This window comes from Parasphingorhabdus sp. JC815 (assembly GCF_040717415.1).
In the GTDB taxonomy this organism is placed as follows: Bacteria; Pseudomonadota; Alphaproteobacteria; order Sphingomonadales; family Sphingomonadaceae; genus Parasphingorhabdus.
This window is the reverse complement of sequence record NZ_JBFEFM010000001.1, coordinates 400,446-631,131: the sequence shown is the minus strand read 5'-3', so window position 1 is coordinate 631,131 and position 230,686 is coordinate 400,446. Positions and strand designations below refer to the sequence as shown.

203 protein-coding genes, 4 tRNA genes and 1 pseudogene (2 of these 208 only partly in view) are annotated in these 230,686 nt (G+C 50.0%); 81 read left to right on the top strand and 127 right to left on the bottom strand.

Annotated elements, in window-relative coordinates:
- The 3 genes from yaaA to AB1K62_RS02970 all read left to right on the top strand — a co-directional run.
- Positions 1 to 212: the 3' end of a peroxide stress protein YaaA gene (gene yaaA / locus AB1K62_RS02980; RefSeq protein WP_367001120.1), read on the top strand. 547 nt of this gene lie to the left of the window's left edge; only the last 212 of its 759 coding nucleotides appear in the window; the start codon falls outside the window, past its left edge; it ends in the stop codon at positions 210 to 212.
- Positions 213 to 336: 124 nt separating this feature from the next.
- Positions 337 to 3,072, top strand: coding sequence for a DNA gyrase subunit A (gyrA, locus tag AB1K62_RS02975; protein ID WP_367001117.1), 2,736 nt, complete (start codon positions 337 to 339; stop codon positions 3,070 to 3,072).
- A gap of 309 nt (positions 3,073 to 3,381) precedes the next feature.
- Positions 3,382 to 4,218: a TauD/TfdA family dioxygenase gene (locus AB1K62_RS02970; RefSeq protein ID WP_367001116.1), complete on the top strand. Its 837-nt coding sequence runs from the start codon at positions 3,382 to 3,384 to the stop codon at positions 4,216 to 4,218.
- 7 nt (positions 4,219 to 4,225) lie between these two features.
- Here AB1K62_RS02970 and AB1K62_RS02965 read toward each other — a convergent pair whose 3' ends face one another.
- Positions 4,226 to 4,900: a lysoplasmalogenase gene (locus AB1K62_RS02965; RefSeq protein WP_367001113.1), complete on the bottom strand. Its 675-nt coding sequence runs from the start codon at positions 4,898 to 4,900 to the stop codon at positions 4,226 to 4,228.
- Between the two features lie 73 nt (positions 4,901 to 4,973).
- Here AB1K62_RS02965 and trmFO point away from each other — a divergent pair, with 73 nt between their 5' ends.
- Positions 4,974 to 6,320 (top strand): methylenetetrahydrofolate--tRNA-(uracil(54)-C(5))-methyltransferase (FADH(2)-oxidizing) TrmFO, encoded by a 1,347-nt coding sequence (gene trmFO, locus AB1K62_RS02960; protein ID WP_367002046.1) that lies wholly within the window; start codon positions 4,974 to 4,976, stop codon positions 6,318 to 6,320.
- 29 nt (positions 6,321 to 6,349) lie between these two features.
- Here the strand turns inward: trmFO and AB1K62_RS02955 are convergent, their stop codons facing one another.
- Entirely contained in the window at positions 6,350 to 6,784 is a 435-nt protein-coding gene (locus tag AB1K62_RS02955) for an EF-hand domain-containing protein (RefSeq protein ID WP_367001112.1), read from the bottom strand.
- A 49-nt stretch (positions 6,785 to 6,833) separates the two neighbouring features.
- Positions 6,834 to 7,505, bottom strand: coding sequence for a hypothetical protein (locus tag AB1K62_RS02950; protein WP_367001110.1), 672 nt, complete (start codon positions 7,503 to 7,505; stop codon positions 6,834 to 6,836).
- A 154-nt stretch (positions 7,506 to 7,659) separates the two neighbouring features.
- Between AB1K62_RS02950 and AB1K62_RS02945 the strand changes: the two genes are divergently transcribed.
- From AB1K62_RS02945 to AB1K62_RS02935, 3 genes are all read left to right on the top strand, one after another.
- The gene (locus tag AB1K62_RS02945; RefSeq protein ID WP_367001109.1) at positions 7,660 to 9,642 is read left to right on the top strand and encodes a TadE/TadG family type IV pilus assembly protein; all 1,983 of its coding nucleotides are present in this window, start codon (positions 7,660 to 7,662) and stop codon (positions 9,640 to 9,642) included.
- On the top strand, positions 9,639 to 10,241 hold the full coding sequence (locus AB1K62_RS02940) for a TadE/TadG family type IV pilus assembly protein (protein ID WP_367001107.1): 603 nt from the start codon (positions 9,639 to 9,641) through the stop codon (positions 10,239 to 10,241). Before AB1K62_RS02945 ends, AB1K62_RS02940 begins: the two co-directional genes overlap by 4 nt.
- 86 nt (positions 10,242 to 10,327) lie before the next feature.
- The gene (locus AB1K62_RS02935) at positions 10,328 to 10,978 is read left to right on the top strand and encodes a TadE family protein (protein WP_367001104.1); all 651 of its coding nucleotides are present in this window, start codon (positions 10,328 to 10,330) and stop codon (positions 10,976 to 10,978) included.
- Between the two features lie 25 nt (positions 10,979 to 11,003).
- Here AB1K62_RS02935 and AB1K62_RS02930 read toward each other — a convergent pair whose 3' ends face one another.
- The 4 genes from AB1K62_RS02930 to eno all read right to left on the bottom strand — a co-directional run bounded on the left by AB1K62_RS02930 (position 11,004) and on the right by eno (position 15,281).
- Positions 11,004 to 12,413 carry a pyruvate dehydrogenase complex E1 component subunit beta gene (locus tag AB1K62_RS02930; protein WP_367001102.1) on the bottom strand — a complete coding sequence of 470 codons (1,410 nt, stop codon included), beginning with the start codon at positions 12,411 to 12,413 and terminating at the stop codon, positions 11,004 to 11,006.
- Positions 12,413 to 13,480, bottom strand: coding sequence for a pyruvate dehydrogenase (acetyl-transferring) E1 component subunit alpha (gene pdhA, locus AB1K62_RS02925; RefSeq protein WP_367001100.1), 1,068 nt, complete (start codon positions 13,478 to 13,480; stop codon positions 12,413 to 12,415). The genes AB1K62_RS02930 and pdhA overlap by 1 nt, the downstream gene beginning before the upstream one ends.
- A gap of 111 nt (positions 13,481 to 13,591) precedes the next feature.
- Positions 13,592 to 13,903 carry a septum formation initiator family protein gene (locus tag AB1K62_RS02920; protein ID WP_367001098.1) on the bottom strand — a complete coding sequence of 104 codons (312 nt, stop codon included), beginning with the start codon at positions 13,901 to 13,903 and terminating at the stop codon, positions 13,592 to 13,594.
- A gap of 103 nt (positions 13,904 to 14,006) precedes the next feature.
- Positions 14,007 to 15,281, bottom strand: a complete 1,275-nt coding sequence (gene eno / locus AB1K62_RS02915) for a phosphopyruvate hydratase (protein WP_367001096.1) — start codon at positions 15,279 to 15,281, stop codon at positions 14,007 to 14,009.
- Positions 15,282 to 15,544: 263 nt separating this feature from the next.
- On the opposite strand from eno, the gene AB1K62_RS02910 reads away from it, so the two are divergent.
- The 5 genes from AB1K62_RS02910 to AB1K62_RS02890 are packed head-to-tail and all read left to right on the top strand — an operon-like array spanning position 15,545 to position 17,753.
- Complete coding sequence (locus AB1K62_RS02910) at positions 15,545 to 16,108, top strand: hypothetical protein (protein WP_367001095.1); 564 nt, start codon at positions 15,545 to 15,547, stop codon at positions 16,106 to 16,108.
- A gap of 55 nt (positions 16,109 to 16,163) precedes the next feature.
- Entirely contained in the window at positions 16,164 to 16,631 is a 468-nt protein-coding gene (locus AB1K62_RS02905) for a phage holin family protein (RefSeq protein ID WP_367001094.1), read from the top strand.
- Positions 16,628 to 16,951, top strand: a complete 324-nt coding sequence (locus AB1K62_RS02900; protein ID WP_367001093.1) for a hypothetical protein — start codon at positions 16,628 to 16,630, stop codon at positions 16,949 to 16,951. The genes AB1K62_RS02905 and AB1K62_RS02900 overlap by 4 nt, the downstream gene beginning before the upstream one ends.
- Positions 16,952 to 16,954: 3 nt before the next feature.
- Positions 16,955 to 17,491: a hypothetical protein gene (locus AB1K62_RS02895; RefSeq protein WP_367001091.1), complete on the top strand. Its 537-nt coding sequence runs from the start codon at positions 16,955 to 16,957 to the stop codon at positions 17,489 to 17,491.
- 16 nt (positions 17,492 to 17,507) lie between these two features.
- Entirely contained in the window at positions 17,508 to 17,753 is a 246-nt protein-coding gene (locus AB1K62_RS02890) for a DUF4170 domain-containing protein (protein ID WP_367001088.1), read from the top strand.
- A 13-nt stretch (positions 17,754 to 17,766) separates the two neighbouring features.
- Here AB1K62_RS02890 and AB1K62_RS02885 read toward each other — a convergent pair whose 3' ends face one another.
- From AB1K62_RS02885 to carA, 6 genes are all read right to left on the bottom strand, one after another.
- Positions 17,767 to 18,411: a rhomboid family intramembrane serine protease gene (locus AB1K62_RS02885; protein WP_367001086.1), complete on the bottom strand. Its 645-nt coding sequence runs from the start codon at positions 18,409 to 18,411 to the stop codon at positions 17,767 to 17,769.
- Positions 18,412 to 18,417: 6 nt separating this feature from the next.
- On the bottom strand, positions 18,418 to 18,891 hold the full coding sequence (greA, locus tag AB1K62_RS02880) for a transcription elongation factor GreA (RefSeq protein ID WP_367001084.1): 474 nt from the start codon (positions 18,889 to 18,891) through the stop codon (positions 18,418 to 18,420).
- Between the two features lie 113 nt (positions 18,892 to 19,004).
- Positions 19,005 to 22,340, bottom strand: a complete 3,336-nt coding sequence (gene carB, locus AB1K62_RS02875; protein WP_367001082.1) for a carbamoyl-phosphate synthase large subunit — start codon at positions 22,338 to 22,340, stop codon at positions 19,005 to 19,007.
- Complete coding sequence (locus tag AB1K62_RS02870) at positions 22,341 to 22,739, bottom strand: hypothetical protein (protein WP_367001080.1); 399 nt, start codon at positions 22,737 to 22,739, stop codon at positions 22,341 to 22,343.
- 79 nt (positions 22,740 to 22,818) lie between these two features.
- On the bottom strand, positions 22,819 to 23,205 hold the full coding sequence (locus AB1K62_RS02865; protein WP_367001077.1) for a ribonuclease E inhibitor RraB: 387 nt from the start codon (positions 23,203 to 23,205) through the stop codon (positions 22,819 to 22,821).
- Entirely contained in the window at positions 23,205 to 24,410 is a 1,206-nt protein-coding gene (gene carA, locus AB1K62_RS02860; RefSeq protein WP_367001075.1) for a glutamine-hydrolyzing carbamoyl-phosphate synthase small subunit, read from the bottom strand. The genes AB1K62_RS02865 and carA overlap by 1 nt, the downstream gene beginning before the upstream one ends.
- Positions 24,411 to 24,574: 164 nt before the next feature.
- Here carA and AB1K62_RS02855 point away from each other — a divergent pair, with 164 nt between their 5' ends.
- The 6 genes from AB1K62_RS02855 (at position 24,575) to AB1K62_RS02830 (ending at position 31,914) form a co-directional block, all read left to right on the top strand.
- Complete coding sequence (locus AB1K62_RS02855; protein WP_367001074.1) at positions 24,575 to 25,027, top strand: GatB/YqeY domain-containing protein; 453 nt, start codon at positions 24,575 to 24,577, stop codon at positions 25,025 to 25,027.
- Positions 25,028 to 25,037: 10 nt separating this feature from the next.
- On the top strand, positions 25,038 to 26,906 hold the full coding sequence (gene dnaG / locus AB1K62_RS02850; RefSeq protein WP_367001072.1) for a DNA primase: 1,869 nt from the start codon (positions 25,038 to 25,040) through the stop codon (positions 26,904 to 26,906).
- Between the two features lie 24 nt (positions 26,907 to 26,930).
- Entirely contained in the window at positions 26,931 to 28,949 is a 2,019-nt protein-coding gene (gene rpoD, locus AB1K62_RS02845) for an RNA polymerase sigma factor RpoD (protein WP_367001070.1), read from the top strand.
- Positions 28,950 to 29,157: 208 nt separating this feature from the next.
- Positions 29,158 to 29,766, top strand: a complete 609-nt coding sequence (locus AB1K62_RS02840; RefSeq protein ID WP_367001068.1) for a hypothetical protein — start codon at positions 29,158 to 29,160, stop codon at positions 29,764 to 29,766.
- Positions 29,767 to 29,873: 107 nt separating this feature from the next.
- Complete coding sequence (locus tag AB1K62_RS02835; protein WP_367001066.1) at positions 29,874 to 30,719, top strand: MoxR family ATPase; 846 nt, start codon at positions 29,874 to 29,876, stop codon at positions 30,717 to 30,719.
- Between the two features lie 13 nt (positions 30,720 to 30,732).
- Positions 30,733 to 31,914: a VWA domain-containing protein gene (locus tag AB1K62_RS02830; RefSeq protein WP_367001064.1), complete on the top strand. Its 1,182-nt coding sequence runs from the start codon at positions 30,733 to 30,735 to the stop codon at positions 31,912 to 31,914.
- A 7-nt stretch (positions 31,915 to 31,921) separates the two neighbouring features.
- On the opposite strand, the gene AB1K62_RS02825 is transcribed toward AB1K62_RS02830, so the two are convergent.
- The 3 genes from AB1K62_RS02825 to AB1K62_RS02815 form a co-directional block, all read right to left on the bottom strand.
- A complete protein-coding gene (locus tag AB1K62_RS02825) occupies positions 31,922 to 32,224 on the bottom strand; it encodes a hypothetical protein (RefSeq protein ID WP_367001062.1) in 303 nt (100 codons plus the stop codon).
- An 83-nt stretch (positions 32,225 to 32,307) separates the two neighbouring features.
- A complete protein-coding gene (locus AB1K62_RS02820; protein ID WP_367001059.1) occupies positions 32,308 to 33,504 on the bottom strand; it encodes a DUF1343 domain-containing protein in 1,197 nt (398 codons plus the stop codon).
- Entirely contained in the window at positions 33,501 to 34,046 is a 546-nt protein-coding gene (locus tag AB1K62_RS02815) for a DOMON-like domain-containing protein (protein ID WP_367001056.1), read from the bottom strand. The genes AB1K62_RS02820 and AB1K62_RS02815 overlap by 4 nt, the downstream gene beginning before the upstream one ends.
- 38 nt (positions 34,047 to 34,084) lie before the next feature.
- Here AB1K62_RS02815 and tyrS point away from each other — a divergent pair, with 38 nt between their 5' ends.
- Positions 34,085 to 35,326, top strand: coding sequence for a tyrosine--tRNA ligase (tyrS, locus tag AB1K62_RS02810; protein ID WP_367001054.1), 1,242 nt, complete (start codon positions 34,085 to 34,087; stop codon positions 35,324 to 35,326).
- A 116-nt stretch (positions 35,327 to 35,442) separates the two neighbouring features.
- Positions 35,443 to 35,751 carry a PilZ domain-containing protein gene (locus tag AB1K62_RS02805; protein ID WP_367001052.1) on the top strand — a complete coding sequence of 103 codons (309 nt, stop codon included), beginning with the start codon at positions 35,443 to 35,445 and terminating at the stop codon, positions 35,749 to 35,751.
- On the opposite strand, the gene recG is transcribed toward AB1K62_RS02805, so the two are convergent.
- The gene (recG, locus tag AB1K62_RS02800; protein ID WP_367001051.1) at positions 35,748 to 37,802 is read right to left on the bottom strand and encodes an ATP-dependent DNA helicase RecG; all 2,055 of its coding nucleotides are present in this window, start codon (positions 37,800 to 37,802) and stop codon (positions 35,748 to 35,750) included. The two genes, AB1K62_RS02805 and recG, sit on opposite strands and share 4 nt — an antisense overlap.
- Positions 37,803 to 37,893: 91 nt before the next feature.
- Here recG and AB1K62_RS02795 point away from each other — a divergent pair, with 91 nt between their 5' ends.
- Together AB1K62_RS02795 and mfd are read left to right on the top strand one after the other, a co-directional pair.
- Positions 37,894 to 38,160, top strand: a complete 267-nt coding sequence (locus AB1K62_RS02795; RefSeq protein ID WP_367002044.1) for a succinate dehydrogenase assembly factor 2 — start codon at positions 37,894 to 37,896, stop codon at positions 38,158 to 38,160.
- 33 nt (positions 38,161 to 38,193) lie between these two features.
- Entirely contained in the window at positions 38,194 to 41,664 is a 3,471-nt protein-coding gene (gene mfd / locus AB1K62_RS02790; protein WP_367001049.1) for a transcription-repair coupling factor, read from the top strand.
- A 16-nt stretch (positions 41,665 to 41,680) separates the two neighbouring features.
- On the opposite strand, the gene AB1K62_RS02785 is transcribed toward mfd, so the two are convergent.
- Positions 41,681 to 43,651 carry a GGDEF domain-containing phosphodiesterase gene (locus tag AB1K62_RS02785; protein WP_367001047.1) on the bottom strand — a complete coding sequence of 657 codons (1,971 nt, stop codon included), beginning with the start codon at positions 43,649 to 43,651 and terminating at the stop codon, positions 41,681 to 41,683.
- A 246-nt stretch (positions 43,652 to 43,897) separates the two neighbouring features.
- Here AB1K62_RS02785 and moaA point away from each other — a divergent pair, with 246 nt between their 5' ends.
- The 3 genes from moaA to AB1K62_RS02770 all read left to right on the top strand — a co-directional run bounded on the left by moaA (position 43,898) and on the right by AB1K62_RS02770 (position 45,792).
- Positions 43,898 to 44,884, top strand: coding sequence for a GTP 3',8-cyclase MoaA (gene moaA / locus AB1K62_RS02780; protein WP_367001046.1), 987 nt, complete (start codon positions 43,898 to 43,900; stop codon positions 44,882 to 44,884).
- Positions 44,881 to 45,654 (top strand): NAD kinase, encoded by a 774-nt coding sequence (locus AB1K62_RS02775; protein ID WP_367001044.1) that lies wholly within the window; start codon positions 44,881 to 44,883, stop codon positions 45,652 to 45,654. The genes moaA and AB1K62_RS02775 overlap by 4 nt, the downstream gene beginning before the upstream one ends.
- Before the next feature lie 63 nt (positions 45,655 to 45,717).
- Positions 45,718 to 45,792 (top strand) — tRNA-Asn (locus AB1K62_RS02770).
- Positions 45,793 to 45,868: 76 nt separating this feature from the next.
- Here AB1K62_RS02770 and AB1K62_RS02765 read toward each other — a convergent pair.
- From AB1K62_RS02765 to AB1K62_RS02755, 3 genes are all read right to left on the bottom strand, one after another.
- Positions 45,869 to 46,615, bottom strand: a complete 747-nt coding sequence (locus AB1K62_RS02765; protein WP_367001042.1) for a sulfite exporter TauE/SafE family protein — start codon at positions 46,613 to 46,615, stop codon at positions 45,869 to 45,871.
- Between the two features lie 50 nt (positions 46,616 to 46,665).
- Positions 46,666 to 49,392 carry a preprotein translocase subunit SecA gene (gene secA, locus AB1K62_RS02760; protein ID WP_367001040.1) on the bottom strand — a complete coding sequence of 909 codons (2,727 nt, stop codon included), beginning with the start codon at positions 49,390 to 49,392 and terminating at the stop codon, positions 46,666 to 46,668.
- Positions 49,393 to 49,501: 109 nt separating this feature from the next.
- Positions 49,502 to 50,011 (bottom strand): hypothetical protein, encoded by a 510-nt coding sequence (locus tag AB1K62_RS02755; RefSeq protein WP_367002079.1) that lies wholly within the window; start codon positions 50,009 to 50,011, stop codon positions 49,502 to 49,504.
- Here AB1K62_RS02755 and argJ point away from each other — a divergent pair.
- Positions 49,900 to 51,075 carry a bifunctional glutamate N-acetyltransferase/amino-acid acetyltransferase ArgJ gene (argJ, locus tag AB1K62_RS02750; protein WP_367002043.1) on the top strand — a complete coding sequence of 392 codons (1,176 nt, stop codon included), beginning with the start codon at positions 49,900 to 49,902 and terminating at the stop codon, positions 51,073 to 51,075. The two genes, AB1K62_RS02755 and argJ, sit on opposite strands and share 112 nt — an antisense overlap.
- Before the next feature lie 31 nt (positions 51,076 to 51,106).
- On the top strand, positions 51,107 to 51,907 hold the full coding sequence (locus AB1K62_RS02745; protein ID WP_367001038.1) for an inositol monophosphatase family protein: 801 nt from the start codon (positions 51,107 to 51,109) through the stop codon (positions 51,905 to 51,907).
- Here AB1K62_RS02745 and trxA read toward each other — a convergent pair.
- The 7 genes from trxA to AB1K62_RS02710 form a co-directional block, all read right to left on the bottom strand.
- Positions 51,904 to 52,227 (bottom strand): thioredoxin TrxA, encoded by a 324-nt coding sequence (trxA, locus tag AB1K62_RS02740; protein WP_367001036.1) that lies wholly within the window; start codon positions 52,225 to 52,227, stop codon positions 51,904 to 51,906. The genes AB1K62_RS02745 and trxA overlap by 4 nt on opposite strands.
- Positions 52,228 to 52,340: 113 nt before the next feature.
- Complete coding sequence (gene addA / locus AB1K62_RS02735) at positions 52,341 to 55,772, bottom strand: double-strand break repair helicase AddA (protein ID WP_367001034.1); 3,432 nt, start codon at positions 55,770 to 55,772, stop codon at positions 52,341 to 52,343.
- Positions 55,765 to 58,761 (bottom strand): double-strand break repair protein AddB, encoded by a 2,997-nt coding sequence (addB, locus tag AB1K62_RS02730; RefSeq protein ID WP_367001033.1) that lies wholly within the window; start codon positions 58,759 to 58,761, stop codon positions 55,765 to 55,767. Before addB ends, addA begins: the two co-directional genes overlap by 8 nt.
- Before the next feature lie 6 nt (positions 58,762 to 58,767).
- Positions 58,768 to 59,484: a nucleotidyltransferase family protein gene (locus AB1K62_RS02725; RefSeq protein ID WP_367001030.1), complete on the bottom strand. Its 717-nt coding sequence runs from the start codon at positions 59,482 to 59,484 to the stop codon at positions 58,768 to 58,770.
- Positions 59,481 to 60,461 carry a phosphotransferase gene (locus AB1K62_RS02720; RefSeq protein WP_367002042.1) on the bottom strand — a complete coding sequence of 327 codons (981 nt, stop codon included), beginning with the start codon at positions 60,459 to 60,461 and terminating at the stop codon, positions 59,481 to 59,483. The genes AB1K62_RS02725 and AB1K62_RS02720 overlap by 4 nt, the downstream gene beginning before the upstream one ends.
- Positions 60,458 to 60,901, bottom strand: a complete 444-nt coding sequence (tsaE, locus tag AB1K62_RS02715; protein ID WP_367001029.1) for a tRNA (adenosine(37)-N6)-threonylcarbamoyltransferase complex ATPase subunit type 1 TsaE — start codon at positions 60,899 to 60,901, stop codon at positions 60,458 to 60,460. Before tsaE ends, AB1K62_RS02720 begins: the two co-directional genes overlap by 4 nt.
- A gap of 33 nt (positions 60,902 to 60,934) precedes the next feature.
- Entirely contained in the window at positions 60,935 to 63,295 is a 2,361-nt protein-coding gene (locus AB1K62_RS02710; RefSeq protein ID WP_367001027.1) for a PAS-domain containing protein, read from the bottom strand.
- A gap of 114 nt (positions 63,296 to 63,409) precedes the next feature.
- On the opposite strand from AB1K62_RS02710, the gene moaB reads away from it, so the two are divergent.
- The 4 genes from moaB to AB1K62_RS02690 all read left to right on the top strand — a co-directional run bounded on the left by moaB (position 63,410) and on the right by AB1K62_RS02690 (position 67,061).
- Positions 63,410 to 63,937 (top strand): molybdenum cofactor biosynthesis protein B, encoded by a 528-nt coding sequence (moaB, locus tag AB1K62_RS02705; RefSeq protein ID WP_367001025.1) that lies wholly within the window; start codon positions 63,410 to 63,412, stop codon positions 63,935 to 63,937.
- A 39-nt stretch (positions 63,938 to 63,976) separates the two neighbouring features.
- A complete protein-coding gene (locus AB1K62_RS02700) occupies positions 63,977 to 65,074 on the top strand; it encodes a PA0069 family radical SAM protein (RefSeq protein WP_367001023.1) in 1,098 nt (365 codons plus the stop codon).
- 62 nt (positions 65,075 to 65,136) lie between these two features.
- Entirely contained in the window at positions 65,137 to 65,934 is a 798-nt protein-coding gene (locus AB1K62_RS02695; RefSeq protein WP_367001022.1) for a tryptophan 2,3-dioxygenase, read from the top strand.
- Positions 65,931 to 67,061 carry an aminotransferase class V-fold PLP-dependent enzyme gene (locus tag AB1K62_RS02690; RefSeq protein WP_367001020.1) on the top strand — a complete coding sequence of 377 codons (1,131 nt, stop codon included), beginning with the start codon at positions 65,931 to 65,933 and terminating at the stop codon, positions 67,059 to 67,061. Before AB1K62_RS02695 ends, AB1K62_RS02690 begins: the two co-directional genes overlap by 4 nt.
- A gap of 42 nt (positions 67,062 to 67,103) precedes the next feature.
- Here AB1K62_RS02690 and AB1K62_RS02685 read toward each other — a convergent pair whose 3' ends face one another.
- The 5 genes from AB1K62_RS02685 to AB1K62_RS02665 all read right to left on the bottom strand — a co-directional run bounded on the left by AB1K62_RS02685 (position 67,104) and on the right by AB1K62_RS02665 (position 74,881).
- Entirely contained in the window at positions 67,104 to 68,711 is a 1,608-nt protein-coding gene (locus AB1K62_RS02685; protein WP_367001018.1) for a long-chain fatty acid--CoA ligase, read from the bottom strand.
- Positions 68,712 to 68,756: 45 nt separating this feature from the next.
- Positions 68,757 to 72,260 (bottom strand): DNA polymerase III subunit alpha, encoded by a 3,504-nt coding sequence (dnaE, locus tag AB1K62_RS02680; protein ID WP_367002040.1) that lies wholly within the window; start codon positions 72,258 to 72,260, stop codon positions 68,757 to 68,759.
- A 95-nt stretch (positions 72,261 to 72,355) separates the two neighbouring features.
- The gene (locus AB1K62_RS02675) at positions 72,356 to 72,829 is read right to left on the bottom strand and encodes a glutathione peroxidase (protein ID WP_367002038.1); all 474 of its coding nucleotides are present in this window, start codon (positions 72,827 to 72,829) and stop codon (positions 72,356 to 72,358) included.
- A 101-nt stretch (positions 72,830 to 72,930) separates the two neighbouring features.
- Positions 72,931 to 73,638 carry an ABC transporter ATP-binding protein gene (locus AB1K62_RS02670; protein WP_367001015.1) on the bottom strand — a complete coding sequence of 236 codons (708 nt, stop codon included), beginning with the start codon at positions 73,636 to 73,638 and terminating at the stop codon, positions 72,931 to 72,933.
- Complete coding sequence (locus AB1K62_RS02665; RefSeq protein ID WP_367001013.1) at positions 73,631 to 74,881, bottom strand: lipoprotein-releasing ABC transporter permease subunit; 1,251 nt, start codon at positions 74,879 to 74,881, stop codon at positions 73,631 to 73,633. Before AB1K62_RS02665 ends, AB1K62_RS02670 begins: the two co-directional genes overlap by 8 nt.
- A 523-nt stretch (positions 74,882 to 75,404) precedes the next feature.
- Here AB1K62_RS02665 and AB1K62_RS02660 point away from each other — a divergent pair.
- The gene (locus tag AB1K62_RS02660; protein ID WP_367001011.1) at positions 75,405 to 75,887 is read left to right on the top strand and encodes an Hsp20 family protein; all 483 of its coding nucleotides are present in this window, start codon (positions 75,405 to 75,407) and stop codon (positions 75,885 to 75,887) included.
- A gap of 160 nt (positions 75,888 to 76,047) precedes the next feature.
- On the opposite strand, the gene AB1K62_RS02655 is transcribed toward AB1K62_RS02660, so the two are convergent.
- The 4 genes from AB1K62_RS02655 to tpiA form a co-directional block, all read right to left on the bottom strand.
- Entirely contained in the window at positions 76,048 to 76,734 is a 687-nt protein-coding gene (locus tag AB1K62_RS02655) for a Crp/Fnr family transcriptional regulator (RefSeq protein ID WP_367001008.1), read from the bottom strand.
- A 117-nt stretch (positions 76,735 to 76,851) separates the two neighbouring features.
- Complete coding sequence (locus AB1K62_RS02650) at positions 76,852 to 78,483, bottom strand: CTP synthase (protein ID WP_367001006.1); 1,632 nt, start codon at positions 78,481 to 78,483, stop codon at positions 76,852 to 76,854.
- A gap of 175 nt (positions 78,484 to 78,658) precedes the next feature.
- Positions 78,659 to 79,066 (bottom strand): preprotein translocase subunit SecG, encoded by a 408-nt coding sequence (secG, locus tag AB1K62_RS02645; RefSeq protein ID WP_367001004.1) that lies wholly within the window; start codon positions 79,064 to 79,066, stop codon positions 78,659 to 78,661.
- Between the two features lie 340 nt (positions 79,067 to 79,406).
- The gene (gene tpiA, locus AB1K62_RS02640; protein ID WP_367001001.1) at positions 79,407 to 80,153 is read right to left on the bottom strand and encodes a triose-phosphate isomerase; all 747 of its coding nucleotides are present in this window, start codon (positions 80,151 to 80,153) and stop codon (positions 79,407 to 79,409) included.
- 248 nt (positions 80,154 to 80,401) lie between these two features.
- Between tpiA and AB1K62_RS02635 the strand changes: the two genes are divergently transcribed.
- Together AB1K62_RS02635 and trpE are read left to right on the top strand one after the other, a co-directional pair.
- The gene (locus AB1K62_RS02635) at positions 80,402 to 82,345 is read left to right on the top strand and encodes a SurA N-terminal domain-containing protein (RefSeq protein WP_367000998.1); all 1,944 of its coding nucleotides are present in this window, start codon (positions 80,402 to 80,404) and stop codon (positions 82,343 to 82,345) included.
- Positions 82,346 to 82,409: 64 nt separating this feature from the next.
- A complete protein-coding gene (gene trpE / locus AB1K62_RS02630; RefSeq protein ID WP_367002036.1) occupies positions 82,410 to 83,927 on the top strand; it encodes an anthranilate synthase component I in 1,518 nt (505 codons plus the stop codon).
- Positions 83,928 to 84,196: 269 nt separating this feature from the next.
- Here the strand turns inward: trpE and AB1K62_RS02625 are convergent, their stop codons facing one another.
- A complete protein-coding gene (locus AB1K62_RS02625; protein WP_367000995.1) occupies positions 84,197 to 84,499 on the bottom strand; it encodes a polyhydroxyalkanoic acid system family protein in 303 nt (100 codons plus the stop codon).
- A 114-nt stretch (positions 84,500 to 84,613) separates the two neighbouring features.
- On the opposite strand from AB1K62_RS02625, the gene AB1K62_RS02620 reads away from it, so the two are divergent.
- From AB1K62_RS02620 to lexA, 6 genes are all read left to right on the top strand, one after another.
- Positions 84,614 to 85,198, top strand: coding sequence for an aminodeoxychorismate/anthranilate synthase component II (locus AB1K62_RS02620; RefSeq protein WP_367000994.1), 585 nt, complete (start codon positions 84,614 to 84,616; stop codon positions 85,196 to 85,198).
- A gap of 52 nt (positions 85,199 to 85,250) precedes the next feature.
- A complete protein-coding gene (trpD, locus tag AB1K62_RS02615; RefSeq protein WP_367000993.1) occupies positions 85,251 to 86,243 on the top strand; it encodes an anthranilate phosphoribosyltransferase in 993 nt (330 codons plus the stop codon).
- A gap of 7 nt (positions 86,244 to 86,250) precedes the next feature.
- Positions 86,251 to 87,054, top strand: a complete 804-nt coding sequence (gene trpC, locus AB1K62_RS02610) for an indole-3-glycerol phosphate synthase TrpC (protein ID WP_367002034.1) — start codon at positions 86,251 to 86,253, stop codon at positions 87,052 to 87,054.
- Positions 87,051 to 87,518: a cyclic pyranopterin monophosphate synthase MoaC gene (gene moaC, locus AB1K62_RS02605; RefSeq protein ID WP_367000990.1), complete on the top strand. Its 468-nt coding sequence runs from the start codon at positions 87,051 to 87,053 to the stop codon at positions 87,516 to 87,518. The genes trpC and moaC overlap by 4 nt, the downstream gene beginning before the upstream one ends.
- Positions 87,518 to 88,714, top strand: coding sequence for a molybdopterin molybdotransferase MoeA (locus tag AB1K62_RS02600; RefSeq protein WP_367000988.1), 1,197 nt, complete (start codon positions 87,518 to 87,520; stop codon positions 88,712 to 88,714). The genes moaC and AB1K62_RS02600 overlap by 1 nt, the downstream gene beginning before the upstream one ends.
- A 68-nt stretch (positions 88,715 to 88,782) precedes the next feature.
- Positions 88,783 to 89,484: a transcriptional repressor LexA gene (lexA, locus tag AB1K62_RS02595; RefSeq protein WP_367000985.1), complete on the top strand. Its 702-nt coding sequence runs from the start codon at positions 88,783 to 88,785 to the stop codon at positions 89,482 to 89,484.
- Positions 89,485 to 89,513: 29 nt separating this feature from the next.
- Here lexA and AB1K62_RS02590 read toward each other — a convergent pair whose 3' ends face one another.
- The gene (locus tag AB1K62_RS02590; protein WP_367000983.1) at positions 89,514 to 91,817 is read right to left on the bottom strand and encodes a ComEC/Rec2 family competence protein; all 2,304 of its coding nucleotides are present in this window, start codon (positions 91,815 to 91,817) and stop codon (positions 89,514 to 89,516) included.
- 31 nt (positions 91,818 to 91,848) lie between these two features.
- Here AB1K62_RS02590 and gltX point away from each other — a divergent pair, with 31 nt between their 5' ends.
- Together gltX and AB1K62_RS02580 are read left to right on the top strand one after the other, a co-directional pair.
- Positions 91,849 to 93,267 (top strand): glutamate--tRNA ligase, encoded by a 1,419-nt coding sequence (gene gltX / locus AB1K62_RS02585; RefSeq protein WP_367000982.1) that lies wholly within the window; start codon positions 91,849 to 91,851, stop codon positions 93,265 to 93,267.
- 32 nt (positions 93,268 to 93,299) lie between these two features.
- Positions 93,300 to 94,586, top strand: a complete 1,287-nt coding sequence (locus tag AB1K62_RS02580; RefSeq protein ID WP_367000979.1) for a citrate synthase — start codon at positions 93,300 to 93,302, stop codon at positions 94,584 to 94,586.
- Positions 94,587 to 94,633: 47 nt separating this feature from the next.
- Here the strand turns inward: AB1K62_RS02580 and AB1K62_RS02575 are convergent, their stop codons facing one another.
- The 4 genes from AB1K62_RS02575 to AB1K62_RS02560 form a co-directional block, all read right to left on the bottom strand.
- Entirely contained in the window at positions 94,634 to 96,064 is a 1,431-nt protein-coding gene (locus tag AB1K62_RS02575) for a HAMP domain-containing sensor histidine kinase (protein ID WP_367000977.1), read from the bottom strand.
- Positions 96,064 to 97,089, bottom strand: a complete 1,026-nt coding sequence (locus tag AB1K62_RS02570; protein WP_367000975.1) for a hypothetical protein — start codon at positions 97,087 to 97,089, stop codon at positions 96,064 to 96,066. The genes AB1K62_RS02575 and AB1K62_RS02570 overlap by 1 nt, the downstream gene beginning before the upstream one ends.
- A gap of 90 nt (positions 97,090 to 97,179) precedes the next feature.
- Positions 97,180 to 98,376, bottom strand: coding sequence for a hypothetical protein (locus AB1K62_RS02565; protein WP_367000973.1), 1,197 nt, complete (start codon positions 98,374 to 98,376; stop codon positions 97,180 to 97,182).
- A 111-nt stretch (positions 98,377 to 98,487) separates the two neighbouring features.
- Entirely contained in the window at positions 98,488 to 98,796 is a 309-nt protein-coding gene (locus AB1K62_RS02560) for an Hpt domain-containing protein (protein ID WP_367000972.1), read from the bottom strand.
- A gap of 67 nt (positions 98,797 to 98,863) precedes the next feature.
- Here AB1K62_RS02560 and AB1K62_RS02555 point away from each other — a divergent pair, with 67 nt between their 5' ends.
- A complete protein-coding gene (locus AB1K62_RS02555; protein WP_367000971.1) occupies positions 98,864 to 101,209 on the top strand; it encodes a hypothetical protein in 2,346 nt (781 codons plus the stop codon).
- A gap of 55 nt (positions 101,210 to 101,264) precedes the next feature.
- On the opposite strand, the gene AB1K62_RS02550 is transcribed toward AB1K62_RS02555, so the two are convergent.
- The 21 genes and pseudogenes from AB1K62_RS02550 to efp form a co-directional block, all read right to left on the bottom strand.
- On the bottom strand, positions 101,265 to 101,552 hold the full coding sequence (locus AB1K62_RS02550; RefSeq protein ID WP_367000969.1) for a DUF1467 family protein: 288 nt from the start codon (positions 101,550 to 101,552) through the stop codon (positions 101,265 to 101,267).
- Positions 101,553 to 101,555: 3 nt separating this feature from the next.
- The gene (locus AB1K62_RS02545; RefSeq protein WP_367002032.1) at positions 101,556 to 103,193 is read right to left on the bottom strand and encodes a ribonuclease J; all 1,638 of its coding nucleotides are present in this window, start codon (positions 103,191 to 103,193) and stop codon (positions 101,556 to 101,558) included.
- Positions 103,194 to 103,195: 2 nt separating this feature from the next.
- Positions 103,196 to 103,975, bottom strand: coding sequence for a type III pantothenate kinase (locus tag AB1K62_RS02540; RefSeq protein WP_367000967.1), 780 nt, complete (start codon positions 103,973 to 103,975; stop codon positions 103,196 to 103,198).
- Between the two features lie 15 nt (positions 103,976 to 103,990).
- Positions 103,991 to 104,686: a biotin--[acetyl-CoA-carboxylase] ligase gene (locus tag AB1K62_RS02535; protein WP_367002031.1), complete on the bottom strand. Its 696-nt coding sequence runs from the start codon at positions 104,684 to 104,686 to the stop codon at positions 103,991 to 103,993.
- 17 nt (positions 104,687 to 104,703) lie between these two features.
- A complete protein-coding gene (gene nuoN / locus AB1K62_RS02530) occupies positions 104,704 to 106,158 on the bottom strand; it encodes an NADH-quinone oxidoreductase subunit NuoN (RefSeq protein WP_367000966.1) in 1,455 nt (484 codons plus the stop codon).
- Positions 106,158 to 107,717 (bottom strand): NADH-quinone oxidoreductase subunit M, encoded by a 1,560-nt coding sequence (locus AB1K62_RS02525; protein ID WP_367000964.1) that lies wholly within the window; start codon positions 107,715 to 107,717, stop codon positions 106,158 to 106,160. The genes nuoN and AB1K62_RS02525 overlap by 1 nt, the downstream gene beginning before the upstream one ends.
- A complete protein-coding gene (gene nuoL, locus AB1K62_RS02520) occupies positions 107,717 to 109,720 on the bottom strand; it encodes an NADH-quinone oxidoreductase subunit L (RefSeq protein ID WP_367000962.1) in 2,004 nt (667 codons plus the stop codon). Before nuoL ends, AB1K62_RS02525 begins: the two co-directional genes overlap by 1 nt.
- Positions 109,721 to 109,724: 4 nt before the next feature.
- Positions 109,725 to 110,030 (bottom strand): NADH-quinone oxidoreductase subunit NuoK, encoded by a 306-nt coding sequence (nuoK, locus tag AB1K62_RS02515; RefSeq protein ID WP_367000961.1) that lies wholly within the window; start codon positions 110,028 to 110,030, stop codon positions 109,725 to 109,727.
- Complete coding sequence (locus AB1K62_RS02510; protein ID WP_367000959.1) at positions 110,027 to 110,638, bottom strand: NADH-quinone oxidoreductase subunit J; 612 nt, start codon at positions 110,636 to 110,638, stop codon at positions 110,027 to 110,029. The genes nuoK and AB1K62_RS02510 overlap by 4 nt, the downstream gene beginning before the upstream one ends.
- A 157-nt stretch (positions 110,639 to 110,795) precedes the next feature.
- On the bottom strand, positions 110,796 to 111,281 hold the full coding sequence (gene nuoI, locus AB1K62_RS02505; RefSeq protein ID WP_367000957.1) for an NADH-quinone oxidoreductase subunit NuoI: 486 nt from the start codon (positions 111,279 to 111,281) through the stop codon (positions 110,796 to 110,798).
- Positions 111,281 to 112,324, bottom strand: coding sequence for an NADH-quinone oxidoreductase subunit NuoH (gene nuoH, locus AB1K62_RS02500; RefSeq protein ID WP_367000955.1), 1,044 nt, complete (start codon positions 112,322 to 112,324; stop codon positions 111,281 to 111,283). The genes nuoI and nuoH overlap by 1 nt, the downstream gene beginning before the upstream one ends.
- A complete protein-coding gene (gene nuoG, locus AB1K62_RS02495) occupies positions 112,321 to 114,333 on the bottom strand; it encodes an NADH-quinone oxidoreductase subunit NuoG (RefSeq protein ID WP_367000953.1) in 2,013 nt (670 codons plus the stop codon). Before nuoG ends, nuoH begins: the two co-directional genes overlap by 4 nt.
- Positions 114,333 to 115,658 (bottom strand): NADH-quinone oxidoreductase subunit NuoF, encoded by a 1,326-nt coding sequence (gene nuoF, locus AB1K62_RS02490; protein WP_367000952.1) that lies wholly within the window; start codon positions 115,656 to 115,658, stop codon positions 114,333 to 114,335. The genes nuoG and nuoF overlap by 1 nt, the downstream gene beginning before the upstream one ends.
- Positions 115,659 to 115,737: 79 nt before the next feature.
- Entirely contained in the window at positions 115,738 to 116,403 is a 666-nt protein-coding gene (locus AB1K62_RS02485; protein WP_367000950.1) for an NAD(P)H-dependent oxidoreductase subunit E, read from the bottom strand.
- Positions 116,396 to 116,647: a hypothetical protein gene (locus AB1K62_RS02480; RefSeq protein WP_367000948.1), complete on the bottom strand. Its 252-nt coding sequence runs from the start codon at positions 116,645 to 116,647 to the stop codon at positions 116,396 to 116,398. Before AB1K62_RS02480 ends, AB1K62_RS02485 begins: the two co-directional genes overlap by 8 nt.
- On the bottom strand, positions 116,644 to 117,876 hold the full coding sequence (locus AB1K62_RS02475; RefSeq protein ID WP_367000946.1) for an NADH-quinone oxidoreductase subunit D: 1,233 nt from the start codon (positions 117,874 to 117,876) through the stop codon (positions 116,644 to 116,646). The genes AB1K62_RS02480 and AB1K62_RS02475 overlap by 4 nt, the downstream gene beginning before the upstream one ends.
- Before the next feature lie 84 nt (positions 117,877 to 117,960).
- Positions 117,961 to 118,566: pseudogene (locus AB1K62_RS02470) on the bottom strand (NADH-quinone oxidoreductase subunit C); the annotation flags it as partial.
- Between the two features lies 1 nt (position 118,567).
- Positions 118,568 to 119,083: an NADH-quinone oxidoreductase subunit B family protein gene (locus tag AB1K62_RS02465; protein WP_367002029.1), complete on the bottom strand. Its 516-nt coding sequence runs from the start codon at positions 119,081 to 119,083 to the stop codon at positions 118,568 to 118,570.
- A 41-nt stretch (positions 119,084 to 119,124) separates the two neighbouring features.
- Positions 119,125 to 119,499: an NADH-quinone oxidoreductase subunit A gene (locus AB1K62_RS02460; protein WP_367000945.1), complete on the bottom strand. Its 375-nt coding sequence runs from the start codon at positions 119,497 to 119,499 to the stop codon at positions 119,125 to 119,127.
- 120 nt (positions 119,500 to 119,619) lie between these two features.
- On the bottom strand, positions 119,620 to 120,438 hold the full coding sequence (locus AB1K62_RS02455; RefSeq protein WP_367000943.1) for an inositol monophosphatase family protein: 819 nt from the start codon (positions 120,436 to 120,438) through the stop codon (positions 119,620 to 119,622).
- Between the two features lie 57 nt (positions 120,439 to 120,495).
- Complete coding sequence (gene efp / locus AB1K62_RS02450) at positions 120,496 to 121,059, bottom strand: elongation factor P (RefSeq protein ID WP_367000942.1); 564 nt, start codon at positions 121,057 to 121,059, stop codon at positions 120,496 to 120,498.
- A 133-nt stretch (positions 121,060 to 121,192) separates the two neighbouring features.
- Between efp and AB1K62_RS02445 the strand changes: the two genes are divergently transcribed.
- Positions 121,193 to 121,423 carry a hypothetical protein gene (locus AB1K62_RS02445; RefSeq protein ID WP_367000941.1) on the top strand — a complete coding sequence of 77 codons (231 nt, stop codon included), beginning with the start codon at positions 121,193 to 121,195 and terminating at the stop codon, positions 121,421 to 121,423.
- Between the two features lie 358 nt (positions 121,424 to 121,781).
- Here AB1K62_RS02445 and thiE read toward each other — a convergent pair whose 3' ends face one another.
- From thiE to tkt, 5 genes are read right to left on the bottom strand one after another with little or no spacing between them, the layout of a single operon-like run.
- Positions 121,782 to 122,405, bottom strand: a complete 624-nt coding sequence (gene thiE / locus AB1K62_RS02440; protein ID WP_367002027.1) for a thiamine phosphate synthase — start codon at positions 122,403 to 122,405, stop codon at positions 121,782 to 121,784.
- A gap of 10 nt (positions 122,406 to 122,415) precedes the next feature.
- Positions 122,416 to 123,306 (bottom strand): fructose bisphosphate aldolase, encoded by an 891-nt coding sequence (locus AB1K62_RS02435; protein ID WP_367000940.1) that lies wholly within the window; start codon positions 123,304 to 123,306, stop codon positions 122,416 to 122,418.
- Between the two features lie 56 nt (positions 123,307 to 123,362).
- Positions 123,363 to 124,550, bottom strand: coding sequence for a phosphoglycerate kinase (locus tag AB1K62_RS02430; RefSeq protein WP_367000939.1), 1,188 nt, complete (start codon positions 124,548 to 124,550; stop codon positions 123,363 to 123,365).
- Between the two features lie 18 nt (positions 124,551 to 124,568).
- On the bottom strand, positions 124,569 to 125,573 hold the full coding sequence (gene gap, locus AB1K62_RS02425; RefSeq protein WP_367000938.1) for a type I glyceraldehyde-3-phosphate dehydrogenase: 1,005 nt from the start codon (positions 125,571 to 125,573) through the stop codon (positions 124,569 to 124,571).
- A 37-nt stretch (positions 125,574 to 125,610) separates the two neighbouring features.
- The gene (gene tkt, locus AB1K62_RS02420) at positions 125,611 to 127,602 is read right to left on the bottom strand and encodes a transketolase (RefSeq protein WP_367000937.1); all 1,992 of its coding nucleotides are present in this window, start codon (positions 127,600 to 127,602) and stop codon (positions 125,611 to 125,613) included.
- A 195-nt stretch (positions 127,603 to 127,797) separates the two neighbouring features.
- Between tkt and AB1K62_RS02415 the strand changes: the two genes are divergently transcribed.
- The 4 genes from AB1K62_RS02415 to AB1K62_RS02400 all read left to right on the top strand — a co-directional run bounded on the left by AB1K62_RS02415 (position 127,798) and on the right by AB1K62_RS02400 (position 129,385).
- Positions 127,798 to 127,989, top strand: coding sequence for a hypothetical protein (locus tag AB1K62_RS02415; RefSeq protein ID WP_367000936.1), 192 nt, complete (start codon positions 127,798 to 127,800; stop codon positions 127,987 to 127,989).
- Between the two features lies 1 nt (position 127,990).
- Positions 127,991 to 128,356, top strand: coding sequence for a cell division protein ZapA (locus AB1K62_RS02410; protein ID WP_367000935.1), 366 nt, complete (start codon positions 127,991 to 127,993; stop codon positions 128,354 to 128,356).
- A 205-nt stretch (positions 128,357 to 128,561) separates the two neighbouring features.
- Positions 128,562 to 129,146, top strand: a complete 585-nt coding sequence (locus AB1K62_RS02405; RefSeq protein ID WP_367000934.1) for a 5-formyltetrahydrofolate cyclo-ligase — start codon at positions 128,562 to 128,564, stop codon at positions 129,144 to 129,146.
- Positions 129,143 to 129,385, top strand: coding sequence for a DUF2842 domain-containing protein (locus tag AB1K62_RS02400; RefSeq protein WP_367000933.1), 243 nt, complete (start codon positions 129,143 to 129,145; stop codon positions 129,383 to 129,385). Before AB1K62_RS02405 ends, AB1K62_RS02400 begins: the two co-directional genes overlap by 4 nt.
- A gap of 75 nt (positions 129,386 to 129,460) precedes the next feature.
- On the opposite strand, the gene AB1K62_RS02395 is transcribed toward AB1K62_RS02400, so the two are convergent.
- The 6 genes from AB1K62_RS02395 to AB1K62_RS02370 form a co-directional block, all read right to left on the bottom strand.
- Positions 129,461 to 129,537 (bottom strand) — tRNA-Asp (locus AB1K62_RS02395).
- Between the two features lie 168 nt (positions 129,538 to 129,705).
- Positions 129,706 to 131,031: a dihydrolipoamide acetyltransferase family protein gene (locus tag AB1K62_RS02390; protein WP_367000932.1), complete on the bottom strand. Its 1,326-nt coding sequence runs from the start codon at positions 131,029 to 131,031 to the stop codon at positions 129,706 to 129,708.
- Positions 131,028 to 132,041: an alpha-ketoacid dehydrogenase subunit beta gene (locus AB1K62_RS02385; RefSeq protein WP_367002026.1), complete on the bottom strand. Its 1,014-nt coding sequence runs from the start codon at positions 132,039 to 132,041 to the stop codon at positions 131,028 to 131,030. The genes AB1K62_RS02390 and AB1K62_RS02385 overlap by 4 nt, the downstream gene beginning before the upstream one ends.
- A complete protein-coding gene (locus AB1K62_RS02380) occupies positions 132,038 to 133,312 on the bottom strand; it encodes a 3-methyl-2-oxobutanoate dehydrogenase (2-methylpropanoyl-transferring) subunit alpha (RefSeq protein ID WP_367000931.1) in 1,275 nt (424 codons plus the stop codon). Before AB1K62_RS02380 ends, AB1K62_RS02385 begins: the two co-directional genes overlap by 4 nt.
- Positions 133,313 to 133,482: 170 nt before the next feature.
- A complete protein-coding gene (locus AB1K62_RS02375) occupies positions 133,483 to 136,761 on the bottom strand; it encodes an autotransporter domain-containing protein (RefSeq protein WP_367000929.1) in 3,279 nt (1,092 codons plus the stop codon).
- 188 nt (positions 136,762 to 136,949) lie between these two features.
- The gene (locus AB1K62_RS02370; RefSeq protein WP_367000927.1) at positions 136,950 to 137,882 is read right to left on the bottom strand and encodes a thymidylate synthase; all 933 of its coding nucleotides are present in this window, start codon (positions 137,880 to 137,882) and stop codon (positions 136,950 to 136,952) included.
- 159 nt (positions 137,883 to 138,041) lie between these two features.
- Here AB1K62_RS02370 and AB1K62_RS02365 point away from each other — a divergent pair.
- Both AB1K62_RS02365 and AB1K62_RS02360 read left to right on the top strand, forming a co-directional pair.
- A tRNA-Pro gene (locus AB1K62_RS02365) sits at positions 138,042 to 138,118 on the top strand.
- 195 nt (positions 138,119 to 138,313) lie between these two features.
- A complete protein-coding gene (locus tag AB1K62_RS02360; protein WP_367000925.1) occupies positions 138,314 to 138,700 on the top strand; it encodes a PilZ domain-containing protein in 387 nt (128 codons plus the stop codon).
- Positions 138,701 to 138,723: 23 nt separating this feature from the next.
- On the opposite strand, the gene AB1K62_RS02355 is transcribed toward AB1K62_RS02360, so the two are convergent.
- Complete coding sequence (locus AB1K62_RS02355) at positions 138,724 to 139,305, bottom strand: hypothetical protein (protein ID WP_367000924.1); 582 nt, start codon at positions 139,303 to 139,305, stop codon at positions 138,724 to 138,726.
- Positions 139,306 to 139,638: 333 nt separating this feature from the next.
- Between AB1K62_RS02355 and AB1K62_RS02350 the strand changes: the two genes are divergently transcribed.
- Together AB1K62_RS02350 and AB1K62_RS02345 are read left to right on the top strand one after the other, a co-directional pair.
- A complete protein-coding gene (locus AB1K62_RS02350) occupies positions 139,639 to 141,795 on the top strand; it encodes an EAL domain-containing protein (protein ID WP_367000923.1) in 2,157 nt (718 codons plus the stop codon).
- Positions 141,796 to 141,800: 5 nt separating this feature from the next.
- Positions 141,801 to 144,377, top strand: a complete 2,577-nt coding sequence (locus AB1K62_RS02345) for a response regulator (protein WP_367000922.1) — start codon at positions 141,801 to 141,803, stop codon at positions 144,375 to 144,377.
- A 7-nt stretch (positions 144,378 to 144,384) separates the two neighbouring features.
- Here the strand turns inward: AB1K62_RS02345 and AB1K62_RS02340 are convergent, their stop codons facing one another.
- The 10 genes from AB1K62_RS02340 to AB1K62_RS02295 form a co-directional block, all read right to left on the bottom strand.
- Positions 144,385 to 145,335: a crotonase/enoyl-CoA hydratase family protein gene (locus tag AB1K62_RS02340; RefSeq protein WP_367000921.1), complete on the bottom strand. Its 951-nt coding sequence runs from the start codon at positions 145,333 to 145,335 to the stop codon at positions 144,385 to 144,387.
- Positions 145,336 to 145,728: 393 nt separating this feature from the next.
- Complete coding sequence (locus tag AB1K62_RS02335; RefSeq protein WP_367000919.1) at positions 145,729 to 146,670, bottom strand: alpha/beta fold hydrolase; 942 nt, start codon at positions 146,668 to 146,670, stop codon at positions 145,729 to 145,731.
- 27 nt (positions 146,671 to 146,697) lie between these two features.
- Complete coding sequence (locus AB1K62_RS02330; protein ID WP_367000918.1) at positions 146,698 to 147,555, bottom strand: lysophospholipase; 858 nt, start codon at positions 147,553 to 147,555, stop codon at positions 146,698 to 146,700.
- Positions 147,552 to 149,045 (bottom strand): DUF3336 domain-containing protein, encoded by a 1,494-nt coding sequence (locus AB1K62_RS02325; protein ID WP_367000916.1) that lies wholly within the window; start codon positions 149,043 to 149,045, stop codon positions 147,552 to 147,554. Before AB1K62_RS02325 ends, AB1K62_RS02330 begins: the two co-directional genes overlap by 4 nt.
- Positions 149,045 to 150,574, bottom strand: a complete 1,530-nt coding sequence (locus AB1K62_RS02320) for a wax ester/triacylglycerol synthase family O-acyltransferase (protein ID WP_367000914.1) — start codon at positions 150,572 to 150,574, stop codon at positions 149,045 to 149,047. Before AB1K62_RS02320 ends, AB1K62_RS02325 begins: the two co-directional genes overlap by 1 nt.
- 23 nt (positions 150,575 to 150,597) lie before the next feature.
- Positions 150,598 to 152,943 (bottom strand): glycerol-3-phosphate 1-O-acyltransferase, encoded by a 2,346-nt coding sequence (locus tag AB1K62_RS02315; protein WP_367000913.1) that lies wholly within the window; start codon positions 152,941 to 152,943, stop codon positions 150,598 to 150,600.
- 24 nt (positions 152,944 to 152,967) lie between these two features.
- Positions 152,968 to 154,572 (bottom strand): HAD-IB family hydrolase, encoded by a 1,605-nt coding sequence (locus AB1K62_RS02310; protein WP_367000912.1) that lies wholly within the window; start codon positions 154,570 to 154,572, stop codon positions 152,968 to 152,970.
- 280 nt (positions 154,573 to 154,852) lie between these two features.
- Positions 154,853 to 156,262 carry an efflux transporter outer membrane subunit gene (locus tag AB1K62_RS02305; protein ID WP_367000911.1) on the bottom strand — a complete coding sequence of 470 codons (1,410 nt, stop codon included), beginning with the start codon at positions 156,260 to 156,262 and terminating at the stop codon, positions 154,853 to 154,855.
- Positions 156,259 to 159,495, bottom strand: coding sequence for a multidrug efflux RND transporter permease subunit (locus AB1K62_RS02300; protein WP_367000910.1), 3,237 nt, complete (start codon positions 159,493 to 159,495; stop codon positions 156,259 to 156,261). The genes AB1K62_RS02305 and AB1K62_RS02300 overlap by 4 nt, the downstream gene beginning before the upstream one ends.
- A 3-nt stretch (positions 159,496 to 159,498) precedes the next feature.
- Complete coding sequence (locus AB1K62_RS02295; RefSeq protein WP_367000909.1) at positions 159,499 to 160,569, bottom strand: efflux RND transporter periplasmic adaptor subunit; 1,071 nt, start codon at positions 160,567 to 160,569, stop codon at positions 159,499 to 159,501.
- 602 nt (positions 160,570 to 161,171) lie between these two features.
- On the opposite strand from AB1K62_RS02295, the gene AB1K62_RS02290 reads away from it, so the two are divergent.
- Complete coding sequence (locus AB1K62_RS02290) at positions 161,172 to 161,660, top strand: Lrp/AsnC family transcriptional regulator (RefSeq protein WP_367000907.1); 489 nt, start codon at positions 161,172 to 161,174, stop codon at positions 161,658 to 161,660.
- 33 nt (positions 161,661 to 161,693) lie between these two features.
- Here AB1K62_RS02290 and AB1K62_RS02285 read toward each other — a convergent pair whose 3' ends face one another.
- From AB1K62_RS02285 to AB1K62_RS02275, 3 genes are read right to left on the bottom strand one after another with little or no spacing between them, the layout of a single operon-like run.
- A complete protein-coding gene (locus tag AB1K62_RS02285; protein WP_367000905.1) occupies positions 161,694 to 162,161 on the bottom strand; it encodes a c-type cytochrome in 468 nt (155 codons plus the stop codon).
- Between the two features lie 43 nt (positions 162,162 to 162,204).
- Positions 162,205 to 162,786, bottom strand: coding sequence for a ferritin-like domain-containing protein (locus AB1K62_RS02280; RefSeq protein ID WP_367000904.1), 582 nt, complete (start codon positions 162,784 to 162,786; stop codon positions 162,205 to 162,207).
- A gap of 15 nt (positions 162,787 to 162,801) precedes the next feature.
- Positions 162,802 to 163,506: an RNA polymerase sigma factor gene (locus tag AB1K62_RS02275; RefSeq protein WP_367000902.1), complete on the bottom strand. Its 705-nt coding sequence runs from the start codon at positions 163,504 to 163,506 to the stop codon at positions 162,802 to 162,804.
- Between the two features lie 314 nt (positions 163,507 to 163,820).
- Here AB1K62_RS02275 and AB1K62_RS02270 point away from each other — a divergent pair, with 314 nt between their 5' ends.
- Positions 163,821 to 164,792, top strand: coding sequence for a DMT family transporter (locus tag AB1K62_RS02270; protein WP_367000901.1), 972 nt, complete (start codon positions 163,821 to 163,823; stop codon positions 164,790 to 164,792).
- Positions 164,789 to 165,745: a DMT family transporter gene (locus AB1K62_RS02265; protein ID WP_367000899.1), complete on the top strand. Its 957-nt coding sequence runs from the start codon at positions 164,789 to 164,791 to the stop codon at positions 165,743 to 165,745. The genes AB1K62_RS02270 and AB1K62_RS02265 overlap by 4 nt, the downstream gene beginning before the upstream one ends.
- Positions 165,746 to 165,822: 77 nt before the next feature.
- On the opposite strand, the gene AB1K62_RS02260 is transcribed toward AB1K62_RS02265, so the two are convergent.
- The gene (locus AB1K62_RS02260) at positions 165,823 to 166,260 is read right to left on the bottom strand and encodes a host attachment protein (protein ID WP_367000897.1); all 438 of its coding nucleotides are present in this window, start codon (positions 166,258 to 166,260) and stop codon (positions 165,823 to 165,825) included.
- An 81-nt stretch (positions 166,261 to 166,341) separates the two neighbouring features.
- Positions 166,342 to 166,506, bottom strand: coding sequence for a hypothetical protein (locus tag AB1K62_RS02255; protein WP_367000895.1), 165 nt, complete (start codon positions 166,504 to 166,506; stop codon positions 166,342 to 166,344).
- A 980-nt stretch (positions 166,507 to 167,486) separates the two neighbouring features.
- Between AB1K62_RS02255 and rnk the strand changes: the two genes are divergently transcribed.
- From rnk to AB1K62_RS02240, 3 genes are all read left to right on the top strand, one after another.
- Complete coding sequence (rnk, locus tag AB1K62_RS02250) at positions 167,487 to 167,897, top strand: nucleoside diphosphate kinase regulator (RefSeq protein WP_367000893.1); 411 nt, start codon at positions 167,487 to 167,489, stop codon at positions 167,895 to 167,897.
- 168 nt (positions 167,898 to 168,065) lie between these two features.
- A complete protein-coding gene (locus tag AB1K62_RS02245; RefSeq protein WP_367002025.1) occupies positions 168,066 to 169,622 on the top strand; it encodes an FMN-binding glutamate synthase family protein in 1,557 nt (518 codons plus the stop codon).
- A gap of 229 nt (positions 169,623 to 169,851) precedes the next feature.
- A complete protein-coding gene (locus tag AB1K62_RS02240) occupies positions 169,852 to 171,564 on the top strand; it encodes a BCCT family transporter (RefSeq protein WP_367000891.1) in 1,713 nt (570 codons plus the stop codon).
- Between the two features lie 32 nt (positions 171,565 to 171,596).
- Here the strand turns inward: AB1K62_RS02240 and AB1K62_RS02235 are convergent.
- Positions 171,597 to 171,686 (bottom strand) — tRNA-Ser (locus AB1K62_RS02235).
- Between the two features lie 172 nt (positions 171,687 to 171,858).
- Between AB1K62_RS02235 and hspQ the strand changes: the two genes are divergently transcribed.
- Positions 171,859 to 172,239 (top strand): heat shock protein HspQ, encoded by a 381-nt coding sequence (hspQ, locus tag AB1K62_RS02230; RefSeq protein WP_367000889.1) that lies wholly within the window; start codon positions 171,859 to 171,861, stop codon positions 172,237 to 172,239.
- 32 nt (positions 172,240 to 172,271) lie between these two features.
- Here hspQ and AB1K62_RS02225 read toward each other — a convergent pair whose 3' ends face one another.
- The gene (locus AB1K62_RS02225) at positions 172,272 to 173,129 is read right to left on the bottom strand and encodes an ABC transporter permease (protein WP_367000887.1); all 858 of its coding nucleotides are present in this window, start codon (positions 173,127 to 173,129) and stop codon (positions 172,272 to 172,274) included.
- A gap of 158 nt (positions 173,130 to 173,287) precedes the next feature.
- Between AB1K62_RS02225 and AB1K62_RS02220 the strand changes: the two genes are divergently transcribed.
- Both AB1K62_RS02220 and parE read left to right on the top strand, forming a co-directional pair.
- Positions 173,288 to 173,962: a GcrA family cell cycle regulator gene (locus AB1K62_RS02220; RefSeq protein ID WP_367000886.1), complete on the top strand. Its 675-nt coding sequence runs from the start codon at positions 173,288 to 173,290 to the stop codon at positions 173,960 to 173,962.
- 91 nt (positions 173,963 to 174,053) lie between these two features.
- Entirely contained in the window at positions 174,054 to 176,042 is a 1,989-nt protein-coding gene (gene parE, locus AB1K62_RS02215) for a DNA topoisomerase IV subunit B (protein ID WP_367000884.1), read from the top strand.
- Between the two features lie 63 nt (positions 176,043 to 176,105).
- On the opposite strand, the gene AB1K62_RS02210 is transcribed toward parE, so the two are convergent.
- The 14 genes from AB1K62_RS02210 to AB1K62_RS02145 form a co-directional block, all read right to left on the bottom strand.
- Positions 176,106 to 176,900 (bottom strand): LysR family transcriptional regulator, encoded by a 795-nt coding sequence (locus AB1K62_RS02210; RefSeq protein WP_367000882.1) that lies wholly within the window; start codon positions 176,898 to 176,900, stop codon positions 176,106 to 176,108.
- Entirely contained in the window at positions 176,897 to 177,295 is a 399-nt protein-coding gene (apaG, locus tag AB1K62_RS02205; RefSeq protein ID WP_367002024.1) for a Co2+/Mg2+ efflux protein ApaG, read from the bottom strand. The genes AB1K62_RS02210 and apaG overlap by 4 nt, the downstream gene beginning before the upstream one ends.
- An 18-nt stretch (positions 177,296 to 177,313) precedes the next feature.
- On the bottom strand, positions 177,314 to 178,522 hold the full coding sequence (locus tag AB1K62_RS02200; protein ID WP_367000881.1) for an aminotransferase class I/II-fold pyridoxal phosphate-dependent enzyme: 1,209 nt from the start codon (positions 178,520 to 178,522) through the stop codon (positions 177,314 to 177,316).
- Between the two features lie 10 nt (positions 178,523 to 178,532).
- Positions 178,533 to 179,594 carry a 3-isopropylmalate dehydrogenase gene (leuB, locus tag AB1K62_RS02195; RefSeq protein ID WP_367000879.1) on the bottom strand — a complete coding sequence of 354 codons (1,062 nt, stop codon included), beginning with the start codon at positions 179,592 to 179,594 and terminating at the stop codon, positions 178,533 to 178,535.
- A gap of 68 nt (positions 179,595 to 179,662) precedes the next feature.
- Positions 179,663 to 180,397, bottom strand: a complete 735-nt coding sequence (gene recO / locus AB1K62_RS02190; RefSeq protein WP_367000877.1) for a DNA repair protein RecO — start codon at positions 180,395 to 180,397, stop codon at positions 179,663 to 179,665.
- Positions 180,390 to 182,306, bottom strand: coding sequence for an excinuclease ABC subunit UvrC (gene uvrC / locus AB1K62_RS02185; RefSeq protein ID WP_367000875.1), 1,917 nt, complete (start codon positions 182,304 to 182,306; stop codon positions 180,390 to 180,392). Before uvrC ends, recO begins: the two co-directional genes overlap by 8 nt.
- Positions 182,307 to 182,401: 95 nt before the next feature.
- Positions 182,402 to 183,055, bottom strand: coding sequence for a F0F1 ATP synthase subunit B (locus AB1K62_RS02180; RefSeq protein WP_367000873.1), 654 nt, complete (start codon positions 183,053 to 183,055; stop codon positions 182,402 to 182,404).
- Complete coding sequence (locus tag AB1K62_RS02175; protein WP_367000871.1) at positions 183,048 to 183,542, bottom strand: ATPase; 495 nt, start codon at positions 183,540 to 183,542, stop codon at positions 183,048 to 183,050. The genes AB1K62_RS02180 and AB1K62_RS02175 overlap by 8 nt, the downstream gene beginning before the upstream one ends.
- A 72-nt stretch (positions 183,543 to 183,614) precedes the next feature.
- A complete protein-coding gene (locus tag AB1K62_RS02170) occupies positions 183,615 to 183,842 on the bottom strand; it encodes a F0F1 ATP synthase subunit C (protein ID WP_332042585.1) in 228 nt (75 codons plus the stop codon).
- 53 nt (positions 183,843 to 183,895) lie between these two features.
- Positions 183,896 to 184,678 (bottom strand): F0F1 ATP synthase subunit A, encoded by a 783-nt coding sequence (locus tag AB1K62_RS02165; protein WP_367000869.1) that lies wholly within the window; start codon positions 184,676 to 184,678, stop codon positions 183,896 to 183,898.
- A 35-nt stretch (positions 184,679 to 184,713) separates the two neighbouring features.
- Positions 184,714 to 185,010 carry an AtpZ/AtpI family protein gene (locus AB1K62_RS02160; RefSeq protein WP_367000867.1) on the bottom strand — a complete coding sequence of 99 codons (297 nt, stop codon included), beginning with the start codon at positions 185,008 to 185,010 and terminating at the stop codon, positions 184,714 to 184,716.
- A gap of 253 nt (positions 185,011 to 185,263) precedes the next feature.
- Positions 185,264 to 185,659, bottom strand: coding sequence for a YdbL family protein (locus tag AB1K62_RS02155; RefSeq protein ID WP_367000866.1), 396 nt, complete (start codon positions 185,657 to 185,659; stop codon positions 185,264 to 185,266).
- Positions 185,659 to 185,856, bottom strand: coding sequence for a YnbE family lipoprotein (locus AB1K62_RS02150; RefSeq protein ID WP_367002023.1), 198 nt, complete (start codon positions 185,854 to 185,856; stop codon positions 185,659 to 185,661). The genes AB1K62_RS02155 and AB1K62_RS02150 overlap by 1 nt, the downstream gene beginning before the upstream one ends.
- Before the next feature lie 46 nt (positions 185,857 to 185,902).
- The gene (locus tag AB1K62_RS02145) at positions 185,903 to 189,088 is read right to left on the bottom strand and encodes a YdbH domain-containing protein (protein WP_367000864.1); all 3,186 of its coding nucleotides are present in this window, start codon (positions 189,086 to 189,088) and stop codon (positions 185,903 to 185,905) included.
- A 169-nt stretch (positions 189,089 to 189,257) separates the two neighbouring features.
- On the opposite strand from AB1K62_RS02145, the gene radC reads away from it, so the two are divergent.
- Positions 189,258 to 189,974, top strand: a complete 717-nt coding sequence (gene radC / locus AB1K62_RS02140) for a DNA repair protein RadC (protein WP_367000863.1) — start codon at positions 189,258 to 189,260, stop codon at positions 189,972 to 189,974.
- A 19-nt stretch (positions 189,975 to 189,993) separates the two neighbouring features.
- On the opposite strand, the gene AB1K62_RS02135 is transcribed toward radC, so the two are convergent.
- The gene (locus AB1K62_RS02135) at positions 189,994 to 191,094 is read right to left on the bottom strand and encodes an ATP-dependent 6-phosphofructokinase (protein ID WP_367000861.1); all 1,101 of its coding nucleotides are present in this window, start codon (positions 191,092 to 191,094) and stop codon (positions 189,994 to 189,996) included.
- A 193-nt stretch (positions 191,095 to 191,287) separates the two neighbouring features.
- On the opposite strand from AB1K62_RS02135, the gene purB reads away from it, so the two are divergent.
- The 8 genes from purB (at position 191,288) to AB1K62_RS02095 (ending at position 198,892) form a co-directional block, all read left to right on the top strand.
- On the top strand, positions 191,288 to 192,589 hold the full coding sequence (gene purB / locus AB1K62_RS02130; RefSeq protein ID WP_367000859.1) for an adenylosuccinate lyase: 1,302 nt from the start codon (positions 191,288 to 191,290) through the stop codon (positions 192,587 to 192,589).
- Positions 192,590 to 192,705: 116 nt separating this feature from the next.
- Positions 192,706 to 193,098 (top strand): hypothetical protein, encoded by a 393-nt coding sequence (locus tag AB1K62_RS02125; RefSeq protein WP_367000858.1) that lies wholly within the window; start codon positions 192,706 to 192,708, stop codon positions 193,096 to 193,098.
- Complete coding sequence (pyrF, locus tag AB1K62_RS02120; RefSeq protein WP_367000856.1) at positions 193,095 to 193,769, top strand: orotidine-5'-phosphate decarboxylase; 675 nt, start codon at positions 193,095 to 193,097, stop codon at positions 193,767 to 193,769. Before AB1K62_RS02125 ends, pyrF begins: the two co-directional genes overlap by 4 nt.
- 57 nt (positions 193,770 to 193,826) lie before the next feature.
- The gene (locus AB1K62_RS02115; protein WP_367000854.1) at positions 193,827 to 194,477 is read left to right on the top strand and encodes a phosphoribosylanthranilate isomerase; all 651 of its coding nucleotides are present in this window, start codon (positions 193,827 to 193,829) and stop codon (positions 194,475 to 194,477) included.
- 72 nt (positions 194,478 to 194,549) lie between these two features.
- Positions 194,550 to 195,782: a tryptophan synthase subunit beta gene (gene trpB / locus AB1K62_RS02110; RefSeq protein ID WP_367000853.1), complete on the top strand. Its 1,233-nt coding sequence runs from the start codon at positions 194,550 to 194,552 to the stop codon at positions 195,780 to 195,782.
- The gene (trpA, locus tag AB1K62_RS02105) at positions 195,779 to 196,567 is read left to right on the top strand and encodes a tryptophan synthase subunit alpha (RefSeq protein WP_367000852.1); all 789 of its coding nucleotides are present in this window, start codon (positions 195,779 to 195,781) and stop codon (positions 196,565 to 196,567) included. The genes trpB and trpA overlap by 4 nt, the downstream gene beginning before the upstream one ends.
- 32 nt (positions 196,568 to 196,599) lie before the next feature.
- Positions 196,600 to 197,454: an acetyl-CoA carboxylase, carboxyltransferase subunit beta gene (gene accD, locus AB1K62_RS02100; RefSeq protein WP_367000850.1), complete on the top strand. Its 855-nt coding sequence runs from the start codon at positions 196,600 to 196,602 to the stop codon at positions 197,452 to 197,454.
- A 115-nt stretch (positions 197,455 to 197,569) separates the two neighbouring features.
- Positions 197,570 to 198,892 carry a folylpolyglutamate synthase/dihydrofolate synthase family protein gene (locus AB1K62_RS02095; RefSeq protein WP_367000848.1) on the top strand — a complete coding sequence of 441 codons (1,323 nt, stop codon included), beginning with the start codon at positions 197,570 to 197,572 and terminating at the stop codon, positions 198,890 to 198,892.
- Here AB1K62_RS02095 and AB1K62_RS02090 read toward each other — a convergent pair.
- Complete coding sequence (locus AB1K62_RS02090) at positions 198,870 to 200,561, bottom strand: MFS transporter (RefSeq protein WP_367000846.1); 1,692 nt, start codon at positions 200,559 to 200,561, stop codon at positions 198,870 to 198,872. The genes AB1K62_RS02095 and AB1K62_RS02090 overlap by 23 nt on opposite strands.
- A gap of 167 nt (positions 200,562 to 200,728) precedes the next feature.
- Between AB1K62_RS02090 and AB1K62_RS02085 the strand changes: the two genes are divergently transcribed.
- A complete protein-coding gene (locus AB1K62_RS02085; RefSeq protein ID WP_367000844.1) occupies positions 200,729 to 201,556 on the top strand; it encodes a pseudouridine synthase in 828 nt (275 codons plus the stop codon).
- Positions 201,557 to 201,602: 46 nt separating this feature from the next.
- Positions 201,603 to 202,154, top strand: a complete 552-nt coding sequence (rsmD, locus tag AB1K62_RS02080; protein WP_367000842.1) for a 16S rRNA (guanine(966)-N(2))-methyltransferase RsmD — start codon at positions 201,603 to 201,605, stop codon at positions 202,152 to 202,154.
- A gap of 15 nt (positions 202,155 to 202,169) precedes the next feature.
- On the opposite strand, the gene AB1K62_RS02075 is transcribed toward rsmD, so the two are convergent.
- Complete coding sequence (locus AB1K62_RS02075; protein WP_367000841.1) at positions 202,170 to 202,292, bottom strand: hypothetical protein; 123 nt, start codon at positions 202,290 to 202,292, stop codon at positions 202,170 to 202,172.
- Positions 202,293 to 202,447: 155 nt separating this feature from the next.
- Here AB1K62_RS02075 and AB1K62_RS02070 point away from each other — a divergent pair, with 155 nt between their 5' ends.
- The gene (locus tag AB1K62_RS02070; protein ID WP_367002021.1) at positions 202,448 to 204,766 is read left to right on the top strand and encodes a UvrD-helicase domain-containing protein; all 2,319 of its coding nucleotides are present in this window, start codon (positions 202,448 to 202,450) and stop codon (positions 204,764 to 204,766) included.
- Between the two features lie 12 nt (positions 204,767 to 204,778).
- Here AB1K62_RS02070 and AB1K62_RS02065 read toward each other — a convergent pair whose 3' ends face one another.
- Positions 204,779 to 205,327 carry a pseudouridine synthase gene (locus AB1K62_RS02065; protein ID WP_367000839.1) on the bottom strand — a complete coding sequence of 183 codons (549 nt, stop codon included), beginning with the start codon at positions 205,325 to 205,327 and terminating at the stop codon, positions 204,779 to 204,781.
- Between the two features lie 79 nt (positions 205,328 to 205,406).
- Here AB1K62_RS02065 and AB1K62_RS02060 point away from each other — a divergent pair, with 79 nt between their 5' ends.
- Positions 205,407 to 206,564 (top strand): cupin domain-containing protein, encoded by a 1,158-nt coding sequence (locus AB1K62_RS02060; RefSeq protein ID WP_367000837.1) that lies wholly within the window; start codon positions 205,407 to 205,409, stop codon positions 206,562 to 206,564.
- 9 nt (positions 206,565 to 206,573) lie between these two features.
- Here the strand turns inward: AB1K62_RS02060 and AB1K62_RS02055 are convergent, their stop codons facing one another.
- Positions 206,574 to 207,248: a L,D-transpeptidase family protein gene (locus AB1K62_RS02055; protein WP_367000835.1), complete on the bottom strand. Its 675-nt coding sequence runs from the start codon at positions 207,246 to 207,248 to the stop codon at positions 206,574 to 206,576.
- A 324-nt stretch (positions 207,249 to 207,572) separates the two neighbouring features.
- Here AB1K62_RS02055 and AB1K62_RS02050 point away from each other — a divergent pair, with 324 nt between their 5' ends.
- Both AB1K62_RS02050 and cysK read left to right on the top strand, forming a co-directional pair.
- Positions 207,573 to 208,880 carry an MFS transporter gene (locus AB1K62_RS02050; RefSeq protein ID WP_367002020.1) on the top strand — a complete coding sequence of 436 codons (1,308 nt, stop codon included), beginning with the start codon at positions 207,573 to 207,575 and terminating at the stop codon, positions 208,878 to 208,880.
- Between the two features lie 22 nt (positions 208,881 to 208,902).
- Positions 208,903 to 209,823 (top strand): cysteine synthase A, encoded by a 921-nt coding sequence (gene cysK, locus AB1K62_RS02045; protein WP_367000833.1) that lies wholly within the window; start codon positions 208,903 to 208,905, stop codon positions 209,821 to 209,823.
- Positions 209,824 to 209,903: 80 nt separating this feature from the next.
- On the opposite strand, the gene AB1K62_RS02040 is transcribed toward cysK, so the two are convergent.
- The 4 genes from AB1K62_RS02040 to hisI all read right to left on the bottom strand — a co-directional run bounded on the left by AB1K62_RS02040 (position 209,904) and on the right by hisI (position 213,165).
- The gene (locus tag AB1K62_RS02040; protein WP_367000831.1) at positions 209,904 to 211,706 is read right to left on the bottom strand and encodes an acyl-CoA dehydrogenase C-terminal domain-containing protein; all 1,803 of its coding nucleotides are present in this window, start codon (positions 211,704 to 211,706) and stop codon (positions 209,904 to 209,906) included.
- Between the two features lie 61 nt (positions 211,707 to 211,767).
- Positions 211,768 to 212,196, bottom strand: a complete 429-nt coding sequence (locus AB1K62_RS02035; RefSeq protein ID WP_367000830.1) for a MerR family DNA-binding transcriptional regulator — start codon at positions 212,194 to 212,196, stop codon at positions 211,768 to 211,770.
- Positions 212,197 to 212,233: 37 nt separating this feature from the next.
- On the bottom strand, positions 212,234 to 212,770 hold the full coding sequence (locus AB1K62_RS02030; protein WP_367000829.1) for a hypothetical protein: 537 nt from the start codon (positions 212,768 to 212,770) through the stop codon (positions 212,234 to 212,236).
- A 20-nt stretch (positions 212,771 to 212,790) separates the two neighbouring features.
- Positions 212,791 to 213,165, bottom strand: coding sequence for a phosphoribosyl-AMP cyclohydrolase (gene hisI, locus AB1K62_RS02025; RefSeq protein ID WP_367000827.1), 375 nt, complete (start codon positions 213,163 to 213,165; stop codon positions 212,791 to 212,793).
- Positions 213,166 to 213,357: 192 nt separating this feature from the next.
- On the opposite strand from hisI, the gene purF reads away from it, so the two are divergent.
- Both purF and AB1K62_RS02015 read left to right on the top strand, forming a co-directional pair.
- Positions 213,358 to 214,851, top strand: a complete 1,494-nt coding sequence (gene purF, locus AB1K62_RS02020) for an amidophosphoribosyltransferase (protein WP_367000825.1) — start codon at positions 213,358 to 213,360, stop codon at positions 214,849 to 214,851.
- Between the two features lie 27 nt (positions 214,852 to 214,878).
- Entirely contained in the window at positions 214,879 to 215,580 is a 702-nt protein-coding gene (locus AB1K62_RS02015) for an SDR family NAD(P)-dependent oxidoreductase (RefSeq protein WP_367000824.1), read from the top strand.
- On the opposite strand, the gene AB1K62_RS02010 is transcribed toward AB1K62_RS02015, so the two are convergent.
- The 7 genes from AB1K62_RS02010 to AB1K62_RS01980 form a co-directional block, all read right to left on the bottom strand.
- Positions 215,573 to 216,814: a serine hydrolase gene (locus AB1K62_RS02010; protein ID WP_367000822.1), complete on the bottom strand. Its 1,242-nt coding sequence runs from the start codon at positions 216,812 to 216,814 to the stop codon at positions 215,573 to 215,575. The two genes, AB1K62_RS02015 and AB1K62_RS02010, sit on opposite strands and share 8 nt — an antisense overlap.
- 19 nt (positions 216,815 to 216,833) lie before the next feature.
- Positions 216,834 to 218,090 (bottom strand): cyclopropane-fatty-acyl-phospholipid synthase family protein, encoded by a 1,257-nt coding sequence (locus AB1K62_RS02005; RefSeq protein WP_367000821.1) that lies wholly within the window; start codon positions 218,088 to 218,090, stop codon positions 216,834 to 216,836.
- Positions 218,091 to 218,155: 65 nt separating this feature from the next.
- Positions 218,156 to 218,941, bottom strand: coding sequence for an SDR family oxidoreductase (locus AB1K62_RS02000; RefSeq protein ID WP_367002019.1), 786 nt, complete (start codon positions 218,939 to 218,941; stop codon positions 218,156 to 218,158).
- Positions 218,938 to 220,326, bottom strand: coding sequence for a deoxyribodipyrimidine photo-lyase (locus tag AB1K62_RS01995; RefSeq protein WP_367000820.1), 1,389 nt, complete (start codon positions 220,324 to 220,326; stop codon positions 218,938 to 218,940). The genes AB1K62_RS02000 and AB1K62_RS01995 overlap by 4 nt, the downstream gene beginning before the upstream one ends.
- A complete protein-coding gene (locus AB1K62_RS01990; protein ID WP_367000819.1) occupies positions 220,323 to 221,348 on the bottom strand; it encodes a metal-dependent hydrolase in 1,026 nt (341 codons plus the stop codon). Before AB1K62_RS01990 ends, AB1K62_RS01995 begins: the two co-directional genes overlap by 4 nt.
- A gap of 109 nt (positions 221,349 to 221,457) precedes the next feature.
- Positions 221,458 to 222,486: a 2-oxoacid:ferredoxin oxidoreductase subunit beta gene (locus AB1K62_RS01985; RefSeq protein WP_367000818.1), complete on the bottom strand. Its 1,029-nt coding sequence runs from the start codon at positions 222,484 to 222,486 to the stop codon at positions 221,458 to 221,460.
- On the bottom strand, positions 222,483 to 224,372 hold the full coding sequence (locus tag AB1K62_RS01980) for a 2-oxoacid:acceptor oxidoreductase subunit alpha (protein ID WP_367000817.1): 1,890 nt from the start codon (positions 224,370 to 224,372) through the stop codon (positions 222,483 to 222,485). Before AB1K62_RS01980 ends, AB1K62_RS01985 begins: the two co-directional genes overlap by 4 nt.
- Positions 224,373 to 224,583: 211 nt before the next feature.
- Between AB1K62_RS01980 and AB1K62_RS01975 the strand changes: the two genes are divergently transcribed.
- From AB1K62_RS01975 to AB1K62_RS01965, 3 genes are read left to right on the top strand one after another with little or no spacing between them, the layout of a single operon-like run.
- The gene (locus AB1K62_RS01975; protein ID WP_367000816.1) at positions 224,584 to 225,531 is read left to right on the top strand and encodes an alpha/beta hydrolase; all 948 of its coding nucleotides are present in this window, start codon (positions 224,584 to 224,586) and stop codon (positions 225,529 to 225,531) included.
- Positions 225,532 to 225,553: 22 nt separating this feature from the next.
- On the top strand, positions 225,554 to 226,042 hold the full coding sequence (locus AB1K62_RS01970; RefSeq protein WP_367000814.1) for an RNA pyrophosphohydrolase: 489 nt from the start codon (positions 225,554 to 225,556) through the stop codon (positions 226,040 to 226,042).
- Positions 226,043 to 226,072: 30 nt separating this feature from the next.
- Positions 226,073 to 227,044: a DUF481 domain-containing protein gene (locus AB1K62_RS01965; RefSeq protein ID WP_367000812.1), complete on the top strand. Its 972-nt coding sequence runs from the start codon at positions 226,073 to 226,075 to the stop codon at positions 227,042 to 227,044.
- A 49-nt stretch (positions 227,045 to 227,093) separates the two neighbouring features.
- Here the strand turns inward: AB1K62_RS01965 and AB1K62_RS01960 are convergent, their stop codons facing one another.
- The 4 genes from AB1K62_RS01960 to guaB all read right to left on the bottom strand — a co-directional run.
- The gene (locus AB1K62_RS01960; protein WP_367000810.1) at positions 227,094 to 227,627 is read right to left on the bottom strand and encodes a hypothetical protein; all 534 of its coding nucleotides are present in this window, start codon (positions 227,625 to 227,627) and stop codon (positions 227,094 to 227,096) included.
- A gap of 84 nt (positions 227,628 to 227,711) precedes the next feature.
- Positions 227,712 to 228,902 (bottom strand): RsmB/NOP family class I SAM-dependent RNA methyltransferase, encoded by a 1,191-nt coding sequence (locus AB1K62_RS01955; RefSeq protein ID WP_367000808.1) that lies wholly within the window; start codon positions 228,900 to 228,902, stop codon positions 227,712 to 227,714.
- On the bottom strand, positions 228,899 to 229,186 hold the full coding sequence (locus tag AB1K62_RS01950; RefSeq protein WP_367000806.1) for a hypothetical protein: 288 nt from the start codon (positions 229,184 to 229,186) through the stop codon (positions 228,899 to 228,901). Before AB1K62_RS01950 ends, AB1K62_RS01955 begins: the two co-directional genes overlap by 4 nt.
- A gap of 46 nt (positions 229,187 to 229,232) precedes the next feature.
- Positions 229,233 to 230,686, bottom strand: the 3' portion of a protein-coding gene (guaB, locus tag AB1K62_RS01945) for an IMP dehydrogenase (protein WP_367000804.1). The gene runs 10 nt beyond the window's last position; 1,454 of the gene's 1,464 nt are visible here — the last part of the coding sequence; its start codon lies off the right edge, out of view; the stop codon is at positions 229,233 to 229,235.

Below are 230,686 nucleotides of genomic sequence, written 5' to 3'. Positions count from 1 at the left end.
CCCGGATCATAGAAGTGGACTTTCGCAAGGACGGCCCCGATGGCCCGAAGTTTATAAGTTTCGAAGCCAAACGCGCACGCGGAATGATGGCGCGCTATATCTGCGAGAACCATCTGGACACTGTCGAAGCATTGAAAGGGTTCGACAGTGACGGCTATCAATTTGACGCGCAATCAAGCACCGATGACAGCCTGCGTTTTATCCGCTCGTAAGCAAAATCCGTCCCTTGAAATCCGGTCCTGATTATTAATGGAAAACGGCCTTGAAAAGCTGGCTTTTCCTTGCTGCTTGTCCTAGAAGAACAGCAATTTAATAACCCATGAAAAAGGCCTGTTTGTGAACGAACAAACCACTGCACCCGAACCGTCTGGTATTGAACCGATTGATATCGTCGATGAAATGAAATCGAGCTACATGGATTATGCCATGTCGGTCATTGTCAGCCGCGCATTGCCTGATGTCCGTGATGGCTTGAAACCAGTGCACCGGCGAATTTTATTCGCCTCGCAAGAAGGCGGCTTTGTTGCCGGACGCCCCTATCGCAAGTGCGCCAAAATTGTTGGCGATGTGATGGGTAATTATCACCCGCATGGTGACAGCGCTATATATATGGCTTTGGCGCGTATGACGCAGGATTGGTCAATGCGGGTGCCGCTGATTGATGGTCAGGGGAATTTCGGTTCGATGGACCCCGATATGCCAGCATCCATGCGCTATACCGAAGCGCGGCTTAACAAGGTTGCGAACAGCCTGCTAAACGACCTCGACAAAAATACAGTCGATTTTGTCGATAATTATGACGGCAGCCGTAAAGAGCCGTCGGTTCTCCCTGCCCGCTTTCCTAATCTGCTGGTCAATGGCGCTGGCGGTATTGCCGTTGGTATGGCGACCAATATTCCGCCACATAACCTTGGCGAAGTCATAACTGCCTGTCTCGCATATATGGAAAATTCAGCCATTACTGTGGATGAACTTATCGAGATTGTCCCCGGCCCCGATTTTCCCACTGCTCCGCTGATATTGGGGCAATCCGGCGCGAAATCTGCTTACAAAGAGGGCCGCGGTTCTATCATGATGCGTGCACGTCATGAAATTGAGGAAGGACGCGGCGATAAGCGCTCAATTGTTTTGACATCGATTCCTTTTCAGGTCGGCAAGTCCGGTCTGGTCGAAAAAATTGCCGAAGCGGCAAAGGATAAGCGGATTGAAGGCGTATCCGACATTCGCGACGAATCAAGCCGCGCCGGTGTTCGCGTGGTCATTGACCTGAAACGTGATGCAACCACTGATGTAGTGCTGAACCAGATCTGGCGTTTCACCCCGGCGCAATCGAGCTTCCCGGCCAATATGCTGGCCATTCGCGGCGGTCGGCCCGAAGTACTGAACCTGCGCGATATTATCGAATCCTTCGTCAAATTCCGTGAAGAAGTCATCACCCGGCGCACGAAGTTTGAACTTAATAAAGCCCGTGAGCGGGCGCATGTCTTGCTTGGGCTGGTCGTTGCCGTCACCAATATGGATGAAGTCGTACGCATCATTCGCGGATCGTCAACCCCCGCCGAGGCGCGCGAATCTTTGCTTGCACGCGAATGGCCGATTGCGGAAATCGCCGGTTATATCAAGCTGGTAGAAGCCGTTGAAACCGATGTTGAGGGTGATGTCTATAAATTATCCGCCATTCAGGTGAAGGCGATATTGGACCTTCGCTTACAGAAGCTGACCGCGCTTGGACGCGAAGAAATTGGCGATGAATTAAAAGAGCTGGCGGCCGCGATTGAAGAATATCTCGCGATACTGGCTGATCGGGCAAAACTTTACGCTGTGATGCGCGAAGAACTGGAAGCAGTGCGTGATGAATTTGCAACGCCCCGGATAAGCGAAATCACCGCTGCATGGGATGGTCTGGAAGATGAAGACCTGATGGAGCGCGCTGAAATGGTCGTCACCGTTACCCATGGCGGTTATATCAAGCGAACCCCGCTTGATACGTTCCGTGCACAGCGCCGTGGCGGCAAAGGCCGCGCTGGCATGGCGACGAAGGAAGAGGACGCGATTACCGCGCTCTTCGTTACTTCAACACACACGCCGGTGCTGTTCTTCTCAAACCACGGCAAAGTATATCGTCTGAAAGTCTGGAAATTACCGGAAGGCGGACCGCAAACCAAGGGACGGCCTATGGTCAACCTGTTGCCTTTGGCTGATGGCGAAGCCATTTCGACAGTTTTGCCGTTGCCGGAAGACGAAAACGAATGGGCCAAACTCCACGTTATGTTCGCGACCGCTCAAGGCAGCGTGCGGCGTAACAGCATGGATAGCTTCACGAATGTGCCCTCCAACGGCAAATTTGCAATGCGATTTGATGATGATAGCGATGACCGCCTGATCGGTGTAGAATTGCTCAGTGAAAATGATGATGTTTTGCTCGCGACGAAAAACGGTAAGGCTATTCGCTTTGCCGGCGATGCCGTTCGCGTGTTCCAGAGCCGCACATCAACGGGTGTGCGCGGCATTACTCTGAAAGGCGACGACGAGGTTATCTCGCTTTCGGTCCTTCGCGGAATGGAAGCATCTACCGAAGAACGTGATGCCTATTTGAAAGCCGCACCGTGGAAAGACAATGATAATATTTCGGAATTGTCACCCGAGCGTCAGGCCGAATTTGCTGAAACCGAAGATTTCATCCTGACTGTTTGCGCCAATGGCTATGGTAAGCGATCCAGTGCCTATGAATATCGCCAGTCCGGACGAGGCGGTCAGGGTATCCTCAATATTGACAACATCAAACGTAACGGCACGGTTGTCGCCAGCTTTGAAGCGACTAATGAAGAGCAGATAATGCTGGTCACCGATCAGGCCAAGCTGATCCGCATGAAAGTTGCCGATATGCGAGTGATTGGCCGAAATAGCTCGGGCGTAAAACTGTTCGATGTATCGCCCGGCGAACAGGTAGTTGGCGCGGCCAAAATTGATGAAGAAGATGAACCGGAAAACGAAGCCGAAGAGCTGGTAGCGGAAGAACTGGCGACAGAACCGCATCAGGAAACGGGCCCGGAAGGCGATAGCGAAGCATAATCCCGCCACCGTTATTCCTTTTGCGGGAATGACGGTGCGTGACGCAGACGTATCAGGTTATTAAACGCTTTCCTACAATGCTGCGCTAATGATAGGATGCGCCCCGTTCTCAACAATATATAATTGTTTCGTTACATTATCCGTGCTGGAAAGAATTTCCTTTATTCCAGAGATAGCTTAGTCTTATGTTGGAAAATCCCAAAAAAGCGGAAATGGCGGAAAAAAACGGTTCCTTGGTGTGAACTTAGTGAACTTAAGAAATATAGAATGCTAAAAATAGCATCTACCAAATAAAAGGAGATGATGTCCATGATCGTCACACCATCAAACCAATCTTGCGGTGCCACTGTTACCGGCATTGACCTGACAAAGCCCCTCAATGCGGAACAAGTGGCCGAAATCCGGAACGCGTGGCTGGAACATCATGTCTTGTCTTTTCCCTCGCAGAAAATGTCTGACGATGATCTGGAACGGTTCACGCTTTATTTCGGTGACTTTGGCCACGACCCGTTTTTCGCGCCGGTAGATGGCCGCGAGCATATTGCTGCTATCCGCCGTGATGCCGACGAAAAATCGCCTCTCTTTGCCGAAAACTGGCACAGTGACTGGAGCTTCCAAGAGCATCCACCCGCCGGAACATGTTTGCGGAGCATTATAATACCGCCAATGGGCGGCGATACATTATTCGCCAATCAACATGCTGCGCTTGATGATATGCCTGCCGAGATGCGCGCCAAATATGAAGGATTGACGGCAATTCACAGTGCTCAGCTTGCTTATGCGCCAGAGGGAACTTATGGTGACAAGGACGCAGAGCGTAGCATGGCCATCCGTCCTGATGAAACGGCACGGGAAACACAATTGCACCCCCTGATCCGGGAACACCCGGAAACCGGGCGTCCGGGTCTGTTCAGTTGTCTGGGCTATATTATCGGATTTGAAGGCATGGCACAGGAAGACGCCCTGCCCTTGCTACAGGAATTATACGCTTGGCAAGGCCGCGATGAATTTGTCTATCGGCATAAATGGGAACCGGACATGCTGGTCATGTGGGACAACCGTTCTGTTCTGCATTGCGCCACTGGCGGCTATGAAGGGCATGACCGGCTGCTCCATCGTACAACCATAGCGGCCCATAATGCATGATCTTTCACTATGGATTCGCGACGTGCAATTTATCTCTTAATGCGCGCACTACCCCGGTTGCGATCAGAAATTGTCCCACATAGTAGAGCGGCCAGACAGTCCAGTCGGGGATTATTGAATCACGCAAAAACCCGGTCCGTGAGAAGATGAACAGATCCGAGATAACAAAAAGCAATGCACCGATACCCACGCGATACCGAGGAAATTCACTGGTCCATGCTGTGGCAGCCATTACCGCAAGAAACAGCGTGTAAATCGCAAAACCCAGAGCATCTGCACGATCAAAAGGTAATGACCATGCCACAAAAACCGTGACTGGAACGAGCAATATAGCAAATAATTTCTGGCTAAAGGACGTTTCAGACCGGCGGTGACGCAAATAAAGCGCGATCGCAAAACAATGGCCGATCAGAAAAGCCGAGGCTCCCAATATCATGTCCAATTCAATCAACATATCGCCAAGAGCACCAAACGCCATGACGGTGGCAATCAACCGACCTTCAAAACCATGAAGCCGATGCAGTGCATAAATCGCCAGAAACCCGACTCCTGCGCCCTTCCACAGCATTTTATATGGATCGGGTAATTCCGGTTCACCGAGTATAAACACAAAAAAATAGCTGATCCCGAACAACAGGCTGAGCAGCACATAGGGACGAGAATCAATGATCGCACGCTTCATCACCATGGCCTATCACGCTCCCGGGCACACTGCCAGATTGACTTTTACCACTTGCGGCAACACACAGGCGCTCATGACACAGGTACATATCATTGGCGGCGGATTAGCCGGATCAGAAGCAGCATGGCAATTGGCAGAGGCAGGTATCAAAGTGCGCCTGTCTGAAATGCGCGGAGGCGGGGAAATGACGCCAGCGCATCAAACTGACGGGCTGGCCGAACTGGTTTGCTCCAACAGCTTCCGTTCCGATGATGCAGAGAAAAACGCCGTCGGATTACTACATGCCGAAATGCGCGATTTGGGCTCGATCATCATCGGAGAGGGTGACAAGAACCGTCTCCCTGCCGGTTCCGCACTGGCCGTAGACCGCGACCATTTCTCCGCTGGTGTTACTAATACGATTAGCGAGCATGCCAATATCGAAATTGTCCGGGAACGGGTTGACGAACTACCTGAAAGCGGACTGACGATTGTGGCAACAGGACCGCTTACCGCTATGACATTGGCAGAAAATATAGGGGCTGCAACCGGTGAGGACTCACTTGCCTTTTTCGACGCTATTGCACCCATTGTTTATAAAGACAGCATCAACATGGACATCGCCTGGATGCAATCACGCTGGGACAAGGTTGGCCCCGAAGGCGATGGCAAAGATTATATCAATTGCCCGATGAACCGCGATCAATATGAAGCGTTTATTCAAGGGTTGCTCGACGGGGAAAAGACCGATTTCAAGGAATGGGAAAAAGACACCCCCTATTTTGAAGGCTGTATGCCAATCGAGGTCATGGCATCACGCGGACCCGAGACGCTGCGTTACGGCCCGATGAAGCCGGTCGGCCTCACAAATGCACACACCGGCGAGAGTGCCTATGCCGTAGTCCAGCTTCGTCAGGATAATGCGCTGGGTACTTTATGGAATATGGTCGGATTTCAGACGAAATTGAAATATGGCGCTCAAACGGAATTGCTCCGTTCAATTCCCGGATTGGAAAAAGCCGAATTTGCACGCATGGGCGGATTGCACCGCAACACATTTATCAACGCGCCCAAACTTCTCGACAAAGAAATGCGTCTTAAAAAGGCACCCCATATTCGCTTTGCCGGGCAGATTACGGGCTGTGAAGGCTATGTCGAAAGCGCTGCGGTCGGTTTAATGGTTGGCCGTATGGTGGCAGCTGAGATCAAGGGTGAGACTTTTGCTTATCCGCCGCAAACCACAGCTTTCGGAGCATTGCTATCCCATATTACCGGCGGCGCTGACGCAAAAGATTATCAGCCAATGAATATCAATTTTGGTTTATTTCCGCCTTTTGAACAGCGGGTGAAGAAAAAGGAACGTAAAGAGGCTTATACCGCGCGCGCGCGCAAAGATTTTGCCGACTGGCATCAGAGCATGTATGAATCGCAAGTCGCGTAACGATAGCCTGCAAGATCGCGTTAAATGACTTATTTCCCGCGCGTCGTGCGAAATTCGGCGCGGGTTAATTGCCCATTGCCGTCCTTATCCGCTTCGTCAAATCGCTCGCTCGTCGAAACCGCCCATTCTTCGAACGTCAGTAGATTATTGCCATCCTTGTCGAGCTTTTTAAATGCCTTTGTCCGACTGCTCATCATTTCAAGCCGCGTTATAATATTGTCACGATTGCGATCATATCGGTTGAAACGCCGTTCTTCTCGAGATGTTACATGGGCTTTAGGAGGAGTAGGAGGCGGAGGTCCAATCAGAGCGCTATCATCCGCTATAGGCAAGCCCTCTTCCTCTTCTGGTGGAGGCGGCGCGTCGGGTAGGACGACCTCTTGTCCTCTGGCACCTATCCATAGAAACAGCCCTGCGGTCATTAAAAGCATCATACTGCCAGCGCCAGCAATATAAGATTTCATATGCCGTCAGTTTCTCCCCAAGCTATTCTAGCCAAGATATTTTATGGTGTTAACAGCCGGTCATCCCATGCCAAACAACCTTACTCGCGACCACTGGCTGATACAGATCAGCTGTTAACGCTTTCTTTGTTACATCTCGCTCGACCAATTTACAGAGAATTGAGAGCGCTCGTCCGTTTCTGTCAAAACGAACCGGTGAAACAGTCTGAAAGAGCTGTCGGCATTTCACAAAAGCCTGTGCCCGCATTTTTGTGTCGGAACAATGTCGTGCAAAATCCCACAAAGCCCATGCCTGCGCTGCTGTTTTTTGATCAGAGGTCAATAGCGCATATCCGCCACGGGCAAACGCAAAGACCCCTTCCCCGCGCTTCATCGCATATTGGTCAAACTGCCGATCATCCCAAGGAAAGTCATCAAGCAGATATTCCCACCCCTCAAGAAGTGAAAGCAAAGGGGTAAAATCGGCTCCCTGTTCTTCCACTTCATTGATTAGTGCCACCAGTGGTTCGCCAACCGGACGCTGGGTGATAGTTTTGGTTAAAATTTCCCACCACCATGTTAACCGCATTTGTCCAATCAAAGTTTCCGAAGTAGAGCGAATAATGTCTGCTAATCTGTTATCGAGCGCAAAAACAAGCGTATGGCGCAGTCGATCAGACCGTTTTGCATAGGCTATGATCAACCTGTGTAGAGGATCAAACGGAAAAGGCGTATCATTCATGACCACGCCGTTGCCAGTTTTCCGCTGAAAATCAAGGTAAAGATCACTTTAACCATAAGCTTTGGTCAGCCGCTAACCCTTTTATCTCTATCAGATACCGTGACTTGTATTTCATCGGCGCGACTGACTTGCGCCCAGATCAAAGGCCAGGGGCATGGTTAACAAAAGCAGCGTTAACAAAAGCAAGAGAAAATCACGCAAATCATTTTTGCAATGGTTGCTCAGTGACACCGCTGGTAACACAATGGCGCTGGGAGCTGCAGCACTATTACCAATTGCCGGCATGATAGGCGGAGGCGTTGATATAGGCCGTGCCTATATGGCGAAAGCACGGCTACAGCAGGCTTGCGATGCTGGTGCGCTTGCGGGACGACGCGCCATGTCAGGGGAAGTCATGTCAGCCTCGGACAAAGCGGAGGCGCTCAAATATTTCAACTTCAACTTTCAAGAAGGCGTCTTTGGTACCAATCCGTTTAAGCCGGTTGGTGGTGAAGAAAACCCGCGCTTCGTTGATGGACCGGATGATCGCACCGTCAAAGGCTTTGCCCAAACGACGATTGATACATCAATCATGAGAATTTTTGGCTATACACAGATGACGCTCAAAGTGGATTGCACAAGTCGCCTGGATATCGGTAACGTCGATGTCATGATGGTACTGGATGTCACCGGTTCGATGAGACGGAAACCCGATGGTTCCTCTACCAGTGACGAATCCCTCAAACGGATTACCGGACTAAAAAAAGCGGTTAAAGAATTTTACGACATTTTAGGCCCCGGCGGCGGGACTTCCGGCAGCCAGATCCGCTATGGTTTCATGCCGTATAATGCGATGATCAATGTCGGTGAAACATTATATGACAAGGACCCAAGCTGGCTTGTAGGCGGGACTGGTATAGCCGAAGAAGATGAGTGGAATTATCAAACGCGCCGGGCGCATTGGAAAATCTATTCGAATAACCCTGTCGTCACCTTCGAAAAAATAAATGTGGCTGGTGCCGATGGTAGTGATAGACGCGCATGTGAACGAAAATTCGGTCAAAACTTGCGTACCCCAGATGTATGGCGTCCTAGTGATAGCGGATATCCGTCAGGCAATAACATCACTCATAATGGTGATTATTACGAATTTAGCTATTATAAATATCGTCGGAATAGCAGCAGCGACAAGGAATGTATTCGCAAGGTCGAGAAATATGACTCTCCGCCTATAAAAACAACAGTATGGCAGCCAGGTGCAGAATTTGATTTCTGGGAATATGACGAATTTCCACACGATGTTTCGACCTATGTAGCATCAATAAAGTCAGCCAATCCAAAAGCGTTGCGTCCAACGCTATATAATAATCCCAATAATGCATCACATGGTCCCAAAGATAGGTGGGATGGGTGTATCGAGGAACGCGATACATATTCCAATATTGAGCCGACCACCAACGCCATTCCCGCCAATGCCTATGATCTGGACATTGACCTCATTCCATCGAGCAAGGCGACACGTTGGAGGCCTTATTGGCGAGGCGTTGAATATCGTCGCAACGGTTCAAATGCGTCTTCTTCCCCTTGTCCTAAGCCGGGACGACGTTTGGCAACATATCTGACATATGACTCAAGTGGCACTGATACCGCCGGTAACATTACGACCGGTAATTTGCAGGATTACATTAATAGCCTGACTCCCAACGGTAATACGAACCACACGATCGGCATGATCTGGGGTGCTCGTTTCCTGTCAGACTCGGGGTTATTTGCTGCGGAAAATTCCAAATCGCCAAATGGGTTTAACATTAGCCGACATCTGGTGTTCATGACGGATGGTGATTTGAACGTCTTTCCCGACCGATATAATGTATACGGATATAATGATCTGGATGGCCGTATAGGACCTACGTCAATAGGTCGCAGCGAGTATGAAAAACGGCAGGCACAACGTTTTCAATTAATGTGCAATGCGGCAAAATCACAGGGTATCACTATCTGGACAATCCAGTTCACCAACAGCTCTACTATTGGTTCAAATCTTTTGAACTGTGCCAGTAGTCCCAAACATGCTGCAGCCGCGACCAGTAACGAGGCACTAAAAAATGCCTTTGGTAATATTGCGAAAACCATAGGTGGTTTGAGGTTATCAAAATGAGGTATCTCGACAAATTGAAACGGCAAATTGTCAACAATGAAGATGGCGCGACCTTGATGGAATTCGGTCTTGTGGTCGGGCCATTGTTGATGATCATGCTCGGTATCATGGATGTGGGTTATCAGGGGTATCTTGATACGCTTGCCAAATCAAAATTGCATGAAGTCGCCCGTGATGCAGCGACCGGGGAAATGACTGTCGAGCAAATCGAGAAAGCGGTTAAGGATGGATTGGCTCCTTTGACACTGAAAGATGCCACGGTAACCGTCACTGTTAAAAGCTATTTTGACTTTACCAATGTTGGCAAACCCGAAAAACTCACTGTCGACGTGAACGGTAATGGTGCAGTGGATCCAGGGGATTGTTTTATCGACAATAACAAAAATGGCGTGTTCGACGTCGACTATGGTATTCCCGGTACCGGTGGCCCCGATGATATCGTGAGCTATCAGATAGAAATTACAACGAAACGGCTTTTCCCATTAGCGAAGATGTTTGGTTGGAGCGACACGATGACAAGCTCCAATAGCACCGCCGTGCGTAATCAACCTTATGGTGCACAGGCCGATTTGGTTGAAACATGCGAGTCAAAGCTATGATTTTGAACACAACAAAAACACAATTGAAAGCTATCTCGGAAAGGTACAAAAAACACAGCCTCGTTAAGGATACGAGCGGACTTGCCTTGATTGAATTTGCTTTTACGGCACCAATCCTGCTTACCGTAGGCCTGACCGGACTGGAAACCGCGCATCTGGCAACTTCTCATATGCAGGTCAGCCAGATCGCGATGCTGGCAGCCGACAATGCTTCTCGCGCTCGTGAAACTATTGATGAAGCAGATATTCGCGAAATTTTTACCGGACTTGACCTGACGGGCGACAGTATTATTTTTTCTGAAAATGCGCGCGTTATTTTATCCAATTTTGAGCATAATGGAAAGTCCGGCGCAGACGAGGGTTACTGGATCCGGTGGCAAAGATGCTATGGTGGTAACACTAAATATAGTTCTAGTTTCGGTGCAGAAAATGACACATCGGAAAATGGTGCCAGCTCTCCGTTAAATTATAACCCCGATCTTGAAGATGGTATTGGACCAGCTGGCAATAAATTAACGACATCGGGTTCAAACGGAATCAATTTTGTTGAAGTCATTTATGATTATAAACCCCTAATTTCCGAACGGTTTTTCGGGGATGTCGTTCTGCGTTATCAAAGCGCATTTGTTGCGCGCGAACGCAATGATCATGTGCTTCGCAACGCAAGCAACATCCCCGCATCAAAGCTTTGGACATGCGACACCTACGCAACGATTGATAATCCGCCGGGTAGCTGATTAGCTGTAGGCTGCATTTGTTCCTTTATTTTTGATAACAGACCTTTTTCACTGCTGCGACGATCCGGTCGCTCTCTATCAATGCCGCCTTTTCCAGATTGGCAGCATAAGGTAACGGAACATCTTCATTCGTGACACGCAGAACAGGCGCGTCGAGATCGTCGAAGCCCTCTTCCATACAGAGTGCGATAATTTCGCTGGAAATTGAACAAGTGGGCCAGCCCTCTTCGGCGACTACTAAACGGTTAGTCTTGGCCAGGCTCTTTAGCACTGTTTCAGTGTCCATGGGGCGCAATGTCCGCAGATCAATTACCTCGGCATCTATCCCTTCATCAGCAAGCGCTTCCGCCGCTTCCAGAGCGAGACCGACACCGATGGAGTAGCTTACGATTGTGACATCCGTGCCCTCCTTCATGATTCGCGCTTTGCCGATTGGCAGAACGTAATCATCCACATCAGGAATCTCGAATGAACGCCCGTATAACAATTCATTTTCAAGAAATATAATCGGATCAGGGGAGCGAATCGCAGCCTTTAGCAAGCCTTTGGCATCTGCCGCATCATAGGGAGCAATCACGATCAATCCCGGAACATGGGAATACCATGAGGCATAATTCTGGCTATGCTGCGCCGCAACACGCGATGCCGCGCCATTGGGTCCGCGAAAAACCATCGGACAGCGCATTTGACCGCCAGACATATAATTGGTCTTGCCTGCCGAGTTAACTATCTGGTCAATGGCCTGCATCGCAAAATTAAAAGTCATAAATTCGACAATGGGTTTCAGGCCGCTCATCGCAGCGCCAACGCCAATGCCGGCAAAGCCATGCTCGGTAATCGGCGTATCAATTACCCGCTTACCACCAAATTCGTCGAGCAATCCCTGTGTAACCTTGTAAGCGCCCTGATATTCAGCGACTTCCTCACCCATTACAAAGACATTCTCATCCGCGCGCATCTCTTCTGCCATCGCATCGCGCAATGCCTCGCGGACAGTGATTGTGACCATTTTTGTCCCTTCCGGTAAATCCGGATCATTAGCGCGAGAAATCGGCGCTGCCGTAGCCTTTTTGGTAATTTCCGGCTGTGAATCAGATGCATCATCCGCTTTGGAGTCGGTTTTTGTTTCCGATTTTTCCGCTGGCTTTTTCTTCGCTTCTTTTTCAGATGCGGATGCAGGGCTATCATCCTCGTCTTCGCTTGTTATTTCCGCGATAACCGTGCCGACCGCAACGCCGTCTGTACCTTCTGCCACGATAATTTTTGACATCACGCCTTCATCAACCGCTTCAAACTCCATGGTAGCCTTATCTGTTTCAATCTCCGCGATAACATCACCGGACCTTATTTCATCGCCTTCCTTGACCAGCCATTTGGCAAGCGTGCCTTCTTCCATGGTGGGCGACAGGGCGGGCATTTTCAGTTCGATCGCCATCAATATTGCTCCACCAAAACGTCTGTATAAAGTTCATCGAGCTCTGGTTCCGGAGACTCTTCGGCAAAATCCGCCGCATCCATAACTATCTTACGCACTTTTTTGTCGAGTGCTTTCAAATCTTCTTCTTTGACGCCCTGCTCTATCAAAATGGCTTTCAGCCGTTCAATCGGATCGGATTTTTCCCGTACATCCTGCACCTCGTCGCGGCTGCGGTATTTTGCAGGATCGGACATGGAATGGCCGCGATAGCGATAGGTTTTAAGTTCCAGCAAAACTGGTCCCTTGCCGCTACGTACAAATTTCAAGGCTTCTTCAGCCGCGCCGCGCACCGCTAATACGTCCATTCCGTCAACCTGCACACCGGGGATGCGGAAACTCTCCCCGCGCCGGTAAAGCTGATCTTCGGCTGATGAGCGATTGACACTGGTTCCCATCGCATATTGGTTGTTCTCGATCACATAAACAACAGGCAGCTTCCAAAGCTCTGCCATGTTGAAACTCTCATAAACCTGTCCCTGGTTGGAGGCCCCATCACCAAAGTAGGTCAGGCACACTCCGCCATCGTCCTTATATTTATGGCCAAAGGCAAGGCCTGTGCCCAATGGCACCTGCGCGCCGACAATACCGTGACCGCCATAAAAGCCATGCTCGACCGAGAACATGTGCATAGAGCCGCCCTTACCCTTTGAGATGCCCGATGCCCGCCCCGTCAATTCAGACATCACGATATTGGGATCAATACCACATGCCAGCATATGACCATGATCGCGGTAGCCGGTAATGACGCTGTCTTTGCCGGGATCAATTGCAGATTGTAATCCGGTCACGACAGCTTCCTGACCGATATAGAGATGGCAAAAACCGCCAATGAGACCAAGGCCGTATAGCTGCCCTGCCTTTTCTTCAAACCGGCGGATCAGTAGCATCTCCTCATAAAACTCCATGAGCTCTGCTTTGGAAGCCTTGTAAATCGGTGTTTTCAAGGTTGGTAACTGATGGTTTTTGGGTGCTTGCGGTTTTTTTGATGCCGCTTTTGATGGTGCTTTCTGGGGAGATTTGGCCACGCTTGCAACTTCCTGTCTATTTTGATTATGCCAATACCATAACAGATAGGATTATTTTCCCAAGCCTTATACGCCGGAAACAGCGACAAAATTTACTCGGTATCAAGTAAATTATTTTAGCGGGACGATAATCTCGTCCGGATGCACAAAATTTCCTTCTTTGCGAAGCAATTCGCCTACCAGATCCGGATCCGCCCCGGCGGGGTCGAGCAAGTCAACACGGTTTTTTAACGCGGCGCGCTGTTCTTCCAATTTTGCAAGCTGCGTGCTGCGTTCATCCAGCGCGGCGCGATATTCGCCCCACGCCAGAACACCGGTAGGACCAAGCACCGCATAGCCAGCGATAGCCAGCAAGGTCAGCAGTGCAAAGCCCGGACCAATAGCCGCTTTGATTAAACTACCAGTTTTCCCTTTACGCGCCATATATCTCTTGAATCAGAATATTGTTTTACTGGCAAGCAGATTAACAGCTTTTTCCTTAAAAAACCACGTAAAACCGTTAAAGCGCTGCCTGACTAAATCCGTTTCAGGAAAAAATCGAACGTCCGGCATAATGGGCAACATTATCCAGTTCTTCCTCAATTCGGATCAACTGGTTATATTTTGCAAGCCGATCCGAACGTGCGAGGCTACCTGTTTTAATCTGACCGCAATTGGTCGCAACGGCCAGATCGGCAATAGTAGCGTCCTCGGTTTCACCAGAGCGATGGGACATGACAGCAGTATAGGATGCGTTGTGAGCCATCCGCACCGCTTCCAGAGTCTCGGACAAAGTGCCGATCTGATTGACCTTTACCAGCAGACTATTGGCCAGCCCGTCTTTAATTCCTTGTGACAGGCGCGCCGGGTTGGTCACGAACAAATCGTCCCCGACCAGTTGAACGCTATCCCCCACAGCATCTGTCAATAATTTCCATCCTTCGAAATCATCCTCGCCCATGCCGTCTTCAATCGACTTGATGGGATAATCTTTGCACAATGCAGCCAGATAGTCGGACATTTCAGCAGGGGACAAAATCTTGTCCTCACCCGAAATATGATATTGGCCATCTTTGAAAAACTCTGTGGCAGCACAATCGAGCGCAAGAACAACGTCGTCACCGGCTTTAAATCCGGCTTTCTCGATAGAAGCCATTACAAAATCAAGCGCATCGCGTGTCGAACCCAGATTAGGAGCAAAGCCGCCTTCATCTCCGACCGCTGTGGCCAGACCCTTTTCGGAAAGACCGGCTTTAAGGGTGTGGAAAATTTCCGCCCCCCAGCGCACGGCTTCCGCAATGCTGCCTGCACCTACAGGCATGATCATGAACTCCTGAAAATCAATCGGGTTATCGGCATGTTCACCCCCGTTGATGATATTCATCATGGGAACCGGCAATACCCGCGCAGAAACGCCGCCCACATAACGGTAAAGCGGCAAACCGCGGGCATCAGCAGCGGCTTTCGCTGTAGCGAGACTGATACCCAGCAAAGCATTGGCACCCAGACGGCTTTTATTTTCAGTGCCGTCAAGCGCGATCATTGTCGCATCAATTTCTTCTTGATCTTCTGCATCAAGACCAAGCAACGCCTCGGTCAATTCTCCATTTACAGCATCAATGGCTTTCAGAACGCCTTTGCCAAGATATTTGCTTTTATCACCATCACGCAGTTCAACAGCTTCATAAGCACCGGTTGATGCCCCCGAAGGAACAGCAGCCCGCCCGAAACTTCCGTCTTCCAACAAGACATCCACTTCGACCGTCGGGTTGCCGCGACTGTCCAGAATCTGGCGGGCGTGAAGATCAATTATAGCGGTCATATGCGAGTGGCTCCTGAGGAAGTGTATTTGATGTGGAGCCCTTATCGCGACCGTCAGAATATGGCAATGCGCTAGACACAGAAATTACCGGGATAATATTGAGAGAAAATACAGCTTTTCATAAAAGTAATGCAACCTTTTCACATTTGAATCATAGTGATTATATACCATCTACATGATATGAGATAACCGGTCGGTAAGCATATCGGTAAGATTATAATTGCCCCGTCAACGGAACGGATTTTAAGGAAGGAATTTTAACCATGGTCGCCGATACAGACAATGTAACACCCGCCAGCAAGGCATCTCCTGCCCGCACAACGGCTAAGAAAAAGACCGGTGCCAAGAAAACGACGCCAAAAAAATCAGCGTCCACCAAATCAGCCTCTACCAAAGATACTAGCGTTAAAAAAACAACCCACCCCAAGCCGGCAGCCCCGCTCAAGGCTGGCTCGACACGGGCTGCTTCCACGGAAGCAGCTTCAGACAATGATTTGAAAAATCGCGCAATTAATTCTGTTCGCACTGCCGCCAATGAAGGCAAAACCAAAGCCGGTGCAGCCATTGGCGGTTTGAGCGAAATGATCGAAGGGAGCGCAAAATCCCTAGACGATAGTGTTGGCGAAAAATATGGCAACTATGCTCGTTCTACTGCCGACGCCGTGTCCTCCTTTGCTGACAAGGTCAATTCTACGGATGTTGACGAAATGGTCGAAGAAGCACGCGAATTTGTTCGCAAGAAACCCGCTGTCGCCATTGGCGCCGCGGCGGTGGTTGGTCTGCTTGTTGCGCGGTTAATCAAATCGGGGATGGATGATCGCGCGTAGTCTGCGATTAAACGGTGTATCGCCATATCTGCAAGATCAAGTCAGAAAATAAATATTGGACAACAAAACCGTGGGCATAGAAAATCCGCCGCATAGCAATGACGGAGCCGAGCCGTTTAATACACCTTATTCGGACAGCCCTAATCCGGGAGATCCTGACTCCACCGGCAATTCTGGTTCTTCCAACTCTTCCGGAGATGCTTCAATCAAGGGACAGATCAATGATCTGATCGCGGATATTCGCAAACTGGCTGAAGCGGAAATTGAATATTACCGGATCAAATTGTCTGTCAATCTGGCTGCGACAAAAACTGTTCTGCTGTTATTCAGCCTGGCTGTCATAACAGGTATAACCACTATTATTGCGCTCATACTGGGCATATTGCTGATATTATCATATTATTGGGGACCAGTGGCGGCGACCTGTTTATTGACCGGAGGCGCTTTGCTTATCACCACAATTTTGATGAATATGGCAATAACACGGGCGCGCAAACTACCATTGGATGAGAATGATCAATGACCCAAAATAATGATGACATATTCCGGTTGCGTTCGCTGGCCATAGAAAAGAAACTGGCGCGAGATAATGTACGTAAAGAGCTCTCGGACACCAAAGAACGGCTTCGTCCGGCAAATCTGATTCAGGAAGCCAAGGATAAAACTTTGGATCGCATTCAAAAAGTTAGCGAAGATGCTCTGCAAGGCGTCAAGGACCACCCGGGGAAAGTTGCCACTGTGGCTACGGCGGCTGCGTTGATGGCATTACGTAAACCGTTGACCAAACATTATTCCAAGCGCAAAGCTTATGCAAACAGCGAACATCATGATGCCGAGGATTGAGTGATGAGTAAATTATCGGATAATATTGAAAAAGCACGCACCGCTTCACGGAACCGGATTGATGGCGTGAAAGAAAAAGCAGGCGACAGCGCCGGTATCGCTCTGGAGAAAATGTCAGAAAGCAAACAGCGTGCAGCGGCACTTTTGGGAGATGGCAAAGCCAAAGCAGCCGAAGGAGTGGCAGCAACCAGAGATATAGCGAAATCTGCAGCCAGCAAATCAGAAGAAACCATCACCAAAAACCCGCTAGCAGTTATTGCCGGTGGTTTGGCACTGGGCGCACTGGTGGGTGCATTACTACCCAAAAGCAATGCCGAAAGTAAATATGTTGGCGGCGCAGGAAAAAGGATCAATCAAACGGCGAGAAAAGCCTATGATGCCGCGAAGGATGCCGGGCAGCAGCAGATTGAAACATTGGGCCTTAGTAAAAACAGCATTCAGGAGCAGATTAAAGATCTGCTTGGCAAAGTGATCGAAGCTGTTAAGAGCGCCGCCGAAACCGCTGGTGATACAGTCACATCCGACAGAACGGACAAATAAAATGAACGGAAAGCCCATGAGTGAAAGCAGTAAAATTCATCTGGTCATGGGTGGACGGGTTAAAGACCCGCGTCGGCTGGATTTTGAAAATCTGGATCAGGTTGATCTCGTTGGAGTTTACCCCAATTATGAAGAAGCCGAAGAAGTCTGGCGATCCAATGCCCAGCGCACGGTTGACGATGCCGAGATGAAATATGTCATTGTGCATCTGCACCGGTTGCTTGAACCAGAATTGCCGCCCGAGACACCCGTCGATGACTGAGCATTTCTGAAATTCAAGCGTTCCTGAACCGCCATTGCAACAAGGGTCGGGTAGCGATCAACCCGGCTACAAACCCGCCAATATGTGCAAAAATCGCAATGCCCGCCAGATTACCGCGCGTGGCGATCCCGATCATTAGCTGTATTCCTATCCACGCAGCCGACAGCCAGAGAACCCGCACGACATGGCCCGGAATGGGGCCAACCGGTTTCACCTCGTTGCGTGAGAATAATAGGGCATAAGCCCCAAGAATTGCTGAAATCGCTCCGCTCGCGCCAACAACCGGAATCATTGAGCTGCTGTTAAATGCAAATTCCGCCAATGCTGCTGCATAAGCGCCGACCACATAAAGGAACCCCATGAGCCGGGGGCCAAGCGCCTGCTCAACAAAGCGTCCGCAAAATAGCAGCATCAGCATATTAAACGCGATGTGCAAAAATCCGCCATGCAGAAAAGCAGAGGAAATCGGCGTCAACCACGCCGGAACCAATCCGCCAACAGCTTCAAGCGCGGGGTACCCCTCATTGCCTAACCGTATCGGAAAGAACCCGCCGCGCAGTATCGCTTCGCCCTGCAAGCCGGAAAGCCAGACGAAAAGGAAGATCACGACATTAGCGATAATCAACCCGTTGGTCAGCTTTCCATCCGGCATGTTCATATCAGATCAGATAAATTCGATCTTTTCGAGCAGATAATATTTGTCACCGGACGGCACGGTCACTTCAATTTCATCACCGACGCTACGTCCGATGAAAGCACGGCCAATCGGGCTGTTATAGCTGATTTTCCCGGCTTTGGCGTCTGCTTCGGCCTGACCGACCAGTTGATATTTCACCGGCTTGTCATCTTCATCGAGCAAGGTCAGGGTTGCGCCAAAAACGGCTTTGTCACCTGATAATGTAGCGGGATCAATAACCTGCGCGCGGCTCAGCTTGTCCTCAAGGTCGGCAATCGTCGCTTCGACCTGGCCCTGGCGTTCCTTTGCTGCGTGATACTCGGCGTTTTCCGATAGATCACCATGGGCACGCGCTTCCTCGATCGCATCAACGATACGTGGACGCTCTTCCTTCAATGCCTTCAACTCGGCTTCCAATTTTTTCTGGCCTTCGACCAGCATCGGTACTTTTTCAACAGCCATTTTAGGCGTTCCTTTGTAAATTCGCAGCAGGTTTTTACCCCCGCTGCGTCAAAAACAGTTTCCCGGCGTTGCTCAAATCGAGATCGCCCGCAGTGTAACAGAATGTCGGGAAGTTATTCCTGCGAAGCCTTATAATAAGACTGAAGGGAACGAACTTCAAGAGACTCATCGCGCATGGCCGCAATTGCATCCATCGCGGCGACACTGGCCGTTGCGGTTGTGAAATAGGGGATTTTGCCTTGCAACGCCCCTGCCCGAATGGATTTGGAGTCTTTCAGCGACTGCCAACCCTCTGTCGTGTTGAAAATCAGGTCAATATCCCCGTCGATCATCCGGTCTACAATATGCGGGCGCCCCTCGGCGACTTTATTGACCTTTTGGACATTTATCCCCTGACTGACAAGATATTCGGCAGTGCCACTGGTCGCGATAATCTCGAAGCCCAGTTTTTCAGCCAATCTCACAGCCGGTTCAACCACCTTCTTGTCGGTATCCTTGACCGAGACAAACAGCGTGCCGCCTTGCGGCAATATGCTGCCCGCACCCAATTGGCCTTTCGCAAAGGCAATCGCAAAACTTTTATCAATGCCCATGACTTCGCCGGTGGATTTCATTTCCGGTGACAATGCGGGGTCAACGCCGGGGAAGCGGTTAAAGGGGAATACTGCTTCCTTTACAGCGATATAATCAATATGCCTGTCAATCACCGGCAGGTCTTTCAGCTTCTCTCCGGCCATCACGCGTGAAGCGATTTTGGCAATCGGCACGCCTATCGCCTTGGCGACAAAAGGCACGGTCCGGCTGGCGCGGGGATTAACCTCGATAAGATATACCTCGCCATCTTTCACCGCGAACTGGATGTTCATCAACCCGCGCACTTTTAATCCCAGAGCAAGAGCCTCGGTCTGACGCTCCATTTCTGCAATAATATCATCGCTCAGGTTATAAGGCGGGATAGAACAGCCGCTATCGCCGCTATGCACGCCCGCTTCCTCGATATGTTGAAGTACACCGCAAACCACGACTTCATCACCGTCGCAAATTGCATCAACATCCACTTCCACGGCATCGCGCAAATATTGATCGACCAATACCGGGCTATCTCCAGACACTTGCACCGCAGTGTTGATATAATCTTCGAGCTGCGCCGGACCATCGACAATTTCCATCGCGCGCCCGCCGAGCACAAAACTGGGCCGGATCAAAACGGGATAGCCAATGCGGTCGGCAATTTTAACCGCTTCTTCCTCGGTCCGTGCCATGCCGTTTTCCGGCTGTTTGAGCTTTAGATCATTGACCAGTTTCGCAAAGCGTTCCCGGTCTTCGGCCAAATCAATCGCATCGGGCGTTGTGCCAAGGATCGGTATTCCCGCGTCTTCCAGCGCAGAAGCCAGCTTGAGCGGTGTTTGGCCGCCAAATTGGACAATCACACCGGCCAGCTCTCCCTTGCTTTGTTCAACGTGCAGGATTTCCAGCACATCTTCCGCCGTCAAAGGTTCAAAATACAGCCTGTCCGACGTATCATAATCGGTCGATACGGTTTCGGGATTACAATTGATCATGATCGTTTCATAACCGGCATCGCCCAGCGCGAAACACGCATGGCAACAACAATAGTCAAATTCGATCCCCTGCCCGATCCGGTTCGGCCCGCCGCCCAATATGACAACTTTTTTGCGGTCCGAAGGCATGGCTTCGCTTTCCGGTTCCCCGAAAACCGGCGTTTCATAGGTGGAATACATATAGGGGGTTCTGGCTTCAAATTCTCCCGCACAGGTATCTATACGCTTGAACACAGGCCGCACGCCCAGCTTATGCCGCAAAGCGCGGACTTCTTTTTCGGTTGTCGCACCGGCCATGGCGGCAACGGCGTCATGGACCAACCCATGCCCACCGGCCACTGTGCGCCCTGCTCCGCCGGCAACATGAACGGCATCTACCGCCAATTTGGCAAGCCGTTCATCGGAAAAGCCCAAGGATTTCAGCTTGCGAAGCGCCTGCGCTCCATTGGGCAAGCCGTTGTCGAGAATATCCTGTTCGGCGTCCAATATTTCCTTTATCCGTTCCAGAAACCACGGATCAAAATGGGCAATTTCATTCACTTCCGCGACAGTAAATCCTTCGCGCATCGCCTGTGCCGCCACCAGTAAGCGGTCGGGCGTCGGGCGAGCAAGTTCCGCCGCTATTTCATCACGCGACGCACCGATAAGCTCAGGGATCCGGTTGAAACCGTCCAATCCCGTTTCAAGACCGCGAAACGCTTTTTGCAGCGATTCATGGATATTCCGACCAATCGCCATGACTTCACCGACCGATTTCATCGCGGTAGAAAGCAATGGCTCTGCGCCTTTGAATTTTTCAAAAGCAAAGCGCGGGATTTTGGTGACGACATAATCAATCGTCGGTTCAAAGGACGCAGGGGTTGCGCCAGTAATATCATTGTCAATTTCATCCAGCGTATAACCAACCGCCAGTTTCGCCGCGACTTTCGCAATCGGGAAGCCGGTGGCCTTTGACGCCAAGGCTGAACTGCGCGAAACACGCGGGTTCATTTCGATAACGACAAGCCGCCCGTTCTTGGGATTAACTGCGAACTGTACGTTGGAACCACCTGTTTCAACACCAATTTCACGCAGCACCGCCAAAGAGGCATTACGCATGATCTGATATTCTTTATCGGTCAGCGTCAGCGCCGGAGCAACCGTAATAGAATCCCCTGTATGCACGCCCATCGGGTCCACATTTTCAATCGAACAGATGATGATGCAATTATCCGCTTTGTCGCGGACAACCTCCATCTCATATTCTTTCCAGCCAATAAGCGATTCATCAATCAGCACTTCATTGGTCGGAGAGGCTTCCAGCGAGGTGCGGATATAGTGAATAAATTCTTCGCGGTTATAAGCCACGCCGCCGCCGGTGCCGCCCATGGTAAAGCTGGGCCGCATGATTGCGGGCAAGCCTATATCTTCCAGAATTTCCAGAGCCTGTTCTTCGCTATGCGCGACCGCAGAGCGCGGGCTGTCCAGACCGATTTTGTCCATCGCCGCTTTGAACTTTTCGCGGTCCTCCGCCTTGTCGATGGCTTCGGCATCGGCGCCGATCATCTGGACGCCATATTTTTCCAGCACGCCCATTTTATTAAGCGTCAGCGCCGTGTTCAGCGCCGTTTGTCCGCCCATGGTCGGCAGGATCGCATCGGGGCGCTCTTTCTCGATAATTTTCTCGACAATTTCGGGCGTAATCGGCTCAACATAGGTTGCGTCGGCCATTTCCGGATCGGTCATGATCGTCGCGGGGTTGGAGTTGACCAGGATGATCCGGTAGCCCTCCTCTTTCAGCGCCTTACACGCCTGTGTTCCCGAATAATCAAATTCGCAGGCCTGTCCGATAACAATCGGGCCAGCGCCAATGATGAGGATGGATTTTATATCAGTTCTTTTGGGCATTTATTGACCTTGTAGATTCAAATAAGAAAAATATGCAGCGGCTGAAGCTGCAACAGCAGCCACAAAAGGAGAAAGAGAAATCACGGCAGACCATGTAGTTTTTATCAGGCGTCGGATTGAACTCCGCCGAATAATTTTCTTCCCACGCTTTTTACCCTTTTCGCTTAACTCAAAGTATGAAAACTCCTCGCCAAATTCATTCCGGGATATAGTGAATTCCCCATATCCTTTAGACTCCCAGTCAGAAAAAATCTCACCTCGATCATAGCGCATATTAGAAAGCGCCCAATTAGCCATGGGGACCTTCCATGAACTAACATCTAATGCGCGGTTGTAAGTCGCCATTAAATACCTGTCACTCTCGCCTTGAAAATTAGGGGGTTTTGGAAATCTTTTCATAACCACCCCACATACTTTTCTAACAAATAACAATAATTATTCGAACTGGAGCAGTGTGCATAGTTATACTGCTCAACAATCATGCCGGATTCTCATCGGAAATCGGCCCATTTTCATTACATGCAAAACAGCCCCAACCATCATGGTCGATGTCGTAATCCAGTTCGATTTGCAGGCATTTGCGCGTTAGCTCGCGGATGGTATCGCGCTGCGTATCCGCGTCGGTTTGTAGTTCGATCTGCCACCCACCGTCTTCATTGTCTTCATCTTGTTCAACAATCGCAGAGTGAAAGCCGAGTTTCTTCGCATCATTTTTCAGCTTGTTGAGGTTCGCAAGTTCACCGACAAACTGCACGTTAACCTCCCTGACCACATGCGCCAGATCGCCGCCCGTCGCCATGCTTTGCAGGATTTCGTCATCGGTCGCCCATTCCTGAGCCAGATATTCGGGATCAACACTGCTCATTATGCCAACCCACCGACGAATTTTTCAAACAGGTAAAAACTATCCTGCGGGCCGGGGCTGGCTTCGGGGTGATATTGCACGCCAAAGGCGCGTTTGCCGATAATCTGTATGCCGCAATTGCTGCCGTCGAACAGGCTTTTGTGGGTTTCCATCATCGTGTCAGGCAGACTTGCTCCGTCCACTGCAAAGCCGTGGTTCATCGAAGTAATCTCTACTTTGCCGTTATCCGGACCATCTTCAAGCCGCTGAACCGGATGATTGGCGCCGCGATGCCCCTGAAACATTTTAATGGTCTTCGCACCCGCCGCCAGCGCCAGCATTTGATGGCCCAGACAGATGCCGAAAATCGGAACATCCTTCTCCAACAGCGCCTGTATCACTGGAACCGCATATTCCCCTGTCGCCGCCGGATCGCCCGGACCATTGGAAAGGAACACGCCGTCCGGCTCCAGCGCCATGATTTCGTCGAGCGAAGTTTGTGCAGGAACAACAGTGACTTTTGCGCCAGCCTTCACAAGATTTCTGAAGATATTGCGCTTGGCTCCATAGTCGATAGCAACCACATGAGGCCGCTCCCCCGTGCCATTCCCGACATGGCTGTGCGTCTCCATCTCGTCCATTGACGCATAGCCATGCCCCAGACGCCAGATACCGCTACCCCAAATACGGGTCTGATGCCCCGTCACCTGTGAAGCCAGATCCATGCCTTCCAAGCCCGCCCAATCGCGAGCCTTGGCAAGCAGGTCGTCAATGTCGAACTGGCCATCGGGATCATGGGCAATCACCGCATTGGGCGCTCCCGCTTCCCTGATCCGCCGCGTCAAAGCGCGTGTATCAACACCTGACAGGCCAATGCGTCCCTGATCGGTCATCCACTGGTCAAACGGCTTGCTGTTGCGAAAGCTGCTCGGTTCCGTCACATCTTCGCGAACGATACAACCAAGCGCATGCGCCGCGTCCGCCTCGACATCATCGTCATTCGTGCCGACATTGCCGATATGGGGGAATGTAAAAGTAACGATCTGCCCCGCATAACTAGGGTCGGTCATAACCTCTTGATAGCCGGTCATCGCTGTGTTGAAGCAAACCTCGCCAACCGCGCTGCCGGTTGCGCCAAAGCCCTTGCCCCATATTATGCTACCATCCGCCAACACCAATATCCCGGTGGCGCCCTTGGGTGCGGCGGGGATGCTGGTATCGGTCATGGGCTTACTCCTTAATATCTGGCCTGAGTATCAGGCACACGCGGCACTCCCGCGCTTCAAGCAAATTTCGCCGTCCCTAGAGGACGAAAAGGTCGCTCGCAATCTATGAAAACAAGAAAGTTCCGGCTATGTTGATAGCTTATTCCAAAAATATGGAGAACGCTATGATTCGCGATGACGTGAAAGCGGCACAAATTGCGGCCATGAAAGCTGGAGATAAGGATCGCTCAACGGCCACCCGCGCTATATTGGCGAAGATTAAAGACAAGGATATCGAGCTACGCACAAAAGATAGCAAGCTTGATGATGATGTCATGGTCACTGATGTGTTGCAGAAAATGGCAAAACAACGGCGCGAATCCATAGAGATGTTCGAAACTGGTGGTCGAGAAGAACTAGCCAAAGCTGAGAAAATGGAACTTTCCGTAATTATGGAATTCCTGCCTGCTCAATTGAGTGAAGAAGAAACCGTCGCTTTAATCGATGATATTAAAAACGAACTTGGCGCAGAATCAATGAAGGATATGGGCCGCGTGATGGCAGAACTGAAATCACGGCACGGCACCGAAATCGATATGAGCAAAGCAAGCAGCCTGGTAAAGGCAGCGCTTAGCTGAATCCAGACTTATGGCCCTCTCCCCGCAATGGCTTGATGAACTGCGTAGCCGGACCACTTTGTCCTCGCTAATCGGCCGAACGGTAAAGGTCCAAAAAGCAGGGCGCGAGTTTAAAGCCTGTTGCCCATTTCATAATGAGAAGACACCAAGCTTTACGATTAACGACGAAAAAGGATTTTACCATTGTTTTGGCTGCGGCGCCCACGGTGACGCCATACGCTGGATGACTGACCAACGCGGACTCAGCTTCATGGATGCGGTTAAGGACTTGGCCGCTGAGGCGCAATTGGTAGTACCTGCTCCCGATCCCCGCACAGCGCAGCGTCAGGAAACCCGCGCAACACTTCATGATGTCATGGCAGCCGCGCAGGATTGGTTTGTCACACAATTCAATGGAATTGAAGGCGCTCACGCGCGCGAATATCTAAAAAATCGAGGAATATCAGAAACCACTGTCCGCGCGTTCGGGTTTGGATATGCCCCCGATTCGCGAGGACATTTAAAAGACGCGCTATCTGACCATGGGGTTGATCAGCTGGTTGAAGCGGGTTTACTTATCAAAGTCGATGACCGAGAACCATATGACCGTTTTCGCGGCAGACTGATGATTCCAATCCGCGACCCGCGCGGACGAGTCATAGCATTTGGTGGCCGTCTATTAAGTGAAGGCGAACCCAAATACCTTAATTCTCCCGACACTCCGCTGTTCGATAAAGGACGTACGCTGTATAATCTGGACAAAGCTTCACCAGCAGCACGTCAGACTGCGCGTATCTTGGTTGTTGAAGGATATATGGATGCTATTGCACTCGCTCAGGCAGGTTTTCAGGACGTTGTCGCTCCGCTGGGAACCGCGCTCACAGAACATCAGATTGAGCGCCTTTGGAAAATGGTAGAAGCTCCCATACTCTGCTTTGATGGTGACAATGCTGGACAAAAAGCGGCTATGCGCGCGGCGTTAAGAGCATTACCTATCTTACGACCGTCTTACAGTTTGAATTTCATTGCATTGCCAAAGGGACAGGACCCTGATGATTTATTACGTTCTGCTGGTCCTCAGGCTTTTAAAGCCTTAATTGATCAACCGCAGACATTGGCCGATAAAATCTGGCAAGTAGAACTGAATGCCGCACCGCTGAACACACCAGAATCCAAGGCTGGTCTGAAAAAACGGTTGTCTGATCATGTGCGTGATATAGCAGATCAGGACATCGCTCAGCATTATCGACAAGAGTTTCAGGAAAGATATGAGAATGTCTTTTTCTCAAGACATGATAATCAAGCGCGGCAAAAACAATTTCCACGTCCGAAAAGCACATTCAAATCCCAATATGTTTCCCTAACTCCGATGGACGATACTAAATCTGTCCTTGTCGATGGATACAGCATGAGAATTGCGAAAGCTATTCTGGGCGGTTTAATTCGCCACCCTTCTCAAATTTCCAAGCATTTTGAAGAGCTAACCATGCTTCAATTCCCCGATTCGCAAATGCAGGGATTGCTTTCTGAGTTAATCCGCACCGCGATGAGGAAAGAAATGCTTGATATGCAGGGCCTTCTTACCATATTGGAAAAGACAGATTGTTATAATGTCGCAAAAGGGCTGTTACGGGCCGACGCGCTGAATTTCACTTTCAACCGCAGACTGCCAGAACTTGCTCCCTCAGACTTTGTCGAACGGGCGCATCATGATTTGGCAGAAGCAATTAAAGTGATTACGGCACGACCAGGACTGGAAGCAGCTTTGGCAGAAGCAACACGGCGAGTACAAGAGAATCTTGATGAAGAAAGCTATGCTGAGCAACAAAGGTTGAGGAAAGCAAAGCAGGAATTTCACGAACGATTGGTTGAACTCACCCAAATCGATGATGTAGTTTAGTTTTAAAAGTAAGGGCCTTAGGCATTGGCAAGTAAAGCAAAAAAATCGGCAGCAACCGAAGACGCACCGCTTATCGATATGAATGAATCGGGTATTAAAAAGCTGCTAGCGAAGGCTAAAAAGCGCGGTTACCTAACCTACGATGAACTAAATGAAGCTATGCCACAGGATCAGATGTCCAGTGAGCAAATCGAAGATGTCATGTCGTCAATCTCGGAAATGGGTGTCAAGATTGTCGAAAATGACGATGAAGCCGCTGAAGAAATGGGCGGTGATGAAGTCGAGTCCATAGACGGTTCAGAAAAAGACAAAAAATCTGCGGCTGCGGCTGCGCCGAAAAAAGCTGCTGGCGACCGCACTGATGATCCGGTTCGTATGTATCTGCGTGAGATGGGTGCTGTTGAACTACTCAGCCGCGAAGGCGAAATTGCCATTGCCAAGCGCATTGAAGCTGGCCGAGATACTATGATCTGGGGTTTATGTGAAAGTCCGACTACATTTAACGCTATTATCGAATGGTCCACCGCTCTAAATGATGGTGAGATGCAATTGCGGGAAATACTCGATCTTGATGCCATGCTGTCCAAGGATCCTGTGCCGGAAAATCTCGAAGATGAGGACGACGACGACGGTGAAATCAGTGAAAAAACCGCAGGACCTTCTTTTAAAGATGATGATGAAGTTGAAGACGAAGATGACGCATCAGAGGGCGATGACGAAGATGAATTGACCGAACGCCGCACCAAGCGCGTGGTGGAAGAAGAGGAAGAAGATAACACTCTTTCCCTCGCACAAATGGAAGAAGCGCTAAAACCTGAAGCATTGGAAAAATTTGCAACTATTACATCGGTTTTTAAAAAATTTTCCAAGCTACAAAAAACACGCATGGAAGCATTTTCAGCAGGTGATGACTTCCCAGCTGCATCAGAGAAAAAATACCAGAATCTTCGCGAAGAACTCACTGCATTGGTAGAAAGCGTTCAATTTCATGCTAATAAAATTGAATTTCTAGTTGACCAACTTTATTCGTTTAACCGTCGCCTAACCGCACTGGGCGGCCAAATGTTGCGTCTGGCTGAACGTCATAAAGTCCCGCGCCGAGCTTTCCTGGAAGGCTATGTCGGCCATGAACTGGACGATGGCTGGCTAGCCAATATGGCCAAGAAAGATAAAAAATGGGCCGCCTTTGCTGAAAAAGAAGCACTGTCAGTAGAACGAATCCGATCAGAGATATCAGACATATCAGCTGCAACCGGGACATCACTTGATGAGTTCCGCCGTATCGTCAATATGGTGCAAAAGGGCGAGCGTGAGGCTAGAATCGCTAAAAAAGAAATGGTGGAAGCCAATTTACGGCTCGTTATTTCGATCGCTAAAAAATATACCAATCGCGGCCTGCAATTCTTGGATCTGATTCAGGAAGGTAATATTGGCCTGATGAAAGCAGTCGATAAGTTTGAATATCGGCGTGGCTATAAATTTTCGACCTACGCAACATGGTGGATTCGCCAAGCAATTACCCGTTCGATAGCGGATCAGGCCCGAACTATCCGCATCCCGGTGCATATGATCGAAACGATTAATAAACTTGTTCGGACCTCGCGGCAATTCCTTCATGAACAAGGTCGGGAACCAACACCTGAAGAAATGGCTGAACGCCTTTCTATGCCACTTGAAAAAGTGCGTAAGGTTATGAAAATTGCCAAAGAGCCGATTAGCCTTGAAACACCCATTGGCGATGAAGAAGATTCGCACCTTGGTGATTTTATAGAAGATAAGAATGCCATTATCCCTGTGGATGCCGCAATCCAGGCCAACCTTAAAGAGACTGTGACGCGGGTTCTAGCTAGCTTGACGCCTCGTGAAGAACGCGTTTTACGTATGCGTTTCGGTATCGGCATGAATACTGACCACACATTGGAAGAAGTTGGTCAGCAATTCAGCGTGACACGGGAACGTATACGCCAAATTGAAGCGAAAGCTTTGCGTAAACTAAAACACCCAAGCCGCAGCCGTAAAATGCGTAGTTTTCTGGATCAATAAAACTCGGTGCCCTTTACTCCGCAACATGGTTTGCACTTAACTAACGAAGCATAAACCGGGTTTTTAGATTTGCGTGATAATCACATTTTGTAACGGGATCTTTCTGGAAGTTGCAAGCCGGAAAAATCATCAGGAACTCTAATGTGATGTGAGTGTAATGCCAGAACTTAGCCCAATTCCATACGCGCACCCATCGTTGATGGAATTCGTGACCAAACACGGCACAAAATCAGCAAGTTATGCGCGGGCAATAAGTGATGATTTTACGATTCTAAACGGTGGAGACATTGCTGACATAGCTCATTTCCTCTGCGTTCTTCACGGTCGACATCCCAGCATTGTGGACCATACTGCCACTAGGTCTACTGATACCCTTACTCGTGACTGGCTCACTCGCGCTATTGATGGGTTCACAGCAGAGCGGGCCTTATTAACGAAATTAACTGTCTCTGCCGGGCCAATTATGGGCTTACCTATCGAGGATCAGAGCAATAAAGCTGTGTTGGCCCAACGCAAGGCACTAGAAATGCTCGCGCAATCTGATCGAAATGGGTGCGCTCTAGGCGCATCATTTGCGCTTATTCTGGACTGGCACGCAATCCGGCCATTACTGAATAACATAGCTATAAGAATTGGTGTTGAGCCTTTCTCTTTGACCTTACCGTCATCGGAAACGACGAATAATCTTCACTCCGAACTCACTCAATCAGGTAGCTTAGGACGAGCTATAAATTTTGGTGTGGATCAAATATTAACTCAGCATCGTGGCCTTTGGCAACTATTGGAAGCCCGCAGAAATGCTCGTCGCGTGGATTAACCGATGACAGCAACCATAAAGTTGATTAACTAAATGATTAACTTGCCACAAAACAGCCTTTTCCCTATCAGTAATCTATTAGCGTTTATGGCAAGGGATTATGGAATATGCGTTTTGATGGTACAAAAGATTATGTAGCAACAGATGATTTGAAGGTTGCAGTCAATGCTGCAGTTACACTTCGTCGGCCACTTTTAGTTAAGGGGGAGCCCGGTACCGGCAAAACAGTTCTAGCCCATGAGATTGCAAAAGCTACTGGTGCGCCATTAATTGAATGGAATGTTAAATCTACGACCAAGGCACATCAGGGGCTATATGAATATGACGCAGTAGCGCGTCTTCGCGATGGTCAACTTGGAGATGAGCGGGTTCATGATATTTCCAACTACATTCGTAAAGGTAAATTGTGGGAAGCATTTACCTCTCCCGAACTGCCTGTTCTGCTGATTGATGAAATTGATAAAGCAGATATCGAATTTCCAAACGATCTGCTTCAGGAGCTCGACCGCATGGAGTTCCATGTTTACGAGACTAAAGAAACCATCAAAGCTACAGAACGCCCGATCGTAGTAATCACGTCCAATAACGAAAAAGAACTGCCAGACGCATTCCTGCGCCGCTGCTTTTTTCACTATATTAAGTTTCCTGATCGGGAAACGATGCAGGAAATTATCGACGTTCACTTCCCTAATATTCAAGGGGTTTTGGTCAAGAAAGCGATGGATATATTTTATGAAGTTCGCGACGTTCCTGGCCTAAAAAAGAAACCAAGCACATCTGAATTGCTCGACTGGCTAAAACTGATTCTCGCAGAAGATATGCCCCTTGACGTGCTTCAATCGCAGGACCCAAACAAAGCTATTCCTCCGTTGCACGGCGCATTGCTTAAAAACGAACAGGATGTGATGTTGTTCGAACGTTTGGCTTTCATGGCAAAACGCGAAGCGCGCTAACGGAGCGATAGTTATGTTCTTCAACTTCATGGACGAACTACGGGCTGCTGGAATTACGGCTTCCCTAAAAGAGCATTTGGTGCTTTTGGAAGCGCTGGACAAAGAGGTTATCCAGCGACGTCCTGAAGAATTCTATTATCTATCCCGCGCGACCTTTGTAAAAGATGAAGGTCTTCTTGACCGCTTTGATCAGGTTTTCTCAAAAGTGTTCAAGGGCATTGAAACCAGTTACGGAACGCAGGAAGAAGATATCCCGCTCGACTGGCTGAAAGCAGTGGCCGAAAAATATCTTTCTGAAGAAGAGATGGAAAAGGTCAAGGCTCTCGGAAGCTGGGACGAGATTATGGAGACTTTGAAGGAGCGTCTAGCCGAGCAAGAAAAGCGCCATGAAGGCGGTAATAAGTGGATCGGCACCGGTGGAACTTCACCCTATGGGAATAGTGGATATAACCCTGAAGGCGTCCGTATTGGCGGTGAAGGTGGCCAAAAGAAAGCGATTAAAGTTTGGGACAAGCGAGAGTTTCAAAATCTCGATAATACGAAGCAACTAGGTACCCGAAATATTAAAGTTGCGCTGCGCCGCTTACGCAGGTTCGCCCGCGAAGGTTCTGCGGATGAGCTCGACATCAACAGCACTATAAATGGTACAGCTAAAAAAGGCTGGCTCGACATTCACATGCGTCCGGAACGCCATAATGCGGTAAAGTTACTGTTATTTTTGGATGTAGGTGGATCAATGGACCCATTTATCAAACTATGCGAAGAGCTATTTTCAGCCGCGACCACCGAATTTAAGAATCTAGAATTTTTCTATTTTCATAATTGCGTTTACGAAGGGGTGTGGAAAGATAATCGGCGACGTTTTTCGGAACGAACAAACACTTGGGATATTCTTCATAAATATGGTCATGATTATAAATTGATTTTTGTCGGTGATGCATCAATGAGCCCCTATGAAATTACTCATCCCGGCGGATCTGTTGAGCATTTTAACGAAGAAGCTGGCGTCACGTGGCTTCAGCGAATGACCAACACCTACCCCGCAACCGCGTGGTTAAACCCTGTGCCCGAAAAACAATGGGGCTATTCGCAAAGTGTAAAAATCATCAAGGAATTGATGAATGATCGGATGTATCCTCTAACGCTTGAAGGATTGAGTGATGCAATGAAGGAACTTACCCGCAAGCATGCGTAACAAAAGGTTACAGTTCGACCATTAGCAATGTTGTATCCTTATATTTTTCGGCTGTAGCGTCAAATAGTTCAGAAAGCTCAAAGTGGCGATCCTCTACAACCGCATCTTTCAAACCTGAAAGTTTGAATGTGCCGAGTTTTAATTCACGGGGTGGCTGCCCTTCCCTCTCAACCGTGATTGCATCGACATGCATTTCATCATGACGTGTATATAGAATGTGGGGGGCAAGTGTGACCCGCAATTTGTTATAGGTTGCAGTCACACACTTCTTAAGGGCAATGCCTTCAAAAAATTCTTTATTTGGTAACATGGCCGCTAGATAACAAAATTGCAGAGCGGTGCAACAGCTATGTTGCGTTGCAGCATGCTTTTCACATTTTTCGGTGGATTAGCTCAGTATATCAGATAATCTTTTATCAACTGCTCCCATAATTTTTCGTCCGGAACCGTAATCGCATCCAGATCGTTGGTCGTTGACAATGAACTATCAATCCACTCACGTAGTTTAGGCCCGCCATTGATTACATCAAAAGCAAGTTTTCCTTCTTCATATTCATAAGGGAAATCTCGCCACAACTGATATTCCGGATAAAGAATACGAATCGCTTTTAGCGCCAAGGCTTGGAGCCGCCACGGAGAAAAGACAGCATGGTCGTAAAACGGACCTTCGGCATGAATTTGAACGCCATTACACAGCATACCGACATGTTTGTGAAAAGTTGGTTCGAACCAGCATTCCCGCAATTTACACCCTCTAAGCCACTGCGGAGCCATGCGATGCATTTCTGCAATAAGCGCCTTGGCATCAATGTCGGGCGCTCCGAACAATTCCAGGGGCCGTGTCGTTCCGCGCCCTTCCGACAATGTCGTGCCTTCCAACATAACAGTGCCAGCATAAGAGCGCGCCATAAACAGGTTTGGAGCATTCGGACTGGGATTGATCCAAACACGGTCCATCGGCCAGCCAAAGCCATCTTTCTCAGTCTGCCAGCCTTTCATTTCAATAACTCGATAATCTACATCAAGGTTGAAATAATTGACGAACCAATGGCCCATTTCTCCCAAAGTCAGCCCATGTCGCATCACCATAGGGGCAGCGCCGACGAAGCTTTCCCAGCCCTTCTCCAGCATCATTCCTTCGACAGGCCGACCAGCTGGATTAGGGCGGTCAAGCACCCAAACAGCTTTGCCATGCTCAGCGGCAGCTTCCAATATATAGCGCAGGGTCGTGATGAAGGTGTAAATCCGGCAGCCTAAATCCTGAAGATCAATCAGAATAACATCAAAGCTGTCAATCATCGCTTTAGTCGGACGGCGCACTTCTCCGTAAAGACTAAAAACCGGAATGCCGAGATCGGGGTCGTCATAGTCCGGGGACTCGATCATATTGTCCTGTTTGTCCCCGCGCAAACCATGTTGGGGACCAAAAGCAGCGCTTAGTTTAATATCGTTACACTCGGCTAAAGCATCGAGTGAGTGCACAAGATTTTCAGTAACAGATGCCGGATGCGCTAGTAACGCGATCCGCTTCCCGGCCAGAGGTGCACGCAGTTCCGGTTCTGCAAGAAGTCGATCAATTCCAAATTTCATATACTATCTGCTGCTTTCAGTTGATGGGCAAAACCATCTTTGTGGTGAAAATCCGGTTTTCCAGGCGGATGCGATAAAGCCCAATAAGATTTAGCACCGCTTTTGTCAGCTATCACAGCCGAAAAAGCAGCAATGAGAATATTCTCACGCCAACTATCGGGCAAATAATGAGTCACATCGAGAGTGATATGGACATCACTTGACTCAAGAACAATCTCAGGCCGCTTTGGCAGAAAAAGATTTGTCATACCTTCACGATGACCCGAAAACTGATATGCAGACCAGCGGCCAGATGGTGAAAAATTAAACTCACAATAACCATCTTCCGCAGACTTCCGAAGAAACAACTCGAAACAGGTGTTTTTCCATAATCCGTCTGCGCGTTCAGGTTCGACTCTACTAGGTACATTCAGATTATCCAGCGACCCTTTCAGAACATATTTAATACACAAGCTGTCGCCCTGCTCCCATGAATAGCTCACCCAGAATTCATCTACACCGGTAACCCAACTCAACGGATGGCAGTGCAGGTTCAAACGCATATTGCGAGTTCCCTCTGTTGCATGTAACGGACCATCCTATGACAAACTATCAATCTGACCTCCTCCGCTTACTAGATGATCGCGGATATATCCACCAATTAACTGATGCTGACGGGCTGGATAAGCTTGCCTCTGAGACAATTGTTCCCGGTTATATTGGCTTTGATGCTACTGCACCTTCACTTCATGTAGGTAGTCTGGTTCAAATCATGATGCTGCGCCGGCTTCAGCAGTCGGGCCACAAACCAATTGTCCTTATGGGCGGTGGTACCACGAAAATCGGAGATCCGTCAGGCAAGGATGAGAGTCGCAAAATGCTCAGTCCGGACGATATAAGTAATAATATCGCCAGCATAAAGCGAGTATTTGATAATTTTCTTACATTTGGCGATGGGCCAACCGATGCGATGATGATCAATAATGCCGATTGGCTTGATAGCTTGGGTTATCTTGATATCTTGCAAGATATTGGACCACATTTCACAATCAATCGTATGTTAACGTTCGACGCGGTGAAGCTCCGTCTTGACCGGGAGCAACCACTAACCTTTCTTGAATTCAATTATATGATACTCCAAGCGTATGATTTTCGGGAGATGTCACGAAATCTAGGTTGCCGGTTACAGCTTGGCGGGTCCGATCAATGGGGTAATATCGTCAATGGAATGGAACTTACGCGCCGGGTCGATGGTACTCAGCTATTTGGCCTGACAACACCTTTAATCACCACCGCCGATGGTGCAAAAATGGGCAAAACAGCAGGTGGGGCCATTTGGCTCAATGGCGACCAGCTTGCTCCTTATGATTATTGGCAATTTTGGCGCAATACGCAAGATGCTGATGTTGGTCGGTTTCTAAGACTTTTCACTGATATTAACATTGACGAAATCGCCCGACTTGAAAACCTACAAGGGGCCGAGATTAACCAAGCGAAGAAAATTCTCGCCGATGCGGCAACAGAAATGGCGCATGGCAAAGATGCAGCGAAAGCCGCTGCCGACACTGCACAGAAAACCTTTGAACAAGGTCAGGCTGGTGGTAATTTACCACTATGTGAAGTTTCAAGCGGCGAAATTTCGATTCTCGAGGCTCTAGTGAATATTGGGTTTTGCGCTTCGAAGGGAGAGGCAAAACGTATGGTTGCAGGCGGCGGTGCACGCATCAATGACGAGCAGGTAAAAGATGCCGGAGCGATGATTGCGATAACCGACCAAGACATCAAAATCTCTGCTGGCAAGAAAAAGCATGGGCTTTTACGTAGGCCCGCAAAGACAATTTGAGTTCAGTCATTTTATAAACTGTTACGTGAATTTACGATTTGTTCGTGAACCCAAGCTATTCAGAGGCCTCACACATTGATGGAGCCCCCCTAATGCTATGCGTATCGAATAAGCACATGCCAGAATTGCGTCGCGCAACCCGGTTTGCTGTCGATTTCGAAACAATTTGCGAAACTCGTAAATATGGTGAGTTTTTAATTAAACTGAGCAATATTTCTGCTCATGGTTGCCAATTCGTTCATGAAGTAGAATTAAACAAAGGTGATCGGGTCGTTGTTCGACTTCCTGTGGTAGGCCGAATAGAGGCGTTTTTAGTCTGGTCACATCATGGTCGTTCCGGCTTTAAGTTTGAACGTATTATCAGGGAGGCAGACCTTGACGCTATACTGAACAAGGTTGGATATTCGCAACAAGCACAAGCTTAACCACTACGGATCAAACTGACTCCCCAGTCTTTTTCAAATAAATAAAGCGCTATGCGCGCAGCTTGACCGCGCTGTCCATCTAAGCCGCCGTCTCGATCGAGCAGTAATCGAGCGTCATCGGTAGCCGAAGAAATTAGCTGAGATATCTGTTCAGGCGTTGCAATCCGGAAGCCAGCATCACCGGATTGTCTGGTACCTAATATCTCCCCGGCACCGCGTAACCGCAAATCTTCTTCGGCAATTTTGAATCCGTCATTAGTTTCACGCAACAATGACAATCGGGCCCGGGCAGTTTCGCTTAATGCTTCTCCACGCAACAACAAGCAATTGGACTTGATATCCCCTCTCCCCACACGACCACGGAGCTGATGTAATTGCGCCAGACCAAATCGATCAGCGGCCTCTATGATCATCAGACTAGCATTAGGAACATCCACCCCAACTTCGATGACGGTGGTAGCAACCAGAAGGCGTACCCCTCCGCGTTGAAACCTTTCCATTACCGCATCTTTTTCAGGTCCGCTCATCCGTCCGTGGACAAGCCCGACCTGATCTCCGAATCGGAATTTCAGAGCAGCGGCCCTCTCTTCCGCTGCTGCAAGGTCGCTTTTCTCGCTCTCTTCCACCAAGGGGCAGACCCAATAGGCCTGACCACCACCGGCAATATGCCGTTCAAGACCCTCAACCACTTCCGGTATACGCTCATTCGAGATTACTCGGGTTTCAATTGTTTGTCTTCCTGGCGGAAGTTCATCAATGCGAGACACGTCCATCTCGCCATATTGACTAAGCGTCAACGTGCGCGGAATCGGCGTGGCGGTCATTGCTAGAAGATGCGGCGTGTGCTCTGCCTTCTGGGTTAGCATCAGTCGTTGCGATACCCCAAATTTATGCTGCTCATCAATAATTGCCACAGCGAGGTTTTTGTAGCGCACCTTCTCTTGAAAAATCGCATGTGTGCCCACCAATATATCAATGGAGCCATCCGCAAGCCCCATCAAGGTTGACTCCCGCACTTTACCCTTGTCACGGCCGGTCAATATCGCAAGATTAACCGGTAATCCATTGAGCAGATTTCGTAACCCGTCATAATGCTGGCGTGCCAATATTTCCGTTGGAGCAAGAAAAGCGCCTTGATAGCCCGCCTCTACTGCACTGAGCAGCGCCATCAACGCGACCAAAGTTTTTCCCGACCCAACATCGCCTTGCAGAAGACGAAGCATGGGTGATGATTGTGCAAGATCACCTTCAATTTCCATAATACAGCGTTTCTGCGCGCCGGTAAGCTCGAACGGCAGTTTAATTTGATCTCGCAATCGCCCGGTTCCTTGGATCGGAATACCGTTTTTCCGACGATTGCTGGCACGAACAAGCATGAAGGCTAATTGATTGGCAAATATCTCATCATAAGCGAGCCGGTCAGAGTTGTCCGTATTATCCTGTCGATGCAGGCTAATAATGGTTTCTCTCCAACTTTTCCATTTACTGGACTCAAGCAGACTCGGTTCAATCCACTCGGGTAAATCTGGTGCCAATTCTATCGACTGCGCGATCAATTGCCCCATGCGTTTGTTACCTAATCCATCGGACAGTGGATATATGGGTTCAATCAATGCAATTTCGTTCTCTTCTGATGTTTCCAACACATCGGGATGTAGCATTTGAAGTTCGTCACCATAACGCTCAAGCTTGCCTGATATGATCTTGCTATCCCCCAAAGGGAGCAATTTTCTTGGCCAGCCTGTGTTCTTACCGAAAAAAGTCAGGCTGATATGATTACCCTGCGTATCGACCGCCTGCACTCGAAAGGGACTACGGGGGCCACCAGAGCGATAATCTGTCGGTGTCACTTCAGCTATAATTGTCAGGCCAACATCTGCTTCATCAAGTTCCTGGACGCGCTTGCGCCGCATCCAATAGCTAGGTTTATGATATAGCAAATCCTTGATCCGGGTCAGACGCAATTTCTCTAATGGCTTGGCAAGCACCTTGCCGACACCTTTTAATGATTGTGTTTCACCAAATAATGGATTGAGTATCTCGGGCCGCATGTCTATCCGCCTTATATGAAAGCAAGGTCAATATACCAGACACTAACACCGTGCATGAATTTTAAAATATAACAGAAAGTCAGTGGCAGATATGGAACGCGAAGTAAGGCTTAAACGGCTTCATTTCCGCAGTTGGCACCGCGGCACCCGTGAAGCCGATAATATGATAGGCGGATTTTTTGATAAATGGGGCCATAGTTGGTCGGACACCGAAATTGACTGGTTTGAAATGCTACTCGAACAAGAAGATGTCGATATCATGGCTTGGGCAATCGGTAAGCAGATTCCGCCCGCTCAATTCCAGAATGAGCAGATGGCCGCCATGCAAAAGCTGGATTATTTTGATTTTACCAAATGAATAATCCTATATAATCGGATATAGCACCTACACGTGTCCTATTTAAAAAAATTATTATCCTCAGCAGATGAGATAACGATCGCCGGTGTAACAAGCGGTTATCGTCCTTATTTTATCGCGGATACAGCTGTACAATCGGGCAAACCCACAGTATTCATAGCCACAGACGACACTGCAATGAGTGCGGTAGCCGAGGCTGCTCGTTATTTTCAACCCGACCTAGAAATCATTGAATTTCCAGCATGGGATTGTCTACCGTATGACCGGGCTTCTCCTGCGCTGCATATAACTTCCGAACGCATAGCCGCCCTGTCTCAACTAGCGAAACCTTCTAGCGGCGATCGACTTGTTATCACCACTGCTAATGCAGTTACACAGCGAGTTTTAACGCCAGCGCGATTGAATGAACTAGTTACGCGGCTGGCACCCGGCGTAGTCATCGAGCAGGAAAAACTGGTTTCATTTCTTTATGCTAATGGCTTTGTGCGGGTTGATACTGTCGCTGATAGCGGAGAGTTTGCGGCACGCGGAGGTCTTATTGATCTATTCCCACCGGGCGCAGACATGCCTTTACGTATTGACCTTTTTGGTGATGAAATTGAAACATTGCGGCAATTTGATCCTGCTGATCAACGCACCGTTGGTAATATTGATGAATTTAATTTATTGCCAGTGTCCGAAGTGTTGCTTGAAGAAGCCAGTATCACTCGTTTCCGCACTCGCTACAGGGAGTTATTTGGTGCCATATCCACGAGCGATCCCCTATACCAATCCCTTTCGGAAGGCCGACGGCTTTCTGGCATGGAACATTGGCTTCCTTTAATCGAAGAGCAGCTTGCCAGTTTTTTCGACTATATCCCTGACGATGCCTTGGTTTTTCGAGATGCCGCAGTTACATCGGCTACGGATGCACAATTTTCGTCTATTCAGGATTATTATAAAAACCGGCAAGAAGCCGATGCGGCGAATCTATCAAGTTACCGTCCATTAAAGCCGGAAATGCTTTATCTGGATTCATCAGAATGGCGCAAACAACAAGTAGATGGGCCTATTCACATCATCAGTGAATTTGATGAACCGGAATCCAGCACCACAATATCTCTTTCCGTATCTTCGCCTCGCGATTTTTCACCAGAACGCGCCCGCAACGAAAACGTCTATAAAGCACTTACCTCTCATCTGAATACTTTAACCAATTCCGACACCACTGTCGTTATAGCAAGTTATAGCAAAGGCTCTCGAGCACGACTATTTGATTTGTTGACGGATCATGGAGTTAAATCACTATTACTGTGCGATGATTGGGAGTCATGTCGTGCTGACAGTGCGACTGTTGCCCTGACCATTCTGCCTTTATCCGCAGGTTTCCGCACTGATGAACTGGCCTTATTGACTGAGCAGGATATTTTCGGTGATCGCCTCGTCCGTAAGTCAAAACGTCGAAAAAGCGGTGATGCGTTTATCGCAGAACTTTCAGCACTCAGTCTGGGTGATCTGGTAGTCCACCTGGAACATGGCATTGGTTTATATGAGGGAATTGTCTCAATTCCTGTCGGTGAAAGTCCCCATGACTGCGTTTCCCTTAAATATGCTGGTGGCGACAAGCTTTTCGTACCTGTGGAAAATATTGACGTTCTTAGCCGCTATGGTGAAGGCGGTGATACCGTGGTGCTTGACAGGTTGGGCGGTGAAGGCTGGCAGCGCCGTAAATCCAAGCTCAAAGAACGTATTAGAGCGATTGCACATGAGTTACTGAAAACAGCGGCGGCGCGCGCCCTTCAACCTGCAACACCGGCACGTATAGAATCTGGTGACATGGCCGGATTTGTTGACAGATTTCCTTATCAGGAAACCGATGATCAACAGCAAGCTATCGAAGAAGTGCTTAGTGATATGGGGTCCGGTCAGGCGATGGACCGTCTGGTTTGCGGTGATGTCGGCTTTGGAAAAACGGAAGTGGCAATGCGGGCGGCCTTTGCAGCGGCAATGGCCGGAATGCAGGTAGCGATTATCGCTCCGACTACCTTATTGGCACGGCAACATTTTACCAATTTTGAGGAACGCTTCCGTCCCTTCCCTTTAAACATAGGACGATTGTCACGGCTCGTCCCTGCGGCCGAATCCAAGAAAACCAAAGAAGGTCTGACAAACGGCAATATAGATATTGTAGTCGGCACCCATGCATTGCTTGCAAAATCAATTGAGTTTCAAAGACTTGGATTGATTATTGTAGATGAAGAACAACGGTTTGGAGTGACGCATAAAGAACGTCTAAAAGCGATGAAATCGGATGTGCATGTCCTAACCCTTACCGCGACTCCCATTCCCAGAACCTTGCAAATGGCTATGACCGGATTAAGAAACTTGTCGGTTATACAGACACCACCAGTAGATCGATTAGCTGTTCGCACCTATGTAATGCCGTGGGATCCGGTTCCGCTACGCGAAGCGCTCATGCGCGAACATTATCGCGGTGGTCAAAGTTTTATCGTCGTGCCGCGTATTGCTGACCTACCGGATATTGAAAGATTTTTGAAGGAATATGCGCCAGAGATAAGCTATGTAGTTGCTCATGGACAGATGCCCGCAGCACAGGTCGAAGAGCGTATGTCTGCCTTCTATGACAAAAAATATGATGTATTACTGGCTACCACTATTGTCGAAAGCGGTCTTGATATCCCAAGCGCCAACACCTTAATAATCCACCGCGCGGACCGTTTTGGTCTTGCTCAACTCTATCAACTACGCGGGCGGGTTGGACGATCCAAGACGCGTGCCTATGCCTATATGGTGACGCCAAAAGACAGAATTATCACTGAGAAGGCTGAAAAACGGCTGAAGATTCTTAGCGATCTGGATAGCCTTGGTGCAGGATTTGAATTGGCAAGCCATGACCTTGATATTCGCGGTGCGGGTAACCTGCTTGGTGATGAACAATCCGGTCATATCCGTGAGGTTGGGTTTGAACTTTATCAATCCATGCTGGAAGATGCGATTCTTGAAGCCAAAGCCAAAAGCGCGGGACTGGATGCTGCAACGGAAAACTTCTCACCGCAGATTACGGTCGATGCCCCCATTTTAATCCCAGAGAAATATGTTCCGGATCTGTCACTGCGTATGGGGCTTTATCGCCGCATGAATAATCTGGAAACCCATCAGGAAATACAGGCTTTTGCTGCCGAAATGATCGATCGTTTTGGAGAATTACCTGTGGAGACTGATAATCTGCTCAAGTTGATGGAAATCAAATTAAATTGTGTCAAAGCTCATATCGGCAAGATTGAAATGGGTCCGCGCGGCGCGCTAGTCAGCTTTCATAATGATCAATTCCCTAATGTATCGGGCCTTCTTGCTTATGCAGAGCGCTTGAAAGGGACAGCACGTTTAAGGCCGGACAATAAACTTTTTATTGAACGTCGCTGGCGTGATCCAAAATCACGGCTCCACGGCCTAACACAGCTCACTAGCGGACTGTCAAAACTGGCACAGCAGAAGACCGGGTAACCCTATCACAAGTCTGTTAGTTGCTTCTCAAAGCAAATATTTCAAATTCTTCGGGTGATATCGGCCCCGATCGCAAAAACCCTTGAAAATAATCGCAGCCTTGATTGGCTAGCATACTCAATTGAGCTTCCGTCTCAACGCCTTCGGCAATAATGCTAAGATTAAGGCTTCGTGCCATATCAATTACAGATTTTACAACTACCTGATCCTTGACTGACCCACTAATATCTCCTGTTAAACCGCTATCAATTTTAAGATAATCAAGCGGCAAATTTTTAAGGTAAGCCAGACTGCTATACCCTGTACCAAAATCATCAATCGCTATGCGGACTCCATGCTTTCGGATAGCTAAAAGTCGTAGAGCAGCGCTTGAGAGATTTCCGATCAAATGGGACTCGGTAATTTCAATCGTAGTACGATCTAACGAAAATCCTGATCGAACAATGCTCTGCTTCATATCTGTCACAAATTCATCATTAGCGATGTCTTCGGCGGTAACATTGACAGATAGGCGCAGAAAAGAAAGACTTTCTGGCCATCTTGCTGCCGTTGCAAAAGCTTGTTTCTGTATATGTGATGATAGCAGCTTCATTAAGCCAGCTCGCTCAGCCACCGAGAATAATATAGCTGCCCCAAGAGAACCTAGCCTAGGGTGATTCCATCGGGCCAAAGCCTCAGCGCCTACTAATTGTCCGGTGCTAACCTTTATCTGTGGTTGCAACACAATAGCGATTTCATCACGCTCAAGCGCATGGATCAAATCGCTTTCCAATTGTTGCTCCAGTAGTAGATCATCTTTGGAAGAATTACTGATTTTAACAGACGATGCACCGGAAGACATAGCTTCAGCCAATGCTAGGCTTGCGCGTCTGATTAATAATGTCTCGTCAGTTGCATCAGGTCCGGATGCAATACCGGCTCGCGCATCTAGTCCAATTTTACGGCCTTCAAGGCTAACTGGCTTAAAACAACGAAACAATAGCCGTTCAGCATCGTTAACAAGATTCCCAATATTATCATCAGATGACTCATCCCATATTTTGCTGACTGCAAAATTCTGACCGTCCATTCTTGCGACCATACACTTATCTGATTGCTCATTGATCGTTTCAGTAATGAGTCGCTGTCCTATTCGGCGCATGACCTGATCACCGACTGTCCTACCATAAGCGGCATTTATCGTCTCAAAATTTCTGATGCCGAGGATTATTAACCCTAGATCATTGCCACGCTTTAGACGTGTCCGCATCCAGCTTCGAGCTACAATACCATTACGTAAACCTGATAAAAGATCACGGCCCACCCATCCATGGCTTGCTTCATTCTGTTCTACCCGTTCTAAACGTCCGTGGATTTGGGCTCCTGTATCGTGTAAATGATGAATGACTTTTTCATCGTTCAACATATGCACTACAGCTGCTTGTGCTGACCCGTTTCGTAACCGTCCCATAGCGCCACGCACACGGGACCGCTCTTCTTTAGAAAGGTAACGGTAGATGCCAGTGGCAGGATAGCTGTTAAAGTCTATTTTTTTAAGACTGGCATTTAACTTCTCACTTACCCAGCTTTGGCTTGCTGCCTTCTTCGATAAAAACCATTGTTCATCAGCTTTCGACAATAGTTTATTCAACTGCCGGGTTTCTTCGATACCTCCACGAATATCTTCAACATAGCGATAAGCAAAATTTAAGGATTGCTGGATGTCAGCATTCGGATTGGCAATATCCAGAAAATGAGTTGCGCCCGCATCATGACATTTTGCAGCGATGTCATCCTGCGATCCTTGATCTGCCAAAGCCAAAATAGCAATACCGCATTTATCGACTGATGCTGAGATATCTGAAATAGCCCGCAGACCATCATCAGTTGCTTCGCGTAAATCGATCACCGCTATTAACGCATTGGATGATAAGAACCGACCCTGCAAACCTTCCTTGCGTCGGGCAGAACTAACCCGCCATCCAATAGCAGATATTTTTGCTGCCAAAGGGTCCCGATCATAAAAAGACAATAAAAACAGATTTTTGGTAGCTTTTTGATCATAAAAAGATGAGATTTTCTGAGTGATCTAATATACCCCTGTTACTATACCCCTATTACCAATATTATTGTTTCACCCAACAATAGTCCGGCCTCCCCTACGCTTTTTCATAGCATGTAAATCTTTATAGGCCGTTGCTTGCCTCCAAACAAAACGTTACGATTCACTTCAACTTTTGAACGGAATGAAATCATGTTTGATGGATTCGGTCGCAAAATTGACTATCTACGTATCTCGGTCACCGATCGATGCAATTTTCGTTGCCAGTATTGCATGGCCGAAAACATGGTCTTCATGCCTAGGACAGAGCTACTATCTCTCGAGGAAATTACTCTGATCGCGGAACGTTTTATCGGTCATGGCATAAAAAAAATTCGCCTGACAGGTGGCGAACCCCTTGTTCGGCGAGACATGCGGGATGTAATTCAACGGCTTGGACGAAAGGTCAAAACCGGTGAGCTAGCGGAATTGACGCTAACCACCAATGGTTCTTTGCTAACGGAATATGCTGAGCATCTCGCCTACCACAATGTGCGGCGGATCAACGTCAGCATGGATACATTACATCCAGAAAAATTTGCAGAAATATCCCGTGGTGCAAAAGTAGATCAAGTATTGGCAGGCATCGCTGCCGCCCGGCAAGCAAACATAAAAGTAAAAATTAATATGGTTGCTTTGCGAGACTTCAATCAAGATGACTTGATACCCATGGTGGAGTATTGTGCGGAACACGGTCACGATCTGACAGTTATCGAAACTATGCCGATGGGCGATGTTGGCGCAGATAGAAAACTGGAACATATCAAAGCTGAAGAATTTATTTCTCCATTGCTCGAACGCTATTCCATAAATCCGATAGAGTATAAAAGCGCAGGACCAGCGCGATATATGGGCGTGGAACCACTAGGGCTACGGCTAGGGCTCATTACCCCTTTGAGTAATAATTTCTGTGACAGTTGCAACCGTTTGCGTCTGACGACCGATGGCAAAATATATATGTGTCTCGGACACGACGCGCATGTTGATTTACGCGCCGCAGTACGCAATGAAGGAATTGAAGCGGTTGACCAAATGCTACAAAAGGCATTGAAGCTCAAACCATTACGACATGATTTTAATGACCAGTTAGAAGGGTCCGCAAAGATATTGGAGCGTCATATGAACGTCACGGGCGGATGAATGGAATACGGTGGGCGCTAATTGTCTCCCCCACTGCCCCGGCACAAGAGGCTGGTAAGAAACTAGAGTCGCTAATAGACTGGGTGCCCGTTGAGGAGGCGAACCAAGCCGTTGTCTTAGGCGGTGACGGCTTTATGCTGCAAACCTTACATCAAATGCTTAACCGACGAAAAATAATGCCGGTTTATGGAATGAATTTGGGCACAGTCGGTTTTTTGATGAACAACTGGCACGAAGACGATTTGATCAAAAGGATCGAATCCGCACGTTCTTTTAAAGTTAAGCCATTGAAAATGGAGGTCGAGACAATTTCCGGGGCTAGCTTTGTTCTACCCGCAATTAACGAAGTGTCATTGCTAAGAGAGACACGCCAGACAGCAAAGTTGGAAATTGAAGTTAATAACCGAATCATGCTTGAAGAACTTGTCTGTGACGGTGTGCTAGTCGCGACACCTGCAGGTTCAACAGCCTATAATCTGTCCGCAAATGGTCCGATATTACCTTTAGGATCAAATTTGTTAGCTCTCACCCCGATCAGTCCGTTCCGCCCAAGACGCTGGAAAGGTGCCATATTACCAGATAAAATGCCGATCAGAATCACCGTCTTAAACCCTGAAAAACGGCCTGTAAGTGCGGTTGGCGACCAACAAGAAGTACGTGATATTGCACAGGTTACAATCTCCGTTGACCGTAATCAGACACTAACCATGCTGTTTGATCCGGAGCATGCTCTGGATGATCGGATTGCGATGGAACAATTTGTTGTTTGATGGCTTGCCGGACACGAATGACGTTGCTATAGCCCCGCTCGTTACGATGCAAATCGTAGCTATTCCCCGGTAGCTCAGTGGTAGAGCAATCGACTGTTAATCGATTGGCCGATGGTTCGAATCCGTCCCGGGGAGCCACTTTTCTTACTACGGAATGTTTCAGCTTTTGCTTGAATCGGTAGTTTTGAAATAAGCACTGAAGCTTGTTGGAATTTTAAATAAACTGCTGCCAGATAATACGTGCTGCAACATATAGTATAAGCATTGCGGTTAAGCGCTTTATCCATATCTCAGGAAGCGTCTTGCTAGCCATGAAACTCCCGATCTGACCACCAAGTAATACTGCTATAAACAATGGCCAGGAGCCTATCAATATATCAGCAGCCGTCTCCCAGTCTACTTTCATTGATTGCCCGGCTAGTCCGCTAATCGAATTAACCAGTATAAATACACTCGCCGTTGCTGCAATTTTTCGGCTATCTGCCCAATTGGTGAGCAGTAATATTGGGGCTAGAAATATACCGCCTCCTATTCCCACTACTCCAGATAAAAACCCGATACCAGCGCCTAAAACAGGTGCAAACCAGCTACCCTGAGTCCAGTGGGCTTTACTAGCTAGGACTTCCCGGCGAAAGGTGGGCTCGGCCAACAATAACAATCCTGCAATTGCGAGCGATAAACTCAGCAAAATTAGAAAACTTTCTTTATCAATTAACAAACGCCCGCCCACCCAAGCAGCGGGAACGGATAGCAAGAATATTGGTGCTATCCGGCGCCAATCTATCAACTTACGTTTCTGAAACCGCCAAGTGCCGCCTATCACTACAATGATATTGCAGAGCAAGGCTATGATTGGCAGTACGCGATAATTAAAATCAGCCAGAGACAATAAAGCAATATAAGTAGAACCGCCGCCAAAGCCGACAGAAGCATAAAGTGCAGCTGTCAGCGCAAAAAGCAATGCAATACCGACTAGGCCTATGCCCATGTCAGCGGGTACCGGTCATAGCGTCAATATTTACCGTGGCAGTGTTTATATTTCCGGCCAGATCCGCATGGACAAGGAGCATTGCGGCTAACGTTTTCAAATGCCTCCGACGGAACATTAAGAGTTCCCGCCTGCCTAGGCGGTAAAGCTGTAGAGACTGTTCCCAGCGAACCACCATCTATATCGTTACTATCATCCTCACCAGTTAAGGGATCAATATGTGTCGTCAAGAAATCGGGCAGCTCTGGCAACTCCGGAATCTCAATGTCTTCCTGACGGTGGAACTGACTTACCGCAATCGTCTTGGTCACACTCTCACGGATCACCTCCAGCATGCGTTCAAATAGGCCAAAAGATTCCTGTTTATACTCATCCAAAGGCTTTTTCTGGGCGTAAGCACGAAGGAAGACTACCTGACGCAATGCATCAAGTGTAGCAAGATGCTCTTTCCAATGGTGGTCGAGCGATTCTAGCAAGATTGATTTTTCAATCTGAACCCAGATTTCAGGATCAATCTGTTCAATCTTCGCATTGAAATCTGCATCGGCCAATTCGGCAATACGTGTTTCTAGTATTTCCGGCTCGACAGCATCTTCTGTTAACCAAGCGTCAATGTCTGGAGTAAGGCCAAAAACCTCTTCAACACGGGTTTTGAGTAATTCTATATCCCATTGCTCCGGATAACTGCCCGGAGGACAACTGTCCGCTACTATAGCATTGACCGTTTCATGACGCATATCTTCTACAACATCACCAACGGTCTCAGCGTCCATAATTTCAGACCGCTGCTCGTAAATTACCTTGCGCTGGTCATTCATAACATCGTCATATTCAACGACCTGCTTACGGGCCTCATAATTGCGCGCTTCAACTTTTTTCTGTGCAGTTTCAATCGCTTTTGATAGCCACTTTCCACCGATTGCCTCACCATCTTCCAGATTTTTATTCATCATTTTGGCGAACATTGTTTCTGTCCCGAAGATTCGCAGTAAGTCGTCTTCTAGACAGAGGTAGAAACGGCTGAGACCGGGGTCACCTTGACGACCGGAACGGCCGCGTAATTGGTTATCAATACGGCGACTTTCATGTCGCTCCGTTCCCAATACGAACAATCCGCCCGCCGCGCGTACTTCCTCACGCAGCGCCCGAACCTCCTCTTCGATCTTGGCAATGGCCTTATCTCGCTCTGGCCCCTCCTCCATTCCATCCAGTTCTTGCTCAATACGAAAATCAATATTACCGCCAAGCTGAATATCCGTCCCGCGACCAGCCATGTTAGTCGCGATTGTAACTGCACCCGGGCTACCAGCCTGAGCAACGATATGTGCTTCCTGTTCATGAAAACGAGCATTGAGAACATTGTGTGCGACATTCTCTTTTTTAAGAAAGTCAGACAAAAGCTCTGACTTTTCTATGGAAACAGTGCCGACTAGAACAGGTTGCCCTCTATCACTATGTTCTTTGATTTTCTTTGCAATTGCCGCGAATTTATCATGGGTATTCTTATAAAACTCGTCATTCTCATCAATTCGTTGAATCGGTTTATTCGTAGGAATGGTTACAACGTTCATCTTATAGATTTCAAAGAATTCAGCAGCTTCTGTCGCAGCTGTACCGGTCATCCCTGATAATTTGGGATACATGCGGAAGTAATTCTGGAAAGTAATTGATGCCATTGTCTGGTTTTCAGGCTCGATTTGAACACCTTCTTTCGCTTCAACAGCCTGATGCAAGCCATTCGACCAACGGCGTCCTTCCATCATACGACCAGTAAATTCATCAATGATTATAACCTTACCATCCTTGACGATATAATCAGTGTCACGCTTACGCATAACATTTGCCATCAAGGCCTGGTTTAGGTGATGGACAACCTGAGTGTTTTCATAATCATAGAGGTTGTCACCTTCGAGCAACCCTGCAGCCTCAAGCAAACGCTCAGCTTTTTCTGTGCCTTCTTCTGTCAAGGAAATAGTGCGACTTTTTTCGTCCTTTTCATAATCCTCTTCGGTGATATCCTGAACAACTGCATTCACCGATATATATAACTCTGACTTGTCGTCGGTTGGTCCTGATATGATGAGCGGTGTCCGTGCTTCATCAATCAAAATTGAATCCACTTCATCGACTATCGCAAAGTTGAATGGCCGCTGCACCATCTGATCGCGGTCATGCTTCATATTATCGCGGAGATAATCGAACCCAAACTCATTATTCGTGCCATAGGTGATATCCGCAGCGTAAGCTTCTCGTCGCTGATCTTCACCGATATTTGGTACAATGATGCCAACACTCATTCCGAGGAAATTATAAACCTGGCTCATCCACTCACCATCGCGGCGTGCTAGATAATCATTCACTGTAACAACATGAACACCCTTGCCTTCAATGGCATTAAGGTAGCAGGCTAATGTTGCAACCAGCGTTTTACCTTCACCTGTGCGCATTTCAGAAATTTCACCGCGATGCAATACGATACCACCGACCATCTGCACGTCATAATGACGCTGCCCTAAGGTTCGTTTCGCGGCCTCACGGACGACCGCGAATGCTTCCGGCAATATATCGTCCAGCGTTTCACCCTTAGCGATCCGCTCTCGAAAATAAGGTGTCTTTGCCGCTAACTCACTATCAGTCAGTGGCTCAACTTCCGGTTCGAAAGCATTGATTTGATCAACCACTTTCATAATTGATTTCACGTAACGGTCGTTAGATGACCCGAATAAAGATTTGGCAAGACTGCCGAGCATAATGATTTCCGATGTTCAAATAGGTGATGGGCGTATTAAAAGCCCAATTCTCGTTCGTATTTAAGGATGATCAGGGACAGATCAATATTATGATAGTCCAATACAAAAACTAAGGTGCGCCCTCTTCATGCTCAAGCTTATCGCCGGATGTCATGTTAACTGGCGTAACAGGCCAAATTGGTTTTGCACTATATGCACTAGCAACCCATGCAGGAGTGATAGTACTGCTAATGGTCAAAACACGCTCAGCATCATCCAGAACCGTTGATTGTGCCATTTCTGTAAGAGAAGCATCCTGACCCTCTGCTGTCTCAGTAGCTACATTAGCAGTCGGCATATAAACACCAACTGCATTGAAGAGCAGCAACATAAAACTTGCAATGTAGACGTTCATCAATAAGGCCTTGTCAGATTGCGAGCTTTTTAGCAAACCAATAGATAAAGGCAAGTTAAGTGTCAGAAACCATATCTCCTCTTGCGCCAACTCATAGAGCGATACTTCCAGTAATTTCCGGGGTGATATGCCGCGTAGCTCGTGCACAGTACAAGCAGTGGGATCGCTGCGATCTAACTTATATCGAGCTACCAAAGGATAGTTCTGTTGCGGGAGTTCTGACAAAGAGCAAATGCCCTTCGCCCGAAGTAGAGTGGTGTCGTAACGCTCTAACCAAAGGGAAGGCACGTGGCCTTGTTGTTAATGCCGGCAATGCCAATGCATTCACAGGGGACCGTGGCAAAGAGGCAGTTGAGCTTATTCTATCATTGGTAAGTGAACATTTGAACTGTACGAAGGAAGAGATTTTCGTATCGTCAACCGGTGTCATCGGTGAGCCGTTACCAAAACACAAAGCTGAAAAGGGTTTGAACTCTGCGTTCAGTGCAGAGCCATGCACTTGGGAACAAGCCGCTGCCACTATAATGACTACCGATACGTTCCCCAAAATGGCGACTAGCAGTGCGGTTGTGGATGGTAAAACCGTGCAGCTGAACGGCATTGTCAAAGGGTCTGGTATGATTGCGCCTGATATGGCGACAATGCTCGGCTATATCTTTACAGATGCGGCTGTGGATGCTGGTTTTCTGCAGGAGATGTTGAGCGCTGCGACCGAAAAGAGCTTTAACTGCATTACTGTAGATAGTGATACATCTACCAGCGATACTGTCTTGGCGTTTGCGACAGGTCAGAATGGTGCCCTTGCCCTTAGTTCATTTGATGACCCGGGTGCAGATGCTTTTCAGGCTGCTTTAAGTGACATCTGCCTTCAAATGGCTCAGCTTGTGGTTCGCGATGGTGAGGGAGCGAGCAAGTTCATAGAGATCGCTGTAACCGGGGCGGAAACCGATGACAGTGCCAAACGGATTGCGTTGTCGATTGCGAATTCCCCATTGGTAAAGACCGCCATTGCCGGTGAAGATGCCAATTGGGGCCGGATTGTCATGGCGGTTGGCAAAGCAGGAGAACCAGCGGACCGTGACAAGCTATCAATAGGGTTTGGCGGCGTTACAGTAGCACGTGATGGACTGGTGGTTCCGGACTATGATGAAGCACCGGTTGCGGCGCATTTGAAGGGAACCGAGATTGATGTCAGCGTTGATATTGGCATCGGTAGAGGGAAAGCCACTGTCTGGACTTGTGATTTGACCCATGGCTATATCGCGATCAATGCCGACTACCGAAGCTAGAGCTTAGTGGAACGAATGGAGTCACTATCGCATGATTGGGAAATCGGTTCAAGCCATCATCCGGCGTGTTGCCCATGAGGTTGTCCTGCCGCATTATCAGAACCTGCAAATCACTGATATTAAAGAGAAATCTCCCGGCGATTTGGTCACAGTAGCCGACAAGCTGAGCGAGGAAATGCTTGGCAGAGAACTCTCCGCCTTGCTCCCCGGCGCTGCCATTGTTGGTGAGGAAGCTAGCGCGCTTGATCCGACTGTCATGGACCATCTGACGGATGATCAGGCGTGGATAATTGACCCCATTGACGGCACAGGAAATTTTGCCGCCGGAAAACCGCCATTCGGAATCATCGTTGCCTTGTCGGAGGCGAATGAGACTGTCGCAGGCTGGCTCTATGATCCGCTAAACGACCGCATGTGTTATGCAGCCAAAGGACAAGGCGCCTTCATTAACGGCGAGAGATGCACCGCGCCTGAAAGGCACGCTGAGAAACCGGTCGCTGCGCTCGCCACCGGCTTTATGTCACCCCCGCAACGTGACAAGCTCCTCCGCGCAGCAGAGGGCCGTTATCAGATCGTTGATATTCCGCGCTGCGCCGCCGAACAATATCCACGGCTGGCGTTAGGCACCAACCATATTTCTACGTTTGAGCGGACCTTGCCGTGGGATCATGCCGCAGGTATCTTGTTCCTGAACGAAGCTGGCGGAAAGGCCGCGCGCTGGAACGGAGATGGCTACCGGCCAGCAGATCGCAAAACCGGATTACTCGGAGCCTCATCCCCTGCACTTTGGGATGAGGCTGCCGAAAAATTAAGTCATATATTCAGCGATTAAGCCAGATTGCTTTCAAGCCATGATTTCAACTGGCTTTTCGGAGCGGCCCCGACTTTGGTTTCTACGGGTTCACCGTTTTTGAACAAGATCATCGTCGGTATTCCGCGTACACCATATTTACCGGGTGCATCGGGACTATCGTCGATATTCAGCTTGGCGATAGTCACCTTCTCGCCCAGCTCATCACTGATTTCTTCTAGCGCAGGGCCGATCATCTTACACGGACCGCACCATTCTGCCCAGAAATCGACAAGCACAGGCCCGTCCGCTTTCAAAACATCTTGTTCAAAACTTTCATCGGTAATTGCTTTTGTAGCCATAGGTGGCCTCCTTTGCTGGTTTAACCCCTATTTAGGGCCGAGGACTTCATTGCTCAAGCATTAGCCTCAAAAGCTTTTGCATGGGCATTCATAGTTTGGATTGTCGGGCAGGTTTATTGGCCCGGTTTATGGGTGTCGACAAGGTCGGCTGAAAGCTCCAATAAACTTGGCCCGTGGGTATAGAGCAAAGCCGCCTTTATCTCGCGCCCGGGAAATATTTTCTCCAGCGCAGCAACATAAGCAGCCATCTGGCGCAGATAGGACACCGGTGCCGCGGCTGCGTTCTGCGGCACCGAACGGCCGGTTTTGAAATCAACAACCGTTATCAAATCATCGGTGATTAACAATCGGTCCACCGTTCCTGAAATAACATGTTGATCGACAACCGCTGCAACTGGCGCTTCAGCAAAGCTCTCCGACGAAAATAAATCCAGCCAATCGGGATTGTTCAAAACCGACATTACCGTATCGATCAACGACTTACGTTGCGAAACATCTTTTACGCGCTTTTGTTTCTCTAACCAGCGGTCTGCTATATGCTCACGCTTTTCAGGCGCAATGTCTGGCAAACGCTCAAACAGGCTATGGAGCAGCTTGCCCCGCTCCGCTGCATCGCGCATTGCCTGGGCGGGCGGCGGATTACTTGCATCATCGGGGCCAAGGTCGGACGGCGTCAACGGGCGTGGAGGCCGTGCTTCCTCTGGCGCTGGAGCAAACATCCATTCAGGGAGAACCATCGGTTTATCAGTCGCTTTAATGGCTTTTGATTGCCCCTTGGGCTTGCCTACTGCTTGCGGGCCAGCATAAATGCGTTCGGAAATCCAGCGGGTCGAATCCGTCTGCTCTGCTCCCAGCGCGATCAAACTCTGCTCAACGGCATGATGCCAGCTACCTTCCGGCACAACGCCTTTGGCCTTTGGTCCCAAGGTTCCGGCAATGACCAGATGTTCTTCTGCCCGTGTCATCGCCACATATAACAGCCGCCAATGCTCTTCACGTTCGCGTGAGTCCGCCACTGTCGCATAGGCATCGAGCAATCCGATACGCTCTGCTTTGCGGATCGGCACAACGGGATATTCGTATTCAGCCTCTTTTTCTCTGGGATCGGAAATATCAAACCCGCCACTTTTCTTGTTTGCCGGATCAAAAGTCGCATTGGCAAGGATAACCAGTGGAGCCTCCAGCCCTTTGGCACCATGAACCGTCATTAATCGAACTTCATTACCCCCTTCCATCTGGTCGCGTTTAATTTCCACATCTCCGCGATCAAACCAGTCGAGAAATCCCTGCAAGGTCGGAATATGGTCCTGCTCAAAAGCCAGTGCAGTGTTCAGCAGCTCTTCCATCGGATCAAGCGCCGCATGACCAAGCCGCGCCGTCAGTTTTTTGCGCCCTTCAATCGGGCCGGACATAATATTTTCCAAAAACTGATAAGGCGTGTTAAAATCCGCCATATTTAAAAGTTCACGCAGCGGTTCTATAAATTCCGCAAGCTCTTTTTGGCTACGCAAAAACTCCCACAGGCTCTGGTCCTTGTGATCATTCCCGCGATATCCGCGCGCAAGCAAATCCTCTTGTGACCAGCCCAAAAGCGGTGACACCAATATAGAAGCAAGGTTCAGATCATCATTCGGTTGTAAAACAAATCGAATGGTGGCCAACATATCCTGTACCACCAATGGCTGGTTCAGCCTTATGCGGTCAATACCTGCAACCGGAACATTTTCGGCAAACAGACGGGCCACAATCAGATTGCTTAACTCGTCCCGCTTGCTGACAAGGATCATGATGTCTTTAGGTTCCAGCGGACGGTTTTGATGATTGAGCCACAAAGGTGCTTCCGGAGAAAGCCATTCCTTGATTTGCAGCGCAAGCCTTTGTGCAAAAATAAGCTTTTCTTCGCTTAGCCAGTTTTCTTCATCGTCGGGATCACCAGACATATTATGGGCAACCGGCTGTAACAGCCTTACGCTTCCGGTGCCTTCCGCATGATGGCTTTTATGGGGTGGGATAGGTTTGTCGAGGCCCAGTTCTTTTTCGCCTATATAGCTCAGCACCTTATCAACTACTGCCAATATCGGAGGCATGGAACGGAAGCTGCGGTCAAGGGACAGGTCGCTAAAATCACGCTCCGATGCTTTTGCTCTATCAAAAAACTCCTCCCTCGCTTTGACATAATTATGCGGACTGGTTCCCTGAAAACCAAAAATAGCCTGTTTGAAATCCCCGACGGTGAATAACGTCCGAACCTTGTCAGCATTGGCTCCCAAGCCAGCGAAAAACTCCCCGGCCAGTGCCCGGACAATATCCCATTGCGCCAGATTGGTATCTTGCGCTTCATCGACCAGAATATGGTCTGTGCGCTGGTCCAGTTTATATCGGATCCATTCCGACATATTCCCCTGATTTAACAGCTTTGCCGTCATCCGGATCATATCATCGAAATCAACCACGCCTTGCAGTTTTTTGGCCTCTGCATAGCGATGGGAAAAAGCACGGCCTGCATTCAAAGCGCCGGCAAAAAGGTCGGCATAATCAAACAGCGTTCTGGTTTCGATAAGCTGACGGCAATGGTCATACATTGCGGTGCATAGATCGGCATAATGGGGAGCGATTTTATCCAGCCCCTTTGCAACAACGCGCATGTCGCCATCGGTCTTAGCCCAAATTTTATGAAGGTCAGACAGGCTTGCTGCGCGAGCGGGTATATCGGCGGCGAGCCAATCTTGTATCTGCTCGATATATCCTTTGGCTGTTTTTGTATTCCAATCGGCCAGCGCTCCAGACATTTCCTCCAAAGAGGCAATATCAAACATATCGTCACTGCAATTTTGCTCTAACCAGTTTTGTGCATCGCCATCTATGGGCAAATCCAGCAATCCCCGAACAAAGGGCAGAACGCCGCTAGGCAGCTTTTCCATCGCATCCGGCTTGGACGCGCATTTCATAAGATATTGTTCGGCTGCTTCTTCACCCATACGGATGCTCAGCGCCTGAATAGACTGAATAATATCGGTGCTGCCTGCCGCCTCTTCGTCAAGCAGCAGGTCGCTTAATGCCTGACGCGCCAGAATTTTCTGGTCACGTTCTTCAATCGGCTTGAACAGCGCCGGAATATCCGCCTCTGCGGGAAAGCTGGCCAGCAAAGCCTGACAAAAGCTGTGGATCGTCATAATCCGCAAGCCGCCACCGCGTGCATCGAGAACGCGGGCAAATAATGTCCGCGCATATTCCCGGGTATCCGGATCAACCGGAGCGCCGATAGCCGACAAATCCTCTGCCAGTTTCGCATTATCAAGCCGTACCCAGCTTGCCAGTTGCTTGTGAATCCGGTCCGCCATTTCCGCGGCTCCTGCCTTGGTAAAGGTCAGGCATAAAATATGTTCCGGGCTTACATTCTCGCGCAGTAATAGGCGAAAAACGCGCGCTGCAAGAACATGCGTTTTTCCGGTTCCGGCAGAGGCGCTGAGCCAGATATTATTGTCCGGCTGCACCGCTTCACTTTGCTTATCAGCCAGAGGGTGCAGGGTTTTTGCGTTACTCATGATCGCCCTCCGCTGGTTCTGGAGCGCGGCCATACCATTCTTCACGCCGCATCAATTGATCATAATCGGCATAAGGCGCATATTCCGGATGGAGCTTGGCAATCATAGGTTTTTTGCCCAGAATATAGCTATCCACGGCTTTGGCCAGTTCTTCCACAGCATGATCGACCATCCGGTCTGTTTCAATCCTGTCGCGGCTACGGGAGTTGGTAGGGGAAGCAATATAGCCAAAATTATCCTTGCCGCCTTGCTTTGCCAGCGACCAATATTCAAAACCACTCGCTTTGCCTGATAGCCCCCCGAAATCGCCCTTCTCCGCAATAGCGCCCAATAAACCCAGTTGCAGGGCAAAGCCTTCGCTCACTTGCTTGTTTGATGGTGGTTTGCCCGTTTTATAATCGACAATGCCCAGTCCGCCATCCGGCATACGGTCGATCCGGTCCGCTATGCCGAACAGATCGACACCGGCTATGTTCGCGTTGCCGCTTTGCTCGGATTTAATCGGTATGCGCCCCTCTTCCCGTTGCTGGGCCACGGTTTGCGCTATCCATAAAAGCCCTTCAATCAACCGGGGAGTCCACAGCGTCCGCATCAAGGGATGAGATGACCGTTCGTTGAGGAAATCATGGGCGCGTTTTTTCAGCGCATCAGGCTCATAGTCATCCTCTTTCGCCCATTTATCCAATATATCGTGGATGATCGAACCACGCCACGCCGGACTTGGCTCCGCATCAATCATGTCCAGTGTGCCAAGCCCCATGATCTTTGCAGCATAAAAGGCGAAAGGATCAGCAATCAGGCGATCGACATTGGTGACGGACAGTTTCACCAGACGCTGCTCCGCGCTCGGCATTGGCGCGGGCTGCTCGATCCTGATCAGTTTTTCCGGCTGGTCAATGCGCTGTGCCCAGTTTTGGGCGGCAGGATGCTCTTTCAAACTATCGCCGCACATGGCTTTCAAACGAAGCAGAAACCGTGATGCGATAGCAGGACCTGAGCCGTCACGCTCTGCGCGGGTCAGCACAACATTTTGCGCGCCCATTGCGCCAACCAGATCATGCGCTGACAGACCGATTTGCCGTTCCTGCGCCGGTAGGCCCAGCGATTTTCGCACCATCGGGGCCAGCCACGGGTCCGGCGTTATGGCTTGCGGCCAACTGCCCTCGTTGAGGCCACAACAAATGACCAGATCAGCTTGTTGAAGCCGCGCTTCCAACAGGCCATAAAGAGCAATACGCGGATGCCCGCTATAAGGAGGACGGACCGGAATATCAGCCAAAAATGTCTCAAAATAGCTGGCGATCTCCCGCGACTGGATATTCATCGGCCCCAATGCTGCGCGTTCTTCCATTTCGGCCAGAAAGTCAGCCAATTGCCGCCCCGCAGGCCCCGTCCAGACCTGACCACCCGTCAACAATTCTGCCAGTTTGCGAATTTCTGCAAGCATTTCGGCCCAACCAATCGCACCGCTTAACGCCTTTTCCGCTGGCGCGAATATCGCGCGTACTTCCTTCCACCAGGGCAACAAATCCTTACGCAACGCTATGGTTCTACCGTTCTCGCTGTGGAACAAATTATCAATGCCCGAGAGTCCCGGCGCAGATCGGGGACCACGCATCAACAGATCAAGTTTGCGAACCTGTCTCAGCCAGTCAAGCCGCTCATCCCCCGCCTTAACCAATGGGTGCTTTAGCAAGGCCAAAAATTCTGCTGGAGGGAAGCCGTCTGTAGTAGCCGACAATAATGCCAGAAAAAATATGCCTTGCGGTTTTTTCGACAAAGGCTGCCCGGCCGTATCATCTGCTGTAATTTTCCAGCGTTCCAGATGCGCTGATATCCGTCCTGCCAATGCCCTGTCCGGCGTAATAATCGCAACACGGCGCTCCGGCGTTTCCAGAGCTTCCCGCGCCAATAGTGCAATCATCTGGGCTTCCGCGGCACTATTGCGTGCCTCGATAACCTGCACACCGGCCAAGCTGCGGTCATTGGTCTCAAGAAGCTGCCACCGATCCGTTAGCTGGGGATTAGCAAAGGCATTGCTGAGCGCCCGGCTACGCTTTGCTGCAGCACCGCTGGTTCCGATTCTGGGCCAACGCATGATTTCTGCGCGCGCAATCGACATACGCTCAAGCAGCAGCTTCATATGATATTGCGGATGGGTTTCCTGTGCGCGCTTAATTTTTCCGCTTTCGGGATCAGGCACGAACGGGCCAAGCAAACCCCATTCTTCATCGTCCATGACCATATCAAGATCAGGCAGCACTACCATACCGTCTGGCAAAAACGCGATAGCCCGTAAAAAGCGCGCAATGGCCGGTGCAGAGGTTGTGATACCCGCCGCCACGAGAAAATTGTCAGGCGGTCTGCTTTTCCAGGTCTTTACACTTTGATCGAAAATCGCATTGCGGCGCGCCGCTTCATCAACGACGCTCATTTCCTGCAATTTTTCTTGCCATTGCTCGGCAACAACACGAAAGAAAGCGAGTGAATCCTGCCAATGGCTGGATAATTCAGGCTCTACATCAATGTCAAAAAGCTCTTTGAGCGCGATTTCTTCAACCGTAAGCTGGTCCATAGTCCGCGCGAATTCACGCGCCAGCCGCAGAGCGTCTTTAGACAATAGAGCATTGCCCCTAGCCGCGCTCTCAGTTTCTATCAGACGCGCCAGCATCAGCAATCTGTCAAGCGGGTCAATCGCGGGCGGAATGTCCAGTGCCAGTTCCCCACGGTCCAGCGCTACGCCGATTGATTCGTCCAGTTCCAAATCACCGATCACCGCCATTTGCGGCAAGAGCAAACCATCCTCACTCAGCCTGACAAAAGCGTCATGAACTGCGCGCCGCGCCCGGTTATTGGGCAATATAACCAGTCCCCTCGCCAACCCCAAAGGATCTTTAGCAAATCGATCAATCAGACCTTGTGCCAGCGCGTCGGCAAAACCGCCATGCGCAGCGATATTGTAAATAGCAGGCTGTCGCCTCGCGCTCATAGGGAATTAATCATTGGTAAGAGCTCTCTCAGTAGGCGCAATCGCTTCGGGTGATCCGACTTCAAACCAATTGCCTTCATGCACCAGACCAAATAAACGACCTTCCTCGATAGCCCGGTCCCATAAAATATTAGTCGAAAAAGGGCCATCAGGCGCATCGCGTAGCAAGCGTTTGGAAACAAGCTGAATACCCGTGTAAATAAATGGAGCCTGACGCCCCGGTTCACGGCGTGATATGCGGCCCAGATCATCCATGGTAAAATCACCGGCACCCCGGTGGTTAAAGGCTTTGGTTTGCGGCACCAGTAGCAACAACGCATCCATTTGAGTATCATCCCACCGGTCTTCCAGCCGTTGCAGGCTGTTGGTCGGACCATCCGTCCACAGGTTGTCACTATTAACCGCGAAAAAGCGATCTTCGTCTATTAACGGCGCAGCCTTTACCATGCCGCCACCGGTTTCCATTAATTGTGCCCGTTCATCCGATATACGAATATCGAAAGGGTAATTGACTGATTTGAGATGCGCCTCAAGTGCATCGGGCAGATAATGGGCGTTGACGACAACCTTCATCACCCCTGCTTCCCATAATTTATCAAGGCAATGATCAATCATTGCCTTCCCGGCCACTTTCACCAGCGGTTTTGGCCGGGTCGCAGTCAGCGGGCGCATCCGTTTGCCTAGCCCCGCCGCCATAACCATCGCTGTTTCAACTTTACTCATGCGGGCGCTCCGACAATTGGCTTGCTGCGGATATTATCCGGAATATTTCGATCGAACCATTCGGCTAGCGGCGCAAGATCGGGATGGGCCAGATCTTTTTCCAGCAGGCGCCACATACGCGGCAGATAATCCAGATAACGGTTTTTGCCGTCACGAATATAAAGCCGCGTGAATATTCCGATTATCTTGGTGTTACGCTGCGCTCCCAATATCGCATAATGCTTACGAAATTCAGCAGTTTCTGCGTCAGATCGGTCATCCAGATAATATCGCAGCATCTCCTCTTCCAATTCATCCGAAACGTCCCGGCGGGCATCCTGCAACATCGACACAAGATCATAAGCGGCATGTCCTGTTAAGGCGTCCTGAAAATCAAGCAGACCCAAACGGTTATCGTCGAGCAACATGATATTTTCGGCATGATAATCCCGAAGAACCGTTACCGGAGTTGATTGCGCGGCAATGACGGGCTGTAGAACTGTCTGCCAAATATCCACAAAACCGGGTTTATCAACGTCCAGAGACTGCGCCGGGCTATACCACTCGGTAAACAGGTTCACTTCCCTTTGATATTGCACCAGATCATATTCGGGAACATCCGCCGCCGGTTTTTGATGTAGCGCTTTTATAAGGTCAATCGTCTGCCGATATATGGTTGTTTCATCTTCGGGATGATCGTCAAGATGCTCGCGCATCCGGTGATCCCCGAAATCTTCAAGCAGGACCAGACCATGATCCAGATCCTCTCCAAAAATTTCCGGTGCGGCGAATCCCTGCGCCTTTAAGTGACGAGCGATGTTAATGAACGGCCGAGGGTCTTCATGCGGTGGCGGGGCGTCCATTAATATCGCCTTGCGATTTCCTGAAACGACGCGAAAATAGCGCCGGAAAGATGCATCTCCGGCAACGGGCAGAATATCGACATCCGTCCAGCCTAGTGCGTTCAAAAAAACCTGCGCTGACGCAGGCGGTATCATATTATTGGCCATCTATCTTCCCAAGCGGGGCCAGCATCCCAAGTCAACTGGCGAGTATCATCATTTTGTATTTCAAGTGTAATCTGCAAGGCATCACGCCAGAAACTGTCAGGCATACGGTCCGGCCATTCCGCAACGATCACCCCGTCGATCAATATATCATCAAGCCCCAGTTCCTGAATTTCCTCTGTATCCTCGATACGATAGAAATCAACATGGGCTATTGGAAGTCGTACCTCCGGTGGCTCATATTGCTGGACAATTGCAAATGTCGGGCTTGGCACGTCCTCTTCAAAGCCTAATCCACGTAATATACCGCGAGTCAACGTCGTCTTTCCGGCTCCCAGCGTCCCGGTCAATGCAATCTTGTCTCCCGGCCGCAGAATATGGGAAATCTGTTTTCCCAATGCCATGGCGGCAGCCTCATCATCCAGTTTCATCGGCAATATCCTGCGTCCTAAATTATTAGCCATTTATTGACGAGGCAGATGAATAGTGACCAGCGTCCCCTGTCCGGGTTCAGAGGTCAAACTAAGCTCACCGCCGTGAGCCAGCAATAATTGCCGCGCGAGCGGCAGGCCCAATCCGCCGGTGTTTTCTCCGGCTTTATTGTTGCTCCTGTCGCGGGATCGCGCGAAGCTGTCAAATGCCTTGGATTGCTGTCCGGCGCTCATGCCCGGTCCGTTATCGGAAATATGGATGACAGCCTGTCGTACATTCCCGCTACCATGTATCAATAGACGCCCCCCCTTGCCGGTATATCTGACGCTATTGTCAATGATTTGCGCGATGGCCTGTGCCAGACGCTTTTTATCCGCCAATGCTGAACCCAGCGTGCCATCAAGCTGTAACTCCATTTCCATATCCTGTGCCTGAACTTCATCGGCAAATTGCGCTGCAACCTCTTCAACCAATTTGTTCAGATTCACTTTTTCCTTGGCAATCGGCAAGGCGCCGGCCTCGCTTTGACTAAGGTCAAGCACATTGTCGATCTGCATCCCCAGCCGTTTAACCGATTGCAAAATGGCACGCACATATTCATGCCCCTGCTCCGTTAGCGGCCCTGCTACTTCATTATCCAGTAATTCGGCAAATCCGCCTATCGACGTCAGCGGTGTGCGGAACTCGTAACTCATATTTGACAGGAAAGACGCCTTGATCGAATCGGCCTCGACCAATGCTTCATTGCGCTCACGAAGCGCCAGCTCGATCCGGCTGCTGTCGGAAATATCAAGCATGGTGAATAGCGCATTGCCATCGGGCAACGGAATAGCGGCAAACGCAAAGCGGCGACCGTCCTGAAACGCGATTTGTCCGCTTTGCTGCACCCGATCGGATGTAGCCGTTCTTACCATGGCACGAACTGCTGATATCCGCTCAGGCTGTTTTAGCTGAACGGCCATTTTCTGCATCAGGGAATCAACGCGTGGATGCTGGTTCAATTCCTCTTCATCAAGATCCCAGTTTTTAACGAATTGATGGTTCCAGATATTCAATTTACCGTCAGCGGAGAATACGGCCACTGATTCAAACAAATTGTCAAAAGTCGCTGTGCGGACACGCAGCAAAGTGTCACGGGCACTGGCTAGCTGTACCTGCTCGGTGCGGTCCTCGATAATCATCAGCAACCCGCCATCGGGCGTTGGATTGGCGAGGACCCGTAAATGGGTTCCGTCCGCCAGCAACCAGTTTTCTTCCATGGAATCGGTCGACTTAAACCATTGTGTGCGCTCTTCCCGCCATTCAGGGAAATCACGCATCTCGGGTATCCGGTTCATCTCCCGCATGCGATCCAACACCCTTGGAAATTCGGGACGTTCTGCGATCCATTGCTGCCGCATGGAAAAGATGCGCTGAAACGGTAAATTGCAAAATTGCAAGGATTTATCGGCATCAAACTGCACCACCGCCGCCGATATTTTATCCAGCATGTCGCGCTGAGATTCATTGAACCGCCGTTGTTCTTTGCGCGAATCTATCAAATCCTGAATATCAATAGCGTAACCCGCAATGCCCGACTTGCCGAGAGGGACATCAACCACCTGCGTTGTCCGGCGTTGTCCGCCAATCGTCGTTGCGACAACCCGTTCATAAGGTTCGCCGTGCTTCTCCGCCTGCGCGGCGGCATCAACCGGACTGACCCCGTTGATCGTTTCGATAAGCTCAATGCCTTGCTCTACAACCTCGGCTCCATCATTGGCGTCCACCGCTTTTACATAAGCGCTGTTCACCAGTGTCAGCTTCAAATCCGGCGACCTGTGCCACATCGGAACCGGCGCCGCCTCTATCAACGCTGATAACGCATCAAAAGCCGCACGTGCCTCTTCGTTTTCCGCCTGTAGCTTTTCTATACGCATCTGGCTTTCCGTGGCGTCGAATATCCATAACAGGGCACTGCCATTGGGGGCGACCTGTTGATCGGCCAATCCTCCCTGGATGCGTAAGGATCGGTCCGATCCCGTAACCTTGATAGCGCGGGTAAAGCTGCCTCCCGATTTCTGGATGTGGTGAACATCTTGTATAAGGGATTCCAGATCCGCTTGGTTCAGTCCTGCATCACGATGGTGGAGTTCGGAAATATTGGCCGGCAAATAATCAAAACCGAACCAGTGCATCAAACGCTGTGATGCCTCTAGCTTTCCATCGGGGCGCACCAACAATGGCAATGCAGGAGATGTTTCCAATAACCGGCCCAACCGACCAGACTGGCGCAGCACCAATCGTGCACGGTTCTTCATAGCCAGACCAGTCCACACCGCCCACGCTGAAGCTCCTAGCCAAGCGGCAAGAATCAGGCCCAATATAACAGCGGTTAAATCCGGAACGTTCGACATTGCTATAAGCAATTAGACGGTTACATCGGCGGCGCAAAGCCCCTAATCATTGTGGTACAGAAAAGTCGGATGATATGAGGTATACAACAGCCGAAAAACTACCGGAGTATAGCTATGCCTATCGACGAAAGCCGAACATTCAAACCGATTAACATTGCTCTTTTGACTGTGTCTGACACCCGCTCGCTAAAAGAAGATACATCAGGGGATATCCTTGCAGAGCGTATTGAAGAAAAAGGGCATAAGCTGGTTTACCGGAACCTGATCCGCGATGATAAATCAAAAATTATCGCGCAGCTTCATCAATGGATTGATGAGGAAAGCGTCGATGCCATCATTACTACTGGCGGAACCGGGCTGACCGGGCGGGACATTACTCCCGAAGCACTGGATGCTGTAAAGGACAAGGATATTCCCGGTTTTGGCGAATTGTTCCGCTGGTTAAGCTATGACAAGATCGGGACCTCTACTGTCCAGTCCCGCGCCTGCGCCGTTGTGTCGCGTGGCACCTATATATTCGCGCTACCAGGATCAAACGGAGCGGTCAAAGATGGCTGGGACGGAATATTGGACAGCCAGTTAGACAGCCGCCATAGCCCGTGCAATTTTGTGGAGTTAATGCCACGGCTGCGGGAAAAATAGACATTTGTTCTTAGTTTGTTCTTGTGCTAGTCAAGGCTAATGGAACAAGACTCGCGACCAGGCCTCCCGCCCCGAAAGGGGCGCGGGGCAGTTACCAATAACGAAAGCAGTCGATTCAATCTATCTAGCCACGAAGCAGACGGCGACTGGTTGGACGTGCGCGAATCACTCGATGATGCTCCACCGAAATTACGCACACAGGTCACTGTCGAGGCCGCTAAATCGATATTGAATTTCAACAAATCACCGGATATTCCGTTTGATCGTTCGATAAATGCCTATCGCGGATGCGAGCATGGCTGTGTCTATTGCTTTGCCCGGCCAAGTCATGCCTATCTCGATCTGTCGCCCGGGCTGGATTTTGAAACCAAATTATTTGCAAAGCCGGATGCCGCGCGGTTGCTGCGCGAAACACTCGCAAAGCCGGGTTATCGCGCTGCGCCGATTGCTATCGGAACCAATACCGATCCGTATCAACCTATTGAAAAGCGTTTCCATATCACCCGCCAGATATTGGAAGTCATGTTGGAAACCCGACATCCCATCGGTATAACTACCAAATCGAACCGCGTTTTAGAGGACATTGAAACCCTTTCATGTTTAGCAGCGCTAGACCTTACCGCCGTCGCCATTTCCGTAACCAGTCTGAACAGTGGTGTTTCTCGCATCTTGGAGCCGCGCGCCCCCGCCCCCGCAAAGCGGCTGGACGCTGTACGCCAGTTGCGCGCGCGTGGTATTCCCGTTCATGTCAGCATTGCACCTGTCATCCCCGCCATCACCGATCATGAAATTGAGGCCATAGTTGACGCTGCGGCGAAACACGGCGCGCAAAGCGTTTCCGTCATTCCGGTGCGCCTGCCGCATGAAGTCGCACCATTATTTGAACAATGGCTTGAGGCCCATTTCCCAGACCGCAAGCAAAAGGTCATGGCCATAATCGCATCGCTTCGCGGTGGCCGGAAAAATGATCCGGATTTCTATAACCGCATGAGGGGCCAAGGCCCATGGGCAGAATTACTGCACCGACGGATTGCTATAGCAGCGCGAAAAAATGGCCTGGACAAAGCGAGATTTGCTCTCAGAACAGATTTGTTCCGTCGGCCCGTTATCAAAGGTTCCCAGTTGGAGCTGTTCTAACGCTTTCTGCGGGACCATAGCTTATCTCTTTTCATCGCCCTATAACAGGGTTACATTCCGGCATGTCAAAAAAACCAGATGTCACTTACGCAAATTATCTCGCCCTCGACACGCTTCTTTCTGCCCAGCACCCCCATTCGGATCTGGATGACGAAATGCTTTTCATCATCATTCACCAGACAAAAGAATTATGGTTGAAACAGATAATCCGTGAGATGAATCTCGCAATCTCCCAAATCGCCAGTGATGCACTGGTTCCTGCTTATAAAGCACTGGCAAGGGTTAGCCGGATACAGGCAGTTATGACATTAAGCTGGGATGTGCTCTCCACTATGACACCCAGCGACTATAGTCGCTTTCGTCATGTGCTCGGCTCCAGTTCTGGATTTCAATCCGATCAGTTCAGGACGGTCGAATATCTTCTGGGACTAAAGGACAAGACATTTCTGAAATATCAGGATGACAGGCCAGAGGCAAAGGCGGCCATGCAAGCCGCGTTAGAAGCACCAAGCATTTGGGATCATGCGATTGCCGCGCTGGCGCGTGCAGGATTTAATATATCACCGGAAATTCTAAACCGTGATTTCAGCAAAACCCATGTCCCCTCATCAGAGGTCGAAGACGCCTTTTTGTCCGTTTACCGGGAACCGGAACGCTATTGGGAGCTTTATCAACTTGGCGAAAAGCTAGTCGATCTTGATGATGCAATGGCGACATGGCGGCATAAACATGTGCTGACGGTAGAACGAATAATTGGCGGAAAAATGGGAACCGGCGGAACCGCAGGCGTTTCCTATTTGCAATCCACGGTTCCCAAACGCGCGTTCCCCGAACTTTGGTCGCTAAGAACTGCTTTATGAGCTGGAAACCGCTCTTTTCCAAAGCATTGGCTGCCAAGCCCGATCGCTTGCATTTCGCGGCCCATAGCCATCACTTGTGGCCAGACGCCGCTTGTGCGGGTCATTTGGTGGCTTGTAATGATGCTATGGAACTGGCCGATCAGAAGTGGGACAAGATAATGGGGCCAGTCTGGGCAGATGCACAGAATTATATTGCTTTGGAACTTAATTTACCGGACCGGCAAACGATAGCTTTTGCGCCCAATACCCATGACTTTCTTGTGCGTATCATGTCCGCTATTCCGACCCGCCCGGTTCGCGTTCTAACAACCGATGGCGAGTTTCACAGTTTTCGTAGGCAAATGGACCGTTGGAGCGAAGATGGTCAGGTGATCGTCGAAGCCGTGCCAGCAAACGCACTGGTTGATAAAGCAACATCCAGCAAACATGACCTTATATTTGCCAGTCAGGTGCTATTTAACTCTGGCACCGTCCTGAATGATATTGGCAAGCTGGCCGCGCTGGCACGCCCGGAGGGGCCATGGGTTGTCATAGATGGCTATCACGGTTTCATGGCGCTTGATACTGACCTTTCTACCGTCGCTGACAGGATATTCTATCTGGCTGGCGGATATAAATATGCCATGGCTGGTGAAGGCGTGTGCTTCTTGCACGCTGCGCCCGGCTATGCACCACGCCCCCCTGTCACGGGTTGGTTTGCTGCTTTTGACGACCTCTCGCTTTCGCCAGGCAGAACCGGATATGCTCCGGGCGGTCGCCGGTTTTTGGGTAGCACATTTGATCCATCGGGACTTTACCGCTTCAATGCGGTGCAAGAAATGTTAGCTGAAGCGAAGCTCTCGACAAGTGTGATTTCCGCTCATGTCGCGACATTGCAACAGCAATTCCTCAGCCACAATCCGTTACCGGATATGCGCTTGCTTAATCCGCTAGATGGCGAAGCGCATGCCCGGTTTCTGGCGTTCCAAAGCGAGCATGCATCATCGCTGCATGACGCTCTTACCGAACGGAATATAATCACCGATGTGCGCGGAGATGTGCTGCGCATCGGTTTTGGCCTCTATCATGACACAGAGGATGTTGACCGCTTAATCAAGTCAATCAGCAAAATATTGTCGATCACCTGACTTTGACTGCAAAACGTCAGGCAAAAAATGATCCGCGAAGCTTTAGGTTTCGGTCAGGCTTTTCAGCTTATAATCCTTATATTCATCGCGCAGCGCCCGTTTGAGCAACTTACCCGTAGCAGTGTGCGGCAATTCATCGACGAACTTCACTTCATCCGGCAACCACCATTTCGCGACCCTGTCTTTCAGATAGGAAATAATATCCTCGCTTGTCACATCTGCGCCTGACTTTTTGACAACGAGCAATAACGGTCGTTCATCCCATTTGGGGTGATAGACGCTAACCGCCGCTGCTTCTGCTACACCGGGACAACCGACTGCTGCGTTTTCCAGTTCGATCGAGCTGATCCACTCTCCGCCCGATTTGATCACATCCTTGGCGCGATCCGTGATTTGCATGGTGCCGTCAGGATGCAGCACTGCAACATCGCCGGTATCGAACCACAGATCATCTTCTACCGCGTCCTCATCTGCGCGGTAATAGCGTTGAATGATCCATGGCCCCCGTATTTCAAGCGTGCCGCTGGTTTCTCCATCGCGCGGCAAGACATTGCCATCCTCGTCCACTACGCGCAATTCGACACCGAAGGGCGGACGCCCCTGTTTACATATAACATCTACCTGCTCATCAAAACTCAGATCATCCCAATTAGCAGGCCGCGAACCGGCGGTTCCAATTGGTGAGGTTTCCGTCATACCCCATGCATGGGCGACGCGGATATCTTCTTTCATCAACCGCTCAACCATAGACCGGGGACAGGCTGAACCACCTATTACGACCACCTGTAATTTGCCATAATCTCCGCCATTTTCATCCATATCAGCGAACATCGAGAGCCAAACCGTCGGCACACCGGCGCTATGGGTTACACCTTCGTCACGGATCAGTTTCCACAAAACCGACGCTTCATTGGTCGCGGAAAAAACCATTTTTGCCCCAACCGCGGCGCAAGCAAATGGTACGCCCCAGGCATTGGCATGGAACATCGGAACAACTGGCAGCATGACGGAGCGGGTCGCCAAATCCAGAACGTCCGGCTGCACTTCGGTCAGGGCATGTAACATGTTAGAGCGGTTTTCGTACAAAACCCCTTTGGGATTACCCGTTGTGCCGCTAGTGTAACAAAGACCGCAAGGGTCAGTCTCTTCCACGTCTACCCACTCAAAATTGCCATCCTCGGCATCAACCAGTTCGCGAAAAGTAGGATAATCTCCTTTCTCACCATCAAACTGGATATAATGCTCAACTGTTTTCAACTGGGGTTTGAGCATTTCGATAATTGGTGTGAACATCTTGTCGAACAGCAAAACCCGGTCTTCAGCATGGTTGATAATGTAAACCAACTGCTCCTCAAACAGACGCGGGTTCACCGTATGAAGAATACTACCTATACCCGCAGAGCCATACCAGCTGACAAGATGGTGCTCGTGGTTCATTGCAATAGTAGCGATCCGGTCGCCTTTTTCTATGCCAAGCCGTTGCATTGCCTGTGCAAATTTGCGCGCATCCTGACCAACTTTTCCCCAATTGCTCCGCGTTAATGTGCCATCAGCCCAATAGCTGACCACTTCACGCGTGGAATGTTCTCGTGCCGCATGATCAATCAGATTGGTGATTTTAAGCGCACTGCCCTGCATAGCTCCGGCCATTAGTCTCTCCCGTTTAATATTTAGCTGTTTTTCAACTGAAACGGCTCAGCTTACAAGTCTTAAATTCGGCTTATCGTGCCGGACGGACCGTGATCCTGTAGCCGGTCCCAGACGTACATTAGATAATCCAGACAAATGGCTTAATGTTTCAGCTACTTGTGCATCCAGCTGAAATGACCGACCGAGGCGAATATGGACGTATTCCCCTTCAAAGCTAGGCACACGGGCGATGAGTTCGCTTCTACCGCCGGACAAGGGCGCAATGAAGTTTTTCAGTTCCTGAATCCCGTCCAGACTAAGCACATCAAGCTCCATCCGGATACGGGTTGATTTTTCAAGTCCGTCCATGGGCTGCGCCCGGCGGATTGCGACCCGGGGGCTTTCGTCATCAGAACGCTGATCCAGTTCGACATTTAACAAAGCGCAGCTGCCTTGCTTGGCCATTTCTGCCAAAAGCTCGCACTGGTCTTCCTCGAAACAGCTACCGGAAAACTGGCCGCTACTATCTGACAGGTCCACCAGCACAAAGCGTTTACCCCGCTTGCTATCGCGCCATCGTACACCTTCGATCAGAGCGGCCATCACCGCAGGCTTGCGCTGCCCTTCCGTAATTGGTCCCTCTTCGCACAAAGCTGCATAAGTCATAGCTCCATGCGAGGATGTGATTGCTTGAAACTGTGTTACGGGGTGGGAAGCAAAGTAAAAGCCAAAGGCATCGCGCTCACGCACCATGATTTCGTTCAGCCCCCAATCCTTACTTGCGGACAAACGGATGGCCTGCATATCCCCGCCGTCCCCGAACAGACCGCCCTGCCCGCTGATCCGGGCATTTGCGGCGCTATTGGCAACCGATAGCAACATGTCGGCCCCTTCGTGAACAGCGGCCCGGTTCGGCTCAAGCGTGTCAAATGCGCCTGAAGCGGCAAGACTTTCGATCTGTCTTTTATTCATGCCTGACGGGTCAACCCTGTTAGCAAAGTCATTCATTGACTCGAACGGCCCGTTTCTCGCACGCTCGGCAACAACCGCCTGCATGGATTTCTCACCCACATTTTTTAACCCCGCCAATGCGTAGCGAACGGCCAACGAACCGTCATCTTGCTCTTCAACCGCAAAATTTGGTCGGCTGTGGTTGATGGACGGCGGCAATATTGTCACGTCCAACCGCTTCATATCGTCAACAAAAATGCTGAGCTTGTCACTCTGATGCATATCAAAACACATGGAAGCGGCATAAAATTCATGTGGATAATGCGCTTTAAGCCATGCGGTCTGATAGGCAAGAAGGGCGTAGGCGGCGGCGTGACTTTTGTTAAAACCATAGCCGGCAAACTTATCAATCAGATCAAACAGCTCATTTGCCTGACCACTCTCGACACCATTTCTGGCAGCGCCCTCGACAAAAATGCTGCGTTGTGCATCCATTTCCGATTGAATTTTTTTACCCATGGCCCGTCGCAGCATATCCGCTTCGCCAAGAGAATAGCCTGCGATAACCTGCGCAGCCTGCATTACCTGTTCCTGATAGACTATGATTCCATAGGTCTCTTTCAGGATATCCTCCAGCAAAGGATGTGGATAAGCCAGTTCTGCACGACCGTTTTTACGATCGCCAAAGAGCGGTATATTATCCATGGGACCGGGCCGGTAGAGCGAGACGAGCGCGATAATATCACCAAAATTGGTCGGTTTTACTGCTGCCAGTGTCCGCCGCATACCCTCTGATTCAAGCTGGAACACGCCGACCGTATCACCCCGCTGTAACAGCTCGAACACTTTGGGGTCATCCCAAGCAAGAGAATCCAGATCAACTACGATATTTCGCTCCGCAAGAAGCTCTACCGCCTTTTTCAGAACAGAAAGTGTCTTCAGACCCAAAAAGTCGAATTTTACCAGACCGGCCTGCTCGACAAACTTCATATCAAATTGTGTGACCGGCAAATCCGAACGCGGATCGCGATAGAGCGGCACAAGCTGATCCAACGGCCTGTCACCAATCACTACGCCAGCCGCATGGGTCGAGCTATGACGCGGTAATCCTTCCAATTTCATGGCAAGGTCAAACAAGCGTTTTACATCCGCTTGCTTATGCTCCTGTGCCAATTCCGAAACGCCGTTCAGAGCCCTTTTCAAATCCCATGGGTCCGTGGGATGATTGGGTACCAATTTTGTTAGCCGGTCCACCTGACCATAGGGCATTTGCAAGACACGGCCTACATCTCGCAAAACAGCGCGAGCTTTCAGCTTCCCGAAAGTTATAATCTGAGCGACCTGACCCGTGCCATATTTGTCCTGCACATAGCGGATCACCTCGCCGCGGCGGGTCTCACAAAAATCGATGTCAAAGTCAGGCATTGAAACACGTTCAGGGTTCAAGAACCTTTCGAACAGCAAACCAAGCTTTATCGGATCTAGGTCAGTAATCGTCAGCGCCCACGCTACGACAGAACCAGCACCGGATCCGCGGCCTGGCCCCACCGGTATATCCTGTTCCTTGGCCCATTTGATAAAGTCAGCAACGATCAGGAAATAACCCGGAAAGCCCATATTGACGATCACGCTGATTTCAAAATCAAGCCGATCAAAATATTCCTGACGCTCTGATTCATCGGTCACGCCAAGATGGGCCAGCCTATCCTCAAGACCTGCTGTAGAATCGCGGCGCAGCTGTTCTGCTTCGCCAGCTAAATCCCCTGCCAAGCTCGGCAAAATCGGAGCACGTCGGGGCGGAGAGTAGGCACAGCGCTTTGCAATGACCAATGTATTTTCAAGCGCTTCGGGTATGTCTGCAAACAAATCCTCCATCACCGACGCGCTTTTTATCCATAAATGCGGTGACGGTTTATCGCGGTCGTCATTTTCCAGATAAGCTGAACTCGCGATACATTTCATCGCATCATGTGCTTCATGAAAGTCCGGTTCCGCATAACAGCTGGGGTTGGTCGCCACCAACGGAATGTTGCGGTCCATCGCCAAGGTAATCAGACCAGCCTCTGCTGCCATTTCTACCGGATCATCCCGGCGCGAAAGCTCGATATAAAGCCGGTCCGGAAAATATTGCTGAAGCAGTGATAGATAATGTTCTGCATCAGATAGCTGCTCTTCCGCCAGCAACCTTGTAACTGCACCCTCCCCGCCTCCGGTTAAGGCTAACAGTCCTTCACTATGTTGCTCCAGCATCTCAAGTGGAATATGGGCATCCTGTTCTATCGGACGTTCAAGATGAGAAGCCGATACTAATCGGCAAAGGTTTTGATATCCCGATTCATCTTGTGCATATAGTGCGACCCAATCCATGACTGGATTATCAATACCGGAACCGCCTGGCCGCGAAACCCGCAGGAAACAGCCTGTAATCGGTTGCACTCCATTAGCACGGCAGCCGTCGTCAAACGCCATCGAAGCAAATAGGCCTATTCGGTCAGCTAGTGCAACCGCCGGAAAACCCCGTTCCCTCGCAACAGCGCCAATGGCTTTTGGCTCCATTGCACCGTCCAAAATAGTATAGGCTGAAAAAGCGCGCAGATGGACGAAGGGAATTTGTGACATCATTACGCTTTAACGCGATAAAAAAGCTTTGACCACGACCACATTGTCGTGGTGGCACCTATCTACCGGTTTTCCACAGTTAGTTCGGGCTTTTTTCAGAGAAGCGCCTCAATATCTTTTCTCAGTTGCTCCGGCTTCACGGCTGGTCCGTGCCGCGCGACGACATTACCGTCACGATCAACCAGAAATTTGGTGAAGTTCCATTTGATTCGTGATCCCAGCAAACCGGATTTTTCAGATTTCAAATATTGCCATAACGGATCAGCATCTTTGCCATTAACATCAATTTTTCCCATCAGCGGGAAGCTGACATCATAATTGAGCGTGCAGAAATTTTTAATCTCTTCCGCATCACCGGGCTCTTGATTGCCAAATTGATTGCAAGGAAATGCCAATATTTCAAAACCTTTGTCTGAATAATCCTGATAAAGTTTTTCAAGTCCGTCATATTGCGGTGTAAAACCACATTTTGATGCAGTGTTCACGATCAGCAATATCTTACCTTTATATTCAGACAGGTCCGTCATCGAGCCATCTGCCTGCTTAACTTCAAAATCTGTAATCTGCATCGATGCGCCCCATATTTGCTCGTTTATCCCCACGGCACCTAATATCAAATCCATTGTAGTTTGTTAAATACCAAAGAATATCTGCTTCGGAATTTACAGGATCAGCTAAGAATACCGTCATGTAATCTGACAATCCTGTCCATTTTTTTTGCTAATCGCTCATTATGGGTGGCAATCAAAGCGGCGCTGCCTTGTTCGCGTACCAATGACATAAGTTCTGCGAGCACTATGTCGGCTGTCATTTCATCAAGATTGCCGGTCGGTTCATCCGCAAGCACTAATTTTGGCGCATTTGCCAGCGCCCTTGCTACTGCAACGCGCTGTTGCTCTCCGCCAGATAGCTTGCTCGGTTTGTGGTCCATCCGTGCGCTAAGGCCCAGGCTGCCAAGTAATGATTTCGCCCGCGACTCCGCATCTTTTTGGGATATACCCGCGATGAGTTGCGGCATCACGACATTTTCCTCAGCGGAAAAATCAGGCAACAAATGATGGAATTGATATACAAAGCCCAGCAACTCCCGGCGGATGCGCGTATGGCCATTGGACGACATATGCGCTGTTTCTTCCCCGTCCAGCTTTATCGAGCCTTCAAACCCGCCTTCAAGCAATCCTACCGCTTGCAAAAGTGTCGATTTACCTGAGCCAGAAGGGCCCAATAGGGCGACAATTTCATTGGGCCTGATATCCAGATCAATGCCTTTTAGCACATCTATCTGCACACCGCCCTGTTTGAAGCTGCGTTTTACACCGCGTAATTCCACGACCTTAGTGGTGGTGATATCAGTGATGATATTCCTCGTATCACTCATAACGAAGCACCTGAACAGGATCGGTGCTGGCTGCTTTAAAGGCAGGATATAAAGTTGCCAGAAAACTGAAAACCAGAGCTAGCATCGCTATGCCAAATACCTCCATGGGATCTGTTCTTGCAGGTAATTCGGTCAAAAAGCGAATTGACGGATCCCAAAGGTTTTGGCCCGTGATGATCTGAACAAAATTGATCACATTTTGACGGAAATATATCGCAATCAATCCCAGAATAATTCCTGCACCTATTCCTAATGCGCCGATGGAAACACCAACGGTAACAAAAATACGCGTCAATGAAGCGCGTGACGCGCCCATAGTGCGTAATATTGCAATATCCCTTGTCTTGGCGCGGACCAGCATGATTAACGATGACAGAATATTGAACACTGCGACCAATATGATGATCGACAGGATCACAAACATTACGACGCGTTCAACCTGAAGTGTTTCAAACAATGATGCATTCATGGATTTCCAGTCAACAATCACTCCGCGGTCAGCCACTTTCGAATGAAGCGGTGCAATAATGTCAGTGACCTTGTCGGCATCAACGGTTTTGATTTCGATCATGCCTATCTGATCGCCCAGTAATAACAGCGTCTGTGCATCCTCCATCGGCATGATCACAAAGGCTTTATCATAATCATAGACGCCGACTTCAAAGATAGCGGCGACTTCATAAGAAATTTCACGCGGTACGGTCCCGAAGGGCGTTGATCTTCCCTGCGGATTGATCACCGTAATCCGGCTACCGACTTGAGCACCCAATGTTGTTGCCAGCCGGCTACCGATTCCTACACGCCCTGCTCCCGGTTCCAACCCCCTCAAATCACCTGCAATGGTCTTTCCGTCCAGTGTGTCATTCTCCAATATATCTGGAACAAGCATCCCTCGCACCAAAATTGCCTCAACCCTGCCATTAAACGTGGTCAGCAAAGGTTGTTCAATCAAAGGCGAAGCCGATACCACACCTTTGGTGTCACGCGTATCCTCAAGCAAATCTCGCCAATCCGGTAACCGTCCGCCGTAACCCTGAATAACGGCATGACCATTCAGACCGACAATTTTATCAAACAGCTCGGCACGAAAACCGTTCATCACGCTCATCACAACAATAAGAGCTGCAACGCCCAGCATGACCGCGACCAAACTGATGCTGGCAACAAGGAAAATAAAACCTTCACCCTTACCAGGCAAAAGATAACGTTTGGCGATGGCCCATTCGTACCGGGATAGTAGCATAGAGGCTTGATCTTCCTAAAAAAACTAATGTGGCTTTAAAGTTGCGAAGCCGCGCAAGCAAGTGTCATACGATCTAATATGCTGTTGCCATTATGACACAAGCGTGAACTGATCTTGTATTTTTGCAAGAAATTGCATGACAACAGCTGATTTCCCGATCAGAGTTAGTTACAGAATCAATCACCATCCTAAATGGTCATGGTTCAGGGATCCTTTCTGGTTCCGCCGGATGTTGGGGGACAATCGGCGTTGAATAAGTCAGGAAAACAGGGGGCGATATTATCGTCACCATATTTCGCCCGGGGTCAGCAATGGCTCCGGGCGTTTTTTGGTTTCGTGCTTCCCCTCCTATCAGAAACCTATCTTGGGCTTTTAATTTTTGGGGTACTCTGCGTAATCCGCCTCTTGAAATTACAAAATTAGATAATATCTCGGTGTTGCGAAATGCCAATTTGGATTTCGTTATACAAAACCGGACGCCATTTGGGTCCACAATTTTAATTGCTCAATAGAGGATGAAGATATGAACCGTTTTGATTTTACACCATACCGCCGTTCAACCGTTGGTTTTGATCGGCTCTTTGATTTGCTGGAAAACAATGCTCGTGCCCAGCAATCCGAAAACTACCCTCCTTTTAACATCGAACGCAGCGGTGAAGATCATTATCGAATCACGCTTGCAGTCGCAGGTTTCAAAGAGGACGAAGTTGAAATTACAGCACAGCAAAACCTTCTTTTGGTAACTGGCAACAAGAACAGCGACGAAAATGAAGGAAAAGAATATCTGCACATGGGAATCGCTAATCGCAATTTTGAACGCCGGTTCGAACTTGCCGACTTTGTTCGAGTGGACGCCGCTGCATTGAGTGACGGCCTACTGATCATTGATCTGGTTCGCGAGATTCCCGATGCTATGAAACCGCAAAAAATTGCTATCAATGCCGGGGGCGATAATGTCACCCAAATCGATCACAAACCTAAAGGATCCAAGGAACAAGCGGCTTAATTTCTAAGCCCTCCTGAATGAAGGCAGCCAATTAACTTTGGCTGCCTTTTTTATATAATCCATAAAAATGAGGCAGCCAGATAAGGATCCGACTGCCTCTGACACCCGCGTGGTGTCACTCTTGACGAAATTAACCCGGGTCGCAAAAGGCCAACTTCAATCAAGAATCCGCATTGGCAATATTGGAAAGAACAGCATGATTTAATATCCGCACTTTCCCGCTCTCAACCGATACAATGTCATCTTCTGACCAGGTTGAAAGTTGCCGATTAATATGTTCGCGTGACATCCCGGCAAAGTTACCGAGCTCACTTTGGCTTAAATCCAGTTTCAAGCGCCCTTCTTCTGCGCCGACGACGGACAATCTCAATAAATATCGTGCTAACCGAGGTCCCGAAGTATAGGCTCGATCCCCTTCAATCATGGTGTTCGCTGTCCGGATACGATTTGCCATGACCTTGAGCAGCCGTAATGCCATAGTTTTGTGCTTATTCAGAATCTCTTCAAAGGCGCTTCTGGTAATAGTCAGGGCTGTTGTAGGCTCTATCGCCGTCACACTTGCCGTTCTCTCACCACCATCAAGCAGGGCAATTTCACCCAGAACATCCCCCGGCTCAGCATAATCGAGAACAATTTCATGCCCATTGCTGGCGATCATGCTGGTGCGCGCATTACCTGACAATAATATCAGTAATGAATCTCCAGGATCGCCCTGCATGATTAATTCATCCCCTTTTTTATATTGCGTAAAATGCCCACGCAATATCAAGTCTGCCAGCTCTGCTTCAGTGCAGTCTGCAAACAAGCTGTGCTCGGCTAATATCTCAGCAAGTTCTTCGGCTTTCACCTACTTCGCCCCATTCCAAATTGACTGCTAATTTCAAACAGTCATTAGCTGACTTGCAGCTGATTTGCATTGCTTAAATACGACTATAGCCATTTACTGCAAAAAGGATTGGATAAATTAGACAAGTCGGCTTTGTTTTAATGCCGCAGCAATAAAAGATGCGAATAAGGGATGTGGATCAAAAGGCTTGCTCTTCCATTCTGGATGATATTGCACACCGACAAACCAGCTATGATCCGGACGCTCCACAATCTCGGGAAGCTCACCATCCGGTGACATTCCAGAGAATATCAGACCTGTTTTCTCCAGCCTCTCTACATAGCCTTTATTCACTTCATAACGGTGGCGATGCCGTTCGCTAATCACATCGGAGCCATAGATTTCATGAACCTTTGAGCCTTCGCGCAAACGAGCGTCATAAGCACCAAGCCGCATGGTCCCGCCCAGATCACCGCCTGCCTCCCGCTTTTGCAGCCCCTCTTCACTCATCCACTCGGTTATCAGCCCGACAATCGGCTCATCCGTTTCACCAAATTCTGTGGTCGATGCCGTTTCAATTCCCGCAAGATTTCGTGCCGCTTCGATACAAGCCATTTGCATGCCCAGACAAATTCCGAAAAAGGGCACATCATGTTCGCGCGCAAATCTCACCGAACCGATTTTACCTTCGCTGCCACGCTCACCAAAACCGCCCGGCACCAAAATGGCATGTAATGGTTCCAGATTGGCTGCCAGATCGCTGTCATCCTCGAAAAGCTCTGCGTCCAACCAGCGAACATGAACTTTAACCCGGTTCGCCAATCCTCCATGGAATAAGGCTTCTTGCAAAGATTTATAAGCATCTTGCAGGCCGACATATTTACCGACGACACCGACGATGACTTCACCTTCGGGATTTTCAATCCGGTCCATCACATCGTGCCAGCGGGTCAGATCAGGATCAGGAGCGTTAATGATACCAAAAGCATTCAGGACTTCGCGATCGAGTCCTTCTTCATGATATTGCAGCGGCACGTTATAAATGCTGCTGGCGTCCAAAGCAGGAATGACTGCTTCTTTGCGGACGTTACAGAATTGCGCGATCTTGGAACGCTCACTATCAGGCAAGTCATGCTCACACCGGCAAAGCAATATATCGGGTTGTATTCCCAATGAAGTCAGTTCGCGCACACTATGCTGTGTCGGTTTAGTCTTAAGCTCTCCGGCAGCGGCAATATAAGGAACCAGTGTCACATGCACTGAAATCGCATTGGCGCGACCAACTTTGTTACGCAATTGCCGGATAGCCTCGATGAAGGGCAGACTTTCAATGTCACCTACTGTTCCGCCTATCTCGCATAGCACGAAATCTATGCCGTCGAGCTTATCCTGCGCGAAGGCCTGTATTGCATCGGTAACATGCGGGATCACTTGAACCGTTGCGCCCAGATAATCGCCGCGGCGTTCCTTGTTGATAATCGACTGATATATCCGGCCAGAGGTCACATTATCTGATTGAAGCGACGGAACGCCCGTAAACCGTTCATAATGCCCCAGATCCAGATCAGTCTCTGCTCCGTCATCAGTCACATAGACTTCACCATGCTGATAGGGTGACATGGTTCCGGGATCGACATTCAAATATGGATCCAGTTTACGGATGCGTACGGTATATCCGCGTGCTTGAAGAAGCGCGCCGAGGCTCGCTGCCATAAGACCTTTGCCAAGTGAGGAGACCACACCGCCGGTAATAAATATATATCGCGCCATGGGAGGAAAGGCTTAAGACCTGTCTGGTTGAAATGGCAAGCGTGCGAATCCGAAAAAGTAAAATATATTTTCAATCCGAACTATATTTTACTTGCTTCTAATTTCTCAGGCCCTGATTTTTCAGGTGCATGATTTTCAGAAACCGCACACAGCCAATATGAAAGATTATCGAATTTTACTGGTCGAGGGGAACGGAGCCATCTGCAGGTGCCTGATCCTTGGTTGCTTCCGCCTGTGCCGCAGCAGCAGCCAGTGGATCATCGCCCCCGACCAGAGGAACATCAGCACCAGCAGGTTCAGCCGGAGCAATAGCAGCACCGGTATCACGCTCTAAACTCTGGTCAATCGTGGAGGGCTGCCCTGCTGAAGCGGCCAGAAATGCCAGAGTAATGGACAGGATTACAAATAACGCCGCCAGAACCGTGGTTGTGCGAGTCAATAAATCCGCTGCACCGCGCGCAGACATCATTCCCGAAGGGCTTCCCCCAACGCCCAGTCCGCCGCCTTCAGATCGCTGCATCAAGATGACGCCGACAAGAGCGGCTGCGACAATCGCCTGAACAACGGTGAGAAATAGAAACATGTAAAAGGTCCGAACCTGATAATTTACGAATGAGCAGCGCACATAGCGATTGCGAGGTGTGAGTTCAAGCAGGGAAACGCGCGTGTCTGCATAGCATATATTCACCCCCAATCTAAACCCGGGAGGTCAAATTCACAATCTGCACATAGTTTTATTCCAAACTTTTATTCCAAACTTATTACGGTTTACCGTCAGCAAAAACCCCAACCCTACGGCTCCAAAGTTCACACAAATCACACACCTCATTTCGTCGCAATATCGCGCTTTTCTGCTATAAATCCTGATAATTCTTATCCACACAAACCCGATGTAGGAAAGCGAAAAAAGCGGCTTTCTGGCATCAGGCTGCGGCAGCAGCTTCTATGATCGGCCCGAATTTTTCGGCGGTCAGGCTCGCTCCTCCGACAAGACCGCCATCAACATTGGCAACGGCCAGCAATTGCGCCGCGTTTCCGCCATTCATTGATCCGCCGTAAAGGATACGCACTCCCCCGGCACCTTCACCCATTAACTCATTCAGCTTTTTCCGGATGGCCGCGTGCATTTCCTCAACATCTGCAACTTCTGGTACCCGGCCTGTGCCAATCGCCCAAACCGGTTCATAAGCAATAGTCAGCCAGCTCGCGTCCGCATTTTCGGGAAATGACCCTGCCAACTGCCCGCATACAATCTCCACGGCCTGTCCAGCATCGCGCTGCTGTTCGGTTTCACCAACACAGATGATTGCTGATAATCCGGCGGCATGAACAGCTTGCGCCTTGGCCTTTACTTCTGCGTCTGTTTCATGCTGATCCGTCCGGCGTTCGCTATGGCCCAAAATACTCAACCTTGCACCAGCTTCCCGTATCATTGCAGCAGACAAACAGCCTGTATGCGCGCCATTATCGGCATAATGGCAGTCCTGTGCACCAATCATGAAGCCCGGATTATGCTCTGCGGCTTGCGCGATCAAGGTCACAGGGGGACAAATAGCAACGTCAACGCCTTCATATTTATCAGCAAATTTTGCAATCTCGGCAATATCGGTTAGTTGTTCACTTAGACCGTTCATTTTCCAGTTACCGACGATAAATTTACGATTAGCCATAGTGATTCTGCCCTTTTTCTAAATCCGGTCTGGCGCTATCAAATAAGTTGCTACCTGCCAATTAGGATTAGTGCCAAACAGACTATTTGCTATTCACGACAACCGGACACCTCTATTTTGTGCCGCCATATCGTATAGCCCGGCAAGTCATTTTCGCCCTTTGCACTTGCCCTTTTGCTTGAACGAAAAACACAAGCCGCCTAAAGCCGGTAGGAATATATTTGTCCTAACAGAATTGCAGCCATTTCATGATCACATTTTTCCGCAATATCTTCTCGTCAAAGCTCGGCCTGTTTCTGACCATGTGCTTTGTCGGCTTGATCGCAATTGCCTTTGCCTCGGCGGACGTAACAGGTTCGGGTGCCTTTGGCGGTGTGACAGGGTCTGGCACAGCGGCTCAGGTCGGTGATAAAAAACTGACCACATCGGAACTAAGCCAATCGGTGAACAATGCCTTTCGGGCAGAGCAGCGTGAAAACACAGGTCTGGATCTGAAAACCTTCATTGAAGGTGGCGGGTTTGAAGGCATATTGGAAAGGCTGATAAACAGTTTTTCCATTTCCGCTTTTGGCGAGAAATACGGGATGGCTGCTGGCAAACGGCTGGTTGACAGGGAAATTGCTGATATCCCCTCTTTCCAAGGAGCTGATGGGCAGTTTAGCGAAGAAAATTTCCGCCGTGCCCTTCAACAACAGGGGATAAAGGAGCAACAGCTTCGGGACGATTTTTCTCGTAACCTGCTTGCTGAACAACTGCTTCCTCTTGCCGGTTTTGGCACATCTGTTCCGCAAAAAATGGTAACACCTTATGCCTCTTTACTTTTGGAAGCGCGGCAGGGACAGATTGCTATTGTTCCGTCTGCGGCCTTTGTCGAAAATGTGAAGCCTGCTGATGCTGCCCTTGCAGCATTTTATAGTAAAAATGGTTCACGTTATACAATCCCCGAGCGCCGCACGATCAGCTATGCGTTATTTTCCAAAGACCGGTTTAATGACAAGATAAAGCCGACTGAAAAAGAAATTGCAGGAAAATATAAGCTCGACAAAGCCAAATATGCGGCCAGCGAGACACGCAATATTGACCAGATTATCCTTCCGACCGAAGCAGCGGCAAAGACGCTTGCCGATAAAATAAACGGTGGTCAAACTATTGCTGCCGCCGCAGAGTCTGTTGGGCTTTCCGTAGCAAATATCGGATCCACCAGTAAAACCGAGCTTGCCGGAACGGCTTCACAAGCGGTTGCCGACGCTGTGTTCGCCGCGCCCTTAAACGGTGTTTCAAAACCAGCGCAAAGCGCATTGGGTTGGCACATTGCCCGGGTTAAAAGCATTAACAAGGTTCCGGCCAAAACTTTGGAGCAGGCCCGCGACGCTATTATTGCCGAACTCAGCCGTGACCAGATCAACAATGCTTTGGCAGAGCTAACGGTTAAAATGGAAGATGAATTTGCCGCCGGATCATCATTGAATGATGTGGCGAAAGCAGAAGACCTGAAAATAGAATCAACCCCGATGCTGCTTGCCAATGGCCAAAATCCGGAAGATCCAAATTATAAGCCGATACCGGAAATGCAGCGTATATTGCCTATCGCATTTTCTTTGGAAGAGGATTCCGATCCCCAAGTGGTCGAAATTATTCCGGGCCAGCAATATGCGATTATGGCCGTAACCCAGATTACTCCTGCTGCGCCGCCGCCGCTGGAATCAATCAAACAAAGAGTAGCACGCGATTATATTCTCGAGCAGGGTTCAAAGAAGGCCAAGGTCGTTGCAGAAAAAATCACCAAGCAGGTCAGCGAAGGCATGTCCCTGTCCAAAGCAGTTGCCGATGCGAAAGTCAGATTACCCGCAGTTGAATCCATAAATAGCACTCGCGCAGAATTGGCGACACAAAGCCAGAAGGGACAGGTTCCCCCTCCCCTGACATTGATGTTCAGCATGGCCGAAGGCACCGCTAAAAAGCTGAAAGCACCGCAAAACCAAGGGTGGTTTATTGTCAGCTTGAACAATATTAATCCCGGTGACGCTTCGAAGCAAAAGAGTCTGCTGGACGCCACCCGCAACCAGTTCAAAAATGTATTTGGTAATGAATATACCGCTCAGTTTATCAATGCGATGAAAGCCGATGTCGGAGTAGAGAAAAATGACAAGGCGCTGACGACATTGAAAAACCAGCTATTGGGCCGCAATTGATGATAATGTTCCAGCCATTTTCTGCGCGATTTTTCCAAACTGATCGATCCTTACAGACTGAATGATGCGTAGCTTTGATGTGACGGCCGCACATGATTCACTGGCCGCTGGCAAGCCCGCACTTATCTGGCGCAAACAGATTGCCGACACTGAAACGCCGGTATCTGCTGCGCTGAAGCTCATGCAGGGCGAACGTGGTGATTTTCTGCTCGAATCTGTTGAGGGCGGCGAAATCCGTGGACGCTACAGCTATATCGGTCTGGCTCCCGACCTTGTTTTTCGGGCAGATGGCGAACAAGCTGCGATTAATCCGCGCTGGTTGGTTGATCGTGACGGGTTTGAACCGGAACAAGCGGGAAGCCTTGATGCATTGCGCGATCTGGTCAAACGCTGCCAGATGGATGTGCCCGAAGGACTGCCCAGCGGGATTGCCTGTCTTGTCGGTTATTTTGGCTATGAAACCATTGGCCTGGTCGAAAAACTTCCCAGAGCGGAACAGTCCGAACTGGCTTTGCCGGACATGCTGTTTGTCCGTCCGACCGTTATCGTGATTTTTGATGGCTTGGCGGACGAGATGTTTCTTGTCGCCCCGGTCTGGCCGGAAGATGACGGTGATGCGGATGGCAAGATAGCCTTGGCCGAAGAAAGGCTGGACGAAGTAGAGCGGCAGATCGCCGCGAAAGTCCCGTCACCGATACGTTCACCACATCACATTGATCCTGATGACACTGTGTTTCAAACCAATCTGAAACCGGGACAATATGAAAATATGGTCCTGAAGGCCAAAGATTATATTGAAGCAGGTGATATTTTTCAGGTGGTTTTGGCGCAGCGTTTTACCACGCCCTTCGCCCTGCCCCCAGTAGAGCTATATCGTGCGTTACGCCGGATTAACCCGTCGCCTTTTCTGTTTTTCCTCGACCTGCCCGGCTTTGCCTTGATCGGGTCCAGCCCGGAAATATTAGTGCGGGCACGGGGCGGTGAAGTCACCATCCGGCCAATTGCCGGAACCCGTCCGCGCGGGGCCAATGCTGCACAAGACAAGGCTAACCGCGAGGACTTGCTGGCCGACCCCAAAGAACGCGCCGAACATTTGATGTTACTGGATCTTGGCCGCAACGATGTCGGGCGTGTCAGTAAAGCGAATAGCGTAGAGGTCACCGATAGCTATACCGTCGAATTTTACAGTCATGTCATGCATATCGTATCGAATGTTGTCGGTGAGCTTGCCCCTGATAAAGACGCGCTCGACGCCCTGTTCGCAGGCTTTCCCGCCGGAACCGTTAGCGGAGCGCCCAAAGTGCGCGCCTGTCAGATTATTGCCGAGCTGGAGCCGGAAACCCGCGGCGCTTATGCGGGCGGTGTCGGTTATTTCTCACCCGACGGCAGCATGGATAGCTGTATCGTTTTGCGTACCGGCATTGTGAAAGACGGCACCCTGCATGTTCAGGCCGGAGCCGGTATCGTCGCCGATAGCGATCCGCTCAGCGAACAACGTGAGTGCGAAGCCAAATCAGGTGCATTACTGGCCGCCGCAAAAGAAGCCGTGCGGCGTTCTCAGGATAGTGATTTCGGACAATAGGGCCGAGCTGTATTTTCGGGTAGCAGATGCCCTAAGTTCAGTAAGTTCACACCAAGGAAGGTTTATTTTTCGCTGATTCTTGGATTATCGTAGGATTTTCCAACAATTGTTCAACCCTTTGCCAGTCTCGGTAAAATTGCCGGCCGCGTTTACGCCAATATCAGGCGGAACAATATCGGGCGGAACAATATATATTCTGAGAAATAGCCACGCTGTGCGTATCATGGACGCCGCCATGTAGGAAAGGCGCTTTATATCCTCTTACATCCTCACTCCAGCATTTTAGGCGCTTTTTCCTGAAGTTTGGCTTTAATCTTGTTCGCAAACATCGCCAGCATGGGCGGTAGATCGAATATCGCGTAAACCTCTTCGTCGCGAACCTGCATTTCACCGCCAATCCGCTGACCTATTGCTTCCAGTGTGCAATGCAGCGTGTCGCCTTCCCAACGGTGGTCAGATAAAGTCGCGCCGGGGATGGTTTCGCTTAACTTGTGGATACCACCCGCAATCCGGCTGCGTGCTTCTGCTCGCCCCAATTTATGCGATATGGTAATGGTAACAGGCTCACTCATGATCTAATCTCTCTTTCTTCATCATTATCACTCTGATTCTCTCCGTCAAACGATCTGCGGGCTATGCAGCGGAAAAACTTGGCCTGCGATGTTTTTATGATTAGGCAGCATTTCATGATCTTGGTTATCGACAATTATGACAGCTTTACCTTTAATCTCGTCCACTATCTTATGGAATTGGGCGCAGAGGTCCGGGTAGAGCGCAATGATGCAATGCGGGCAAGTGAGGCATTGGCTACAGGAGCGGATGCGTTCCTCATTTCTCCCGGCCCCCGCACGCCCGATGAAGCGGGCATATCGCTTGATCTTGTCGCGGCTTGCGCGGATGCAGCAAAGCCGCTGCTTGGCGTATGTCTGGGGCATCAAAGCATTGGGCAGTATTTTGGCGGAAAAGTTGTGCGCGGCGGGTTAATGCACGGCAAAACATCTCCAGTCACCCATGACAATAGCGGAGTCTTTGCGGGACTTCCCTCCCCCTTTACCGCCACCCGCTATCATTCATTGATTGTTGAGGATATTCCACAATCTTTGATCGTCAATGCGACTGCCCAAGACGGATCTGTCATGGGTTTTCGCCATGAAAGCCTCCCAATTCACGGGGTTCAATTCCATCCCGAAAGCATCGCTACCGAATATGGCCATGACTTGCTTGCCAATTTCATACAACTGGCCGGACTGACCCCAAAGCAAATCGCATGATTGACAGACTGATACGGCAGCTTCCGGTTTCCGGAATGCGAGGAGAGAAATAATGACAACCACCCTTCCCGATCCGGCTGCGCCGCTGTCCAGCACAGATGCACAAGCTGCCTTTGCCGCCATATTTGACGGCAAGGTTGATGACGAGAGTATCACAGACTTTCTGGTCGCATTGGCCGACCGCGGAGAGACAGCAACAGAAATTGCCGCAGCAGCGAAAGAAATGCGTACGCGCATGATCCCGGTTAACGCGCCTGCCGGTGCCATTGATGTGTGCGGAACCGGCGGAGATGGCAGCCACAGCCTCAACATATCAACAGCGACATCGCTGATCGTTGCCGCATGCGACATCCCGATGGCCAAACATGGCAATCGCGCTGCGTCCAGCAAATCCGGCGCAGCGGACACATTGGAAGCTCTGGGCCTTGATTTAGACAAAGCATCGTCGGGCGGAGAGAATCTTTTACGCGAGATTGGTGTCGCGTTCTTCTTTGCGCCCAATCATCACCCTGCGCTGGGACCGCTGGCCCCTATTCGCAAGGCTATTGGCCGACGGACAATCTTTAATCTGCTCGGTCCTTTGTGTAATCCGGCACGGGTCAGGCGTCAGTTGATCGGGGTTTCTACCCCCGACCTTGTGGAAACTTTTGCTCAAGCAGCGGCGCAGCTGGACTATGAAAAAATCATGATCGTGTCCGGTGAAGAGGGTTTGGATGAGCTAAGCATTTCCGGGCCGTCCCGGTTAGCGATTGTCGAGGGGCAGTCCATTATCCACAGCCGGATTACACCCGAAGACCTCGGCCTTTCGCGCCACGATGCCGACGCGATAAAAGGCGGCGATGCGGCTTATAATGCCGCTGCCCTAAGGAAATTGTTACAGGGTGAACGCTCTGCCTATCGCGATGCGGTATTGCTTAATAGCGCAGCCGCCTTGATGGTTGCCGGAGCAGCCGAAAGTTGGGAAGAGGGCGTTGAAGAAGCAACCGAAGCGCTCGACAAAGGCTTGGCCAATGCCATATTGGACTGCTGGATCGCTAATCAATAAGATATAGATAATGAATAAACTCACCGAAATTTGCGAAGCGAAACGCGAGCATGTGCGCGAGAGCCGGACCGCTATGTCCCCATCTGCCCTGCGTGATCGAGTGATGGAACAGACCCCGCCCAGAGGGTTTATTCGCGCTATTGAAGAAAAGTCGGCCAACGGCTTTGCCCTTATCGCAGAAATTAAAAAAGCCAGCCCGTCCAAAGGTCTGATCCGGGCTGATTTTGATCCTCCGGCCCATGCCCTTGCTTATGAAGCGGGCGGTGCGGCCTGTTTGTCGGTGCTCACCGATGCGCCCTATTTTCAGGGTGCGGATGAATATCTTGTCGCAGCACGGGCGGCCTGCAACCTCCCCTGCTTGCGAAAAGATTTTATGGTTGATCCGTGGCAGGTGGAAGAATCGCGAGCGCTTGGCGCAGATGCAATATTGGTTATCATGGCCGCTCTGGATGATGGTCTGGCTCTCGAAATCGAGGCGGCAGCCCATGAACTGGGCATGGATGTTCTGGTTGAAGTCCACGACGAAAGCGAACTGGAACGCGCGCTTAAACTGCGATCACGGCTTTTGGGTATCAATAATCGCAACCTCAAGACCTTTGAAACCAGCCTTGAACAAACCGAACGTCTGGCGAAACTTGTTCCCAAAGACCGGATCATGGTATCGGAAAGCGGTATATTTACCCATGAAGACTGCCAGAGACTGGCGCAGTCGGGCGCCCGTGCGTTTCTGGTCGGAGAGTCACTGATGAAACAGGCCGATATCGAAGCGGCAACCCGTTTGTTGCTATCAGGCGAATATATAAACACATGAGCAAACTCACCCATATTGATGAAAAGGGCGCGGCGCACATGGTCGATATATCGGCCAAGCAAGACACGGTCCGTGAAGCAAATGCCGAGGGTTTTATCAGTATGAAGCCCGATGTTCTGGACGCGATCAGGGCGAATAGCATGAAAAAAGGGGATGTGCTGTCCACTGCCCGTATCGCCGGGATCATGGCAGCAAAGAAAACCAGTGACATCATTCCGCTTTGCCACCCGCTTGCTTTAAGTAAAGTCACTGTGGATTTTATATTTCAAAACGCTGGTATCACCGTTCACTCTATGGCGCGTCTGACCGGAAAAACCGGCGTAGAAATGGAAGCTTTAACAGCGGCTTCTGTGGCGCTTCTAACCATTTATGACATGTCCAAAGCCATGCAGAAAGATATGGTAATCAGCGATATTCGCCTATTATCCAAATCCGGCGGCAAATCGGGAGACTGGACCGCATAATGACGTCATTGCTGCCTTTTGAAGATGCACAGAAGCGGTTAATTTCCATGGCGGAGCCCTTGGCGTCAGAAACGCTTCCGGTCGCGGAAGCACTGGGACGCTATCTTGCTGAAGACCTCATTGCCCGGCGTAGCCAGCCTGCTGGCGATATGTCAGCGATGGACGGCTATGCCATCCGCTTTGCCGATCGCGAGGGGCCATGGCAATTGGCCGGAGAATGTAAGGCCGGAAGCCCGCCTTGCCCGCCTATCAAGAGCGGACAAGCAGCGCGGATCTTTACCGGTGCGTTGATGCCGGACGGGGCCGATACCGTCGTCATGCAGGAAAATGTGACGCAGGATGAAGATGGCGGGAATGATATTATCCGCCTGATATCAGACCCCTCACCGAGCAAAGGCCATCATGTTCGCGGCAAAGGCGGGGACTTTAATGCCGGCGATATAATGCTACAGGCCGGAACATATCTTAGCGCCGCCGCTTTAGGACAAGCTGTTATGGCCGGCGCGGGCAGCATTACAGTCGGGCGACGCCCGAAGGTAGCGGTCCTTTCGACCGGCGATGAACTGGTTGCGCCAGGCACCGACACCCTATCGCATCAGATACCAGCCAGTAATGACGTCATGATAGCTGCGATGCTATCACAGACACCTGCTATAACCCACACGATCAGCAGGATAAAAGATAATCTGGATAGCCTTTGTGACGCCCTTGCCAGCGTTGATGATTGTGACGTCATTGTAAGCATCGGCGGGGCATCAGTGGGCGATCATGATCTGGTAGCTCCGGCATTTGAGCGGCTGGGCGGACAGACAGATTTCTGGAAAATAGCCATGAAGCCGGGCAAGCCGTTAATGGCCGGAAAACTTGGTGACAGCATAGTTCTTGCCCTGCCCGGCAATCCGGTGTCTGCTTTTGTTACGGCGACATTATTTCTGCTACCGCTGATCCGGCATATCGCGGGTTCCCGCTCGCCATTGCCCGTCATGCAAACTGCTGAGACGCGCACTGCTTTGCCTGCGACCACGCACCGCGCCGAATTTCTGCGGGCAAAGGTCGATAATAGTGGGATTACGGCAATGAATAGTCAGGACAGCGCCAAACTTTCCGTGCTCGCTGCTGCCAACGCCCTGCTCTATCGCCCACCTCATAGCCCTGTGCAGCCAGAAGGCATGGCCGTTTCCTATATTACTATTTGAATAGCACTTGACTTACCTGTGTATGTTTCATAATTGTTCTTTATACGTTCCCGATAAGGACATATACTATGCTCACCCCGAAACAACATGAACTTTTATGCTTCATCCATAATCGCTTGGAAGAATCAGGTGTATCTCCTTCTTTTGAAGAGATGAAAGATGCGCTGGGGCTGAAATCCAAATCCGGTATCCACCGATTGATCAGCGCATTGGAAGAACGGGGGTTCTTGCGGCGCCTTCCCAATCGGGCGCGCGCCTTGGAAGTGACCAAAATGCCCGAAGGCGGGAATATCAAACTTCCGGAAGCGGCAGAATCAAATGTGGTTAGTATTTCCTCCGGTTCGCCGCGACCCGCCGCCGCGAAAGAGCTTACTGTTGTTTCCAATGATGTGATTGAAATTCCTCTCCATGGCCGGATTGCCGCTGGTGCACCCATAGAGGCACTGGAAGGTCAGTCAGCTCTTTCGGTTCCTGCGGCCCTGCTGGGTTCTGGTGAACATTATGCGCTGGAAGTGTCGGGCGATTCGATGATTGAGGCTGGCATATTAGATGGCGATTATGCCCTAATCCAGCGCACCCAAACCGCACGGAACGGTGAAATTGTTGTCGCATTGGTTCATGATGAGGAAGCGACACTCAAATATCTCTACAAAGAAGGCGCTACGGTGCGTCTGAACCCCGCCAACAGCGCTTATGAACCACAGATATTCGGTCCTGATGAAGTGCAGATACAAGGCAAAATGGCCGGACTTTTGCGGCGTTATAACTGATAGCCGGATTGACCCTGACGGGCCGCGGTTTAGTCCGCAGGTCCCGTGAATGCCCGGCGCGCTGCTGAATTTTCCGGCGCAGCAAAGCGCATCCAGCTATGATGTCCGTTACGGTCCCGAACAGTTGTGATCTGCCGGTTTTCCAAATCTATTGTCATGCCGCCAACCTGACTTAATGTTGCGCGATCCGCTTTAATCCAGCGCGGTTGGCAACTGCGCGGAAGATAACGGTCGCTGATCACAATATCAGCCCGTCGACAAGCGGCTGATAATGCCAGCGCCGGAATATGATAAGAACTGCGCGTAGCGAGGATCACCCAGTTTCTATCGGTCGTTCTTATTGTCACTGTGCAACTATCTGCATTGCAAGAGGCATTGGGCCAATCCTCCAGCAAGGCCGCTTCACCGTCAATTCCGGCATTTTCCAATATCATATTACGGACAAAACCCCCGCTGCGGGTGCGTAACATGGCCAGTTCACCCTCGTCAGAGCGAAACCCGACATGGCGGCCATCGCCGGTAATATAAACGTCCGGCGCGCGGGACAGGTTAATGATTAAAATAGCGATGATGACGGGAAGAACTCCCCAAATCCGCCAGCGCTGACCCCAAAGAGAGAGCCACAGACCGCCAAATACCAATAACGCAAATGCCATAAGCGGCATTGTTGGCAACATAGTCACCGACCCCGGGCGACTGGACACATAATGGGCCAGAATGATCAAACCACTTAGGGATTTTTCACATATCCACCATATCGGTGCACCAAGACCGAAAATATCAAGCACCAGCGCCAATGCTTCCAGCGGCATAATTACAAATGTTGTCAACGGAATAGCGATGATATTGGCCAGCGATCCATAAATACCCGCTTTATGAAAATGATATAAGGCAATCGGCATCAACGCCATTTCAACGACCAGTCCCGTCAGGAAAAGCCCGGCTAACATCCTGCCAAGCCGCTTGAGCGCAGCTTCTTCCCGCGTTGCAAATAGAGCCTGCACTTTGGGGTGGTCATGCATGGCAATAATCGCAGTCACCGCTGCAAAACTTAGCTGAAAACTTGGTCCGACTAGGGATTCCGGCCAGAGGATCAACACGAACAGGGCGCCCGCCGCAACCATACGCAATGTGATCGCGCTGCGCCCCATGATTAGCGCCGCCAATACAAGCAGCGCGGCGACACAGGCGCGAATTGTCGGCACCTGCGCTCCGGTCAGTAACGTATAGGAAAGCGCACCAATGGCGGCGCAACCGGCAGCGATTAACGGCAATCGAAAACGCAGCGCCAAGGGCGGGAAAAGCGCCAATAGGCGCAAAACCAGAAGATAGATTGCGCCCACGACCGCCGTCACATGAAGCCCGCTGATCGACAAAAGATGCGCCAACCCACTGCGGCGCATGGCCTTTGCGTCCTCGTCACTAATCGACCCACGATCTCCGGTAGCCAATGTCGCGCCAATCGCCCCTGCCCCGTCGTCCATGCGGGACTGGACATGATCGGAAAGCATCTGGCGATATTGCGGAATGACAGAAAATATTCCCCCTACCGGTCTTGCTGGCTGAACAATCCGGATGTCTCCCATTAGCCGCCCAGTAGCCCCCAACCCCATAAACCATGCACGGCGGGAAAAATCATAGGCGCCGGGCAGTGTCGCCATTCCCGGTGGCACAAGACGGGCACGCAATTGGATGACAGTGCCAACCTGTAAATCACTGGCCTGCGCTTCATTGGATGCAACACCATCACTCTGCAAAGCTGTCGCATAAGTCCCGATTGGCACATTCACACGGACCCGCGGAGGTAGATTCTGTTTACCATGGGTCGCCAGCGTCAACCGGACCATATCCCGGGCGCTTATCACTTCGGTCTTTTCTACTTCCGCATAGAAAGATGCCACTATCGGTCGTTCCAGAACCGGCGCAGCAACTACCCAGGACCGGAACCACATTACCCCGCATCCGATGGCAATAAGCAACAAAAACCAGATCAGCGCATTAGCGATTCTTCCGCCCTGGTCCCTGACTTTAGCTAACAGCGCCAATCCAGTGCACATCGCGATGAGAGCGATCCAGAATGCTGGCTTTGCAAGCAAAAACCAGCCAGCAATGCCGGTCCCGACAGCAACCGGCACCCATAAAGCCAACCGATCGCGTTCTTTTTCCAACTGCCTTTCAAGCCGTTCGGCTATTCGCCAATTCTTGATATAATCAGGGAATTGTCGAGCGAGAATACGCGTGCTAAGGGCCGTGTGATCCGAACCAGGAATAGCAGTAATGCCGGAAGAATCGGTATTTTTGCCAAGGCTGTTCGGGTCTATGCCACTTTGCATCGGATTCGCTTAACACAGGGAAAGATCAAGCGTGACTCTTAATGAAACAGAACAGGTCGTCACGCGGTTTGCGCCGTCGCCAACCGGATTTTTGCATATTGGCGGTGCGCGCACTGCGATGTTCAATTGGCTGTTTGCCCGGCACCACGGCGGCAAAGCGCTGCTAAGAATCGAAGATACGGACAAGTCACGCTCTACTCAGGAAGCGATTGATGCGATAATCGAGGGGCTAGACTGGTTAGGTCTGGACTGGGACGAAGAACCGGTTTTTCAATCAAAACGCGCTGACCGTCATGCCGAGGTGGCCCATCAACTGCTCGCAGACGGAAATGCCTATAAATGTTTCGCAACGCCCGAAGAGCTGGCCGCCATGCGCGAGCAGCAAAAGGCTGATAAAAAGCCTATGCGCTATGATGGCCGCTGGCGGGACCGCGACCCGTCCGAAGCATCGGAGGGCGCGCCCTATGTTATCCGCCTTAAAACCGAGCTTGGCGGCAAGATGACGGTTACCGATGCGGTACAGGGCGAAGTCTCTGTTCAAAATAGTGAAATTGATGATTTCATCCTGCTGCGTTCCGATGGCTCCCCAACCTATATGCTTGCGGTAGTGGTCGATGATCATGATATGGGCGTTACCCATTTGATCCGCGGTGACGATCATCTGAACAATGCCTTTCGCCAGTTGGCGATGATCCGGGCCATGGGCTGGAAAGAGCCTGTTTACGCACACATCCCGCTAATCCACGGAAATGACGGCGCAAAACTGTCCAAGCGTCATGGCGCATTGGGCGTAGATGCCTATCGCGACATGGGAATCATGGCCGATGCGATGTTTAATTACCTGTTGCGGCTGGGCTGGGGCCACGGAGATGACGAGATTATTTCGCGCAAGCAGGCGATACAATGGTTCGACCTGTCCGGCGTGGGCAAATCCCCTTCCCGCTTTGACGCTAAAAAGCTTCAGAATCTAAACGGCCAATATATCCGCGAAGCCGATGATGACGCGCTGGTGGAGTTGAGCGCGCCATGGGTCGAAGCGGAGCTAGGCACAAAATTATCGGTTTCTGATCGGGATTTGCTGGCTCAGGCCATGCCCGTTTTGAAGAGCCGCGCAATAAACATTATCGAATTGGCCAGTAATAGCCTTTTTCTCTATAAAAATCGACCACTTGACCTCGACGAGAAGGCACAACTTCTGCTAGATGCTGACGCAAGGCAACTGCTTGCAACGATTCACTCTAAATTGATTGACCTTGACGATTGGACGCTCGAGGCAACCGAGGAACGGGTGAAAGCTATAGCGGAAGCTGCGGAATTGGGGTTAGGAAAGCTTGCACAACCCATGCGGGCAGCCTTAACGGGAAGTACCAGTTCACCCGGAATTTTTGACGTGCTGATACTCTTGGGCAAGGAAGAGTCATTAAATCGTTTAGCAGACCAGATAAAATAACCTGAATCATCAGGATCAGAAAGGACATTATTGTGGGCAACAATAGCGCAGGATTTAACTTAAACGGCGAAAATCATGACTTCGCAGTGCTAAAGGGAACCGAAGGACCGGATGTCGTCGATATTCGGAAACTTTATGCCAAAACCGGTGCGTTCACTTATGATCCTGGCTTTACATCAACTGCAAGCTGCGAATCCGAACTAACCTTCATTGATGGCGATGAAGGCATATTGTTGCACCGTGGCTATCCGATCGAGCAACTGGCCGAGCATAGCAGCTTCATGGAAGTCGCCCATTTGCTGTTGCGCGGTGAGCTACCGACAGCAGACGAATATGACGATTTCACCAACACCATCACCCGCCACACCATGTTGCATGACCAGTTAAGCGGCTTTTACAAGGGCTTCCGCCGCGATGCACACCCGATGGCGATCATGTGCGGTGTCGTTGGCGCTCTGTCTGCATTTTATCATGACAGCACGGACATTAATGACCCGCAGCAACGGATGATCGCCAGCCACAGGTTGATCGCAAAAATGCCGACCATCGCGGCCATGGCATATAAATATGCGGTTGGTCAGCCTCCGCTCTATCCGGATAATAGCCTGAGCTATACCGGCAATTTCCTGCGTATGACATTTGGCGTTCCGGCAGAACCTTATGAAGTGAACCCGGTTATCGAACGCGCAATGGACCGGATATTCATCCTCCATGCCGATCATGAACAAAATGCTTCCACCTCAACCGTACGGCTCGCCGGTTCTTCGGGTGCTAATCCTTTTGCCTGTATTGCTGCTGGTATCGCTTGCCTGTGGGGTCCGGCCCATGGCGGCGCCAATGAAGCGGCCCTGAATATGTTGCATGAAATTGGACATCCCGACCGGATTCCAGAATATATAGCGCGCGCAAAAGACAAGGACGATCCATTCCGTCTGATGGGCTTTGGCCACCGTGTTTATAAAAATTATGACCCGCGTGCGACCGTCATGCAAAAGACGGTCCGTGAAGTTTTTGACGCGCTGAAAGTATCTGATCCGGTCTTTGATGTTGCCCTGCAACTGGAAGAAATGGCGCTCAACGATCCTTATTTCAAAGAGAAAAAGCTGTTCCCGAATGTTGATTTTTATTCGGGCATTATTTTGTCGGCTATTGGTTTCCCGACATCAATGTTCACCGCGCTCTTTGCATTAGCCCGAACAGTTGGCTGGGTCGCGCAATGGAACGAGATGATTTCCGATCCCGGCCAGCGTATCGGCCGCCCGCGCCAGCTTTACACCGGACCGAAGCACCGCGATTATGTGGAAATCGGTAAGCGCTAATCCTGCGAAAACTATTATAAAAAAGGGAGCTTAACCGCTCCCTTTTTTTATGACTGGTCTAGATCTGGTTCTGATTCCGTGACGTCCCGCGTTGGAAGGCTCAACTTGAATTTCGACCCTTTACCCACCGCGCTTTCAACCGTCAGGCTACCGCCCATCGCATCCGCAAGACGGCGAGAAATGAACAATCCCAGCCCGCTGCCCCCGTCACCCGAACGCCCCAATCTTTCAAATTTTTCAAAGATCTTCTTTTGGTCCTCGGCTGCTATACCGTCTCCCTGATCCTGCACGATGATGGCGGTCGTATCGCCTTCATGAACGACGCGCAATTTTATCACTGATCCGTCGGGAGAATAACGGATCGCATTACCGATCAGATTGACCAATATCTGCAATACCCGGCGAAACTCGCCCTTTACCGGAGCTTTAATATTCTTGTCCGGGGGATCAATACGGATCTGGTGATCGGTAGCTTTTACTGCGAGCAGTCCGGCAGCCCGGTTGCCCAGATCAACCAGATCAATATCATCCACAGCAACGGTAAAATTTGCACGCTGTATCGCTTCCAGATCAGACAGATCATTTACCAAATCCATCAGATGCCGGCCAGCCGATGCAATATCCTTGGCATAATTGGAATAATCTCCGCGCAGCGGGCCTTCCAGACGACTGCCAATGGTTTCAGCATTCGCAATAATTTTACCCAAAGGTTGCCGCAATGCCGGTCCCAATTGTGAACCGAACAGGGAGTCACTGATCAAACCGTCCTGTTCCATGTCCGTGACAGCTTCTTTGTCCGTGTCTTGCGTTTCCGGTTCATCCTCTTGCTCAAGCGTGAACCGATAGCCTGAGAACAAGCCGTCATTATCAATCAAAGGCTGACCCGAGAGAGTATAACAGGATTTTTTGCCATATCTTTGGCGGACATGTTGTGCCCGCACTGGCTGTCTTTCGGAGATAGATTCTACCAGCACAGTCTGCTTTGACGGTGCGACAAAATCAAAAACATCTAACAGCGATTGTCCGATATATTGCTCAACAGAGCCCAGATCGCCCGGCAAAGACAGTCCCATGATCCGCAAAGATGCATCTGTGCGGATAGAAGTTCGCCCGTTCAGCCGTTCAAAATCACGTTGCCGCTCTAATATTTCGCCTCTGGCGGTTGAAACCGGAGCTTCTCGCCAATCAATAATATTAATAGCTATGGTCCCCGGGTTTTCATCGGATAATGGACGAATCTCAACCCACATATTGATGAGATAATCATCGTCAGCCGCCTGAACCGGACGTGACAACACCATGTCCAGTTGACGGCTCAACCGGCAAAGCTCTGCTAATTGCGGCACTGCCAACGGACCATTTTCATCACCGCCAGCACGCATGTGCAAACCCATTAACGGCGGATCAGCCGAAATTAAACGGCCATCAGCATCCAATTGCCCGCGCACAGGCTCCGCCAGATTGCCGGTTATAGTCATCAGTCGGCTAATCCTGTGTAAGGGGTGTTCAATCGGCGCTGGGCATCCTGATATAATATATTGCTCGACCATTTTTTGACAAGATCGGCAGCTTGTTCACGGTCAATCTCGTTATAGGATGCACGTGTAAGCAATTGCCCGCCCCCCTCTAGCACACCAAATATCGACATGGCCTGATCGGCGGACATATCCATGGTTCGCATAGCCAGAACAAGTCGCATCATTTGCGGTTCGGCGGTAAACAGGATCAATTGGTTAACCGACAATCCCGAACGCAGGGCCATCCGGGCAAGAAACAGGTCAAGCCCGTCATGCAAGGGGTGCAGGTTTTCATCCAGCTGATCGACAAACTGGGCCAGACGCTGCGCACGGCGCTGAGTTCCGCCGCTTTCGTCATGACGGCTAAGAAGTTTTTCCGCCGCTTTTTTCAGGTCCGGCCCGTCATAGCCGGAGAGTTTCTGAACTGCTGCGACAATGGGCCAAGTCAATGCGAATAAGATTTCTGCGGGAAGATTGGCAATATGGGCATGTATAGCAGCAGAACCGCTATTGTCCCGGCTTTGCGCTACCAGTAACGCCATGGCGGCATCGGCAATGGCCTGGTCCTCATTGTCCAAATGCCGGACAAGCACAGACTCTAACTCTGCCTGCGATATTTTCCGCAAAAGGCGCGCGCCAAGTTCTTCCCGTTGCACACAGGTAAAAACATGCTCCAACAGTATTTTGGTCTCCAGCAATCCAGCATTCTGAAGCAGCGGATAGCTGTGCCCTCTGTCATTATTGCCAATCTCTATAATCATGTCATGCGTCAGGCCAAAATCTTCCGCAGCGATGACACAGATTTCGGTTTCTATTTGCCGGACAATGGCTTGAAGATACTGGCGGCCATTGGACAGGATGCGATCAGATAAAATTATGTCCGATTTGGGAAACAGCGCGGCTGCAAAATCATCGGAAATATAGGCACTGGTTATCCCTGTCGCAGCTGCTTGCTGGACAAGACCAACGCCGGGGTTCTGATGCATTAGAAAATCTCGGTTCACCATAGCTATGGTCGTAGGTGGAGATGGTTAATATCTGACTAAGCGCAATATTATCAATTCTGTAGCGCATGCTTACGAATGAGAAGATAAACGGCGGCTTTGCGTGACCATCAGGAATGAAGTGCAAAGCAAAGCCGAGGAATAAAGCCCTATTGATAGTAATCCCGATGCACCGGCCACCAGAAAAATGCCCAGAATCAACACAACATCAGGCCTCATCCAGTTCAACCTTCCATAGTCATTACCCGTTTGGATAATCCAGAGATTACCGAGCAATATCGCCAATAGCGTCACATCAGCGAACAGGGACTCTGCTGGTGCATTCCGGATCACATTAACCGCCAAAGCCGTCGCCCCCAAAGCATAAAAGACAGGCCCGGTCATGCGGCGATTGCTGTGTTGAAAGGAAAAAATCGAAATTCGCCTGTGGAGTAGTAGGGTCAATGCACCGATCAGTAAAAAGACCAGAGAAATGATGGGCGAGACTATATTCCAATCGATGAAAGCAAATCCCAAAGCAATTGCGGCACACATAATACTGGCCATGCTGGCATATCTTTTTGCATCATGCGCTTCCCACAATAGGGGCATGGCCCGGCGCATTGCTGGCCAGACAATATAACGGTCGAGAAAATTCTGCCCGGGGATATGCATATTACCAAGCTGTCTATGCGCGTAGGACGCGCTCAGATCGCTATCGAGTAATTGTAGCACAGCGTCTTTCTGCATATCCGCATCGGTCACCAGTTTGCGTTCACAATCCGATTGTACTGCTGTGCGAAGCAGGGCTGATCCTATATCCCACTCTTCGGGAATTTGCGATATTTCATCTAGACGGGACGCTTTTAACAATGCGATTCCCAACCAGCGATGGTTTAAATCAATGCGCTCAAAATCAGCATATATATCGGCATTGGCGACAACATAGATAAATTCGCCTTGCTCATGCTCCAGATATTTTTCAATGCCTTCACCGGGAAAAACACCATCATTCAAAAATATCAGATCGTCCTCTGGCAAAGCAAATTGCCCAAGCTCCGCCGCGTCGCGGATAATTTCAACATCAATATTCCGGGCTTTCAGCGCATCAAAGCAGCGCAATAAGCCGACATGCATTTTCGGGCTGAGCAATATAATCTTTTCCGCACCCATTTTTTGCGCGGATTCCACCTGTTTTTCGATAATATTACCGTCGAACAGTGGCAACAAGCCTATCGGTCCGCGCCCCGTATCATCCTCAATAGATAAAGAAATAAGTGCCAGTCTCAAAAAAATACTCCGGTTTGCCAGCCATATAGCATCGGCATTATCCAGAGCATTGTATATGATTTACCTGCAGCACATCAAAGCGATATCTTTGTAATCACCAACCCCAGCTTTTTAATCGCGGTGATCCTCTATCGCACAGATCGCCTGTTCAAGTTTTGTAAGCACGGTCGGTTCGCCTGGTGCAGATGTGGCTGCTTCTTGAGCCAAATGCATCATATGGGTGGCACCGAAACTTGCCGCCAATCCTTTCAAACGAAGCGCAGCATATTCCCAATTGGCATCACAACGCGCTCGCTGAAGCAAATCCACTTGCCGTTTGGCACTGTTCAAAAAAGCCTCACGCAAGTCAGCTACAAGTGACTGATCGTTTCCGACAGCAGCGGTCAAAGCCGCATCAAGCGCTCCATAATCGAATGTCATGAGCGATTCATAGGACGACCGGGTTAACTTATAGTTTCTCTATGCAATTTTTGTGGTAAATAGAGGCATGACAAGCAGATCAAAAATTATCGGTATAAGGCGTGGCCAGGACACAGAGTCCGATGTGGAGCATGTCGAATTTGACGAAACTGATGACAAAGGACCACTGGCGTCAAGCGACGCTGATGATCTTCTGACCGAAAATAATGCAATCATTGCAGAATATGATGAAATCAACAGCGATGAGGAATGGAGTCACTATTCCGATGATGACATTATTTCCACTCCCGGCACGCGATATATCGCGCCGGTGTTACTGGGCGTTGCTATAGCGATTTGGACCGGGGTTTTTCTTTGGGCCTATCGTGAAATATTTACGGCGGTTCCGACAATGAAAACGGGAATTGAGCTGCTTTCCCAATATTGCCTGCCTGTTGTGACCTTAATTGTCCTTTATATTCTTTATATGCGCAACAGCAGCCGGGAAGCCGAACGCTTTGATGATGTGGCAACATCACTACGAATGGCATCCGAACAATTGGAATATCGCTTAAAATCCGTGAATAACGAGTTGGCGATGGCGCGCGAGTTTTTGACTGTTGAGACGAAACAGCTCGAAACGCTGGGCGCACAATCATCTGGAAAACTTAACGAGGCGGCAAATAATATCAAATCTGCGTTAAGCGATGGTCTATCGAAAATGAAAAAACTCGATGAGGTCGGCGGAACGGCATATACGAACCTTGACCAGCTTCGCGTTCATTTGCCTTTCATTATTAATACAGCGAAAGATCTTACCAATCAGATCGGCAATACAGGTCGATCAGCGCAAGCCGAAATGGCCGCTATGGTCAACACATTGAAGCAAGTCGGTGAAGTTGGAACTGCGGCCAAGAATAGTCTGGATGAGTTGACCCAGCGATCGGAACAATCACTGACCAATCTTGAAACGACTACCGAAGCAGTCAAAGAGAAATTCACCAGACAATTGCTCGAAGCGGAAACGGGATCGAACCGTATTGCCGGCCTTTTGAAAGACACATCTGCGGAGGTTATAGAGGCCCTGCATAATACGCGCAAAGAACTGGCGACTGAAACCTCTGCCAGCTCCCAGGCGATTAAAACCGAGCTGCTAGCTCTGGAAGACACTTTGGCATTGCTTGGCACCACAGCGGATGAAGAAGAGTTACGGCTTAAAAGGATGGTCGCCGAGCTTCATCAAGGCGTCGTCGAAATCACTGCCAAAGTCGAGACACTGGACAATGAGGGTGGTGAAAAGACCGCAAAACTTGCCTTTGCAATGACGGCTCTGGAGCGAAACAGCGCAGCGCTTAAAGCCTCTATCGAAGAAGGGCACGGCACGGCTGATAGTATGATCGAACGGGTAGAGCAGTTGCTTGTCGCGCTTGATAGCGGGGCGCGTGAGCTCGATGAAACACTGCCTGCTGCCTTTGAGCGGATGAACGAAAAGTCAGAGGCCAGTTCCGCCCTGTTTGCCCGAATGGCCGATGAAGCCAGAAACGTCGGCAGTGTAACAGATGATGTCACGGCTAAAATTGAAAAATCCGATGAAGCGATTGAAGAACAACGCGTCAGGCTCGCCAAACTCAGCGAAGATGGCAATATCGCAACCGACAATGTTCTGGGCAAGATTGAAGAACTGGCAAAAGAATTGCAGAACGTCCGTCATCAGAATGAAGCCCTGGCCGAAAGTGCTGGCGAAAAATTGATCAGCGCCCTGCTTCGTGTGAAAGATACCGCCAGACAGGCATCCGAACATTCCCGTCGGGCTTTGGAAAACTCGATTTCCGGTTCTGCAGAAACATTTGAAAAAGTCAGCGAAGAAGCGCTCAGCAAAATTATCGACACGAAAATATCTTCTATCGCGCCCAAGCTGGAGCAAGCTGTATCCAAAGCCGCGGCTACGACAGAAATTACGGCAGAGCATTTGACTGCTCAGCTTACGGCGATTGAGGATATGACCACCAAGCTGGAACAGCGCATCCTTTTCGCCAAGGAAAAAGCAGAACAGGGCAATGACGAGAATTTCACGCGCCGCGTTGCCTTGTTGACCGAATCGCTTAATTCAACCGCGATTGATGTCACCAAATTGCTCTCGAACGAAGTGACCGATACGGAATGGGCGGCTTATCTAAAAGGCGACAGGGGTATATTTGCCCGGCGCGCTGTCCGTTTGCTTGATGCCGGAGAGGTCCGCGAGATATTGTCGGAATATGACAGTAATTCAGAATTTCGTGAGCATGTTAATCGCTACATCCATGATTTTGAGGCAATGCTGCGCGGTATATTGGCAACCAGAGATGGCAGCGCGATCAGCATCACCCTATTGTCATCGGATATAGGCAAACTCTATGTTGCGCTCGCTCAGGCTATTGAACGTCTCCGCAATTAACGGGACGCGCTTAAAACGGACAGCCCGAAACCCGGTCGGGCACCCGGACAAATACTTACTGGAGACTTTCTAATCGTTCGCGGCTACCGAAAAAGTCGATGTCCGCGACGGTTATCCACTCATTGGTATAGTTGAAATAGAAAAACACAAACATGAGCGTCGCCAGCACTGTGGTGAGCACTAGCGTTCGACCGGGCTTAAACTCAACCGGTGCTCCGTCAGACTGTCCCTTGACCATCTCTATGCCTGTTTCTGCGTGGCTGCGGATACCAAAGGGCAGTATAACAAATGCCGAAAGCACCCAAAACAGAACATAAATAGCAATGATTGACGTCCATTCCATTGGCTAAACCTCTACTACCATCACAGATACAACCGGCTTTTTGCCTGTCCACTCGGTGGCACTACGCCGGACCAGCAAACGCAATTCCTCGGAAAATCTGTTCAAATCGCCAACCGGCTTTTTAAACTTCTTCAAAATTGCTTCACAAATCTCGTCGAGGAAATCTTCCTCATCCTCTTCCAATGGCACGCCCATTAGACGCAATACCGGCTGACCGGAGAGTTTTCCATTCTGATCAAGACCTACCGCAACCGAGATAGTGCCATTATAGCCGATCTTGCGCCTGTCGTTAAGCGTCTTTCCATTGGCAGGAATGATCACATCCCCATCAAGAACAAGTCGCCCTGTGCGTTCCTGTCCCACGATCTTTGGTCCATCAGGGGCTAAACGAACCACATCGCCATTTTGTTGAAAAATAGTTTTCGGAACGCCCTGCTGCTCGGCAAAACGGGCTTGCTCTTTCATATGCCGGATTTCACCATGGACCGGGACCAATATTTCCGGACGGATCCATTCATACATTTTGGCCAGTTCCGGGCGGCCGGGATGTCCGGATACGTGGATATGTTCCTGCCGGTCAGTGATCATCACAACCCCCTTGGCAGCAAGCTGGTTCTGGATCAGACCAATAGCAATCTCGTTACCGGGGATTTGCTTGGACGAAAACAGTACATTATCGCCCTCGGTCAGCTTGATCTTGTGGCTATCGCCTGCAATTCTGCCCAGCGCCGCCCTTGCTTCGCCCTGCCCGCCTGTCGCTACAATCATGATTTCATCACGCGGTATGGTCATCGCTTCTTCAAAATCAACAGTGGGTGGAAAATCCTTTAGATAGCCGTTTTCCCGGCAATTCTCGATCATCCGGTCCAGCGACCTGCCGGCAACGCATAATTGCCGCCCCGATTGTTTTGCCACTTCACCGAGTGTTTGAAGCCGCGCCGCATTGGACGCGAAAGTTGTCACCAGAACCCGGTTCTCAAGATTTTCTACAACCCGCATCAGGTTGCGATATACGTCACCTTCTGACCCCGAAGCGGACTCGTTAAAGACATTTGTCGAGTCGCACACCATTGCCAGAACGCCATCATCACCAATGGTTTTCAACTGTTCTGGCGTAGCGGGAACACCCAACAAAGGTTCGTCATCTAGTTTCCAGTCCCCTGTGTGGAAAATCTTGCCGTAAGGCGTATCGATCAACAGGGCATTACCCTCTGCTATGCTATGCGCGATCGGAATATAACGAAAACCGAACGGGCCAAGATCAAAACTGCCATCATTGGGAATGATGTTCAGCTCCACATTGTCCTCAAGCCCGACCTCCGCCAGTTTCCGGCGGATCAGACCTGCGGTAAATGGCGTTGCATAAAGCGGAACTTCAAGCTCATTCGCGAAATAGGGAATGGCGCCGATATGATCCTCATGCCCGTGGGTTAGCACGATGCCGAGCAGGTTTTTCGATTGTTTTTCAATAAACTCAAGATCGGGAAGTATCAGGTCAATGCCCGGATAACCCGGATCGGCGAAGGTCATGCCCAAGTCCACCATCACCCATTTACCATCACAGCCATAAAGATTGACGTTCATTCCAATCTCGCCCGATCCGCCAAGGGCCAGGAAGAGAAGTTCATTTTTCGGTTTTATCATCAGATGTTAGTTGCTCTCTGGTAGAGGATTAACAAGCCGCGCAAAGTAAGGTCGGCTTCAATATGATCAAATACGTCAGTATGATCGTCAAATAATATCGAAAGACCACCAGTCGCGATCACTTTGGTCGGACGTCCGATCTGTGCTTTTGTCCGTGCGACCAGACCTTCGATCATTGCAATATAGCCCCAGAAAATACCGATCAGCATCTGGGTTTCGGTAGTAGTACCGATAACATTATCATCATCGGGTGCTTCCAGAGCGATACGAGGAAGCTGCGCTGTTTTACCGACTAGCGCATCAAGTGACAGATTGATACCCGGAGCAATGACTCCGCCCTTATAAGCCCCGTCATAATCGGCCACATCAAAAGTTGTCGCCGTGCCAAAATCAATAATGATTACATCTTGTTTATAGGTTTCATGTGCAGCGATGATATTCAACACACGGTCCGCGCCAACGGAGTCCGGTTGTTCGACATCCAGCGCCACACCCCATTTTGCATCGCCGCGACCAGCCACCAGCGGTGTTGTGCGAAAATATTTTTCTGCCAACACCGTCAGGTTATGTAAAGCACGCGGAACAACCGTGCTGATAATCACAGCATCAATTGCATCAACGTCCAGCCCGTTAAGATCCAGCAATTGCCGCAGCCAAACGACATATTCATCTGCTGTGCGTTGCGGGTCAGTCGCAATGCGCCATCGCGTCTTTAACTCGTCCCCGTCAAAAATTGCGAATATAACATTCGTATTTCCGGCATCTATAGCAAGCAGCATGAATGTTTCTTTCTATTACCCAAAATGAACATCACCGGCATGTATCGCAATAAGCGCTCCATCGGCCTTTCTCAAACGCAATGCGCCGTCATCAAACAATCCGGCATATTCACCGTCTATGCGCTTGCCGTCTGCATCACTGGTAGACAAGCGTGTTCCCGCTACGTGGGCACGCTCTTGCCATTTAGCCAAAATAGCAGCCAATCCCGCTTGCCGCCATTCAGCTAGCATATCAGCAAATATCGGGGCCAGAGTCTCCAAAAATAATGCTGCCGTCACATTTCGGTCCGCGCCTTCCTGAAAAAGACTGGTAACGGTTCGCCCTTCAAGTTGCGGCGCTACCGCTATATTTACACCTATGCCGACAATGACCGCATCGCCTGAACCTTCAAGCAATATACCACAGATTTTTAAGCCCGAAACCAATATGTCATTAGGCCATTTCAACAAAATATCATCATGGGGAATATGCGCGCTAATCGCTTCATGCACCGCTAAAGCAGCCACGAAAGACAGGCTTGATGGAGCCGGGTCGGCGCTGCGGCACGTTACCAATGTGCTGCAATAAAGATTACCCACAGGACTTTCCCATTTGCGTCCCAACCGGCCCACACCGCCGCTTTGCTTTTCTGCGCGTAACCAGAATCCTTCCTCAACCCCTTGGCGGGCAAGTATTTTCATATCCGCATTGGTAGATGCGGTTTCGGCTATGGTTTCAATATGGGTAGTCAGAATATTGCCTGTGCTGCCATAGCTGTTACCGGAGCCAAGAGCGGAATAGCTAGATAACCCAGTGGAGAAACAGCAAGGGCCATTAACGCAATCACACCATTCTCGGTCTTGTGGCCGGTCTGGACAATTTGATTAGCAGGATCATCAAAATATATGATCTTGACGACTTTGATATAATAGAAAGCGCCAATTACCGATGTTGCTATACCGATTACGGCCAAGGGGAACATCCCTGCGGCAACCGCAGCATCAAAGACAAGAAACTTGCCCCAGAAGCCGAACAGCGGCGGGATACCTGCAAGCGAGAACATAAACACTGCAAATGCAGCCGCCAGTCCCGGACGGGTCTGTGACAGGCCAGCCAGGCTTGATAAAGATTCAAGCGGTTTGCCTTCTGCATCGCGCATTTCCATTACGCAAATGAAGCTGCCCAAGGTCATCAAAACATAAATGACCAGATAGAAAAGCATTGCGGAAACGCCCTGCGCCGTGCCGGCTGCCAAGCCGATCAACAGGAAACCGATATTATTGATCGAGCTATAAGCAAGCAGACGTTTGATATTCTGCTGTCCGATAGCCGCAACAGCCCCGAACACAATCGAAGCCAGCGCAACGAAAACGATGATCTGTTGCCATGTCGAAGTTTGACCACCAAAGGCGTCGATAATGACGCGCACAGTTAGCGCTACGGCAGCGACCTTTGGAGCGGTTGCGAAAAACGCGGTTACCGGAGTCGGAGCGCCTTCATAAACATCGGGTGTCCACATGTGGAAAGGCACTGCGCTGATCTTGAAAGCCAAACCGGCAAGCACCAGAACAATTCCGATCAATGGGCCGGTAGCAAGATCCCCGCTCAACGTTTCGGCTATAACCGAGAAATTGGTCGATCCGGCAAAACCGTAAACCAGTGATATGCCGAATAAGAGCATCCCGCTCGCCAAGGAGCCGAGCACAAAATATTTCAGGCCCGCTTCGGAAGACCGAATGTCATTGCGGATGAAACTGGCAAGAACGTAGGCTGACAGGCTGTTTAGCTCAAGGCCGATATAAAGGGTCATCATATCAACCGCAGACACCATCATGCCCATGCCGACTGTGGCGAATAGAATGAGCACCGGATATTCCGGACGGTAAGTCCCGATATCCGTAAAGAAGCGCGGAGCAATGATAAGCGAGACTATCCCGGCGAAATAGATCAATAGCTTGGAAAAGCTACCAAAGCTGTCCATGCGGTACAGCCCGTTAAAAGCATCACCCCCCGCCGCAAAAGACGGGTTGACGATCAAGTCCAAAGCAGAAGCCGATGCACCAAATATGGCGGCGACCGCCAATATAGTGACTAGCCGGGCGGATTTAACTCCGCCCCATGCAGCAGCCAGAATTAAGATCAAACCGCTGACCGTAAGGATAATCTCTGGCAACGTGAATATGAGTGAAAGACCGTAATCCATCAGTGCGACTCCCCATGACCAGCAACTGTCTCATGGGCTATCGCCCCTTTTTGGGTAGGCGTTACTTGCCCGATTTTCAAATGTGCATCCCCCTCTGGCGCAGCGCGATCAATACGGGCCACCAATGTTCCGACATCATCACGAATTGGTGCGATAAAGCTTTCCGGATATACGCCCATCCACATAACGGCAGCCGCAATTGGTGCCAGCAAAGCAATCTCGCGAGCCGATAGATCCGGCATGGCCTTGACATCATCATGCACAAGATCACCGAAAACGACCCGCCGATAGAGATACAGCATATAACTTGCGCTTAGAATAATTCCGATGGCGCAGACCAACGTGACCCAGCTATTAACTTGATAAAGACCGACAAGCGACAGGAACTCTCCAACAAAGCCGCTGGTACCCGGTAGGCCGACCGAAGCCATAGTAAACAGCATGAATAAAATCGCATATTGCGGCATGTTGATAGATAGACCGCCATAGCGTGATATTTCCCGCGTATGGAGGCGATCGTAAATCACGCCTACGCAAAGGAACAGAGCACCAGACACTAATCCGTGGCTCAACATAACGATGACCGCACCCTCGATGCCCTGACGATTGAATGCGAACAGGCCGACCGTCACAATCGCCATATGGGCAACGGACGAATAAGCGATCAGCTTTTTCATATCCTGCTGCACCAAAGCGACCAGCGATGTATAAATGACTGCGACCATGGATAGTGCAAAAATCAACCAGATGAATTGCTCTGATGCTTCGGGAAACATTGGTAGCGAAAAGCGCAGGAACCCGTAACCACCCATTTTCAGCAGCACACCCGCCAATATCACAGAACCGGCAGTCGGTGCCTGAACATGGGCATCTGGCAACCAGGTGTGCACCGGCCACATCGGCATTTTTACCGCGAAACTGGCAAAGAACGCCAGCCATAACCATGTCTGTGCTTCTGGAGCGAAGTCATAGTTGAGCAAGGTCGGAATATCGCTCGTCCCTGCATCCTGCACCATCCACAGCATCGCGATGAGCATGACGACAGAACCAAGAAGCGTATAAAGGAAAAACTTATAGCTCGCATATATCCGGTTCGATCCGCCCCATATACCGATAATCAGATACATCGGGATCAGGCCAGCTTCGAAAAGAATATAGAACAGGAATATATCCTGAGCAGCGAAAACACCGATCATCAGCACTTCCATGAACAGGAAAGCCGCCATATATTCACCAACGCGGTTTTGGATAGATTCCCAACTAGCGCCGATACAAATTGGCATCAGGAAAACTGTCAGCATGATCAGCATCATAGAAATGCCGTCTATGCCCAGCGCCCATGCAAAATCACCGAACAGGTCTACCCGCTCAACATATTGCCACTGTGCACCGCCAATATCGTAATTGGCCCACAGCACCACGCCAAGCGCAAACAACACCAGCGTCGTGACCAGCGCAATCAAACGTGCGCTATGTGCGCCAACAAACATACAAATTATTGCAGCCAGCATCGGCAGTCCCATCATCAATGACAGGATCGGAAAATCAAGCTGGTTCATCAGTTCGCTCCCCGCACTATAAGCCACGTGACCGCAGCCGCCAGTCCCAGCAACATGACAAGCGCATAACTAAACAAATATCCGGTTTGGAACCGCTTAGCGATCCCGGTTCCGCTAGCGACCACAGCCGCAACCCCATTGGGACCAAAGCGGTCGATCATGCCTTCATCCCCTGTTTTCCAGAATAGTCGGCCAAACCAGAAAGCCGGACGTATAAAGATGAGATTATAAAGCTCGTCAAAATACCATTTGTTGAAGAAGAAATTATAGAGCGGCTGGAACGTCTCTGCCAAACGCGCCGGACGATTTGTTCCTCGCAAATACATGAGATACGCCACAAGCAATCCGCTCAACATTGCTACGGTTGAAGCCAGCTTAACCCATAATGGCACTTCATGAATGGCGTGCATCAGGTGCCGGTCAAACGCTACGCTACCTGCCCAGAAACGGAAACCTTCGGTAGAGTCAATAAACTGGTTATGGAACAGGAAGCCAGCGGCAATGGCGCCAAAACTTAATAGGCCAAGCGGGATCAACATTGAAAGCGGGCTTTCATGCGGGTGATAGCCACCCGTCGCATCTTCCGCCGTTTCAGGTGTTTTATGCACGCTGTGCTGAATATGCTCCGACTGGATCCAGCGCGGCTTGCCCCAGAAGGTCAGGAACATCAGACGCCAGCTATAAAAGCTGGTCAGCAACGCTGCGAGCACACCAATCGCAAAGGCAAATTGCCCGGTGGTTGTTCCGCTGGCGAAGGCCGCTTCGATAATGGCATCCTTGGAATAAAATCCTGCAAACCCGCCAAGGCCGACAATACCAACTCCAGTGATAGCCAGCGTCCCCGCCATCATGGCCCAGAAAGTCAACGGTATCTTTTTCCGCAGACCGCCATAATAGCGCATATCCTGTTCATGGTGCATCGCATGAATGACCGAACCGGCGCCAAGGAACAACAAAGCCTTAAAGAAAGCGTGTGTGAACAGATGGAACATAGCCGCGCTATAAGCTCCGACACCGGCGGCAAAGAACATATAGCCCAGCTGTGAACAGGTCGAATAAGCGATGACGCGTTTTATATCATTTTGGACCAGGCCGACTGTCGCAGCAAAAATAGCGGTGGCAGCACCGACAACAGTAACAACGGTCAACGCCACATCACTGGTTTCGAACATTGGTGACAGACGGCTAACCATGAATACGCCGGCAGTAACCATTGTCGCTGCGTGGATAAGCGCAGACACAGGCGTCGGCCCTTCCATCGCATCGGGTAGCCATGTGTGTAGTCCCAATTGCGCCGATTTACCCATCGCCCCGATGAACAGCAACAGGCACAGGATAGTCATAGTGTCCAGACGCATGCCTGCAAAGGTAATTGTTGATCCTGCCATTGCTGGCGCAGCTTCCAGAATTTCCGGAATAGACACTGTGCCGAATACCAGAAAGGTGCCAAAAATACCCAGCATGAAGCCAAGGTCACCAACACGGTTGACGACAAATGCTTTAATCGCCGCAGCATTGGCACTCGGCTTTTTAAACCAGAAACCGATGAGCAGGTAAGACGCTAGGCCGACCCCTTCCCAGCCAAAGAACATCTGGACCAAATTGTCAGCCGTCACCAACATCAGCATCGCAAAGGTAAACAGCGACAGATAGGCAAAAAAGCGTGGCTGATCGGGATCTTCGTCCATATAGCCCCAGCTATACAGGTGGACCAGCGCCGAAACCGTGGTGACCACGACCAACATAACAGCCGTCAACGCATCAACGCGCAGGGCCCATTCAAAATTCAGATCGCCCGACTGGATCCATGTCAGAACTGGTACCACCTCGGCAGCGCGAGATAGCATGATAAAGTCGATGAATATCGGCCAACTAAGTGCACATGATATAAATAGCGCTACAGTTGTGACTAATTTTGCCGGAACATTGCCAATCATCCGATTGCCAAAGCCTGCGACTATCGCTGCCAACAAGGGCAGGAAAACGATAAGCTGGATCGTCAAGTTCCTAACCCTTCATCCGGTTGACGTCATCAACGGCAATTGTACCGCGTTGACGGAAATAGATTACCAATATTGCCAGCCCGATGGCTGCCTCTCCTGCAGCAACAGTCAATACGAACATGGCAAAAATCTGTCCGCTCATATCGCCTAAAAAGCTGCTGAAAGCGACGAGATTCAAATTGACCGAAAGCAGTATCAGTTCAATCGCCATCAAAATGCTGATAATATTCTTACGGTTCAGGAAAATGCCTAGCATACCCATCACAAAAAGGATGGAACTGACCACCAGATAATGCTCAATACCGATCACAATTCGACCCCCTTACCTACTTCAGGCTGTATATTGCGTGTCGCATCTTCTGGCCGCCGTCTAACCTGATCCTGTATATTCTGAGCTCTGACACCGCCACGCTTACGACTGGTCAGGACGATTGCCCCTACCATGGCGACCAACAGGACAAGACCGGCGGCCTCAAACAGGAATATATATTTGGTATAAAGCAACGATCCCAGTGTCTCGATATTGGAGGGGCCACCGGCAGGAAGACCGATAACCGCTGTTGCTTCTCCCATACCGCCGGCGTTCCATGCGCCGACACCAAAGATAATTTCCGCTAGCAAAACAAGCGCAAGCAAAATGCCCAGCGGCAGGTTCTTCATAAAGCCTGCACGCAATTCGGCAAAATCAATATCCAGCATCATCACGACGAACAGGAACAGAACCGCGACTGCGCCGACATATACAATGATCAACAACGCCGCGATAAACTCTGCACCAACCAGCAGCATCAACCCGGCACCATTGAAGAATGCCAGAATCAGCCACAAAACACTGTGCACCGGATTGCGCGCAAAAATACAAAAAGCCGCGCTGGCAATGATCATGGATGCGAACAAATAGAAAGCGAATATTTGCATGTTTATTCTGCGACTTCTTTCTTATTGCGTCACCCCAGCGAATGCTGGGAACTTATGAATTCTGGCAAGAAACCGAAGATAAACCCCGGTTTCTTCTGAAATAGCGGCGATAAAAGAATCGTGCTCCACTATTTCGTGCCCCCGTTCTGCCCGCCCATTACCGATAGGGCGCGTCGGCGGCAAGGTTGGATGCGATGGCTCGCTCCCATTTGTCACCATTTTCAAGCAGTTTTGCTTTGTCGTAAATCAGTTCTTCCCGTGTTTCGGTCGAATATTCAAAATTCGGTCCCTCGACAACTGCATCTACGGGGCATGCTTCCTGACAAAATCCACAATAAATGCATTTGGTCATATCGATATCATAGCGTGTGGTACGACGAGAGCCGTCTTCGCGCGGTTCGGCTTCAATCGTAATCGCTTGCGCCGGACACACCGCTTCACATAATTTACAGGCAATGCAACGCTCTTCCCCATTAGGATAGCGCCGCAACACATGCTCTCCACGGAACCGCGGAGACAGCGGGTTTTTTTCATAAGGATAGTTGATCGTTTTCTTCTTTTTGAAGAAATATTTCAGCGTCAGCATATGTGCGCCGATAAATTCGAACAACGTAAAGGCTTTTATCGTTTGTGCGATGGACATTATCCATACCTCGTCAGCATAAGATAGCCGCTTACCAGAAACACCCAGAAGATTGATATCGGCAGAAATATTTTCCAGCCCAGGCGCATAAGCTGGTCATAGCGGTAGCGCGGCACAGTGGCCATAACCCAGCTAAAGATAAAGAAGAACAAAAACATTTTGGCAAACAGCCAGATGATACCCGGCACGGCATAAAGCGGTTCCCAGTCAATCGGCGGCAACCATCCGCCCCAGAACAGGATAACATTCAGCGCACACATCAACAGGATGTTGGCATATTCACCAAGCCAGAAAAGCGCGAAGCTCATCGAGCTATATTCTGTCTGATAACCCGCGACCAATTCTGATTCCGCTTCTGTAAGGTCAAACGGATGACGCGCTGTTTCCGCCAAAGATGCGATCAGGAACATTACCGCCATTGGAAATAACAACGGGTTAAGGCCATAAACATTGACGATACCGAAAATATGCCCCTGTTGGGACTTGATTATATCAATAAGGTTAAATGTCCCGGCAAACAGGACCACAGAAATCAATATGAAGCCGATGGAAACTTCATAGCTGATCATCTGCGCCGCTGCGCGCATGGAAGAGAAAAACGGATATTTCGAGTTACTCGCCCAACCGGCAATCACCACACCGTAAACACCCAGCGAACTGATCGCCAGAATATAGAGCAGGCCAATATTGATATTGGCAAGCACCATGTTCTCGCTGAACGGAATAACTGCCCAGGCAAGCAACGCTACGGTAAAAGTGATAATCGGCGCGAGCAGGAACAGGCCTTTATTCGCACTCGAAGGAATGATTGTTTCCTGCAGAAAAACCTTCAAACCATCAGCAAAGGACTGCAAAAGCCCGAAAGGCCCGACCACATTGGGACCGCGCCGCAGAGCCATGGATGCCCAAATCTTGCGGTCAGCGTAAATAACCATCGCCACCGCCAGCATAAGTGGCAGCGCAATCATCAAAATCAGCGCTAGTGTGGCGACAAACCAGCCTAGTTCTGGCCCAAGAAAAGTTGATTGCAGATATTCGGTCATTCTGCCGCCTCCAGCATATCATCCCCATGCAGCAATTCTGCCGAACAACGCTGCATCGTCGCACTGGCGCGCGCGATACTGTTGGTGAGATAGAAATCCTTGATCGGGTGAACACCCTGCCCCGCAGGTTTGTCGGGCAAGCCAGAGGGCGGCGCCCATTCAAATGGAACAAGACCTTCAAGGGCCAATTCAGGATGATCTTTAAACATTTGAACACGCAATTCGGCAAAGCTGTCAAATGGAAGTTTCTTACCCAGTACATCGGACAAGGCACGCAAAATGCTCCAGTCCTCACGTGCATCACCGGGCGCAAAAATCGCTTTGGCAGAGCGTTGCACACGGCCTTCCAGATTCACATAAGTACCGTTTTTCTCGGTATAGGCGGAGGCTGGCAGAATGACATCTGCAGCATGCGCCCCGGCATCCCCATGATGTCCGATATAAACCTTGAAACTTTTTTCAAACGGCTCGTAATCCATCTCATCCGCACCAAGCGAAAACAGCAGTTTTGGCTTTTTCGCAGCGATAGCTTTTATTCCGCCATCATAGGCATAGCCAAGCATCAACCCGCCAGTGCGAGACGCGCCGATATGCAGCACGTTAAAGCCATTCCAGCCATCACGGATCAACTTGTACTTTTTCGCCAGTTTCAAGGCCGCGCCATGTGCGCCTTCGACACTCAATGCTCCGCCGCCCAGAATTAGTGCCGGTTTTTCGGCATTTTTCAGCGCATCTGTAGCCGCCTTGGGCAATTTGGCCAAGAGGCCCATGTCATCGCCCAGCCATTCCACCGGATAGGTTTGATCCGCTTCCGGCCCGATACCAAAAACTTTCGCGTCGCCCTTACGCACCGCTTTACGGATACGTGTATTGACCAGCGAAGCCTCCCAACGCGGGTTGGTTGAAACCAGAATGATGACATCTGCTTGCTCAATGCCCGCGATAGTCGAATTGAAATTAACCGCCGCCAGATTTGACACATCATAAGACAGGCCGGTCTGACGCCCCTCCAACATATTGGAGCGCATGGATTTCAGCAGCTTTTTGGTCGCATACATGGTTTCGCAATCGACCAGATCACCGGCAATCGCGGCAACCGAGCTACCTGCTTTTACCGCTGCAATAGCATCGAAAGCCTCACTCCAGCTCGTCGGAACCAAAGCACCGTTGCGACGGATGAATGGTTTATCAAGCCTGCGCTTCATCAGACCATCAATCGCATGCCGCGTTTTGTCAGTGGCCCATTCTTCATTCACATCATCATTATTACGGGGCAATGCGCGCAGCACTTCGCGCCCGCGGCTGTCGATACGGATATTGGTGCCAACGCCGTCCATCACATCAATACCGATTGTTTTGGTCAGCTCCCACGGACGCGCTTCAAACGCATAGGGTTTGCTCGTAAGCGCACCAACAGGACATAGATCCACTACGTTACCACTTAACTCGCTATGCACAGCACGTTCGAGGTAAGAGGTGATTTCCATATTCTCCCCGCGGTTGATCGCGCCAATTTCTTCAACGCCAGCGACTTCCTCGACAAAACGGACACAGCGGGTGCAATGGATACAGCGGGTCATGATCGTCTTGATCACCGGCCCCATATATTTTTCGGTGACCGCGCGTTTATTCTCTTCAAAGCGCGAACCGCCTCTACCATAGGCCATGGCCTGATCCTGAAGATCGCATTCACCGCCCTGATCGCATATCGGGCAATCAAGGGGATGGTTGATAAGGAGGAACTCCATCACCCCTTCGCGGGCTTTTTTAACCATTTCGCTGTCGGTGCGAATTTCCTGACCATCAGCAGCAGGCAGCGCACAGCTCGCCTGTGGCTTTGGCGGTCCGGGCTTTACTTCGACCAGACACATCCGGCAATTACCGGCAATACTCAGGCCTTCGTGATAACAAAAGCGCGGGATTTCCTTGCCAGCAAGCTCGGCAGCCTGAAGCACTGTTGCGCCCTGTGGCACTTCCAGTTCGATGCCATCTACGGTGACTTTAGGCATTATTCCGCCGCCTCCAATATATCTTCATTACCGGCATTTTTACTGGCCACATTTTCACGGATGCGCTGCTCCATTTCAGGACGGAAATGACGGATCAAACCCTGGATCGGCCATGCCGCTGCATCGCCAAACGCACAAATCGTATGACCTTCAACCTGTTTGGTGACATCATAGAGCGTATCAATATCGCTTAAATCGGCGCTGCCATCACGCATTTTTTCCATCACGCGCCACATCCAGCCCGTACCTTCGCGGCATGGGGTACATTGGCCGCAGCTTTCATGTTTGTAAAAATAGCTGATTCTTGAAATCGCACGAACAATATCAGTGGACTTGTCCATCACGATTACCGCCGCGGTACCAAGGCCGGAGCCAAGATCCTTCAGCCCGTCAAAATCCATCGGGGCGTCCATAATCTGCTCGGCAGGAACCAATGGTACGGACGATCCGCCCGGAATAACCGCAAGCAAATTGTCCCAACCACCGGTAATACCACCGCAATGCTTCTCGATCATGTCCCTGAACGGGACTGACATGGCCTCTTCAAATACAGCCGGCTTTTCGACATGGCCAGAAACCTGAAACAGTTTCGTGCCGTGATTATTTTCGCGGCCAAAGCTGGCAAACCATGGCGCACCGCGCCGCAAGATGGTCGGTACTACCGCAATGGATTCAACATTATTCACAGTCGTCGGACAGCCATAAAGACCCGCACCGGCAGGGAATGGCGGCTTCAAACGCGGCTGCCCTTTTTTGCCCTCAAGGCTCTCCAGCATAGCGGTTTCTTCACCGCAAATATAAGCGCCAGCACCGCGATGAATGAACACATCGAAATCATAGCCGGATTTCGCCGCATTTTTACCGATCAGGCCCGCATCATAGGCTTCCTTGACGGCCGCCTCCATGACTTTGGCTTCAACGATATACTCCCCGCGAATATAAATATACGCCGCCCGCGCGCGCATCGCGAAACCGGCAATCAATGCGCCCTCGATCAGCTTGTGGGGATCATTGCGTAATATTTCGCGATCTTTGCAACTGCCCGGCTCTGACTCGTCGGCATTTACAACAAGAAAGCTTGGCCGCCCATCAGGCGATTCTTTGGGCATGAATGACCATTTCAAGCCGGTCGGAAAACCTGCGCCACCACGGCCACGCAGTCCGCTTTCCTTCATCTCTTCGATGATCTTGTCATTGCCGCGCTTGATAATATCAGCAGTATTGTCCCAATCACCGCGCTTTTGCGCCGCCTTCAAGTCCCATGACTGAAAACCATGGACGTTGGTAAATATGCGGTCCTTGTCCTGAAGAAAGTCAAAACCCATTATTTCTCACTCCTGCGGCCTGTAAAGCCGCAAAAAATTGCGCGGTGACGCATGTTTATATTTGCCAAACGCATGATCATCACCAGTCTTTCCGGTAATCGTGATTGGTCTTGACCATTTCTTTCAGAACCACAGGCCCGCCTTGTGGTTCACTGGTTTTCCGCCCAATCTGCGAACCAACGGGAATTTCTTTACCTTCGGCCAGATCTTCCAGAATGCGAGACATGATATCGTAATCGAGATCTTCGTAATTATCATCGTTGATCTGAACCACCGGCGCGTTGGCGCAATTGCCGATACATTCAATTTCGGTCAGCGTAAACAGTCCGTCCGGTGTCGTTTTGCCCTTTGCCATGCCCTTGTTCTTGCAAGCGGCGATAACGTCATCACTTCCGCGTAACATGCAGGGTGTGGTGCCGCAAACCTGGATATGAAAACGGCCTACCGGCGCGCGATTATACATTGTGTAAAAAGTCACAACTTCATAGGCGCGCATATAGGGCATGTCCAAATAGTCTGCGACATATTCTATCACCGGAACAGGCAGCCAACCTTGCGTTTTCGTTTCTGCGCCAACCTGACGCTGGGCAATGTCCAGCAGCGCCATAACCGCGGAACGCTGACGCCCGTCGGGATATTTGGCAATTTCCCACTTGGCCTTTTTTTCATTCTCGGGCGTAAATTTAAAATTACCCCATTTGGCCCGTATTTCGATTTCATCAGGTGTATTCGGAGCTTCAGCCATCTAGTTCACTCTTATTTCGCGTATCAAAACGCGCTTCCCCAATTTCTTGCCAATTCTTTGAAAAATAATGGCTTAACCAGAAACCACCAATGGCGATGCCAACTGTCATCATCAACAATATAATATTCCACAGCATATTTTCTGGCTGCCACAATTCCCATAACAGCATAGCGGCAACAATTATGATTCCTGCTCCGCCGCCGCCCAATGTCCAGCGCTTGGAAACTTTACCTGTGTCGTTCACCGGTCACACTCTCCGAACACGACATCCATCGCGCCCAAAATGGCGGTGGCATCTGCCAACATATGCCCTTTGGTCATGAAATCCATCGCTTGCAAATGCGAAAACGCGGTCGGACGGATCTTGCAGCGATAAGGCTTGTTGGTGCCATCGCTGACCAGATAGACGCCAAATTCGCCCTTGGGACTTTCAGTCGCCACATAAACTTCACCAGCGGGCACATGAAAACCCTCGGTATAAAGTTTGAAATGATGGATCAATGCTTCCATCGACTGCTTCATCTCGGCGCGTTTGGGCGGAACAACCTTGCGGTCTGTGCTGGCAACCGGACCTTCCGGCATTTCATTCAGACATTGCCGCATGATCCGCGCAGATTGACGCACTTCTTCGACCCGTACCATGAACCGGTCATAACAATCACCGCGCGTCCCCACAGGCACGTCAAATTCCATGCGGTCGTAAACATCATAAGGCTGGGATTTGCGTAAATCCCACGCAATCCCGCTACCGCGGATCATCGGACCGGAAAAGCCCCAGCGCACTGCGTCCTCTTTGGACACGGTGGCAATATCAACATTGCGCTGTTTGAAAATACGGTTGTCGATGACAAGGCTCATCGCATCTTCAAACAAAGTCGGAAACTCGTCAAGCCAATCAGCCATGTCGGTCAGCAGTTTCAGCGGAACATCCTGATGCACGCCGCCGGGGCGATACCATGCACTGTGCATCCGCGCACCGCTGGCCCGCTCAAAAAACTCCAGGCATTGTTCACGAATCTCGAAAACCCACAGGTTGGGCGTCATCGCGCCAACATCCATGATATGCGCGCCGATATTCAGCATATGATTACAAATGCGCGTCAACTCCGCGAACAATACCCGCAGATATTGACCGCGCAACGGCACTTCAAGATCAAGCAATTTTTCAATCGCCAATACATAACTATGCTCCTGAGCGAGCGGAGAACAATAATCCAGTCGGTCAAAATAGGGCAGAGCCTGCAAATAGGTTTTGTGCTCGATCAATTTTTCGGTGCCGCGGTGAAGCAGTCCGACATGCGGATCAACACGCTCGACAATCTCTCCGTCCAGCTCCATCACCAAACGAAGAACCCCGTGGGCAGCCGGGTGCTGAGGACCGAAGTTTATCGTATAATTTTGAATTTCCACATCACCGACAGCATTATCCGCTTCGTCGGTCAATCCGTGCATTTCTTCGAGATAATCAGCCACGGGCGACCTCCATCGATCCTGATGCGATGTGACAGTTGCGGCAAAAACCGGTCATTTCTTGCCCCCTTCTTCACCATCATCGCTGCTTTTCTCATCACCGGGAAGAATATATTCCGCCCCTTCCCAAGGTGACATGAAATCAAAGCTGCGGAAATCCTGTGCAAGTTTCACGGGTTCGTAAACCACACGCTTTGCCTGCTCGGAATAACGCATTTCTACATAACCGGTCAAAGGGAAGTCCTTACGAAAAGGATGTCCCTGAAAACCGTAATCGGTCAATATGCGGCGCAAATCGGGATTGCCGTCAAACAATACACCGTACATGTCGAATACTTCACGCTCCAGCCAGCCAGCGACTTCCCAAATATGGGTCACTGTCGGTATCGCTGTATTTTCATCCGTGCTGACTTTTACGCGGATACGGTGGTTTTTGGTCAGGCTTAGCAGATGGTAACAAACTTCAAAGCGCTCCGGGCGCTCTGGATAATCAACACCGGCAATCTCGACAAGCTGCTGATACTCATGCTCTTCGCGCAGCTTTTCCATCACAGCGGGCAGCGCCTTGCGATCAACCCGCAAACTGATCTCGTCATAGGCTTCGACCGTATCAAGTACAGCCGCGCCTAATGATTGAGTCAGCGCCGCAGCAACGCCTTCGTTACTCGAGATTATAGGAGCAGAATTTGCCATATTAACGCTCTAATGTCCCTATCCGCCGGATTTTCCGCTGCAACTGCATAACGCCGTAAAGCAGAGCTTCCGCAGTTGGCGGGCATCCGGGCACATAAATATCGACCGGCACAATCCGGTCACAGCCGCGAACCACCGAATAGCTGTAATGATAATATCCGCCGCCATTGGCACATGACCCCATAGAAATCACATATTTGGGCGCCGACATCTGGTCATAAACCTTGCGCAGCGCAGGTGCCATTTTGTTGCACAAAGTTCCCGCAACGATCATCACATCCGACTGACGCGGACTAGCACGTGGCGCAGCACCAAATCGCTCCATGTCATAGCGAGGCATGTTCACATGAATCATTTCCACCGCGCAACAGGCCAGACCAAAGGTCATCCACCATAGCGAGCCGGTCCGCGCCCATTGAAACAGTTCTTCGGTAGACGTGACAAGGAACCCCTTGTCATTCACTTCCGAATTCAGGTCGTTGAAAAACGCTTCATCTGGCTGCGTATTGGGAGCCATTGGCGTGCCATCCGCATTCAAAATGACGTTATTGCTGGTTTCTACTCCCAATCGAGCGCTCCCATTTTCCATTCATAAATAAAGCCAACCGTCAGGATCACCAAAAAGATCATCATCGACGACCAGCCAACCCAGCCAATCTGCCCCAGAGACACCGCCCAAGGATATAGAAATGCCGCTTCAAGGTCAAAGATGATGAACAATATGGCCACCAGATAAAAGCGCACGTCAAACTGACTGCGGGAATCCTCGAAAGCCGGGAAACCACATTCATATTCGGAAAGCTTTTCCGGGTCCGGACTATGAGTTCCGGTCAGCCGCGACACGCCCATAGGCAGAAAAACAAACAGGGCGGACAGACTGAGAGCCACTGCCAAGAAAAGCAGTATCGGCGCATATTCGGATAGATCAACCACAATAGACTCGTTTCTCTAGAATTCAGGGCCGCTTCTAGGGATAGGCTGGCCCAGCTGCAAGGCCCAAATGACCTGAATTTTCGCTATATATTTTTGCTGTATATATTGCTGTTTACGCAGTTACAACAGCGACCGGGCGAGTATCTTGTGTAGCTTGCTGTGAAGCCCCTCATTTGCCGCCAGTAATTCACGCTGCCCGATAGGCTGATCACCGCCGGTAAAGTCGCTCACAAAACCGCCTGCTTCGCGTACCATGAGGATACCAGCGGCTACGTCCCACACCTGTAACCCGGCCTCCCAAAAGCCGTCAAAGCGGCCAGCAGCCAACCACGCAAGGTCAAGCGAAGCCGCGCCGTTGCTGCGTATACCGGAGACTTGCGGCGCCATCGAACCAAAAATCCGGGACCATTCGCCCAGATCGCCATGTCCTCTGAACGGAATACCGGTGGCGATAACCGCATCGGACAAATCCCGCCGCGCCGACACGCGCAAGCGTTTATCGCCCAGATAAGCACCTTTATCCATTTCTGCCCACCAGGTCTGGTCAGATACCGGCTCATAGATCAAACCGCTGGTAATCTTGCCCCAGCTTTTGCCATCATAAGACCTGTCCTGCACTGCAATAGATATTGCAAAATGCGGAATACCGTGAAGAAAATTGGTCGTGCCGTCGAGCGGATCAATAATCCAGCGTGGCTTGCCTTCCTCGCCTTCGATCATACCGCCCTCTTCCAAGACAAATCCCCAGCCCGGACGGACTTTCATCAATTCATCATATAAGATGCGTTCCGAGCGCATATCTGCTTTTGATACAAAGTCAGCCGGTCCCTTTTTCGATACCTGCAAATGTTCAACTTCGCCAAAGTCACGGCGCAGGCGTGACCCGGCCTTGCGCGCGGCGCGTTCCATGACGGTTATGAGAGCGGAATGTGCTGGCATGTCTTAAGCTTTCAGTATCAAAATCAAGGCTTGTGGAGGGGAGGTCTGTTGCAGCCCTTACGACACTTTTCCGACATATTCGCGGGCGTAGACGTCCACAATGATCCGTGTTCCGGCAGAGATAAATGGTGGTACCATTACGCGCACACCATTGTCGAGCACCGCAGGCTTATAGCTGGAAGAGGCAGTCTGGCCTTTTACAACTGCATCCGCCTCAACAATTTCGGCTTCGATCTGGTCGGGAAGCTGCACGGAAATCGGCTTTTCTTCATAGAGTTCCAACATGACGTCCATGCCATCCTGCAAAAATTCAGCCGCATCGCCAAGCAAATCGGTTGGCAGGGTAATTTGTTCAAAATTTTCCTTGTCCATGAAGGTCAGCATTTCACCATCAGCGAACAGATATTGAAACTCTTTAGTATCGAGGCGAACCTTTTCGACCGTGTCGGCGCTACGGAAGCGGACATTGGTTTTGCGACCATCGACCAGATTCTTCATCTCCACCTGCATATAGGCGCCGCCTTTTCCGGGCTGGGTATGTTGGATCTTGGCAACCTTCCACAGACCTTTTTCATATTCCAGTATGTTACCGGGACGAATATCTACACCGCTAATTTTCATGGGACATCTCGCTTTCGGAAATCTTGTGTAGCGGCCCTGTATAACGCGGAGCGAAGATAGGCAAGCATAGCAAAGGCGCAACATGGCGTTTTCATACAATAGATTTTTTTATGCACGGTTTACCCGGCGATAAATGGAAAATGCCACTGACCTGAAACCGATTGATTTGCTAATCGACGAAACCAACACTCCCGCTGCAGGATTATTCAGCGGAACGGAGGTGCGTGCCCCCTCACCACCGGACATTAATGCAGGGTTTCTTAGTGAAATTGAACGCATGCCCCATTTTAACATCCCGTCGCGCGAGACCTTCCTGCGAAACTTTCTTACAAATCGGCCATTTCTTTTCGTCAATGATAGTTGATAGGGGTGGCATATAATCCGACCTGTCTTTTTCATACAATACAACATGAGTAATATCATATATCTAATAAGCATGGAAAAAGCGGACATCCTTGAGACAGACACATCCCAAACGGGATCCCATCTGTCTAAGCCATGCTCAACAAAGCAATGTGCGGTGATCGCTGCTGGCGTATTTGGTCATTCCCTGCGCTATAACCGAGTGTATTCTTTCACATCAAAAGCCGGATACATCCGGGAATTAGAGCAGCTGCCGAATTACACACCGCCATCGGTCGACCGGTTTGTGGCGCAATATGTCCGTTCCAATATCGGTATTACCAAAAGCTCGTCCTGAACGCCTGGCTCTTGGTTAAAAGCTAATCTTTTGACAGAATTTCATCAAAGCGCTTAACGGCATGTCCCGCACCTTTGGGATCATTCCACACGGAACCACTAACGGCCAGAAAATCTGCGCCTGCATCAACCAGCGGCTGGCAATTATCCGGCGTTATACCGCCAATAGCTACGCATGGTATTTCCATCATTTTTGTCCACCAACGCACCAGATCGAGATCGGCCTGATAGATGGTTTCCTTGGTACGCGTAGGGAAAAATGCGCCAAAAGCCACATAATTTGCCCCGCCCTCGCCAGCTTCCATGGCAAGATGCCGACTGTCGTGGCAGGTAATACCAATCTGCGCCTGATCACCAAGTTGGGTGCGGGCCTGTTTCAGGTCTTCATCGCCCTGCCCCAGATGCACCCCGTCAGCGCCTAGCCGCTTGGCCAGTGCGACATCATCATTCACGATAAATGCTACATCATGCGCGTCACAAATAGCTTTGAGCGGCTTGGCAAGCCGCCCGGCCTCATCCGCATCAATATCTTTAACGCGAAACTGGAACGCAGCCACCGGCCCTGCCGCCAGAGCAGATTGTAACTGCTCCGGAAAATCACCGCCGACATTCAGCGGTGAAATCAGATAAAGCTGGCAGGGCAGGATTTCAGCCACATCAGCCCTTGATCGACGCCTGATAAATCTGGTCAATGGCGCTGGACAAGGACTGGTCAAATTCAGCATCGCTCATCGAATGGCGCAGATCCTGTAGCAACGCTCTGGAAAAACTAGCGATCATACCGCGGTTTTTGGCAAGCTCATCACAAGCCTCATCGCGTGAAAATCCACCAGAAAGAGCGACAACTCGGGCGACACGGGGGTGATCAACCAACGGCGCGTAGAGATTAGGCTCGACCGGAATGGACAGCTTCAACATGACTTTACGGTCTTCGGGAAGCGCATCGAGCTGCTTTTTGGTTTCGCTGAGTACCAGAGCGTCACATTCCGCCCGCTCATCACTTTTAATATTCACTTCTGGCTCGATGATCGGCATCATACCGTGGTCCAGAACCTGCGCTGCAACGTCGAATTGCTGTTTTACAATAGCAGCAATGCCGGACGGGGAGGCTTTGTTAATGACAGAGCGCATTTTGGTGCCAAAAACATCTTTTGCTTTGGCACGGACCAATAGAGCATCAAGACCGGGCATCGGCTTCATCATCTGCACGCCATCAGCTTCGGCTTCCAGGCCTTTATCGACTTTCAGAAATGGTACGACACCGCGCTCCCACAGTAATTGCGGAACAGGCTTTCCATCAGCTTCACCGTCCATGGTCTTTTCGAACAGGATGGCACCGATGATTTTATCGCCATTAAAGCTTGGCGCTGTCACAATCCGGGTACGCATACCGTGAATCAGGGCGAACATCTCTTCATCGTTAGAATAGGCATCTTCGTTAATGCCATAGCCTTTAAGTGCTTTCGGCGTAGAGCCACCGCTTTGGTCAAGCGCAGCGATAAAACCAGGACCATTTTCGATTTTATCCATCATCTTCGGATCATGCATGAAACTACTTCCTTAATCTAATAAGCCATTATTATTGATTACTTTTAACCCTAATATCACCGCAATGCTGCAACGCCGGGCAATTCTTTGCCTTCCATCCACTCCAGAAAAGCGCCGCCAGCGGTTGAAACAAAACTGAAATCATCTGCCACTCCGGCATGATTGAGCGCAGCGACCGTATCACCGCCGCCAGCTACTGATAGCAGGGAACCTTCTTTAGTCAAAGCCGCCGCCGTTTGTGCCAAAGCAACCGTCGCCCGGTCAAAAGGAGGCGTTTCAAAAGCGCCCAGCGGTCCATTCCAGACAAGCGTTTTACAGGTTTTCAACACATCGGATAAAGCCTCGACCGCCGCAGGGCCAATGTCCAATATCATCTCGTCCGCGGTCACTTCATGCACATTCACTGTGCGGGTTGGCGGATTAGGGGCAAATTCCTTCGCCACGACCACATCATAAGGCAGATGCACAGTGCAATCCGCCTTGTCGGCTGCTTCCAATATTTCATTGGCGGTGTCGGTGAGATCATGCTCGCACAGCGATTTTCCAACATCAACGCCGCGCGCTGCCAGAAAAGTGTTGGCCATGCCGCCGCCGATGATTAGATGATCCACTTTTTCGACCATCTGCCGCAAAACATCCAGCTTGCTGGAAACTTTCGCGCCGCCGACAACCGCGGCAACCGGATGTTCCGGATTACCCAAAGCCTTGTCCAGCGCACTAAGCTCGCGTTCCATCGCACGCCCGGCAAAGGCCGGCAAATGCTCCGCCAATCCGGCGGTCGTTACATGGGCGCGGTGCGCGGCAGAAAAGGCGTCATTGACATAAAAATCACCATAAGCGGCAATGGCCTTGGCCATGGCGGGATCATTGGTGACTTCACCCGGTGCAAAGCGACTGTTTTCTACAACCACGATACTGCCATTTGGCAAAGCATCAATCGCATCGGCATCCGGTATTTGCATGAAACCGACTTTACGATCCAGGACCGCTGCAAGCGGCGCGACCACAGGTTCCAGCGAATATTTCATATCCGCCTTGCCCTCTGGTCGCCCGAAATGGGCCAGCAACAAAATTCTGGCACCGCGATCCGCCAGTTCGGTTACTGTCGGAATAACCGACTGCAACCGCGTGTCATCAGTAACCTTACCATCCGACATGGGCACATTCAGGTCGACCCGGACCAAACCGACTTTTCCCGTTATATCGCCAATGTCATCGAGCGTTTTGAATGTGTTGCCAGCCATTGCTCAGAACCTTTCTGTTTAGAGCAAACCTGCCATGACGCTGGCGGTATCGATCATCCGGTTGGAGAAACCCCATTCGTTGTCATACCAGCTAACAACGCGAACTAGCTTGCCGTCCATCACTGTGGTTTCAAGGCTATCCACAGAAGAGCTGGCTGGCTGATGATTATAATCGCTTGATACCAACGGCTTGGTTTCATAAACCATCACACCCTTCATCGGTCCTTCAGCAGCAGCTTTCAGGGCGTCATTGACTTCTTCAACCGTGGTGTCGCGTGATGGTGTAAATACCAGATCAACCAGGCTGACATTGGGCGTAGGTACACGCACCGACGAGCCGTCAAGTTTGCCATTCAATTCCGGCAACACCAGACCAACCGCACGGGCAGCGCCGGTGGTGGTCGGGATCATGTTGACTGCACCGGCACGGGCGCGGCGCATATCACTATGCATTTGGTCCAAAATACGCTGGTCATTGGTATAGCTGTGAATTGTCGTCATAAAGCCGCGCTCAATACCGACAGTATCGTTCATTACCTTGGCAACCGGCGCAAGACAGTTGGTGGTGCAGGATGCGTTGGACACAATCAGATCCGATGACGTCAAAACGTCATGGTTTACCCCATAGACGACCGTTTTATCGACATTTTTGGCCGGAGCGGAAATCAATACACGCTTTGCACCAGCGTCGATATGTGGCTGGGATGCTTCCTTGGACTGAAAAAATCCGGTGCATTCCAGCACGATATCAATGCCCATTTCACCATGGGGAAGATTGGCGGGATCGCGCTCTGACGTAACAGCGATTTTCTTGCCATTGACCGAAATGCTGTCGCCATCGGCAGTGACTTCACCGGGAAAGCGGCCATGCACACTGTCATAACCGAACAAAAGCGCATTTGCCTCCGCATCGGCAAGATCGTTAATCGCTACCAGTTCCAGACCACAGTCCGGACGCTCAAGAATTGTGCGAGCGACGAGGCGACCGATACGGCCAAATCCGTTAATTGCTACTTTTGTCATGAATGTTGCTCCTTTGATTTCCAGAATATAGCCAGTTTCAACCTAATTTTGCCAAAATTTGCGGCGTAATGCTATCCGCGGTCAGTTCGAAATGCGCGAATAGATCGTCAATCGGTGCCGAAGCGCCGAAACTGTCTATTCCAAAACGCAGACCATTTAAGCCGGTATAGCGTTCCCAACCGAATGTCGTTCCGGCTTCGATGGAAACCCGCAAGACATCATCACCGCCAAATAATGTTGATTTATAATCATCTGATTGGGCGTCAAAAAGTTCGGTGCAAGGCATGGACACCACATCTGCGCCGACGCCTTTTGCTTCCAACTGTGCAGCGATTTCCATAGCCAATGACACTTCAGAACCAGTGGAGATGAGAACAACCCGCTTGGCATTTTCAGCCGGTTTGACAGTGTAAGCCCCTTTTTCACACAGGTTCACGCTGACATCATTACGCAGCGGCGGCAGGCCCTGACGGGTTAAAGCAAGGGTTGATGGTCCATCCGACCGCTTGATCGCCAGCGCCCAACATTCTGCCGTTTCAATCGCATCGGCAGGCCGGAACACATGCATATTCGGCATGGCGCGCAGGCTTTGAAGATGCTCGATCGGCTGATGGGTCGGGCCATCTTCGCCCAGTCCAATGCTGTCATGGGTCATCACATAAACGGCACGCGTATTCTGAATGGCCGAAAGCCGCATCGCGCCGCGGCAATAGTCGGTAAAGACCAGAAACGTTCCGCCATAAGGAATGATACCACCATGTAACGCCATGCCGTTCATTGCAGCAGCCATGCCGAATTCACGGATACCATAATAAATATAACGCCCGGAATAATCGTTCTTTGTCAGTGGCTTGGTCGCATCTGTTTTGGTATTATTTGAACCGGTAAGGTCCGCGCTTCCGCCGACCATTTCCGGCAGTGCAGCGGTAATCGCGCCCAGTGCCATTTCCGACGCTTTGCGCGTTGCAACCTTTGGCGGGTTTTCAGCTAGACCGTTCAGATAATCCTGCATCGCGCTACCATCTGGGAGATTACCTGACATACGCCGTTCAAATTCGGCTTTGTCGCCATGGCTGCTCAGCCGTTTGTTCCAAGCATCATGTTCAGCAGCACCTTTTTTGCCCACAGCCAACCATGCATCCCGCACATCATCGGGAATGACAAAAGGTTCATGCTCCCAACCCAGAGCAGCGCGAGTTCCGGCAATCTCCTCATCCCCCAGTGGCGCACCATGGGTCGCGGATGTACCCTGCTTTGTCGGCGCACCGTAACCGATGACCGTTTTACAAGCGACGAGAGATGGCCGTGGATCAGCCTCAGCTTCTTTCAGCGCTTTGCGGATATCATCAAAGTCATGCCCGTCACAGGACACAACATGCCAACCCGAAGCACGATAACGTGCCGGGATATCTTCACTGGTCGATAATTCCGTTCCACCGTCAATAGTTATGCCGTTATCATCCCATAGAACATTAAGCCGCCCAAGGCCCAAATGACCGGCTAAGCCCACAGCCTCATGGTTGATGGCTTCCATCAAACAGCCATCTCCGGCAATGACCCATGTTTTATGATCCACCAGATCATCACCGAAATTCGCGTTCAAATGCCGCTCGGCAATTGCCATGCCGACCGCCATCGCAAACCCTTGTCCCAATGGTCCCGTGGTCGCTTCAACCCCTTCCAGCTTGAAGTTTTCGGGATGCCCCGCACAAGGCGACGACAATTGTCTAAAATCCTTGATATCCTGAAGCGTAGGACGCTCATATCCCGTCAGGTGCAACAGCGAGTAAATCAACATGGACCCGTGCCCTGCAGAAAGCACGAAGCGATCACGGTCCGCCCATTTTGGAGCCTTGGGATCAAATTTCAGAAAGTCTTTGAACAATATTGTTGCAACATCCGCCATCCCCATCGGCATTCCTGGATGGCCGCTATTGGCTGCTTGCACTGCATCCATGGATAATGCACGAATTGCGTTAGCCATCGTTTTTTCGGATGTAATCTCGGAAATATTATCGGAAACGGCCATGTTCTTCAGAACCCCTAGAAGTGATCAAGTGATGACAACGGTGGACATTGAAAATCTACCGATTCGCCAATTTGACACACCCTTTGCTGGCCTAGGCCCATATCGTCAAGGCTGCGCTTCACCGATCTCTTGTTTACGCAGCCGTGTTAGATTGATACCAAACAGATATAATAACTTATATGTCGGAGCCAAGTCATGGAAAATGAACGAGTGATCCAAGCGGTCAGTCGCATAGAGAGGGCGCTCAGCCGTATTGAAACAGCCACGAAGGCATCAACCAGCGGAAAAGCTGATGCAGCATTGGAAAAACGCCATGCTGCCCTGAAAGACGAAATGAAACAGGCTATCCACACTATCGACGGGCTAATCGCCCGGCAAGAGAGCTGATATGGCACAGGTGAAACTGGAGATAGGTGGTCGCTCGTTCATGGTGGCCTGCCAGGATGGTGAAGAAGAACATCTTGGCAAATTAGGCGCGATGGTTGACGACAAAGCAAGGGATTCTGGTGATCCTGCCAGACTGACAGAAAACCGGATGCTGTTATTTACATCGCTCTTGCTTGCTGATGAACTTTATGCAGCAAAAAACACCAAAGGCAATGAACCGGCTCCCCAGGCTGCTATTCCTGCGACAGGCAAACCGGATAAATCAAAGTCTGCGGATGATGAACAAGCGCTTCTGGCGCTTGAAAAATTGGCTGATCGCGCCGAAGCGTTTGCAAACAGCCTTGAGCATAGCGCCAATCATCCCTAAATAGATTGTGACGGGTACTGTCTGGCACGAGCTTGAAGCGAACATCCCTGAGGCGATATCACAACAAAGGGAGCTGTCCCTGCCCGGATTGCGGACTTTTTGGAAGTCGGGTCCGATGCATATGGCGCCCACCTGACGTAATAGGCGTCAGAGGATTTTCCGGCAAACGACCCTGATGGTCCCGTCACCTAAGAAAGATACTTGCTTGACCAAATTATCCGACGAAAAAAAAATGCTGCGTCAGGAGTATCGGCGGCGACGCGATGCTTTTTACCGCCAACTCGATCCGGCGACAAAAGGGCTGGCTTTCCGCCGACCGCCCTCACCTCTGGCAAAACTTATCGAACAAAGCGAAATCATCGCGCTTTATAGCGCCGCGGGATCAGAAGCGCCAACGGCAAGGCTAATCGAATATCTGATCGAATCCGGCAAAATAATATGTTTGCCAGCGATGACCACGGGTTCCACCATGCAGTTCAGACAGGTCGATACTCTTGATCTGCTGGAATCGGGCTATAGGGACATAGCAGAACCCGGCATAGACTGCCCTGTTGTCAAGCCAGACCTTATCATTGCCCCCTTGGTTGCATTTGACCGGTCACTGGGGCGTCTTGGGCAAGGGGGCGGCCATTATGACCGGGCATTTGAAAACCACCCTCAAGCGACGCGCGTCGGCTTGGCCTGGTCTATACAGGAAGCTGACCATATCCCGATGCAGGCTCATGACTTCGGTTTGCACATGATAGTCACAGAAGCCGAAATAATTCAAAAAGTTGATATGACGATATGAATGCTAATCCGGACAATCCAACCCCTTATAATCCTCCAAGTGCTCCGAGTTGGCGCAAGCCGTTTGGAATCTTCCTGATACTTGGGTTGATTTTGCTCTGGTGCGGTATTGTCGTCACTATGATGGACTGGATCAGCGGCCTGAACTTCTGGCTGCAACTGCCGATATATATTTTTGCGGGAATCATCTGGATATTTCCGGTCAAGCCGCTGCTGCGCTGGATGAATAGCGGAACTTAGCTACCAAAATATATGTTGATGGAACAATATAATGAAATTCATTCCAGAAGCGCCAATGCCTGCTGAACAAGGCAATGGCGCGAGTGACGAGACTTGAACTCGCGACCTCCGGCGTGACAGGCCGGCGCTCTAACCAACTGAGCTACACCCGCTTATGAACCAGCTTACTTGCCGATCTCTGCAGTGGAGATGGCCAAGTAGAAGAGGTCTGCCTGACTGTCAACCACTACTCTTACAATCTATGAAAGAAATTTCATTTTCCCTAGATTAGCATGGTATTTACCCGTCATTTTCCTCCCGCAGCAGGCCTATGGCAACAATTAATCCGCAAATAGCAAAACCGGCGTTTCCAGAAAATGCTTTAACGCTTGCACATAGCTGGCAGCATCATAGCCATCCACGACCCTATGATCGCATGAAATCGACAGGTTCATAAGTTTGCGTGCCTGAATCTCGTCGTCGATGATCATCGGGCGCTCTACAATCTTGTTCGGCCCGATAATCGCAACTTGTGGCCGCTGGATCACCGGGGTGGTCGCAATACCGCCCAAAGGACCAAGCGAGGTCAGCGTCAGCGTAGAACCCATTAATTCTTCTGGTTTCACGCTGCCGTCACGCGCAGCCGCCGACAAACGGCCTATATCACTGGCCAGTTGCCAGATATTCTTGTCCTGCGCGTTCCGGATAACCGGAACCATCAAACCCTGATCGGTCTGCGTCGCCATGCCAAGATGGACCGCGCCGTGCCGCGTTACCAATCCTGCCTCGTCATCATAGGTAGCGTTCAGCATCGGAAATTGTGGCAAAGCCTTGCAAATTGCAGCAATCATCAGCGGTAACATGGTTAGCTTGGGCCGATCGCCGCGATTGAGGTTTAAATCGGCTCGCATTTCTTCCAAGGTCGTCACATCAATTTCATCAACATAGGAAAAATGCGGAATATGCCGTTTGGATTCGGCCATATTCTGAGCAATTTTGCGGCGCATGCCGATGACCTTGACTGTCTCGTCCTCACGCTTTTGGGATGTGTCGGCGGGCTTATAGCCCTGCCCGCTGCCATAGTTAAGATATGCATCCAGATCGCTGTGGCGGATGTGATCGCCTTGAGCTTTCACCAAAGCCAGATCAACGCCCAGATCGCGGGCGCGTTTACGCACGGCGGGCGTAGCCCGCACTTTGGTCGATGGCTTCGATTTAGTATCCGTTGATTCGGAAGGCGGTGGCATTGAAGCCTTGGCGTCATTTTCCGGTGGCCTAGCTTCGTGTGTCGCAATATCCGGACTATCCAATTCTTCTGATTTAGATTTATTTTCAGGGTGCTGATTAGACTCCATGATGTCTTTTTTACTATCATCAGATTCAGACCGGGCTTCCCCTTCTTCTGCTTCAGGCGTGACATCGGATTCATCATATTCGATCTGAACCAGCATGGAACCGATAGCGATAATATCACCCTCTTCACCCGCTACCGCTACGACCGTTCCGGTTACCGGAGCCTCCATCTCAACAGTTGCCTTATCCGTCATCATGTCCGCAATCTGGTCGTCTTCCTCAACCCGATCACCAACTTTTACGTGCCAGGCGACAATCTCTGCTTCCGCAATGCCTTCGCCAATGTCTGGGAGATTAAAAGTATAAATGCTCATGATGTCAGATCTCCGACTAGCTTGTCCAAAGCCTCCCCGATCCGAACCGGGCCGGGAAAATACGCCCATTCCAGCGAATGAGGGTAAGGTGTATCAAAACCTGTAACGCGCTCGATGGGGGCTTCCAGATGGTAAAAACAACGCTCCTGAACCAGCGCCGACAGCTCTGCGCCAAAGCCACTGGTGCGGGTTGCTTCATGGATGATCAGACACCGTCCCGTTTTTTTAACCGATTCTTCAATCGTCTCAATATCAAGCGGGACAAGGGTGCGTAGATCAATCACCTCTGCGTCAACACCATGCGCCTCGATAACTGCCTTGGCGACATGCACCATGGTTCCATAAGCCAGAACCGTTACGTCCTCACCGGCCCGCACAATATTCGCCCTGCCGATCGGTATCTTGTAATAATCTTCCGGAACCTCGGCAGCTTCAAACTTTGACCAAGGCTCCGCTGGTTTATCGTAATAGCCGCTAAATGGTCCATTATAAATCCGCTTGGGTTCAAAGAACATGACCGGATCATTATCTTCGATAGCGGAAATCAGCAGCCCTTTTGCATCATAAGGCGTCGAGGGAATAACAGTCTTCAAGCCGGAAACATGCGTAAACATGCTTTCGGGCGACTGGCTGTGCGTCTGCCCGCCAAAGATACCGCCGCCAAATGGTGCGCGAATAGTGATCGCACTGGTAAATTCCGCAGCCGACCGATAGCGCAGCCGCGCCGCTTCCGACACGATTTGGTCCAGTCCCGGATATATATAATCAGCAAATTGTATCTCTGCTACTGGCCGCATTCCATAAGCCGCCATACCGACAGATACGCCAATAATCCCGCATTCGCTAATTGGTGTGTCGAAGCAGCGCGTTTTACCGTGTTTCTCCTGAAGGTCAGCAGTTGCACGAAACACTCCGCCGAAATAGCCAACATCTTCACCCAAAACGACGACATCGTCATCGCGTGTCATCATCGTATCAAGGCCACTGTTAATGGCTTCTATCATATTCATGACGGCCATTTGATTTCCCGCTCCTTGTTCGCCTGCTCACTTTGCTCTTTCAGATGCCAAGGCATCTCTTCGAACACATCCTGAAACATGGTTTCAAAAGGCTGATGCAGACCATGACCCAAAATGCCGTTTTTCTCGGCTTCCTTGGTGGCTATCTTAACCGCCTCGATACATTCTTTATCCAAGCTCTGCTGCTGCTCCTCGCTCCACACACCGCGCTGGATCAGATGGCGCATCAAACGGGTAATCGGATCGCCTAGCGGCCATTCCTCGCGTTCTTGCGCGCTACGATAGGCTTTGGGATCATCCGACGTGCTGTGCGCTTCTGCACGATAGGTAAAATGCTCGATCAATGTTGGGCCATTATTGGTTCGCGCTCGCTCCGCAGCCCATTGTGTTGCGGCATAAACAGCAAGAGGGTCGTTACCATCCACACGCAAACCTGCGATACCATAGCCGACTGCTCTTGCCGCAAATGTAGTCCGTTCACTGCCTGCAAAACCGGAAAAGGAAGATATCGCCCATTGATTGTTCACGACATTCATGATGATTGGCGCATTATAAACGGTCGCAAAAGTCATCGCGCTGTGGAAATCGCCCTCTGCGGTTGACCCTTCTCCGCACCATGTTGCGGCAATACGCGTGTCGCCTTTGGACGCACTGGCCATCGCCCAGCCCACAGCCTGTGGAAACTGTGTAGCCAGATTGCCTGAAATGGAAAAGAAACTTAACCGGCGTGAACAATACATGATCGGAAGTTGACGGCCTTTGAGCTTGTCCTTGCGGTTCGAGAATATCTGGTTGATCATATCGACCATCGGATAACCGCGAACGAACAATATGCCTTGCTGGCGATAGCTGGGAAAACACATATCATCGCTATGCAACGCCATAGCAGCAGCAACGGAGGTTGCCTCTTCACCAGTGCTTTTCATATAAAAGCTGGTCTTACCCTGACGCTGCATCCGGTGAAGTCGATCGTCAAAAGCGCGCACTTGAGCCATGGTTTTTAACATTGTCAAAAGCGTGTCGTCTGACAGCTTTGGGTCCCATGGGCCAACGGCTTTATAATCATCATCCAGCACACGAACCATGTCATAGACCAGATCGCGCATGGTCGCCGGATCACTATTTATATCCGGCCTAGGTTGCTCGCCAGCTGTTGGGACTTCGAAATCACTATAGTCCACTGCATCGCCCGGGCGAAATTTTGGTTCGGGGATATGCAAAGATAATCGCGGTAAGTTCGACTTATTTTCATTGTCAGCCATCCAAGTCTCCTGTTTTAACGCATTATCATCGCGCATCATTTATTTCAATCCGCTGTTATATTATTTCACCTTGCTAGAAAGGTCAATAGAGCTGCCCTATACCTCCTGATAAAAAAGAGGGGCAGAAGCCTGCCCCTCCCTTTTCCAAATTGCCCGAACGACTATTATGTTCAAAAACGAACAGCCATATTTACCATCGCCCGATCGTCGCGATATATCTGCTGCCCCAGCCGGGTTTCAACTGCAGCACCAAAGCTTAAAGGCCCGTTACTTAAGTTAAATCCACCCTTTACCTCACCATAAGAGGCGTCTTGCAATCCTATCGGCAATGCGAACGGCAGGTTTTCGGCATCCAGAAACCGGACAAGGAAATTGGTATCATTCCCGGAAAGCCGATTAACGTAATCCAGGTTCATCTGCGGCTGGAACGTCCAATCGGAAATGAATCCCAATTGTTTACTACCAGAGATTTTCAGACCCACTCTTGCATCGAAACCTGAACGGTTAATCTCATCTACTGCCATGGCCAAGCTGCCTATATTATCGCGAAAGCCATCCACGGTATAAGAAGAATATCCGATGCTGGCGCGCGGTGTCAGCATCAAACCGTCGAGGTTGATATTATAGCCTGCTTCAACCTCGCTCGCGAAAGACAAAGATGTCGTATTCAGGCTACCAAGAGAAAGGCCGCCAGACACCCTGCTATTGGAATCAATTCGAGAATGGGACAACGAAGCCTGTCCACCAATATAAAAATTCCCGTCAACGCGGTAATTGCCATAAATTGACGCCTGGTTCGTTTTCACTTTGGCGATGCTGCCGCCGACTTGCTGAACACCGTCAGCATAGCCAAAGGCACTGCCTAAGGTCGTGCTATCATCCAACCCGAATTCCAGACCCATGGCGATATGCCAACTGCCTTGCTCCGCGCCGCTATTATTATCCGAAAATGCGAGTGAGGACCGATCATATCCGGCAGACATAAAGCCGCTCATATTTTCCGGTAGAACTACTGCATTCCAACTGGACGATTGATAGTTTTTGGCGAAACTCAACTGTGACGCCGTGCTTCCCGTCAACTGCCGGCGGCTATCAAAAACCTCTGGAGCGCCAATAATGCTGATTGTACCGGCACCCCCGTGCCGCGAACCCAATAGTGATAAACGGTCCGACACCAACGTTCGCATTGACGCGCTTTGTTTTTCATCGAGAGTGGTTGTCCGGCCCGCTTGCGATGCTGAGAGACTTTGGAAGGTTGCGTTTAATTCACCCACTTCCATGACATCAACCAGCCCAAAAACATTGGAAAGGTCGGAATAATGCCGTCCTCTAAGCCCATCCAAAGCACGGCCAAAGGCTAGGGAAAACGGGTTTCCAACGCCATTGGAACCAAAAAAGTCAGAGAAACGTATTGCCCGCATATTGGCGATCACAGAATTGGGTTCATATTGCAGTTCGGGGTAAAGAACACCAATGCGTCCGATCACATGATCAAAGCTGTTTTCAACACCGCCTTCGGCTGTGATAATCACAAACGATTGACCATAGCGCGCGCTGTTGCGTCCGAAAGCATTGATAACTGCAGCTGTTCCGCCCAGCGAGATAATCCCGTCATTATCATCATCTGCTATCACGGAAAGTGAGTCGTTTCGACGGCGACTTACATCAAAATATGTCAATGATAGCGATGATAATATTACATCACCAGCAATGGTTAATTCTCCGCTGCGGGCCACTCCACCCGGTGCGATAATGCCTCGGACAGAAGTCAGATAAGTCGGATCAAATAAACCGGAACCAGTCAATAATCCGCTACCAAGAAATGCCTCTCCGGTTGTCAATGACCCTTTGACATCAACCCAGCCGCCGGTTTGGGTATAATCGCCCCAAACTTTCAGCGAGCCGTTATTCTTTATTTGCAACCATGAAAATCCTTCGACATTCAACCGGTCAATCGTCACATCATCTTTCAATTTGGTTTTGCCAGGTTTATTGAGTGTCACCTCATAATAACGCGCCCGGACGCCGTTCGCCGGGTCTGCAACGACATTGTTCGGAACAAAGTTCGTGCTTCCTGGACCACCTTCGACAAATATACTGTTCGGATCACCCTCTACCAAAGGTGTTCCTTCAGTTGATATGTCCATGCAATCAGTCAAGAAGCAGATATTCCCGAATTTCGGCGTTTCCCCTGTCACACCCGGAGCCTCAAATCCCGGCAAGGCATTGACCAGTTCACCGTCCACGGAAATACTATAATTCGGATCCATGTCCTGAATCCAGTGCCCCGGATCGGTCCAGTCACCATTGCCGGCTAAAGCAGAGGCGTAGACATAGCTGTTATTTGCTACAATTTCGTCCCAGAACAGAAACAGTGGTTGGTAAAAACTTTGCGTTCCATAAGACGAGAAAGGTTGAAATGTTTTGTCGGGCTCGGGGTCATTTGGAGTACCGAAAAAGCGCGATCCCCCCGATAAAACAGCTACAACCACAGGCGTATCAAATGCTTCGTCCGCGATCAGCGGGCCGCCAGAATCTCCTCCTGCTGTGGTTCCTTCTCTCGGCAAGGCACCACCATCATAGAGGTCAAAATCAAATCGCCCATTATTAGGGTCAAAAACTGCCTCCCCATCCGGACTATCAAAATCCAGATTATACAGGTTCTGCGGCAGGCCATAATCATCCGGCCCAAACAGAAAATTATTCCGGTCGTTCAGTGAACTGAGTGATGAAATCATATTTTCGGCAATACGTCGACGGAAATCAATGCCCAGATTGGCACCATCCGAACCAAGCCCGCGCGAACCATAACCATTTATAATAGCATGCGTTTCTTCGGTAAGCGGAGAGAAGTGCATCGTCCAAGTCGGGATGTCCCCGGCATGGGTATCCAGCGTAGCCAAGGCCACATCCCCTTCCAGAAAGCCGGTTGGCAGTGACCGCTCATCATACCAGACTTGTTCAACATTATAGATATTGAAGCCAACATCAGTGGCATTTGCCGTTCCACCATCAAGACCTACCCAACGGCGAACGCCCGGTAGATTATCAGCGCCAAATCCAAAACTGATCGCCGTTCCACCAGAATCAAAACCATAGCTGCTAGCTGGTTGATCATTTACGCAGTGAGCGGCGAATATAACCGTTCGTGGATTAATCAAACTGCCAGTGCACAGCCCTATTCCAAAACTATTCTGGTCCGGGCGCGTTGCCATTTGACCAATGCCAGTAACATCTACCAAATTATCAAGCGCACCCCCGGGAGGCGGATCATTTAAAGTTATGTCATCACGCACGACAATTTGCGAAATGTCATCAGCCGCCATTGCAACGTGATTATCAGAAACAGACGGCGATAATTGCGCATGGGCCGGTAATGCCAGCCCGGCAAGACATGCGGTTGAGGATACTGTGATTAACAATGAACGATTGAAGATGAGACGTGACATTCTAGCTCTCCCCTAAGAGTTGTTTGTACTAATCAGAACTACTCTTCTTGGAGACCATTACGACTCACCAAGGCATTACTAGTATCACATGTAATTATGAATTTACATTCCCGCTTTGAAATAAAGAAAAAACTAACGTCTAATCACAACCTCCAGACATAAAGAACGCAGGCCGTGTTTACTGCTTTTTAGACTGCTACAGGCGCTGAAATATGAGATTGCGGCGTATAATCCAGCACTTCAAAGTCTGTAATAGCATATTCAAAAATGGACTTTGGCTTGCGAAGTATATTTAATTTGGGCTTACCTGAAGGCTGACGTGACAATTGCTCTTCTACTAGCTTTGCGTGATTTAAGTATAAATGTACATCGCCACCATTCCAGACCAATTCGCCAGGCTCCAGATCGCATTGTTGCGCTATCATGCGAAGCAGCAAAGCCGCAGAATAGACATTAAACGCAAAACCCAGTCCAAGATCGCAGCTACGTTGATATAAAAGGGCTGATAATTTCCCGTTTGCGACATAAAACTGATAAGTCTTGTGACAAGGTGGCAAAGCCATCTGGTCAAGCTCGGCAACATTCCAGCCGGTGAATATATGGCGGCGCGAACCGGGATTGTTTTTCAGCCCGTCGATCAGCAATTCTATCTGATTAATGCCTTTATCTTCGCGTCGGAAAAATCCCTCCCCCGCTGGTGTATAGCGCGGCCAGTTAACCCACTGTTTGCCATAGACCGGACCCAGATCGCCCCATTGTTCAGCGAACATGTCATCTTCTATGATACGTTGTTCAAATGTTTCCCGGTCAATATTGTCGCCCGTTTCCTTACGATATTTATCCAACGGCCAATCGGTCCAGATATGTACTTTCTGTTTCACCAGCGACCGGATATTGGTATCGCCTGTCAGAAACCAGAGCATTTCCCGCGTCGCGGTTTTCCAGAACACCCTTTTGGTAGTGAGAAGCGGGATAGCATTATCCGCCAGGTCAAAGCGCATCGTTGCGCCAAACACGGCTCTTGTGCCGACGCCGGTACGATCCACCCGTTCATCACCATGCATCCAGATGTGCCGCATCAGGTCAAGATATTGCTGTTCATAATGTGGGCCGGGAATCACAACGCTTACTCCATATCAATAACAGGTGACTATACCCCTCTTCGACCATGCTCAACCGGACAAATTACAGTCGGTTCCGATAAAAATTGCTCCACTTCAACTTGATCTGGCAAAATTAGTAATTTATGCCCGCAAATACAGACAATATATTATGTCATTCGGGAAGTAGCTCAGCCTGGTAGAGTACCTCGTTCGGGACGAGGGGGCCGGAGGTTCGAATCCTCTCTTCCCGACCAATCATATTTATCATGAGAATTTAGACGATTGCCATAATAATGGTTAACTTGCCGCCGTGATGATTGTACATTATCTTCACTATTTTTTATTGAAACAGCGCATAGTTCGTTGAACGCTTAATAGATATATTCACGAAATAAACGTATTTTTTGTAACATTTCCTTTAAAATTTGTTCGGTATGCCGTTCTGGTAAATGAACAACATAATATCGGAATGTATAATGCTTAATGTAGAAGATATTGACTGCTCTGTAGACCATGCTCTCAAAGACAATGCACACTCTTGCGAGAACAGGATGGCAGTCAGAGAACTACTCAATACCGAAATTTTCGTCCAGCAATCCGGTAATAAGCCAAGACGCGTAACGCTTTCGGATATCTCATCCTCGGGATTCAGGATGACAAGCAAAGGCAGTCTGGACCCTTTGAAACCTATATTTATAAGGATACCCGGGATTCAATCCCTGAGCGCTACCATCAGATGGGAAGGCTTCAAAGATTATGGATGTCAATTCAGTCAGGCCTTAACGCCTAGCGTATTTAACAATCTGTTATCCAAGCTTAAAAGCTTGAGCAATTGATCTTCCAGATAATCGTGTGAAAATTATTGTTGTTCTCTGGCCCATGTTTTCAAATCGCTAATTATTAATTTTCTGGGCTCATTCACACAATCAAACACACCGTTCAGGATAGCAGCCAAAAACTGGCGCAGATCAATCAACGCGTAGGGCGAACGATGGGCATCCACTCCGTCACTGGACAAGATTTTCATCAAATCCTGATGCGAAAGCAGATTGACGACCTGACTCCAATCGGCTTCTTCTTTCAATGACATCAGGTTAGAAAGTTCTACAATCAGGAAGCATTTAAACTCTTCCTGATCTTCCGTTTTATCGCCCAAGCCTACACTTGCCACTGCGGAAAGAAATACATCTTCGAATTTAATTATCTCGTTAGCGCTGCGATCAGGTGTCGAGCCGATTTCCAGACAGTCTAACGCCAGCCCGATAAGGAAAAGTTCACGCCATGAATAAGGGGCACCATTACCCTTCCCCGTATTCGCACCTGCCGGAAATCCAAGGCGTTGAAAATGCTGTAATCGTCCACGGAATGCGGTTTTTTTGCTGTGAGTTATATTATGCTTGGCAGACAAGATATCCCATATCTCTGCATAGGTAAATTCCACTGTTTTCCCCTTGAACTCAATCAGTCATGATATAACAACCAATGGTGAACATCATTGTTCTTGTTCTGATACTTAATGGCCACGTGCTATACCCCATTTACGGTATCAAGAATGATTAGCACCGTTAGTGGGTTGGCCTTACAAAATATATCGACTGTCAAGCAATCAAACATTTACTATTGCTTCCTCCACATAGCGAGAGACGAAAGCCTTACGCAACACACACAAAATAATTTTCCTTTAGTTTCAATACTGAAGCACAAAAACACTTAATCGCAACAAAACCAACAGAACGTTAACCTTATTTTGAGTTTCGTCTCTTATTGCGAGCTTATGACCACGCGTGTTTTAATCGTCGATGACCGGCCAACAAATCTCCGGATTTATGCCCAGTTTGTTAGTATGATGGGAGAGAAATACTCCTCGGTGACGTTTGCCGATCCTGTAGAAGCACTGGAGTGGCTGCGAGCCAATGGCGCTGAACTGTTGATTGTTGATTATCGCATGCCGAAAATGAACGGCGCAGAATTTATCAAAAACGTGCGTCAAATGTCTAAAGGTGGTGACGTACCGGCCATTGTCATCACTGCACATCAAGACCGTGAATGTCGTCTCTCCGCGTTGGATGCAGGTGCAACAGATTTTCTACAAAGCCCGGTCTCCCACGTAGAATTTTGCCGGCGAGCAATGTCGCTGCTGACCAAAAGTGAAAAAAGCGACAATTTACGGAAACGTGCTTCAAAAATTGAACGAAAACATGCGTCTGTACGGGACATGCCCGACAATGAAGCTCCGGCAAGCAAGAGTATGCTGGAACAGATTATCGATACGATACCGATCATGATCAATGCTACGGATCGTGAAGGCCGCTGTTTATTTACAAATGCCTATCAATCTGCGCTTTTTGACAGAACTCCGGATGATATGGTTGGCCGTAACTTTGGTGAGATACTAGGCCCGGAACTGGCAGAACATTCCGAACGCAGAAACCGGCTGGTGTTAAATTCCCAGCAACCGATCCCGCATTATGAAGAGAAATTTTCCAGTGACGGTGTCGAACTAATTTTTCATTGCAATAAATCACCGCTACTAAACCACAAGGGCGAAACAATCGGCGTCTTGACAACAGCGGTCGATATTACTGCCCGGAAATTTGCCGAAGAACATCGCACCCATCTGGCACTTCACGACATGCTGACCGGTCTGCCCAACCGCGCTCTTTTGGCCGAAAAAGTACGTAATACAATTAATCTTTGTAAAAAAGATGGTCATGAAGCTGCGTTGCTATTGCTCGACCTCGACCGTTTCAAGGTTATAAACGACACACGTGGCCACCACAGCGGAGATACATTGTTACGGGAAATCGCAGAACGTCTGTTAGATATTATTGGACCAAATGATTTTGCAGCCCGTATTGGCGGTGATGAATTTGCGATAATATTGGGTAAAGTTGATGGCCCTGATGAAATTAACTCCCGTTGCACCAAGATATTAAAAGCGATTAACGAGCCTTATTCGATAAGCGGTGTGGAACAGGTTATCGGTGCCAGTATCGGTGTCAGCTTGATACCTGACGACAGCAATGAATATGAAGAGTTACTGCGGCTCGCCGATCTCGCGATGTATGATGCAAAAGCCAATGGCCGCAATTGTCACAGATTCTTTTCCGAAGGTATGAACCAGATTGCTCAGGCAGATGCTGCTCTGGAAATCGAATTACGTGATGCCCTGATGCAGGATCAGTTTGCACTGGAATATCAACCAATTGTGGATGCCAAGAGCTTGGATTATGTAGGATTGGAAGCGCTGATCCGTTGGGACCACCCGACACGCGGACGTTTACTGCCGGTCCAATTCATGCGGGTAGCAGAAGATACTGGAATAATGGATGCGCTCGGCAAATGGGTTATCTCTGAAGTATGTAGCCAGATCCGGCGATCTGCGGATGAAGGTATTGATCTACCTCGCGTGGCAATCAACGTTTCACCACGACAATTTCAACATCAGCATGTCTGCGAAGAGATAATAAAGAATATCGAGCTAAATCAAATTGACCCTTCTCAAATCGTCGTTGAGATTACAGAAGAATTACTACTGAACAATAGCGATCATGTGAAAAGCTCTTTGATCCGGCTTCGTGATGTAGGCGTTGGCATTTCAATCGATGATTTCGGAACCGGTTATTCCTCGTTGCAATATCTACGTGATCTGCCAGCCAATTGCTTGAAAATTGACCGTACTTTCATATCACGGATTGAGCACTCCGCAGCGGACCGGGCAATCATTGGTACAATTTCACATCTGGCTCATGCACTAAACATGCGGGTTGTTGCTGAAGGTGTCGAAAATGACGCGCAGCTTGAATTGTTGCAAGCTTCAGGCTGTGATGAAATTCAAGGATTCCGTATTTCCCGGCCTCAACGCGCTCATGATCTAAACAAGTTGTTCCCGTCACGACAAATACAGGTTGCCAGTCCGGCGAAAGCCTAGTCGTCATGTCATATTTTCGTCTGGACAATCACCACATAAAACATAGTGGCGGACATCGCAAAGTCGGCCATCATCACGTGCGGCCTGGTGACATTGTAGAACGCAGCCGCAATCGAGAGCGCGAGATGATAATCAACCGGTTGGTTTTGATTATGATTGCACTTCCTCTAGCATATCTACTTGACGGTAGTTCAGAGCTAATGCTGGGGTTTCAACTGCACCTGATGGGCAGTCTGGCACTCATGATCTATTATTGTTTCAGTCCAGCACCCAGCCCCATAAGGCGTATTGGTGGCCTAATAGTAGACTTTGGTGTCGCTGTATATTTGTTCACGATTGGCGGCGGGGCCGTCGCTGCTATATACCCTTTATACCTGTGGGTCATATTGGGCTACGGGTTCCGCTTCGGTATTGAATGGCTTTTTATTGCCGCAGTGCTAGGAACAATTTCATTCGGCTGGACCGTATATACGGTGCCCTATTGGCAGGAAAATCTATCGTTATCAGTAGGCTTATTAGTCGGGTTGATGGTGGTACCTGCCTATTGTTCAACTCTGATTATCAAAATATCAAAGGCCACAAAAGAGGCCGAAGATGCAAATAAAGCGAAAAGCCTTTTTCTGGCCAGCGTTAGTCACGAACTGCGAACACCATTAAATGCGATCATCGGTTATGGCACACATTTACTCGACATGGGACTTCCTGAAGATCAGAAAAAAATGATCGGAACCAGTGTCTCTGCCGGTCAGCATTTGCTGTATCTTATCAATCAATTATTGACCTTTGCTCGGTCTGATACGCAAGAAGACCTTCCGGAACCAAAAGAGTTTACGATTGTCGATGTTCTGACTGAAGTACGCGATATTCTGCAATTGGAAGCCGCGGATAAAGGTTTGCAATTCCATCTTCAGGCTGAAGCTTTGAGCGATCAGTCCATTTCCGGTCAACTTGATTACATCCGCAATATCCTGATCAACCTGACCAGTAACGCTATAAAGTTTACGGAAACCGGGGCGATCACCCTGAAGTGTGGAATAAATGATAAATCAGGCGTACCGCACCTGTGGTGCAGTGTGACCGACACCGGACCCGGCATACCAGAAGAAGCCCATGAAAAAATATTCGGCGTTTTTCAGCAGGCCGATGACAGTATTGTTGACAATTTTGGCGGCACAGGACTGGGCTTGGCCATATGTAAGCAATTGGCAGTGCAAGCTGGAGGCGATATCAGCTTGAAAAGTACGGTTGGAGAAGGAAGCAGCTTTACTTTGACTTGCCCGATTGATCTGGTTGCCAGTGATGAGCCCGCAGCAATCATGGAAAATTACCGGATATTATCGCTTGGCTATGGGGTACACGGCCCGAACATCTCGGGGAGTGAAGCCAGCGAAGTCCTTATAGACCATGTTCAGTGCACAGAAGTGGACCGCCTGGAAAGCATTTTGATAGAGCGGCAGCTTTCGACTTATGATCTGGCAGTGCTGGATGATAAAATCGCAGAACAGCTCAAAGATGATTCCAGCTTCTGGAATCATTTTCGCAAGGCTAACCTGCCGCCTGTATTGCTTTCCCATGATAGCAGTAAAAACCTTGAAGAGATTAAGCTACGCGCCGCTTTTGCATCAGTCTTACCTGCCTCTCCCGACTTTGATACCGTACGAAGTGTTATTCAGATTGGCTGTTCCTTCAACCGCAACAGCAGTAGTACAGAAGACGATACCAGCCAGATAATCCGCCCGGCAGTTTCTCTGAATATTCTTGTTGCTGATGACAACCGCACAAATCAGATGGTGCTGGAAACAATTTTAGTCAACGCAGGCCATAAAGTTTCTGTTGTTTCGGATGGTGAACAGGCCTTGGACGAGCTTGAAAATCAAGCGTTTGATATAGTGTTTCTTGACGTAAACATGCCTAATATTGGTGGTATTGAATGTTGCAAATTATGGCGCCAGATCGAAGGTCCACGCCATCATGTTCCGATCATTGGATTGACGGCGGACTCGACAGTGGAAACCGAGAAAAAATGCCTTGATGCGGGTATGGACCTGCGCCTCACCAAGCCGATAGAAGCCGGAGCTTTGCTAGATACAGTGGCAGAGCAAACGGGTAATTTTCTTAGAAAAGGTCAGTCGGATATATCAGATAATGATGATCCGTTTAATGTCGTGCAAGCCATTAAAGCCGACACATCAAAAGATACTCAGCCTCCGATTGATATGAAACAATTAGACTATTTAAAATCTATCGGTGACGATATTTTTGTCCAGTCTGTCATAGATGCATATCAGGAAGACATGGTCAACATCATGATTGATTTCGATAAATCTGTTCGTGACCATGATGTAGAAGCTTTCCGCTTTCAGGCCCATGCTTTTAAAAGCGGAGCCAATAATATCGGCGCAACAAAGCTTGCAGAAATGTGCGGCAAGCTGGAAGTCATCACCGAAGCAAAATTTATCGAACGGAGCGCAGATTATCTCACACAGATTGAGCAGGAAGTATCACGGATAACAAACTTCCTGAACGACAAGGAAACCGCTCGCTATAACGTAATCAGTGACGGTCTCAGTTCAGCGCGTTAACTTCCTGTCACACGGTCTGGAGCGAGCGTGTTATCCGACGTTCCTGTGCCATTGCCAACCGCTCCATTTTGCGAACGTCGGCTTCTTCGAGGTAAAGCGCCGTTTCCGCCCACATGTCGGTGATGTCCAACAGCTCATCAATTGTGACCGGATTGGCCAGACGCCGCGCCTTGTAAACAGCACGTTCGGCATGGAAGCGCTTCCGGTTTTGTCTGGTATATTCGACTATAGCTTCCTCACCCTTGCCATCCTCCGCAAGAATATCGACTACGCCCATGTCATATAGCTCTTCGGCAGAAAATAATTTCCCTTCTAGGATAAACTGCTCTGTCTCCCGGCGGCTCAATCGCTGCCTAAGATAACTATAGGCTCCCATACCCGGAAATAGATTGAACAAAATTTCCGGCAATCCCAACCGCGCGCTTTTTTCCGCGACCAGAATATCAAACGCCAACGCATGTTCAAATCCGCCACCAAGCGCATCACCCTGCACCAGTGCCATAGTAATGATTGGCGCACCAAAACCGATGCTATTGGCATATTGCATGTGAACACAGGTTCGCGCATATTTCTTCAATGCGCCCAAATCACTCCGTCTGATGCAATCAGCAAAATGTTTCAGGTCACCCCCAAGATTATAAATACCCGGCGTATGGGAAGCGCAGACAAAATAGCGTAGCGGATCAACTGCATGTCTGCCGTCAATGGCATAGTTTGTGTGCACCCAATCCTGTACCTGTTGAATCTCGTCCCCCAGTTCATAGGTGTAACTGGGCCGGGATTTCTGATTCATGTAACACCAGAAAATCTGGTCTGTTTTATCAAACCTCAAGTCAATTTCGTTAAAATTATGGGAGAGTATATCCCTGCCGAAACCATGTTTAGGAATGATCAGGGAATCATCTTCACCAACCGGATCGGCGTTATAGTCATTCACGGCTTGGCTTCTTGAATCCATAAGACCCCCATTTATTCAGCTACATGTTTGGAATACGTTGCTGCTTTGACGTAACCCTGATTAGCGTGCCTGAGTAACATTTTTATGTGACGCCCCAAAAAGAAGCAAGTAAAAGCCAAAATATTAACCATTACAGCTAATCAATATGAAGATCCCTACGTATTTAGCGATGTTCAAGGGTTAACAAGCAAAATGGGAATTGAGTAGATAAAGCCGTTTTGAATGATATTTTGTACCGGCTTACTATTTCCAAATTAGTTTCTTTTAGCCGCTAAGCCGTTCTTATTACCTATATTTCCGGCTTCTGTTTCAGAGCTTAACGATGGTGAACAAATGGGATGCTTTCAACATAGGCGCAAGAAGATCACTGAAATACGGAATTAACCGGCTCATTTAATGTTTAGCAAAAAAGCTCCGATGTATAGCTGCGGTCTCTCTGGGTCTTTCGATCATCGGGACATGTCCGGTTTCTTCCAGGATTACTGCTTCGCTATTTCGTATCCCCTGATTCAATACAGCAACACAGCTAACATCAATCAGCCGGTCATGCCGTCCCCACACAATGAGCGTTGGCACTGCGATTTCGTCAAGCCGGTCGTTCAACGGGTGATTGATAGACCCATCAACTATTTGCCAGAATATCTTATCAAGCAGTTCATGGTGTGCATCGGCCTCTGCGAAAAAAAGTTTCTTGAAGTTTTTTGGCATCGGCACGGGCTTATAGGCAATGAAAGACATTAAGCGGTCAACATCCGAGACATTTTTCAATGCCAGTGCATTTTCACCTTTTTCTGCGGCAATCACCAGTTCGCTCTTATCTTCTCCGGTAATACCGGCATTATTGAACAAGCTTAGCGAAGCCGTGCTATCGGGATAGTCCAGCGCAAATTGCAGAGCTATATATCCCCCCATACTATTGCCGCCGATATGACATTTAGCGATGCCCATCGTATCAAGAAATTTTTTCAGGCGCTGGCTTTGCATAGGAATATCATAATCGCGATCCAGCGACCGGTCATTGCCGCCAAAGCCCGGCAAGTCAGGCAAAATTAATCGGTGATGACGGGTCATATGCCGCGCATAGATTGACCAATTATCTTTATCGCCGCCAAAACCATGCAATAGCACAATCGGCACACCATCATCGCGGCCACCTTCCAGATAAGGCCAGATATTATCGCCAAGACGAACCGATTTTTCGCGCATACCGCCGCGCCAACGGACTAATCCCGTCATAGACGCGAACAATATTTTCGGAAAAGCATAATAGGTCAACAACAGGACTATTATCAGGCCCGCTATTAAAGCCATCAGAATATAAATAATGGTCATCATTATGAAACTCCCCCGTTCACTTCTTTATTATTCCAATTTTATCGTGCGCTTTATCCAATCAGTCATATCCGAAAGCACCAGGTCTTTTTCCGGCTCGTTAAAAACTTCGTGAAACAGCTCAGGATAGATTTTTAGCTTTTTTTCATCCGAGCTAATCCGCTCATGCAAAAAAACTGATCCTTCAGGTGCGGTCAGACTATCGTTTTCACCATGGAGAAGCATGAGAGGTATCGTAATTTTCGCCGCTTCACTTTGGATCTTTTCCATTTGAACCATCATTTCAGCAGCCAATCGCGCACTGATTTTACTACCGGAAACCAATGGATCAGCCAAATAGTCAGCCACTACTTCGGTATCGCGGCTGATACCATTTGCATCCAGAGCCAATACGCCGAGGGTGGGCGCTACCCGTGAAAGGAATTTGCTTAGCCATCTCATGATAATCGACGGCTCTTGGGTGGCTTTAATCGCCGGACCTGATAGCACCGCTGCGGCAAATCGTGACTGGTTGTTCAGCAAATATGTCGCAGCAATCAATCCGCCCAGACTATGGCCGACCAATATCATCGGTAATCGCTTCTGATTAGCTGGCACTTGCTCTATCAGCGCGTCCAATCCGTCAAGATAAACAGAAAAATCCGGTATAAAGCCGCTTTGGCCATCGGACTTTCCATGCCCCCAATGATCTAGCGCATAAACAACGAAGCCGTTTTTTACACAATGCTCGGCAAAATAACTATAACGACCACTATGTTCATCATAGCCATGTGCCAGAATAATGACCGCTTTTGGAGCATCTTGCGGGCTCCAGCTTTGACAGTAAAGCGTTGCGCCCGCTCCGGCAGAAGGAGCCACTAATTTCAGTGCCCCCTCATTCTGTTTCATGCGATTTGCCGATTCATAACCGCAGCATGATCAAGCGCCAGTTCGGTTTCATAATCGAACAAGATACGCTCAAGGGTCTGGCTGATCTTTGATTGCGTACGCACCATTTCTATTTTGGGCCATGTTGTGCGTTCGCCCAATTGGATCAGTTCTGCAATTTCCTCCACCGACAGATTGCTCAATATCTTTGCCGGGCTCCAGAACATGGTCGGACGAATAATGTTAATGTCGCCGGTATAATCCTGATTTATCACGGACAGGGTCATATTGGCGATACTGTTTAGGCGCGGAAAATAAGATAGCGGCCTCTGCATAATTTCAATATTGGCATTCAGCCATGCTTTCATTGTCGAAGTCGTCGCATTTCTGATGGCTGTTACCGGGTTTCTTTGTTGTTTTACATCTGTCGCAAAGGGCGTGATTAATGGATTTGCCTGACTGACAATATGATGATTGACGCCGTAAAGCCGGGCAAGCCGCTTTGAGGGCAAATCATGGGTAACGGAACCGTCAACCCATTTGCGATTGGGTAAATAAGGCTTTCGCGCTCCCTTATGGTCCTTAGCCGCCAGCGTAACGGGCGGATAAACACCCGGCACGGCGCATGAAGCCATTACCGCTTCACGAATATAAACATTGGGCGAAGCAATGGCGTTCAACAGACGCGATGTCTGATGTTTTTCAGCAGGTGCGACGGACACATTCAAATGGCGTCCCGTCAGTTCATAGGCTTCCTGAAATGTAAGATCCGGGATCAGATTATTGATCCGGCTACGAATCTCTTCGATCTTCAACCGCTTTGCACCGCCTAATGCCCCCTCCCCCAATAATCCAAGGCCACGCGACGCCAGAATATCTTCCGCATGATCGGACACCAGATTTTCCGGAGCAAAAAAAGAAGGAATTTCTTCGTCAACATGGGTGCTTATCAAAGCACCGACAACCGATCCCCCGCTGGACCCCGACATGATTTGCGGCAGCAAGCCTTCCGACCACAAAGCCTTTACGACGCCCATATGAAAATACAGAAACGCGCCGGAACCGCTCATCAAAAATGCGGACCGGCCGTAACAATGCTGCGCTCGCCGAAAGAAATCTAGTTTTTCTTCAAAAAGAATATCATCGACCTTATCACTTGCCAGATATTCCAGCGCATCAACGATCGCATCAACATAATCCTGGATCAGTTGTTTTGTACCGAATTTGGCTTTTTGGTGCAGGCGACCATTGCCCATACCATCCATATTTCCGTGTATCCCCTCGTTCAGGGCATAGAGCAGTCCGGCATTATTCTGCGTTTTTCGAAACTTTGACAGGCGCTTTAAGCGGCGGCGGATAGAGATATGATCAAAATGCTTGCTTTCATCGGATGCTTTCCACTCATCAACGCCAGTCGAACGATCATGTGCAGCGGCAGCATCCGACCAATCGGAATAATTCTCTGCCTGAGCCATCGCTTTTTCCATTTTTAAAGTGGTATTCAGGATCATTATTTACTCTTATCCATCTGTAGCTTCTGCTCTGGCTTTCTGGCTGATTTTCCGGTTAACTTCTTCTTAGCTGGTTTTTTCGCTGCTGTTTTTTTGGTCGAAGCACCGCCGTTTTTTATTTTCACATTCCGCAATTCCTCAAACGCCTTTTGGATGCAGTCCCGGAAAAATACAATGTCGGGCATGATTTTTCTGTCAGTGGTAATCGTAAATGACATCGTGCCATTATAGCTGGGCGTTGCGATAAACAGCCCCATTCCATTACCCAGCGGAGCCATGCCATATTGATGGGTTAGCTTTGCACCGTTCATATACATCGGTGTTTGTGGGCCGGGAATGTTGGAAATAAACACATTACTCATCTTGGGCGCAAACCGCTCACTGGTCAGGATTTTGGCTACTCCAGCCATGGTTGCTCCGGGAATATGCTGCGTCAAATCCGTCATAATACGGGCGCTTAAACCAGATTTGGCCGCCTTCGTTTGTTCTGTGGTTTTGCGGATCGCCTCTAACCGCTTCAGTGGGTTAGCAATATTGGTCCACAGCTTGACGCTCATTGCTGTAATCTTATTGCCAGGGCTATCATCTTGGCTATCCCGCTTACGCGCATTTACGGGCGCAACCGCGACCAGCGACTCCTTCGGCAGTTCTTTGTGCCTCATCAGATATTTGCGTAGCGCCCCTCCGCAAATCGCTAACACAACATCGTTAATCGTCACTCCATCAACCTTGGCGCGTATAGCTTTCAGCTCATCCAGATCAAAAGTAACTGCATCGAACATTTTATGGGGCGAGACTGCCCCGTTAAACCGTGTATCAGGTACAGTCAGGCCGTTGCTATCTTCATCAACCGACATATTCTTGCGCGCCGCATCCCAAAGGGTCGGGGTTAGTTTCAACACAGCGTTCGTCAGTTTGACCGGAGAAGTCAGATTGCTTGAAATCGCACGGTTCATCACTTCTGATGCAGATGGCACATCGCCATAATCCCAATCGGACGGCGGCACCTCGATCATCGGTTTACCCTTGGCATCCATGTCACTGAGCGCCGTGAAAAAATAGGTCGCCGCCGAACCATCTATCGCTGCATGATGAACCCGCGTCAAAATCGCATAGCTGCCTTTACCATAGCCCGGGATACGGTCCAGCCCTTCGACCACATACATGTCCCAAAGAGGTCTGTTCATATCCATGGGTTTGCTAAAATGCCGCGCGACATGGATAGAAAATTGTCTCCAATCGCCCGGTTCCGGTAGTCTCCCATGAGAGATATGCGCTTCTATGTCAAAATGCTCATCCTCCACCCAATAGGGATGATCAATATCAAATGGCAGGCGATAAAGCTTTCGTTTGAATACCGGCGAGATATGCAACCGGCTTCGCACATGTTCGATAATATCCTTGAACCGCACTGTTTTCCCTCGCGCAGTTGAAGGATCATAAACATAGACCGCCATAACATGGGTCAGGTTTTCCGGCGTCTGGATATAGAGGAACTGGGCGTCCTGGGCACTAAGCTGATGCAGCATATCCTGTTCCTTTGTATCAAATATTATTCAAAAATCTTGTCGGCAAGGCTCAACACCTCAAGCCGTGACTTCTCCATCCGCCGCGACAATGCCCTAAACTTACGGAGTAAGGCCTTACGCTTCGCGATGGTTTCTTCGGTAGTTTCACCGGTCAGGTCTTGACTAGCTGCCATTTTGAAACCGTTTTCGAACAGGATTTTACCAATGGAAGCCTCGCTGGTAATAAGCCGCAACATATAAGCCTGACGCCCTTCCTTCAGGGCCATATCCACACAGTTTTTCTGGTCGATCGTCTGGCCCGGCTTTAACCGGGACAATATATCAAGCACCACAGTATAAGATTCCACAAAGGGCAGGAATACCGCATGGCCGACAAGTGGCTGGAAACGGTTGGTCAGGCTTTTTAGCAAGACTCCTCCTTTTTGAAGCTTCATTTCCCAATCAGGGCAAGCGCGGGTCAACTCAGCCTTCAAATTTTCCCGATATTCCTCCTTGGGAGGGTAGAAAAATTCAAATTTGAACAAGTCCCGTAACCGATCTGTCTCTGCCCAAAATACTTCTGCTGCATTTTTGCTTTGGTCTTCTCTCGCTTTTAACAAGGATAGCTCGATAATCGCTTTGTCGAGAAAATGATGGATGATTGAATTGCGGTAATAGCTGGCTAATGGATGCTTTTCAGGCTGTATTGTATAGACCGTGCTAGAGCCCTGATCATAGCAGACAAACAGACCATTATTGACAAGCGTATCTATAACATTCTGGATGTCCTCCAGACTTTGTTTAGTCAAATCATCGCTGAACCTGATATTTCGCTCTTTTGCCCATTTAACAAAGAAGTTGATGATGGCTTGCAACTCATCAGCCGTCATAGCGCGCGGTGCAGTGCCAAGCATGCTGAGGCACATTAACGAGGTCAAGGTAAGCGGCGTCGCACGATTGGCCTCCACTGCCACTTCAAATGCAATTTTCGATAGGCCGATACGATCATCGGGCTTAGGCGCTTTTTTGACAATGACCGGCTTGCCAAAGTCCACATAAACCTTGCCCATGGGTTCGCGCAGGCTGCGTAAATATCCGACAAACCAGCTAAGCGACTCTGCTTTTTTAACCCGGCCTGTCTGCTCGCTGGCATATTCCTCGACATCGCGGATCAGATCGAAGCTGGTCACTACCGGAATGATGTGAACATTTTCGATATCATTCACATTGGCGCTATCCAGAACATATTTCAGCAAACCGTAACGCGGCGGCATTAGCTTGCCCAATCGGGAACGCGTGCCTTCAAACGCCCACGTCATGGGAAAGCGCTTTTCAAGCAGGTAGCTGACATAATGGCGCAGGACGAGCTTATAGACGGGCTTGTCCTCAAAACTGCGGCGAATGAAAATCGTGCCCGCACGGCGTAAAACAAACCCCAGACCAAAAAAATCCAGATTTATGCCGCCAAACACATGCAGCATCGGCAGGTCGTTTTGATAAGCAAGGTCGGTCGGGGTTACACCGTCAATGTAGGTTTTGTGCGTAAACAGCAATAAGGTCGGATGATCGCGCATAGTCTGACGCAGCTGGTTAAGCTCATTCCGGTCAAATATCACTTCGTCTTCGTAACCCTGAGATAGCATGAACCTGTCCAGCCGCGCTTTCATGTCGATGAACAAAGCACTGGGCCGCGCGACCAATTCTTTCATATATTTGCCAGCTTCTTCATAAAGCGCCGTTTCCGGCTTATCCAGATCAGCAGCAAGTTTGGTCATGGCAGTACGAAATTTCGTACTAGTACGAAGGCTCTCTGACACAAAGCGAGGCACTTTATAGCGTCGTCCGCGCAAACCCCGTTCTTCTATATCAAGCACCAGACTGGCCTGACGCACTACAAATCCGGCAAATTCGGTAGTCTCTTCTCCCTGGGTGGCCAATGGATTCTGGCGATTGAACCGCTCTCTCAAATCACCAATGGTTGCGGGGCGCCCCGTCAGACATTGTGCACGGCGTTTATTACGAAGCAATATTGTGCGGGCGCGAAAACTGCCCGGCGTTCGGGGATCACCGAATAAGGCATGCCGTATCTTCATCGCCCTGCTTTTCTCAAAATCGGGAATCCGCCATGCGATACGCACCGGTATTACAAGCGTTTCGGGGGCAGCATCCAGTTTTCGGGCCAATTCCTTTAACCGCAAAAGCACGCGTTCATCAGAAATCGGGAGGCTTATCCAGTTGATCGGCTCATCCGGTCCGTCTTCACCAACGGAAGCATGAAGCCAATCGAGCAAATATCGACGTTCAACACGATTACGGGCATCAATGACAAATAGCTTTGGCCCCTTGGTGAACAAGGGCTCTTTTGTGGCTATTGCCGTTGATTCATTCATCGTGGCTCCTAATTTTATCGCCTGTTATGTCTTCACTTCTGACTTTTTCCGGGATGATTTTGTTCCCGGCGATATAACTTCCGGTTTTTTTGATGCAGCTGGCTTACGCTTCGCCGTCTTTGCAGCCGAAGCCTTTGCTCGCGGCGCTTTTTTGCGATTGGAAGGCTTTGTCTTAATCGCTCTCTCCAGCGACTTCTCATCCTCCCACTGGCCCAGTGCTTGTAGAAACATAGTCCGCACTTCAGCGACATGATCATTGAGCGTCGCTCGTTTCCAGCCACTGGTGTCTACCGGAGGCAAAACTTCTACTTTGACCGTTGCAGATCGCATCACAAATTCATTTTTAGGGGCCACATCACCGGCATTATGGATGACAATGGGGACCATCGGAACACCCGCCTGCATCGCTAAATGAAACGCACCCTTCTTGAACGGCCCGACTTTCGGCGACAAAGTGCGCGTTCCTTCGGGGGCGATACAAATTGATTTGCCATCTGTGGTAATTGCCTCAACCAAAGGCTCCATCGCCTTGATCGCGTTTCGGCCATCGGCCCGGTCCACAAATACAGTCCCGGCAAACTCCAGAACCTTGCCAATGACCGGCATGTCCCGGATTTCCTTTTTCGCAATAGCTCCAACATCCTTGCGAACCAATTTTGCGATTATCATCACGTCGGCTTTGCTTTGATGGTTAAAGACAAAAATACAGGGCCGCTGCGCCCACAGATTTTCTTCGCCCTTAACATCCAGTTGCACTCCGACAAGTGCAGCAGCAAGATCACCAAACAGCCCGGTCGAAAAATTTGTTGCCTCTCGCTGTGAACCTGTTAGCGCCCATATCGGCAGTCCCGCTACAAAAGATGTTACCAGCGAACCGGTCGCGTAAATTGTTCTTAGATAATCGACAGGTTTGCCCTGCCCTCTGCTATCAAATTTCTGTAATGGCCATCCGCGCTCTCGAGCAACTTCTGTCAGCTTACCGCTGGGGTTTAACGGGCGGGGTTTTCCGACCCGTTCAAGCAGTTCGATATCGTCATAGCTGTCCGAATAAAAATAGCTTTCGTCCAGATCAAGCTTGTGTTTTTTTGCCAGCTTTTCAGCGGCAATCACCTTGCCTTCACCAAAGCATAATGGGCGGATTATATTACCGGTAAATTCGCCATTTTCGACTTCATATTGCGAACATAATATATGCTCGATATTCAAATCCCGCGCCGTTGGTTCAATCTGGTAAATCGTCGCAGAGGAAACAATCGCGACCGTGTGCCCCTTAGCAATATGCGCCTCAATCAAAGCGCGCGATTCAGGGTAAACTTTGCGCGCGATATGTTTTGCGTATAATTCTTCGCCGAACTGGAAATAGCTTTCCTCGGTCACGCCCTTCATAAATTTCGACGCTGCCATCATCAGGCCGGAAAATCCCAGACTGCCCATGCTATATTGCGCCATCACATTTGCTGTTTCGACCAATTCTTCGGCACTTAATTCGCGCCGTTTAATCTTCTCCCACAGCATAGCAGTGGCCGAATAGCCGGCGATGATCGTGCCATCAAAGTCAAATAAAGCACCAATATGCGGGCCTTCAGGTGCTTTGAGCACATCTTGCAAATGGGAATCCCGATCAGACATTATTTCCCCTCAAAACAACTCCCAAAACGACCCCCAAAACAACTAAAGCGACCCAGCCTGCATATATTCTGCCAAAAAAGGGATGTATTTCCCAGCTTTTAATGGGTTAATCCGATAATAGATCATTTTCATGGTCTATATATCTAAATATGCGGCGGCCAGATATGCGGTGGATAGCATGGTTATCGCACGCGGCCCATGCAGCTATCTCCGCTTCCGGTCGTATGACGGTTTACCTGACGGGGTTAACGGGAAAAACCACTCGTTTGTTGTAAAATGCTCATTCAAAGCCGCCGCCTAAAGCGACAAACAACGATACGTTATTCTGGTTTTTAATCCGCAATATCTGAAGCAGCCTTTGCTGAGCCGAAAACAGGCTACGTTCAGCATCCAGAACTTCCAGATAACTGGAAACGCCTTCACGATATCGCAAGCCCGCAATATGAGCGATCCGTTCCTGAGCCATTACTTCGCGTCGGGCGGTTTCAACCTGTTCACCGATCCAGCGGCGGCCCGCCAGTGCATCAGAAACTTCCCGAAACGCAGTTTGAATCACCTTATCGTAATTGGCGATAGCTTCGGATTCACGCGCTTTTGAAAGCTTCAATTGCGCGTTGCGCGCGCCGCCATCAAATATCGGAAGATTGATTGAAGGCCCAAAGCTCCATGTAAAGCTACCTCCGCTGAATAAATCACCCAGATCATTTGATGCAAAACCAGTAGAGCCGGTAAGCGAAATACTAGGGAAAAAAGCCGCTCTTGCCGCTCCAATATTGGCTCGCGCAGCGCGCAGTCGCTCTTCCGCTGCAACAATATCGGGCCTGACCAATAACAGGTTTGAGGGCAAGCCAGCGTCCAGATCACCAGCAAATATCTTGTTTTCCGCCATATCGCTCTGAGATAGATCAGATGGTAATTTACCACCGACAAGCACGGTCAAACGGTTCTGGGCCTGTGCCAGAGTCAGTTTCTGTCCAGCCAGTGCCTGCTCTGCCTGAGTAAGCAGAACCTCGGCCTGACGAAAATCAAGCGCAGAGGTGACACCCGCATCACTTCGGATTTTTGCAATTCTCAGCCCTTCTTTTCGGCTTTCCGCCGTGGCTTCGGAAAGGGCGATTTGTTCCTGTGTTTCCACCACTTCAAGATATGTTGACGCAACATCACCGATCAGAGAAAGATAGAATGCCCGCTGCGCTGACACGGTGGCAAGATATTCCGCGCGAGCAGCCTCGCTCAAATTGGCTACACGCCCCCAAAAATCAAGCTCGAACGAACTAACCGCGACACCGACATTATATCTGTTCAAGGTGACCGAATTGGGTCCACTAGTTCCGCCACCCGTGCCATTTGTACCAATAGGCGTTCGGCTTCGCGTAGCACCGCCACTTGCAATGATAGCGGGTAGGCGCTGACTATCCTGTATTCTATACTGCGCTTGTGCCTGTGCAATCCGGGCGGTGGCAGCCATAAGATCGCGGTTATTTTCAACCGCTTCAGCCAAAAGAACCTTTAGCTGGGGATCTTTGAAATAGTCACGCCAGCTCAATTGTGATGCTATAACTGAACCATCAGGACGAAAGGCTGGATCATAAACAGCAGCGGACGATAATTCCGGCCGATTGTGGTCCGGGGCCAGACTGGTGCATCCACTAAGTGCAGCCGTCATCGCTATAAGGATAAAACGCTTCACTGGGCAGTCTCCCCTTCCAGTTCACCCGTCGCCGATGGTGCTTTGCGACTAAGCTTTTGTCTTACAAGCATATAAAGCAGGGGTATCATGAAAACACCGATTGCCGTGGCGGTAATCATACCACCCATTACGCCGGTACCGACTGCTATGCGGCTATTCGCGCCAGCGCCGGTCGAAATAAACAGCGGCACCATCGCCAGAATAAACGCCATGGAAGTCATGATGATGGGCCGCAAACGAAGTCTTGCAGCCTCTCTGACCGCTTCGACAACAGGCTTGCCAGCCTCTTCTTCTTCAATGGCAAATTCAACAATCAATATGGCATTTTTCGCAGCCAGACCGATGATCGTAATCATCCCGATGTTGAAATAGACGTCGGCAGACAACCCGCGGAGCATTGAAAAAATCACTGCCCCAAGCACACCGACCGGCACAATTAGCAATACTGATACCGGAATGGCCCAGCTTTCATATAGTGCAGCCAGTAACAGGAAAACGACCAGCACGGATAATCCCAGAAGAAGTCCGATCTGTCCTGCAGACTGCTTTTCTTCGTAGCTGAGTCCAGTCCACTCAAATCCGATACCGGCGGGCAATTGATTGATCAGCCCTTCGACTTCCGCAAGCGCATCACCCGATGATTCTCCGGGCGCTGCTTCACCTGAAATGGTCATCGCCGGATAGCCGTTATATCGTCCAAGACTTGGTGGTCCGGCAGTCCATTTCACTGTTGCAAATGTGCTGAATGGAACTAAGTCACCCTGATCATTAGGAACGCGTAATGCCAGCACATCCTCCGGTGTCATACGGTATCGCGCATCGGCCTGAACATAGACTTGTAACGACCGCCCGTTGCGAACAAATTCATTGGCAAAGGAAGAACCAAAGTTGATCGCCAATGCCGAGTTTACATCGGTAATAGCAAGCCCCAGTGAACGAGCCAGAACGCGGTCAATATCGACTTTAAGTTGCGGGCTTGCCTGCTGATCCTCTGGGCGGACGCCAGATAGCATATCGCTTTGCGCCATCAGCCCTAGTAGCTGGTTACGCGCATTGGTAAGGGCAACACGACCAACACCGCCGCGATCTTGCAATTTCAGGGTAAATCCACTGGCCGTACCAAGCGAAGCAATCGCTGGTGGTTGAATGACAAATACATTGCCCGCGTCAATTTGCGAAAACCGCCCCATCGCATCCATCAGCAGATCGGTTGCCCCGCCACCCTCGCCCGATCGCTCTTCCCAGGGTTTCAGCGAGGTAAACATCATCGCGTTGCTTTGTCCCTGACCAAAAAAGCTGAACCCGCGAATGACGACCAGATTTTCTACTTCGTCCTTGCCTAACCAGTAATTTTCAACGGGTTTGATCGCTTCCTCAGTGCGTTTGCTGGTTGCGCCCGGCGGGGCTTGTATGGCGGTGATTAAAAAGCCCTGATCTTCGGTCGGCAGAAATGCGGTAGGCAAACGCATAAACAATAATATCGCCGCAGCCACCAACAATATGAAAACCGCCAAACCCCGCATAGGCCGAGACAATATGGTGTCGGTTGCACGACCATATTTTTCTGTGATCCCGGCAAACCAGATATTGAATTTTTCAAGCAATCGGCTCCCGCCGCTGATTATGCGGTGGTAGACCGCTTTATATCCTTCGCGACTGTAAGCAGGCTCATCATATATATTTTCACTGTCTCGCTCTGCTTTATCAACCGGCTTGTCCGATATATCTTTTTTAATCGGCTTTAGCATAGTCGCGCATAGAGCAGGCGTGAGCGTCAAAGCCATTAGTGCAGAGAATAATATTGAGATAGCTAGCGTGACAGAAAACTGCCGATAAATACCGCCAGTCGATCCGGGAAAAAATGCCATGGGTAGAAATACAGCCACGAGGACAAGCGTAATCCCGACAATAGCGCCTGAAATCTGGTCCATCGCCTTGCGTGACGCTTCAACCGGAGACAATCCCTCTTCGCGCATGAGCCGCTCGACATTTTCCACAACGATGATCGCATCATCCACCAAAATACCAATAGCCAGCACCATGGCGAACAGCGAGAGCACGTTTATCGAGAATCCGAACAGCCACAATCCAAGACATGCACCTGCCAAAGCAATGGGAACAACAAGGGTCGGGATAAGCGTCGCCCGCCAGCTCTGGAGAAACAAAAACATGACCAGAAAGACCAGCACTATTGCCTCGATCAAAGTCTGGGCGACTTGCTTTACAGATAATTTGACAAAAGGTGTGGTGTCATAAGGCACTACCCACTCGACATCTTCGGGGAGCCCGCTGCCCAGTTGCTGCATCCGTTCATCCACGCCTTGTGCCGTTGCCAAAGCATTAGCGCCAGTTGCCAGTTGGACCGCCATGCCAGCCATTGGCTGACCGTTAAGGGTGGTTGATGTAGAATAGTTCTGCGCGCCCAGTTCAACTCTGGCAACATCGCTTAATCGAACAGTCCCACCGCCCGTGTCCGCCCGCAATATGATCTGCTCGAATTCTTCAGCGGTAGAGAATTTGTTTTGCGTTATTATTGTCGCGTTGATCTGGGTATCTTCCAGGATCGGCAACGCGCCAAGTGAACCACCGGCAGATTGACTGTTCTGTTCCCTGATAGCGGCGAGCACAGCCGCAGGAGATAATCTGAACGACGCCAACCGCTCAGGGTCCAGCCATATCCGCATGGCATATTCGGACCCGAACAGTGTAATATCACCAACACCCTCGACCCGGCGCAATTCGTCCGCAATCTGCGTTGCCGCAATATTACCGAGGTCAGTAGCGTTAAGTTTACCTGTCTTTGATGTCAGGGCGACGATTTGCAAGAAACCGCTACTGGCCTGGCGAACCTGAATACCTTGCTGGCGAACATCGGCAGGAAGCCGCGCTTCCACCGTACTCAACCGGTTTTGGACATCCGTCTGGGCAATATCTATGTCCGTGCCCGCATCAAAAGTGATCGTAATCGAACCGGTGCCATTCGACTGACTGGTCGATGACATATAGAGAAAGCCTTCTACGCCATTAAGCTGCTGCTCGATAAGCTGGATGACATTCTGCTCGAGTGTCGCGGCATCTGCCCCCGGATAATTGACAGAAATCGTCAAAGAAGGCGGAGCAATATCGGGATATTGCTCAATCGGAAGACTACGCAATGCAAGGATGCCGGACAAGATAATGCCAAGCGCAATTACCCATGCGAAAATTGGGCGATCAATGAAAAAACGGGACATCGGTTAGCGCTGACTCTTCGAGGATGGTTGCTTATTCTCGCGACCGCGTTGTTCTTTTGTGAGTATTTTGACAGCCGCGCCTGGTCTGATCTTCTGAAGATTGCTGATTATAACCTTGTCACCAACCGATAATCCGCTTTTGATAATCCACTTGTCACCGTCCAGTGGCCCCAGATCAACAGAGCGGACTGCCGCTTTTCCTTCAGAATCAATGATAAGAACGCTTGCGCCTGTCTCGCTGAGTTGAACTGCTCGCTGAGGAATCTCTATACCGTTTTTGATTTCTCCGAGATAGATTTTGGCCCGCACAAATTCACCGGGCAATAAATTGCTTCCGGGATTTGGAAATTCGGCGCGCAAACTCACCGTTCCCGTATTCTCGTCTACGGAAAAATCAAAGAAATCAAGAAACCCTTCGATGGGATAAATTGAGCCGTCTTCAAACGAAAGCTCCACTCTGGTTTTCTGGCGCTCATCAAATTCAATCAGTCCTTCATCAACCGCACGCCTTACCGCCATAACTTCACTCGAAGATTGGGAAAGATTGACATAGACCGGGTTTAATTGTTCGATACGGGTCAATAATGTCGCCTCGGCTGCACTAACCAGAGCCCCTTCAGTGACTTCGGCCCGTCTCGCACGTCCACGGATCGGAGCGCGGACATTAGTATATCCCAACTGTAAATCAGCCGCAGCAAGTTCAGCTTTAATCTGAGCCACGCTTGCGCTTGCTTCGCGTGAGGCAGCTACGGCTGCGTCATATTCCTGGCGGCTGATGGCCTGCTCTGCGACCAGCGGCTTATAACGGTTGACCACCGCCCGTGCATTGGCTGCTGTCGCCTGAGCGCGTTCAAGACTGGCTTTCACCTGTGCGCGAGTAGCCTGAAGCTCACTGGGATCGATACGAAATAATGGTTGTCCTTTGCTGACATCCGTACCTTCCCGATACAACCTGCGCTGCACAATACCGTTCACCCGCGCCCGCACCTCAGCCACCCGTACGGCCTCAATCCGTCCGGGCAGCTCTATGATATTAGGAATCGAAACAGGTTTGACTACATATGTATCGACCATGATCGGAGGCGGCGCCGAAGGAGATTCGGAGCCGCTGCAACCAGCAAGGCCCAATAGCAGTGCAAACGTTAAACTAACCGTTTTTCTCATTTAATTCTCAATTATCTCATAACCCTGATATAATATTCTCAACCTGATTGGTTTCGGCACTTATTTTAGACTGATTATTTATATTCGTGATGGTAATGGCACGCCATTCATTAATAGCACGCAAGCGAAGTAAGACTATCGGTTTTAATTTGCACCATCATATCCGGCGCTGTCTTTCTCTTGATTTTCGTGTATTTAAAAGCGCTTATCTACGCGTTTTGAATGTTTCAACTGTGAACCAATTTCGTTTTTCGCACCTCATAATTCGATTTTAGCATATCGCACCCATGATTTTTTACGCATTCCACCCAAGAAGTCGTTAAACTGCCCTAAAATGGAAATGTTCAGGGTTGCAGTTGTGACCTTGATCCATTTTGACAAAATAATATTCTCGAACAGATTGTGCCGCCACTAATCGGCAGCACCAACCACCGCCCTATGGGCCATAAAACGCAAAACAAGTCATTGAACTTTGCACAAATTGCCGCATAAACTGCGGAAAAGGAATGCAGATGCCGGAGAAATTCCACATTGATCGAATTGACCGCAAGATACTTGCCGTCTTGCAAGATGATGGGCGCATTACCAATCACAAGTTAGCGGATTGCGTTTCATTGTCACCTAGCGCCTGCCTGGCCCGGGTAAAGCGGATGGAAAAAAATGGCGTCATCACAGGATATAAAGCGCAGGTTGATGTTGCAAAACTGGGTCAAACTCTGACAATTTTTGCCGAATTAACCATTTCAGCTCATGACACGACAAGCAGACGCAAAATCGAAAATACCTTGCAAGAAATGAACGCAGCTATTGAAGCTTATCGCGTATCAGGTAGCTATGATTACCTGGTGAAGTTTCTTGTCGCCGATATGGAGAATTGGACCGCTATCGCTGACAAACTGAATGACGGTGAACTTCAAATAGAAACTATACGGACCGTTCCATCAATGCGAAGGATAAAGAACTGGACCGGCGTTCCAATGTTTGCCGGTCATGAAAAGTAATTGTTCCAGTGTGTGCTTTAATAACACAGACTGTCAATCAGATACCGATTTCAGATAATTTATAATCGCACGCCGCTCATCCGGCTTATTCAGCCGAAACCCCATTGATGTTCCTGGCACCATGGCCGTGGGATTGGTGAGCCAGCGGTCCAGATTTTTCTCATTCCATCTGATATTAAGGTTTTTAAGTGCCTTGCTATAGCGAAAGCCCGAGACACTGCCCGCTTTTCGTCCGAACACGCCGCGATGACGGGGACCGACACGGTTTTGATCTATCGAGTGACAGGCCCCGCACCGGCGGGTGTATAGTTTTTTTCCGGACAATGCAGAGCGCGTAGCGGCCCGGGCAAGCGGGGGGAATAATGCCACTTGCTCCAGACCGGTACTTCCATTCTTCTCGTCCACAGGCAATGGCTTGGATTCATTTGCATCACTCTGAATGAAAATGAAGGTTATAATGGCTGCAATAATAGCCAGCGCTAAACCCAGTCGAGAACCCATGTTTTATACCTTGATGATCTTGTATCTTTCAGAAAAATATATTTTATCCGAATATCAAGGCTGACTTAGGAATCGGTTCACCCAAAGCATTACCAAGAATTGCAGCATGAAAGGCTTCATCACCTGCCATTTGAGCCGCGACCAGATGAAAATCGGTACCTAGCGAGGGAATAAGCCCCAGATAGGCGTTAGCCGCGCCGCGCTCCAGCCCCAGTGCAAGGCGCAGAACATCTTCTTGGTTTTTCAGGGATCCGACGTTAAGCGCCTCGGCATATTCAGCATCGGTTTTTGCCGCCACCGGCTCACCGCCCAATTGCTTAACCGCTTTTTCCAGTTCGTCCCGATGGCCTTTATGATGGCCCTGAAATGTCACTCCGATTTCGACAACAGCGGGCTGCAATAGTCCGCTGGTCGCGGCTATCTGGTAAGCGGCAATGCCTTCATGCTCAAGCGCGATGGCCGCGTTGAGCAGCGACACGTCTTGCGCCGTATCTCCATCACCGGTTGATGTTGCGGCTTTTGAACAACCACCTACAATCATCGCAACAGCCGCGACCGAGAGCGTCTTACCCGCTCCGCCAATGATTGAACGACGTGACGGCATTGCCAATTTTATATCAGACATAATTTCTTTCTCCATTTATTTGCAATCAAGAGCTGTGATGATCCGGCTTGTCATGGCTTCACAATCGGCACCGGCGAAGGTGACCGAATGTTCGGCTATGTCGGCATATTCTGCTTCCAGATCGCGGCGTAATAGTCGGCGCGCACGAAATAGCCGGGAGCGTACTGTTGCCTGACCAATTTCCAAAACATCAGCCGTTTCGGCCACCGACATGGCCTCTACCTCACGTAGGACAAAAACCATGCGATATTGATCCGGCAGCCGGGCGATCGCGAGTTTCAGGACTCTGGAAAGCTCGGATCTTGCAAGCTGGCTATTGGGCTGGTTCCGCACGCCACCTAATGAGGCATAGTTGGAGCGGTAATGTTCCATCAGAGCTATATCCTGCTTATCCAGCGCGGCTTTACGACGGGCAATCGAACGCTGGCGGTCTATCGCGCTATTCATTGTTATTCGCGTCAACCATGTCGAAAGCGTCGATTGACCGGTAAATCCGTTCATCGCGGCAAAGGCTTTCAGATAAGTCTCTTGAACAACATCCTCGGCATCGGCATGATTTCGCAACACACTCCAGGCTGTTCGAAAAAGACGTTGATTATTGCGCGTGGTGATTAACCGGATTGCCGCACCGTCACGCGCATAGGCACGCTGTGCAAGCTGTGTGTCGCTCAAAGACTCATATCTGGTCGTGGCATCATTCATGGGTGTATTTATGTTCATTGGGAATGTCGTCCTTCTGCCCATTTGACGACACATATCAGTTAATGTTCCCGATTTCTTGAATCAATCCGTCAACCAACAGCTTTCCGACGGTCTGACAAAGGATATAACGCGTGATTCTGCCTGAAAAAATTAAGTAACAGAATAATGCAGATACTGCTGAAACCGGAAGCTATTTCCGTATAGTCTGCGGCGATTAGTGATGCTTTCGATTACTAGTTTCGCTGAAAACCTCTATAAGAGCTATGTAGCTATTACAGACTTTGTAACCGCTGTCGCACTCACTCATAATTTAGCTTTTAAAGGGATCGGAAATGGCTCTGTCGCGCACCGTTGGTTCTGCCGGAATGTTTTTGCCACAACTGGCCTTGCTAAGTGCGGCTGCGCTATGGGGTGGCGGCTTTTTTGTTACGAAACTGGGTCTGGACTATAGCGGCCCGTTCGCGATTGTCGCGCTGCGTTTTGGTGCAGCGGCTTTGTTTCTGGGAATTTTACTGCGCGGCTCGCTTTTGCGATTGACCCGGCGGGAACAGGTCGGAGGTTTTTTTGTTGCCCTATTCGGTGCCTTTGGCTCGGTAAGTGTGGCTTATGCTCTGAAAACAGAACCCAGTGCGCGCGTAGTTTTTCTGGCCGCGCTTTATGTTCCGCTGGTTCCCCTTCTCCACTGGTCCCTGTTCAAGCGCAATCCCGGCAGAAATATCTGGGCGGGCGTTGCATTGGCCATTACCGGCGTCGGTGTGATGGCGGGGATTGCCAACACTACGGCAACTTTAAGCACTGGCGACGGTTTCGCACTTGCCAGTGCCGGTTTTATTGCCATGCAGGTCATTGTGCTTGGCCAGTTTTCACAGGGCGTAAACACAATGGCGCTTGCGTGGACGACGCTACTCTTTACCTCGCTTGTTGCTGGCCTATCATCATTCCTCATTGGCGAACCCATGCCCCAGCTTAATCAGCCTGTGCTGTTCTGGATCATTATAGGCTTTGGCATTTCCACAGCCTATATCCAGTTTGCAATGGGTTGGGGTCAGGCACGGGTGGATGCGTCCAAGGCTTCGCTCATCTACGCAACCGAACCTGTTTTTGGCGGAGTGATTGGCTGGCTTGCCGGGGAAACACTTGGTGTAGCCGACATTACCGGAGGCTTGCTAATTGTCACAGGTTTCATAATAGGGGCCATGCCCAACTCACAACATCCCTTCAGGTTTCGTGCAGCCCGCAACTGGTTCACCATCCGTTTTGGCGCAGTTCGGCAAACAGGCGAGCAGTTTAACGACCTTCCATGAGCGACTTACCCAAAAAACCTCCATCAAGGAAAATGGCTTCCGCTCTGTGGTCGAACGCGTATGTTTTACTATCTTTCACGGCATTATTCTGGGCCGGTAACAGCATAGTTGGCAGAGCGGCGCGTGATTTGACGCCGCCTGTCTCACTGGCCTTCTGGCGCTGGAGCCTCGCCCTTTTGCTTTTGCTCCCGTTGGCATGGCCGCACCTCAAACGCGACTGGCCGACGCTTAAAGCAAATTGGCGCATCATGTTGCTATTGGGGATATTGGGAATTGGCGCGTTTAACACGCTTCTTTATTCTGGTTTGCAATCAACTACCGCGCTTAACGCTATGCTCCTGCAAGCGGCGCAACCGGCGCTCATTCTGATAATGGGCGCGGTGTTGATGAGAGAACATGTGTCTGTCCGGCAAATTAGCGGTGTCATCATATCATTAGCGGGCGTGCTGGCGATCATTTCGCAAGGAGATGTCATGGCACTGTTAAATCTTAATTTGAATCAGGGTGATGCCATTATCGCATTTGCGGTGCTGCTTTGGTCTGTATACGCCGTTATGCTTCGGCGGCGACCAAGCGTCCATCCGTTAAGTTTTCTAGCCGCCACACTGATGATCGGTATAATTGTTATCGCTCCATTTTATGCCGCAGATATCGCCAGCGGCCGCTATATAGTCGCTTCACGCGAAAGCTATCTCGCCATTGCCTATGTCTCTATTTTTCCGTCTTTCTTTGCCTATCTATTCTACAATCGTGGCGTGGAGCTTATCGGTTCCGCTGCCACCGGACAGTATATGAACATTCTGCCCGTCATGGGTGCGGGCCTTGCCATGCTGTTTCTGGGCGAACGGCTTTACTTGTTCCACATCGCCGGTATCGCCCTTATTCTGCTAGGTATTTTCATTGCTCAGGGAACCATTGGATCACGGTTTAGATTAAAGCGGCAACCACGATGAATATGGCAATGATATTCTGAGTAACTATTTAGCGATCCGAATGTCCGGCGGATATTTGGGTTCCAACATTCATTTCTTTAATATTCTGCAAGAAAAGCCGAAATTTCTGACGCCGGTTTTGTTGCATAATCGCGGTAAATCTCTTCATCAATCAACTTTCTCAGCGCCGGGCTATAATATTTTCGCGCAAAGCCCAATGCTTCCGGCGGTGCCAAAATAATTGCAGGTTTTTGCGCCTTTACCGCAAGCTCTTCTAGCCGGCTAATAGACTGTTTGATAAACCGCTCTTCTTCCTGGCTTTGCAAATCCGTGGCTTCATAGCCACTACGCTTGCTGCTCTTGCTATAAAATGTGCGTCCGGGTCTATCCCGCCCCAATTCCGCCATTTCGGGAACAAGATTCTGATCCTGCTCAAGCAGCTCGAGATCAACGTGAAGCGCTTTACCAAGGTTCTGGTACAGTGCCATGCGGGCACCGTTCAGCGCAAGAATGAAACTACCATTTTCTACAAGCATAAACTTCTCCAATCTAGATATCTATAGGATTGCTGCATCCTGAATTAACCTTACGGCCAGTAATTGTCCTAGATGGTGTGCTTAGCCGGTCGTTTGAGCGAAATAACTGGATGATGGCCGCATGTGTATTGCAGCGAGAAGCGGTACTGCCCCGCCTTCATTTTCCCAGTCAGCGACTTGTCGGTCCATTGTCGAGAGCCAATCGGGATGGGTTATTTCAAGTGAATATACGTCATTTTCCTTCATATATTTGATCCTTAATAAGAGCATTTATTAATGGTGAGAGATATAGCTGAGGAGGGAAGTAATCCCCCTCCTCTTAGAGTTTTCAATGATAATCACATGGTCATTATCAGACGCAACGAGACAATTATGGAGAGCGTCGTTGCAGCAGCAAACATTGCCAAGATAACATTATGCTTATTTTCGCTCAGAGATGTTTGCGGCATTAAAACACTAGCTGCCTGCGTTCGTGAGGAGGATATATCCTGTAACATTTTTTCCCATATCATTTTCTTTTCCTTGTAAACATGCGCCGACAATCAGTAGCCAGTGTTCACTGAACCTTTTTGTCTCACGCTATAAGCCGCAGAAAACCCTGCACCATTTTGATGCACCTGTTTCTACGTTAATTTTTAGAATTAGCAGGCGATCTACTGAAAAGCTGAACCTGCCATGAGTGTCACGTGCTATGTATTTCTAGCACGCATACCCCCGATGCCGGACGAATAATTCCCCCGGTCGGGGGAGGCTAAAGTGTTGGCAGTTTTTCCCTGCTACTGAGCCAAAAAGATATTATTTTCATAACCATACTATGTATATGGGGTGTCAATCATATTAAACAAGATGGGCCGGAGCCGCGCAGTGAAACTGCTTTTGTTCCGGACACCTAAGCGTGCTGTTCTGGTTAGCGGTTCCACATTATGATTATATCAAGTCGAGCTGCAACCTTCTGGATCACAGCGTATCGACACTGTAAAACAGCGATACGGAACGATCGTAAGAACCGTTTGACTTATAGTCGTTCCAATACCATGTTCATTTTATGCTTATGACCATTCCTCTTGGGCGATATCGCCACTTATCGGGACAGCTCGCCGCAGGAAGCTGACCCGGACTTGCGCTATCGGCTTCGGCAAACGGGGTCCGGGTTATTCAAAATAGATATTTAGGAACAAGCAACGCGGTTCGCGGGGCTTACCCACAAGCTTAAAAGAGCCAGCAACATGGAAAATACAAAAAAGAACACTGATCGTCCCGTCATACACATGATCGACAAGGAAAGTGACGAAATAGAAGCACTGGCCATGACGATGGAAGCGCGCAACCCCAAAGTAGCGGAACTGCTTTATGAAGAACTGGACCGTGCAGTGCTTCATCCTGCCGATGATATGCCACCCCATACAGTGACTATGAACTGCAAGGTCGAATTTGTCGATGAGCGCAGCGGTGCCACACGCGTTCTCGAACTGGTATATCCCAAAAATGCGGACATCGAAAAGGACCGTATATCCATTTTCACGCCAATGGGAGCCGGCCTGATCGGTATGGTCGCCGGGGAAACAATTACTTGGCCCGACCGCAGCGGAGCGGAGCGATTATTGCGTATCGTGAATGTAACACCACCAGAAGAATAATAACCTAATAAAGAAACATTTGTAATTACTATGCCGGGTGAGATAGTCATAGACGAACGCTTTGTCGCATGTAGTGACCTGGCTGATTAATCTCCGAACGGGGCTAGGCAAATGGTAAGATTTATTGTTCCGATGCTGCTGGTAGTAGCAGCTATTATATTAGGTTTTATGCTACCGGAACATCCGTGGCTCATCTGGTTGTTGGGGCCGGTTGTATTGCTGCTGCTTGTGGGCTTATGGGATATATTGCAAACCAGTCACACGCTGCGTCGCAACTATCCTGTTATTGCCCACATGCGGTGGTTTTTCGAAGATTTACGGCCCTATCTGCGATCCTATATTGTGGAAAGCGACCTTGATGGCAGACCGTTTAATCATAATGACCGCGCTCTGGTCTATGCACGCGCCAAAGACGACATTTCATCGCATCCCTTCGGCACGGAACTTAATGTTTATTCCGAAGAATATGACTGGCTGAGCCATTCAATCCATCCCAATGAAGGTGCTCCACGTGAATTTCGTATTAATGTCGGCGGCCCGCAATGCACACAACCCTATTCAGCAGCGATTTTGAACATTTCTGCGATGAGCTTTGGTTCGCTCAGTGCAAAAGCCATCGAAACGCTTAATCTTGGTGCGCGTAAGGGCGGATTTTATCACGATACGGGCGAAGGCGGTTTCAGCCCTTATCACGCGAAACACGGCGGCGATATCGTTTGGGAGATCGGTAGTGCCTATTTTGGATGCCGCGATGATGAGGGCAAATTTGACCCTGAGAAATTTGCGAAAACCGCTACGCTGGATCAGGTAAAGATGATCGAAATCAAGCTTAGCCAAGGCGCAAAACCTGGTCAGGGCGGGATGCTACCGGGCACAAAGGTCAACGCGGAAATCGCTGCAACGCGCGGTATTCCAATAGGGGTGGATTGCATTTCTCCCGCAGCGCACACCGCATTTACAACGCCGATAGAATTGCTGCACTTTGTACAGCAACTCCGTGATTTATCGGGCGGAAAGCCAGTTGGAATTAAATTATGCGTCGGCCAGCCTCATGAAATTTTTGCGCTGATGAAGGCTATGATCGAAACCGAGATAAAAGTGGACTTTATTGTCGTGGATGGCGGCGAAGGCGGCACTGGCGCTGCCCCGGTTGAATTGTCTGACCGGGTTGGAATGCCGCTCAGAGAAGGCCTGATATTGGTCAATAATGCGCTTATCGGATCTGGCTTACGTAGTGATATCCGTCTTGCTGCATCTGGCAAGGTCATCAGCGGAGCCAGTCTCGCCATGAACGCGGCATTGGGGGCAGATTGGTCCAACGCGGCGCGCGGTTTCATGTTTGCAATGGGCTGTGTTCAATCACTGCAATGCCACACGGATAAATGCCCTACCGGCATTACCACCCAAGACCCATCAAGACAGCGCGGCCTGGTCGTGACTGACAAAGCAGAGCGGGTTTTCCGTTTCCAGAAACAAACAGCAAATGCACTTCGCGATATTGTCGTGTCCATGGGACTGGAAAACCCTGCACAAATCCGTCCACATCACCTGCACGAACGGCTTAATGCGGTAAAATCCAGCTCGATTGACGGTATATATCCGTTCCTCAAAGCAAATGTCCTGATTGAAGCCCCCGAAGCCACGCCCTACTCCCGCTTCTGGGCCGCAGCACGAGCCGACAGCTTCCGCGCGCTCCCTGATATCAGGCAAACCAGTTATAATTAAAAGTAGATGAAACCAAGTTGTGACGCATTTGTCGAATTATGCATAATCCGGTGCGAAGCATTTCCTGCCGGACCTAGCTAGCCCCAGGGGCAGTCCCATATTTGCATATCGCAAGACTTACCCTATACTATAGTCTCCATTCGATCCATAATGATCATTGGCAGTACGGTTTAAGCTGTCTGTTATTGGTATATCTTATACTCCAAACTATCGGAACAATGTGTACCGTATGAGTCAAACTCCCAACCAACCAATCGCCCCGCCAATTATAGATTTACCGATTAAAACCTCAAATTCAGGCTTCTACCAAGGTTTTATCACAATTGTGACGGTACCTTCCAAACTCATTGTCTCATTGTTGATACTATGGACAATCCTGTTCCCCACACACGCTCTTCAGGTATTGAAACTAGCCAACACGAATATTATTCGCGAATTTTCAGGCTGGTATGTCTATCTCGTCGCTTTCCTAATGTTAGTTGCTCTTATCCTGGCCATCTTTCCTAAAACAGGCTCGTTACGTCTTGGCAATCCTGGAGAGGAGCCGGAATTTTCACGCTTCTCGTGGTGTGCGATGCTTTTCGGTGCGGGTATTGGCATCGGTATGCTGACGTATTCGACGGCGGAACCGTTGGCGCACTTTGGTAACAATCCTGATATAATTCGCGGGACTGTAGAATCCGCCACAGCCGGAGCAGTACGTCCAGCCTATATCTATACTTTTCTACATTGGGGCTTTTCTGCATGGGCGACATATGCCTTAATCGGACTGGCGGTCGCATATGTTGCCTACCGGCGTAATCTACCGCTCACTATCCGCTCAGCTTTGGTTCCCTTGTTTGGCAAATCCATGTCTGGTCCGGCAGGACATTTGGTCGATATTGTTGCGGTTGTCGCAACAATATTGGGAGTGGCGGTTACCATGGGACTCGGCGTAGAACAATTTATCGCAGGTTTGTACAGAATCGGCTTTGGCGATTGGCTAATGAATAGTGAAGGAACAGCGTCTGCATCTGCTATTATAACCGCACTGATCTTGTTGGTCGGGGCATCAACCTTATCAGCTCTGTCAGGTGTTGGTCGCGGCATTAAGTGGCTTTCCAACCTGAATATCGCATTGTCCTTGCTGCTATTGACAGTTTTTGTGATTGTCGGCTCAGGATTATTAGGATTTGAGCTGCTGTTCGTTGGCTTATATGATTATATCCTTAACCTACCGCGCCTTGCGATCTCCATATGGAGCCAAGATGGAACTCCTATAGGCGACGCGCTTGCCACTTGGCAGCTTGATTGGACTATTTTCTATTGGGCTTGGTGGATTGCGTTTTCTCCGTTTGTCGGGATGTTCATTGCGCGCGTTTCGCGAGGGCGGACCGTACGCGAATATATGATGGGTGTGATTCTTGTGCCTTCCGTTATGTGCTTTATCTGGATGGCTATAGTCGGAGGTACTGCGATTGAATTTGAATTGAACGGTGTGGCACAAGGGGCGATACTTAATACCGGAATTTCCGATCAACTTTACGCAACATTATCATTTATGTTTGATCCAGCAATCGCCATGATCATGTCATGTTTAGTCGTTATTCTGCTGATCACATATCTTATCACCTCAACAGATAGCGCAATCCTGATCGTCAACACTATCAATGGCGCTGGCGGTGAAGATGACGAGAGTGAACACCGGCATCATATTATTTTCTGGGGCTTGGCGCTTGCATTTGTGGTAGGCAGCATGTTGATATTGGGCGGCATAGAAGCAATCCGTATCACTATGATAATTGGAGCATTACCATTCTCTGTCGTTGTAGCCTTAATGGCGATCTCTATTGTTAAAGCCATCATCTTTGATCTTATTCGTAAGAAACATGGGGTATGGACAACTGTAGAAACAGATGAAGTGGGCGAAGCATCGCATGAAGCTCAAGACTTATTACGATAAAATTACGAAAAAGTGATATAACTAAAGAGCTATGGCGGAGAGACAGGGATTCGAACCCTGGGTAGGCTCGCGCCCACAACGGTTTTCGAGACCGCCCCATTCGACCACTCTGGCACCTCTCCGCACTTTGGCTAACCGCCTGAGCAACCACGGCCTTGAAGGCCATAAGCGTCGAATCTGCGGCGCACCTAACCTATGAACTCTGGTTTGCCAAGTCAGAAACCGACCAAAATCCCCATTGACAAACTATTTCAGAAGCCTTGCATCTGACACGCAAGTGACTAAATTGAAAATATGGTTCAAGCCCAACATCCTGTATGCGTAAATCCGCTGCCTAAAAATACGCCGCCTATATTAAACGCCAATTTTACGATTGGTGATGTGGTAAAACATCGTCTGTTCGATTTTCGCGGAGTGATTTACGATATTGATCCGGTTTTTGCGAACAGCGATGAATGGTATGATTCCATACCAAAAGACATGCAGCCTTCAAAAGACCAGCCTTTCTATCATCTCTTAGCCGAAAATGCAGATAGTAGTTATACCGCCTATGTTAGTCAGCAAAACCTTTTAGAGGACGATAGTGGCGAGCCAGTGATGCATCCGGATGTCAGGCGCATGTTCAAAACAATGGATGACGGAAAATATCAGCTGCACGGTATTCACCGGCAATAAGTTTTTTAAAAACTTCTGACCATTTCTCCTATCTACGTCTTAATCTTCCAGCCTTTTTTCAGCAAAATATAACATAATGCTGTCAAAGCGATATTAATCAGCAATAGAACAAGCGAGCCGACCAAAACGGGCGAGTCAGCTTCACCCACAAACCCGTAGCGAAAGCCCGAAATTGCATAAAAGAATGGATTAGCGTGGCTTATAACCTGAAATATCGGAGCCAATCTGTCGATCGAATAAAATGTCCCTGATAATAATGCCGCAGGCGCTACAACAAAGTTGGTTACGGCAGCAGAGTGATCGAATTTCTCAGCCCATATTGACGTCAACACGCCTAGTAGAGCCAGCATCGCCGAGCCCATAAAGCCGAACCAGATAACCGCCCACCAGTGATTGACGCTAACATTCACCCCTGGCCACAGAGCCATCGCGGTCCAAACTGCAAAGCCGACTAGAGCCGCCCGTGTAATTGCTGCTGCGACCAACCCAGCGAGCAACTCTCCAACTGATAAAGGAGGCATGAGGTAATCGACAATCGTGCCCTGAATTTTTCCAACCAAGAGAGCAAAGCTACTATTTGCAAAGGCATTCTGTAGCATTCCCATGCAAATCAGTCCGGGTGCAATAAAATCCGCAAATGACACTCCCAATATGCTGCGATCGCCTCGGCCTAATGCAACAGTAAAAATGACCAGAAATAACAGAGTAGTGATTGCTGGTGCCCAGACCGTTTGAAGCTGAACTTTAAAAAAACGGCGGACCTCTTTCCAGTATAGCGCTAGAAAACCATTCCAATTAACCCCCCGGATAACCGATACCCCCGGTTCCTGAAAGGCTTGCGAAACAAAATTGGATTGATCAGAATTGCTATTTTTGGGCTGGTCTAACATAGTAATTTCGACTATCGGCTCCTGTTAGCAATCACAACCCCATATTATCAGGCCTTATATTTTTTCAGCCGAAATCACCCCGGTTGATGTCTCCTATGATTGATTATGCAGCCACGAGGCTTATATTGGGTCTAGTATTGGAATAGTTAGGATTTTACATGGCGTGGACCGACGAACGTATCGATCATTTGAAACAAATGTGGGAAAAAGGCCTCACCGCAAGCCAGATCGCTGAAGAATTGGGTGGAGTCAGCCGGAATGCGGTTATCGGAAAAGCACATCGCCTTGGACTGAAATCACGGCCCTCACCCGTAAAAGCTAAAGCAAAAACCGCTAAAAGCGAAAAGCCGGCAGCGAAACCGAAAAAACCACCCGTAAAAGCGGCAAAAAAGCCGAAGCAAAAAGAAGAGCATGTTGCGCGCCGGGCTATGCCACCGCCAACACCTGCTGCTCGCACCCATGCTGCACAGCAGTCAAAAATGCCAAAGCCCGATGGCCCGAAGATAGTTTCCGTTGGTCCAGGAGGCTTTTTACGTCAAGGTCCCGGTGATCAGCAAGCTCCAATTCCACCTGCTCCCCCACGGCGCCTGGTTCCCGCAAAACCTAGTGAGGAGATTGCTGACAAAACCAGTTTACTCGACCTCAACGATAAAATTTGTCGCTGGCCGATGAACCACCCCGGTGAGCCGGATTTTCATTTCTGTGGTGAAGAGGTAAACCCCGGTTTTCCATATTGTGTAGAACATTGTGGCCGAGCTTTTCAGGCTCAATTACCGCGCGGCGCACGGCGTGCTCCGCCACCTTTACCCTTTGGCGGCCCCAGAGTCCGCTAGTTCAGGCATCGGTTCGCATTTTACAAATCATTTGGCAAGAGGCTCAACAAGCCCCTTGCCAGCCTGACTCTCACGCTCTTATAGGATCATTATGTCTGATGATCTCTTTGGCGCTAATCCGCCGACCGTTTCGAAATCCGGTGACTATGATGCCTCAGCGATTGAGGTGTTGGAGGGCTTGGAACCAGTTCGCAAACGCCCGGGAATGTATATTGGCGGCGTGGATGAACGTGCACTTCATCATCTGGCTGCCGAAGTCATCGATAACAGTATGGACGAAGCCGTGGCAGGTCACGCGGACCGGATCGAGATCACTCTTGATAACCAAAACCGTCTGACGGTAACGGATAATGGTCGCGGAATTCCAGTAGACCCTCATCCCAAATTTCCGGGAAAATCGGCACTTGAAGTCATTATGACGACCTTGCACTCCGGCGGTAAGTTTTCTGACAAAGCCTATGCGACATCGGGCGGCCTGCACGGCGTTGGTGTATCCGTCGTAAATGCCCTGTCATCCAATACAGTCGTGGAGGTCGCACGTAACAAAACTCTTTACCGCCAGTCATTTGCTCAAGGTACAGCGGTATCAAAACTGGAAGAAGTCGGCAGTACATCCAACCGGCGCGGCACAAGCATTTCTTTCGTTCCAGATACGGAAATATTTGGTGATGGAAATAAATTTAGACCCTCCCGTTTATTCAAAATGGCACGGTCTAAAGCATATCTTTATGCTGGTGTTGAGATCCGCTGGAAATGTGATCCGGAACAAGCCAGTGATGATGTGCCTGCTGAAGCAGTATTCCAGTTCCCCGGCGGTTTATCTGACCATTTGCGCGAACAGTTGAGTGGACGTGAATGTGTGACGACCGATTTTTTTGCCGGTAATCAGGATTTTCCTGATAATGCCGGTCGCGTAGAATGGGCAATAACTTGGCCGATATGGACCGACGGCAGCTACAGCTGGTACTGCAACACAATCCCTACACCCAATGGCGGCACCCATGAAACGGGTTTGCGGAACGCATTGGTAAAAGGCTTACGTGCTTTTGGTGAGCTTGTTCAGATGAAAAAAGCTTCGCAATTAACTGCTGATGATATCATCTCGGGCGGAGAGATGATGCTCTCGGTCTTTATCCGTGATCCGCAGTTTCAGAGCCAGACCAAGGACCGTCTTACTTCTCCGGAAGCCGTCAAATATGTCGAAAACGCAGTGCGGGATCATTTCGACCATTTTCTAACCAGTAATATGGACCGCGGTAAGGCTTTACTCGGCTTTGTCATGGAGCGAATGGACGAACGCTTGAAACGCAAAGCTGAGCGCGAAGTAAAGCGCAAAACAGCGACCAGTGGGCGTAAAGTCCGTTTGCCCGGCAAGCTGACGGATTGTTCTGGCAACGATCCAGCGGGCACAGAAATGTTTATCGTCGAAGGTGACAGTGCCGGCGGATCCGCCAAACAGGCACGTAATCGCAAAACGCAGGCGATTCTACCTATACGTGGAAAAATCCTGAATGTGGCCTCAGCTAATAGTGCTAAGATTTTCGCCAATTCAGAGATTGCCGATCTTACACTTGCTTTAGGTTGCGGCATTCGCAAAGACTGTGATCCAGACAATTTACGCTATGAACGCGTGATTATCATGACCGACGCCGATGTTGATGGTGCTCATATCGCAACGCTGTTGATGACCTATTTCTTTCAGGAAATGCCCGAGCTTGTCCGCCGGGGTCATCTTTTTCTGGCTCGCCCGCCACTATACCGTCTGACTGCTGGTGGCAAAAGCCTCTATGCACAGGATGATGAGGCTCGCGCAAAAATTGAAAATGGCCCGTTCAAAGGTAAAAAAGTCGAAGTCAGCCGCTTCAAGGGTCTGGGTGAAATGAACCCCAAGCAATTGAAGGAAACCACGATGGACCCGGAAACACGGTCCTTATACCGTGTCACACTACCACAAGAATATGAAAACCGTGCAGTGGTCAAGGATCTTGTAGACCGTCTAATGGGTAAAAATCCGGAACACCGATTCAACTTTATTCAGCAAAATGCAGCAAGTCTTGATGAAGAGTCGATTGATGCCTGATATATTGAACTGCAAATCACATCATTGAGTAATCCAGGTGATTTGGCATCAACCAACAGAATTTCAGTCTGTGAGTGCGGCTACAAGTGCCCTGACCTTTTTCTGACGCCACTGCGGAAGCGGCGCGACGAGCCAATAGCCGCGTGATGATTTACTATCTTCTCCGATTGCCTCGACTCGCCCATCTTGCAAATCTTGTTGCACCAGCATTTTGGGAACCCAGGCATGGCCAAAGCCATTGGCAGCTGCCTCAATGGCAAGACCGCCATCGGCAACCCGCATCAACGTTTCTTCGCCTTCGGAAATCGGACAGCCAGGCCAGTCAATTTTCTGCCCCGGCTTGCCGCCAGGTGCGGTGACTTTGAGGAACATCGTATCGCCCAGAATAACGCCTTCATGGTCGCCCGGACCGTCTGTCAATCCAATCGCGACATCAAGATTAGCCTCGGTAAAATCTGCTCCATCTTCGGATGCAACCAAAGCAAAACTAACATCCTTATTCTCTTGGGAATATTTTGCCAGTTTCGCATTAAGCCATTTTGCGGTCAAATCGCGGGGTGCCGCAATGGTCAGCTTGTGTGAGGATTGCCCTGCCTGCATAGCGCGCACCGCATCTTCAAATTCCAGAAATCCCGAACGCAGGGCATCCAGACCGGCTGCGGCTTCGTCGGTCAGTTCTAATCCTTTTGGCGTACGCCGGAACATCACAACGCCAAGCATATCTTCCAATGCTCTAATCTGTTGCCCGACAGCAGCAGGCGTAACCGCCAGTTCATCCGCCGCCCGCGTAAAGCTGAGGTGGCGAGCAGCAGCGTCGAGCACACGTAGCCCGTTAAGCGGTAAATGGGTGCGTTTCATTGTTTGACAGTTGGTGCTGTTAAAGGAAAAGTTGGAATTTTGACCTCAAATGCGTTTGGCTCAACGCCGACAAATAGAAAATGGCCCGCCATCTCTCCGCTAGGCGTATTGAGCGGACATCCGGATACATAATCATGCGATTTACCCGGTTGAATAATCGGCTGTTCTCCAATGACACCATCACCATCAACCTTGTGCAACTCACCGCGCGCATCAGTAATTCGCCAATGGCGGGTCATCAATTGCACGGCGCTATCCCGCTCATTCTCGATCCGGATATGATAGGCCCAGAACCAGCGAAGGCCATCAATGTCGGATTGCTCCGGCAAAAATGTAACAGACGAGCGGACCGTCACGCCACTCGTCGTTTCTGAGAACGGAAAAAATGCCTGCATCATGACCCCATGATAGCGTTAAAGACCGATAGACGAAAGAGCCTGATCCAAATCTTCAATAAGGTCGGCAGGATCTTCCAGTCCGACACTGATCCGGAGCATATCTTCACTAATCCCGATTTCCAATCGTGACTCTTCACCTAGCCCATGATGCGTCGTGGATGACGGGTGGCACATAAGCGAACGGGTATCACCAATATTGTTCGAAATATCTATAACTTTCAATGCGTTAAGAAAGGCATGTGCTTCTTTACGTCCACCGCCCACATATAAGGAGAATATCGGTCCCGCTGCTTCCATCTGGCTCATTGCAAGGTCATGTTGAGGGTGACTGGGAAGGCCGGGCAACAATATTTTCTCTACCCGTTGCTCTAAAAATCTGCCGATTTCGAGTGCGCTTTCACTCTGTTTGCGAATTCGTAGATCGAGAGTCTCGAGTCCCTTCAAGACGACCCAGGCATTAAACGCACTTAAGGTCGGTCCAGTGTTGCGGGTAAAAGACAGAAGGGTTGTTTCGATAAACTCTTCAGACCCGCACACAGCTCCAGCCATGACACGACCCTGCCCGTCCATCATTTTAGTTGCGCTATAAGCGATAACATCCGCGCCAAACTCTAGCGGTCGTTGAAGAACGCTGGTTGCAAAAGCATTGTCGACAATGCTGGTAATACCCTTGGCACGCGCCAACTCACAAACCGCACGCAGATCAATAATATCCATGGTAGGATTAGCCGGGGTTTCAAAGAAAAATACTTTGGTTTTCGGTGTGATAGCCCGTTCCCAATTATCCAGTTCCCGGCCATCAATTACCGTTGTCTCAATTCCGAACTTCGGCAATAGGCTATCAGTCAACCAGCGGCACGAACCAAATAATGCGCGGCTGGCCACAACATGGTCCCCCGCCTCTAACTGGCACAATAAAGAAGCTGTCATGGCTGCCATACCCGATGCCATTGCTCGGCATGCTTCTGCACCTTCCATCATCGCAATTCGTTCTTCCAGCATCTGCACTGTTGGATTTTGCAGCCTGCTATATGTCATGCCTGTCTGCTCACCATTGAACCGCGCAGCGGCATCTTGGGCGCAATCATAAGTATAGCCGGAGGTCATAAACAACGCCTCTGACGTTTCTCCGAATTCAGTGCGCCTTGTTCCGCTACGAATCGCCTTGGTCGCCGGGCGCCAGTTTTTGGTGACGTCGCGATTTTGGCCGGTATCTCTCTTCATCTGAACGCTCCTAAACTGTACCTTGGCTAGCAAGCTGAGCGACTACAGCATCCCCAATTTCTCGGGTCGATGCGCTGCCGCCTAGATCATATCCTAATATTCCTTGATGCAATACTTCCGCAACAGCCTGTTCTATGCGTAGCGCTTCGGCTTCCATGTTGAAGCTGTGACGCAGCATCATGGCTGCAGACAATATCATGGCCAAGGGATTAGCAACTCCCTGTCCTGCAATATCAGGCGCGCTCCCGTGAATCGGTTCATATAGTCCCTTTGTTCCGGTCCCCAGAGATGCAGAAGCAAGCAAACCTATAGACCCGACGCACATACTGGCCTGATCGGAGAGAATATCCCCGAAAATATTTCCGGTCAGTACCACATCAAACTGCCCGGGGTTACGCACAAGCTGCATGGCGGCATTGTCGACATACATGTGGCTCAATTCGACATCCGGATAATCGGCTGCCACCTCGGTCACGACTTCTCGCCACAATACCGATGTTTGCAATACATTGGCCTTGTCCACCGAGCATAATTTCTTCCGCCGTCCCTGTGCAGCCTTGAACGCGACATGGGCGATGCGAGAAATTTCTTCTTCATTATAAGCCATGACATCATAGCCCTCACGCAGTCCGCCATCTGTAGTTCTTTGGCCTTTCTCACCAAAATAAATGTCGCCGGTCAGCTCACGCAAAATCAAAAGATCAATCGCACCTGCGATATCTGGCTTGAGAGCGGAAAGTTTTTCAAGACCAGCAAAGGCTTTGGCAGGCCGTAAATTGGCGAATGTCTGCATTTCCCTGCGCAACCCAAGCACCGCTTGTTCCGGACGAAGATGGCGCTCAAGATTGTCACAATCAGGGTCTCCGACTGCTCCAAATAAAACGGCGTCCGCAACCTTGACCAGTTCCAGAGTCTCGGGCGGTAAGGGATGGCCATGTTTTTTATATGCAGCGCCGCCGACATAAGCATGGTCTAAACGCAAATCAGGTAAACTCAATACCTCCAAGACGCGCAACGCTTCGGTCATAATTTCTTGGCCAATACCATCGCCTGCTAGCACCGCAATATGCATAAATTTTCCCCAGAGCTTTTGATAGAGTTTTGGTAACTTTCCGCCACTCCCTGCCGCGATGCGCGGGATTACGCAACCACCCTTTTTAGTCGATCCACCAAAACCGTCCGCGCAGCCATCACATCAATACGGCGATCATCAAAAAAATGGCGCTTGAGGAAAAATCCAGTAACTTTCAAGCCGTCAAAAATATCATTCCATTCCGGAATAGCTGTGTCTTTCAGAAAAGGTGGTAAAGGAAGAAGCTTGTCCGCATATGCCCTACCTGCCCCGTTGCTTACCGCCGCTGCGCTCTTGGGGCTTATATAAAGCAGATCGTCTGTAGCTCCCGTGACTATGCATTTGTCTAGCGACAATCCAAAGCCTAATTCCGATAACAGCAGCAGTTCGTAACGCACCAGCGCTACAGTCCAGCCCTTGGCCGATGGAGCGGCGCAAATCGCATCGAGCAAAGCCGATAAAGCCACATATATGCGCGGGTAGCTATATTCCTCCGGCAAAACCGCGGCGGTTAATGCAGTGGCCCATTCCAGGGCGGCACTAGCAAGAGGCTCGCTCAAAAAAGGACCATGGCTATGCAGCAATTCCGCCGCCATAGAAGCGAGTTGATCTTTCGTCCGTGCGCGATAATCAGCCTGTACGAGATTGGACGGAATTAGCACTGGTCGCATCATTCGCGATCGCGCACCGCGTACATAACCTGCCATCAAGCCGTTTTCCGGCGTCAACGCTCGCACAACAGCACCATGTTCACCATGCCCGCGCACCGAACAGATGATCGCAGTGGTGCTTAAATTAGTCATGGAAATAGTCGTAAACTTTTTGTGCAACCGCAGCAGATATTCCCGGTGCGTCTTGCAAGTCCTCCAGCGACGCATTTTTCACTGCTCGCGACGTTCCAAAATGGAGTAACAAGGCTTTCTTCCGCGCGGGACCAATGCCCGGTACTTCATCGAGCGGAGTTACACCCATTGCCTTGCTTCTTTTTTGTCGATGGGCACCAATTGCATATCTATGCGCTTCGTCGCGTAGCCTTTGGAGATAGAATAACACAGGGCTGTTGATTGGTAGATTGAGCACGCGACCATCCATGAAATGGAATGTCTCTCGCCCGGCATTACGATCAGGCCCTTTGGAAACACCGATCAGATTAACATCCTCGACACCGATTTTTGCAAGCGCATTCTTAGCCGCGCTCATCTGTCCCTTGCCGCCGTCAATTAACACCAGGTCAGGCCACTCTCCTTGCTCTCTAGCCGGGTCTTCTTTTTGGGCCCGGGCAAAGCGCCGCTCCAGCACTTCACGCATCATGGCAAAATCATCGCCGGGTTTTGTATCGGGATTTTTGATATTAAATTTGCGATATGCGTTTTTACGAAAGCCCTCCGGCCCTGCGACAACCATGCCACCGACCATGTTAGTGCCCTGAATATGGCTGTTATCGTAGACCTCTATACGGTCCGGCACACCATCAAGTTCTAGCAATTCAACCATTTCATTCATGATTTTGGCCTGAGTTGAAGATTCCGCCAAACGCCGGTCAAGAGCCTCTTCTGCGTTACGACTGGCCTGCTTAAGCAGTTTCAGACGATCTCCGCGTTGTGGTTTCGACACGCTGACTTTATAATTGGCCCGCGTCCCCAAAGCCTCGGACAGCAATTCTGCATCCGGCAAATCACGATCGACCAACACCAGTTTTGGCGGCGGCATCCGGTCATAAAATTGCATCAAAAAGCTTGAAAAGACCTCTTCAATCTCGACGTTCGTCGTGTGAGCTGGGAAAAAACTGCGGTGCCCCCAATTTTGTCCTCCGCGTATAAAAAACGCTTGTATACAAACAGTCGAGCCTTTTGACGCCAAGCCGAATATATCGGCATCAGGCAATCCGGCGGCATTTACTGCCTGACGTCCCTGAATGAAGGTCAGTGCTTTCAGACGGTCTCGGTAAAGTGCCGCCATTTCAAAATCCAGCTTATCTGCCGCTTTCTCCATTTGAGCACCCAGCTTTTGCTGCACATCAGTAGATCTTCCGGAGAGGAAATCGCGCGAATCTTTAACCAGTTCAGCATATTCCTCTTTGCTGATCCGTCCCACACAAGGCGCCGAGCACCGTTTAATCTGGTATAAAAGGCAAGGCCGCGATCGGTTGTTGAAATAACTGTCCGTGCATGAGCGAAGCAGGAATAGCTTTTGCAACGCGTTGAGCGTTTGATTGACAGATCCACCACTGGCAAACGGGCCGAAATACTTGCCCTTTGCCTTTTGAACTCCTCGGTGCTTCTGGATACGTGGAAAATCATGATCTTCACGCAATAATATAAAGGGGAAACTTTTATCATCGCGCAGCAACACATTATAAGCCGGACGAAATTTTTTGATAAGCTGGGCTTCAAGCAGCAATGCTTCCGCTTCGCTTCCCGTCGTTACAATCGTCATCGACCGGGTTTGAGCAACCATCCGCAGCAACCGATGTGGTAGACGGTTTATCTGGACGTAGGATCCAACACGGTTTTTCAGCGAGCGGGCTTTGCCTACATATAGAACATCGCCGCGACTATCCTGCATCCGGTAAACGCCGGGACGCTTAGATAGCGTGTTCAGCGTTTCACGTATGGCCGCCATACCCGTTTCAAGGTCGGGGGTTTCACTACCACGAAGGGTATAAGTTGCTTTTTCTTCGTTAAAACGGTCAGGAGATTGCGGGCCGGGCATAGTCTATATCTAAGCACCGGCACCGATGAATACCAGCACCTATAATTACCGAAGGTTCAGAAATAAGGATCCTTAGCAAGATCCTTATTTTGATCCTAATTAAGTTTTGAACCCAGATCGCTGATCGTTTTGTCGATCATAGCTTTGTCCGCAGCCGCATCATGTTTGGCAGCGATCAAATTGCGTGCAGCAATTGTAGCGGCTCCAGCGGCCTGAGCACGCACTTCAGCGATTGCCGAACGCTCAGCAGCAGCAATTTTATCTTCTGCCATATTCTTGCGGCGCGCAATCAAGTCAGTTGTTGCTTTTTTGGCGTCCGCAACCACCAGTTCTGCCTCTCGTTCAGCCTGTGCCAAAATTTCAGCAGCCTCATCGTCGGCTGCGCGCAAACGGGACTCATATTTTGCACGAATCTCTTCAGATTCTTCACGAAGCTTTTTCGCTTCATCCAACTGTTCGCGAATACCGGCAATTTGCTTGTCGAGTGCTCCGCCAATCGCGGCTGGAACTTTCTTCCAAAGAACAATCGCAACAACTACTAGCATTGACAATGAAACAAACACAGTCGCGTCCAGACCAAATACCGTCGGCGTAACATGCGCTTCGGTCGATCCGGATTCCAGTGCTTCAAGTCCCGTTACCGGCAAGCCCTCATTATCCAAGGGAGAGTCCAGACGATCCTGTACAGACTGGGACGTGTCCGCCCCTTCGCCAGATAAGACTGCTTGCTGATCTAGTTGATTAGCCATGGTTCAACGCCGCCTTTGTTTCTTTTAATGCTGCCGCTTTGGTCACTTTCGCACCAGAAAGTTTGGCAACCATATCCTGGGCAAGTTCAGCAGAAACGCCTTCAATTTCTTTACGCGCCTCTTCAGCACGTGCTTTAATATCTGCCTCTGCTGCCGCTATTTTCTTGGCAATATCTGCATTGGCCTTGTTTTTACGCTTTTCCGCAGCGGCATTCGCGCTCACCCGGCTTGCTTCTACCACTGACTGCGCTTCGCTACGGTCTTTTTCCATTTTGACGCGATAGCTTTCTTCCAGCTCATCAGCCGCCACATTGGCTGCACGAGCTGCTTCCAGATCGTCGGCAATCCGTTTATCCCTGGCATCTACTGTGCCCTGGATTTTCGGGAACATACCTAAACCGATGACAAAAAATGTGAACCCGAAAGTCAGCAAAAGCCAGAAAATCTGGGACGCATAGGTTGCTGCGATTTGATCTATTTGAGGCATTGAACCATAGGCTCCAATATTTTGAAACAGCGGAACGGCATCACTGCCGCTCCGCACATTTCATATCATTTATTAGGCAACGAAGATCAGGATCATTGCGACAACGAATGCCAGCAGACCCAATAGCTCAGCTGCGGCAAAGCCGATGAACAAACGGCCTTGCTGGCCATCTGCTGCTGAAGGATTACGCAACGCGCTTTCGAGGAAGCTTCCGAATACGTTACCCACACCCACGGCGGCTACACCGGCACCAATAGCTGCCATGCCTGCACCCAATAATTTTGCTGCTTCTGCGTCCATGATAATTACTCCTGTTCAAAAATATCGTTTGGAAAATTCAGTCTTAATTCAAATCAATGCAAATTAACTGCATCGTTGATATAAAGCGATGTCAGCAGTGCAAAGACATAAGCCTGCACAACCGCCACCAGCAATTCGAGTGCGCTGATACCGATCATCAGCGTAAAGCTTGGTATTCCAACGAATACCCCGAAACCTGCACCGGCATTGGCACTATTGATCACAAAACCCGCGAGAACCTTTAACAGGATATGTCCCGCTGTCATCGCAACAAACAAACGCAGCGCGAGACTAAACGGCCTGACCAGAAAGGACAGCAATTCCACAATAAAGATGAACGGGATCATTGGCAGTGGCGTTCCGTGAGGAACGAATAATGTGAAAAAACGAAGCTTATGCTTAGCAAAACCTACCAGAAGCACAATGGAGAAGCTGATAATTGCGAGCACACCGGTCACTGTTAGATGGCTGGTTACCGTGAAGGGATGCAATCCCAATACACCAACCGGAAGTAGGCCTAGCACGTTGGAGAATAATATAAACATGAACAACGAAAACACATAAGGCGCGTATTTCTTGCCGCCCGGACCAATATTGGCATTGATCATATTGTCGACAAAGCCGGTGAATCCCTCAACCATCATCTGCCAGCGACCAGGAACAAGCTCCCGCTTCATCCCGCCGCGCATAAAAATGAACAATGCGACAACCGCAAAGCCCATCCAGACAGCACTATTGGTCAGAGAAATCTGCTGCCCACCTAATGAAAAGCCTTCAAAAATCGTCTGCACCTCAAATTGGTACATTGGATCAATTTTACCGTCTTCAGCCGCCACGCAATGGACCCCTGTTATTCAAACGGTGCGCAAAATCATTTATTTTTTTTTGCGCTCTCGTTTGAGAGTTTAATAATATTCCTGAATGCAACGATGATCCCCAGAAACAGGAAAATCAGAAGGAGCCAAGGAGAGGTTCCGATGAAATGATCAAGCACCCAGCCGACCAACGCACCGCCACCTATACCTGCAATCAAATCTGCCAAAACCCTGTTTCCAAGCCGATAATTATCATCGACCCCTTTTTGGGTTTTGCCTGATCTGGCTGCTTCTTCCGACTGAGCCTGATCGATCCGCTTTTTCAGCGCTTCTATCTTAGCATCATCGTCCATCAGAATTACCGGGCCCAATCTCTGTCGTGATTCTTTGAAAAACTAACGAAAATCAGCCAAAAAGCTGATTAACTTGGCTCTACCCACGACAGCGAGTAGCCCCGCTAACCGCGCCCGTTTAGAAAAGCGGATGCGCCAAGTCAACAGCCATGCTGCACCGCAGAAAATTCAATGAAATATCAGTGATCTGAAATAAAAAGGGCGCGCCGACATTCCCGGCGCGCCCAATCGTTAAAAATTATTAAAAACAATCTTATGGGCAACGCGAATCACGGATTGGCGCAGCCTCTGTTCTGGTCTGCCAACTGCCATCCGGTGCTTGATATTTCTCACCCGCAGTAGTTCGCATTATCAAGTTGCAGCCAGAGGTAAATGCAAATTGCTCCACCGTCGAATTGGTTTCCTGCGCTTTACGGGTATAAGCTGCTTTGCGTTTGATGTTCAAATCCTCGACCATCGCTTTGACAGAGGCAGACGGTGAAGTCACATAGCCCAAAAACCCATCCGGCTTTTCACCTATCACACCCGAAGCCCTAGCTGCAGCATAAGCAGGGTCGCGCTGTGCCATAACCGGTGCCGTGACTATGGCGGTCAAAGCTAATCCACCAACTATGGCGACCGCTTTATTTTTCCGTATAAACTCAAACATCAGAAAATCTCCGCTTCACTGTTAATCAAATCTTTTGCATCGCCATCCAGTCGATAAACGACCTCTTGCTTAATATTGATATTCAGGTTGATCACGATCGGCTTGTCAGGCGCAGAAACCTGCACACATCCTGCTAAAGCAGCACATAAACCCAACGAGAAAACCGATACCAAACCGCCTGCATCTATCCATTTCATAATTGCCCGAATCGCAGTTCCTATGCGTTCCGTCAATTGGCTTATTTTATGAACCATTATCGCTTTCCTCTGGCTGAACGGATTGTTCACTTGGATTTTTTAAAACTTTTTCGGCTGCCTTGGCCCGCTCCTCTTGCGCCCTCAGCAATGCCGGAAGATTCTGGCCCACCAGCAATTCCGGCTCATAAAAGGCTTTTGCGCTGCTCAATAATTGCATGAAAGGTGCCTTAATACGGACGTTAAACTCCAACGGGATTTTCGCGAGTTGCTTCGTCACGAAATTCTTGCTTGCCCCCTCGCCCTGCTGCAGCCCGGAAAATTTTACTTCGGTAATAATTTCCCCGTCAAGCGCACCGTTCATGCCAATAGTTAACTGCTCATATTTTAAAGATTTCAATGCATTAAATGCAAAGTTAGCAAAAGTTCCCATATCTTCATATGTTAGTTCACCGACATAGGCCAGCGAGCCACCGCCTTTTCGCGCTATCAGATAACCACCGGTAATCCGGCCACCATCCTGATCAAAAACCATCGGCAACTTTCCGTCAAATATTCCTGTCGCGTTCAAATTCTCAAAATCAAACTGGGTCAGGAACTGGGCCGCATCAACGCCGACCACAGTAAATTCAAGCCGCCTTTGTGCTTCTTCGCTCAAATCCAATATTGTTGGCTCTAAATAGAGAACTCCGCCAGCAAACGGCCACTGGCCGCCCTCAATCTGCATTTTATAACCGGGCAACAGACGATAAAATAATTGCCCGTTAAACGCAGCAACGCCGGGATTAACCTCTTCCATCTGTACATATTGCCCCGGTCCGGTTTCAAGGTTAAGCAGGTCCGTGAATGATATCTCGCCCGATAATCCGGTTACCGGGCCAAATGCCGCTGCCAGATTCATCGAATCAGTCCGGAAACTACCGCTACTGCTCACACCATCTTCACCTGTGTCCCAACGAATAATGCCCTTCCCGGTCACTGCGCCCTCAACATTTGCAATAACGCCCAGCGTTAACGGCGTTAGCAGCTCCGGCTGCAAATTTTTGTTAAACGTCAATCCTGCAACATCAATTACAGCTTCGCCTGTGCCAGCACCGAATTTGTGCATAACATCGACAGTCGCCACTCGCTGGTCGGTTACCGGCTCTCGTAACAATCCATCAACAGATATTTGCCCATCGGCAAATTTTACCTGAACATTACGGCTAATGAGTGGGCGAAAACGCTCGACCTGCTTCTCGTCACGGACGCGTAATTTTGCGTTTGCTGAAAAAATACCATCCAGATAGCGCCAATCCCCTTCAACGCTATCCATAAGCAGTGGTACATTAGCGATTTTTCCTTCAGCACCTATGATTTTGCCGTTAGTCACCTTGCCAAAAACGGCGTTAATCCGAGCCATATCAAACCGGGTCACGCTTTCACCTGATCCCAATCGCACAGAAACATCGTGCGCCGAAACTCCATTCTTCATCGAAAAGCCAAGTTTCTGACTGGAAAGCACCAATGGTGTTCCACCAAGCCTGCCAACCAGATCAAAGGACGGCGCATAAGCGGTGATATTAACGCCAGCCCCATTGCTGGCTATAATCGCGCTACGTCCGGACGGACACAGCCGTGTACGGGTAGGGCCAGCAACAAATGTGGCAAGCCGCAGACTGGCAAATTGAAGGTCTACACATTTGCGAAACAGGGTAAAACCGCCACTTTCTCCAATATAACCATTAACTGGCACTTGCAGCCCGGTAATCTGGCCATCAGCCAAGGGGCCGGAAATAATCATACGCCCATCAAAGTTTGTGCCGCCACCTACCGCTGGAGTAAAAGTCAGATTCGGAATGTTCAGGCTTGCCGTCTCTGCTTGATAGGCCGCCATCCGGACATTGCCATAGAAACCGCGGGACAGGCTGCCGTCGTCCAGATCAATACGCACGTTCGGAAACCCGCCACCCTGTAGCATAAGGTTGCCTTCGGCCAGCATCTTCACGTCATTATCAGTAAATGTAAGGAATAGAGGATCATCGAGCATCACCTCGGCTCCAGAACGTGACCGCGCTCGCATGCCATTAATCGTCAATTTGGTTCCAGATGCCCCCATATCAAAACGTAAGTCGCCACTAAGGTCGAAAGCGCGCCCCGCTACACGCACGGCGCCCGCAAGTTTTCGGGCGATTGGCTCCACAGGTGTTCCATTCGTCGAAGTCATCAACGCTGTGGTTTTTCGCAACAATGAATCAGAGATTTTAGCCGACCGGATTTCCGGCTGTCCCGCAAAACGGGCGATTACCGGATTATCACCATAACCAATATGAAACGGACCACTAACTCGACCGGTATCGGCACTACCATAAGGAGAATTCACCCCACCGCTCGTAAGTTCGATATTGCCGCTGGTGTGTGTCAGGTTGCCGGAAATGACAATTTTAGCTCCGATGGTTTTTGCGCCATATTCGGAATAACGCAGCGGACCACCGTTCACACCTGCACCACCGGACCAACTTGAAAAATCCTGTCCCAGTTCAATCGAAAGCTGGATCCCCATATCCTGTGCAAAGAGTGCCATGTCAGGACATTCGACCGCTGGCAAGCGCAGTGGACCATCAAAAGAAGGTTTGCGGTCGTTAATTGATATTTCACCAAAATAGCTGGGGTCAGTCATAGCGCATCCGCCCAGAGTGAGCATTTTGCCCAGAGCTGCCAGTTCTCCGGAGAAACCGTCATGCAAATTACCGCTACCATTAAGGGAAAGCCCGATTGCGCCATAATCACTGTCGATCCGCAACTGCGCCTTTTCAACTACCAAAGTTATATTCGGCAATGCTAATGGGCTGTCATCGTCCGGGTCAGAAAATTTATCAAGCGCACCGAGGGAGAGTTTTCCGTCTTTTAATCGGCCAAAAGCCTTCACGCCTTTCGCGCGCACCCAGTCAATACCGGCTCCGTTCGTGCCCAGACTATTACCGATCTCAACCAGATCAGCGGTTAAATCGGGTGCTTTGGGGTCGCCGATCACCACATTGCGAATAATCTGTTTGCGCAGGCCAATATCCACGATTTCGTAGCTGGCTGGAACATCCCGCTTAACGAGTTCGGAACGTATAAAATTATCAGCTACGGTAACGCGGCTAAACCACAAGACAATGAAACCGGCAAACAACAGGAACAAGAGCAGATAAGCGAATATCCGCAACCGCGATCGGCTCGGCTGATAATGTGGTTCCGGCGCATCCTCCATCTGCTATGGATTGCCCAACTCTCGCTTAAGTTGCAATGTACAACTGCGTGTGATGGCCAGTTTTTTCATTAATTGATTACTGCCATGGATGTTTGGACATTTTCGGCCATTCTTCTGCAATAAGATGCTTTCTCGTCCCATTCCCCAATAAACAGGTTATGAATCGGACATGGCAGACTTTGACAATGTACCTCGCCCCGGAAGTTTATCTCAGGAGCATCACGGAAAAGGCCATCGTGCCCGGTTACGCTCACGGTTGCTTCATAGTGGGGGAGATGCTCTGCTGGACCACGAACTGATCGAATATCTGCTGGCGCTGGCCATACCGCGGCGAGACACGAAACCGTTAGCAAAAGAACTGCTCGATAATTTTGGCGGATTATCTGCGCTGCTTACCGCCGATGGAGAATCGATCAGAAAATTTCCAGGAATGGGAGAAACGAGCGCCGCTGCAATTAAAATTGTTCAAGCTGCGGCTCTTCGTCTTCTCTCGGAGCCAGTACGCGAAAATCCGGTTTTGACCAGCTGGCAGGCACTGCTCGACTATCTGCGCGCCGACATGGCCCATCTGGTCAACGAACGGATACGGGTGCTGCACCTGAGCAGCAAGAATCAGCTAATCCGTGATGAACTGGTGAGTGAAGGATCTATCGATCAGGCGGCAATCTATACCCGTGAGGTTATAAAACGCGCGCTGGAACTCGGATCCGCTGCGATCATATTGGTCCACAACCACCCCAGCGGCGATTCCACGCCCAGCCGTCAGGATATAAAAATTACCAAGGATATATGCGATGCGGGAAGAAAACTGGGCATTGCTGTCCACGACCATATCATTATCGGTAAAGACGGCCACACATCCTTTCGGTCAAAGGGACTGATTTAAGAACCGAAAATATATCTGCTCAGTAAAGAAACATCGGCATGCCTTCTATCTGCATAAGGTTTGCGCGATATTGCCGGGCATCATAAAGCCCGGACACATTCACACCCTTGGTCCCTTCCAACAAGGTACTGATCGGCACTACGCCGTAATTGCCGTCGTTAAGACATACCATGTTGGATGTACGCCTCTCTTCGATCAATTGTACCGCAAGCGCGCCAAACGCGAAACCGACCATGCGGTCCATAGCGTCCGGCTCCCCAGCACGCATCAGATAGGCCAGTTCCTGCACAATCGTACGCTCTGGAGAACGCGCTTCAATTTCTCGCGCCAACTGCGTGCCGATATTTACACCTACGCGATTGGTATTGGATTTGCTGATCTCGCTATCATAAATCTCTCCTCCCGCTAATTTAGCCCCTTCCGATACTATGCAAATGGCATAGCTTTCCGGATTGTTGGCTTTATCATCCAGTAAAAGCGGCAATAACCTGTCAATGTCCGCTGGAACTTCGGCTATGACCGTCCGGTCCGCCTGAGACAGAAAGCCGGAAAGCAAAGCGGTTTCGCCCGACCGCCGGCCGAAAAGCTCTATCACCGCAATTCGTTCATGGCTGGCCACCGTGGTGCGCAATGCGTTTATAGCTTCAACAGAGCGAGTGACAGCAGTAGAAAAGCCAATGCAATAATCGGTACCATAAACATCATTGTCCATCGTTTTCGGTATGGAAATAACATTGCGGCCAAGGCTCGCAAGATACGCAGAATAGCGCAGCGTGCCGTCTCCCCCCATGGTGATCAGCGCATCAATCTGTAATGCATCCAATATGTCTAATATTTTTTGCGTTTGATCTCCTTCATCCGTTGTTCGGGGATCATTGCGGGAGCTGTGTAATATAGTCCCTCCTTGCCGATCGATTCCTCTCACGCTATTTCTGTCTAGTACTATTGTACCATTTTCCAGCGACCGAGGGTCCGTCGGGTCCATTTCCAGTACCCCTTCCCAGCCCCGCCGTAATCCTATGACATCCCAGCCGCGCTGCATGGCAGACATAGTGATTGAACGGATACACGGGTTAAGTCCGGGCACGTCGCCGCCGCCGGTTAAAATTGCCAGACGCATGTCATTCTCCTTAATTCTAGGCGCAATGCTATCCAACGCACCAGTATTCTCTGGACCATATTCACAGGTTAATCATTTCAGGCCACCATATCCCAGATTGCCGACTCTTCAACATGATGCTAGCGGGGCGGAAATTTCTTAACGGTTCCGATTATCGTTCTAACCAGCTTTTTGTTATTCAAGGAAAGAAAAAATGATCCCGCGTTATTCCCGCCCTGATATGGTTGCCATCTGGGAGCCCGAATCCAAATTCCGGATCTGGTTCGAGATTGAAGCTCACGCCACCGACGCGCTGGCCGAACTGGGCGTCGTCCCAAAAGATGCAGCCAAAGCGATATGGGAACGCGGAAAATTTGATGTCGCACGGATTGACGAGATTGAGCGCGAAGTAAAACATGATGTCATCGCCTTTCTGACCAATGTTGCGGAAAATGTCGGTGAAGAGGCGCGCTTCATGCATCAGGGAATGACGTCCAGTGATGTACTCGATACTTGCCTGTCCGTACAATTGGCACGGGCCAGTGACGTATTGTTAGACGATCTGGACAAATTGCTTGCCGCTATCAAAAAACGCGCTTTTGAACATAAGCTGACACCGACCATTGGCCGCAGCCACGGTATCCATGGAGAGCCGGTGACCTTTGGCATGAAGCTGGCTCAGGCTTATGCCGAATTTGAACGCAACCGGGAACGGCTGGTCCTCGCCCGCAAAGAAATCGCGACCTGCGCGATATCGGGCGCTGTCGGAACGTTCGCCAATATTGACCCCAAAGTCGAAGCCCATGTTGCAGAGAAAATGGGGTTAGAGATTGAACCGGTCTCTACACAAGTCATCCCGCGTGATCGCCATGCACAATATTTTGCAACTCTGGCGGTTATCGCATCTTCCGTGGAGCGGCTGGCTGTGGAAATCCGCCATTTGCAACGTACCGAAGTTTTGGAGGCCGAGGAATATTTCTCACCAGGTCAAAAAGGTTCCAGCGCGATGCCGCACAAGCGCAACCCGATCTTGACCGAAAATCTGACCGGACTGGCGCGTATGGTGCGTAGCTATGCGCTACCCGCAATGGAGAATGTTGCCCTGTGGCATGAACGCGACATCTCGCACAGTTCCGTCGAACGCATGATCGGACCAGACGCCACGATCACACTTGACTTTGCGCTGGCCCGTTTAACCGGTGTGGTTGAAAAACTGCTGATCTATCCTGAGCGGATGCAGAAAAATCTGGACCGTATGGGCGGTCTGGTTCACTCCCAGCGTGTTCTTCTCGCGCTCACCCAAGCAGGCATCAGCCGCGAAGATAGCTACCGGATAGTGCAGCGCAACGCCATGAAAGTCTGGGAATCAGATGGTCAGATCGCATTGCTGGATTTGTTAAAAGCGGACCCCGATGTAACTGCAAAACTGTCTGAGGAGGAGCTGGAAGAGCGGTTCAACCTCAATTATCATTTTAAACATATCGACACGATTTTTGATCGGGTTTTTGGCGATTGAAAAGCAGGTTGAAAATTGGGACAATAGAGTTTTTGTTGCATACCGAGTGGCAAGAAGTCTGGCCACTGATCGAAATTACGCGTAACGTAATCAAATTGCGAGAATAAGGGGCTCGAATGCAGTTCATAAAAACGCTTTTCTGGGTTATACTGGCAGTTATATTGGTCGTATTTGCCGTCAATAACTGGACACTGACCTCGGTACAGATATGGGGCGATGTCCGCATTGATACTAAAATGCCGGTCCTGGTTATAGGTGCATTTTTACTGGGCTTCTTTCCTTTATGGCTGATCCACCGGACAACCAAATGGCGCCTCAATCGCAGGATAAAAACATTGGAAGTGGCTGCTCAACCTACGAAGCCCGTAGCTACAACACCCGAAACTTCGCCTAAATCACCGCTTGATCTTAAAAAAGGCCAGATGGCCGATCCTGCGAGCTCTGTTGCATCGAATAAGGTTTATCCTCCTATTCCCCCTACCGATAAAGACGAAAAGGCCGGTAAATGACTAACCCGATATTTGTTGCGCTCGACACACCCAAGCTGGATGACGCGATAACACTCGCTCAATCGGTTGAAGGTCATGTCGGCGGATTGAAGCTGGGCCTGGAATTTTTCTGCGCCAATGGTCATCACGGCGTCCATGAAATCCAAAAAGTCGGCCTGCCGATTTTCCTCGACCTGAAACTTCATGATATTCCCAACACGGTTGCAAAAGCGATGCAGGCAATAAATGTTCTGGAACCAGCCATTGTAACCATCCACGCTTCGGGTGGACGCGCCATGATGGAAGATGCAAAAGCAGCAGCCGGGATCAACACCAAGGTTGTTGGCGTTACCCTGCTTACCTCACTTGATGAAAGCGACATGGGTACCATTGGCTATTCTGGTAACCCCCATGATCAGGTAGCCCGACTGGCTGATTTATCTGCCGAAGCCGGACTAGATGGTATTGTCTGTTCAGGGAATGAGGTTCAGGCTGTTCATAAAAACTGGAAAGACGGATATTTTGTTGTGCCCGGTCTACGCCCATCCAATGGCAATAGCGGTGATCAAAAACGCACTGTCACTCCGCGCGCTGCGCGTGACCATGGTGCCAGCATATTGGTTATAGGCCGCCCCATTACTGCTGCTGACGATCCCAACGCTGCCGCCCGTGCAATTGAGGCGACGCTTTAACCTGTTCAAACGGGTTTGGGGATGACGAGCCAACACAAAGGCGATATGGCCAGCCCCATGAAAACACTTATTAAAATATGCGGACTGTCGAACATCAAATCCATTGAGGCGGCCGCCCGTGCCGGAGCCGATTATATCGGACTGGTGCATTTTGAAAAAAGCCCACGTCATATATCATTGGAACAAGCGGCCGAGCTTTGCAAAGCTGCGCCAGAGCCGCTGAAAACAGTATTATTGCTGGTGAATGCAGACCCAAAAACTACCGGCCTTGCAATCAACACTGTGCGTCCTGACGTTATCCAGTTTCATGGCAGCGAGACATCCGAATGGCTTAAAATCGTCCGCGATCAGGGACGCACTGAGATTTGGAAAGCGCTTGGTGTAAAAGACAAGCCGACTTTGGCCAAAAGCGCCCGCTTTGAAGGGATAGCTGACCGGCTATTATTTGATGCACCGGCCAAAACGCTTCCCGGCGGGACGGGGACTACCTTTGACTGGTCGCTGTTGGCAGGCCATGCCCACCAGATTCCATGGGGACTGGCTGGCGGTCTGGATCCCCAAAATGTGGCCAGTGCCCTTCAAGCCACTAATGCTCCGCTTGTTGATGTATCTTCGGGCGTCGAATCTGAGCCGGGGATCAAAGATGTGGACAGAATCGCTGCCTTTTGCCAAGCGGTGCAGGATTTTGACAAAGAGCAATCATCCTGATCCTGTTTCAGGACGACAAGCCACCTTTTTACATATGTTTTGGCAAGCTCAGCATGAGCGGAATTTTGAACCATGACCGACCAACCCAATAGTTTCCGTAACCAGCCCGATGATCGCGGCCATTTTGGCCAATTTGGCGGACGTTATGTCGCAGAAACGCTGATGCCCCTAATCCTTGATCTGGAAAAACATTATCGCGCAGCGCAAGCCGATCCGGCTTTTGCACAAGAATTTGATGATTTGCTGGAACATTATGTCGGTCGCCCCAGCCCGCTATATTATGCAGAGCGTCTTACCGAAGAAGTGCGTAAAAATGCACCGGCGGGCAAAGGCGCGCAAATCTGGTTCAAGCGAGATGAACTGAACCATACCGGCGCGCACAAGATCAACAATTGCATAGGCCAGATACTGCTGGCAAAACGCATGGGTAAAACCCGGATCATCGCGGAAACCGGGGCCGGTCAGCACGGCGTTGCGACCGCGACTGTCTGTGCGCGCTTTGGCCTGCCCTGTGTCATTTATATGGGCGCAACCGATGTTGAGCGGCAAAAACCCAATTTGTTCCGGATGAAATTGCTCGGCGCAGAGGTCGTGCCTGTCCAAAGCGGCGCGGCGACGCTGAAAGATGCAATGAATGATGCTTTGCGCGACTGGGTCGCCAATGTGGAGGATACGTTTTATATCATCGGCACAGCTGCCGGTCCCCACCCCTATCCCGAACTTGTTCGCGATTTTCAAAGCGTAATTGGCCGCGAGGCGCGTGAGCAAATGCTTGGGCGCATCGGCCGTTTACCCGACCTGCTGGTCGCGGCCATTGGCGGCGGTTCCAATGCGATTGGCCTGTTTCACCCGTTTCTGGACGACAAAGATGTTGATATGCTGGGCGTCGAAGCGGCCGGTCACGGACTGGACAAAGAGCATGCGGCATCGCTGGCTGGCGGAAAGCCGGGCATATTACACGGGAATAAAACCTATTTACTGCAAGACGAAGACGGCCAGATTACCGAAGCTCATTCGATCAGTGCTGGGCTGGATTATCCAGGCATCGGTCCAGAACATAGCTGGCTGAAAGAATCCGGTCGTGTGCGTTATGATAGTGCGACCGATACAGAGGCTTTGGAAGCATTCCAGATGCTGTGTCGCACCGAAGGCATTATTCCAGCTTTGGAGCCCTCCCATGCTATTGCCGCAGTAACGCGTGAAGCAGTAAAAATGGGTAAGGACCAGATCATTCTCGCCAACTTGTGCGGACGCGGCGACAAAGATATTTTTACAGTTGCAGAGGCATTGGGGACAAAAATATGACCCGTCTTGCAAAAGCTTTTCCCGCTGATCGTGCGGCGCTCATCACCTTCGTAACAGTTGGCGATCCAACGCCTGTGGATATGCCCGCCATCCTGGACGCGCTAGTCGAAGGCGGTGCGGATATTATCGAACTGGGCATGCCGTTTACCGATCCGATGGCCGATGGCCCAACTATTCAAGCGGCAAATATCCGCTCTCTGGCCGCTGGAACCAAGACAGCGGACACCTTCAGCATCGCGTCTGCTTTTCGAAAGCGCCATCCCGATGTCCCGCTAGTGCTAATGGGCTATGCCAATCCGATGACGATCCGCGGCGCAGACTGGTTCGCCGACTCTTGCGCTAAAGCTGGAATTGACGGCGTTATTTGCGTCGATATTCCTGTTGAAGAAGACGATAGTCTGGGCGATAATTTGCGGGAAAAGGATATTGCTATCATTCGGCTAGCCACGCCAACCACTGATACAGACCGATTGCCCGCAATTTTGAACAATGCTTCAGGCTTTCTCTATTATGTCTCAGTCGCGGGCATAACCGGCCTTCAACAAGCTGCACAAGTCAATATCGAAGAAGCGGTCTACCGCCTGAAAGCAGGCACGGACCTGCCTGTTGCTGTAGGCTTTGGCATCCGCACACCGGATCAGGCCGCCGATATTGCTCGAATTGCAGACGGGGTAATCGTGGGGTCCGCAACGGTTGAAATTATAGCGGAGCATGGCGCCAATGCTGCGCCCTATGTGAAAAACTATATAAAATCACTTTCTGATGCTATCAGAAGTGCTCGATAAAAATCTGGCTATAAAACCTGGGAAACTGACGCATGTCTTGGCTTAGAAATGTCCGTAACAAGATCGCCTCGATCACCAAAAAAGAAACGCCTGATAATCTTTGGCACAAATGTAAAAAATGCGAGGCTATGGTGTTCCTGAAGGAATATCAGGACAATATGCATATCTGCCCGAAATGTGACCATCACGGACGGATCGGGCCGGATATCCGCTTTACGCATATCATGGACGAAAATAGCTGGGAACGTCTTCCATTTGCTTCAGTGAAGGAAGACCCGCTTAAATTTAAAGACCAGAAGAAATATACCGAACGCCTGAAAGATGCGCGCACGAAAACTACTGAGCAGGACGCGTTAATCAATGTTGCCGGAACGATTGAAAGCGTGCCGTGTGTCGTTGGGGTGCAGGATTTTGCCTTCATGGGCGGCTCCATGGGACTGGCCGTAGGACAGGCATTCGTAGATGGCGCAAGCCGCGCGTTGCAGGATCAATGCCCCTATATTATTTTTACAGCCGCAGGCGGTGCACGAATGCAGGAGGGCATTTTGTCGCTCATGCAAATGCCCAAAACCACTGTAGCCATTTCAATGTTACGGGAGGCAGGCTTACCCTTTATTGTGGTGCTGACGGACCCGACAACCGGCGGCGTTACAGCAAGCTATGCCATGCTTGGCGATGTGCAAATATCAGAGCCAGGCGCCCTAATCGGTTTTGCGGGACAGCGCGTTATTGAAAATACTATCCGCGAAAAACTGCCTGAAGGATTTCAGACCGCCGAATATCTTCTGGAACACGGCATGATCGACATGGTTGTCCACCGCAAGGATTTGCGCGCGCAATTGGCCCATATCATGGGTTACCTAATGGCCTGGAAAACGGCAGCGTGATCATTTCGCTCCCTTCCCTTCAGGGGAAGGGCCGGGCGTGGGCAATTCCAACATTGCCCATTCAACCCGACCCGGCCGATGTTTTGCATAAACATATAGAATCCACCCTCTAACCATGGCAGACGGCGCACGCTCCGATCATCCGGCGGTACAGGAACAGCTCGACCGTCTTTTTTACCTTTCTCCTGGCCGAGATGTACTCGGTCTGGAACGGATTAATGCTGTCATGGGGCTACTCGGCAACCCGCACCAGAAATTACCGCCTGTATTTCATGTCGCGGGAACCAACGGTAAAGGTTCGACCTGTGCCTTTTTACGCGCCGCGATTGAAGCAGAGGGACTAAAAACGCATATTTATTCCAGCCCCCATCTGGTCCGTTTCAATGAACGTATCAGGCTGTCGGGATCACTTATCGAAGATGATTATCTGGCGCTGTTGTTGACGCAAGTGTTGGATAAAAGCGAACATATTAATCCCAGTTTTTTTGAAGCCACAACGGCGGCGGCCATGCTCGCTTTTGCAGAAACCCCTGCGGATGCGTGCATAATGGAAGTTGGTCTGGGCGGGCGGTTGGATGCCACCAACATTGTGCCCCATCCTGTGGCAACCGGAATTGCTGCATTGGGCATTGATCATGAAGCGTTTCTGCTTTCTCCGGAAGAAAACACACCTAATGCCCCATCCGTGCGGGTCGCATGGGAGAAAGCCGGCATTGCCAAGCGGGGCGCTCCGTTGCTGACCCAAAAATATCACGATGATATGGCGGCGGCAATTGCAGAGCATGCCGTCAAAACCGGCGCACAATATCTGCCGCGCGGTGAAAAATGGGATGCTGTAATTTATGAACATCAGCTTCATTACCGCGATGATCGCGGGAAACTAACACTTCCCTTACCCACCCTGACCGGCGCGCATCAAGCGGAAAACGCTTCGCTTGCCGTTGCCATGTTGCGCCATCAAGATACGATAGAGATTTCCGATGCTGCTTTTCGCGCCGCGATGGAATGGGCAAAATGGCCTGCACGGCTACAAAAGCTGAGCCCCGGCCCGCTACGCGATATATTACCATCTGATTGTGAAACATGGCTTGATGGTGGGCATAATGTGAATGCCGGTGAGGCACTGGCCGCGCATTTCACAAATTATCCGAATCAATCTATCCATATCATTATCGGCATGCTGGCGAACAAAGATCCGTCCGCGATTATAAAGCCGCTGAAATCAAAAATCGCGAGCATCACGGTGGTTCCGGTTGACGGTCATGAGGCCCATGTAGCTGATAATTTTGCTGCAATTGATATGACCATTGCTAGCGCACCTGATATGGCGGCTGCTTTGAAATTGGTCGCAGCCAGAAACCCCCAAACTGCACTAATCGCCGGCTCGCTTTACCTCGCCGGTGCTGTTCTGGATGCTAATTGGCAGTTGCCAGATTAGCCTGCTTCTCGCGTGCTCTTTGTCGATTGGTCCGAACCCATTCTATCAAGCATAGAATAATTGCAAAAATGCCAAGTCCTGCCGTGAAAAGGAATATCTGGAAATATCCATTGCGCTCAATCATCTCACCCAGAGCGCCGCGCCCCAAAGTACCGATCAAAAAAGTCAGGGAAGATAATAATGCATATTGCACTGCGCTATAGTGCTTGCTGGTAATCGACGAAAGATAGGCAACAAATGCCGCGCCTGCCAGACCGCCAGCCAGGTTTTCGCCGGTTATGGCCAGCATCAGCTTTGCCATGCGTTCATCCGCTCCAAACATGTTAACCAGCCACGTGAAGCCCGTAACCTTGGAAAAAGTGGCAATTGCGGCGCCGCCCGCTGCTAGATTAGCATATAATAAATTACTCGCCGCAGCAGTTACCGCGCCGATGGTGAGCGTCGCCATCCGGCCAAAATAGGCAAAGCATACGCCGCCCAGCGCGATACCCAACATCGTCATCCCGACACCAAAAAACTTGGATGCAACCGCGACTTCGCTTTTTGTGTATTCCAGCTCGCCAAGATAGAACGGATAAGCAAAGCTGCCCCAAATATTATCAGTAATTCGGTAAGAGAGGATCAGCGCCAATACTAAGATTGCCGCCCATCCCAAACGGCCCATAATATCAGCCAGGGGCAGCACCAATGCCCGATAGCCATGATCGAGGATCGCATCGAAAGCGGTTTCGCGGCGTGTATCGTTATGCAAAACATATTTGCCGTTGCGCCGCCAATACTCCAGAATGGCCGCGATAATCGCCGGTATGATGACGGTAGCAATAACGATCAGCGGTCCGTTAAACTGAATAAACTCCACCGAGTCAGGCCGAGTTTCAGGATCAGAGCCAAGCGATTGCACCATGAATACGCCAACCCGTATTAACGCCCAGCCCCACAGCACACCGACAATCGTCAAAGCATAGGCGCGGATTTTAGGCTCAAGTTGCCCGGTCACGCGCAAGACATTATCACTATCAACCTCGTCCATCGCTTTCGTATCCGGCGCAAAGAAAGTCGCAATAGAAATTACGAGCATGGTGCCTCCCATCAAGGCATAAACAAGCGGCCAGCTATATGCATCCGCCAAAAACAATGCCAAAGCACCGCCCGCCAATGCGGCAATGCGATATCCCAATTGATAAACGGTCGATAGCATGTCGAGCGTCGCGACTTCATCCGCGACATCCACACGCCATGCGTCGATCACCACGTCCTGAGTCGCCGATGCAAACGCCCCCATGCCCGCCAACAGGGAAAACCAGCCAATGGAAGATTGCGGATTAAGCACAGACAGAACCAACAGGATGATCCCGAGCAGCATTTGTGCTGGAATCAACCAGCTTTTACGGCGGCCCAAACGGTGCAGGCCTGGTATTTTCAACCGGTCGACGACAGGCGACCACAGAAATTTAAACGCGTAAGCCAGTCCGATCAGCGAGAATACGCCCATTGTTTCTAAATCGACCTTGGCATCGGAAAGCCAAGCATAAAGAGTGCCCAACAAGAGAGAGTAAGGCAGACCAGCAGAAAAGCCAAAAATAAACATCATTCCGGTCTTTCGCTGACCCAGCGATGCAATAAGTTTCCTGAAACCCGGCTTTTCTTCGGCTTGGGCCGCTTCACTCACACTACTCTCCCTAAAAATATTCGAAACTCTAGCGGCAAATGGCTCAAATGCCAGCCGGATTTTACCACTGCGCTCAGATATCGAGCGGCCTGACGCAATCATAGCATCTGCATTATCCGCAAGGTTACTGATTGCGACAAACTTCATTTTCGGCCATGCGCAAAAGCATGACCGACAAAGAATCAGGCAAAGTCTATAAAGCCAAACCCACGCGCGGGGCAAAGCAAGAAACTAACCGGCCTAAACCATCGGAATCGACGCATAAGGAACCTGTACGCGAAGGGCAACGCATCGCTAAACTGTTGGCACGCGCAGGTGTAGCCTCTCGCCGCGAAATCGAACGGATGATAGGTGAAGAGCGCATTGCCTTGAACGGTGTCACCGTTGACCATCCGTCTTTGCTGCTGAAAAATCTGACTGGCATTACCGTTGATGGAAAATCTGTTGCAGAACCTTCCCCAGCAAAACTGTTCCGGTTTCATAAACCCAGCGGCTATCTGACCGCAGAGCGCGATCCAGCTGGTCGCAAAACCATTTATGATGTGCTGCCTAAAGATATGGAAAGGATAATTCCGATTGGCCGCCTCGACCTGAATACCGAGGGGCTATTGTTGATGACCACCGATGGCGAGTTCAAGCGAGAGATGGAATTACCCAAGACCGGGGTCGAGCGTACCTATCGCGCACGGACATTTGGTGACATCACACAAAATGAATTGGAAGAATTATATCGCGGTATCACGGTTGAGGGCATCCACTACGGACCGATCGAGGCCAATCTGGAACGCCGCACGGGCCGCAACCAGTGGATCGAGATGACCCTTACCGAAGGCAAGAACCGCGAAGTCCGCCGGGTATTGGAACATCTGGGTCTGAAAGTTTCTCGCCTGATCCGTACCCGTTATGGTCCGTTCATCCTTGGTGATCTGCCCAAAGGAGAAATTGACGCCGTTCGGCGCCATGATTTGGTAAAATTTCGGAAAAGTCTAAAGTGATAAACCAAATCAACATGCCCTTCTCTATCAACAGAGCACTTATCCTATGCGTATAATTGCTGGAGATTGGCGCGGGCGGAAAATTGTTGCGCCCAAAGGCGAAATTACCCGCCCCACCGCGGACCGCACGCGCGAAAGGCTGTTTTCCATGTTGACCAGCCGCTTGGGTGACTTTTCCGATTTACAGGTGCTTGACTTGTTTTCAGGTTCCGGCGCGCTGGGTCTGGAGGCCTTGTCACGCGGAGCCGCGCATTGCACGTTTGTCGAGCAAGATCGCGTTGCTTTGAAAGCTTTGGAAAAGAATATAGAAACGTTAGCCGGATCAGGTAGAGAAAATACGGATATTCGCATTGGTTCGGTCCTCGCGCTAGGTCCCGCGCGGCAGCCTTATGATCTAGTTTTAATGGATCCGCCTTATCAAACCGGTGCTGGTGCAGTGGCTCTTGACAAGCTGGGTCGTCATGGATGGTTTTCGCCATCAAGCTGGATTGCGATAGAGACCTCTCGCCAAGAAGAAATTGAGGTCAAGGGTTTTGATCTGGAAAGCAGGCGCGATAGCGGAAACGCCCGACTACATATTCTGCGCCCCGCTAATTGATACTGGCTACAAGACTTAACTATTAGCGACCGTATATGCTGCTGTTTCACTCGGCTGATGCTGCAACTGCGTATAAGCTGTGGCCGAAGCCATCATTATGGTCGCGATGATCGCGCTAAATAATAGACGTTTACTCATTTTCTGTTCCACTTCGGGGAGTTATTCTTTAGATCCGGTGCATATGGTGCGCTGCAACATAAACTGCAACCCTTAGTTGCCCTAGATTGACAGAATATTAAAATCCGTCGTCATGATACGAAATTGGAGAGAAATTGCTCTTGCCGCCGCCGGTGATGTTCCCTAACTGTTCACCTGTGACCGAAACTGTCAATATATCCCCTGAAAGCGACCCGCCTTATGTGCGCGGACTAAACGCTCCGCAACGCGATGCTGTGTTAAGCACCGAGGGACCGGTTCTGGTATTAGCTGGTGCCGGCACAGGAAAGACTGCTGCCCTCACCCGGCGGTTAGCGCATTTGATATATATGCGTAAAGCATGGCCATCGGAAATACTTGCCGTTACCTTTACCAATAAAGCTGCCCGCGAGATGAAAGAACGGATTGGCGCTATTGTCGGCGATGCAGTTGAAGGGATGCCTTGGCTAGGCACGTTTCACAGCATCGGCGCGAAAATGCTGCGCCGACATGCAGAGTTGGTCGGGTTAAAAAGCAATTTCACCATTCTCGATACAGATGACCAGATCCGTTTGCTCAAACAATTGATTCAGGCGGAGGATCTGGATGACAAACGCTGGCCTGCAAGAATGCTGGCAGGATTGATCGACCAGTGGAAAAACCGCGGTCTAAACCCGGCTGACCTCGATGCCAATGAAAATGAACGCTATGGCAATGGTCGTGGTCAAGAATTTTATGCTGCTTATCAGGCCCGTTTAAAAGTTTTGAACGCCTGCGACTTTGGCGATCTTTTGCTCCATATCCTCAACCTGCTAAAAACGGACCGCGAAATCCTGAAACTCTATCAGGAGCGTTTTAAATATATTCTGGTCGATGAGTATCAGGATACCAATTCCAGCCAATATCTCTGGCTGCGGCTGCTCGCGCAGGATCGCAAAAATATATGCTGTGTGGGTGATGATGACCAGTCGATCTATAGCTGGCGCGGGGCAGAAGTTGCCAATATATTGCGCTTCGAAAAAGATTTCCCTGATGCCAAAGTCATCAAACTGGAACAAAATTACCGCTCCACGCCCCATATCCTTGCCGCCGCATCTGCGCTGATCGCCCATAATAGCGGTCGTCTTGGCAAGACATTGTGGACCGAAGAAAAAGACGGTGAAAAAGTGCAAATCACCGGTGTCTGGGACGGGCCGGAAGAGGCCCGGCGCACGGGCGAGGAAATGGAAAGTCTGCGCGACAAAGGCGTATCGCTCGACGATATGGCTATTCTGGTTCGCGCACAGTTTCAAACTCGCGAGTTTGAGGACCGGTTTATCTCCATCGGGATACCATACAAGATTATCGGTGGATTTCGCTTTTACGAACGTGCGGAGATCCGCGATGCGCTTGCCTATATGCGGGTCATTGCACAGCCAGCGGATGATCTTGCTTTTGAGAGGATCGTCAATGTTCCCAAACGTGGCCTTGGGGATAAAACTGTGGAAAAAATTCATCGCTTGGCCCGAACGCAAGCTATTCCGCTGACTGCTGCGGCGATCGCCATCTGCGATTCAGACGAACTGCCTGCGCGAGCACGAACAACGCTTCAGGGCTTGATGAGCAATTTCGCGCGCTGGCGGAGCAATGTCGAGGGACTTCCCCACGCAGAGCTGGCACGGTTAGTGCTAGACGAGTGCGACTATACCACGATGTTGCAGGCGGACCGATCACCCGAGGCCGCCGGACGGCTTGAAAACCTGACTGAGCTAACTCGTGCGATGGAGGAATATGAAACGCTGGGCGACTTCCTTGAACATGTATCGCTGGTTATGGATAATGATGCAGTTAGTCACGAGGCCAAAGTCACGATAATGACGATGCATGGCGCCAAAGGCCTGGAATATGACCATGTCTTTTGCGCCGGATGGGAGGAAGGCGTATTCCCCTCTCAACGTAGTCTTGACGAAGGCGGAATTGCTTCGCTGGAGGAGGAGCGCCGTCTTGCCTATGTCGCCATCACCCGGGCGCGCAAAAAATGCACAATATTCCATGCTGCAAACCGGCGGATATATGGTCAGTGGACCAGTTCCATCCCCTCTCGCTTCATTGGTGAGTTGCCTGCAGAGCACATAGAAGAAGAATCCAGTATGGCGGGAGGTGAAAGCCTGTGGCGTGCCGCTTGGTCGGACCGCGCTGATTCTTTTGACAGCAGCCCTTTTGCCGATGCCGCACGCGGATCAAACCGCGGTCCGGGATGGAGACGCGCGCGCAATGCCGGAACATTCGAAAGCACCCCGAAAACCATAAAGCCCGCTCACCGCAGCGCTGTATCACAAAGCAATAAAGGCCGCGATGATGTCAGTATTGGCATGCGTGTATTCCATACAAAATTCGGATATGGCGAAGTGATGGAGAAAGATGGTAACAAGCTGGAAATTGAATTTGAAAATTCGGGCCAGAAGCGTGTCCTCGACAGTTTTATCGAAGTCGTTTAAACTATTGGCGACCTAAATCTGCACTTCCCGCCATTCACCCGGCTGCAAGCCCTTCAAGGTCCACTCCCCGACACTCCACCGCACCAGCCGCAATGTCGGATGTCCGGTTGCGGCTGTCATTCGTCGAACCTGCCGGTTACGCCCCTCACGAATTGTAAGCTTTAACCAGCAATCCGGCACGCTTTTGCGGAAACGGACCGGCGGATCGCGGGGCCATAGATCGGGTTCGGCAATGCGTCCCACTTCAGCTGGCATTGTCTGGCCATCCTTTAAGCTCACACCGCGCCGTAACTGCTCAAGGCTTTCTTCTTGCGGCTCTCCCTCTACCTGTGCCAGATAAGTTTTTGGCAGCTTATATTTGGGATCAGTAATCCGCGCTTGCAATTTTCCGTCATCTGTTAGCAGCATCAAACCTTCACTATCACGGTCCAGCCGCCCGGCCGGATATACGCCCGGAATATCAATATGATCTGACAAAGTAGGCCGCGCCGTCTGCGTGCCGCGATCGGTAAATTGCGACAGCACGCCAAAAGGTTTGTTGAGCAGGATTAATTTCGCCATCGCCTTCCTTTGACACTGGTGGACACTATCAGCAAATTATTGTTGGCATTTTTCCTGCCTGATTTTGTATAGGGCAGCAATGCAATTCACCCATTTCGATACCGACGCATTTTTGCGTGATTACTGGCAGAAAAAGCCGTTACTCATTAAAAACCCCTGGGAAGCGTGGAGCGACCCGCTTGAACCGGATGATCTGGCCGGTCTGTCCTGTGAAGATGGTGTCGAGTCGCGTCTGATTACCCATACAGATATGGACGGCGGCTGGAACGTCGAAAATGGCCCGTTGCCAGAAGATCGTTTCGACCAGCTTGGGGATGAAAACTGGACCTTGCTGGTTCAGGCGGTGGATCATTATGTGCCGGAAGTATCCGCGCTGATCGAACCATTTCGTTTCATTCCAAACTGGCGCATCGACGATGTAATGGTCAGCTTTGCGGCTAAAGGCGGCGGAGTCGGACCGCATTTTGATCAATATGATGTATTCCTGATTCAAGGAACCGGACAACGCCGGTGGCAAATTGGCGGGGCTTGCGATTCTGATAGCGCGCTGTTGCCGCATGATGATTTACGTCTGCTCGCCAATTTCGAAGCAAGTGAGGAATGGATTTGCGAACCAGGTGACATATTATATGTCCCGCCGGGCGTGGCCCATGAAGGCACAGCAGTCAGCGAACAGTGCATGACCTATTCTATCGGTTTTCGCGCACCTGCACGCAGTGAACTTATAGGCTATTGGGCTGATGATTTGATTGCGGATATGAAGGATGATGACCGCTACACGGACCCTTCATTACAAGCACAAAATAATCCGGGTGAAATCAGGCCCGAAGCCATTGATGCGTTGCATAAGATGATTCTGGGAAAACTGGCTGATCGTGATGCTTTTGCACGTTGGTTCGGGGAATATAGCAGCACGCCGAAATATCCCGATATAGACTGGCGCGCGCAGCAGTCTTCAGGAATCGATCAACTACGAGCGCATCTGGCCAGCGGCCATCCATTGCACCGCAATCCAGCTAGCCGTTTTTCCTTTATCCGGCAATCCGACAAGTCGATCATATTATTTGTCGATGGCGAATCTTTTCCATGCACAGGCCACACCGCGATATTCGCAGAGATTTTGTGCGGGCGAGGACAAATTTCCCTCGATCCCGTCCTGATCGAATCCAATGATGTTATGGCATTGATCACTCGGCTATATATTCAAGGCAGTTTGATCTTCGATCTGCAAGATTAGCTTGCGGAATTATCCTGCGGCAATCGTATCGCCCAGATCAATTATCTTGCCATTGGTGACAATCACACGGTCGCCCAGACTGACCTGCTCAAATAACAGGCGGGCAAATTCGGTCGGCACACCAATGCAGCCGCGCGTTCCATAGCCCCATTTCACGTCTGCCCCATGGATTGCAATCCCGTCATTGGTCAAACGCATCATATAAGGCATCGGCACGTCATAGAGGTTCGACACATGATCGGCATTTTTCTGAGTGATCGGGAAAACACCGGTTGGCGTAGGCTTTAGTGCATCGCCAAATTTGATGACGGTCGCGCCGATTTCATAACCACCTTTAAATACTGAAAGCGATTCCGCTTTCAAATCTACAGTAATGATTATTTCCCCGTCGGGCACGCCCTCATCGTCCCATTTATAATATCCGTGCACAAATGGCTCATCAATCTGGAGTACGCGTTTAATTACAAAATCGCTCGCGGTTTCAGGCTGTGTTTCTGCAGCTGGCTGGTGTAAGATAGGCTTTGCATCATCCGCTTTGGAAAGAGCAGGCAACTCCGCTCCTTGCTCCACCGCCGGTATAACGACTGCTGCGCGAACCACGCCCATGACTGCCAGCACAAACACGGCCAGTCCCGCCATAATAAGTATCGCCTTGCTGATCCGCAATGCAATCTGGTTAGCCATTATTCTACTCCGGTTATTGAGCCGCTAACGCTGCCGCTCGGTTTATCTTCATAATTTATTTACCAAATATAAGCGCGCCTCGCCATCTTCTATTCGCGTCTGTGCCGCTAAGGGACGCAGAATACAGGAACGTTAACTGGGTGATGTTTGGGGTGGGCCTGGAATAAGCGCATCGCCGCTACAAGCGTTGCAATATGCCGCCCAATAAAAAATTGCTGTTCTGTAAAGGCATACAGGCCTAAAACTAGGCCAATCACTGAATCTTAATTAAAGCGCACGGCTACCGACCCGAAAGAAACGCCTTAGAATAATTTCCAGAAGAAGATCAGAGCCATTTCCCAAACCGCACCCCATCCATTTACAATTTCAAATTACCGCTTTTTGTGGTTCTCCCGCCTCTCGGCGATGTTCGCGCTTTATGCGATGATGCTTATTCTAGGGTGGCAGGCGTATAATCTGGCCCGTGAGGATATGGGCGTCGGGGCCTCTGCGGGCATATTGGGGTTGCTCGGCCTGCTTCAGTTTGTGCCATTATTCATTCTAACCCCACTGGTTGGATGGGTTGCCGACCATATGGACCGGCGCTGGATTGCGCGAATTGTTTTGGCGGTTCAGGCTGCGATTGCACTGACTTTGGGGCTATTAACCGTAACTGGGCAAATCTCGTTATGGGCGATATATCTCATTTCCGTATTGCTCGGTATCTGCCGGGCCTTCCTGGGTCCAGCGATAAGCTCGCTAGCGCCGAATCTGGTTCCCAAAGAATCGCTACCCCGCGCCATCGCTTTATCCAATATCGCATGGCAAGTGGGAGTCATCGCCGGTCCGGGCATGGCCGGGCCGCTCTATAAAATTGCTCCTGCTCTGCCCTATTTTGTCTGTGCCGCGCTCTATATTCTAGCGGTAGCGGCGATGCTAATGATCGGTCCGGTAAAGCGCAGCGCGATTGACCGCACCAAAGGCCCGCTGCGTCAGGTGTTGGACGGCATGTCCTATGTTTGGACCAACAAGCTGGTGCTTGGTGCTATTACGCTGGATCTGCTGGTCATGTTTCTGGCCGGGGCGACCGCGATGATCCCGGTGTTTGCGCGCGATATATTGGATGCAGGAGAAATCGGGCTATCGTTGTTGGCCGCTTCGCCTGCGGTGGGCGCGGTCATCGTCGCAGTGATCTTTTCATTTGCACCGCTATCACGCAATGTTGGTAACAAAATGCTGATCGCCATGGCCATTTTTGGCCTTGCCACAATCGGCTTTGGTTTAAGCACCTCGCTGCCCCTGTCGATGGCCTGCCTGGCTATATGCGGCGCGGCGGATATGTTCGGCATTTATGTGCGCGGTTCATTGATCCAACTGCACACCCCGGATGACCGGCGCGGACGAGTCGGCGCGGTCAGCCAGGTAACGGTCAGCGCATCAAATGAATTGGGAGATGCGTTGTCAGGCGGGCTGGCAGTGTTGTTCGGTCCCATTGCAGCCATTGTAGCGGGCGGTGCAGGTGCTATAGTCATAACAGGACTCTGGTCACGCCTGTTCCCGCAACTGGGCGCGGCCAAAACTTTTGATCCCCCTGATGATTTGGACGATAATATTAGTGGGAATTTGAAAAGAAACAAAACACCAATCGCTTAACCACGGATAGGAGAACAGACCAATGATCGCCAATAACATACTGGAAACCATAGGTAATACACCGCATATCAAAATGCAGCGCCTGTTTGGTGATGCCCGGGTGTGGATTAAGTCAGAGCGGTCCAATCCGGCTGGTTCGATTAAGGACCGCATTGCTTTGGCGATGATTGAAGAAGCGGAAAAATCTGGCGCCTTGAAACCCGGCGGCACCATAATTGAACCGACATCGGGTAATACAGGCGTAGGGCTGGCCATGGTTGCGGCGGTAAAGGGATATAAGCTGATTCTGGTGATGCCGGAATCAATGTCGGTGGAGCGTCGACGTCTGATGCTAGCATACGGGGCCAGCTTTGACCTCACTCCAAAAGAAAAGGGCATGAAGGGCGCCATAGAACGGGCGCAAGAGCTGGTTGATTCCACATTTGGCGCATGGATGCCGCAACAATTTGAGAATCCGGCCAATTTTGAGGTCCACAAGCGAAACACGGCGCAAGAAATATTGACAGATTTCAAGGACAATCCGCTGGATGCTATTGTCACCGGAGTTGGTACTGGTGGTCATATCAGCGGCATTGCCGAAGTGCTCAAAAAAGAGTGGAGCGGACTAAAAGTCTATGCGGTAGAACCCACTGGTTCACCGGTAATAAGCGGCGGTCAGCCCGGCCCCCATCCAATACAGGGCATTGGTGCCGGTTTTGTTCCCGGTAATCTGCATACGCAAAGCATTGATGGCGCGATATTGGTTGAAGCAGCCGATGCCAAGGAAATGGCCCTGCGCGCAGCAAAGGAAGAAGGCATGTTGGTCGGAATAAGCTCTGGCGCCACATTAGCAGCGATTGCGAAAAAACTTCCCGAATTGGCCGATGATGCCAAGGTTCTGGGCTTTAATTACGACACGGGCGAACGCTATTTATCCGTCCCGGATTTCTTGCCTGAGGAATGAGTTTCCTGCGATAATTCGCTAAGATACCTAAAGTCAGATAATGGCCGCTGCTCCCAAATCAGGAGCGGCGGCCAATAGCTTCAGGATACACCGAACATTTTTGGTGATAGCGCCATAAGCGCCTCACTTCCGCCTTCAATCTTACGGCGCAGTGCACCAGCGTCGGGGAAAAAGCGTTCGGAAAAATAGCGGGCTGTCACCAGCTTGGCTTCATAAAACTCTGCATTATCTTCTCCAGAAGCCAATGCCTTGGCAGCAGCTTTCGCCATCCGCAGCCACATCAAGCCAAGCGCGACAATACCCATGATATGCATATAATGATGTGCGCCGGCCCCTGCATTATTAGGATTGACCATGGCATTCTGCATGAACCACATGGTAGCCTTTTGCAGCTCGCCATTGGCTTTTTCCAAAGCCTCGGCAAAGTCTTTCAGCTTGTCATCATCCTTTGCATCGCCTGCTTCTTTAGCGATCAGGGAGAACAACGCCTGAACCGCGCGACCACCATTTTGGGCCAGCTTGCGGCCAACCAGATCCATTGCCTGAATACCGTTTGTGCCTTCATAAAGCATGGAGATGCGAGCATCGCGGACATATTGTTCCATACCCCATTCGGCTATATACCCATGACCGCCATAGACTTGTTGGGCATTTGTGGCGACTTCATATCCTTTGTCCGTGCCATAGCCTTTGATCACAGGAGTCAATAACGACAGAAGATCATCAGATGTTTGGCGCTCCTCTTCTGTAGGTGCCTGATGAATCAAATCCGCCTGCAATGCGCCCCATAGACATAATGCGCGCATGCCTTCGGTGAAGGCTTTCCCGTCCAATAGCATGCGCCGGACATCGGGATGCACAAATAATGTATCGGCTTTTTCTTCTGGGTCTTCCGGTCCTGTCAGCGCCCTGCCCTGACGGCGATCATTGGCATAATGAACGGCATTTTGATAAGCAACTTCGGCAATACCAAGCCCCTGTTGACCAACGCCCAGACGTGCCACGTTCATCATGATGAACATCGCTGCCAGCCCTTTGTTTTCTTCACCGACAAGATAACCCGTCGCCCCGTCATAGTTCATGACGCAGGTGCTATTGCCGTGAATACCCATTTTATGCTCAATAGAGCCGCAAGATACCGCGTTACTGTCGCCCAAAGAACCATCCTCATTGACAATAAACTTGGGAACGATGAACAGCGATATTCCTTTGACGCTATCCGGCGCATCGGGAGTTTTGGCAAGGACCAGATGAATAATATTCTCGGACATGTCATGCTCGCCCGATGAAATGAAAATCTTTGTACCCGTAATCGCGTGGGAACCATCGGCATTGGGAACAGCTTTGGTTCTGATAAGGCCAAGATCCGTACCGCAATGCGGTTCGGTCAAGTTCATTGTGCCGGTCCATTCACCCGACACCATTTTAGGGACGAAGCGGGTTTTCTGTTCATCGCTACCTTTTGCGAGAATAGCCGAAATCGCACCGTGGGTCAGGCCGGGATACATAGCAAAAGCCATATTGCCGCTTGTCATATATTCCCCAATCGCCATTGAAACGATGTGCGGCAAGCCCTGTCCGCCAAACTCCTCTGGCGCCGATAATGTTCCCCAGCCCGCTTCGCAATATTGCTTATAGGCGTCTTTAAAGCCGGTTGGTGTGGTTACACTGCCATCTTCATGGCGAACACAGCCTTCTTGATCTCCGACCTGATTGAGCGGGAACAGCACATTTTCAATAAATTTGCTTCCCTCGGTAAGGATCGCATCAATCATTTCCGGCGTTGCATTTTCAAAGCCAGGCAAGGCGGAAAACTGCTCAACGTCGAGCACATTGTTTATAATAAACTGCGTATCACGGACGGGGGCTTGGTAATTAGGCATTCTCTACAGCTTTCTGTTATTTCGAGTGTGGCCAGCAGGTATCGGCGGATAGCCAAGCCTGTTACATTTCGGTTAGTTTTACAGCGTCCTGCACAATCTTGATAAATTCGGTGAGTTCTTTGATAGAACTGTCAATATCGTTCCGCTGTTTCTTCAGAAGATTTACCTTCTCCTGACATTTATCGAGCGTAACTTTTTTTTGCGTGATACGACCATCGCCCAGATCATAGAGATCAATCATTTCGCGAATCTCGGTCAAACTGAACCCGACGTTTTTCGCCCGCATGATCCAGGCAAGGCGCGCACGGTCCCGCTTTGCATATATACGCGTCAATCCTTTACGATGGGGCGCAATAAGACCTTCGTCTTCATAAAACCGGAGCGCGCGTGCTGTGACGCCAAATTCCTCCGATAAATCCGAAATCGTGTAGGTTTCGCGATTTTGAAGATCTGGCGTATCAAGCTCGGCATGATTGAGCGGTATAGACATATTGACCGTATAAGTTACGCTAACGTAAACGTCAAGCCTATTGGCCCGGACATAAATTCTCGATTTCCCGACCACGGGTAGACCGCGCAACCGCATTGCCCTCCCCAACCAGATAAAAACTCACACCATCGAGCACCGCCGGAGGAGTGCAATAACTATTGCAAGACGTTGGTAAGATACCCGGAAACCGGAGAGAGACACCATCAAAACTTGCATCAAAGATACATTTCTCTTCGCCAACCGTCCTACTATTCAATGTGATCCTGACATTTTCTCCAGCACGCTCAGCTGCGCCCATGGCTTCGCATTTGCTATCGGGGCCAAAAACGGCGAGAAGCCCAACCTGATAACCATGCTCATCATTGCCTACGGCACAAAAGCGATCTTCACCCAGATCACTACGTCTCTCAAAAGCTCCGGAAAGACTCATATTGCGAACGTCAGGAATGATACCCGCATCAATGGCAGCTTGCTCCAAAACTGGCAATTTTTGGCTCAATCCCGGAGGTATGCTGTCTTCTCCTTCTTGCTGCTCCCCGGCTTGATCACATGATGCAAGGAAGAATGCGACCAATATTAAGGCCCTCCCCCATTTCACTCGACATCTCTCAATTGACCATTTTCAATTTTCCGATAAAAACAGCTATCTGCGCCGGTATGACATGTCGGGCCGGAAGGCTTTGCTTTAATCCATAAAGCATCTTGATCACAATCTATCAGCACTTCGACAACATTGAGAATATTTCCCGAAGTCTCACCTTTTTTCCAAAGTGTCTGACGACTCCGCGAATAGAAATGGGCGACATCAGTTTTCAGTGTCAGATCCAACGCTTCGGCGTTCATAAAAGCGACCATCAGTATATTACCGGATGAAGAATCCGTCACTACAGCGGATATGAGGCCGTTCGAATCATATTTCGGATTAAGCTCTGATCCGGTCTCCCGATCAGTTTTATGTTTATCTTTCATTCTATTAAATTAGAAGCACGGAACCTTCTACGCAACGCAAAACCAACCTTTCGTATATTTGAATTGCCTCAGTACAGATTATGACAATTTATTTACAAGCTAGGGGAGACAAACCGATTAATCATACCTATATCGCTGCCATACGCGAACTCCAGCCATGATGGCGCTAATATTTTAGCAGTAAGGTGCGATATGCTTACAACTCACCCGTTCGATGATGACAAGCTTCGTGAAGAATGCGGGGTATTTGGCGTGGCCGGCGCCGAGGACGCTGCGGCAATGGTTGCGCTTGGACTTCATGCTTTGCAGCATCGTGGCCAGGAAGCGGCCGGAATCACATGCCGTAATGGACAGGAATTTTATAGTCACCGCGCTCTTGGCCCGGTTGCCGGTAATTTTGATAGCCGTGAAGTTATGGACAAACTCAGCGGCGATTACGCTTGCGGACATGTTCGTTATTCGACCACGGGCGCTGGAACGTTGCGGAATATTCAGCCACTTGAAGCGGAACTGGCTACCGGTGGTTTTGCGATTGCGCATAATGGTAATATATCCAATGCGCTAAAGCTTCGGAATGAACTTGTGCAAAATGGTTCGATATTTCAATCTACAAGCGACACCGAAGTCATAATACATCTACTGGCCACATCAAAATATCGCACATTGCTCGATAAATTCATTGATGCTCTGCGAAGAGTGGAAGGTGCTTATTCACTGATCTGCTTGACGCCGGACGGCATGATAGCATGCCGTGATCCGCTAGGTATAAGGCCTTTGGTTATCGGCAAAATTGATAATACTTACATATTCGCATCAGAAACAGTAGCACTCGACCTGGTTGGAGCAGAATATGTTCGCAGCGTGGAAGCTGGAGAATTAGTCGTCGTTTCCAACGGTGAAATGCGCTCACATCGACCATTTGGACAAACCAATGCTCGCCCTTGCATATTTGAACATGTTTATTTTTCTCGACCGGATTCGATCGTTGATGGGTCCTCTGTCTATAGTGTACGCAAGGAGATCGGTGCACAGCTAGCAATCGAAAATCCTGTTGACGCGGATTATGTTATTCCCGTTCCGGATAGCGGAACTCCAGCAGCAATTGGCTATGCCGAACAATCAGGTATTCCGTTTGAACTCGGAATTATTCGTTCTCACTATGTCGGCAGAACATTCATCCAGCCCGGAGACGGTGTCCGCCATCTTGGTGTGAAACTAAAACATAATGCCAACAGACCTTTAGTGAATGGCAAGAAGATTGTCTTGATTGACGACAGCATCGTTCGCGGGACAACCAGCCTGAAAATCGTGCAAATGATGCGGGAAGCCGGCGCAGCCGAGGTCCATATGCGTATTGCAAGCCCTCCTACAATGCACAGCTGTTTCTATGGGGTGAATACACCAAAGCGTGAAAAACTACTCGCGGCGATGAAATCCGTTAATCAAATGTGCGAATATATCCAGGCTGACAGCCTGTCTTTCATCTCCATCGACGGTCTTTACCGTGCTGTTGGTGAAGAAGCACGGCAAGATATTAAGCCACAATATTGTGACGCTTGCTTCACGGGAGCATATCCGACCCACCTCACTGATCAGGAAGATCAGTTGCAGTCTGATCAGCTTACTATGCTGAATGAGAAAACGACCGTCAAAGAAGCACCGATACTGGCCGGACAAGCCGGATAAGCTGATCATTTGCAGGTAAATCAACCAATGAGTTTCAAGAATCAACTGGCACTGGTGACTGGCGCGAGTCGGGGCATAGGCGCGGCAACCGCAATCGCTCTGGCTAAAAAAGGTGCGCATGTCATACTGACTGCCCGCACCGCCAAAGACCTTGAAGAGGTTGAGGAGATCATCCATCGGGCTGGCGGTAATGCAACTATTGCCCCTCTGGACCTGACTGATGGGGATAGCATCGGCAGACTGGCGCAGGCGATTTCTGATCGTTGGGATGCGCTGGATATCATGGTGCTGAATGCCGCTATGCTTGGTTCATTGTCACCGGTTCCGGCAATTGACGGCAAAGAATTTAACAATGTTTTGACTCTGAACCTGATCGCACAACAGGCATTGATTGCAGGTTTCGACGCGATGATGCGTAAGAGTGAGGATGCCCGGCTGCTCGCCATAACCAGCAGCGTTGGTCGATCACCGCGCCCCTTTTGGGGTGCCTATGGCGCATCGAAAGCGGCTCTCGAAACACTGGTGACGAGCTATGGTGAAGAGATGCGCAATCTGGCCAAATTGCGGATTGCCATCATTAACCCCGGCCGCACCCGTACAGAAATGCGAGCCCGTGCCTATCCCGGCGAAGATCCGCAGTCAGTCAAAGCGCCAGAGGTGGTGGCTGATCGTATAGCCGAGATACTCTCAAGTGATTTTGAAACTGGTGAACGCTTCGATCTCAATTAACGTCGCTGGTACCTTCTATCTGCCCTGCTTCGCTTGCCTCTGAATCTAGATAGGCCTGAACTCCGTTGTAAAAAGCAATGCGCTGATTTTTCTTGTCATCCGGCGAAGCACTTGGCCAGTTTCCATTGCTAGCGATGACCAGCTTACGAGCCGGATCGACAAATATTCCTTGCCCGAAAATACCCTGAGCAGCGAAACTGCCGTCATCAAACGTCCACCACTGATAACCATAGCCGCGCCCCGGCACTCCTATATCCGCCTGTTTCGTGCCAGCCTTGGCAAACCAAGCATCCGGTACAATGCTTTCATTTCTGATTTTTCCGTCGTTCATCGCAAACTGGCCAAATAATGCGTAATCCCTGATCGTAGCAGAGATACAGCAACCGCCTATCTCTTTGCCACCTTCATTTAACAGCCACTCCGCGTCATGTGACATGCCATAGGGCACCCATATTTTTTCCGAGAGATAATCGGAAATAGTCTTACCCGTAGCTTTAGCCACCAGCACGCCAATCAAATTGGTTTCGCCGGTATTATATTGCCAGCGCGTTCCCGGCTCGGCCTCGTTCTTCAGCGTTTTCATATAAACAATGATCGGGTCAACGCCGTCAACGGGTTTGGCGTTGTTGAACAATGCAACATCGGATTTCGGATCAGCATAATCTTCATTCCACTTCACACCCGATGTCATGGTCAAAAGCTGTTGCACCGTAACGCCGTCATATCCGCTGTCTTTCAGTTCCGGAATATAATCGACCAGCGGATCGTCTAGGGATTTTATATAACCGTCCTTGATTGCCGCCCCAACCATCGTTGAAACCAAAGATTTTGCCACTGAAAATGAAGTCCAGCGGTCATCCTTCCCAAAATCCATGCGATATTTTTCAAGCCGGATCTTTCCGTTCTGTAATATCACGATACCTGCAGCATTCTGGTCAGCCATATATTGGTCTATCGACAAGGATTTGCCATCCACCTGAAACTCATCAGGCAATGCTTTGCCCTGTTCCAATATTCGAGGTTTCTCGCCAGCCGCGATTGTGTTGGACGGGACCAGCGAATCCATCATCCGGAACGCTTTGTTACGCTGATCATTGGTCCAGAAGAGAATATTTTTATCAGTCGGCAAGCCGGCCGCATCTGCGGCGACTTCCTTGACCTTCTCACAGCCCGGCAAAGCCAGACATATTCCTACCCCTGTCATTGCGACAATCAGACTTTTCCCCAACTTCATAGTCACTCCCCCACTAATATTATTGTTTTATCAAAGTAACCTGCGAGACATTTGTTCCACCACCGCTAAACCCGCCTTCGCAATATGCCAGATAATATCGCCACAGCCGTACAAACCTCTCATCAAAGCCTATCGGTAGTTTTCCCGCCTCGACAATTGCGTCAAAACGCTCACGCCAAAGTCGCAATGTTTCAGCATAATCAGAGCCAAAATCATGTTGGTCGGACCAACTAAGTCCGCGCTCCTCAGCTAGTGCACGAAAACGACTTTCAGAAAGCAACATTCCCCCAGGAAATACATATGTCTGGATAAAGTCCGCGCTGGCCGCATATTGTTCAAAAATATCATCCGCTATACTAATATACTGAATTGCTGCCCTACCGCCGGGTTTCAGATTCCGCGCAATACAATCCAGAACATCTGGCCAATATTTCTGGCCAACTGCTTCGACCATTTCAACGCTCACAATTGCGTCATATTGATCGGCGACATCGCGGTAATCCTGAATAAGGAAATTCGCCTCCGGATGACGGTTACGCGCCCACAGGGTTTGCTCATTTGACAACGATATTCCGGTCACATCCAGACCATATTCCCGAGCCAAGGTAGCAGAAAGATATCCCCAGCCGCAGCCTATTTCCAAAACCTTCTGACCGGCCTTACTATTCAGACGCCGCGCTATTGCAGCGATCTTTTTGGCTTGTGCTTTCTCCAAAGACTTGGTTTTTCCCGTGCTGTCCTCAAAAATAGCACTTGAATAGCTCATGCTTTTATCGAGCCATAGCTGATAGAAATCATTGCCAAGATCATAATGATATTGAATATTCTGGCGCGCACGAAACTTATCATTATGTCGACGTGAATGGCGTATTTTTGCAATCCAGCGAAAAACTCCGGAAGCGCGACCCGTGTCTTTTAATCCGGCTCTATTGCGGGTAAACAGATCAAATAATGGGACAAGATCAGGACTTTCCCACTCCCCCAATTCCCATGCACGGTACCAGCCTACCGAACCGCTATTGACTAACCTAAGCAGCGCGTTCCAGCTATAAATTGTGATTTCTGCCTTGGGTCCTTCACCCCTGCCACCAATCATCCGGGTAGTACCATCGGGCAACTTGCCAACAAACGTGCCATGATCGACCCCGGCATCAATCCGGTCCAATATCCGGTGGAAACCCGGCGCTGTGATACGCGCGAACAACCCGCCTCCGGTTCCGAACCGCTTGCGCGCGCCAAGAAAATGGCTGCCACGTTTAGGTGATTCAGCATTCATGGCTTGAATATGGACTAGCGGTAACTGCTTGGCAATGCAGAACTATCCTTCCCTAAAATCGTGGCTCAAGACCCTGGTGACGCAGCTGATCCTGCCAGGATGCCGCCGTCAATCGTCATTTCCGTACCGGTGATATATGTGGCCTCATCAGATGCCAGTAGCAACGCTAGTGCCGCGACTTCCTTTGCCTCACCAAAGCGTTTTAGCGGTGTATCGCGCACTAAAGCCTTTTTCATAACCTGTCTTTGCTCTCCATGACCAAGCATCGGTTCCCACATCGGCGTCATAATTGCAGCGGGATGAATCGAATTGCATCGGATATTCCAACCTGATTGCGCACAATAAAGAGCCACTGATTTACTGTGGTTGCGAATTGCTGCTTTGGATGATGCATAGGCCGCCGCACCGGCTATGCCGACCTGGCCCGACCGCGACGAAATATTGATAATTGCTCCTTTGCCCTTATCCTTCATAGCGCGGATAGCATAGCGACACCCCAGAAATGTACCGTCAAGATTTACACGGTGCACTGCGCGCCAGTCATCGAGCGAGACATTTTCCGGATCATGTGGGGCCGGGCCTTTTTCAAATCCGGTTATCCCGGTATTGTTTACGACTACATCAACGGCGGGATATAGTTCGGCAAGACGTTCCCAATCCGCTTCACTCTCAATATTCATCACGAAGATAGGAGATTGCAACTCCAGCCCTGTTTGCGTCAATGTTTCGGAATCTTTATCGGTCAATAAGACCTTCGCACCCTCCGTGATAAACGCTCGCGCAATTGCTTTGCCTATCCCACGTGCAGCGCCGGTTATGATGCAATATTTTCCTGATAACCGTCCCGTTATTTAATCTCTCTATAAGCTGTCAAAGCGCGTTCGCGCGCATTCTTGTGACTTATTATCTTTGTGGGATAATTAGCTGGTTTCACTCCATCTTCTTCTGGATCATGTATATATGGATCACTGATATCAGCTAACTCCGGCACCCATTTACGAATATAATCACCAGCGTTGAATTTTTCTGATTGTGTCAAGGGTGCCATGATCCGGACGAACATGTTGCTATCTACCCCTGTTCCTGCGACCCATTGCCAATTGACGCTGTTTGACGCAAAGTCAGCATCTACAAGCGTATCCCAAAACCATTGCTCACCTTCACGCCAGTCGATTAGCAAATGTTTTATCAAAAAGCTCGCGGCAATCATCCGCACGCGATTGTGCATCCAGCCTGTCGACCATAGTTCACGCATACCGGCATCGACAATCGGATAGCCAGTCTCGCCGTCGCACCACGCCTTGAATTCTTTCCTGACCTGAGCATCCCCCATATCACGCCAAGGAAATATACAGAATTGCTCGCGGTAACTTTCACTACCATATTGCGGGAATTGATAGATCACAGTTTGTGCGTAATCACGCCAACCCAATTCTTTCAGATAGGTTTCCACATTAGAATGATGAGCCGTTATCCGATGCCAGACATGAGATGGACTAATCTCACCGAAATGGAGATGCGGCGATAATCGGGATACCAATTGCTTCGACGGAAGGTTGCGGCCCGCGTCATAGTGAGGTGCTTTCTCAATAAATTTATCCACATTGGCACGAGCGCCATTCTCGCCGGGCTTCCATACATCCTCAAAGCCGGCAGCCCAATTGGGACTTGGCAGCAATTTCCAATCTTCCAGATTGTCTCCTAACGGCCATTGTTGCGGACTTTCCAGTTTTTGCGGCACAGGCACTGTGTCAGACGGCGGCATAATAGCGCGCAATGACTTCCAGAATGGTGTAAATATTTTATATGGGTCACCGTTTCCTGTTGTTACAACGCCCGGAGGCAAAAGATAGTTGCCGTCATGCAATACCAGTTCCGCCTTGTTATCCAAAGCATCCCGCACTTTTTTTTCAGCATTCAGCCACCATGGCTCATAGTGATGCAAAGCATGGATTTCCTTCGCGCCAGCCTCCCGAGCAATATCAGCAAGGACTTTTCCAGCATTTCCACATTTCAAAATAAGCCGCGAGTCCTTCTCTCGCAAACGCTGATCTAAGGATTTTAGGCTATGATGCAGCCACCAGCGTGATGCCGCGCCCATTTTGCGATCTCCGGGCGTTTCGTCATCAAGCACGAAAACTGGAATGACGGGACCGCGCGCTGCAGCAGCCGTCACCGCGGCTTGATCAGATAATCGTAAATCGCGGCGAAACCAAATGATAACGGGGCTGTTCATTTGCTACCTGCTTCTGTTGTGGACAATTTATCAAGTGAGATATTAGCCTGTACCGAAAACCGGCTTTGCGCCACGGGACTTTGAAACCGCATATCCGAGATATTGAGCACAAATCCCGGACCCGCTCCGGTTCTATCTTCTTTTAAGAACACTGGTAATCGCGCCCAAAACAAAAAATCTCTTACATCGGCATTCATCGCCTTGGATTTTTCGATCAATTCCGGCGATGCGTTGCTTTGAACGAGCGGAACTTGCCAGTTGAGCTTTTCTGAATTCATCAGATCAAATTGTGCTTCACCATATATCTTCCCATTACGTCCGGTCATTTGCCAGATGACATCACGTCGCCAAAATGTGATGGGTACGGGATTGGCAACAACCTGCACCGGCGTTACTCCAGAGCCTTGCTCAACCGCTATCGCCGTATCTGCTTCCGCCTTTCCAGTAATCAGGCCATTGGTAAAAATATACGCGCTAACCGTAGCAAAGCTGATCCATGCAGGTCGCTGCCAGTCTGCCTGTTTCATTTTCTCCCGCCTACGGGATATCCAGACACCGGCGATCAGCGCCGCCCAGATCCAGATGTCGATGATAAAAATGCTGTCGCCATAAAACCAGCGCGATGAAAATGGCTCCAGCAAGCGGATGCCATAGCTGTTTAGCCAATCCAGCGCAGGGTGACTTAAACAGCCAATATAGGCAAGCGTCAACAGCCAGCCCTTATGAACTGGTAAACGTGTGGGTGAACGTCCCCATTTTTTCTGGCCGCGCCGTGACTGCCAATTATCAAACCAGATCATGATGCCAGCGAGGATGATCGGCAGGATCAACATCGCAAGCGGACCATGGGTAATGCCCCTGCGAATAGCGAGATGCTGCACACCGCCCAGCAAGGTCGCTACCGCATCAATGTCGGGAATATTGGCGGCGATGATCAGCGTCGCCATGCCAAGTCCGGTTTTCTTTTTTAGGCCGAGCTGGCCAAGAACAGCGCCAGCGAGGCTGTGAGTCAGATTATCCATTTGTCGGGCATAGCTCTAAAAAGCCCGGTGCGATAGATAGCCGACACGCAGCTAACTCAACCCGCTAAGTTCACTAAGTTCACACCAAGAAAGCTCCCGGCATTACAATCTAAAGCTCTGGCCCACCCTCGGTCACGGTCCATGTTTGCCCTTTGTTGAGCAACGCCTGTAGATCCGCTTTTTTACCTTTGGCCGCCTGTGCATTTTGTTCAACCACAGCATCATCAAAGGTCGGGCGTGGATCATCATAAAGCACACCGATCGCCATAGGAAATTCACCAAAGGGCATTTCGATCAGCATATGCGCGACCGAACGGTTGGTCACATCATGAACGATAACGTCCGCCGCCTGCCAGTCACCATCGACAACATCAACCACTTTCAGCGACAATGTTTCGCGGTCGAGCGTGATGCCCTTTGCGCCTTTTTCAAACAACATGGGTTCACCGTCAGCCAGCAACAATTGTGTTGAAGCGGCGGTTTTCTTGGCAGCAAATTCCTCGAATACATCTTTATTATAGACGATACAGTTTTGAAATATCTCGATAAATGCTGCTCCCTTATGGGAATGCGCTGATTTCAAAACATTGGTCAGGTCTTTATGCACATCAATTGCACGCGCAATGAACCGCGCTCCTGCACCAAGGGCAAATGCACAAGGACTGGCAGGACGATCCACCGAACCAAATGGCGTCGATGGGCTGTTTGTTCCCACCCGTGATGTCGGGGAATATTGCCCCTTGGTTAGACCGTAAATCTCATTGTTGAAAAGCATGATCTGGCAATCCAGATTACGGCGCAGCAAGTGCATTGTATGATTGCCGCCAATCGACAGAGCATCGCCGTCACCGGTAATGATCCAGACATCCAGATCGGGATTGGCCAGCTTCGCGCCGGTTGCCACCGCTGGCGCGCGGCCATGGATCGTGTGAAAACCGTATGTCTCCATATAATATGGGAAGCGTGAGGAACATCCGATACCGCTGATAAACACCGTATCTTCGGGCCGGACACCCAGTTCCGGCATGGTCCGTTGCACCGCTTTGAGGATCGCATAATCACCGCAGCCGGGGCACCAGCGCACTTCCTGATCCGTTTCCCAGTCTTTCAATGTCGTGATTTTTGTCATCTCGTTCATGACAGATTCTCCTCGATCGCCGTTTCAATTTCGGCAATGGTAAAGGGCTGACCCGATATTTTGTTAACAGGCTTGGCATCAACCAGATATTGATCGCGCAATAATGTTTTCAACTGTCCGGCATTCATTTCCGGAACAATCACGCGGTCATAGCTTTTCAGCAGATCACCAAGGTTTTTCGGCATTGGCCAGATGTGGCGGATATGGATATGCGAGACATCCTTACCTGCGTCCACGGCCCGGCGCACAGCCTGATGTATCGGACCAAAAGTCGATCCCCAGCCAACAACGGCCAGTTTCCCGCCAGCTTTGCCCATGGCAACATCCTGTTCGGGAATGCTGTTCGCAACGCCCAACACCTTGTCACGGCGGATCTCGGTCATTTTCTGGTGGTTGGCCGCGCCATATTCAATATGGCCGGTATCAATCCCTTTTTCAATGCCGCCAATGCGGTGCATCAATTCCGGCGTACCCGGCTTAATCCATGGCCGCGCGAGCTTTTCGTCACGCGAATAAGGCTTCAATCCACCTTCGGGCATTTTATCGAGGAAGGTCGTCGGAAAAGGCTCCAGATTATCAACATCAGGAATTTTCCAAGGCTCTGCGGCATTGGCGATATAACCGTCGGTAAGCAGCATGACCGGTGTCATATATTGCACCGCAATGCGGACAGCTTCTATCGCACATTCAAACGCATCGCCGGGAGAGCGCGCAGCGATAACCGGCATCGGCGCGTCGCCATTGCGGCCATAGACCGCTTGATACAGGTCCGATTGCTCGGTCTTTGTCGGCAGGCCGGTAGAAGGTCCGCCGCGCTGGCTGTTGACGATGACCAAGGGCAGCTCGGTCATGATCGCCAATCCCATTGCCTCACCTTTCAGCGCAATACCCGGACCGGATGAAGATGTAATACCCAGCTTGCCGGCATAGCTTGCGCCAATGGCCGCAGCGATGGCCGCGATTTCATCTTCGGCCTGAAAGGTCGTCACGCCAAATTCCTTGAGGCGAGACAAATGGTGAAGAACCGCAGAGGCCGGAGTAATCGGATAACCGCCGAAGAACATTGGTAATTCTGCAAGCTGTGTCCCGGCAACCAGACCCAGGGACAATGCTTCTGCTCCGGTCACGGTGCGATATGTGCCCGGCACCGATGGAGCCGCGCCGACTTTACGCGTAGTCAAATGGCCGCTGCCAAGCCCGTCACCCGAAAGCTCAGCCGTTTCGCCATAGGCATGACCGGCATTTAACGCTGCTATGTTGGCATCGGCAATATCGGGCAATTTCGCAAATTTGCTTTTCAACCAATCGACAATCGGTTGCCGGTCGCGCTCAAACATCCACAGCGCCAGTCCCAGCGTCCACATGTTTTTACAGCGCAATGCTTCTTTATTTCCAAGGCCAAAAGGTTTCACCGCTTCCAAAGTCAAGGCTGAAATGTCGAGCTTCAGCAATTGCCATTTGGCCAGCGAACCATCTTCCAGCGGATTGACTTCATATTTCGCTTTATCGAGATTGCGTTTTCCGAACTCGCCTTCGTCAGCGATAATCAAGCCGCCCTCACGCAGAGACTCAACATTGGTTTTCAAAGCAGCCGGATTCATGGCAATCAGGACATCCGGTTGATCCCCTGCTGTTTCAATGGCGCGGCTACCAAAATTGATCTGGAAAGCAGATACACCAAATAACGTACCTTGCGGCGCGCGAATTTCAGCAGGGAAGTCAGGAAATGTCGCAAGGTCACTGCCTGCCAGAGCCGTGGACAAAGTGAATTGCCCGCCCGTAAGCTGCATTCCGTCACCACTGTCACCCGCAAAACGTACGACGACGTTTTCCGCATCTTCGGGTCGATTGTTACCATTATCTTTTTGCTTTAACGCCGTAGCCATAAATAATTTTCCGTATCCATCACGATTGGCCGAAGCGATAAAGCACTTCCACCATCTGCTTCAAACCATAAAAACTACTAGGGTTAAAGTTTTTGTTTGAAACGATTCATCATCATCCGCTTTACACAGATTAACCTTGCCTAGTTAGCCTCTGCTGATCTACTCGCCAAGAGATAAGTAGCAAAACAATATGTAATAGGGAGATTACAGGATGACCAATGCTTTTGTGCGGCCCGATACGCAAGCAATGCTAGCAATGCTGGCAGCAGCGGAGCAACCTCCGCTTGACCAACTGGAACCCGCAGCGGCGCGTGAGGCTTATGTTGCCATGCGCTATCTGGTTGATGTGGAGCCAACGGAACTGGCTGTTATCAAAGATCTGTCCTGTCCGGGACCAGCGGGTGACATCAAGCTGCGCTATTATGACAAGCGCGAAAATCGCGAAAAAGGTCCGGCTATTATATTTTATCACGGCGGCGGATTTGTGATCGGTGATTTGGAAAGCCACCATCCTTTTTGTACCGAAATGGCGGCGCAGATGGACTTGCCCCTGATTGCCGTAGATTACCGGCTTGCACCCGAAGCCCCCTTCCCCGCCGCCCCCGATGATTGTGAAGCGGCCACACGGTGGATCGCGGAAAACGCAAGCAGCGCGCTTGGCATTGAAATTGACGGTTTAATCCCTTGTGGTGACAGCGCGGGCGGAAATCTGGCGATTGTAGTGGCACAGGATTTGGCCAAAAAACCGGCGGCAGTTCCGGTCATCGCCCAAGTTCCGATCTATCCGGTGGTTGATAGCACCGCTTCGGGCGGATCAATGGAGGAATTTGCGGAAGGGTTCTTGCTAACCAAAGCCTCAATGGATTATTTCCACAAACATTATGCGGGTAAAGCGGGCGATGTGCGCTGCGATCCGATTCATGGTGATCTTGCGAGCAGTCCGCCGACTGTGTTAATTACCGGCGGTCTTGATCCGCTGCGTGATCAGGGACGGGCTTATGGAGCAAAGCTGGTCGCAGCCGGTGTGCCGCTGATGTTCCACGAGGCAAAGGGCAATGTCCATGGATTAATCTGTTTGCGTAAGGGTATACCCTCTTCGCAGCAGGATGTGGACGGCATTTGCAATGCCCTGAAAGCAACTTTGGCGAAAACAACTTAAGCGAAAGCAACCTTATAGTATCATGAACGATTTTAGCGCGCTTCCTTACCGGCCTTGTGCAGGTATCATGTTGGCCAATACGCGCGGACAGGTTTTTGTCGGGCAAAGGATGGACGCGCCGCAAAGCGCCTATCCCGATGCCTGGCAAATGCCGCAGGGCGGTATCGACGAAGGGGAAGACAGTGAGACCGCTGCGTTCCGTGAACTGGAAGAGGAAACCGGGATCACCCGCAATCACGCCCGGATTATTGCGCGTAGTAAGGAGCAGTATCTTTATGACTTGCCCGACGAATTATTGGGAAAAATCTGGAAAGGAAAATATCGCGGTCAGCGACAAGCATGGTTCCTCATGCGGTTTACAGGCGAAGACAAGCATGTCAATATTGCCACGGACCATCCGGAATTTCTGAAATGGAAATGGGCTGATCCAACAGAATTACCGGATTTGATCGTGCCGTTTAAAAGAGATTTATATCGTTCCCTCCTTCAGGAATTTGGACCGCTTATCTGAGTAACATCAAAATTGATACGGGATTATAATATGTTACGAATGATAGCTCTGCCAATTCCTGTGGCATTAGCCAGTGTCACCGCTCCAGCGCATGCGGCCTTGCCTGAGCCAGTCAAGGCCATGGTCAAAGCGGCCATTGAATCCGGCAATGACGCCGAAATCCAGTCGGTGGTCAAATTTGCCAAACTGACCCATCCCGATGATAGCGCCGAAATCGATACTATGCTTACGCCTTATAATGAAAAAAAGGCGCAGCTGGCCGAAGCGAAAAAGCAGCAGGCAGAAGAAAAAAAACTGGCTAAAATGGAAGCGCCTTTCTTTGATAACTGGTCAGGCGAAGGGGAACTGGGCGGCTTTCGCAACACCGGAAACTCCGATAATGTCGGCCTTAGTGCCGGCCTGAAACTGGTTAAAGACGCCGTTAAGTGGCGCCTGAAACTGCACGCGCGGGCCGATTATCAACGCAATAACGGCAGCACGAGCAAAGAGCAGTTTTCCGCCGCTTTAGAGCCGGAATATAAAATGAATGACCGGCTGTTTTTCTTTGGGTTAACGCAATATGACCGCGACCGGCTTCAGGGCGTTTCTGCCCGCTACACCCTGTCCGGCGGGATTGGCTATACCGTCATCAAAGAAGACGACATCCGGCTGGATGTGAAAGCCGGTCCGGCTTGGCGATTAACCGAATATATTGGCGGCGGAACGGATAGTGGACTTGCCGGACTTATCGGCATGGATATGGCGTGGCAAATTGCCGAAAGAGTCAAACTTACACAAGGTGCGGGGGCGACCATAGCGTCGGACGCACAAAGTTTGAGCAGCGCGACTGCTATTTTCTCATCCGGCACAAATACATTGACCGCCAAGACAGCAATTGACGCAAAGATTAGCGGCAAATTATCAGCGCGTTTGTCTTATGTGGTCGAACATGAAACCAACCCGCCTGTGGGCCGTAAAAAAACCGATACGCTCAGCCGCGCGACGCTGGTTTATGACTTTTAAGCCAGTGTTTAAGCTTTGCAATCGCGGTAAAACAGCTTAGCCAAGCCGCTTATTCAGACTTGGGTTCTTCCGATTGATCATCACCGATTTTCGGCTTGGATGTGCTGGCTTGCGCAGACATGATCGGCGCTTTTTCCGCTTTTGTGATGAACGCAGATAATTGGGCGGTTTGCGGGCAACGGGTCCGGCACAATGTTTCTATCCTCGACAGGTTGACCTTCGCTTTTTCAATAGCACCGCGCTGAACCAGCGCTTCTCCCTGGCCGGCAAGAGCGTCCAGATTATTGGGGTCAAGGATTAACGCTTCGCGGTAAAGACGGATGGCCTTACCCGGTAAATCCTGTGCCCTTGCGATTTGCGCCAAAGCGATAAAGGCCGAGCCGTTACGCGGATCAACTGCCAGCGCGGTTTCATATAGGTCCGTAGCCAGCACCAGATTACCGTCTTTTTGTGCTGCTGCTCCGCGCTCCATATAAGCCACCGAGCGGGCCTTAATTTCCACATCTGCCGACTGTCCGAAACTGACACTGGAAACAGTCGCTAAAACCAGGGACAGGGCAAGGGCTGCGGGCGAAAAACGCATAATTAGCTCCAATAAAGACTCGTGCTGTTTAACAGGTTTTTCTGCACGTTCAGTGAACATGATCTCACCTGTCATGATTTTCTATCACATTTTTTCGAGACAGGTAAAATAAAAGCCATCTGTTCCGTCATGATACGGGGTAAGTAATGTTCCTTTACGATATGGGCGTCCTATCGGTAAATCAACCTCTATATCTCGCCATTCGTCGTGGCTTTTCAGGAAGCGCTCTGTCTGATCGCCGCCTTCTGCGTCCAACAGCGAGCAGACTGCATAAACCAGCCGCCCACCCGGTTTCACCATACTGCTCGCCAGATCCAGCAATCGCGCCTGAAGCTGAACCGTCTGATCCAACCGCTTGGGCGTCATCCGCCAGCGCAGTTCCGGGTTACGCCGCCATGTCCCGGTGCCGGTGCACGGTGCATCGACCAGCACCAGATCACACTGCCCTGAAAACGAATGAAGCGCGTCTTCTTCTTTATTGGGAGACAGCAACATAGTTTCGACATTCCGCGTGCCCGAGCGACGCAAACGCGGTTCAATACGGCTCAAGCGTCCGCGATCCGTATCGGCAGCTATAATCCGCACATTTTCAGGAAGCTGCGCGGCAAGACCAAGCGTTTTTCCGCCTGCCCCCGCGCACATGTCCAAGACCAGTTCCGGCAAACCGGCCAGATTACCGGATAAGCAGGCCGCGATAATCGCCTGACTGCCCATGTCCTGAATTTCAATCTGCCCTTCATTATACGGCAAGCTGTTTTCTACACTGGTTCCGGTGGGCAAGCGATAAGCACCGGGCAAAGGCAATGCTTCTATCTCCGGCCAAATATCCCTGAGCTTATTTTTGTCCGCTTTTTTGGAGTTCAGTCTAATATCCAGAGGCGCGCGGTTAAACAAAGCGGTCTGCTCATCCCCTTTTACCGGCTGCGCGAATTTACTTTCCAGCCAGCCTGCTATCGCGTTGCCGCTGGCCCGTGCTTCGCCGTCCGTCAATAGTGCCGGCCCATAAGCCGAGCCGTCAAACAAAGCGCGTAATTCCGGTTGGCTTTCGGCTAGCCCGGCCATTGCTGCCCGACCATTTTCCGGACGATCACCGAAATAGCGGATGGCAGCATAAACATGCTCCCGCACCGCACGGCGATCCTTTGATCCGGCATAGCGGCGCGCTTTAAAGAATTTTTTTGCGATATTATCAGCCGACGCGCCATTGTCCCGTGCTGCGACAATGATTTCGTCAAGCAGCTCAATCGCCGCTTGCAGGCGCGCAGACGGGGTCAATTGTCGTCCAGTTCAAGATGGTTCTGGGTATCGCGCGGCTTTTGAATATCGCGTGGATAGGGCACACAGAAAAACTTGTTCGCTTCTGTTTTTATTTGTCCGTCCTCATATTCTTTCGTTCTCTTCTGGCGATCTGCATTTATCATTTTCATGCGCTCTTCCCCCGCCTTCATACAAGCGGCCTCACTGATATGCAGTTCATGGATGATCTTCATCGTCGCTTCAGGCGCATGGTCATTCCAGCCGAGCAATATCAATAAATAAGGCGCAAATACTTCGATCATCACGTTCGCATCAAACCTTTTATACTGGACCTAACGCGTGGGATAATTAGCGCGTGGGATAATTAGGTGCTTCGCGCGTAATCAACACATCATGCACATGGCTTTCCTGTAATCCGGCATTGGTGATCTGAACAAACTCTGCCCGCTCGCGCATGTCTTTGAGAGTCGCGGAGCCAGTATAACCCATAGCCGCTTTCACTCCGCCAACAAGCTGATGCACGACATCGCTGACCGGCCCTTTGAACGGAACCTGTCCTTCAATACCCTCTGGCACCAGTTTAAGCTGATCCGAAATATCCTGCTGGAAATAGCGGTCCGCAGACCCGCGGGCCATGGCGCCAACCGACCCCATTCCGCGATAATTTTTATAAGCGCGGCCTTGATATAAAAATGTGCCGCCCGGTGCTTCTTCGGTTCCTGCCAGCAACGATCCGACCATTACCGAAGATGCTCCAGCGGCCAAAGCCTTTGCAACATCACCGGATGTACGCAGCCCGCCATCGGCAACCACCGGAATACCGGATTTATCTGCTTCTTCCGAACAATCAAGAATTGCAGTCAATTGTGGCACACCGACTCCGGCCACAACGCGGGTCGTGCAAATCGAGCCTGGCCCGATGCCCACTTTAACCCCGTCTGCGCCAGCATCAATAAGCGCCCGCGTGGCCGCGGCAGTTGCAACATTGCCGGCAATAATCTGGGTATGGGGAGAGCGTTTTTTTACCTCCGCCACCGCGTTGGAAACCATGCTGCTATGGCCGTGTGCGGTGTCGATCACAATCAAGTCGCATTCCGCTTCGATCAACGCTTCAGTCCGTTCCAGCCCGGCTTCCCCAACCGTAGAAGCTGCGGCGATACGCAGGCGGCCCGCGCTGTCTTTGGTTGCATGCGGGTAGGTGACGGCTTTTTCAATGTCTTTGACGGTAATCAGGCCGACGCAGCGGTAACTGTCATCAACAACCAGTAATTTTTCGATCCGCCGTTGATGCAGCATGCGCCGGGCTTCTTCTTGACCGACGCCAACCGGAACGGTGACCAAATCTTCCTTGGTCATTAGCTCGGATACGGGTTGCTGCGGGTTTTCGGCGAAGCGCACATCACGGTTAGTCAATATACCGACCAGCTTGCCATTAGCTTCCACCACCGGAATACCTGAAATGCGGTTCTCTTCCATGATCGCTTCGGCATCGGCCAGCACAGCATCAGGTGCAATGGTGATCGGATTGACAACCATGCCGGATTCAAACCGTTTCACTTGCCGCACTGCTGCCACTTGTTGTTCTATGGTCAGATTACGGTGAAGCACACCAATACCGCCCAATTGCGCCATAACTATCGCCATGTCAGCTTCCGTAACCGTGTCCATTGCCGATGACAGGATAGGAATGTTAAGCGTAATTTCCTTGGTCAACCAGGTTTGCGTGTTCGCCTGGCTAGGGATAATATCAGATGGCCCCGGCTGTAACAGGACATCGTCAAAAGTAAGTCCGGATCGGATTT

Bases quoted from the DNA above. Each gene is read 5' to 3' on its own strand.
- purB (WP_367000859.1), top strand. From the start codon at position 191,288: ATGATCCCGCGTTATTCCCGCCCTGATATGGTTGCCATCTGGGAGCCC.
- trpB (WP_367000853.1), top strand. From the start codon at position 194,550: ATGACCGACCAACCCAATAGTTTCCGTAACCAGCCCGATGATCGCGGC.
- moaA (WP_367001046.1), top strand. From the start codon at position 43,898: ATGTTTGATGGATTCGGTCGCAAAATTGACTATCTACGTATCTCGGTC.
- AB1K62_RS02320 (WP_367000914.1), bottom strand. From the start codon at position 150,574: ATGCTGCATCAGCTTAGTGCCCAGGACGCCCAGTTCCTCTATATCCAG.
- AB1K62_RS01960 (WP_367000810.1), bottom strand. From the start codon at position 227,627: ATGCGTTTTTCGCCCGCAGCCCTTGCCCTGTCCCTGGTTTTAGCGACT.
- AB1K62_RS02390 (WP_367000932.1), bottom strand. From the start codon at position 131,031: ATGAGCATTTATACTTTTAATCTCCCAGACATTGGCGAAGGCATTGCG.
- AB1K62_RS02065 (WP_367000839.1), bottom strand. From the start codon at position 205,327: ATGGCGAAATTAATCCTGCTCAACAAACCTTTTGGCGTGCTGTCGCAA.
- AB1K62_RS02825 (WP_367001062.1), bottom strand. From the start codon at position 32,224: ATGTTACCAAATAAAGAATTTTTTGAAGGCATTGCCCTTAAGAAGTGT.
- nuoG (WP_367000953.1), bottom strand. From the start codon at position 114,333: ATGCCTAAAGTCACCGTAGATGGCATCGAACTGGAAGTGCCACAGGGC.
- AB1K62_RS02465 (WP_367002029.1), bottom strand. From the start codon at position 119,083: ATGGCTCCCAATACGCAGCCAGATGAAGCGTTTTTCAACGACCTGAAT.
- AB1K62_RS02155 (WP_367000866.1), bottom strand. From the start codon at position 185,659: ATGTTTGAGTTTATACGGAAAAATAAAGCGGTCGCCATAGTTGGTGGA.
- gap (WP_367000938.1), bottom strand. From the start codon at position 125,573: ATGACAAAAGTAGCAATTAACGGATTTGGCCGTATCGGTCGCCTCGTC.
- AB1K62_RS02075 (WP_367000841.1), bottom strand. From the start codon at position 202,292: ATGAGTAAACGTCTATTATTTAGCGCGATCATCGCGACCATAATGATG.
- AB1K62_RS02400 (WP_367000933.1), top strand. From the start codon at position 129,143: ATGAATGCTAATCCGGACAATCCAACCCCTTATAATCCTCCAAGTGCT.
- trxA (WP_367001036.1), bottom strand. From the start codon at position 52,227: ATGGCTACAAAAGCAATTACCGATGAAAGTTTTGAACAAGATGTTTTG.
- AB1K62_RS02660 (WP_367001011.1), top strand. From the start codon at position 75,405: ATGAACCGTTTTGATTTTACACCATACCGCCGTTCAACCGTTGGTTTT.
- AB1K62_RS02525 (WP_367000964.1), bottom strand. From the start codon at position 107,717: ATGAACCAGCTTGATTTTCCGATCCTGTCATTGATGATGGGACTGCCG.
- AB1K62_RS02870 (WP_367001080.1), bottom strand. From the start codon at position 22,739: ATGAAAAGATTTCCAAAACCCCCTAATTTTCAAGGCGAGAGTGACAGG.
- AB1K62_RS02445 (WP_367000941.1), top strand. From the start codon at position 121,193: ATGGAAAATGCCACTGACCTGAAACCGATTGATTTGCTAATCGACGAA.
- radC (WP_367000863.1), top strand. From the start codon at position 189,258: ATGGCAGACTTTGACAATGTACCTCGCCCCGGAAGTTTATCTCAGGAG.
- leuB (WP_367000879.1), bottom strand. From the start codon at position 179,594: ATGCATATTGCGGTGCTAGCAGGCGATGGTATTGGCCAAGAAATTATG.
- nuoI (WP_367000957.1), bottom strand. From the start codon at position 111,281: ATGTCCATCGCACAAACGATAAAAGCCTTTACGTTGTTCGAATTTATC.
- AB1K62_RS02890 (WP_367001088.1), top strand. From the start codon at position 17,508: ATGAGTGAAAGCAGTAAAATTCATCTGGTCATGGGTGGACGGGTTAAA.
- AB1K62_RS02375 (WP_367000929.1), bottom strand. From the start codon at position 136,761: ATGTCACGTCTCATCTTCAATCGTTCATTGTTAATCACAGTATCCTCA.
- AB1K62_RS02345 (WP_367000922.1), top strand. From the start codon at position 141,801: ATGTCATATTTTCGTCTGGACAATCACCACATAAAACATAGTGGCGGA.
- parE (WP_367000884.1), top strand. From the start codon at position 174,054: ATGTCTGATGATCTCTTTGGCGCTAATCCGCCGACCGTTTCGAAATCC.
- AB1K62_RS02385 (WP_367002026.1), bottom strand. From the start codon at position 132,041: ATGAATATGATAGAAGCCATTAACAGTGGCCTTGATACGATGATGACA.
- AB1K62_RS02965 (WP_367001113.1), bottom strand. From the start codon at position 4,900: ATGAAGCGTGCGATCATTGATTCTCGTCCCTATGTGCTGCTCAGCCTG.
- nuoH (WP_367000955.1), bottom strand. From the start codon at position 112,324: ATGACCGAATATCTGCAATCAACTTTTCTTGGGCCAGAACTAGGCTGG.
- AB1K62_RS02410 (WP_367000935.1), top strand. From the start codon at position 127,991: ATGGCACAGGTGAAACTGGAGATAGGTGGTCGCTCGTTCATGGTGGCC.
- AB1K62_RS02340 (WP_367000921.1), bottom strand. From the start codon at position 145,335: ATGGATTCAAGAAGCCAAGCCGTGAATGACTATAACGCCGATCCGGTT.
- AB1K62_RS02115 (WP_367000854.1), top strand. From the start codon at position 193,827: ATGAAAACACTTATTAAAATATGCGGACTGTCGAACATCAAATCCATT.
- AB1K62_RS02745 (WP_367001038.1), top strand. From the start codon at position 51,107: ATGATTGGGAAATCGGTTCAAGCCATCATCCGGCGTGTTGCCCATGAG.
- AB1K62_RS01990 (WP_367000819.1), bottom strand. From the start codon at position 221,348: ATGGATAATCTGACTCACAGCCTCGCTGGCGCTGTTCTTGGCCAGCTC.
- AB1K62_RS02275 (WP_367000902.1), bottom strand. From the start codon at position 163,506: ATGAACATAAATACACCCATGAATGATGCCACGACCAGATATGAGTCT.
- greA (WP_367001084.1), bottom strand. From the start codon at position 18,891: ATGGCTGTTGAAAAAGTACCGATGCTGGTCGAAGGCCAGAAAAAATTG.
- AB1K62_RS02775 (WP_367001044.1), top strand. From the start codon at position 44,881: ATGAATGGAATACGGTGGGCGCTAATTGTCTCCCCCACTGCCCCGGCA.
- AB1K62_RS02380 (WP_367000931.1), bottom strand. From the start codon at position 133,312: ATGGCTGACAATGAAAATAAGTCGAACTTACCGCGATTATCTTTGCAT.
- AB1K62_RS02135 (WP_367000861.1), bottom strand. From the start codon at position 191,094: ATGCGTCTGGCAATTTTAACCGGCGGCGGCGACGTGCCCGGACTTAAC.
- AB1K62_RS02335 (WP_367000919.1), bottom strand. From the start codon at position 146,670: ATGATGACCATTATTTATATTCTGATGGCTTTAATAGCGGGCCTGATA.
- AB1K62_RS02270 (WP_367000901.1), top strand. From the start codon at position 163,821: ATGGCTCTGTCGCGCACCGTTGGTTCTGCCGGAATGTTTTTGCCACAA.
- AB1K62_RS02720 (WP_367002042.1), bottom strand. From the start codon at position 60,461: ATGATACCGCCTGCGTCAGCGCAGGTTTTTTTGAACGCACTAGGCTGG.
- AB1K62_RS02125 (WP_367000858.1), top strand. From the start codon at position 192,706: ATGCAGTTCATAAAAACGCTTTTCTGGGTTATACTGGCAGTTATATTG.
- AB1K62_RS02005 (WP_367000821.1), bottom strand. From the start codon at position 218,090: ATGAATGCTGAATCACCTAAACGTGGCAGCCATTTTCTTGGCGCGCGC.
- uvrC (WP_367000875.1), bottom strand. From the start codon at position 182,306: ATGCCCGGCCCGCAATCTCCTGACCGTTTTAACGAAGAAAAAGCAACT.
- AB1K62_RS02150 (WP_367002023.1), bottom strand. From the start codon at position 185,856: ATGAAATGGATAGATGCAGGCGGTTTGGTATCGGTTTTCTCGTTGGGT.
- AB1K62_RS02360 (WP_367000925.1), top strand. From the start codon at position 138,314: ATGAACAACATAATATCGGAATGTATAATGCTTAATGTAGAAGATATT.
- addB (WP_367001033.1), bottom strand. From the start codon at position 58,761: ATGAGCGCGAGGCGACAGCCTGCTATTTACAATATCGCTGCGCATGGC.
- AB1K62_RS02815 (WP_367001056.1), bottom strand. From the start codon at position 34,046: ATGCGTTTGAACCTGCACTGCCATCCGTTGAGTTGGGTTACCGGTGTA.
- AB1K62_RS02485 (WP_367000950.1), bottom strand. From the start codon at position 116,403: ATGGCTGAAGCTCCGAATACACCTGATGAAATCGAAATACGGGCCAAA.
- purF (WP_367000825.1), top strand. From the start codon at position 213,358: ATGCTTACAACTCACCCGTTCGATGATGACAAGCTTCGTGAAGAATGC.
- AB1K62_RS02455 (WP_367000943.1), bottom strand. From the start codon at position 120,438: ATGCCAGCACATTCCGCTCTCATAACCGTCATGGAACGCGCCGCGCGC.
- AB1K62_RS02665 (WP_367001013.1), bottom strand. From the start codon at position 74,881: ATGCTACTATCCCGGTACGAATGGGCCATCGCCAAACGTTATCTTTTG.
- AB1K62_RS02540 (WP_367000967.1), bottom strand. From the start codon at position 103,975: ATGCTGCTTGCTATAGATGCCGGAAATACGAATGTTATATTCGCAATT.
- hisI (WP_367000827.1), bottom strand. From the start codon at position 213,165: ATGAAAGATAAACATAAAACTGATCGGGAGACCGGATCAGAGCTTAAT.
- tkt (WP_367000937.1), bottom strand. From the start codon at position 127,602: ATGGCCGTTTCCGATAATATTTCCGAGATTACATCCGAAAAAACGATG.
- AB1K62_RS02835 (WP_367001066.1), top strand. From the start codon at position 29,874: ATGCGTTTTGATGGTACAAAAGATTATGTAGCAACAGATGATTTGAAG.
- accD (WP_367000850.1), top strand. From the start codon at position 196,600: ATGTCTTGGCTTAGAAATGTCCGTAACAAGATCGCCTCGATCACCAAA.
- moaC (WP_367000990.1), top strand. From the start codon at position 87,051: ATGAGCAAACTCACCCATATTGATGAAAAGGGCGCGGCGCACATGGTC.
- AB1K62_RS02295 (WP_367000909.1), bottom strand. From the start codon at position 160,569: ATGGTCGATACATATGTAGTCAAACCTGTTTCGATTCCTAATATCATA.
- dnaG (WP_367001072.1), top strand. From the start codon at position 25,038: ATGGCCCTCTCCCCGCAATGGCTTGATGAACTGCGTAGCCGGACCACT.
- carB (WP_367001082.1), bottom strand. From the start codon at position 22,340: ATGCCCAAAAGAACTGATATAAAATCCATCCTCATCATTGGCGCTGGC.
- AB1K62_RS02910 (WP_367001095.1), top strand. From the start codon at position 15,545: ATGGTCGCCGATACAGACAATGTAACACCCGCCAGCAAGGCATCTCCT.
- AB1K62_RS01995 (WP_367000820.1), bottom strand. From the start codon at position 220,326: ATGAACAGCCCCGTTATCATTTGGTTTCGCCGCGATTTACGATTATCT.
- AB1K62_RS02280 (WP_367000904.1), bottom strand. From the start codon at position 162,786: ATGTCTGATATAAAATTGGCAATGCCGTCACGTCGTTCAATCATTGGC.
- trpD (WP_367000993.1), top strand. From the start codon at position 85,251: ATGACAACCACCCTTCCCGATCCGGCTGCGCCGCTGTCCAGCACAGAT.
- AB1K62_RS02010 (WP_367000822.1), bottom strand. From the start codon at position 216,814: ATGAAGTTGGGGAAAAGTCTGATTGTCGCAATGACAGGGGTAGGAATA.
- AB1K62_RS02015 (WP_367000824.1), top strand. From the start codon at position 214,879: ATGAGTTTCAAGAATCAACTGGCACTGGTGACTGGCGCGAGTCGGGGC.
- AB1K62_RS02290 (WP_367000907.1), top strand. From the start codon at position 161,172: ATGCCGGAGAAATTCCACATTGATCGAATTGACCGCAAGATACTTGCC.
- AB1K62_RS02820 (WP_367001059.1), bottom strand. From the start codon at position 33,504: ATGAAATTTGGAATTGATCGACTTCTTGCAGAACCGGAACTGCGTGCA.
- AB1K62_RS02550 (WP_367000969.1), bottom strand. From the start codon at position 101,552: ATGGAATGGACGTCAATCATTGCTATTTATGTTCTGTTTTGGGTGCTT.
- AB1K62_RS01965 (WP_367000812.1), top strand. From the start codon at position 226,073: ATGTTACGAATGATAGCTCTGCCAATTCCTGTGGCATTAGCCAGTGTC.
- AB1K62_RS02600 (WP_367000988.1), top strand. From the start codon at position 87,518: ATGACGTCATTGCTGCCTTTTGAAGATGCACAGAAGCGGTTAATTTCC.
- tsaE (WP_367001029.1), bottom strand. From the start codon at position 60,901: ATGAAACTGGATGATGAGGCTGCCGCCATGGCATTGGGAAAACAGATT.
- AB1K62_RS02035 (WP_367000830.1), bottom strand. From the start codon at position 212,196: ATGTCTATACCGCTCAATCATGCCGAGCTTGATACGCCAGATCTTCAA.
- AB1K62_RS01950 (WP_367000806.1), bottom strand. From the start codon at position 229,186: ATGATCGAAGTATTTGCGCCTTATTTATTGATATTGCTCGGCTGGAAT.
- AB1K62_RS02555 (WP_367000971.1), top strand. From the start codon at position 98,864: ATGACAAGCAGATCAAAAATTATCGGTATAAGGCGTGGCCAGGACACA.
- secA (WP_367001040.1), bottom strand. From the start codon at position 49,392: ATGCTCGGCAGTCTTGCCAAATCTTTATTCGGGTCATCTAACGACCGT.
- AB1K62_RS02650 (WP_367001006.1), bottom strand. From the start codon at position 78,483: ATGGCGCGATATATATTTATTACCGGCGGTGTGGTCTCCTCACTTGGC.
- AB1K62_RS02255 (WP_367000895.1), bottom strand. From the start codon at position 166,506: ATGAAGGAAAATGACGTATATTCACTTGAAATAACCCATCCCGATTGG.
- AB1K62_RS02700 (WP_367001023.1), top strand. From the start codon at position 63,977: ATGGAACAAGACTCGCGACCAGGCCTCCCGCCCCGAAAGGGGCGCGGG.
- AB1K62_RS02955 (WP_367001112.1), bottom strand. From the start codon at position 6,784: ATGAAATCTTATATTGCTGGCGCTGGCAGTATGATGCTTTTAATGACC.
- AB1K62_RS02895 (WP_367001091.1), top strand. From the start codon at position 16,955: ATGAGTAAATTATCGGATAATATTGAAAAAGCACGCACCGCTTCACGG.
- AB1K62_RS02070 (WP_367002021.1), top strand. From the start codon at position 202,448: ATGTTCCCTAACTGTTCACCTGTGACCGAAACTGTCAATATATCCCCT.
- nuoF (WP_367000952.1), bottom strand. From the start codon at position 115,658: ATGGGTTTTGACTTTCTTCAGGACAAGGACCGCATATTTACCAACGTC.
- AB1K62_RS02145 (WP_367000864.1), bottom strand. From the start codon at position 189,088: ATGGAGGATGCGCCGGAACCACATTATCAGCCGAGCCGATCGCGGTTG.
- AB1K62_RS02240 (WP_367000891.1), top strand. From the start codon at position 169,852: ATGAGTCAAACTCCCAACCAACCAATCGCCCCGCCAATTATAGATTTA.
- AB1K62_RS02300 (WP_367000910.1), bottom strand. From the start codon at position 159,495: ATGTCCCGTTTTTTCATTGATCGCCCAATTTTCGCATGGGTAATTGCG.
- AB1K62_RS02210 (WP_367000882.1), bottom strand. From the start codon at position 176,900: ATGAAACGCACCCATTTACCGCTTAACGGGCTACGTGTGCTCGACGCT.
- AB1K62_RS02690 (WP_367001020.1), top strand. From the start codon at position 65,931: ATGAGCTGGAAACCGCTCTTTTCCAAAGCATTGGCTGCCAAGCCCGAT.
- AB1K62_RS02930 (WP_367001102.1), bottom strand. From the start codon at position 12,413: ATGGCGATCGAACTGAAAATGCCCGCCCTGTCGCCCACCATGGAAGAA.
- AB1K62_RS02560 (WP_367000972.1), bottom strand. From the start codon at position 98,796: ATGACATTCGATTATGGAGCGCTTGATGCGGCTTTGACCGCTGCTGTC.
- AB1K62_RS02710 (WP_367001027.1), bottom strand. From the start codon at position 63,295: ATGTCGAACGTTCCGGATTTAACCGCTGTTATATTGGGCCTGATTCTT.
- AB1K62_RS02945 (WP_367001109.1), top strand. From the start codon at position 7,660: ATGGTTAACAAAAGCAGCGTTAACAAAAGCAAGAGAAAATCACGCAAA.
- secG (WP_367001004.1), bottom strand. From the start codon at position 79,066: ATGTTTCTATTTCTCACCGTTGTTCAGGCGATTGTCGCAGCCGCTCTT.
- AB1K62_RS02635 (WP_367000998.1), top strand. From the start codon at position 80,402: ATGATCACATTTTTCCGCAATATCTTCTCGTCAAAGCTCGGCCTGTTT.
- AB1K62_RS02315 (WP_367000913.1), bottom strand. From the start codon at position 152,943: ATGAATGAATCAACGGCAATAGCCACAAAAGAGCCCTTGTTCACCAAG.
- AB1K62_RS02350 (WP_367000923.1), top strand. From the start codon at position 139,639: ATGACCACGCGTGTTTTAATCGTCGATGACCGGCCAACAAATCTCCGG.
- trpA (WP_367000852.1), top strand. From the start codon at position 195,779: ATGACCCGTCTTGCAAAAGCTTTTCCCGCTGATCGTGCGGCGCTCATC.
- pyrF (WP_367000856.1), top strand. From the start codon at position 193,095: ATGACTAACCCGATATTTGTTGCGCTCGACACACCCAAGCTGGATGAC.
- AB1K62_RS02265 (WP_367000899.1), top strand. From the start codon at position 164,789: ATGAGCGACTTACCCAAAAAACCTCCATCAAGGAAAATGGCTTCCGCT.
- recG (WP_367001051.1), bottom strand. From the start codon at position 37,802: ATGCGGCCCGAGATACTCAATCCATTATTTGGTGAAACACAATCATTA.
- AB1K62_RS02795 (WP_367002044.1), top strand. From the start codon at position 37,894: ATGGAACGCGAAGTAAGGCTTAAACGGCTTCATTTCCGCAGTTGGCAC.
- AB1K62_RS02180 (WP_367000873.1), bottom strand. From the start codon at position 183,055: ATGGCTAATCAACTAGATCAGCAAGCAGTCTTATCTGGCGAAGGGGCG.
- AB1K62_RS02310 (WP_367000912.1), bottom strand. From the start codon at position 154,572: ATGTCTGATCGGGATTCCCATTTGCAAGATGTGCTCAAAGCACCTGAA.
- tyrS (WP_367001054.1), top strand. From the start codon at position 34,085: ATGACAAACTATCAATCTGACCTCCTCCGCTTACTAGATGATCGCGGA.
- AB1K62_RS02670 (WP_367001015.1), bottom strand. From the start codon at position 73,638: ATGAGTGATACGAGGAATATCATCACTGATATCACCACCACTAAGGTC.
- AB1K62_RS02260 (WP_367000897.1), bottom strand. From the start codon at position 166,260: ATGCTTGTAGAAAATGGTAGTTTCATTCTTGCGCTGAACGGTGCCCGC.
- AB1K62_RS02805 (WP_367001052.1), top strand. From the start codon at position 35,443: ATGCCAGAATTGCGTCGCGCAACCCGGTTTGCTGTCGATTTCGAAACA.
- apaG (WP_367002024.1), bottom strand. From the start codon at position 177,295: ATGCAGGCATTTTTTCCGTTCTCAGAAACGACGAGTGGCGTGACGGTC.
- trmFO (WP_367002046.1), top strand. From the start codon at position 4,974: ATGACACAGGTACATATCATTGGCGGCGGATTAGCCGGATCAGAAGCA.
- AB1K62_RS02885 (WP_367001086.1), bottom strand. From the start codon at position 18,411: ATGAACATGCCGGATGGAAAGCTGACCAACGGGTTGATTATCGCTAAT.
- AB1K62_RS02245 (WP_367002025.1), top strand. From the start codon at position 168,066: ATGCTACCGGAACATCCGTGGCTCATCTGGTTGTTGGGGCCGGTTGTA.
- lexA (WP_367000985.1), top strand. From the start codon at position 88,783: ATGCTCACCCCGAAACAACATGAACTTTTATGCTTCATCCATAATCGC.
- AB1K62_RS02695 (WP_367001022.1), top strand. From the start codon at position 65,137: ATGTCAAAAAAACCAGATGTCACTTACGCAAATTATCTCGCCCTCGAC.
- AB1K62_RS02590 (WP_367000983.1), bottom strand. From the start codon at position 91,817: ATGCAAAGTGGCATAGACCCGAACAGCCTTGGCAAAAATACCGATTCT.
- AB1K62_RS02575 (WP_367000977.1), bottom strand. From the start codon at position 96,064: ATGACTATAACCGGCAATCTGGCGGAGCCTGTGCGCGGGCAATTGGAT.
- AB1K62_RS02865 (WP_367001077.1), bottom strand. From the start codon at position 23,205: ATGAGCAGTGTTGATCCCGAATATCTGGCTCAGGAATGGGCGACCGAT.
- AB1K62_RS02040 (WP_367000831.1), bottom strand. From the start codon at position 211,706: ATGCCTAATTACCAAGCCCCCGTCCGTGATACGCAGTTTATTATAAAC.
- AB1K62_RS02675 (WP_367002038.1), bottom strand. From the start codon at position 72,829: ATGCAGATTACAGATTTTGAAGTTAAGCAGGCAGATGGCTCGATGACG.
- AB1K62_RS02510 (WP_367000959.1), bottom strand. From the start codon at position 110,638: ATGCAAATATTCGCTTTCTATTTGTTCGCATCCATGATCATTGCCAGC.
- AB1K62_RS02060 (WP_367000837.1), top strand. From the start codon at position 205,407: ATGCAATTCACCCATTTCGATACCGACGCATTTTTGCGTGATTACTGG.
- AB1K62_RS02950 (WP_367001110.1), bottom strand. From the start codon at position 7,505: ATGAATGATACGCCTTTTCCGTTTGATCCTCTACACAGGTTGATCATA.
- rnk (WP_367000893.1), top strand. From the start codon at position 167,487: ATGGAAAATACAAAAAAGAACACTGATCGTCCCGTCATACACATGATC.
- AB1K62_RS02160 (WP_367000867.1), bottom strand. From the start codon at position 185,010: ATGGACGATGATGCTAAGATAGAAGCGCTGAAAAAGCGGATCGATCAG.
- AB1K62_RS02175 (WP_367000871.1), bottom strand. From the start codon at position 183,542: ATGCCTCAAATAGATCAAATCGCAGCAACCTATGCGTCCCAGATTTTC.
- recO (WP_367000877.1), bottom strand. From the start codon at position 180,397: ATGACTAATTTAAGCACCACTGCGATCATCTGTTCGGTGCGCGGGCAT.
- AB1K62_RS01985 (WP_367000818.1), bottom strand. From the start codon at position 222,486: ATGAACGAGATGACAAAAATCACGACATTGAAAGACTGGGAAACGGAT.
- cysK (WP_367000833.1), top strand. From the start codon at position 208,903: ATGATCGCCAATAACATACTGGAAACCATAGGTAATACACCGCATATC.
- dnaE (WP_367002040.1), bottom strand. From the start codon at position 72,260: ATGTCACAAATTCCCTTCGTCCATCTGCGCGCTTTTTCAGCCTATACT.
- AB1K62_RS02330 (WP_367000918.1), bottom strand. From the start codon at position 147,555: ATGAAACAGAATGAGGGGGCACTGAAATTAGTGGCTCCTTCTGCCGGA.
- AB1K62_RS02085 (WP_367000844.1), top strand. From the start codon at position 200,729: ATGACCGACAAAGAATCAGGCAAAGTCTATAAAGCCAAACCCACGCGC.
- AB1K62_RS01975 (WP_367000816.1), top strand. From the start codon at position 224,584: ATGACCAATGCTTTTGTGCGGCCCGATACGCAAGCAATGCTAGCAATG.
- AB1K62_RS02970 (WP_367001116.1), top strand. From the start codon at position 3,382: ATGATCGTCACACCATCAAACCAATCTTGCGGTGCCACTGTTACCGGC.
- AB1K62_RS02170 (WP_332042585.1), bottom strand. From the start codon at position 183,842: ATGGACGCAGAAGCAGCAAAATTATTGGGTGCAGGCATGGCAGCTATT.
- rsmD (WP_367000842.1), top strand. From the start codon at position 201,603: ATGCGTATAATTGCTGGAGATTGGCGCGGGCGGAAAATTGTTGCGCCC.
- AB1K62_RS01970 (WP_367000814.1), top strand. From the start codon at position 225,554: ATGAACGATTTTAGCGCGCTTCCTTACCGGCCTTGTGCAGGTATCATG.
- hspQ (WP_367000889.1), top strand. From the start codon at position 171,859: ATGGTTCAAGCCCAACATCCTGTATGCGTAAATCCGCTGCCTAAAAAT.
- AB1K62_RS02620 (WP_367000994.1), top strand. From the start codon at position 84,614: ATGATCTTGGTTATCGACAATTATGACAGCTTTACCTTTAATCTCGTC.
- AB1K62_RS01980 (WP_367000817.1), bottom strand. From the start codon at position 224,372: ATGGCTACGGCGTTAAAGCAAAAAGATAATGGTAACAATCGACCCGAA.
- tpiA (WP_367001001.1), bottom strand. From the start codon at position 80,153: ATGGCTAATCGTAAATTTATCGTCGGTAACTGGAAAATGAACGGTCTA.
- nuoN (WP_367000966.1), bottom strand. From the start codon at position 106,158: ATGGATTACGGTCTTTCACTCATATTCACGTTGCCAGAGATTATCCTT.
- AB1K62_RS02570 (WP_367000975.1), bottom strand. From the start codon at position 97,089: ATGCATCAGAACCCCGGCGTTGGTCTTGTCCAGCAAGCAGCTGCGACA.
- AB1K62_RS02920 (WP_367001098.1), bottom strand. From the start codon at position 13,903: ATGGCGCGTAAAGGGAAAACTGGTAGTTTAATCAAAGCGGCTATTGGT.
- AB1K62_RS02220 (WP_367000886.1), top strand. From the start codon at position 173,288: ATGGCGTGGACCGACGAACGTATCGATCATTTGAAACAAATGTGGGAA.
- AB1K62_RS02855 (WP_367001074.1), top strand. From the start codon at position 24,575: ATGATTCGCGATGACGTGAAAGCGGCACAAATTGCGGCCATGAAAGCT.
- AB1K62_RS02430 (WP_367000939.1), bottom strand. From the start codon at position 124,550: ATGGCTGGCAACACATTCAAAACGCTCGATGACATTGGCGATATAACG.
- AB1K62_RS02435 (WP_367000940.1), bottom strand. From the start codon at position 123,306: ATGCATGATCCGAAGATGATGGATAAAATCGAAAATGGTCCTGGTTTT.
- trpE (WP_367002036.1), top strand. From the start codon at position 82,410: ATGCGTAGCTTTGATGTGACGGCCGCACATGATTCACTGGCCGCTGGC.
- AB1K62_RS02200 (WP_367000881.1), bottom strand. From the start codon at position 178,522: ATGAAGAGAGATACCGGCCAAAATCGCGACGTCACCAAAAACTGGCGC.
- AB1K62_RS02940 (WP_367001107.1), top strand. From the start codon at position 9,639: ATGAGGTATCTCGACAAATTGAAACGGCAAATTGTCAACAATGAAGAT.
- AB1K62_RS02325 (WP_367000916.1), bottom strand. From the start codon at position 149,045: ATGATCCTGAATACCACTTTAAAAATGGAAAAAGCGATGGCTCAGGCA.
- AB1K62_RS02830 (WP_367001064.1), top strand. From the start codon at position 30,733: ATGTTCTTCAACTTCATGGACGAACTACGGGCTGCTGGAATTACGGCT.
- AB1K62_RS02900 (WP_367001093.1), top strand. From the start codon at position 16,628: ATGACCCAAAATAATGATGACATATTCCGGTTGCGTTCGCTGGCCATA.
- efp (WP_367000942.1), bottom strand. From the start codon at position 121,059: ATGAAAATTAGCGGTGTAGATATTCGTCCCGGTAACATACTGGAATAT.
- AB1K62_RS02625 (WP_367000995.1), bottom strand. From the start codon at position 84,499: ATGAGTGAGCCTGTTACCATTACCATATCGCATAAATTGGGGCGAGCA.
- AB1K62_RS02285 (WP_367000905.1), bottom strand. From the start codon at position 162,161: ATGGGTTCTCGACTGGGTTTAGCGCTGGCTATTATTGCAGCCATTATA.
- moaB (WP_367001025.1), top strand. From the start codon at position 63,410: ATGCCTATCGACGAAAGCCGAACATTCAAACCGATTAACATTGCTCTT.
- AB1K62_RS02095 (WP_367000848.1), top strand. From the start codon at position 197,570: ATGGCAGACGGCGCACGCTCCGATCATCCGGCGGTACAGGAACAGCTC.
- eno (WP_367001096.1), bottom strand. From the start codon at position 15,281: ATGACCGCTATAATTGATCTTCACGCCCGCCAGATTCTGGACAGTCGC.
- AB1K62_RS02225 (WP_367000887.1), bottom strand. From the start codon at position 173,129: ATGTTAGACCAGCCCAAAAATAGCAATTCTGATCAATCCAATTTTGTT.
- AB1K62_RS02415 (WP_367000936.1), top strand. From the start codon at position 127,798: ATGGAAAATGAACGAGTGATCCAAGCGGTCAGTCGCATAGAGAGGGCG.
- AB1K62_RS02725 (WP_367001030.1), bottom strand. From the start codon at position 59,484: ATGAGTAAAGTTGAAACAGCGATGGTTATGGCGGCGGGGCTAGGCAAA.
- carA (WP_367001075.1), bottom strand. From the start codon at position 24,410: ATGACCGATACCAGCATCCCCGCCGCACCCAAGGGCGCCACCGGGATA.
- AB1K62_RS02685 (WP_367001018.1), bottom strand. From the start codon at position 68,711: ATGGCCGGAGCTATGCAGGGCAGTGCGCTTAAAATCACCAATCTGATT.
- addA (WP_367001034.1), bottom strand. From the start codon at position 55,772: ATGAGTAACGCAAAAACCCTGCACCCTCTGGCTGATAAGCAAAGTGAA.
- AB1K62_RS02055 (WP_367000835.1), bottom strand. From the start codon at position 207,248: ATGGCTAACCAGATTGCATTGCGGATCAGCAAGGCGATACTTATTATG.